The organism is Kitasatospora sp. NPDC089509, assembly GCF_044749365.1.
Taxonomy (GTDB): Bacteria; Actinomycetota; Actinomycetes; order Streptomycetales; family Streptomycetaceae; genus Kitasatospora.
Map to the genome: position 1 here is coordinate 56,789 of NZ_JBIVHS010000012.1, position 174,227 is coordinate 231,015.

Sequence of the window (174,227 nt, forward strand, 5' to 3'; positions counted from 1 at the left end):
CGGCAGGCCCGAGTCCTGGACCATGATCGTCCTGCCGCTGCTCTCCCTGGCGGTCCCCCAGATCGGCTGGAACACCCGCATCGTGCGCGGCGCGCTCGCCGACCAGTCGACCCTGCCGCACGTCCAGGCGGCCGTCCTCGACGGCCTGCCCCGCCGACGGATCCTCAGCCACCACATGCTCCCCGGCGCCCTGCCCGCCGTCGCCGTCGGCATCGCCACCTCGGCCGGCATGCTGCTGGGCGGCACCGTCGTCGTCGAGACCCTCTTCAACTACCCCGGCATCGGCTCCGTCCTGGCCGGAGCCATCACCGACCGCGACACCCCGCTCGTCGCCGGAGTCGTGGCCGCCGCCGGCGCCTCCATCAGCCTGCTCCTGCTGCTCGCCGACCTCGTCCGCACCCTCACCCTCGGAGACGAGCGCCGATGACCACCACCGCCCCGGCCCCCGCCCCCGCCCCGGTCCCCGTACGCGACGTCCGGCGGAAGCGACGGGTCCTCCTGCGCGCGGTCCCCGCACTGCTGCTCGTCGTCCTCGCGCTCGCCGGACCGCTCCTGGCCCCGCACCCGATCGACACCCCGGTCACCTTCCCCTACGCCGAAGCGGGCGGCGACGCACCGCTCGGCGGCGACCAGCTCGGCCGGGACGTCCTCAGCCGGCTGCTGACCGGCGGCGCGCCGCTGATCGCCACCGCCCTGGGCATCGCCCTGGTCGTCACCGCGGCCGCCACGGCCATCGGCATCCTCGCCGTCCTGCGCCCGGCCCTCGGCCGGTGGATCGAACGCGCCGCGGACCTCACGATCCTGCTGCCGTCCGTCCTCGCCATCATGCTCATCGCCCTGGCCTGGCCCGGCGGCGGACGCCTCGCCGTCGCAGCCGCCGCCACCCTCCTCGGCATCCCCTACGCCGTACGGATCGTCGCCGCCGCGGCCGCGCCCATCGCCACCGCCGGCTACGTCGAAGCCGCCGCGGCCGGCGGGGAGAACCTCTGGCGCCTGACCGTCCACGAGGTCCTCCCCAACCTGCGCTCCACCGTCCTCGCCCTGTTCGGCCTGCGCTTCGTCGAGGGCATCTACATCGTGTCCGTCGCGGCCTTCCTCCAGCTCGGGCCCCAACCACCGGAAGCCGACTGGGCGTTGATGATCCGCGAGAACGCCGCCGGGATCACCCTCAACCCGTGGGCGGTCGGCGCGCCCTGCCTCGCCATCGGCCTGCTCGCCATCAGCGTCAACCTCGCCGCCGAAGCCCTCGCCCCCGCCCGGCCCACCCCGGAGACCCCGCTGTGAGCACCCCCGCCCCCGCCGCCCAGGCCACCGGACTGACCATCACCCTCCGGGACACCCCGCTGCTCACCGGCGCCACCCTCACCCTCACCCCGGGCCGCGTCACCGCCGTCACCGGCCCCTCCGGCGCCGGCAAGACCACCCTGCTGCGCGCCCTCGTCGGCGCCCTGCCGCCCGGCGCGCGGATCACGGACGGAAGCCTCACCGTCCTCGGGCAGGACATCCTCGCCCTCCCACCCGGGGACCTGCGCCGCCTGCGCCGCCACCGACTCGCCTTCGTCGGCCAGGACCCCGGCTCCGGACTCAACCCCCGCATGCGCGTCGACCGGCTCATCACCGAGACCGCCGCCGACCGCCGGGCCGTCTCCGTACCGGACCTGCTGCGCGCCGTCCGGCTGCCGACCGACGAAGGCCTCGAACACCGCCGGACCGCCGGCCTCTCCGGCGGACAGCAGCGCCGTGTCGCGCTCGCCCGCGCCCTCGCCCGGCGCCCCGCGATCCTCCTCCTCGACGAACCCACGGCCGGCCTGGACGCCGCCCTGCGCGACGAGATCGCCGAACTGCTGCGCGACCTCGCCGAGCGGGAGGGCATCGCCGTCGCCCTCACCAGTCACGACTCCGACTTCGTCGCCCACTGCGCCGACGAGGTCCTCACCCTGGCGCCCGCAGGGCCGAGCACTCCGGCAACACCCGCGTCAATCAGCCGAGTTCGACCATCCGCCGACGCGGAGCCGGTCATCGAGGTGAGGGCGCTCGACGCCCGGGCCGGCAGCGGGCGGAGCAGCCACCGGGTCTTCACCGGCCTCGACCTCACCCTGCGGGCCGGCACGCTGACCGGGATCACCGGCCCCTCGGGCTGCGGCAAGACCACGCTGCTGCGCACCCTCGCCGGGCTGCACCGCCCCGAGGCCGGGAGCATCACCCTCGGCGGCGAACCGCTGGCCCCCTCCTACCGGCGCCGCAACCGGGACCAACGCCGCCGCGTCCAGCTCGTCCCGCAGAACCCGCTCGGCGCGCTCAACCCCGCCCACACCGTCGGCGCCACCCTCACCCGGCCGTTGAAGCTCCACTTCGGACGGCCGACCGACCAGTGCGGGGAACGCGTCGCCGAACTGCTCACCGCCGTGGGCCTGACGCCCGACCACGCCGCCCGCCACCCCCACGAGCTGTCCGGCGGACAACGCCAACGCGTCTCCGTCGCCCGGGCCCTGGCCGCCGAACCCGACGTCCTGCTCTGCGACGAGATCACCTCCGCCCTCGACGCCGACACCGCCGACGGCATCATGGAACTGCTGCGCGGCCTACGGGCCGACCGGGGCCTCGCCGTGGTGCTCGTCAGCCACGACCTGCCCCTGGTGTCGGCCCACGCGGACCTCCTGCTCACCCTCGACGGCACCGGCCGGACACCGCTCACCGAGCGCCCGGCGGCCGCGAGCCCGGTGCCCAACTGAGCCCTCCGCGGGGAGTCAGCCCGCCGTTTCGACGTCCGGCCCACCGGCCGGACCGACGCCGTCCCGGACATCCGTCCAGGTCCGCCGGGCTCCGCGGCTGAGCGCCCAACCGCCCCTCCCGCCCTGGGGCTGCGGCTGCTGCCCGGCCCCCCGGGCGGCGGCCGCGCACACGCGGCGCAGCAGGGAGTTGAGCTCGACGCGCTGCCCCTTCGTCAGCGACGCCAGCAGCGCGTCCTGGGTCGCCGACGCGTCGTCGTGGAGCACCTCCAGGGCGGCCTCGCCCGAGGCGGTGATCGTCAGGACCTCCTGCCGACCGCCGACGTGCACCACCATCGACTGCAGCAGACGCGCCGACAGCAGGTCGTCCAGCGCCTGGTCGACCTCCTCGGCGGCCGCCGTGACCCGGGCGGTGAGGTCGTGCCGCCCGTGCGGCCCCAGCTTCGCCAGTGCGGACAACAGCGCATGGTGGACCGGGGTCAGCCCGCGGTGTTCCAGCCGGGCCGCCAACAGGCGGTCGACGGCCCGCCCGGCCTCCGACAGGAGGTAGACGGACTGCTCGAACGGACTCGACGATCCCTGTCGTCCGTCGTACAAACCGTGACCCCATCATCGGAAGAGCGCGACGCACACGGCGTCGGCGGAGCAAGCCGAGGCTCACCATACCCACGCCTCCGATCATCGGTCTACATCGATGTCGTCAGATACGTCGGGGACCCGCACGTCAGTGGGCCAGGATCCTCCGGGCCGCGTACTCCACGTACTCGTGCAGGCCGTAGGCCAGACCGAGCGCCAGCAGGGCCGACACCAGCACCGCCGCGACGAGCCCGGACGCGGCCGCACGCGGCCCGCGCCCCCGGGGCCCGGCCGGTACCGGCTCCAGCAGGGCCCGGACCCGTTGGGGAACCGGCCCCGTGCTCACGGACAGGAACCCACCGCCGCGCCCGCCCGTCCCGACCGATCCGGCCAGCGCGGCACGGGCGATGGCGGTCGCGGCGGCCTTCCGGTCCCCCACCGCCGCCGCGGCCGCCTCGTCCGCCCACCGTTCCAGGTGGAACTCCAGCGTCGGGCCCAACTGCGCGAGCGCCGGGTGCACGGCGGCGGCGAAGTCGGTGACGGCCGAGAGCACGTGGTGGCAGCCGCCGAGGTGAGCCCGCTCGTGGGCGAGCAACACCGCGCGTTCCGTCGGCCCGAGGACTCCGAGCATGCCTTCCGTCACGACCACGCGGCCGGCCCGCCCGCGGTAGCGCGGCAGGGCGAAGGCCTCCGCCTCCTCGCCCGGCACCACCAGCACATCACCGTCGGCCTTCCCCTCCCCGGTGAGCTCCCACGCACGCGACAACAGCACACGATGCCGGCGTGCGGCCAGCGCCAGCCGGACCGCCTGCGCGGCCAGCAGCACCCCGGCCGCACCGGACACCGGCACCACCGCCGGCCAGTCCGCCGCGACCTGGGCGAACCGCAGCTGCTCCAGCACCGCCAGGAACGGCACATGGAAGAGCCCGGCCAACGCCGCCACCGTGCCGCCCGCGAGCAGCACCGCCGCCCCCGCGAGCGTCAGGGAGGCCTCGCGGGGCGGCAGCAGGCCGGCCAGGCGACGGGCCGCGGGCGCGGCTGCCCAGGGAAGGAGGACGGCGAGGGCGACGATCACCAGGAACAGCGTCACGTCCCGCCCTCCAGAGCGGGTTCGCTCTCGACCGGGGCGGCCGCGTCGCCCTCCACCTCGGCCAGCAGCCGCCGCAGGACGTCCCCGTCGTCCGCGGACAAGGAGGTCACGAAGCGCTTCAGCACCAAGTCCCGCTGCGGCTCCCGCTCCAGCTCCCGGCGCATCCGCCCGGCGGCCAGGCCGGCGGCGTCCGAGACCGGCGCGTAGGCGAAGGAGCGCCCCGGCCGGGTGCGTTCCAGGGTGCCCTTCTCGTGCAGCCGGGTGAGGATCGTCGCCACCGTCGTCCGGGCGAGGCCCTGCGACAGCGCGCCCTTGACCTGCTGGGCCGTCATCGGCTCCCCGGCCGCCCACAGCACGGCCATCACGTCCGCGACCAGCTCCCCGTGCGGACGCCTGGCCTCCTGGTGGTCTCTCGCCATCTCTCCCCTGTCCTGGTGCACTCGCCCGGCGCACCCCGGCGTCGGGGACCACCCCCGCCGGTGTGACGGGAGTGGGTACGGCCTGTGTGACTTAGGTGTGCCTCAGCTAACTTTACGGGGCCTGCGCACCATCGCCGAGCCCCGCCCCCGTCGAACGCCGCCCCTCGGCGCCCGGCTCACGACCCGGCCGCGTCCGGGCGCGCCAGGCCACCGATCAACGCGGCCAGGGCCGGCCGCAGTTCGGCGCAGTGGGCGCCCGGCCCCAGGTGGGGGGCCGCGGTGCGGGCGAGCGCCAGCGCGGGGAGGGCCAGGGGATCGGCGGCTGCGAGCGCGGCGGTCCGCTGGCTGGGCTCGCGCGGGCGGCTGACGGGGTGCTCGGAGAGAAGCTCACCGGCGAGGAGTTGCCAGCAGGAACGGTAGGCGGCCACCGCGAGCGGGGGCCGGAGCCCGGCGGCCATCAGGTCGGCGAGGCAGGCGTCGGTGAAGGGCAGGGCCCGCTCGGAGGTCAGCTCCCCGCGGATGAGGACGTGCAGGACCCAGACGTGCCCCGCGAGGAAGTCGTGGGCGTCCAGGAGCCGGCGGAGCAGCCTGGCGATCGGCGAGTCGCCCGGGACGTCCACGGGCATGCCGTCGGCGATCTCGTCGAGGACGGCGAGCAGCAGGCTCTCGCGGTCGGCGACGTGCCGGTACAGCGAGGCGGCGGCCGTGTCGAGTTCGGTGGCCACGGCCCGCATGGTCAGCGCGTCGATGCCGTCCCGCTCGATCAGTCGCCGTGCGGCGGCGACGATCACGTCCGGGGTCAGCCCCGGGCGCCGTCGGCGGGGGCCGTCGTGGCCGGGGCCGGTCGTCGTTCGCTGTTCTGCCACTCCGTCATCCTGCCACGCCGGACCGGCCCACCTGCAGGCTTGCATCTCCATTCAGGTAAGGCTTACCTTACGCGAACACTGTTCGCATCGGAGGTAACCATGCCCGGATCACCCCTGCCCACCTCGTCGACGGTCCCTCCCGAGGGCCGCTCCGCAGCCGCTCCGAGCGGGCACGGCCGGTCCGGGCCGCGCACCGGTCCGGTGCTGGCCACGGCGAGCCTCTGCCAGCTGCTGGTGGCGCTCGACGCGAGCATCGTGAACATCGCCCTGCCGTCGATGGGCGACTCCCTGGGCTTCGCCGACGGCGCGCTGCCCTGGGTCGTCAACGCCTACGCCCTCGCCTTCGGCGGTCTGCTGCTCCTGGGCGGACGGGTGGCCGATCTGGTGGGGCACCGTCGTGCGCTGCTGGCGGGTCTGGCGCTGTTCGGGATCACCTCCGTGCTCGGCGGATTCGCCCAGACCCCTGCCCAGCTGATCACCGCCAGGGCCGGACAGGGCGTGGCCGCCGCACTGCTCGCACCCCTCAGCCTCACCCTCATCATGGTCACCTTCGCCGAAGGGGCCGCCCGCGCCCGCGCCCTGGGCGTCTGGTCGATGGTGACGGCCGCGGGCAGCGCCATGGGCGTCCTGCTCGGCGGAGTGCTCACCGACCTGCTCGACTGGCGTTGGGTGTTCTTCGTCAACGTCCCGCTGGTCCTGCTGGCGGGCGTCCTGGCCGTCCGCGCGATCACCACCGCCCGGCCGGAGCGCACCGGCCGGCTCGACCTGGTCGGCGCGGTGCTCGGCACCGGGGCGATGTGCGCGCTCGTCTACGGGCTGATGGAGACCGACCGCCACCCGTGGACCTCCGCCCGGACCCTGGTCACCCTCGGCGCCGCCGTACTCGTCGGGATCGCGTTCCTGGTCTGGGAGGCCCGCTTCGCGTCCGCGCCGATCGTCCGGCTCGGGGTGCTGCGGGCCCGGACCGCCTGGACCGCGAGCCTGATCGTCACCCTGATCGGCGCGGCGATGCTGGTGGGCTTCTACTTCTGCTCGCTGCACCTCCAGAACGTCCTGCACTACGGCCCGCTCGCGGCCGGCGCCGCCTTCCTCCCCTTCTGCGCCGGCGTGATGGCGGGCAGCATGGCGGCCGGCCGCCTGAGCACCCGGTTCGGAGCACGGGCCACGCTCGCCGGAGGACTGCTGCTGGCCGGCCTCGGGATGCTCTGGTTCAGCGGGCTCGGCGTCGACTCCGGCTACCTGACCGCCTTCCTCGGCCCCTGCATCGTCACCAGCACCGGCGTCGGGATCTGCATGGTCGCCAACACGGCGATGGGCACCTCGGGGGTCGCCCCGCACGAGGCCGGACTCGTCAGCGGGCTGCTCAACGCCGGGCGCCAGTGCGGCGGCAGCATCGGCCTGGCGGTGCTCTCCTCGCTCGCCGTCGCCGCGACCCGGGACGCGGAGCACACCGGACAGCAGCCACTGGCCGCGCTCGCGGCCGGTTACGACCGCGCGTTCGTCGTCACCGCGGCGCTGCTGGCCGTCGCGGCGCTGATCGCGGTGCTGTTCGTCCCCGCTCCCGCACCGAAGCCCTCCGCGCGGGGCTGACGACGTACCTCCTCGACCCGCTGTCCGACGCACCGGAGGGGCCGTGGTCGACCACGGCCCCTCCGGACGGTTCAGAGGATCGTCAAGGCGTTCGGTCAGGAGGTCTTGAGGGCGGTGTCGTCGAGGACGAAGCTGGTCTGCCCGTTGCCGTCCTCGGTGCCGGTGAACTTCACGGTCACGGACTTACCCGCGAAGCTCGACAGGTCGAAGGTCTTCTGGACGTAGCCGTTGCCGGCGTTGAGGTTGGAGTAGGTGGCGAGGGTGGTGGAGCCCGCCTGGACGGTCAGGGTGTCGTCGGCCGTGGTCGAGGTCTTGGCCGTGTCGACGTGCAGCCAGAAGGAGAAGCTGGCCTTGCAGCCGGCCGGGACGGTGACGGTCTGGCTCAGGGTGTCGGTGTGCGGGGCGCCGTAGCCGTCCAGCCAGGCCTTCCAACTACCGCTGTGGGCGGGCTCGGAGGAGCTGTTGTCGATCACGCCGGCGGAGGCGCTCCAGGGTGCGGCGGAGCCGGTCTCGAAGCCGGGGTTGCCGAGCAGCTGGCCGGGCTTGGCGCAGGTGCCGCCGCCGCTCCCGGCGACGGTCCAGGTGAAGGACGCGGAGCCGGTGGCGCCGGTGGCGTCCTTGACCGTGACCGTCACGTTGCTGCTGCCCGCCGTGGTCGGGGTGCCGGAGATCAGGCCGGAGGAGGCGTTGATCGACAGGCCGGCCGGCAGGCCGCTCGCCGAGTAGCTCAGGCTCTGCCCGGTGGCCGAGTCGGTGGCGTGGATCTGCAGGCTGGCCGCGGTGCCGACGGTGCCGGACTGGTTGCCGGGGCCGGTGACGGTGACGGTGTTGCCACCGGTGCTGCCGCCGGCGGTGAAGGCGGCCAGGCCGTTGGGGGTGCCGAGGCCGGTCGGACCGTCGTAGCCGGCGCCCGCGGTGCACAGGTAGCTCGGCGAGCAGGTGCCGTTGGCGCCGCTGGTCACGTCGTTGAGGGCGCTGGTGTGGGCGTACGGGTACGAGGCGGGGTTGTCGTTCGCGCCCGGGGTGCCCGCGTCGGCGTAGACGGAGGCGATGATCGGCGAGGAGGCGCTGGTGCCGCCGTAGACGGCCCAGCCGCTGCCGCCGTAGGTCTGGTAGACGGCGACACCGGTGGCCGGGTCGGCGACGGCCGAGACGTCGGCGATGGTGCGGTTGGAGCAGCCGCTGTCGGTCTGCCAGCTCGGCTTGGGCTCGTAGGCGGAGCAGCCGGAGCCGGTGCCCTCACCGCCGGAGCTGGTGCCCCACACGCTCTCGCTCCAGCCGCGGGAGCTGGAGTCACGGGTCAGCGAGGTGCCGCCGACGGAGGTGACGCCCGGCGAGCCGGCCGGGTACTGGGCGCCGTAGCCGGAGTCGCCGGAGGAGGCGGTGATGACGACGCCGGGGTGGTTGAAGTACTGGCTGTCGGCGCTGGTGTCGGAGGGGTCCTCGGCGCCGCCGTAGCTGTTGGAGACGAACTTGGCGCCCTGGGCGACGGCCTGGTTCACCGCGGTGCCGAGGTCGGACATGTTCGCCGACGTGGCCTCGACCAGCACGATGTGGGCGTTCGGGGCGACGGCCGAGACCATGTCCAGGTCCAGCGAGATCTCGCCCGCCCAGCCCGTGTCGGAGGTGGGGTAGCTGGTGCCGCCGTTCTGGTCGATCTTCTTGAAGCAGCCGTTGGCCGTGGTGCACGCGGGCAGCCCGAACTGCGTGCGGTAGGCGGCCAGATCGGACTCGGCGTTGGGGTCGTCCTGGGCGTCGACGATGGCCACCGTCTGCCCGGAACCGCCGTTGGCCGGCAGCTTGTAGGCGCTCTGCAGGTCGCCCGGGCCGAAACCGGAGGGCGTGGCGTCCGGCGACACCGCGCTGTGCGCGAAGGCGTGCGGCTGCACGACGTCGGTGCGCACCAGGGCCTGGCAGGCCATCAGGTGCGGGTCGGCCGGTAGGGCGCAGACACGCTTGGCACCGACCTGGCCGGTGGCGCTGTCGACCGCGCCGGCGGGGGCCGCCAGCGCGAGACCGGCGGCCACCACGGCGCCGACCGCGAGGGTCGCGGTCGAGGCACGGAATCTACCGCTGCGAAGGACCGAACGGATCTGGGTGTGCAACTGAGCCCTCCCATGTGGGGTTTGGGCCCCAGGAGCGCGAGCACGCCGTGGTGAGGGTGCTGTCGGCATGCCGGCCCGGGGTTTGAGGGGGATGCGCGCACGTGCAGACGGCACCCGGGAAGCCCGACGGAGACGGAGCGTCAGCCGCTACCGGCGGCGTGATCCCGACCGAACGAGGGGTGTCCCGGACTTGCCCTGGAGATGAAGCTGAGCCGTGTCGGCGTCAGAGCCAGAAAAGTAGCGAAGCGTGGACCTGCCAACAAGGTCGATGTCGGGTCCATGACCGAGGCTTGACCGGGCGGAACGTCGCCAATGGCGCCCTCGCGCCGCCCCGTTCGACCGGGCTCCGACTCGCCTCGTACACACAACGACCGAGGCCCGGTGCGAAGGCCCCGACCCGCCGGAAGCGACCTCGACCCTGCGACCCCGTCAATCCGGTCGCAGCCGAACACACTTGGTCCGGACCTGGAACGATCTCCGCAGCTCAAGCAGGACGGGCCGGCCTACGACACTCGCAACATCGGCGCGACAACGGTGGATCGGGACCGCCGCCATCACCATCAGTGTTGCGTCGCCACAATCCACCCCAAGCCATGACACTCTGTGTACGCTCAATTCTGTTCGTAGACGAGTGATACCGAGGTGGCACATGAGGATGCCTCGCTTGGTCGCCGCTGCAACGGCGGCCGCGGTGGCCGCACCGGTCCTTGCGCCGGGGAGCCGGGCCACCACACGTACGAGCCCGGAGGCCTGTCCGGCCCTCGCCGCCGGTGCGGACTGGTACGCCCGCCAGCACTTCTTACACCGCGGGCGGGAACCTCGGAGAAATGCCAAAGGAAAGACGACAGAAGGAGTTCACTCATGAGCAAGATCGAGTACGAGGTCACCACGTACACGGGAGACCGGGACTTTGCCGGCACCGACGCGAACGTGTACATCTACATCCGCGGCACGGAAGGAAGCACCGACCAGATCTTCCTCGACAACGACGAGAACAACTTCGAGAGGGGGAAGGTCGACTTCTTCCGGGTGGTCGGACAGAACGTCGGCACGCCCAAGCAGATCACCATCGGGCACGACAACAGCGGGGAGCACGCGGGCTGGTACCTCGACAAGGCCACCGTCCGGGCGCACGGCACGACCTACACCTTCCCGTGCGACAACTGGTTCGGGAAGAGCGACGGCGACGGAAAGACCGAGCGCGACCTCGACGCCGACTAGACACCACGCCGAACTCCCGGCCGTGCAGGCACGTCCCCTCACCCGGGCGGCGTGACACGGTGAGAATTCCCTGACACCCAAGGGCCCGTTCCGCACGGCGGAGCGGGCCCTTGGAGTAGCGCAACGCCGTACTTTCGGCCCCTCCGGCGTCGTGAAGGACACTCGGTCGACACGTGGCGCGGAGGCCGGGGTGGTGCCCTGAGGACAACAGCGTGTGGCGCTGCCTTCGGGCGGTTCCCGAGGCCTGGGTGGATGGTGCTGGGTCAGTCGCGGGCGGGGTGGGTGAGGGTGTGCCAGGCGGCGTAGCCGCCGAGGAGGTCGGAGACGTCGGGGTGGCCGTGGTGGCGGAGCAGGCTGGCGGCGATGGAGGAGCGGCGGCCGCCGGCGCAGTGGACGACCACGGGGCGGTCGGTGGGGATCTCGGCCAGGCGGGCGGGGAGTTCGGCCAGGGCGATGTGCAGGGAGCCCTCGATGGATCCCGCTTCGCGTTCGCCGCAGGTGCGCACGTCCAGGACGGTGGGGGGCTGTTCTCCGGCGAGCGCGGTGCGGAGCCGGTCGGCGGTGAGACGGCTGGCGGGGGTGAGGTCGTCGGCGAGGGCGGGCAGGGCGTTGCCGGGGTCGCGCAGGTAGCCGGCGATGTGGTCGAAGCCGATGCGGGCGAGGCGGGTGACGACCTCGTCCTGGCGGTCCTGCGGGGCGATGATCGCGAGGGTGCGGTCCGGGGTGAGGACGGTTCCGACCTGTTCGGCGAAGCGGCCGTCGACGGGGACGTTGACGGCGCCGCGGACGTGGCCCGCGCCGAAGTCCTCGGGGCTGCGGGTGTCGAGGACGACGGCGCCCGTGGCGCGGGCCTCCGTGAAGCCTTGGGGGCACAGCGGACGGGCGGCGGTCGCGCGGTCGAGCAGCGGGTGGTCCTGCCGGTTGAGGGCGGCGTCGTGGCCGAAGTAGGCGGGGGCGGTGGACTGGCCCGCGGTGACGATGCGGACGAAGGTGTCCTGATCCATCGGCTGGCAGGCGTAGTTGGTCCGCCGCTGGGTGCCGATGGTGGACCGCTTCTCGGCGGAGAGGTTCTTGCCGCAGGCGGAGCCGGCGCCGTGGGCCGGGAAGACCAGGGTCTCGTCGGGCAGGGCCAGCAGCTTGCGGTGGACGCTGTCGTAGAACATCGCGCCGAGTTCGGCGGCGGTGACGCCGGTGGAGGCGAGCAGGTCAGGGCGGCCGACGTCGCCGATGAACAGCGCGTCGCCGGTGAGCACGCCGTACGGGACGGCGTCGTCGGGCTGCTCGTAGACCAGGATGCTGATCGACTCGGGTGTGTGGCCGGGGGTTTCGAGGATCCGCAGGGTGACGTCGCCGAGTTCGATCCGGTCGCCCTCGGTGAGCTTGCGGATCGGGTACTCGGTCTCGGCGCGGTGTCCGTAGCCGATCCAGGCGCCGGTGCGGTCGGCCAGTTCGAGGTGGCCGGCCAGGAAGTCGGCGTGGAAGTGGGTGTTGATGACGCCGACGACGGTCAGACCCCTGGCGGTCGCGTCGGCGAGGTACTCGTCGACGTCCCGGCGGGGGTCGACGATCACGGCCTGGCCGCTGGTCTCGTCGGCGATCAGGTAGGACGCCTGGGAGAGGCAGTCGAGGTAGTACTGGCTGAAGATCACGGGGTTGCTCCTCGTCGGGGTCGGTCGCCGTCGCGGCGATACCCCCCTCGGTATAGAAATGAGCATACGGCCCTCGGGGTCGATACGGGCGGGGGTATCGCCGAATGATTTCGATAATACCCCCGGGGGTACTATGGTGGGCATCGACGGGGGCCCGCCCACCGCCGTACCCGGCCCGACCGGGTGCGGACGGCACCGAGAGGAGACCCGCGCCGCCTGCCCGTGCCGCCCGCCCATGGCACACGGAAGCGACGACGCGCACCCGGCACCACCGCGCGACGCACCGCGTGCCCGCGGCACCCCGACGCACCGGACCACTGCAGTCCGCCCCGCACCACCTGGAGAACCCCATGCAGCTACTGCCGTCCGCCCCCGGACCGGCCACCCCCGGCGGGATCACCCCCACCCGGGTCCGCCGGCCGGCCCGCACCGGCGCCACCGTCCGGCCCGACATCCGCGGGTGCGCGATATGACCGCGCTGCTGCTGGCGCTCGCCGCGGGCGCGGTGGTCGGGCTGGCACTCGGCGGACTCGGTGGCGGCGGCAGCATGCTCGCCGTACCCGCGCTGGTCTACCTGCTCGGCTTCACCCCGGCGCTGGCCACCACGGCGAGCCTGGTGATCGTCGCCGCGACCTCGCTGACCGGGCTGCTCGCCCACGCCCGGGCCGGGCGGGTGCGCTGGCGCACCGGCGCGCTGTTCGCCGCCGCCGGGCTGCCCGCCGCCGCGGCCGCCGGGGCACTCTCGTCCCGACTGCCGGGCGCGCTGCTGACCGGCGCCTTCGCCGTACTCGCGGCGCTGGCCGCCGCACGGATGCTGGTGCCCCGCAAGGCCGACCAGCAGGAGCGTTCCGCCACCGGGCCGGCCCGCTCCACCGCGGCCGGCGCCGGACTCGGCGCCGTCACCGGGCTGCTCGGCGTCGGCGGCGGCTTCCTCGCCGTCCCCGCCCTGGTCTCGGTGCTCGCCTTCACCATGGCCGAGGCCGTCGGCACCAGCCTGCTCATCATCACCGCCAACTCCCTCGCCGCCCTGCTGCCCCGGCTCGGCGCGACCGGATCGATCGACTGGGCCGTGGCCGCGCCCTTCACCGGGGCCGCGATCCTCGGCGCCTGGGACGGCAAACGGCTCGCCGACAAGCTCAGCGGACGCGCCCTGCAGCGGGCCTTCGCGATCGCGCTGCTCGGCGTCGCCGTCCTGATGCTGGTCACCACCCTGAGCTGACCGCCTTCTCCCCCCACTTCCCCCTCCCCCCGAGAGGACCCCACCCCCCATGACCACGCCCCTCACCGTCGAGCAGCTCAAGCCCCGCCTCGGCCGACTCACCCTGATCGACGTCCGCTCCCCCGGCGAGTACGCCGGCGGCCACATCCCGGGCGCCCTGAACATCCCGCTCGACCAGCTCGACCGCGCCCTGCCCGCCCTGCGCGCCGCCGCCGGGAGGAACGAGCTCGCGGTCGTCTGCGCGGCCGGGCCGCGCTCCCGGAACGCCTGCCGGCAGCTCGCCGACGCCGGGGTCACCGCCCTGGTCGTCACTGGCGGGACCAACGCCTGGACCGAGGCCGGCCACCCGGTCGACCGGATCGCCGGGGCCCGCCCGGTGTGGGCGATGGACCGTCAGGTCCGGCTGACGGCCGGTTCGATCGTGCTGCTCGGCCTGCTGGTCGACCTGGCCCTGCCCGGCGCCCGCTGGGTGTCGGCCGCGATCGGCGGCGGACTGGTCCTCTCCGCGCTCGGCAACAGCTGCGCGATGGGGGCCCTGCTCGGCAAGCTCCCGTACAACCGCCCCCGACCGGGCACGCCGACGCTCGACGCCACCCTCGCCACCCTCGACCGCTGACGGAGGAAGCCGGCCAGGACCGGTTCGACCGATCACCGCCCGGGCCCCGACCACCGCTGAACGGCCACCACTGAACGGCCACCACGGAGCGGCCACCACGGGCCCGGGCGGAAACCATTTGGCGGACGGCAGTGACCGGTGCTAACTTTCCGGTGGCCGTGCGAGAGAACAAGGAGGTGGTACCCGTGAACGCAGTTTCGACGTGGGTGCTCCCCTCCGGGGTCACGGCCGGGCGATAGGTCGTCCGGGAGCGCCTCTCAGCGCACTCCCGAAAGGCACGACCATGAAGTTCACCACCGAGCAGCGCCTCGACAACGGCGTCCTCGAACGCGAATTCACCCTCGGCGAGATCCCCGGCACCCTCTGGACGTCCGGATCCGAGCCCGCCCCACTGATCCTCATCGCCCACAACAACGGCCTGCCCCGGCGCGAACCCCGCCTGCTGGCCCGGGCCCGGCACACCGCGGCCCAGGGGTACGCGGTCGCCACCATCGACGCGCCCGCCTGCGGCGAGCGGCCCCGTTCCGCCGCCGACGACCGGGTCCGCGCCGAACTCCGCCGGGCGATGCAGGCCGGCGAGCCGGTCGACGAGATCTTCGAGTCCTTCGTCGGCCCGCTGGTCGCCAACGCCGTCCCGGAATGGCGCACCACCCTCGACGCCCTGCTCGCCCGCCCCGAGACCAACGGCCGGGTCGGGTACTCGGGTTGGACCGCCGTCGGCATCCACCTCGCGGCGACCGAGCCGCGCATCGAGGCCGCCGGCCTCTTCGCCGGCGGCTACGTGCCGCTCGCCCAGCGCGAGGAGGCACGGCAGGTCACCATTCCGCTGCTGTTCCTGCTCCAGTGGGACGACGAGGGCAACCCCCGGCAGCGCGCCCTGGACCTGTTCGACGCCTTCGGCAGCAAGCAGAAGACGATGCACGCCAACATGGGCGGGCACGTCGGCACCCCGTGGTTCGAACTCGAGGACGGGGGCCGCTTCTACGACCGGCACCTGAAGTGACGCTGCGCTGCCGGACCGACAACGGACGCCGGTGACTGAGCAGTTGAGCGGATGACGGTCGGGATGCCGCCCCAGGTGAGCGGCATCCCGACCGGCTCAGGCCTCGGCGGCCTCCGCCAGGATGCGGGCGAGCTCGCGCGGACGGGAGGCCATCGGCCAGTGGCCGGAGTCGAGGTCCGCATACTCCAGGTCGGTGACCCGGGCGAGGTCGGGGCTCTCCCCCGCGGCGATGCACTCCCTCGCCTGGGCGGGGGTGAACTCCGGACAGACCAGCAGGACGGGGACGTCGAAGCGTCGCTCGTCGGTGAGCCGGACGACTCCCCGGGCGACCGCTTCCGGGACGGGATGGGCGGCGGAGGCGAGCCGCTGCCGCGCCGCCTCGTCCAGGTCCGCGGAGTCCGGCCCCTCGAAGGGACCCCAGCCGGGGAACGCCATCACGCCGTCTTCGATCGCGAAGAAGTCGGCGTAGGCCCGTCCGTCGGCGGCGGGGAAGCCACCGATCAGGGCGACCTTGGCCACCTTCTCCGGCCGGGCGTCGGCGGCCAGCCAGGCCAGGCTGGTGGCGGCCGAGTGCCCCACCACCAACGGCCTTGCGGGCGCCGCGTCGACGGCGGCGAGCACGGCGGCCAGCTGGTCGTCGAGCGTCGCGGAGGCGCTGCCGTCGCCCTGGCCGGGGAGGGTGAGCGGCACCGGACGATGGCCGAGCGCGGTGAGTTCGGGCACCACGTCGTCCCAGACGGACCCGTCGAGCCACAGACCGGCGATGAGCAGGATGTCCACGGATGACCTCCCGGAGAGGGATCGGATCTGGCCGCAGCACGCTACCGGCAGGCTCTGACAACGGACTTCGGGCCGTCCCGGTCACCACGCTCAGACCCCCAGTTCGACCGACACCCCCACCCCCGGGCGGTGCCGGGCCAGGTCGGCGAAGAAGCGCTCCGCGTCGACGGCCGTCTCCGGCGGGTGCACGCCCGGGGTGCGCACCGTGCCGTCCAGCAGCTGGGCGAGGCCGAGCGCGGCCGGGACTCCGGTGCCCTCGGCCAGGTCGGCCATCAGCGCGTCCCCACCGGTCAGCCGGGCCAGGACGCTCGCGGGCCGACCGTCGATCGTCCCGGTGGCGGCCGCGAAGAAGCCTGGCAGGGTGCCCGGGGAGCCGAAGCGGAGCACCCGGGCGCCGGCCCGCAGGATGCGGCGCAGCGAGGGGCGCTCCAGTTCGGCGGCGGCGCTCTCGTTGCTGAGCCGGCCCGCGTCCAGGTCGCGGCGCAGCACGTCCAGGTAGGCGGCGGTGCCCGCCCGGACCACCATCAGGCTCGCCGCGTCACCGCCGGGCCGCAGGCTGCGGTGCAGGGTGACCGGCTCCGGGTGACCGACGGTGCAGGCGGTGCCCCGGTGCCCGCCGGGCAGGTCGAGCACCACCTGCTCCAGCGGCGGCCGTTGGACGATCCGGCCGCCGCGCACCACCGCGACGGTGCCGCTGATCTGCTGCATCCAGTGCACGGCGGCGGCCGCGGGCGCCCCGTCGGGGTCCGTCGGCGGGGCGTGCACGGGTTCGGGGCCGACGTCCACGGGCCAGGCGGTGTGGAGGTCGGTGAGGGTGTCCAGGAGGGCGGCGGCCCGGACGGCGAGCAGGTTGCTGACGCCGGGGCTGGCGCCCATCCCGATCACCGCGCGGACCCCGGCGGCGCGCGCCTCGTCGTCCAACTCCAGCATGGCGACGGTGGGTTCCCAGTCGTCGCAGATGTCCAGGTAGTCCGTCCCGGTGCGGATGGCGGCGCGCAGCACGTCGAGGCCGAAGCGGTAGTAGGGCCCGACGGTGTTGAGCACCGCGTCCATCTCGCCGAGGGCGGCGTGCAGTTCGGCCCGGTCGGTGACGTCGACCCGGCGGGCGCTCACCCTGGCGCCCGTCCCCGCTGCCCGGGCGGTGAGCAGGGCGGCCGTACGGCGGGCGGCCGCCGGGTCGCGGTCGGCGATCACCAGCTCACGGACGCCGGGGAGTCGGGCGGTGACCCGGGCGGCGACCCGGCCGGTCGCGCCGGCTCCGCCGAGGGCGAGCACCTTCATCCCCGTCATCCCTTCGGGCGGTTGATCGAGGTCAGGAACTGCCGCATGGCGTCGAAGTAGCCGGGGGCGAACAGCGAGCGCGGGGCGGCGATGGCGAGGACGGTGCTCTTCAGCTCCGAGTCCTCGACGGACTCGGGGACGAGGTTGTGGGTCGCGTCCTCGAAGCGCCTGACCTGGAGCTGCCCGGGGGTGGTGAGGGTCCGTCGGTAGCCGGCCTCGGTGTCGGCGCTGTCGACGTTGAGGTCGCGCCCGCCGAGGATCAGCAGCACCGGGGCCTTGACGGCGGTGAGGTCCTCGGTGGCGTCCGACCGGTAGTTGCGCAGGTCGAAGTCCCAGCGCTCCGGGGTGATGCCGGTGACGTCGGCGCCGCTCGCCCGGTACTGCTCGAAGGTGCGGTTCTCCCGCATGGCGGTGAGCCTGCGTTCGCTCTTCGCGATCCGGGCGTCGGTCTCGGCCTGGCTCGCGCCGTCCTTCCGCAGGTGGGCGAGCAGGTCGTAGCGGCCCTGTTGGAGCCAGTTGACGGCGGTGCCGACGCCGATCACGAACGCGACGTCGGTGGACTGCCGGGCGGCCTTGGGCATCACCCAGCCGGCCTGGCTGGCGCCCCACAGGCCGATCCGGGCCGGGTCGATGCCGGGCCGGGTCCTGGCCCACCGGATCGCGGCTAGGGTCTCGTCGGCGCGGTCCTGCATGGTCTGGTCGAGCCAGTTGCCGGGGGCGCCGTTGACGCCGGGCTTGTCCCAGGACAGCGTGGCGTAGCCCGCCCGGGCCATCGCCTCCCAGATCGGCCGGTACCAGCCGTCGTGGGTGGCGTCGATCGGGCCGTCGCCGTGCACGAAGACCACCAGTCCGGTCGGGCCCGCGGCCCCGGTGGGGCGGGCCAGCACACCGTGCAGCGGCTGCCTGCCGCCGGTGATGGTGACCCGCTCCTCCTTGAGGTCGTACTCGTTCTGGTGGACGACCCAGCCGCCCGCCCCGAGCACCAGCACCGCCACGGAGAGGAGCGGGACCCAGAGCCGCCATGTCCTGCTGCGCTTGCGCATGACCGTTCCACCCATCAATCTATCGTTCGTCTTACGAACGTATCAGAGATGAACGATAGATGGGGGTCGCGGTCCGCCGTCTACGCCTCCTCCCCGTCCGCCTCGGGCACCACCGGTTCCGGCAGGGTGCGGAACAGCGCCCAGCTGAGCAGGGGCATCGCCACCAGCGGCACCAGCGCCGTACGCAGCGAGGTCGCGTCCGCGAGACCGCCGATCAGCGGGCTGGCCAGGCCGCCGATGCTCACCGTCAGCCCGAGGGTGATCCCGCTCGCCGTGCCGATCCGCGAGGGCAGGTAGTCCTGGCCCAGCGTCACCTGCAGCGAGAACGGCACGTACAGGCCCGCCGAGGTCAACGCCACGCACAGGTACAGCGCCGGGCCCGGCACCACCAGCACCCCGGCCACCGCCACCGTCGCGACCAGGTACGACCAGCGCGCCACCGCGACCCGCCCCCAGCGCTCGGCCAGCGCCCCGCCGAGCACCGAGCCCACCGCGCCGCCCGCGTACAGCACCACCAGGGCGGCCGTGCCCGCCGCCGTGCCGCCGCCGATGCGCTGGGTCGCGTACAGGGACAGGAAGGTGCTCAGCCCGGTGAAGGCGATCGACCGGCAGACCACCGCGAACGACAGCTTGACGAAGGAGGCCCGGTCGTCCCGGCCCGCCCCGTTCGTCGCGCCCGCCCCGGCGGCCCGCCGTCGGGCCAGTTCGCGCAGCACCGGCAGGCAGAGCGCCGCGCCCGCGAGGGCGGGCAGCACCAGCAGCGGGGTCAGCCGCAGGCCGCCCAGGCCCACCACGGCGGCGACCAGCAGCGGAGCCGCCGCGAAGCCCAGGTTGCCGCCCAGCGAGAACCAGGCCATCCCCCGGTGCCCGCTCCCACCGGAGCCGGCCACCAGCCGGGCCACCCGGGCCGACTCCGGGTGGTAGGCCGCCACCCCGACCCCCGACAGCGCCACCCAGGCGAGCGTCAGCCCGTACGAGTCGCCCACCCCGCAGAGCGCGATGCCCGCGCCGCCCAGCACCGTGCTGACCGGCAGCAGCCAGGGCAGCGGCCACCGGTCGGTCAGCGCCCCGAACAGCGGCTGCGCGACCGAGGAGAGCAGCGAGGCGGCCAGCACCACGCCCGAGACGGCGGCGTAGCCGTAGCCGCGCTCGGCGACCAGGAAGGGGACCAGGGCCGCCACCGCGCCCTGGTAGACGTCCACGCAGGAGTGGCCGACGGAGAGCAGGGTGATCGAGGTCCTCGGCGACAGGCGGTCGCCCGGGGGTCGGTTCGCCGGGGGCGGCTCGTCCAGGGGCATCGGGCGGCTCGGTCGGTCCGGTGTCTTCGTCTGGTTCGGTGTTTTCATCTGGTCGGGTGTTTTCGTCACGCCGCCATGCTCGGGCCGCGCCCCCCTGTCGGACTTCCGATAATCTGCCAACTGATGTCGAGAATCCGCCACGATCCCGTCGCCCCCACCCGGGCCGAGCTCCTCGCCCCCGGCACCGGGATCGACGCCCACCGCCACGACGACCACCAGATCGCCTACGCCGCCCGGGGCGTGGTCGCCGTCACCACCGACGCCGGGTCCTGGGTCGCCAGCGGCAACCGGGCGCTCTGGATCCCGGCCGGCACCGTGCACGCCCACCAGGCGCACGGCGAACTGGAACTCCACCTCGTCGGCCTGCCCGCCACCGAGAACCCGCTCGGCCTCGACCGGCCCGGCGTACTCGCCGTCGGCCCGCTGCTGCGCGAACTGATCATCGCCTACACCCGCACCCCGGACGAGGACAGCCCCGAGCGCTCCCGGCTGCGCGCCGTCCTGCTCGACCAGCTGCGCGCCTCGCCCCAGCAGCCGCTGCACGTGCCCACGCCCGACACCCCACTGCTCCGGGCGGTGTGCGCGCTGCTGTACGCCGACCCGGCCGACCCCCGCACGCTGGCCGAGTTCGGCCGGGTTGTCGGCGCCAGCGACCGGACGCTCTCCCGGCTCTTCCGCGCCGACCTCGGCCTGACCTTCCCCCAGTGGCGCACCCAACTGCGGCTCCACCGGGCCCTGGTACTGCTCGCCGAGGGAGAGCCGGTGACCGCCGTCGCCCACCGCTGCGGCTGGTCCTCCGCGAGCGCCTTCATCGACGTCTTCCGCCGCACCTTCGGCCACACCCCTGGACACGCCTCCGGCCCCTCCGTCGAGGGCGGCACGGGGCGCTGAGCACCCCGGTTGTCCGTGCGGGGTGGCAGGCTGGGGGGCATGTGCGGCCGCTTCGTCTCCACCACCACGCCCCAGGACCTCGTCTCGCTGCTCGGAGAGCTCCGGTGGGACCCGGCCGAGACCCTCGCCCCGAGCTGGAACGTCGCCCCGACCGACCCGGTCCCGGCCGTCCTGGAGCGCGTGGACCGGGAGACCGGCGAGCTGGTCCGCCAGTTCCGCCCGCTGCGCTGGGGCCTCGTCCCGTCCTGGTCCAAGGACCCGTCCGGCGGCGCCCGGATGATCAACGCCCGCTCGGAGACCGTCGACACCAAGCCCGCCTTCCGCAAGGCCTTCACCGCCCGCCGCTGCGTCATCCCCGCCGACGGCTACTACGAGTGGCGCGAGGTCCCCGCCGACGCCGACCGCAAGAAGTACAAGCAGCCGTACTTCCTCAGCACCGGCGGCGTGATGCTGATGGCCGGCCTGTACGAGTTCTGGCGCGACCGCACCCGCCCCGACGACGACCCGCTCGCCTGGCTCGCCACCGCCACCGTCCTCACCACCGACGCCACCGACTCCGCCGGGCGCGTCCACGACCGGATGCCGCTCACCGTCGCCCCCGACGACCTGCCCACCTGGCTGTCCCCCGGCCACACCGACCCGGCCGAGCTCCACCACCTGCTGCGCCGCCCGGCCGACGGCGCCCTCCGGGTCCGCGCCGTCCCGCCCACCGTCAACAGCGTCCGCAACAACGGCCCCGAGCTGCTCGCCACCGCCCCGGACCCGCTGGGGCTCGCCGACTAGACCCGACGCCGTCCGGTCGGCGTAGGGCCGGTGTCGGATCGTTCGACGTGGCTCAGGCCGGCAGGACGGCCGCGGCGCCCTCTCGCTCCACCCGGTCGGCGAGTTCGGCGGCCGCCCGCGCGGACTCCGGCGCCCGGCGACTGCGCCACACCACCACGGCTGCGGACGATTCCGCCCCGACCGCGGCGCTCACCGACCAGTGCGGCTTGCCGGAGAGCTCCACCACCAGCCGCCGGACCATCGTGACCACCAGCATCACGATGCCGCCAACCACCGCCACCGCGACCACCACCGGAACCAGCGGAGCGCACCCCATGATCATGTCGACCGGGCCGGGCTTCCCCAGCTCGGACGGCTTCCCGATCCGGGCCAGACCGCCCCCTCGTCCCACCGCGATCCGCACCGGCACGCCGTCGGGCCCCCGCACCTCCACATGGCCGGCGAATCCGCCGGGCTCCCCGCGCCCCCAGGCCCGCCGTTGCAGGGTCATCGCCCCCCGCCGGGCGCGCTCGCCCAACTCCCGGTCACGTTCCCGCGCTTGCCGCTCCACCGCGCGCCGCTCCGCGTTGCGTGCGGCGCGCTCCCCCTTGGATCTCATGATCGAAAGCGTACGGGGCGCCGGGTCGCGCACCTACACGTCCGGCTGGATCTGCTCAGCGCTCGAACGAGCCGGGGACTCTCCCGGGCGCGCGGCGGCACGCCCGGGGGCGAGCGCGAGGTACGTGAGCACCGCGCCGAGCGTGGACAGGGCCGCGAGGATCAGGCCGAGGGTGTGCAGGGCACCCGTGAACCCCTCGGCCAGGGCGACGTGTTGGGCTTCGGCCACCTGCCCCTGAACGGCCTGCCCGGCGATCCGGGTGGCGGCGTCGGACGATAGGCCGCTGCCGCCCAACCCGGCGGCGACCAGCGTGGTGAGCAGGGCCGCCGCACCGGAGACCGCGACGGACTCCCCGGTGATCCGCATCGTGTTGAAGATGCCCGCCGCGGCACCGGCGTTCTCGACCGGGACGGTGCTGACCGCCGCGTTGTCCATGACGCCGAACGCCAGGCCCACCCCGGCGCCGAAGGGCGTCAGCGGCAACGCCAGCGCCCACCACGAGCCGTCGCTGCGCAGGGTCGCCAGCAGCAGGGCCCCGAGCACGATCAGCGCGGAGGCGCCGGTCAGCACCGTCCGCACCGAGGTGCGCGCGGCCAACCGGCCGGCCACCAGCGGCAGCAGCAGCACCGGGGCGGTCATCGGCAGCAGGAGCAGACCGCTCGCCAGGACGCCCCGGCCGCCGACGCCCTGGAGGTAGGCGGGCAGGTACACCAGGAGGACGACGAAACCCAGGGTCACCGTGAAGGGCTGGCAGACCACCGCGACGAACTCGGGCCTGCCGAACAGCCGGACGTCGAACATCGCCCGGTCCGGCCGCCGGAGCTCCACCGCCGTGAACAGGCCCAGCAGTGCCGCGGTCGCCGCCAGCAGCACCAGGGTGCCCGGCGCGCTCCAGCCCGCGGATCCGGCCCGGACGAAGGCGAAGGACAGGCAGCCCAACGCGGCGGTGAAGCTCACCGCCCCGGCCACGTCGAGGGCGGGTGGCTCGGGGTTGCGGGATTCCGGGGCCCTGGTCGCGCACAGCCACGCCGGTACGGACAGCGCCGCGACCAGCAGGAACACCGACCGCCAGCCGGCCGCCTCCACCAGGGCCCCGGCGACCGGCGGTCCGACCGCCAGGCCCGTGCCGAAGGAGGTGCCGAGGATCCCGAAGGCCAGCTGTCGGCGCCGCCCGGAGGTCGCGTGGGCCAGCACCGCCGCGCCCGCCGCCAGCACGGCTGCGGCCCCGCAGCCCTGGACCGCCCTGGCCGCGTCGACCAGGGCGATCGACGGCGCCAGCGCGACCAGCAGGGACATGGCCCCGACCAGGGCGATGCCGGTCAGCAGCACCCGGCGCCGGCCGAGCCGGTCCGCCAGGCCCCCCGCCGCGAGCGGCAGGGCGGCGAAGGTGAGGTTGAAGGCGTTCAGCATCCACTGCGCGGCACCGACCGAGGAGCCCAACCGGGCCGCCATGTCGGGCAGGGCCACGGCGGCCCCGGTCACGGAGAACGGCAGCATCACACTGGCGGACCCGACGGCGACGACCGTGGGCCAGTAACCGCGCGAGCCGTCCGAGCCGCGCGAGCTGTTCGGGCCGTGCGAGCTGTTCGGGCCGTGCGAGCCGTCAGGAGACGGGCCGGGAAGGGAAGCGAGAGGGGATTTCGTGGACATGGCCCCGATCCTTCGCGGCGGCGGGTCCACGGTTGAAGGGACCACGGTTCCCTGGGACTCACAGGGCCACCTTCCGACCGCCGCGCCTCCGGCCGCGCCGCCATACTGGGGCGCATGGCCGAAACGATCAGGATCGTCAACTCGCTGGGCGACTACCTCCGGGCCCGCCGGGCGCTGGTGTCCCCCGCGGACGCGGGCCTGCCGACGACCGGTCGCCGCCGGGTGCCCGGACTGCGCCGCGAGGAGGTCGCCGAACTGGTCGGCCTCAGCACCGACTACTACGTGCGCCTGGAACAGGGACGCGCGGACCGCCCGTCCGACGAAGTCCTCGACGCGCTCGGCCGGGCGCTGGGGCTCGGCTCCGCCGAGCGCGCCCACCTGTACGACCTGGCCCGGCCACGGCGCCGGGCCGCTGCGCTGCCGGCGGGACCCGGACGGGGCGAGGCGCTGCGTCCCGCGCTGCGGCAGGTCGTCGAGACCCTCCCCACCTCCCCCGCGATGATCATGAACGACCGCAACGACGTCCTGGCCTGGAACCACCTGGCGGCCGCGCTGATCGCCGACTTCCCCCGACTCCCGGTCCGCGAAAGGAACATGGCCCGCCGGATCTTCCTGGACCCGGAGGCCCAGCTGATCCACCCCGACTGGGACGAGGCCGCCCGCACCACGGTCGGCATCCTGCGGATGGCCGCCGGGCGACGGCCGCACGACCCGGAGCTGGTCCGCCTCGTCGGCGAACTGTCCCTGGGCAGCGAGACCTTCCGCAGACTGTGGGCCGGCCACCACGTGCACGAGAAGACCCACGGTCCCAAGCGCTTCCGGCACCCCGCCGTCGGAGAGGTGGCCCTCAGCTACGAGACCTTCCAGGTCCCCGGCGCCGCGCACCACCTCCTGGTGGTCTACACAGCCGCGCCCGGGAGTCCCGCCGAGGAGGCCCTGAACTTCCTGGGCAGCTTCACCGCCTCCACCATGCCCTGACCCACGGCCAGCAAGCCCGCCTCCCCACCCTGACCGGCGGCGAGCGGGCCCGCCTCCGCCCTCGGCGGAATCCGCTGACAGGACCTCACCCCGGCACTACGGTGGGGCGGGCAGGGCAGGTCACGGGGGTGGGGGCGGCACAGTGTTGATGTCCATGACGGCACACGTCCGCCCCGAGAGCGGCATACCCGACCCGGAGCCCTACGAGCAGCGCCGCCGTCCCGGCTCCCCGTCGGCCGCCGGCGGCGACCCGCACGCCGCCGTCCTCCCGCCCGAGGCCGCGCGGGCCGCGCAGACGGTCGGGGCGACCACCCCGACCCCCAATCTGCCGCCCCGCTCCTCCGCCCGACTCATCGGCCGCGAGGCCGAGTTGCGGGCGGTCGCCGAGGCCCTGGCACACCGCGACGGCGGCGGCCTGGTCACCCAGGCCACCACCCTGCACGGCCTCGGCGGCGTCGGCAAGACCAGCCTCGCCCTGCACCACGCCTACGCCCGTACCGACGACTACCGGCTGATCTGGTGGATCACCGCCGAGTCGGCGGAACAGCTCGCCGAGGCCTTCGCCGGACTCGCCGTACACCTCCACCCCAGCTGGGCCCTCACCGCCCCGCCCGGGCAGCAGGTCGAGTGGGCCATCGCCTGGCTGCGCGCCCACGACCGCTGGCTGCTCGTCTACGACAACGCCGAGGACCCGGACCACCTCACCCCGTACGTCGGCCGGCTCCTCGGCTGCGGCCACCAACTGGTCACCAGCCGCCGCGCGGGCGGCTGGCACCCGGGCATCCGGCCGGTGCGCATCGACGTGCTGGACGCCCCGGAGGCCGCCCGGCTGCTGTACGCGGCGGCGTCCCCGGGCGTGGCCCTTGATCCAGCCGAGCAGGACGAAGCCCGCGCCCTCGCCGACGAGTTGGGCCACCTGCCGATCGCCCTCGCCCAGGCCGGCGCCTACCTCCAGCAGACCGGCACCACCTTCGCCGCCTACCGCGAACTGCTGCGCGCCACCGGCCCGGCCGGGCCCGGCGCCGAGTCCACTGTCGCCCGGCTGTGGCGGACCACCCTGCGGACCGTCCAGCACACCGCGCCCTTCGCCGTCGAGCTGCTGCGCACCCTGGCCTGGTACGCCCCCGAGGCCCTGCCCCGCGAGGTGCTCACGCCGTTCGGGTCCCGCCGACCGGAGGAGGTGGACCGGGCGCTGCGGCTGCTCGCCGACTACCACCTGATCACCCTCGGCGACACCGTCACCGTGCACCGGCTGCTCCAGGCGGTGCTGCGCGGCTCCGACGTCCGCTTCCGCGCCCGCGCCGAACGGCACCTGGCGGCCGCGGCCGTCCGGCTCTGGCCGACCTCCCGGCCGGAGCTGCGGCGGGCGCTGCTGCCGCACGTCCGGGACCTGGCCGACAGCGGCCCGTCCCCGGAGCCGACGGCGGAGACCATCACGCTGTACGGGCTGGCGGCGGGCGAACTGACCGACCGGGCCCAACGGGTGTACGCCGTCCCGCTGGTGGAGGCGATGGCGGACGGGCAGCGGCGGCTGCTCGGCGAGGACCACCCGGACACCCTGACCACCCTCGGACGGCTCGGCCGGCTGCGGGCCCAGACCGGCGACCCGGCGCGGGCGGTGGAGCTGTGCCGGGAGGTGGTGAACCGGCGGATCCGGGTCCAGGGCGCGGACCACCCGGCCACCCTCACCGACCGGCACACCCTCGCCCAGGCGTACCGCAAGGCCGGTCAACACGCCTTGGCGATAGCGGAGTTCCAGGGTGTGGTGGCGGACCGCGCGCGAGTCCTGGGGCCGGACCGCACCGAAACCCTGCACAGCCGCGGGAGTCTGGCCTACGCCCTCCAGGTCGCCGGTCAACACCGTGCTTCGGTGGCCGAGTTGGAGCAGCTGGTACGGGACGCTGAGTGGCTGCTCGGCGCCGACCACCCGGAGGTACTGACACGCCGGAACGGCCTCGCCTTCGCCCAACTCGCGGCCGGGCAGCATGGGTTGTCGATCCGGCTGTACGAGCGGGTGGTCGTCGACCGCACCCGGGTGCTCGGCGCGGACCACCCGGACACCCTGAACAGCCGCGGCTGGCTCGCCGCCGCCCACGCCGACACCGGAAACCACCTCGCGGCCATCACCGCCTTCGAGGCCGTCGTCGCCGACCGCACCCGGGCGCAGGGCGCGGACCACCCGCAGACCCTGTACGCCCGCAAGCGTCTGGCCTCCCTCCACCGCAAGGCCGGCCACGCCGCCCGCGCCGTGGCCGAGTTCGACGAGCTCGTGCCCGACTACACCCGGGTGCTGGGCCCCGACCACCCCCACACCCTCAACGCGCGCAGCGGCCTGGCCCGCGCGCACCGGGAGGCGGGCACCCCCGAGCGCGCGGTCGAGCAGCACCGGGCCCTGATCCGCATGCGGGCGCAGATCCAGGGTGAGAGCCACCCCGACACCCTGGAGGAGCGCAACTTCCTCGGGTACGCGCTGCGCGTCGCGGGCCTGCCCGCGCTCGAAGTCGAGGAACTGGAGCGACTGGTGGCCGACCGGGTCCGGATCCAGGGCCCCGACCACCCCGACACCCTGACCGAGCGGGCCGGGCTCGCCCGGGCGCTGGACGCCGCCGGTCGCCCCCGCGAGGCCGTCGCCGTCCTGACGGAACTCGTCACCGACCGTCAACGCGTCCACGGCCCCGAGCACTTCGAGACCTTCGACACCAGGCTGCGACTGGCCCGGGCCTTCGACAAAGCGGGAGACGCCCGGCGCGCGGCGGAGCTGTGCGACCGGCTGGTCGTCGACCGCGCGCTGGTCCTGGGCCCGGACCACCCCGACGTCCTCACCACGCGCTGGTGGCAGGCCTCGATCCACTCCAATGCGTGCGACTTCCAGACGGCCCTGAGCCTCTTCGAGGCGCTGCTCGCCGACCGCACCCGCATCCAGGGCCCCGACCACCCCGCCGTGCTCAACACCCGGTGGTGGCACGCCACCGCCCACCGGAACCTCGGCCGGCACCAGGAGTCGCTGGCGCTGTGCGAGGCGCTGATCGTCGACCGCACCCGCATCCAGGGCCCCGACCACCCCGATGTCCTCAACACCCGCTTCTGGCAGGCCTTCAGCCACCAGATCCTGGGCGACCACCGCCGGGCCCTGACACTCCTCGAAGCGCTGGTGGCCGACCACAGCCGGATCGACGGACCGGAGCACCCCGACACCTTCGACGCCCGCTCCAGGTACATCAACACCTGTGTCAACGTCGGCCACCACCGCGAGGCGATCGAACTGCTCGCAGCCCTGGTCCACGATCGGACCCGGGTGCAGGGCACCGACCACCCCGGGACACTGGACTCCCGCCACTGGCAGGCGACCGCCCACCAGAGCGCGGGTGAACACCGGCAGGCGGCCCGGCTGTTCGCAGCCCTGGTCGCGGACCGCACCCGGATCCAGGGCGCGGACCACCCCGACACACTCCTGACGCGCTACTCGGAGGCGTCCGCCTGCCGGACCGCCGAGGACCACCTGCGCGCGGTGACCCTGCTCGACGCGCTTGCCGACGACTACGCCCGCGTGCTGGGCCCCGACCACCCGAGCACCCTGCGGTGCCGCCGCGAACGCGCCTCGGCCTGGCGGGAGTCGAACGAGTACGACCTGGCCCTCGCCGAACTCACCGCGCTGGCCACCGACCACCTGCGGATCAACGGGACCGACCACCCGCAGACCCTGGAGGTCCGCGAACAGCTGGCCCGCACCCACTCCGGGGCGGGCCACCACCGTCGTGCGCTGGACCTGTTCGCGGACCTGGTCGCCGACCGCGCCCGGATCCAGGGCCCGGAGCATCGAGAGACCCTCGACTGCCGCTGGTGGGAGGCGGCCGCGTACCGCGCGGCCGGCGACCTCGACCGGGCCCGGCGGTTGTGCGAAACGCTGGTCGCCGACCGGCTGCGGGTCGACGGGCCGGACCACCCGGACACCCTCGACGCCCGGATGCTTTTCGCCTGGGTTCACCGGACGGCCGGCGACCACGAGCTCAGCATTCGGCTCGGCGAGGCCCGGCTCCAGGACCTGATCCGACTGTGGGGTTCCGACCACCCGACCGTCCTGACTGCCCGGGGCGTCCTCGCCACCGACCGGGTGATCGCCGGGTCGCACCGGCAGGCCGTTGTCGAGCGGGAACTCCTGGTCACGGATCACGCACGCGTCCACGGGCCGGAGCACCCCGACACCCTGACCGCCCGGGACCGGCTGGCCCACGCCCTCCGCCACGGCCGGCAGTACGACCGCGCCGCCGAGCTCTACCAAAGCGTCCTCGCCGATCGCTCCCGGATCCTGGGCCCGGGCCATCCGGACACCCTCGACGTCCGGGACAGCATCGCCCTGAACCTCTTTGAGGCCGGCCACTACGCCGAGGCCGCCGCGCACTACCGGGACGCGCTGGCCCGCACCTCCGAGGCGCTCCCGCCCGAGCACTCCTTCGTCCGGGGACTTCGCGCCGACCTCGCCTCGGCCCTCGTCCTCAGCGGTGAGCCCACCTCGGCCGTCGCCGAGCTCTCGCCCCTCGCGGACGACTGGGCCGACCTCACCGGTCCCGGGCTGCCCGAGCTGATCCATGCCGGATGCGTGCTCGCCTTCGCCCGCCATCTCGCCGGGGAGCCTGCGGCCGCCCTGCGCCTGGCCGGCGACCTGGTCACCGCCACCGAGCCCCTCGGCGACCCGGAGGACGCGACGGTCACCGCCCGCCTCACCCAGGCGCTCCTACTCGCCGACGGCACCCGCCCGCTGCGGGCAGTCGTCCGGCTGGAGGAGCTCGCGGAGACCTGCGAGGCGTACCGGGGCCCGCGCAGCGCCCGCACCCTGGAGGTCCGTCAGGCCCTCGCCCACGCCCGGCTGCGGGCCGGGGACGCGAACGGCGCGGTCCGGGTGTACGAGCGGATCGTCGCCGACCGGCTCACGGTCGGGGACGTCTCCCCCACCGCCGCGCTGCTCGCCGCCCATCGGGACGCCGACGAGGTCGCCGTCGACTTCGGAACCGTACGCCCCGGGCCGTTGCCGCTGTACCCCTCCCTCGCCGTCGGCCTGGCGCACGCCCTCGCGGCGGCCGGGCGCCCCGGCGCCGCGCGCGACCTGCTGGCGGCGGTCCGCGTCGGCCGCGAGGCCCTGATGGACCCCGGCCACCCACTGGTGACCGAGGCCGTTGCCGCGCCCGCCCAGCCGGAGAACGTCCCGGCGCCCCTCGCGGTGCTCAGCCCGAGCCGGCCCGCCCTGCTCCCCCGCCGCTCCCGCGGCTCGCTGCCCCGCGCCGTCGAACCGCCGACGCCCCGCCCCGCCTGGCGCCCCCGGCTCACCCTCACCGACGACCCCGCCGTGGGCGCCACCACCCACCTCGAACTGCGTCTGGAGTCCGTCGACGACTCCGCCGACCCCACCGACCTCCCGGACCTGTACCTGGTCGCCGCCGTGGCCCCGGACGCGGCCCTCGACCCGCCCGTCACGGACTTCTGGCCCGCCGACGGACCGGCCCGGTTCGCCCTGACCCCCGCCGCGCCCGGCCCGCACACCGTCCGGATCACCGTCTTCGACCGGGGCCACGGCGCCGTCCTCCAGGACCTCTCCGCCGTCGTGGAGGTCCCCGCCGACCAACAACCCCAGGACCAGGAGTGATCGACGTGCCCCGGGAGCTCCAGCTCCTCGTCCGGCAGAACCCCTCCGCCGACTACACCCGCCTGCCCCACCAGCCGGACCACGGGGACGTCTCCCCGACCAAGGGCCCGGCCCCGCTGGACCTGATCGTCACCCTCCGCCGGCACGGCGACGAGCTCCACGCGAGCGCCTTCCGCCCCGGCGAACGCACGCCACGCGGCCGGGTCAACCGCGCCCAACTGGCCGTCTCGGCACCCAAGTTGCTCCACCTCGCCGCCCGACTGCGCTCCGTCTGGCGGGACCGTCTGGTCGGCTACGACCCGGATCCCTACGACCCCTACCCCTTCGCCAGCACCGTCGACTTCTCCCCGCGCGCCGCCGTCGCCGAGCGCAAGGTCGCCGAACTCGCCGAGGAGGGACGGTACTTCCTGGAGACCATGTTCGCGGGCGGCGACCGCAGCCTGACCCTCTTCCGGGAGTACCTCACCGACACCCTCACCGACCACGGCTCGCTGCGGATCAGCTTCGACTCCGACCTCCACCTCCCCTGGCCGATGCTCGCCGTGGAGGGCGACCAGCCCGACCCCTGGGCGGACTTCCTCGGCCACCGGCACCAGATCGAGCAGACCGGCGCCGCCTACCCGCCGATCCAACCGCCCAACGCCCCCCGCGCCAAGCCCGTCACCAGCCTGAACACCGACGACCAGCTGACCGCCATCGGCCGGGCGCCCGAGGTGCGCAAGCTGCTGGAGGACCGCTCCCAGCTGACCGTGCGCACCGACTCCGACCTCCTCCTGGAGGCGCTGTCGGCGGCCGTGCTGGACGAGGACGTCATGTACTTCTGGTGCCACGGCCAGTTCGTCGCCAACGACTCCCCGTACGAGCAGCTCGCCGTCCGGCTCTCGGACGACCGGCACATCGACGCCGAGCTGGTGCGCCGCCACCGCCGTCGGCACCTGGACCGGCCGGACGCCGTGTTCCGTCCCTTCGTGCTTCTGAACGCCTGCCACACCGGGCAGTCGGCGGCGGCCGAACTGGACCACCTGGGGCGGGCGTTGGTCGACCTCGGCGCCGACGGCGTGCTGGGGCCGCAGATCCAGATCCCGCAGGAGTTCGCCGCCGAGTACGCCTTCGCCTTCCTCGACCACTACCTGACCGGCGAGTTCACGGCCGGCGAGATCACCCAGCAGCTGGTGCGGTGGTTCGCCCGCGAGTACCGCAACCCGCTCGCGCTGGCCTACTCCCTGCACTGCGGCATCGACAGCATCCTGGAGCTCAACCCGTGACCGAGGCCCGACCCGTGAACCGCACGCCCTCGACCGCCGTCCGGCCCGCGACCGTCGACCTGGACGAGCACGGCCGGCTGCTGGTGCCCGGCACCACCACCCCCGTCCCCGAGGCGCGGGTCGCCGACCACCTGGCCCGCCACCTGCGGATCCCCGAGTGGGCCACCGACCTGTACGTCTACGTGCACGGCTGGCAGACCAGCCCCGACGCCGCCGACCGGACGGCCACCGCGCTGATCGACCGGGCCGCCTCCCTGCACCGGACCGCCCGCGGCGGCTACCCGGGCCTGGCGGCCGGGTTCCGCCCCTGGTGCGTGGTGGTGCGCTGGCCGTCGTCCAGCCTGCCGACGCTCCACGGCTACCGCCGCATCCGGGAGCGGGCGCACGCGATGAGCGCCCGGGGCCAGGCCGGCCGGATCCTCGGTCACCTGCTCGGCTACCTCGACACCGGCCGGGGCCGCCCGGACGCCCCGCGCGTGCTGGCCAACCGCCACGGCCAGTACCTGCACCTGCTCGGGCACTCCTTCGGCGGGCGCTTCCTCTGCGAGGCCGTCCAGTACGCGGCCGACCGCCCGGCCGGACCGCCGGTGCTGAGCTGGTCCTCCCGGCCGGGCGACCCGGCCCGCCCGTTCACCGTCGACAGCGCGCTGGTCTTCCAGATGGCCGCACCCCGGGACGCCTTCGAGCGGCTCTTCCCCCGGCTGTTCCTGGGCCCCGGCCGCGCGGGCGCCCCGCTGCGCGGCCCGCTGGTGCTCACCCACTCCCGCTGGGACCGCGCCACCGGCTTCTGGCACCTGCGCGCCGAGGGCCGCCCGGGCATCGGCCACTCCGGCACCGGCTCCGCGCCGGTCGCCCAGTTCAGCACCCGGCTGCGCCCGACCGACTCCCCGTACCCGCACGCCGAGCTCGACCACCCGATCGTCAACATCGACGCCGGACAGGTCTACCGCGGCGGCCTGGCCACCCGGCTGCACCCCTCCGGCGCCCACTCCGACTTCCAGCACCCGGAGTCCGCGCACCTGCTCCTCTCCCTCGCCTCCCACTCCCGCTGAACGGGGCCCGGTCACGGCTCACGGCCGGGCCGGAGAGGTCACCGCTGCCGGACGGCCGTGAAGCCGCACACCGGTGTGCAGAGCGTGACGATGCCGCTGTAGCGGTAGTTGGTCCGCCCCCGGGAGATGGTGTGCACCGTCAGTTTCTCCCGCAGGGTGGGCTGGTGGCAGCGCGGGCAGACCTCGGTGACCGGCTTGCCCCAGGGGCGCTTGGGATCGAGCTTGGAGATCGACACGGCCATCAGGACCACCGCCAGAGCCGCGCCGCCGAAGCCGACCACCTTCCAGACGCCCTTGCCGGACTCCCGGCGGTCGATCATCTCGTCGTAGCCGAAGGTGCCCCCACCGCCGTGGTTGGACCAGATCCGGCACTCGTCGCTGCGGCTCATGGTCTGGCCGTTGCAGGTGGGGGCACTGGTCGGGTCGGACTTGCCGACGACCAGGCCCAGGAACAGGCCGAGGCCGGCCAGGAGCACCAGCACCACCACGGCCGTGGTCCGGCTACGTCCGGTGTGCAGGCGCGTGCGTTCCTTCACCGCCGTCTCGATCACCTTGTGCGCCATGTTGCTGCCGTCGACCGCCACCACGTGTCTCCTGTTGTTCGTGTTCTGTACCCAGCTGCCCCCGGGCCGACCGGAGTTGCCACGAACCCACCATGATCAGGGCGTTCCCGCGCAGGACTTGGGGAGAGCTTGACCTCCCCGTGACGGGACCGACGCTCAGCCCCTCCCCGCAACCGGCGCGTCGACCACCACCGGCGCGTCGACCGCCGCCGAGGCGGCCGAGGCCAGGTAGGCGGCCGCCTTCCCGGGGTCGAGCAGCCACTCCTCGACGTCCGCCGGGTCGTCGAAGGAGTTGGCGAACCGGTCGGCCACCGCCGGGAGTTCACCCGCCGCGCCGAACAGCTGGAGCGCGTGCGGGGGCGCCGGCAGCAGCATCGCGTTCGTCCAGGCGGTGACCGACCGCCCGGTGCTCGCCCAGAAGCCGTCGAAGGCGGACTGCTGGAAGTCCCGGTCGAAGGGCCGGTCGCCGTGCGCGAGGATCGCCGCCAGGTAGTGGGCGGCGCACTTGGCGGCGCTGTTGGAGCCCTGTCCGGTGATCGGGTCGTTCGTGATGACCACATCGGCGACCCCCAACACCGCGCCGCCGCCCGGCAGTTCGCCGACCGGGCGGCGGACCACGGGGGCGAAGCGGCCGGCCAGGGTGGCGCCGGAGTCGGTGAGTTCGAGGCCGGCGCGGGTGCGGTCGTACTCCCAGGGCGTGTGCGCCTTCATCAACTCCAGGGTCACCCGCAGGTGTTCGGACGGATCGCGGAGCCCGTCGAAGGCGTCCGCCGGTCCGCCCGGCAGGGCCTCCCAGAGCAGGATGTCGCACGGTCCGGCGGCGGTCAGGGCGGGCACGGTGAAGAACTCGCCGACGCCGGGCACCAGGTTGCAGCGCACCGCCGGGAACCCGTGCTCGGGGCGCGGCGCCAGCCCGTGCACATAGCTCATGGCCAGCGCGCGTTGCGGCCGCAGGTACGGGGACCACTCCTCGTGGCGTTCGAACACCGACGCCAGCCTGCCCTTGCCGGAGGCGACCAGCACCAGATCGTACGAGCCGGCGAGGTGGTCGAGGTCGGCGGCGCTCACCTGCCGCAGTTCCACCCGCCCGCCGCGGGCGGCGAAGGTCTCCAGCCAGGTGGACATCTTCAGCCGCTGGTCGACGGACTGGGCGTAGGCGTCCAGCCGCCCGACCCAGTCGATCACCCGGGTGCCGTCCGGTCCGCCGACCGAGACGCCGAGGCCCTCGATCCGGGGCGCCCGCTCGGCCCACAGGTCCAGGCCGAGGGCCCGTTCGGTGCGCAGCGCGGAGTCGAACATGCACTGGCTGGACAGCACCCGGCCGTCCCGCACCTCCTGGGCGTCGCGGTCGGTCAGCAGCGTGACGTCGTAGCCGTGGGACTGCAGTCCGAGGGCCAGTTGGAGGCCGGCCTGCCCGGCACCGATGATCAGAATCCTGCGCATCGCCCCTGCTCTCCTGATGGTTCGTCCACTGGGCGGTCGGACCGGGGGCGCCCGCTCCGACCGGTCACCAGTGGTCTGGATACCAGTCCGGAGCGTCCGCGTCCACGGCGCGGACCGGGCGCGGTGTGCGCGGTCGGCGGGCCGGGGGCGCGCCCCCGGGAGGCCTACGCCCCCTGGGATGTCGATTTGAAAAATTCTTCAAGTTCATACAGGCTGGCGTGCCGCCGACCCCGGCGCCGACCGGACAGACAGGACAGCCAGAGCCCATGAGCGACGCCCTTCCCCCGTGCCCCTCGTGCTCCAGCGAGTACACCTACGAGATGAACGCCCTGATGGTCTGCCCGGAGTGCGGCCACGAGTGGGTGCCCGCCGAGGGCGGCACCGGGACCGGGGCCGGGCAGGCGACCGACGCGGGTGAGCGGGTCGTCCGGGACTCGGTCGGCAATGTGCTGAGCGACGGCGACACCGTCACCGTGGTCAAGGCGCTCAAGGTGAAGGGCAGCGTCTCCGGTATCAAGGCGGGCACCAAGGTCCGCAACATCCGCCTGGTCGACGGTGTGGACGGCCATGACATCGACTGCCGGATCGAGGGCTTCGGTGCGATGCAGCTCAAGTCCAGCGTGGTGAAGAAGGCCTGAGGCCCCCCAGGGCCCCGCGCGAGACGGCCCGGACGAGCGACCCGCTCGTCCGGGCCGTCGGCGTCTCCGCCACGTGCCGCCGGCCGATCCGAACCCCAGGTCAAGCGCACGTAAAGACCCCGCTCTCGACCGGCCGACCGCCGCGGCTTAGGCTGTCCGGGCCCGATCGAGCCGACGGCCGCCGAGCGGCCGCCGGGGAGGGGGCGGGCAGCAGACACCGGATCGACACAGGGGGGACACCACACCATGCACCGAGAGCACGAACCGCACGAACGGTACGAACCGTACGAAGAGCCCGGCCACCAGCCCGACGGCTACGACGGCTACGACGACGACCACCTCGTCCACGGCGACCACGACCGGACCCCGCGCCGCCCGCGCTCCCGCCGGGTCTGGCTGGTGGCGGTCGGCGGAGTGTTCACCGCGCTGGTGGTGGTCGGCGGGTACGGCGCGTACAACGTCTTCAACGCCGTGTCCGGCGGGTCCTCCGCCGGCGGGGGCGGCAGCACCACGACCGCGTCCAAGGGGCCGCAGACGCCGCCCACCACCGAGCAGGCCGACGCCGTCGCCAAGGACTTCCTGGCGGCCTGGGGCCGTGGCGACATCGGTGCCGCGGCCGGTCTGACCGACCGGCCGGAGGCCGCCCGGATGGCGCTCACCTCCTTCCACGACGGCGTACCGGCCCGCTCGCTGACCCTGACCGGGACGGGCCCCGCGGCCTCCGGCACGCCGAGCGAACCCGTCCTCGGCTACCGGGTGCGGGCCGAGTTCGACGGCACCACCGAGGCCTGGGAGTACGAGAGCACGCTGGGCGTGCTGCGGGCGGCGGACGGGCGGGTGCTGGTGCGCTGGTCGCCGACCGTGGTCCACCCCAAGCTCTCCGCCGGGCAGAGCATCACCGTGAAGCCACTGCCCGACCCGGTGTCGAAGCCGACCGACCGCAAGGGCCGGCCGCTGGACTCCTTCCCGTCCCTGGCCTCCGTGCTGCCGCAGATCCCGCCGCCCGACGGGTCGAAGGCCGTCACCGGCCAGGCCGTGGTGCTCAGCGGCGGCGGGCAGCAGTCGGAGCAGCTGTTCGTGCTGACCCCGCCGAGCGCGCCCCAGGTCAAGCTCACCATCGACGCCGACCTCCAGCAGGTCGCCGAGGAGGCGGTGAAGAAGCAGTCGGCGGGCGGCAAGCCCGCCTCGCTGGTGGCGATCCAGCCGAGCACCGGGAACATCCTCGCGCTGGCCTACGCTCCGCAGGGCGGCTTCAACCGGGCCGTCGGCGGCGGGCAGGCGCCCGGTTCCACGATGAAGGTGGTCACCGCGGCCGCGCTGCTGGAGGCCGGGGTCACCCCGGACACCGTGGTGCCGTGCAAGGAGACCACCAACTCGCCCAGGAGCTGGCACAACGACGAGCCCGGCAGCCACCCCGACTACACCCTCAGCGACGACTTCATCCAGTCCTGCAACACCGGGTTCATCGACAAGGGCCTGGAGAAGCTCCAGCCCGGCACGCTGACCGGCGTCGCCCGCGACCAGTTCGGCCTCGGCCTGCAGTGGCGGATCGGCATCCCCAGCCGGGACGCCACCATCCCGACGCCCGGCAGCAAGGACGAGGCGGCCGCCTCGTACATCGGCCAGGGCCAGATCCAGGTCAACTCGCTGGCGATGGCCTCGGTCGCGGCCACCGTGCAGAGCGGAACGTTCCGTCAGCCCGTCCTGCGCGAGGACGTCAAGCGGGTGTCCGCTCCCGGCAAGCTGCCGTCCGACGTCGCCCAGGCGCTGCGCTCGATGATGGCCAGGACCGCGACCCAGGGCACCGCCCGCACCCCGATGTCCGGGCTGAGCGGCCAGATCGGCGCCAAGACCGGTACCGCCGAGGCCGGTTCGGACGCCAACAACAGCTGGTTCATCGCCTACCGCAACGACCTCGCCGTGGCGGCCGAGGTCGAGGGCGGCGGCCACGGCTTCAGCGCCGCGGGCGTGGCGGCCGCCCAGGTCCTCAAGGCGGGCGGCGGCAAGGGCTGAGCCGAACCCGCGCCCGCGCCGGTGGTCCGCCGACGAACCAGCGGGACACGGGCGGCATCGCCGTGAAACCCGGCCGACCTTACGCGGCCGCACCCACCGGCTCCAACCCGCCCTCCCTCCGGGGTGGCGGCGGGGTTCACCAGCGCAGCAGCCGGCCGGTGGCCGCCAGGCGGTCGAGGACCTGCCGGGTGGTGGCGCTGGCGCGCGGGCGGTCGCCGTGGGTGAGGTGGGCGAGTTCGGCGATCTCCCCGCACGGCTTCGGCGTGCCGGTGGCGACGGCGGTGCAGCACACGGTGCGCACGGTCGTGCCGGGCGGTTTGCCGTCGGCCGGGGCCTCCACCGTCAGCACGGGGGTGACGGTGGAGGCGTCCAGGGTGACGCCGAGTTCCTCGCGGATCTCCCGGACCAGGGTCTGTTCGAGGCTCTCGCCGGGTTCGGGCTTGCCGCCGGGCAGGTAGTACCGGTCGCGGCCGTGGCTGCGGGCGGTCAGCAGCCGTCCGTCGTCGAGGTGGATCCACGCCACCTTCTCGATCACCCGGCTCATGCGCCGGTGGGGGCGCCGGCCACCCGGCGCTCGCCGCCGTTGCGTTCCTGCCAGAACCGGTACACCTCGACGGCGTCCGCGCGCTCCTCGTGCCGCATCGGCAGTCGGCGCTCCTGCCAGGGCTTGGCGAACTCCTCGTAGAAGGTGGCGAGTTCGAAGTACTTGCGGTCGTCCACGTAGTGCGGCTCGTAGGCGTCGCGGGTGGTGAGGAAGACGACCTCGTCCGGCGAGCAGTAGTAGAGCGAGCCCAGGCACATCGGGCAGGGGTGGGCGAGGACGTAGATGGTGGCGCCGGTCAGGTGCTCGGTGCCCAGCCTGGTGCAGGCCTCGCGGATCGCGAGGATCTCCGCGTGGGCGGTTGGATCGCCGGTCTGGGCGACCCGGTTGGGGCTCTCGGCGAGGAGCTCGCCGTCCTTGACGATGACGGTCGCGAACGGGCGGCCGCCCTCGGCGACGTTCTGCCGGGCGAGGTCGATGGTGCGCTGGACGAAGTCCACGGGGTCCTCCAGGAGGTACGGGGAACGGGGTGGGCCGGCCGGGCTGCTTCCGGCCCACCCCTCGGTAGCGGCAGGGATCAGAACGGCTTGGTCGGCAGGTACTTGCCGTCCAGGGTGATGACGGCGCGCTCGCCGCCCTCGGGGTCGGCGACCTTCTTCACGTCGAGCTTGAAGTTGATCGCCGAGATGATGCCGTCGCCGAACTGCTCGTGGACCAGGGCCTTGAGGGTGGTGCCGTAGACCTGGAGCATCTCGTAGAAGCGGTAGACCGTCGGGTCGGTGGGGACGCCGCCCGGGATCGAGCCGCGGAGCGGGATGGTCTGCAGCAGCAGCGCCGCGTCGGCGTCCAGGCCGAGCAGCTCGGCGACGGCCTCGGCGGACTCCTTCGGCAGCGGGTGCTGCCCGAGGACGGCGGCGGTGGTGAAGGCCACCGACAGGCCGGAGACGTCGGCGATCTGCTGCCAGGTCAGGTCCTTGCGGATCTTGGCGTCCACTGCGGCGGCGGCCAGGGCCTCGCGGGCGGTGGGGTCGAACTGGGCGTGCACCATGATCGGTACGTCCTCTCTGGGATGTGCCGTTCCCCGAGCGGGAAGCGGCGGGTGGGGTGGGGTCGGGTGGAATCGGGTGGCGTGGGGCGGGATCCGGGCCCGGCGGGTCAGGCCGCGAGCGTGGCCTCGGTCAGGTCCTCGACCCGGCCGGTGGGGATGTCGTACACCCAGCCGTGCAGGGCGACCTTCCGCTCCGCCAGCGCCCGGGCGACCGAGGGGTGGGTGGCCAGGTTCGCCAGCTGGGCGAGGACGTTCTGCCGCACCAGGGCGGGGACGTCGCCCCCGGGGGCGGTGCGGGCCCGGGAGGCGTCCGCGTGCCGCAGCCAGGCGGCCACGGCCGGGGCGCCGCTGAGGTCGTGCCCCTGGGCGAGGGCCGTCATCGCGCCGCAGGCCGAGTGGCCGCAGACCACGATGGACCGCACGCCGAGCGCGGCGACGGCGTACTCGATGCTGGCCGCCACCCCGTCGGCCTCGGGGCCGTAGGCGGGCACCAGGTTCCCGGCGGTGCGGATGACGAAGAGGTCGCCGGGCTCGGTGCCGGTGATCAGCTCGGGGACGACGCGGGCGTCCGAGCAGCCGATGAACAGCGTGTGCGGTGCGTGGTGCGTGGCCAGGTGGGCGAAGAGTTCCGCCTTGGCGGGGAAGACGTCCCGCTGGAAACGGGCGACGCCCTCGGTGAGGTCCTGCACGGTCACTCCCTTCGGGTGGTGATCGGCCCTGTGGGCTGGTGAGATCCACCATGCATGACCTGCTCCTATAGTGTCCAAGAGGCAATACCCATGAGAACGATCGATGACACCTATAGTTGTGGGCATGGCTGTCCTGGAACTGCGCCACCTGCGCTATCTGCTCGCCGTGGCCGAGCACGGCAACTTCACCCGCGCCGCCGAGGAGCTGCACATCTCGCAGCCCACGCTCTCCCAGCAGATCAAGCAGCTCGAACGCACGGTGGGCGTGCAACTGCTGGACCGCACCGGCCGCACGGTCCGGCTCACCGACGCCGGGGCCGTCTACACCGAGCACGCCCGGCGGGCCCTGCGCGAACTCGCCTCGGCCGAACGTGCCGTCCAGGACGTCCAGGACCTCTCCCGCGGCCATCTGCGGCTGGGCGTCACACCCACCTTCACCGCCTACCTGATCGGCCCGCTCACCGCCGAGCTCCACCGCCGCCACCCCGGCGTCGGCCTCACCCTGACCGAACTGCCCCAGGAACGGATCGAGGCGGCCCTGCTCGCCGACGACCTCGACCTCGGCATCGCCTTCACCGGCCAGCACCTGGCCGGCGTGACCGCCGAAGCACTGTTCACCGAGACCCTCAGCCTGGTCACCGGCCCCGGGGACACCGACCTCGGCCGGCCCCGACCACTGCCCGTACAGACCCTGGCCGGGCGCCAACTGGCCCTGCTCACCGGTGACTTCGCCACCCGGAGCCACATCGACGACTACTTCGCCCGGCACCGGACCACGCCCCGGATCGCCGTCGAGGCCAACTCCATCCAGGCCCTCACCGAGATCGTCCGGAGCACCCCGCTCGCCACCGTCCTGCCCGACGCCATCACCCACGACCACCCCCACCTCACCCCCGTCCCGGTCGAGCCCGCCCTCCCGGCCCGCACCGTCGCCCTGCTCCGGCGCACCGACGCCTACCAGAGCGCCGCCACCCGCGCCTTCACCCGCCTCGTCCACGACCTCGTGCGAGCGCGCGGCTACGCCCCGGCCCCCTGACGACACCCCGAGCGGTCCGGCCGTCGGGCATCATGGCGCCATGCCCGAACTGATCGACCCGACCGTCCGGCTGCGGACCTCGTTCCTCGCGGCGGTGGCCGAGTTCCACGCCGCGTCCGACCGGCCCGTCCCGTGGTTCGTCTCCGACGTCGACCCGGCCGCCCTGACCGACCCGGGAGCGTTCGCCGGCTACGTCGAGCGCGTCCTCGCCGAACGCACCGAGGCCGGGATGCGGACGGACGCGGGGGTGCCGATGACCACCCTCTGGTGGGCCGAGGGGAACGAGCTGCTGGGCCGGCTGGCGATCCGGCACCGGCTGACCCCGCACCTGGAGCGGGTCGGCGGGCACATCGGCTACGACGTCCGGCCCGGCGCCCGCCGCCGGGGCCACGCGACGGCGATGCTCGCCGCCGCCCTGCCGGTGGCCGCCGCCCTGGGCGTCACCGGCGCGCTGCTGACCTGCGACGACGCCAACACCGTCTCCAGGCGCGTGATCGAGGCCAACGGCGGCCGCCTCCTCACCGTGGACGGCCGCAAGCTCCGCTACCTCGTCCCGACGGCCTGAGCCCCGGCCTCCGACCGACCGGCCCCGGCCGTCCGGATCAACCGCCCGACAGCCGCCAGGCGGTGAGCGCGAGCCGGGCCCGGGTCACCCCGCCGGGCCCGGTGAGGTCGAACCCCAGCACCCCGGCGAGCTGGTCCAACCGCCGGGCGACGCTGCTGTGGTGCAGGTGGAGCACCTCGGCGGCCCGGCGCAGGGAGCCGGTCGCGCAGTAGACGTCCAGCGTGTCCAGGTCCGCCGCAGCGGCGGCGATCCGGCCCACGGCAGCCACGTCCGGGTTGTCCCGCAGCGTCTGCGCCGGCACCTCGGCCAGCAGCGCCAGCGCGCCCAACCCGGCGTGCCGGACGACGGGTTGACGCGTGCCCGCGAACCGCAGCGCGGTCCGGGCCTGCCGCCAGGACCGCTCGGGGCTCCCGGCCGCGCCGATCCCGACCCGAACCGAATCCGGGAGCGGGACGGACTCCGGGTCCGGCGCGAGCGCGGCGGCCAGCACGACGCCCACCTCCGCCAGCGGCGCCGCCTTCACCAGCCCGGCCGGGCAGAGCAGCGCGGCGACCCGGTCGAGCGGCAGCGCCGACCGCACGGCGACGGCGACCAGTGGCCCCGGGGCGAAGCCGAGCAGCCGCAACGCCCGTGCCCGGGTGGCCTCGTCGCCGTCCGGGCTGACGGCGAGCTCCACCAGCGCGGGGTCGGCCATGGTGGTCCGGGCCGGGCCGAAGCGTTCGACGGCTGCCGCGACGGCGATGGCCAGCCGGTCGAGCAGGACCTCGTCCAACGGGCCTTCCGGGCCTGGGCGTTCCAGCCAGACCGTGCCGATCTCCTCGTCGTCCAGGGTGACCGGCACCTCGCTGGTCGCCGGCGCGGGTTCGCCGCTCGCCTCCGTCCCGTGGAGCGACACCCGGGTCACCCGCCCGGTGCCGTGCAGCCTGATCCCGGTCACGCACTCGGCGAGCCCCGCCGAGGCCCGGGCCAGCGCCGGCAGGTCCACCCGGCGGCGCATCAGCGTGTCGTAGAACGCGACGATGCGGATCGCGCCGTCCACGTACGGATCGAACCCTGACAGCCGTACGGCCAGTGCCTCCATGCCAGCAGGATAGGAGGTCCGCCCGGGCGGCACCCGCGCCGATCGGCGCGCGATCGGCGCCGGAGCCGCGACACCCGGCGGCTGACCGGCCGTCGGGCGGCCGCCAGGATGGTCGTCATGGATCCCGAACTCGAAGCGTTCATCGCCCTCTTCCCAAAGACCGACCTGGCCGACCCGGCCGACTCACGCGGCCAACTGGCCGAACTCGCGGCCGCCGTACCGGTCCCCGACACCGGGGACATGGTCGTCGAGGACCGCTTGATACCGGCCGATCCGCCGGTGCCGGTGCGGATCTACCGGCCGGCCGGGGCGCGCGGCGCCGTCGTCTGGCTGCACGGCGGCGGCTTCGTGATGGGGACGGTGGAGACCGAACACCCGTGGGCGGCCCGGCTCGCCGTGCACTCCGGCGCGGTGGTGATCTCCGTCGGCTACCGGCTGGCGCCCGAGCACCCGTTCCCGGCCGCGCTCGACGACGGCTACGCGGTGCTGTCCTGGACGGCCGAGCACTGCGCCGAACTGGGCGTCGAACCGGACCGGATCGCGGTCGGCGGCCACAGCGCCGGCGGCGGAATCGCGGCGGCGCTCGCCCTGCGGGCGCGCGACGACCGCGGGCCGGCGGTCCGCTTCCAACTGCTGCACCAGCCGGGCCTGGACGACCGGCTGGAGACCTGGTCGGCCCGCAACTTCACCGACACGCCCTGGTTCACCCGCGCCAAGGCCGTCCAGGCCTGGGGGCACTACCTGGGCGGTCGGCCCGCCACCCCGTACGCCGCCCCCGCCCGCGCGACCGACCTCACCGGACTGCCGCCGGCCTACGTCGCCACTGCCGAGCTGTGCCCGAACCGCGACGAGGACCTCGGCTACGCGCTGCGGCTGCTCCAGGCGGGCGTCTCGGTCGAGGTGCACCAGTGGCCGGGCACGTTCCACGGCTCCCAGGCGCTCGTGTCCGCCGACGTCTCCCAGCGCCAGCACGCCGAACTCGGCGCCGCGCTGCGCCGCGCCCTGGCCGACTGAACCCCGGCCCGCACCCCTTCGACGAGGACGGACCCCATGCCTCCCCCTGCCCCCTTCTCCGGCAGCCCTGCAGTACTCCCTGCAGTCCGCCCTGGACGACGTCCACCGCGCGGGCGTCCCCGGGGTGTTCGCCGAGCTCCGGGCCGCCGAACGCCCCGTGGCGCGCCGCTTCGATCACGTACGGATCCCCCGCACTCCAAGATCATCTCGGCCACCCTCTCTCACCGGCACCGGCCCAGCTCCAGGCGCCTGCGCCACCATCCGTCGACTCCCCACGGCGGCAGGGCCATCCGCAGCCCCGGGTGCGGCACGCTCCGCCGGTCGAACTCCTCGTCCAGCCGGGCGACCACCCGGCCCAGATCGGCGCGGGCACCCGCCGGGAGCCACCGCAGCACGGCCTCCAACGGGTCGCGCGCCAGCACCGGATTGCACTCGTCGCAGCCGACCTCGGGCTCCGGCAGCACCCGCCCGGGCTGCCCGAGGTACCGCCGGCACTCGGCCAGCGCCTGGCACACCGCGTTCGGCTCCAGCCGCTCGTCCTCCAGCCGCCGGATCGCCGCCCGGGTCAGCCCCGAGACGCCACGGATCCGGCGCACGAGCACCACTCCACCGGGGCGCCGACGCTCTGCGCGCAGCCCCTTCGGCCGCCTACGCGGCATCGCTCCCGAGGGTCGTCACGGCGCCATCCTGGCACGGACACCGCTACCGGGACACCGGATTCGATGTCCCGGGACCGTCCTGAGACGGCCCTCGGCCTGCCGATGGGCGTCGTACGCCGTCGGCAGGCCGGGGAACGGGGCTCCTGCGGTCAGTTGAACTGGTCCGGGTGCGGGCCGGTGCGCAGGTCGCGGTCGGTGGCGGCGATGGCGGCCAGGTCCTGCTCGGTGAGCTCGAAGTCGAAGACGTCGAGGTTCTGCCGGATCCGGGCCGGGGTGGCGGACTTGGGGATCACGATGGTGCCGAGCTGGAGGTGCCAGCGCAGGACGACCTGGGCCGGGGACTTTCCGGTGCGCCGGGCGATGGCGGTGACGGCCGGGTCGTCGAGGACGGCGCCCTGGGCGAGCGGGCTCCAGGCCTCGGTGGCGATGCCGTGCCGGGCGTGCAGGGCGCGCAGTTCGGTCTGCTGGAGGCCGGGGTGCAGCTCGATCTGGTTGACGGCGGGCACGAGTTCGCTGTGGTCGAACAGCCGGGTCAGGTCGGCGGCTCGGAAGTTGGAGACGCCGGCCGCCCGGATCCGGCCCTCGGCGGCCAGCCGTTCGAGGGCGCGCCAGGTGTCGAGGTAGCGGTCGCGCTCCGGGGCGGGCCAGTGGATCAGGTAGAGGTCGAGGTGGTCGAGGCCGAGCTTGCCGAGGCTGGTGTCGAAGGCGCGCAGGGTGGCGTCGTAGCCCTGGTCGGCGTTCCAGACCTTGGTGGTGACGAAGAGCTCCTCGCGCGGGAGGCCGGAGGCGGCCAGGGCGTCGCCGACGCCGGTCTCGTTGCCGTAGGCCGCGGCGGTGTCGATGCTGCGGTAGCCGGCTTCGAGGGCGGCGGTGACGGTGGCGGCGGTCTCCCCGTCCGGCACCTGCCAGACGCCGAAGCCGAGTTGGGGGATCTCGACGCCGTTGTTCAGCTTCACGGTCGGAACGGTCGGAACGGTCGGAACAATCGGAGCGGTCGGAACATTCGGAACGGTCGACGGGTGAGAGGTGTTCACAGTTGTTACGGTCCTTCAGTCAGTGGATTCGGGTCAGTGGTGAACGGGGATCCGCGCCTCGGCGGCCTCGGCGGTGACGTCGATCCCGGCGGTGACGTCGACCTCGGCGCTGACGGCGGCCCCGCCGGCCCGGCGCTCCAGGGCCGCGGACCACAGCGCGAGGACGAGGGCGGCCGCGGCGAGCAGGGCGCCGACCCAGTTGGGGGCGGTGTAGCCGAGCCCGGCCGAGATGACCAGCCCGCCGAGCCAGGCGGCCAGGGCGTTGCCGAGGTTGAAGGCGCCGATGTTGACGGCCGAGGCGAGGGTCGGGGCGCCGTGCGCGTGGTCCAGGACGCGCTTCTGCAGCGGCGGGACGGTGGCGAAGCCGAGGGCTCCGACCAGCAGGACGGTCGCCGCGGCGGCGATCTTGTTGTGGGCGGTGAGGGTGAACAGGGCCAGCACCACGGCGAGGCCGCCGAGGGTGGTGTACAGCAGCGGCATCAGTCGGCGGTCGGCGAACTTCCCGCCGATCAGATTACCGAGGAACATCCCGACGCCGAACAGCACCAGCAGCCAGGTGACCGAGCCCTCGGAGTAGCCGGCGACGTTGGTCATCATCGGCGCGATGTAGGTGATCGCGGCGAACACCCCGCCGAAGCCGAGCACCGTCATCGCCATCGCGAGCAGCACCTGGGGGTTGCGGAAGGCGGTCAACTCGCCGCGCAGCCGGGTTCCTTCGGCGCGGGGCAGCGCGGGGACGAGCTTGGCGATGCCGAGCAGGCCGAGCAGGCCCAGGGCGGCGACGGCGGTGAAGGTGGTGCGCCAGCCGACGGCCTGGCCGACGAGGGTGCCCAGCGGGACGCCGACGATGTTGGCGACGGTCAGCCCGGTGAACATGGTGGCGATGGCGCCGGCCTTCTTCTGCGGGGCGACCAGTTCGGCGGCGACCACCGAGCCGATGCCGAAGAACGCGCCGTGGGCCAGCGAGGTCACGATCCGGCCCGCGAGCATCAGCGGGAAGCTCGGGGCGACGGCGGACAGCAGGTTGCCGACCGTGAACAGGCCCATCAGCAGCATCAGCATGGTCTTGCGGCTGATCCTGGTGCCCAGCACGGTCATCAGCGGGGCGCCGATCACCACGCCGAGCGCGTAGCCGGTGACCAGCAGGCCGGCGGTGGGGACGGAGACGCCGTAGTCACCCGCGATCCGGGGCAGCAGACCCATGATCACGAACTCGGTGGTCCCGATCCCGAAAGCCCCGATGGCGAGGGCGAGAAGTGCGAGAGGCATGGCGCGACCCTTCATGCGATGACTACAGCGCCTTACAGGCCTCGACAATAGTTGCAATCGCTCCATACTTGCAAGCGCAACGATTGCAGGCGCCGTAGACCGGCTATCGCCGCAGAATCACCGCCCCCCGCATCCCCACCTTGAGCGCCACCACCCGAGCGCCACCGCCCGCCCCCGTCGTCAGGCCGCCGGCCGCTCCGCGCACCTGGTCACGAAGTCGGCGATGGCCTCCTCCATCCGGGTGAGCCCCGGCTCCTCCAGCGGGTAGTGCCCCGCGTTCTCCAGCAGCACCGTCTCCACCGGCACCCTGGTGATCCGAGACAGGAACGGCACGCTCAGGTGGTGCGGGGTCCAGCGGTCCTCGGCGGGCTGGGTGAGCAGCACCGGGCAGGCGTCGAAGTCCTCGGGCTCGACGGCGGGGGCGTAGTTCAGGTAGCGGTCGAGGAAGCGGACGCTCACCCAGTTCGCGGCCGAGGTGCGGTCCTTCATGAACACCCTCATCGCGCCCGGGTCGTTGGCCAGCGCGGACATCTTGGAGGCCAGGCTCATCGGGTACTTCAGCGCGGCGGCCGGGGTCCTGGCCGCCAGCCCCATCAGCGGCACGCCCGCGCGGACGGTGAGCCTGTCGTGGGCGGTCTCCTCTCGGACGGTCCGGTCGCGCTGGTCGAGGAAGGTCATGCCGACGATGCCGGCCAGGGTGCCGCGCGGGGCCTTGGCGGCGACGTGGTAGGTGACCATGCCGCCCGCACTCAGCCCGTAGAGCACGATCGGGCGGTCGTCGCGGGTCCGCTCGTACGCGAGGAAGTCCACGACCAGGTCGACCCAGTCGTCGTACGAGGGGGTGCTGCCCGGCCGGACCTCGGTGAGGCCGTAGCCGAGGTTGTCCAGGGCGACGGTCTCGAAGCCGCGGGCGGCCAGCGGGGCGCCCAGGATCAGCGACATCTGGCGGCCGTTGGTGCCGACCCCGTGGTGCAGCACGACCTTGGCCTGCGCCTCGGGGTTGCGGTAGCGGTCGAGGTGGACGCGGTGCCCGCGCCAGTTCCAGAACTCCTCGCCGGGCGCGGTGGCGTCGGTCAGCCGCAGCCGGGCGGGCAGGAACTGCTGGAGGTCGCGCCAGGCCTGCTGGTCGCGGTAGTGGGTGGGGGTGGCGGTGCTCATGGTCGGTGGCCTTTCGGGTGCGGCCCGCCGATGGGGGTCAGGCCGGGGGAGCCTCGGGGCGGTCGAGCGCCCCTCGGGTGATCATCCGTACGCCCTCGGCGAGGTCGCGGCGGGCGGTCCCGGCGTCACGCAGGTCGTCCTCCAGCCCCCGGGTGAAGGTGAGCAGGACGGCGGCGGCCCGGCGCGCGGTGTCCGGGGCGGTCTCGGCGAGGGCGGCGGTCAGGAGCTCGGCCAGGTCGTCGACGTAGTCGGTGATCAGCTCGGGCGCCTGGGCGGTGGCGGCGTTCAGCAGTTCCTGGGCGTGGGCGGGACTGTCCCGCCACAGCCGGATGGCGACCTCCAGCTTCACCCCGAGCACGGCGAGGACCTTCTCCTCGGGCGTGTCCGCGGCCGCCGCGGCCGCACGGGCGGCCGTCCGGGCCCGCTCCAGTGCGGACCGGACGACCTTGACCACCGCCTCGTCCTTGCTCCCGACGTACTTGTAGACCGTCGGGCGCGACATCTGCGCCTCTTCGACGATGTCGGACACGGTGGTGCGGCGGTAGCCGTTGCGGGCGAAGCAGCGGTAGGCGGCTTCGAGCACCAGCTGTGCGGGTGGAACCTTCGGCATGCTACGAATTTAACACTCGATGCCAGATGTGTAAACAACAGAGCGCCGACGAGGGCCCCGAAGGCCACCCGTCCGGCAGCCGGACCACGGCCGGGAACGACGAAGGCGAGGAGTTCGGGAACTCCGAACTCCTCGCCACTGCCGAAGTGACGCGCCAGGGGGCCTTGCGGCAAGGCCCGCTGAGGGCGCAGACCATCGCCCTGGGCCGGACCTTCGGTGGGTGGGCGGCTACCGCGGGGCGAGCTTGATCATCGCGAACGGGGCACCCTGCGGATCGGTGACCACCGTCATCCGACCGGCCATCATGTCGAAGGGCGGGACGAGGACGTTGCCGCCGCTGCGGACCAGGGCGTCGACCGAGGAGTCCGCGTCGTCGACCGCGAAGTAGCTGAGCCAGTGCGCGGGGGTGCCGGGCGGGTCGTTGCTGAGCAGGGTGGCGCCGCCGACCGGGCGGCCGCCGATCTTCAGCTCCCAGTACTCGACGTCGCCCGCCATCCGTACGATCTCGATGCCGAAGGCCTCACCGTAGAAGGCGGTGGCGCCCTCGATGTCGCTGGTGTGCAGTTCGTTCCAGGTCAGCGCGCCGGGCTCGTTGACCACCTGGGCGCCGGAGAAGTCCAGCGCCTGCCAGACGCCGAACACCGCGCCCTGCGGGTCGGCCGCGATCAGCATCCGACCGATGGTGCCGACGTCCATCACCGGGACCAGCAGGGTGCCGCCCGCCGCCACGATGGCGTCCTGGGTGGCCTGGGCGTCGGTGCTGGCCAGGTAGCTGGTCCACACCGTGGGCGGCTCCGGCATGCCCTCGGGGGCCATCGCCGGGCCGATGCCGGCGGCCGCCTTGCCGTTCAGCAGGCAGACGGCGTACCCGCCGAACTCGGCCGGGCCGGGCTGGCCCTGCCAGCCGAACAGGTCGCGGTAGAAGTCCAGCGCGGCCTGCTGGTCCTTCGCCATCAGATCGACCCAGCACGGGGTGCCGGTCACGTACGGGGTGGTGACTTCGGGCATGGTCGCTCTTCCTCTTCCTCTGAGGTCCCCCGAGTCACCCTCGCGTCCCGCCCCGGGATCCGCCACCCGAGACGCCCCCACGGCCCACCGCGGCCCTCCCCGGCCGGCTGCGCAGATCCACCTCTGTGGCAGGTCGCCGATCCCCACGAGTCGCACCCCGTACCGGCCCCCTGCGATTGACCCACCCCGACTGATCGTCAGAAAGCGCTCCCCCGTAGGTTCGTACCGTGACGGGCGGCCGCGATCGCAGCCGCCCGACGGAACCGCACGCGCAAGGAGCGGCCATGACCATCGACACCCCCGGGAACGACCAGGAGGCGGCGGCGCTGGCCGCGCTCGGCAGCCGGGTGCTCGCCGAGGCCGGGCACGGCGACATGATCTGGGGACACCTGGCGGTCCGCGACCCGGCCGGGCGCGGGGTCTGGATGAAGGCCTCCGGCTGGGGCCTGGAGGAGATCGACCAGGACCGGGTGCTGCTGGTCTCCTGGGACGGCGAACGGCTCGCGGGCGGTGAGGGGCTCCCGGACGGCGGGCGGGTGCACCTGGAGTACCACATCCACACCGAGGTGCTGCGGGCCCGCCCGGACGCCCAGGTCTCGCTGCACACCCATTCCGGCACCGTCAACGCCTTCGCCTCGCTCGGCGAGCCGCTCCGGCCGCTCAGCCACGACGCCGTGGCCTTCGCCGAGCACGGCCTGCCGACCTTCGGCGCCACCGCCAACCTGATCCGCACCCCGGAGCTGGGCCGGGCCCTGGCCGCCGACCTCGGCCCGGCCCGGGCCTGTTTGATGCCCCAGCACGGGCTGCTCACGGTCGGCCGGGACATCGCCCACGCGGTGATGTACGCCGTGCTGCTGGAACGCGCCTGCGGGCTCCAGCTCACCGCCCTGGCGGCGGGCGGACCGAAGCGCTGGACCGGGCACCGGGAGAGCCTGGAGAAGGACGCGCTGGTCTGGTCCGCCGGCCAGATCGAGGCCGGCTGGGACTACTGGGTCCGGCGCACCGAGCGCCCGGCGCAGCGGTAACCACGAGGCGCCCGGCCCCCGGCGCTGCGGACGCCGGGGGCTGAGGGCGCCGGGGGCTGCGGACACCGGGGGCCGGTCGAGCCCGGCCGTCACGCGAAGCGGGAGCTCCGGACCGGGCCGGACGAGCCGATGCGGTCGCGCGGGCCCGCAGCGGGCCAGCCGGCCGCGCGGGTGGCGAAGGCCGTGAGGATGTCGTCCGGGTCAGCCGGGGTCTCGCCGTCGCCCTCCGGGGCGGTCGGGGCGGCGGCCAGGATCGCCTCGGCGAGTTCCTCGGCCGAGCGTCCGTCGGGCTCGGCCTCCTCCGGTTCGCCGTCCTCGTCGAACTGCAGGCCGGGCTCCCACGGGGCGTGCACGATCTGCCCCAACAGCGTGGAGACGTCGGCCGTCACGGCCGGCGGGTCGGTCCAGCAGGTGGCGTGCTCGAAGAGGAGCTCGCCCTCCGCCCGCTCGTTCAGCTGCGCCACCACGGCGGGGTCGCACTCGTTCAGGTCGTACGCGACCACCAGCACGCCCGGCGCACCCGGCTGGTACGGCGCGGCCGGCACGCCCAGCAGCCGGGCCGCCGCCAGCCCGAGGGCCCGGCTGCCCCGGTCGGCCAGCAGTCCGACCGAGGCGGGCTTGCGGTCGGTGGCGGCCAGGACGGTCCGCAGCCGCTCCAGGCCGTACCGGCAGTACTCGAAGTCGTCCTGGAGGTAGGCCCAACGGCCGGTCATGCCCTGGTCGAACCCGTGCGGCGAGAGGGTGGTGAGCAGGCCGCCGGTGAGCACGTGGTGCCAGCCGCGCAGGTCCCGGTCGTCGACGGGTGGCAGGGCCGCCGCCCGCTCCAGCATCCGGCCGACCCTCTGACCCGGGCCCACCCAGACGTCCTCGGGGGCCGACAGCGCCCCGTACACCTCGCGGGCCAGCGGTATCCGGCCGCTCATCAGCGCGTTGTAGACCGTCAGATAGCGGTCCGGCCAGTCGTCGAGCCGGGCGTCGTGCTCGCGCAGCACGGCCAGCGCCTCGGTGTGCCGCTCGCAGCCCTCCAGCGCGGAGACCAGCTCCAACAGCACCTTGCGCAGGCCGAGCTGCCGGCCGGCCTCCGCCTTGGGCTTGCGGCGGAACAGGCCGGTGCGCGCCGGAGCGGCGGGCGGCGCCTGGACCAGCCGCAGCGCCTCCCGCAGCGCGGGGACGGCCACCGCGTCGATGCCGCGCTCGACACAGGCGTAGCCGTACGCGTAGAGCCGGTCGGCGTCCCCGGGCCCGGCCGCCAGTGCCCTCGAAGCCTCCGCCAGATCCCGGAAACCGGCGCCCTTGGCCAACTTGGCCACCAGCGGGGCGACTTCGGCGGGCGGGAGGCGGTCCGCGGCGGAGCGCAGCGTCCGCATCGCTCCCTGCGAGTCGCCGGACTCGTAGAGCTCCCAGGCTTCGGACAGTTCGGTGGCCATGTGTCTCCGGGGTCGGGGGGGTGTCAGGACCTCAGGATGATCCCCGGCCGACCGCCCTCCGGGCAAATCGATTTCCGCTGGTCGTTGCCGCTGGCCAGGGCCCGGCCCACTACCTCAGCAGGAAGTCGTACACCGCCTGCCGTCCGGCCGGGTTCGTCGCCCGGTTCTGCACCGAGTGGGCCGCCCCGGACACGATCACGATCTCCGGGTCGTGCGCCAACTCGGCCTGCTGGTAGAGCAGTTCGTAGGGCGTGGCGAGGTCCCGGTCACCGCCGAGCAGCAGCACCGGCACGTCCGGCAGTCTGTGGTGCGGCGACGGCACCGGCGGCACCTGCTCGCGCGGCCAGTCCAGGCAGACCAGGAGGCTGCCCAGCCCGGTCGCGGTCGCCGGGTCGAACGGCCAGGTCTGCTCGGCGGTCAGCCGCTGCCGAGTGCGCTCCAGCGCGGCCGCGCGGCCCGCGACGGGGGTGTCGGCGGTGCCCCACGGGAAGCGCGAGTCGGCGCACAGGGCGGCGGAGTGCAGGCCCTGGCTGAGTTCCTCGGCGGGCGCGGCGTCGACCACCTGGTGGACGAGCGCGAAGAGGTCCTGGAGCTTCGCGGGCTGTCCGGCGGCGGCCTCGTGGAGGGCTTCCGGGAACCCGCCGAAGTCCGGGTCGATGAACTCGAAGCCGGTGAGCGCGCTCAGGATCTGCGCCCCGTCGCCGTACCGCCGCACCGTGGCGGCAAGGTCGGCGGCCGGGTCGGTGGTGCAGCCGGTGGCCTGGCAGGCGGCCCGCAGCACCCGGGCGGTGGCGGGCATCGCGGCCAGGTCGAGCGGGTCGAAACCCCCGGGCGGCGCCACCGAGTCGAGCACCAGCCGGGCCACCCGCGTCGGGTGGGTGAAGGCGTACCGCTCGGCGACCACGGTGCCGTAGGAGACGCCGTCCAGACTGAGCCGCCGGTCGCCGAGGGCGTGGCGCAGCAGGTCGATGTCGGCGACGGTGTCCGCCGTGGTGTAGTGGCGGGCGTCCGGGCCGAGGGCGGCGGCACAGTCGGTGATCGACTGCCGGCGCGGCACGACGAGGTCGGAGGAGCCCATGTCCGCCTGGAGGCCCGGGCATTGGAGCGCGCCCCGGCCGGTGCCGCGCTGGTCGTACATGACCAGGCGGTAGTCCTTGAGGACGGGCGCCAGCTTGTCCGCCATCCGCTTGATCGACGGCACGCCGGGCTGGCCCGGGCCGCCGGTGAGGTACAGCAGGTCGCCCTTGGGGGCGTCGGCGTTGCCGGTCGTCGCCACGTCGAGTTGGAGGGTGCCGGGGGTGGCGCCGCTGTGGTCGAGCGGCACGGTGATGCTTCCACAGGTGAACTCCGGGGCGTCCGGGCAGGGGGCCTGCCCGGTGATCCCGCCGCCGGGCCCGGGCTGTGCTTCGGCCGACGCCGTGGCGGCGGGGCCGGCCAGGGTGGTGCCGGCGACCACCGCGACGGCGCCCAGCAGGGCGGCGATGCGACCGCGCGTGCTCGTCATGTTCGTCCTCCCGCTCACGCCGCGTCCGGACGGACGCGGTCACGGGAGCAGCCTGCGCCCCGGGGTACGTCGATGGCGAGCGTCCGGACGGCACTCGGCCGGAAACGAACCACCCGGCGGCACCGGCCCGGAGGGCGGCGTCGGGTCAGACGGCGGAACGCAGGGCGTGCAGGCCGGCCCGGCTGCCGGAGAAGACGGTCGAACCGGTGGCCGTCAGGAACACCCTGGTGTACTCGGTGTCGGACTTGAGCTGCTCCGGTTCGTCCCGCCAGCGCGGCCGACCGGTCGCCAGGTCGAAGGCGAACAGCCGGTCGTCGTTCGTCCCCACGTAGACGGTGCCGTCGGCGGCGGTCATCGAGCTCATCCCGCGCCCCGTGCCCACCGGTACCCCGGCCGTCCAACGGGTGTCACCGGTGTCCGCGTCCAGCGCCATCAGCCGGTCCCCGCTGAGCAGGCACACCGTCCGGTCGGCGGCGGCGAGCGGGCCCGCCACCGGCAGCCACCGGCGCTGCCACCGCACCTGGCCGGTGGCCGCGTCCAGCGCGAGGGCCGTGTAGGAGTCCGGCTGGCCACCGCTGTACCCGAGGTGGACGAGCCCCCGGTGGATCACCGGAGGGGCTTCGAGGGCGACCACGGCGTCCTGGGTCCAGAGCCGGGCGCCGCTGCGCGCGTCCAGGGCGAGCAGCCCGCCGTCCCGGCCGGCCACGTACACGGCGTCACCGGCGTGCGCCAGCACCCCCGTGACGGCCACGGCCTCCGGATCGCTGCTCCAGCGCAGGCCGCCTCCGACCGCGTCGTAGCAGTGCAGCGCGGCGCCGTGGACCGCGAACACGCCGCCCGCGCCGATGACCGGCCCCGAGGTCTCCGGGGTCTCGGACCACTCCGGCAGCGACACCTCCCAGCGCTGCTCCCCCGAGGCGGCGTCGAGGACCTGCATCCCGGCGGTGGAGACCACGCACACCACGCCGTCCCCCGCGGCCAGGTGCCAGCCGCCCGAGTCGGCCAGCTGCCAGCCGTCCAGGCGGTTCACCGGCGGGGCCGCCTTGACCGCCCGGCTCCAGCGCACCGCCCCGGTGCCCGGATCGAGCGAGCGCACCGTGCCGTCGTACCCCGAGGCGAACAGCCCCCGCTGCGCACCGCTCGGCAGGACCACCCGCCCGCCCGCGCCGGCCGAGCTCCACAGCCGCGGCCCGTGCACGGCGTCCCGGCGCGCCCACCAGGCGGCCCCGCCCACCACGGCGAGCGCGCCGAGGCCTCCGGCAGCGCTCAGCAGCAGCCGCCGGCGGTGGAGCCGGGGTGCGGTCACGGGCGGGATCGGTTCGTGCTGTGTGGTGTCGGTGTTCACACCGACCAGGACTTCGCACACGGACTTCCGGTTCCCGGTCCTGGCGGGCAGTACGGGAGGGGCGTCAACGGGGCGACAGGATCCGGCAGATGTCGTCCTCGGTGCAGGTGGCCGGGTCGGTCGCGGCCGCCGTCCCGGTCAGGCGCAGCAGTTCGGCCCGGGCCCGGGTGAGCTCCGCGATGCGCTGCTCGACCGCGTGGAGGTGGTCGGCGAGCAGCGCCGTCACGTGCCCGCAGGGCGCCTGCCCGTCGTCGCGGATCCGCAGGACCTCGCGGATCTCGCCGAGGGTCAGCCCGGCCGCCTGGGCGTCGCGGACGAAGGCGAGCCGGTCGGCCGCCCGGGGTGGGTAGTCGCGATAGCCGCCGGGGGTGCGGGGTGGGGCGGGCAGCAGGCCGGCCTGCTCGTAGAAGCGGACCGCCTTGGTCGACACCCCCGCCCGGGCGGCGAGCTCTCCGATGCGCATGGCTCCAGGCTACGACTTGACCTTCCAGTGCGCTGGAAGGTCTACCGTGCACGGCGGGGGCGACGAGAGGACGTGGAAACGGTGGAACTGACCATCCTGGCGGTCCCGGACTGCCCGAACGCCCCGCTGCTGCGTGGGCGGCTCGACGAGGCGCTGGCCGGGCTCGGGCGCCCGGTGGAGGGGATCCGTGAGGTCCTGGTGACCGACGGGGAGCGGGCGGAGGAGCTGGGCATGTGCGGCTCGCCGACGCTGTTGATCGACGGCGTCGACCCCTTCGCCGACCCCTTCGCCGGGCCCGGCCGACCGGCGGGCCTCTCCTGTCGGCTGTTCCGGGACGCGTCCGGCGCGCTCTGCGGGGCGCCCACCGTCGACCAGCTGCGCGGGGCCCTGCGTGCCGCGGAGCAGCAGTAGCAGCTGTCAGCCGGCCGGGCGCAACGCGTCGCCGAGCTCTCCGATCAGCGCCCGCGGGCGACGACGGCAGCCGGTGGAACCGGCCGAGGGCCGGGAGCCGGGTAGGGTACCCCGATCATGACGACGGAGCGGCGGGACGGGCGGATGACGGCCGAAGTGGCAGCGGTGCGGGAGCAGTTGGCGGGTGCGGCGCGGGCCGCCCTGGGTGGCGGTCGGCGGCTGGCGCGGGCGGAGCGGCTCTCGGGCGGCAGCAAGAAGGGCGTGTACCGCCTGGTGCTGGACGACGGCACGACGGCGTTCGCCTACCGCTGGGACGACGCCGAGAACTACTGGCCGGCCGCCGAGGGCGACGACGACCTCGCCGACCCGTTCTCCCCCGGTCTCGGACTGGACCTCTTCGAGGCCGCGCACGCCCGGCTGGCCGGGCTGGGCGTGCGGGTACCGGCCATCCGGCTGGTCGACCGGGACGGGGTGCACGGGCCGTCCGATCTGGCGGTCGTCGAGGACGTCCGGGGCGAGAGCCTGGAAGCGCTGCTCGCCCGCGACCGGCGGGCCGCTGCCCCGGTGCTGGAGCGGCTCGGTGAGGCCCTGGCGGCGATGCGCGGCCACCGGGCGCCCGGGTACGGCAAGGTGGCGGTGGTCGACGCGGGCGGGCGTTCGCACGGCGGCTCGTGCGAGGAGGTGGTGCTGGCCCGGGCCCGGCGGGACCTCGCCGAGGCGGCGGTGCGCGATCCGCGGATCGCACGGGCCCGTGACCGGTTGGAGGAACGGCTGACGGAGCTGGCGGCGGCGGTGCGCCCGCGCGCCGAACACGCCGTGGTGCACGGCGAGTTGGGGCCGGACCACGTGCTGGTGGACCCCGTCGGGCGGCCGACCCTGATCGACCTCGAAGGCACCATGTACTTCGACGTCGAGTGGGAGCACGTCTTCCTGCGGATCCGGCTGCACGACGACTACCGTCCGCTGGCGGCCGCCGGGCTGGACGGGCACCGGATCGCGCTCTACCTGCTGGCGCAGCGGCTCTCGCTGACGGCGGGGCCGCTGCGGCTGTTGGACGGGGACTTCCCCGACCGGGCGACGATGGCGGGGATCGCCGAGTACAACCTGAACCGGGCGCTCGACCTGGCCGGTGGCGGGCCCGGATGAACGGTCCCGCAGCCGAGCTGCCCGGGCGTTGATCCTGTGTTGATCGGACCGTGCGAGCGTAGCCCCGTCCACCGAATCCCCGACGGGGGCTCGGTGTTCGGTCCCGGTAGTTGTCGGTAGACGGTAGTTGTCGGTAGAGAGGCGCACTCGGATGGTCAAGCACCGCAGCAGCACCCGCATCGCAGCCCGGCTCGCCTCGCTGGCGGTCGCCGTGGGGCTGGTCGTCCTGCCGCAGGTCGGCGCGTCGGCGTCGGCGGCGAACGCCCCGCGGGTGGGGACGCACCAGACCGCCGGGGGCGTGACGGGCCCGGGCGGCCGGCAGCACATCGACGAGTGGAACGGCACCGGGGCCTGGTGCGTCAGCTGCGTGAAGCGTCACGGGTCGTAGCCCGGCCGCGATCAGTCCTCGGCGGGCAGGGTGACCAGCTCGCCGAGGAGGGTCGCGACGTCGGCGGCGTCCGGGAGGCCGAGGCCCTCGAAGATGGCGTGCGCCTCGTGCAGGCGGTCCCGGGAGGCGGCCGGGCGGCCGAGTTCGGCGAGCGAGCGGCCCAGGACGACCAGTGCGTACCCCTGGTCGCGGCGGGCGCCGGTCTCCACGGTGATGGCCAGTGCCGTCCGGGCCTCCTCGGCCGCCTGCTCGGGCCGGCCCAGGGCCAGCAGGGCTTCGGCGAGCCGTACGCCCGCCAGCGCCTCCCGGTCGCGGCGGCCCGCGGCGGCGGCGACGGCCCGGCACTCCCGGAAGCGTTCCGCCGCCTCCTGGTACCGGCCGAGACCGTGCAGCGCCAGACCGAGGACGTACAGGGTGTACGCGGTGCCGGCGGTGTCACCGAGGGCGCGAACCTCGGGCAGCACCTGCTCGCAGGTGACGGCGGCCTCCTCGGCCCGGCCGTGCCGGACCTTGGCGAGCGCGGCGTTGACGGTGCCGGTCACCGCGCCGGAGCGGTGGCCCAGTCGGCGGGCGAGGTCGACCGACTCCTCGAAACGGCGGATCGCCTCCTCGTTGCGGCGCAGAGTCTGGGCGATCAGGCCGAGGTCGTTGAGCACCTGGCGCAGGATGACGGTGTCCCCGGCCGCGCGGCTGGCCCGTTCCGCCAGCTCCGCCTCGGCGCGGGCCTCGTCCAGCCGGGTGGCGGCGATCCTGAGCCCGCAGAGCAGGAAGCGGGCCCGGCCCTCGGCGAAGCGGTCGCCGCCGGTGGTGGCGGCGCCGATCAGGGCGAGCACCGAGGCTTCCAGTCGGTCGCCGAGTTCGCCCGGGCCGAAGGGGCTGAGGGCGATCAACAGGTCGGTCACCTGGCGGAGTTGGGCGGCCGGGGCCGGTTCACCGGCCAGCCGCCCGGCCAGCGCGATCGCGCCCGGGCCCTCCGCGCGGACCCAGGCCCGGGCGGCGGACAGGTCCCCGAGCACGGGCCCCGCCGAGACCTGATGGCCGACCGGCTGCGGTGCGGCGGCCGCCGGCTCGCCGGCCACCGCGGGTGCCGGGTCAGCGGACCGCGCGACGGGTTCGCCGTCCGGGTCCGGTCCGGTCGGTCGCGCGCCCGGCAGGATCGACCGGACCGGGCCGAGCGCCCCGGCCACCGGGTCGCCCGGCACCGCGAGCTGGAAGGCCGTCCGGGCGCCGGCCAGCAGGTGGCCGAGCAGCCGGGCGCGGGCCGCCACCGCCTCCTCGGCACCGAGGGCGTGCGAGGTACGGCGGGCGAAGCCGCGCAGCAGGTCGTGGTAGCGGTAACGGCCGGCGGTGAGCGAGTCGAGCATCGCGGCGTCGACCAGCGACTCCAGCAGTTCCTCGGCCTCGTCGGGCCCGAGGTCCAGCAGGGCCGCGGCGGCGTCCAGGCCGAGGTCGGGCCCCTCGGCCCAGGCGGCCAGCCGGAAGGCCCGGGCCTGGTCCGAAGTCAGCTGACGGTAGCCCAGCTCGAAGGCCGCGCCGACGGCCAGGTCCCCCATCCGCAGTTCGTCGATCCGGCGCTGTTCGTCGGCGAGCCGCTCGCCGAGGCTGGCGATGGTCCAGCGCGGGCGGGCGGCGAGCCGGGCGGCGGTGATCCGCACGGCGAGCGGCAGGTGGCCGCAGGCCGCGGCCAGGTCATGGGCGGCCTGCGGTTCGGCGGCCAACCGCGGCTCCCCGATCACCCGGCCGAGCAGCCGGACGGCCTCCTCCGGGGTGAAGACGTCCAGGTCCAGTTGGACGGCGGTGGGCAGGCTGCTGGGGCGGGTGCGGCTGGTGACCAGCGCGCCGCAGTCGGGTGAGCCGGGCAGCAGCGGGCGGATCTGCGCGGTGTCGCGGGCGTCGTCCAGGACGACCAGCAGGCGCCGTCCGTCGGTGAGCGAGCGAAACAGCGCGGTGCGGTCGGCGGTGCTGTCCGGTACGGCTTCGGGGCGGGTGCCGAGCGCGGCCAGGAAGGCGGCGAGCACGTCGGCGGGGCTGGCCGGTTGGGCGTCGGCGCCGCGCAGGTCGGCGTAGAGCTCCCCGTCGGGGAAGGCGCAACGGGCGCCGTGGGCGGCGTGCAGGGCCAGTGCCGTCTTGCCGACGCCGCCCATACCGACCACGGACACCACGGGTAGGGCGTCCCGGGCGGGGGCGGTGAGGGCGGCCCGGATCGCCTCGACCTGGACCGCCCGGCCGATGAAGTCCCCTGGTGCGGGCGGAAGTTGGGCCGGACGGGGTGGGCCGAAGGAGGCCGCGGCCGGCTCGGCCCGCCCGGATGCCTCGCCGGGCGGCTCTTCGGCCGCTCGCGCCACTTCGACCGCTTCTGCCGCTTCTGCCGCTCCGACCCCTCCGACCGCCGCAGCCGGCTCAACCGGCACGGCCGCCACGGCCGTCCGGGACTCCCCGCACTCCTCCCCGCTCAGGATCCGCCGGTGCAGCTCGGCGAGCTCCGGCCCCGGCTCGACGCCCAGTTGCTCCACCAGCACCTCGCGCACCCGCCGGAACGCCGCCAGCGCGTCCGCCTGCCGACCGCTGCGGCTCAGCGCCCGCATCAGCAGGCCGTGCGGCCGTTCGCGCAGCGGGTGTTCGGTGGTCAGCGCGGTCAGCTCGGGCACGCAGCGGGCCGCCCGGCCGAGCGTCAGGTCGAGGGCGAGGCGTTCCTCCAGCAGCGCGAGCCGCAGCTCCCCGAGCCGGTCGCGCTGGCGTTGCGCGTACGGGCCGGGGATTCCGGCCAGCGGCTCACCCTGCCACAACTCCAGTGCCTGGTTGAGCAGTTCACGCGCCTGTGCGGGGCTCCCGGCGGCCGCCCCGGCCTCCGCGCGGACCGCCAGCCGCTCGGCCACCTGGGCGTCCACCGCCCCCGGGGGCAGCACCAGCCGGTAGCCGTCACCGAGCGAGACCAGGACGGTGGGCGTCCGGTGGCCGGGTTCCAGCAGCTTGCGCAGCCGCCAGGCGTAGGTGCGGACGGTGGTGGTCGCGGCCTGCGGCGGCTCCTCCCCCCAGAGTGCCTCGATCAGGTCGGCCGCGCCGGCCGCCCCGCCCGGACGCAGCAGCAGGACCGCGAGCATCGCCTGCTGCTGCGGGCTGCCGAGCCGCAGCGCCACCTCGTCCCGCCGGCCGCGCATCGGCCCGAGCACCGAGAACGCGAGCTCCGCGACTCCTTCGACCACGCCTTGCCCCCCGTTCGACCGCGGGTCACGCGGCTGTCGATCTTCGTTCGTCCGGTGCACAGATTAGGCAGAGGAACTGCTCGCTGCCGAGTCCTTCGCACATCCGGGGCGCTCTCGGTGCGGCCGCGTTGATCGGGCGTCGATCGGCGTCGCTCGGGCGTTGACCTTCGGTCGATCGGGTGTTGATCGGTCCTGCCTAGTGTTCCTGGTGTCGGAAGGGCCACGGAGCCTACGGAACATCGGCGGCCCGCCCTTCCCGACGACAATCCGCTGGATCCCCTGAAAGGTGGTTCGCCATGAACGACATCCTTGAGCTCGACGTCCTGGAGATCAACGCCCCGGCCCAGGAGGAGACCGAGGCGCAGAACGCGGCCGTCGCCGCCTCCTGGCCGTACTCCTGCAACTCGACCCGCAACTCGCGCTGCTGCGACTGACCCACAGCTCCCGGTGCGGCGGCCACATTCCCCCGGCCGCCGCACCGGGCTTTTCCGTCCCGGGCCGTTACCGCGTCCTGCCCGCCCCCTTCGTAGGAGAGCCAGCCATGCCGGACACGCCGACCTTCGCCTGCGGCGAGGTCGCCTTGCTGCGGGCCGCCGTCCGGCCGGCCCGCTCCCTCCCCGAGCGCCCCGCCCCGCGGACCACTGAGTCCCCCTCCCCGCAGAGCACCGCCCCCACCTCCCGGGACACCGACCTCGACCAGCTGCGCGCCGCACTCGGCGACGAGCTGCTGCGCGAGGCCGTCGCCGTGTCCAGCCCCTCGCTCAGCCGGGTGCTCGACCAGGTCGAGGCCGGGCTGCCGGTGAAGCCCAAGCAGCTGCGCAAGGCGGCCCGCGCGGTCACCCGCTACCGACTCCGGATGTCCGACCGGGCCACCCCGTTCGGCCTGATGGCCGGGGTGGCCGTCGCCCGCTTCGCCGACCGCCCCGCGGTGCGCTGGGGCGGGCGCCCGCGCAAGGCGGCCCGCCCCGACCAGGAGTGGCTGACCGGGCTGGTCGCGGCGCTGGAACGCGAGCTCCCGGTGCTGCGCGGGCTGCGGGTGACCGCCAACGACCTCTGCCGGGTGCGCGACGACCGACTGGTGCTGCCGTACCTGCCGGTGCCGGGCACGGAGCAGCGCACCGCCGGACGGGAGCTGTCGATCCGCCACACCGCGGCGATCCGCACCGTGCTGGAGCGCGCCGCCGGGCCGCTGTCGTGGGCCGAGCTGCACCGGGCCGTACTGGCCGCGCACCCGCAGGTGGAGGGCGCGGCGGTGGACTGGCTGCTCGGCGAGCTGGTGCGCACCCAGATCCTGCTGACCGACCTGCTGCCGCCGGCCGCGGAGCCGGACCCGATCGGGCACCTGCTGGAGCGGCTGTCCGGCCTCCCCGTCGCGGCCGAACTGCGCGCCGTCCGGGACGACTTGGCGGCGTACCAGCGCACCGAGCCGGGCGCCGGCCTGCCCGCGTGGCGAACCCTGACGGAACGGATGCGCCGCTTGCACCCCACCGAACGGCTGGTGCAGGTCGACCTCGGCCTCGACGTCGAGGTGCGGCTGCCGCCGGCCGTCCGCCGGGAGGTCGAGCGGGCCGCCCACGCGCTGTGGACGGTCTCGGCGGGACGACCGGGGCCGGCACACCTACGGCAGTACCACGAGGACTTCCTGGAGCGGTACGGGCTGGGCCGTGCCGTGCCGCTGCTCGACCTGCTCGACCCCGAGCGCGGCCTGGGCGCCCCGGCGGGCTACCTGCTGCCGCGCAGCACCCGGGCGCTGCGGCCCGGCGAGCCTGACGACCCGCGCGACGAACTGCTGCTGGCCCTCGCCCAGCGGGCGGCCGTGAGCGGCGAGCGCGAGCTGGTGCTCGACGAGGCGCTGCTGGCCCGGCTCGGCGGCACCGCGGGCGATGCCACGGCCGGGACCGCGGCCGACAGCCCCGGCGGCACCGCGCCGCCCTCGCTGGACCTGCTGGTCGAGCTGCGGGCCGCCTCCCCCGAGGCGCTCGCGGACGGCGACTTCACCCTGGTGGTGAGCGGTACCGGCGTCACCGCCGGGGCGATGGCGGGCCGTTTCGCGCCGCTGCTGGGCGAGGCCGGCCGACCGCTGACCGAGGCCGTGCGCACCCTGCCCACCGACAACCCGGAGGCCGTCCGGGCCCAGCTGCTCTTCCGGACGCCCCGCGCCCACAGCGCCAATGTGGCCCGGGCGCCGCAGGTGCTGCCGTACACCGTGACGCTCGCCCAGTTCGCCGACCGCACCGACCCGGGCGTGCTCGGGCCGGCCGACCTCGCGGTGGTCGCCGACCACGACCGGCTCGCCGTGGTCTCCCGCCGGCTGGGCCGCGAGGTGGTGCCGACCGTGCCGCACATGCTGGCCACCGATGTGCACGCGCCCAACGCCGCCCGGCTGCTGGACGAGCTGTCCCGCAGCGGCGGACCGGCCTGGCCGCGCTGGCGCTGGGGCGCCGCCGAGCGGCTGCCCTTCCTGCCCCGGGTCCGCTCCGGGCGCACCGTGCTCAGCCCAGCCCGTTGGCGCCCCGAGGAGCCGGAGCTGCGCGACCCCGCCCTGCCGTACCCGCAGTGGTCGGCGCGCCTGGAGGAGTGGCGGCGGCGCTGGCGGGTGCCGCGCGTGGTGCAGAGCGTCAGCGACGACCAGCGAATCACCCTCGACCTCGGGGACGAGCGCCACCGCGAGCTGCTGCACCACGCGTGGACCGGTTCCGCCGACGGCCACCTCCAGGAGGTGCCGGAGCAGCCGTCCGACTGGCTCGGCGCGGGCGGCCGCAGCAACGAGCTGGCCTTCACGCTCCTCCGCCGCTCCCCCGGCACGGCACGAACCCCGGCCGTGGCACCGCCCCGCCGGCGCACGGTCTACGGCCCCGGATCCTCGCCCTGGCTGTACGCCAAGCTGTACTGCGCCACCGCCCGGCAGGACGAGCTGCTGAACCGGCAACTGCCCACTCTGCTGGAGCAGTTGCCGACAGCGGTCGACCGCTGGTTCTACCTCCGCTACCTGGACCCGCAGCCGCACCTGCGCCTGCGCTTCCACGGCGACCCGACCGCGCTTCGCACCGAACTGCTGCCCGCCCTCGGCGCCTGGGCCGACCGACTGGCCGCCGCCGGCCTCGCCGACCGCCTCGTCCTGGACGGCTACGAGCCCGAGTTGGAGCGCTACGGCGGCCCGGCGGCGATGGCGGCGGCCGAGCAGGTGTTCGCGGCCGACAGCCGCTCCTGCCTCGCGCAGCTCCGGCTGCTGCACGAACGCCGCCTGGGCCTCGACCCGTTGACCCTGCTCGCGGCCAACTACGTCGACCTGGCGCACCACTTCGGCGACCTCGGCCTGCTGACCCGCCGGTACCGCGCCACCGAGCGGCACCACCTGCCCCCGGCCGTACGGGAACAGGCCCGCGCGCTGATCGACCCCGACGGCCACTGGAGCGCCCTCGGCCGGCTCCCCGGCGGCAGCGAGTTGCTCGCCTCCTGGGACGAGCGGGCCGCCGCGCTGGCCGCCTACCGCGCGCGACTGGACGAGCGGTGGAGCAGCACCGACACCGCGCTCGGCGCACTGCTGCACATGCACCACAACCGGCTGGTCGGCGTGGACCGCACCGGCGAGGAGCGCTCGCTCGCGCTGGCCCGGCGCACGGTGCGGGCCCACCTGGGCCGGGCGGCCGCACTCGGTGCGGAATCCCGGGCCGTCCCCGGAGCACCCGACACCCTCGAAGCCCTCGACACCGTCGCAGCGGCCGACACCGCCGGAGCCGTCGCATGAGCCCGACCACCGATCACACCGCCACCATCACCCCGCTGCGCGAACGCGCCGCCGCGGCCGTCGCCGTCGCCGCCGAGCGGCTCGCCGACCCCGAGCGGGTGGCCGCCGCACTGACCGCCGCCGGCCGCCCCTGGGACCCGGCCGGCCTGGCCGGCGGCGCCCCCGGCATCGCCCTGCTGTACGCCGAACTCGCCCACCACGACTCCACCTTCCGCACCACCGCGCACACCTGGCTCGGCCTCGCGGCCCGCGCGGCCCGCACCGCCGCGCCCGGCACCGGGCTGTACGACGCCGTGCCCGCGCTCTGCTTCGTCCTGCCCAGGGCGGCCGCCGGTCCGCAGGACTACCGCGCTGCCCGCGACCACCTGCGTACCGGGACCGCCGACCTGGCCGAGCGGCTGGCGGGCCGGGAGCGCCGACGGATCGCGGACGGCGCGGGCCACACCGCGCTGGAGTCCTACGACCTGATCTCCGGTCTGGCCGGGCTCGGCGCCGTCCTGCTCGACCAGGACCGACCGGCGACGGAGGAGGTGCTGAGCGGCCTGGTCGCGCTCACCGAGCCGCTGGCCGGTCTGCCCGGCTGGTGGGTGGCCCAGGACGTGCACAGCTACCGCGCCGTCGCACCGGAGCTCGGCCACGCCAACCTCGGCCTGGCGCACGGCGCCCCGGGCCCGCTCGCCGTGCTCGCGCTGGCCTGGCGGCAGGGGCTGCGGGTGCCCGGGCAGGCCGAGGCCATCACCCGGCTGGCCGAGTGGCTGCTCGACGCGGCCCGGACGGACCGGACCGGACCCTGGTGGCCCACTGCCGTGGAGCTGACGCGCGACGCCGACGCGCCCGACGCCGACGTGCCCGAGCAGGACGCGCCCGGCCAGGAGGCACCCGGGCGACCGTCCTGGTGCTACGGCTCCCCCGGCATCGCCCGCGCCCTCCAGCTGGCCGGGCTGGCCCTCGACGTCCCGACCTGGCGCCGCACCGCCGAGGACGCGCTGCTCGCCGCCCTCGACCGCGACCACCTCCGGGCCGGCCCCACCGACGCCGGGCTCTGCCACGGCTGGGGCGGCCTGCTCCAGTGCGCCTGGCGCATCGCCCAGGACGGCGCCGACCCCCGGACGGCTGAGCGCCTCCCCGGGCTCGCCGCCCACCTGCTCCAACTCTTCGACCCCGACGCCCCGTTCGGCTTCACCGAGCCCCGGACCAGGAACGGCTGGACGGACGACCCGGCCGGCTTCCTCACCGGCGCCGCCGGAGCCGCCCTCGCCCTGCACACCTTCGCCACCGAACGCGCCCCCGCCACCACCTGGGACCGGGCCCTGCTGCTCGCCTGAGCACACCCCCGCCCGCGCCCACCCGAGACCGGAGGAACCCACCCGGCGCTCCGCCCGACCACCCCCACCTGAGCCCCGATCACCCCACCCGAGGCCCGAATCAACCCACCGAACGCTCCCCCGCCCGATCCGAAAGGCCCACCGATGCCCCCCGCCGCCACACCCCCCGCCTGGCGCCTGCTCGCCCGCCAACTCCGGCCGCAGCGCGGACGGTTGGCGGTGGCCGGCACCCTCAGCCTGCTCGGCGGCCTGGTCGGTCTGGTGCAGCCCGCCGCCGCCCGGGGCGTCCTGGACTCGCTCACCACCCACCGGCCGACCGCCGCCCCCGCCCTGCTGCTCGCCGGGATCATGCTGGCCGGGGTGGCGCTCAACGCACTCGGCTCCTACCAGCTCCAGCTGATCGCCGAGACCGTGGTCCGCCGCTCGCGCGGCACCCTGGCCGCCCGGCTGCTGCGGCTGCCCGTCCCCGAGTTCGACCGGCTGCGCCCGGGCGACCTGATCTCCCGGGTCACCTCCGACACCACCCTGCTGCGCGCCGCCACCGCCCAGGCGCTGGTCGGCTCGGCCACCTCACTGCTGCTCACGCTCGGTGCCCTGGTCGCCATGCTGCTGCTCGACCCGGTGCTGTGCGGGGTGACCGTCGCGGTGCTGCTGCTGGTCACCGTGCTGTCCGGCGGGCTGTTCCCCCGGGTGATGCGCGCGGCCAAGCAGGCGCAGACCGTGCTGGGCGAGCTGGGCGCACTGCTGGACCGGTCGCTGGGCGCCTTCCGCACCGTCAAGGCGAACGGGCTGGAGCCCCAGCTCACCGCCGAGGCCGCCGGCGCCGCCGAACGCGCCTGGGCGAGCGGCAGCCGGGCGGCCGCCTGGGAGACCGTCGCCGAGGCGCTCTCGGCACTGGCCGTCCAGCTCGCCTTCCTGGCGGTCCTCGGCCTGGGGGCCGCCCGGGTGGCCGACGGCCGGCTCGGCGTCACCAGCCTGATCAGCTTCCTGCTCTACCTGGTCTACCTCGGCCCGCTGCTCTCCCAACTCGTCGCCGGTACCGGCCTGTTGCAGCGCGGACTGGCAGCCGTCGAGCGGATCGCCGAGGTCGAACGACTGCCCGTCGAGCCGCTGACCCCCACCCCCCTGGCCCCCGAGCCGCTGACCTCCGAGCCGTTGAGCACCGCCGCCCCCAGGCCCCCGCGCACCCCACCCCGCACCCCCGCCCGGCTCGCCTTCCAGGACGTGACCTTCCGCTACCCCGACCGCGACCACCCCGTGCTCCGCGACCTCACCCTCGACCTGCCGGCCGGCGGCCTGACCGCCCTGGTGGGCCCGTCCGGCGCCGGTAAGAGCACCCTGTTCGCCCTGCTGGAACGCTTCTACGAGCCCACCTCCGGCGCCGTCACCCTGGACGGCCGTGAGCTGCGCGACTGGCCGCTCACCGAACTGCGCGCCGCCATCGGCTACGTCGAACAGGACACCCCGGTGCTGGCCGGCACCCTCCGGGAGAACCTCTGCCTCGGAGCGCCCGGCGACGTCCCGGAGGCCGAGCTGCGCCGCGTTCTGACCCTGACCCGGCTCGATGGCCTCACCGCCACGCTGCCCGCCGGTCTGGACACCCCCCTCGGCGAACGCGGCCGCGCCCTCTCCGGCGGCCAGCGCCAGCGGGTCGCGATCGCCCGCGCCCTGCTGCGCCGCCCGCGCCTGCTGCTGCTCGACGAGCCCAGCTCCCAGCTGGACGCCGCCAACGAGCAGGCGCTGCGCGAGGCGGTCGCCCAGGTCGCCCGCTCCACCACCGTCCTGGTGATCGCCCACCGGCTGGCCACCGCCGCCGACGCGGAGCGGATCGTCGTCCTCGACGCCGGGCGGATCCGGGCCGTCGGCACCCACACCGAGCTGCTCGCCCGGGACGACCTGTACGCCGCCCTCGCCCGCACCCAGCTCCTCGCCGTCTGACCCGCCCGCGTCCCCACCGGCGGCCCGGCCCCCGCCGTCTGGGAGGATGACCGGATGCCCGAGAACCCCCTGTCGGACCGCTGGCCGCTCGCGCCGTCCGGCGCCGCCGACTGGCTCCGGGAGCTGTGCGCCGACGACGGCGTCACCGGCTTCCTGACGCCCCCGCTGCCCGACGCCGCCTGGGTGCTCAACGCCATGTACGAGCACGAACGCGGACCGGTCGACATCTCGTACCACGAGCACCGCCAGGCCCTCCTGGCGGCGGGACGCATCGAGCCGCTCTCCGTGGCCGGCCTCGACCTGGAGGTCGGCATCGCCACCGGCGGCGGTCTCGGTCGCGCCGAGCACCCCGGCCCCGGCTGGCGGCGGCTGCGCTGGGCCGAACTCGCCCGCCGCACCGGCGACCCGGTCGTCCCCGAGGGCAGGCCGCCCGCCCGCCACTGCTTCCCGTCCGCCCGCAAGGACGGCAGCTGGCCGCTCCACCTCGACCCGCCCACCGAGGGCAGCCTCGACCGGGAGACCTGGAACCGACTGGTCCGCGTCCTCACCGCGTACAGCCCGGACGGCCCGGACACCCGCTGCCTCGCCTACTACAACCCGCTGATGCTCCGCGGTGCGGACTTCGAGAACCTGCACGTCCGCGCAGGGCACCTCCGCGACGCCGAGGCCCTCTACGACAACACGGACGCCGATTTCAGCCCGTCCAACCTCTGGGCCGAGGACCGCTCCTGGGTCCTGTGCACCGACTACGACCTGTGGGGCACCAAGGTCGCCGGTCCCCCGGCCCTGATCGAGGCACTGCTGACGGACCCCGAGCTGGAGGCGCTCCGACTGCCCTGGGGCCCCTGACCCGCCCCGGCCTGGTCCGGCCCGGTCCGCCTACCGCCAGGGCGTGGCGGAAATCGTCACCTCCGTGTCCTTGCCGCCATCGGCCCGCCCGAGCAGGCTGGAGGTGTGAGCAGCCCGCGCATCGTCTTCGCCGTCTTCCCGGACTTCCAGATCCTCGACCTGACCGGACCCCACGAGGTCTTCACCCAGGCCGGGCGGCTGACCGGCGGGGTCGTCGTCGACACCGTGGCCGCCGCCCCCGGGCCGGTGCCCGCCAGCAGCGGTCTCGGCGTCACGCCGACCCTGACGATCGACCAGGTCGACCAGGTCGACGGCCCGGTGGACACCCTGATCGCCGTCGGCGGCCGGGGCGTCCACCGGGCCTGCGAGGACCGCCGCTTCGTCGACTGGTTCGCCCGAACCGCCGGGCGGGCCCGCCGTACCGCCTCGGTGTGCAGCGGCGCCTTCCTGCTCGGCGCCGCCGGACTCCTCGACGGGCGCCGCGCGGTCACCCACTGGTCGCGCTGTGACCAACTGGCCGAGCAGTACCCGGGGGTCACCGTCGAACCCGACCGGATCTTCGTCCGGGACGGCGAGCTGTGGACCTCGGCCGGGATCACCGCCGGTCTGGACCTCGCGCTCGCCATGACCGAGGCCGACCACGGCCCCGAGGTCGCCCGCACGATCGCCCGCCAACTGGTGATGTTCGTCCAACGACCGGGCGGTCAGGCCCAGTTCAGCGCCCAGCTGGCCGCCCAGCGGCCGGACCGGGCCCCGCTGCGGGACGTCCTCGACTGGGTCGCCGACCACCCCGAGGGCGACCTCGGCGTCCCGGCCCTGGCGGCCCGCGCCGCGATGAGCGAGCGGAACTTCACTCGGGTCTTCCGCGCGGAGACCGGCCGCACCCCCGCCGCGTACGTCGAGAGCGTCCGGATCGAGGCCGCCCGGCGGCTGCTGGAGACCACCGCGGTCACCCTCGACGCCGTGACCCACTCCTGCGGCTTCGGCACCGTCGAGACCCTGCACCGCAGTTTCAAGCGCAGCCTCGGCGTCACCCCGGGCGAGTACCGCAGGCGCTTCTCCGCCCACGCCTGACACCCGCCCCCACCGCCCGCCCGCCGCCCGTCCACCTCTGATCGAAAGGCCCCGCCATGCGCATCGCCATCCCGCTCTTCGACGGCTTCACCGCCCTCGACGCCGTCGGCCCGTACGAGGTCCTCCGGATGCTCCCGGAGGCCGAGGTCGTCTTCGCCGCCGCCGCTCCTGGCCCCGTCCTGGACACCGTGGCCTCGCTCGGCCTGCTCGCCACCGCCTCGTTCGACGAGGTCACCACGGCCGACGTCCTGCTGGTCCCCGGCGGCCCGGGCGCCCGCCGCGGCCTGACCGACGAGCTGCTGCTCGACTGGATCCGCCGCATCCACGCCACCACCACCTGGACCACCTCGGTCTGCACCGGCTCCCTGCTGCTCGCCGCCGCCGGGCTGCTCGACGGGCTGGAGGCCACCACCCACTGGAGCGCCGTCGACAGCCTGGAGTCCTACGGCGCCCGCTACACCGCGCGCCGCGTCGTGGAGCAGCCCGGCGGCATCGTCACCGCCGCCGGGGTGTCCTCGGGCATCGACATGGCACTGCGGCTGGCCGAACTGATCGCCGGGCGGACCGCCGCCGAGGCCTTCCAGCTCGCCATCGAGTACGACCCCCAGCCGCCCTTCGACGCGGGCTCCTACGCCAAGGCCCCCGAGGCGGCGAAGGCCTACCTGGCGAACCGCCCCCAGCGCGCCGGCGGCCCGCTGCTCTCCGCCGGGACCGACCGCCACCAGGGGTGACGGCATGTGACATGCTGCTCCCGACCTGGACGCGCCCGCGGAACCCAGCAGGTCGGTAGCCGGGAAAGGCCGTCATGTCCGCCAGTCGCCACCTCCGTCCGCACGGCTCCGGCCCGGTCCTCCGGGCGGCCGTCGCCGCCGCCCTGGCCCTCGGGGCGGCCGCCTGCACCGGTGGCGGGGGCACCTCGGCCGCCGGCCCGTCGGGCCCGAGCAGCCCCGCCTCCACCACGGCGGCTCCGAGCTCCCCCGCGGCCGCTCCGGCGACGCCGAGCACCCCCGCGGCCGCTCCGGCGACGCCGAGCACCCCCGCCGCCGGTGGCGCGACGCCGAGTCGCGCCGCCGGTCAGGGGCCGACCCCGGCCCTGGAGGCCTGGGTGTACCCGGGCTCCACCGGCGAGGCCACCTGCCGGGCACCGGCGGAGTACCGGGACGGCCGACTGCGCGACGGTGTCCTGAAGGCGGAGTACTGGCAGGTCGACAAGGACGGCGCACTGGTGCTGCAGACCGCCGAGAACCTGCCCTGCAACGGCTTCAGCGACGCCAACGCAGCCGACATCAAGGCGCATTCGGCCGCCCAGTACGTCACCGTCTCGGCCATGGACCGGGCCACGGTCGCCGCCCTGGTCGGCGACCCCGGCCGGCGGACCGCCGCCGTCTCGCAGCTGACCGGGTTCACCAAGCGGATCGGCTTCACCGGCGTGGACATCGACTTCGAGGACTTCTGGAACTGGTCCCCGGACGACGAGCGCGGCTACCAGGCCTTCGTCACCGAGCTGGCCCGCGACCTGCACGCCGCCGGGCTGCGGCTCCAGATCGACGGCCCGGTCGAAGTCGCCGACGGCGACTCGCCGTTCGACTACACCGCGCTGATGAAGGCCGGCGCGGACCAGTTGGTCGTGATGGACTACGGCCGGATGTTCAACACCACCGGTGGCCGCTGCCTGGCCGTCTCCCCGCACGACTGGGTCCGGGCCGGCGTGGCGTTCGCCCGCGCCAAGGTGCCGGACCCCGACCGGCTGGTCATCGGCCTGGCCTCGTACGGCTTCTCCGCGCCCGACCCCTGCGACACCGGCAGGATCAAGGACAGCGTGCCGCTCGCCGACCTGCGTGAGCGGCCGGGCTACAGCGAGGACCCGGCCACGGTGGCCGCCCGCCGGGACGCCGGCTCCGGCGAGGTCCGCTGGACGAACGGCGGAACGCTCTACGACTACACCGACCAGGCGGGCATGGACGCCAAACTGGCCGTGCTCAGGGAGGCGGGCGTCACCCGGGTGTCGGTCTGGGTCCTCGGCGGCAACCCCTGGTTCTCCGCCGCCGCCCTCGGCCGGTAGCCGGACCGGGCCCGACCGCCCGGGCCCGGCTCAGCGGTACCAGGTCCGGATGCCGGCCGCGGTGTCGCGTACCGAGGCCTGGCCGGAGCGGATCCGGGCGGCCAGCTCGACGGCCTGCTTGGGTTCGGCGGTGACGATGACGCCCGAGGCGCTGAGGTAGGCGGCGGCGACCACCGCCGCGAAGTGCTCGTTGACGGACTCCAGCGCCGGGACGCGGATCAACTGGTGCATCAGCGCGGCCGCGCGCTGGTGCACCGCGCCGTAGACGGGGACCTCCATCACCTCGTCGGCGTGCCGGGCCACCGCGGCGGTCAGGGTGCCGTAGTCGGTGACATCGGGATCGCCGGGCAGGAACTGGTGGGCGATGTCGAGCAGCCAGGCCCGGTCGATCCGCAGGATCACGCCGCGTCCGCCGTGGCGTCCTCGCGGCTGCCGCGCGGGTAGGGCCCGAACTCCTCCTCGAAGGCCGGGCCCCAGGCGTGGGCGAAGTGGGCGGCGGCGGTCAGGAAGCGCTCGCGCCGCTCGTCCGCCTCCTCCGCCAGCACCTTGCGCGCGTAGTCCGGCAGGCTCATCCCGGCGGCCTCCGCGCGCTGCTCCAGCGCCTCGTGCACGGCGTCGTCCAGTCGTACGTTGAGCTGCTTCATGGCGGCGAGCGTAGCCAGCTGTACCGCGCGATACAAGGCGGCCTCGGAACAGCCCGGACCGGCAGGGCGGCGTCAGAACACCGGGGCCCGCCCCAGCCGGGTCATCCGCCACACCGTGCGCCAGCTCAGCGGGCGGCGGGGCGGGCACGGGGTGCGGATGCCCTCCAGGAACCCGGCCCACCAGGCCCGCAGTCCCGCCCTCGGCGGACGGCGGCTCAGCGTGTAGAGCGCCCAGGCGACCAGGTGCAGCGGCACCAGCACGGCGGGCAGGTGGCGCTTGGCCAGCCAGACCCGGTTGCGGGCGGTGCGGCGGTAGTAGGTCTCGTGCCGGGCGGGGTCGGTGCGCGGATGCTGGAGCAGCAGGTCGGCGCGGTAGTGGACGGTCCACCCGGCGTCCAGCACGCGCCAGGCGAAGTCGGTCTCCTCGTGGGCGTAGAAGAACGGCGCGCAGAACCCGCCGACCCGGGCGAACACCTCCGCCCGGATGGCGTGGCCGCCGCCCAGGAAGCCGGTGACCTCACCGGAGCGCAGCGGGTCTCCGGCGCCCGGGCGCGGTACGTGCCGGCGCTGGGTGTGCCCGGTCTCGTCGGCGATCCGGAAGCCGACCACACCCAGCCGCGGGTCCTCGGCGAAGGCCTCCCGGACCAGCCGGAAGGTGTCGGTGCGCGGCAGCAGGCCGTCGTCGTCCAGGTTGACCAGGACGTCGATGCCGCCGAGCCGACGGAGCTTCTCGGCGCCGAGGTTGCGGCCGCCGGGGATGCCGAGGTTCTCGGGCAGCTCCACCGCGTGGACCCAGGAGGGGAGTTCGGGCAGCGGGACGCCCTGACCGAGCACCACCACGGTCGCGGCCTCGCCCTCCTGGGCGGCCACCGAGTCGAGCAGCGCGCGCAGCTCGCGGGGGCGGTCGCCCATCGTCAGCACCACCACGCCGAGGGTCACGCCCATCCCGCACCCGCCCTATCCGCCGTTCTCCCCGTCCTCCTCCACCCGGACCTCCAGCGCCAGCGCGGGCCAGTGCCGCGCCCACCGCGCCAGCCGGTCCGGGTCCAACGGGCTCGGTACGAACAACGAGTCGTCCGGCCGGAACGTCACGCAGGTGCCGGTGGTGCCGTCGGGCTCGATCGGGTCGAGTCCGGTGGTGGGGAGGCCGTGCTCGTAGCGCTGGGTCCAGGCGCCGTCGGCCCGGCGGTTGGTGTGCAGCAGCCGGGTGCTGAGCGCCGCGACCACGGACATGCCCCGGCGCGGGTGCCCGTCCGGGAGCGACTCGGCCCCGGGGTGGTCGAAGAAGCGCAGGTCCTTGGTCGCCATGACGGGCTTCTTGACCACCTCGCCGTGCTCGTCGACCCGGGTGTCGGTGCCCCGTCCGTCGTCCCGGACGGAGACCGAGCCGTCGGCGTGCAGGGTGACGGTGCACCGGCCGGCGCCGCGCGCGGCCGCCTCGTCGGCGGGGTAGGCGAGCACCTCCAGCACCAGGTGGGCGACGCCGCCCGGCGCGAACTCCGCCGGGGCGGCGCGGATCCGGGCGAGGTGTTCGGCGTCCACGGCGGCGGCCCAGTCGTGGGTGGTGTTGGTCCAGTCGGCCCTGCTCGATCCGTCCATCCGAGGAGTATGCCGGAGCAGCCGGCCCGGGGCACGGGTCCGGTCGGTCAGCCGCCGCCCGCCACCAGCTGGTCCCCCAACCCGCTACGCCGGTACAGCACTTGCCGCCCGTCCCGGGCCCGGGCCACCAGGCCGGTGGCGTGCAGCACCCGCAGCTGCTGCGAGACGGCGCTCGGGGTGACGCGGAGCCTCCGGGCCAGTTCGACGGTGGGCAGCGGTTCCTCCAGCAGCAGGAGCAGTCGGGCGCGCGGGGCGCCGAGCAGGGTGGCGAGGGCGGTCGGGTCGGGGGCCGGCGGGGTGTCCCAGAGGGTGGCCACGCCGCGGCTGGGGTAGACCAGGCGCGGCGGTTCGTCCGGGCTGACCGGGGGCGCGGGCTTGTGGGCGAAGACGGACGGCAGGAGCATCAGGCCCTGACCGGAGGGCGCGACCCGGTGGTGGCCGATCATCCGGTCCACGTGCAGCACCCCGTTCTCCCAGCGCAGGTCGGGGTGCATGCCGGTGAACAGCAACCGGGCTCCGCCGAGGGCGAGTTGGCGGGCCCGGTAGGTCATGTCCGCCTCCAGCACCAGCCGCATCCGGGGCCAGAGCGGCTCGATCGCCACCGTCCAGTAGCGGCGCAGCAGTGCGCAGACGGCGTCGCGCAGAGCGAGGACGGCCGCGTCGTCCCCGTCGAGGGCGTCCCGCAGGGCCTCCGGCACCGGGTCGGGCGCGTGGGCGAGCCGCAGATCGTGCCGCAGCACGGCCGCCGGGGCCCGTGCCACGACGGCGAGTTCCTCCGCGAAGTCCGGCGCGAAGCGCTCCGGGGTCGGGGTGAGGACATCGGGCAGGGTGCGCCGGCGGGCGACCAGGGCCAGCAGCAGTTCGGTGTCCGAACCGTCGAGCCGCTGCCGCGCCCAGCGCCGCCAGGGCAGGTGGAGGGCGGAGAGCCCCGGGTCCTGGAGGACCCGCAGGCTGAGGACGGCCTCGTGCAGCGGGGAGAGCGCGAAGCGGGTGTCGGCGAGGTCCTCGACGTCGAGTTCGAAGCTGATCATTAAGTGCCACGCTACATCGATTGGCGCCGCCCGGCGGGTGCCGTGCACTTCCTTCCATGACCCGCTCCATGCCCGGCTCCACCCCCGGCTCCACGCCCCACCCCACGACCCGCGCCATGCCCCGCCGGCTCCTGGCCCTCCTCGCCGTCACCTGCGCCGTGGCAGTCGGCAACCTCTACTTCCCGCAGGCCGTCGGCCCGTTGGTCGCCGCCGGCCTGCACGTGTCACCGGACGCGACCGCCGTCGTGGTGACGGCCACCCAGCTCGGCTACACCGCCGGCATCGTGCTGCTGGTGCCGCTCGGCGACCGGCTGCCCAACCGCCCGCTGCTGGTCGTGCTGCTGTCGCTGACCGGCCTCGCCCTGCTCGCCGCCGGCTGCGCCCCGGCGCTCGGCCCGCTGACGGCCGCCGGCGCGGCGGTCGGCCTGACCACCGTCGCCGCCCAGGTGGTCGGCCCGCTGGCGGCCGGACTGACCCCGCCGGAGCGCCAAGGGGCGGTGATCGGCGTGCTGTTGAGCGGTTCGACGGCCGGGATGCTGCTGGCCCGCACCTTCGGCGGCACGCTCGGCGAGTGGCTCGGCTGGCGGGCCCCGTACCTGGTCGCCGCCGCCGCGGCGCTGCTGCTCGCGGTCGTCCTCGGGACCGCCGTGCCGACCACCGTCCCGACCTCCCGCCAGCCGTACCGGGCGCTGCTCGCCGAACCGTTCCGGCTGCTGCGCACCGAGCCCGAGCTGCGCCGCTCCAGCCTGTACCAGGCCTGCGTCTTCGCCGGGTTCTCCGCGGTCTGGACATGTCTGGCGCTGCTGCTCACCGGCCCGGTGTACCGGCTGGGCGCCCCGGCGGTGGGCCTGCTGGCCCTGGTCGGGGCGGCCACCGTGTTCTGCACCCCGTACGCGGGCCGGCTGGTGGACCGGCACGGGCCGGACCCGGTGAACCTGGTCTGCCTGCTGGGCGTGCTCGGCTCGGCCCCGGTGCTTGCGCTCGGCGTCCGGGGCGGCCCGCTGGGGCTGGCGGCGCTGGTGCTCGGCACGCTGCTGCTGGACGTGGCGATGCAGTGCGGGATGGTGGCCGGCCAGGCCCGGGCGTACGCGGTACGCCCGGACGCGCCGGGCCGGGTCAAGACCGCCTACATGACCTGCGGCTATCTGGGCGGCAGCGCGGGCTCCTGGCTCGGTGTCCGGGTCTGGGGCCGGGCCGGGTGGTGGGGCGTGTGCGCACTGCTCGCCCTGCTGGCCGCCGTCGCGCTCGGCCGCCACCTGTCGGCCGTACGGCGGGCCGGGCGGCAGGCACGACGCGAGGCCCGACACGCGGCCCGGCGCGCGGCCGGGACGACCCCGCTCAGCCGGTGACCAGCCGTCGGCCGCTGATCTCGGCGCACCGGATCCGCACCCAGCACGGCCGGTCGCCGCCCGCCCACGGGGCCGCGCCGGGCAGGCCGTCGAGCCGACGCACCTCCTCCGGGTCGTCCAGGTACTGCGCCGTGCCGAGGGCGAGCACGCTCCAGCCGCGCCCCAGGTACTCGTCGATCCGGTCGACCTGGAAGGAGACCTCGGCCCCCGGCTCGGGCGCGGTGGCGGTGCCGTGGCCGGTGCGGTAGGCGAAGGAGGCGTGGTCGACCACGTAGTTGACGGGGTAGACCGCGGGGCCGGGGCGCACCGGCAGGCCGATCCGGCCGATCCCGTGCGAGCCGACCAGCTCCCAGCACTCGGCGTCGGTCAGGTCGAGCAGCCGGGGCCGGGGGCCGGGCCCGCCGCGCCCGGGCGGGGCGTCCGCGCGGCCCTCCAGGAGTTCCTGCCGGCTCAGCCCGAGGGCGGCGGCGATCCGGACGAAGCCGCCGGGGTCGAACTCGGGCCCGGCCTGCAGCAGGTGGCCCAGGTAGCGCGGCGCCATCGCGGCCCGGTGGGCGAGGTCCGCCTCGGTGAGCCCGAGTCGCTCGCGCCGTTCGGCGACCCGGCGGGCCACGGCGGTGGGGTCGGACTCGGTGGGATCGGATGCGGTGGTGTCGTTCACGGTGGTGGCTCCTCGGCTCGCCGAGGGCGGTGCCCCGGCGGCTGTTCGGGCGGTGACCAGGCCGGATCCATCCAAGCGCCCGGCCCACCCCAAGTCGAGGAACGGCAGGGCCCCGTGCGTGTCGGCGCACCCGCCCGCCGCCCGCCGCCCGCCGCCGACCGGGCCGCCCCGACCTTGATCGCCCACCGCCCGCCTGCGATCATGCCCCTGACGTGGAATCAGTCCGCGTCGCACAGCGGGGAACAACGGGGAAGCAAGGAGACACATCCGTGATCGTCGTGACGGGTGCCACCGGTACGGTCGGCTCGAAGGTCGTCGTCGGGCTGCGCGAACGCGGCCGGGAGGTAAGGGCGTTGGTGCGCGCCGGGTCCGCGGGCCCGGCCGAGTGGGACGCGGCGGTCGAGCGGGTCGCCGCCGACTTCGCCGACCCGGCCTCGCTGGACGCCGCACTGGCCGGGGCCGACACCGTGTACCTGCTGGTCGCCGTGCACCCGGAGATGGCCCAGCACGAGAAGAACGTGATCGACGCGGCGGTGCGCACCGGCCGCCGCCCGCGGATCGTGCTGCACGCCGCCGCCGGCGTCGAGCACCGGCCGGAGGGCGTGCGCTTCGTCGGCGCGCACGTGGCGGGCCTGGACCACCTGAAGGCCTCCGGCCTGCCCTGGACGGTCCTCGCCCCGAACGGCTTCCACCAGAACTTCCTCGGCTCCGCCGCGACCGTCAGGGCCGGACAGCTGGCCGCGCCGGGCGGCGAGGGCGCGGTGTCGTACGTGGACGCCCGGGACGTCGCGGCGGCCGCCGTCGAGGTGCTGGCCGGCGCGGGGCACGAGGGCGCGGTCTACACCCTGACCGGTCCGGCGGCGCTCACCCACGGCGAGGTGGCCGAGCAGCTGGCCGCCGCCGCGGGCCACCCGGTCGCGTACACCGCGCTCACCCCCGAGACGGCCCTGGACGGCCTGCTCGGCCTGGGCTGGAACCCGTGGCGGGCCGAGGGCATGGTCGAGCTGTACGGGCTCTACGCGGCCGGGCACGCCTCGGCGGTCAGCCCGGACGTGGAGAAGCTGACCGGTCGTCCGCCGCGCTCCTTCGCCGAGTTCGCCGCCGAGCACGCGGACGCGTTCCGCGCCTGAACCCCGCCGGGCCCGTGCCCGGCCCCCGCCAGGCCCGGCCCCGGCCGACCCGGGGCCGGCGCGCGCCGGGGAGCAGCTCGTCAACGCTGCGTCAAGATCCCCCTGCACACGCCTTACCGTCCGCGCCGGCCGGGAGCATACTGTGCTGCGCGCGGCGAGCGCCCGGCGACAGGGCCACTCCGGACCCGGCCCGGCCGCGCCGCGACGGGGAGAAGGTAGAACAGCGTGGCAGTACTCGTGGTCGCCGTCGTGGTCGTCCTGCTGTGGCTGATGACCGGCGTGCGGGTGGTGCAGCAGTACGAGCGCGGTGTGGTGTTCCGGCTGGGCAAGGTGCGCGGGCAGGTCCGCGAGCCGGGCCTGACGCTGCTGGTGCCGGTGGTCGACCGGATGCGCAAGGTGAACGTGCAGGTGGTCACCATGCCGGTGCCCGCCCAGGAGGGCATCACCAAGGACAACGTCTCGGTGAGCGTCGACGCGGTGCTGTACTTCCGGGTGGTCGAGCCGATCCGGGCCACCGTGGACGTGCAGAACTACAGCTTCGCCATGCTGCAGGTCGCCCAGACCTCGCTGCGCTCGATCATCGGCAAGAGCGAGCTGGACGACCTGCTGTCCGGCCGGGAGCACCTGCACCAGGGCCTGGAGGTCATGCTGGAGAGCCCGGCAGCCGGGTGGGGCGTGCACATCGACCGGGTAGAGATCAAGGACGTCAGCCTGCCCGACTCGATGAAGCGCTCGATGGCCCGTCAGGCCGAGGCCGACCGGGAGCGCCGGGCCCGCATCATCACCGCGGACGGCGAGTTCCAGGCCGCCGCCAAGCTCGCCGAGGCGGCGGGCAAGATGGCCGAGACCCCGGCGGCGCTGCAGCTGCGCATGCTGCAGACGGTGGTCGAGGTCGCGGCGGAGAAGAACTCGACGCTGGTGCTGCCGTTCCCGGTGGAGATGCTGCGCTTCTTCGAGGCCTCCGCGGCCCGGCTCACCGACGTCCCGGCCGCCCCGGCCGCCCCGCCGCAGACACCGGCCGCCCCGCCGCAGACACCGGCCGTCCCGCCGCAGACACCGGTCGTACCGTCGCAGACACCGGCCGCACCGACCGAGGACAGCTGACAGGTACGCCGCCGACCCGGGAAAAGTTCCCGGGTCGGCCATAGCTCCGCTCTATGACGTCATAGATCAAAACCGACTACACCTCCGGCCGAACAGCGGGTTTGCTGCAAGGGTCCAGACCAATCCGCCTTTCGCCTCGCCCGACCGGAGGATCCGTCCGCATGACCCGCCCGATCCGAGTCGCCATCGTCGGAGCCGGCCCCGCCGGCATCTACGCCGCCGACGCCCTGCTGAAGTCCGATGCCGCGCAGGCGCCCGGCGTCTCGATCGACCTGTTCGAGCGGATGCCCGCCCCCTTCGGTCTGATCCGCTACGGCGTGGCGCCCGACCACCCGCGGATCAAGGGCATCGTCACCGCGCTGCACCAGGTCCTCGACAAGCCGCAGGTCCGCCTGTTCGGCAACGTCGACTACCCGACCGACCTCGGCCTGGACGACCTGCACCGCCACTACGACGCCGTGGTCTTCTCCACCGGCGCGATGGCCGACCGCGCGCTCGACCTGCCCGGCATCGACCTGGACGGCTCCTACGGCGCGGCCGACTTCGTCTCCTGGTACGACGGCCACCCGGACGTCCCGCGCAGCTGGCCGCTGGAGGCCGAGAAGGTCGCCGTCCTCGGCGTCGGCAACGTCGCCCTGGACGTCGCCCGGATCCTCGCCAAGACCGCCGACGAGCTGCTGCCCACCGAGATCCCGCCGAACGTGTACGAGGGCCTGAAGGCCAACCGCGCCGTCGAGGTCCACGTGTTCGGCCGCCGCGGCCCGGCCCAGGCCAAGTTCAGCCCGATGGAGCTGCGCGAGCTCGACCACTCGCCCACCATCGAGGTGATCGTCAACCCGGAGGACATCGAGTACGACGAGGGCTCGATCGCCGAGCGCCGCGCCGTCAAGCACGTCGACCTGGTCGCCGCGACCGTCGAGAACTGGGCGATCCGCGACGTCGGCGACCGCCCCCACCGGGTCTACCTGCACTTCTTCGAGTCCCCGGTCGAGGTGCTCGGCGAGGACGGCAAGGTCGTCGGCCTGCGCACCGAGCGCACCGAGCTGGACGGCACCGGCAATGTGCGCGGCACCGGCCGGCACACCGACTGGGACGTCCAGTCGGTCTACCGCGCCGTCGGCTACTACTCCGACGAGCTGCCCAAGCTGCCCTTCGACCCGGTCTCCGGCACCGTCCCGCACCAGGCCGGGCGGGTCCTGGACGGCGACGGCTCGCACGTCCCCGCCGTCTACGTCACCGGCTGGATCAAGCGCGGCCCGGTCGGCCTGATCGGCCACACCAAGGGCGACGCCAACGAGACCGTCGCCTGCCTGCTGGACGACCACGCCGGCGGCCGGCTGCCCGGCGCGGTCGAGCCCGACCCGGCGGCGATCGAGGAGCACCTGCGCGCCCGCGGCGTCCGCTTCACCACCTGGGACGGCTGGAAGCAGCTGGACGCCCACGAGCGCGAGCTCGGCCGGGCCGAGGACCGCGAGCGCGTCAAGGTCGTCGAGCGCGAGGAGATGCTCCGCAACAGCGGGGCCTGAGCCGGCACCTTGGCTCGGGGTTCAAGACTCAGGGCTCAGGACTCAGGACTCAGGAACGGACCGGGCGGACGATCGGCAGCAGCACCTCGTCGACGATCGCCGCCGGGTCCAGTTCCACCGGCCCCCCGCCGCACATCTTGAACCGGTACAGCATCAGTGCCGGCACCACGTCGGTGACCATCGGGGTGACCGTCCCGGGGCGCACCTCGCCCCGGGCGGTGCCCCGGTCGAGCACCTCGGCGATCAGCGCGGTGGTCGGCTCGACCACCCGTTCCAGCACCAGTTCCAGGAAGGCGTGGGCGCGCCGGTGGTCCAGCTCGCCCATGATCGCGCGGACGGCGGCGCCCAGTTCGCTGAACATCGCGGTGCGCAGCCGGGTGACCACCTCCAGCAGGTCCCCGCGCAGGCTGCCGGTGTCGGGGGCCGGTACGGACGGCGGCAGGCTGGCCCGCAGCGCGTCCATGACCAGCTCCTCCTTGGAGGACCAGCGCCGGTAGAGGGCGGCCTTGCCGGTCTGCGCAGCCGCGGCCACGCCCTCCATGGTCAGCCGGGCGTAGCCGTCGGTGGTGAGCTGTTGGAGGGCCGCCCCGTAGATGGCGCTCTCCAGTGCCTCGCCGCGCCGACGGATGGGGGCGGCGTCCGCTGCCGGGTGCGCGGTGCCGCCCGCGACAGTGCGGGCTTCAGCGGTCATGACGGCACACCTTCCGGGGGTTCCCTGTTCGCCTGGGCCGGCTTCGCCTGGTCTGCGTTCACCTGGCCTACCCCCAATGTTAGTGAACGAACCCGTTCCCTCCCAAGCACCGTGCGCGACCGGCCTCCGGGGACGTTCCGGTTCGGCCCCCGGAGGCCGCGACAGGTCGGCTCAGCGGTCCGCCTGGTAGCCGTTGATCTTGCTCAGCGGGCCCCGGCTGTTGTCCTCGTAGACCGGCTGCATCTGGACGTCGCCGTAGATCTGGAACAGCTGCTTCGCCGAGTTGGCGGTGGTCGGGTTGCAGTTCGGGAAGCCGGTGTACCAGTAGATGCTGGCCACGCCGTCGCCCTCCACCGGCGGTGAGACCGTGGTGTAGAAGGTCACGATGCCGATCTTCGCCTGGTTCGGCCCGTTCGGGTCGTGCAGCTCCCAACCGCCGGACACGGTGGCGGGGTTGTTCAACGGGGTGACGGTCAGCGTCATGTCGTCGTTGAACTGGACGGCCGTGATGCCGAGCCAGTTGCTGATCCGGTCGTCGAACCGGAACGGCCGCGCCGGGTAGGTGTAGTCGGCCACGTTCCCGCCGCACTGGCCCGCCGCCCGGGTCGCCGCCTGCGCCGTGCCGCCCTGGGCGAGGGTGCCCGCCGCGGCGATCAGCACGGCCAGCGCGGCCAGGCCCCTGCGGGTCGTCGTGTGCTTCATGGTGGAGGTCTTCCTCTGCTCGTCGGTTCCGTTCGTCGGCGAAACGCCGACCCGACCCAGTGGCTCACCCGCCGCCCGCACCCGCAATCGCCGTGCATCGAACGGCCGACACGGCGGCACGCCCGGGGATTCGGGGGCCTTCACGACGCTGTTCGGGTGACTCCCGGGCGCTGCCGCCCCGGCGCCCGGGGGCGGCTCCGCTACCAACGGAGGATCACGCCCACCCGACGAAAGGCGGTCCCGCCATGGCCGTGCCCACCACCTTCGACCACAGCGCCTCCGGCTACAGCCTCGCCCACGCCTACTGCCTGGCCCGGGCCGCCGACCTGGCGTACAAGGACGACGCCACCGTCGACCGGCAGGCCCGGGACTGGGGCTTCGAGACCGTGCGCCACCACGAGACCAGGTTCACCCCGCCGTTCCCGCTCCAGGACACCCAGGCCTACACCATGGCGAGCGACCGGATGATCGTGGTCGCCTTCCGCGGCACCGAGCCCAAGGAGATCCGGGACTGGCTGACCGACTCCAGCACCCCGCCCTGGCCCGGCCCGGCCGGCACCGGCTACGTCCACTACGGCTTCGCCGAGGCCCTGGAGTCCGTCTTCCCCGACGTCCGCAAGGCCCTCGGCGAACTGCGCACCGAGGAGCAGAGCGTCTGGTTCACCGGCCACAGCCTCGGCGGCGCCCTCGCGATGCTCGCCGCCGCCCGGCTGAGCCTGGAGGACCCCCGACTGACGGCCGACGGCGTGTACACCTTCGGCCAGCCCCGCACCTGCGACCGGCTGCTCACCGCCGCGTACAACACGGCGTTCCAGGGCCGGAGCCACCGCTTCGTCAACAACAACGACGTGGTCCCCCAGCTGCCCCCGGAGCCGGCCTTCACCCACACCGAGGCCCTGCACTTCATCGACTCCTCGGGCGTCGTCCACCAGGGCGCCGGGGGCATGCTCGCGGGCATCGCCAACCGCGCCAAGGGCCTCACCTCCGCCGCCTTCGAACCGACCGGCGAAGGCGTGCGCGACCACTTCATGCGCAACTACCTGGCGGCGCTGGAGAAGAACCTCTGAGCCACCCTCCCCCGGAGCTGGCGCCAGGGCCCCCGCCCGGTCGCCGGCTCCGGCGCTCACTCCGACCGCAGCGCCGGGCGGTGACCCCGCGCGAAGCCTTTGTTCGGGACCGTCGCCCGTGTTCGGCGGAGCGAAGACCCGTACGGGGGACGGCAGATGAACAATCGTCGATTCCCCGGTGCCCCGCCCGTCCCGTGGACGATAACGGAGGTGCTCCTGCCCACCCCCATCCGAGGAACCGACCGATGCCGATCAACAACTACGGCGTGCTCGCCGCCTCCGCCGTCGACCGGCGCCGCGAGGGCGCCACCGGCACCCCGCACTACCAGATCCACCTGCGCGACGCGGACGGCACCGACTACCGCGCGGCCGTCAACGTGCTCTCCCAGCAGGCCCCTTCGGACCTGCTGTACCTCGCCGACGAGGACTTCCGGCACCCGGTCACCGGGCTGCTGCCGGCCGCCGGGAGCGGCTGGACCGCGCTGGCCTCCCGGCCGGGCACGGCCGCCCTGGACTTCGTCCGCGGCAAGCTCTTCGACCACACGGCGATGCGGGTGCTGCCGCCCGACCTCCCGGGCCCGGACAACGACCTCGCCGACCTGCTCGACCACTACGTGCAGCGCGCGATCGCCGACGCCGACGCCGCGGTGTACGTGTTCGGCCAGCGCTTCGGGCCCGAACCCGGCGTCCCCGACAAGGTGTTCGGCTTCCTGCCCGGCAACGGCGTGCACGACGTGCACATGAACCAGGGCAACAGCGGCCAGTTCCGCGGCGACGACGGGGTCTACCAGGACGGCGGCCTGCTGATCCACCTGCCGGACGAGAACCGCTGGACGGCGGTGTTCCTCGCCTTCCAGTCGCAGTCCTGGCACACCGACGACCGCACCGGCCACGCCCTGCCGGCCACCGTCCCGCACCCGGGCCGGGCGCCGGAGCAGAGCTCCAGCAGCCAGGCGTAGGACGTCCCGCGGCTCCGCGTCAGCCGGAGATCGGCGGACTGGGCCGGGTCAGGCCGCGGTCGTAGGCGAAGATCACCGCCTGCACCCGGTCCCGGGCGCCGATCTTCGCCAGCACCCGGCTGACGTGGGTCTTGACGGTCGATTCGGCCAGCACCAGCCGCTGGGCGATCTCGCTGTTGGTCCAGCCCTGGGCGATGGCCACCAGGATCTCCCGCTCGCGCTCGGTCAGCGCGTCCAGCCGGGGGTCCTCGGCGGGTGCCGCCCCGGCCGGCCGGACCGGCAGGCGGTGGGCGTAGGCGTCCAGCAGCCGCCGGGTGATCGCGGGGGCCACCACGGCGTCGCCCTCGGCCACCGCGCGGATCCCGGCCAGCAGTTCCTCCGGCCGGGCGTCCTTGAGCAGGAAGCCGCTGGCCCCGGCGCGCAGCGCGGCGTGGGCGTACTCGTCCAGGTCGAAGGTGGTGAGCACCAGGATCCGGGAGCGGCCGCCGCTGGCGACGATCTGCCGGGTGGCCTCGATGCCGTCCATGCCGGGCATCCGGATGTCCATCAGCACCACGTCCGGCCGCAGGTCGGCGGTGAGCCGGACGGCCTCGCCGCCGTGGGCGGCCTCGCCGACCACCTCCGTGTCGGGCTGGCTCTCCAGCAGCATCCGGAAGCCGTAGCGCTGCAGTGGCTGGTCGTCCACGATGAGGACGGTGGTCACGGGTGGCCGCCTGTCGGGTCGGGGGTGAGGTCCAGTTCGGCCTCCACGGTCCATCCTGCCCCAGGGCCGGGGCCCGCCGTGACGGTCCCGCCGTACAGGGCCGCGCGCTCGCGCATCCCGGCCAGGCCGTGCCCCTCGCCGTCCGGGCGCACCGGCCGGCGGACGCCGTCGGGCGGGCCGCTGTCCCGGACCCGCACCCGCAGCCGGGCGGCGTCGACGGTCAGGGTCACGTGCGCGCCGGTCTCCGGTCCGGCGTGCTTGAGGGCGTTGGTCAGCGCCTCCTGGACGATCCGGTAGGCCATCAGCTGGACGCCGCGGTCCAGGCCGTCCGGGTCCCCGCTGACGGTGTAGACCACCTGGGGGCCGGCCGCGCGGATCCGGGCGCACAGCCCGTCCAGGTCGGCGACGCCGGGCTGGGGGTTGAACTCGGCGGACTGGTCGGCCTGGTCGCGCAGGACGCCGAGCATCCGACGCAGTTCGCCGAGCGCCTGCCGGCTGGTCTCGCCGATCAGCTGCAGGGCCTCCCGGCCGCGCTCCGGCGAGGCCTGGACGGCGTAGGCGCCGCCGTCGGCCAGGGTGATGATCACGGACAGGTTGTGGCCGATGATGTCGTGCATCTCCCGGGCCACCCGGGTGCGTTCGGTGGCGGTGGCCAGCCTGCTGCGCTGGTCGCGCTCGATCTCCAGCCGGGCCGCGCGCTCGCGCAGTCCGGCCAGCTGGGCGCGGCGCACCCGGACCGCGATGCCCACGGCGACGGCCGCGGTGGCGGCGCTGCCGAGGAAGAACAGCGCGTCCCCGACCGGCAGTCCGCCGCCGGAGACCTCCACCGCCACCAGCGCCATCGCCCCGGCCATCACACCGCAGGCCCAGGCCAGGTGCCGCAGCCGGCCGTGCAGGGCCAGGCTGTAGAACGCCACCAGCAGGGCGGCGTCGGCGCGCAGCGCGACGCCCAGCGACCACTGCAGCACGAACACCGCCATGATCGCGGCGAAGGCCGCGGTGGGCCGCCGCCGGCGCCACAGCAGCGGCACCACCAGGCCCATCTGAAGGGCCAGGGTGGCCGGCAGCGGCGGGCGGGCGAAGGTGAACCGGTGCTCGCGCGGGCCGCCGTCACCGTGGCCGTGGACGAGGTCGGGCAGGCAGAACAGCAGGAAGACCACGGCCACCACGGTGGTGTCCAGCACCCAGGGGTGGGCGCGGTCCGCCTCCCGCAGCCGCTGGCCGATCCGGGCCAGCCGGCCGTACAACGGGTGGCCGGACAGCGCGTCGGTGGGCACGGCCGGGCCGGCCGGGGTGACGTACTCCTCGCTCACCGGTGGGTTCTCCCTGCTGCTCGGACGAAGGACGCGGTGCGGCGCCGGTCGGTCCTGGCGCCGCACCGCGAGTGTCTCAGGCGTCGCTGCCTGCTCAGGCGTCTCCGCCCGCTCAGGCGTCGCTGCGCACCAGCCGTACGGCCGCCCCGGCTAGGGCCAGCACCGTCCAGCCGAGGAAGACCAGCAGGCCGGCCGTCGGCGAGAGCGTGGTCGAGTCGTGGTGCAGGGCGAACATCGCCTCACCGGCGTGGCTGGGCAGGTAGGGGCTGATGTGGCTCTGCCAGGAGGTGGGCAGCAGCGAGGTCAGCCCGGGGATCAGCATCAGCGAGGCGACCAGGACGGCGATGCCGCCCGCCACCGAGCGCAGCACCGCGCCTAGGGCGACGCCGATCACGCCGACCAGGCCGAGGTAGAGGCCCGCGCCCAGCAGGCCGCGCACCACGCCGGTGTCGGAGAGGGTCATCGCCGCGCGGGTGCCGGACAGGATGCCGCTGTCGGCCGAGAAGGTGACGAAGACCCCGACGGTGCCCAGCACCAGCGCGATCGCCCCGTACACCGCGGCCTTGGACCAGAGCACCGGCAGGCGGCGCGGCACGGCGGCCAGGGTGGAGCGGATCATGCCGGTCGAGTACTCGCCGGCGGCGACCAGCACCCCGAGCACGCCGAGCGCCAGCTGGGCGAAGTTGGTGCCGAACAGGGAGAGGCTGAGCGCGCTGGCGTCGGCGAAGTCCCGGTCCATCGGGCGGCCGGAGGTGATCCGCGACTTGAACTGGAAGGCGGCGATCAGGCCGAAGGCGACCAGGAACAGCAGCGCCAGGCCGAGGGTGATCCAGGTGGAGCGCAGCGACCAGAGCTTGGCCCACTCCGAACGCAGCACGCGCGCGGCCGTCACCTTGTAGGCGGGGCGGGCGGGGCGCGGGGCGGCGGGCGTGGCGGTCTGGCTGGGGGCGATGGTGGTCATGCCGCGCTCCTCACGGTCTCGGTCGTGGCGGTGGTGGCGGTGGTGGTGCCGTGGTACTCGACGGCGTCCCGGGTCAGCTCCATGAACGCCTCCTCCAGGGAGACCGTCCGGGGGGTCAGCTCGAACACCGCGATGCCGTGCTCGGCGGCGGTGAGCCCGATCTCCCGGGCCGTCCGCCCGGTGACCAGCAGTTCCTCCGAGCCGGTACGGCCGGTGATCTCCACGCCGGGGCCCGAGAGCACCGAGCGCAGCCGGGCCGGGTCGGCGCTGGCGACCTTGACGACGTCCCCGCCGGCCTGCTGGACCAGCTCCTGGACGGTGGTGTCGGCGAGCAGCCGGCCGCGCCCGACGATGATCAGGTGGTCGGCGACCAGCGACACCTCGCTCATCAGGTGCGAGGAGACGAAGACGGTGCGGCCCTCTGCGGCGAGCGAGGTGAGCAGGTTGCGGATCCACAGCACGCCCTCGGGGTCGAGCCCGTTGACCGGCTCGTCCAGCATCACCGTGGCCGGGTCGCCCAGCAGGGCGGCCGCGATGCCGAGGCGCTGGCCCATGCCGAGCGAGAACGCCCCGGCGCGCTTGCGGGCCACCGACTGCAGGCCGGTCAGCTCGATGACCTCCTCGACCCGGCGGCGCGGGACGCCGTGGGTGTGGGCCTGGGCCATCAGGTGGTTGAACGCCGAGCGGCCGGGGTGGATGGACTTGGCCTCCAGCAGCGCGCCCACCTCCTGCAGCGGCGCGGCGTGCTCGGCGTACCGGCGGCCGTTGACCCGCACCGACCCGCCGGTCGGCGCGTCGAGCCCGACGATCATCCGCATGGTGGTCGACTTCCCCGCCCCGTTGGGCCCCAGGAAGCCGGTCACCGCCCCCGGCCGGACCGTGAAGTCCAGCCCGTCCACGGCGGTCTTCTCCCCGTACCGCTTCGTCAGCTGGTGCGCCTCGATCATCGCTCACCCTCACCGTTCAGGGGCCGGTCCGTCCGGCCGCCCACGGTTCCACGCTAGGGCCGGGCGCGGCCGGATCGACGGCACCGGGGACTGATCATCGGAGGGCGCGTAGTACCGCGGTACCACGCCTTCGCCCTACCCCGGGTAAAAGCGCTGTCGCGGGCGGTGCCGACTGCCCCAGGATGGCGGGATGGACGATCGAAGCGTGACGCTGCGTCGGATGACCGAGGCCGAGTACCGGTCGGCGACCGAAGTGCGGGAGGCCGAGACCACGGCCGAGCTCGCCCGGCTGATGCCCGAGGAGCTGGCCCGCGAGCGCTCCCGCGCGGGCACCGCCACCTTCCTGCCGCAGGGCCGCGCCACCGCGGGCCACCACCTGGTGGTGGCCGAGAACGCCGCGGGCGAGGTCGTCGGCAGCGCCTGGATCGGCCCCGACCCCCGCTCGGGCGCGGGCACCTCCGGCACGGCCTGGCTGTACCACATCCGGGTCCTCCCCGGGTTCCGCCGCCGGGGCTACGGCGCCGCCGTCCTGGCCGCCGCCGAGCGGCTGGTCGCCCGGGAGGGGATGACCGGCCTCGCCCTGAACGTCTTCGGCGGCAACGAGGCCGCGATCGCCCTGTACCGCCGCTGCGGTTACGGCGTGCAGGCGATGTCGATGAGCAAGGCCGTGGGCGGGACCGCGGACGGAACCGCGCACCGGTGACGGGCGACGGCCGCTGCGGGGAGTGCGGGGCGCGGGACTGCACGTCGCTGTTCCACCTGCTGCTGGCGCTGGACCACGCGCGGGCGGAGCCGTGGGGGCCGTTGCACGGGGTGTCGGTGTCCTGCTTCCTGCTCCAGCACCCGGGCCGGCTGCCCGGCGACGGCGGGGCGGGCGCGCGGGCGTTCCTCCGGGCCTACCTGACGGGCGGGCTGCCGGCGGTGGAGCGGCTGATCGGTCGGGCCCGCCGGGCGAACTCGCATCGGGTGACGGGCGGGCCGCCACGGAGCGTGACGGCGGCCCCGGCAGCGCCGCGGGGCGGGTTCGCGGTCACCATCGAGCAGGTCGCGCTGGACGGCACCTTCCCGGCCGCTGGGTTCCCGGAGCGGGTACGGGACTGGGCGACGGCCACGCTGGCGGCCTGGGACGGCCACGCGGGGTAGCCGGACCGGGACGGGTTTCAGGGACCTGTGCGGCCCGGGGCCGCGCCCGCTGCGCGGGGGCGCGGACCCGGAGCGCTCCGGCTCAGTTCCAGGGGTTGGCCGGCTGGTCGTTGATGGCCGTCCAGAACCGGGTGTTGTTGGGGATGTTGCCGTAGGCCCAGAAGGTCCAGCCGCCGGTCTGCGCGAGGTCGGGGCCGAAGTGGCCGTCGTGGAACTCGGCCTGGCGCCAGCCGGCGCCGAAGGAGGCCTGGCAGATGCTGTCGGCGGCGGCCTTGCTGTTCAGGCGGTAGCCCTTGACCGCCGGGCTGAGGGCGACGGTGCCCTGCGCCCAGCCGTTGTAGAAGCCGATGTTCAGTCCGGCCGGGGCCGGGCTGCCGTCGACGTTGAGGCAGAGCACGGGCAGGGCGACGGAGGGCGCGGTGTCGCCGTGGTAGGCGTCGCTGGGGCTGCCGCCCGGGCCGCCGACCTGGACGGTGCCGTCCGGGCCGTAGGAGAGGGCGGCCCAGGTCATACCGAGGTGGGTGGCCGGGCCGGTGGCGGCGCCCGCCGGTGCGGCGGTGAGCGGGACCAGGGCGGCCGCGGCGACGGCGGTCGCGGTGGCGACGGCCTTCTTCAGGCGGTTCATCGACAACTCCTCATGGCTGGGGCAAAGGGGTGGGGCAAGGGGTGGGGCGCGGTGCACAGGACGTGGTTCGCGTGCTGTGACCGACTGGTTTCAGCCGGTGCACGACAAACCTCTCAACCGCACGCACACAACTGGCATGATCTGGTCATCGTTCTGTCACATCACGCACTCAGGCGATGCCCCATCGCAGTCGCCGCAGGTCCCGGGGAGGGCCGCTTGGAGTTCAGGATCCTCGGAGCGCTGGAGGTGTGGACCGGCGCCGGGCGGCGGATCCCCCTGGAGGGCTCCCGAACGGAACGGCTGCTCGCGACCCTGCTGCTGAACGCCGACAGCGCCGTCCCGGTGGCCCGGCTGGTCGACGCCGTGTGGGACGAACGGCCACCCGCCACCGCCGGCCGCCAGGCCCGCAACCTGGCCGGGCTGCTCCGGCGCCGGTTCGCCGAGGCCGACCCGGACGCGCCGCCCGCGCTGCTCACCGACGGCCCCGGCTACCGCCTCGCCCTCACCGGCCACCGCCTCGACGCCCACCGCTTCACCGACCTGCTCACCGACTCCCGCCGCGCGGCCGCCGACGGCCGGCCCGAGACCGCCGCGGCCGCACTCCGCGAGGCGCTCGGCCTGTGGCGCGGCCCCGCACTCGACGGGCTCTCCGGCGCCGTGGGCTCCCCCGGCGCCGTCGCCCTCGACGAACTGCGCCTCACCGCTTGGGAGGAGTGCCTCGACCTGGAACTCGCCCTCGGCCGCCACCGCGCCACCGTGCCCGAGCTCACCGCCCTGGTGGCCGACCACCCGCTCCGGGAGCGCTTCGCCGGACAGCTGATGCGCGCCCTGCACGGCTCCGGCCGCGCGCCCGAGGGCCTCGCCGTGTACCGACGGTTCGCGGACCGGCTGGCCGAGGAACTCGGCCTGGACCCCGGACCGGAGCTGCGCGCCCTCCACCTCGACCTGCTCGCGACCGCCCCGGTCCGCGCCGGGTCGGCCCGCGGTGAGCCGGCCCGCGGCGAACAGGCCCGCAGCGACCGGACCCGCGGTGAACCGGGCCACGCCGATCGACCCGAGCCGCCCGACGACACCCCGCGGCCCGCCCAACTCCCGCCCCCGCTACCCACGTTCGTCGGCCGGGAAGCCGAACTCGGCGCACTCGACCGGCTGCTCACCGGCCCCGCCGCCGTCCTCGCCCTCTCCGGCCCGGCCGGCGTCGGCAAGACCGCCACCGCCGTCGCCTGGGCCCACCGGGCCCGGGACCGGTTCCCCGACGGGCAGCTCTACGCCGACCTGCACGGCTTCTCCGTCGACCCGCCGCTCACCCCGCACACCGTCCTGGCCCGCTTCCTGCGCGCCCTCGGCCTCCCCGGGGAGCGCGTCCCGACCGCCCCCGACGAGGCCGCCGCGCTCTACCGCTCCCTGCTGGCCGGGCGCCGCCTGCTGGTCGTCCTGGACAACGCCCGCGACGCCGACCAGGTCCGGCCGCTGCTGCCGGGCGCCCCCGACTGCCGCACCGTGGTCACCAGCCGGACCCGGCTGGACGGGCTGACCGCCCGCAACGGCGCCCGCTCCCTGGTGCTCGACGTCCTGCCCGCGCCCGCCGCCCTCGACCTGCTCGCCCGGATCAGCGGCGCACACCGGACCGGTGCCGAACCCGGGGCCGCCGCCGAACTCACCGCCGCCTGCGGCCACCTGCCGCTCGCCCTGGCCATCAGCGCGAGCCGGCTGGCCGCCCGCCCGGACCGCAGCCTCGCCGACCACGCGGCCGAACTGCGCGACGAGGAACACCGGTTGACCGCCCTGCAGATCGACGGCGACGCCACCTCCGCCGTCCGCGCCGCCTTCGACCTCTCCTACCGCTCGCTGCCCGCCGAGGCCGGCGCCCTGCTACGACTGCTCGCCCTCGCCCCGGCCGCCGAGGTCACCGCGGACGCCGCCGCCGCGCTCTCCGGCGCCCCGACCGCCGCCGTCCGGCCCGTCCTCGACCGGCTCGCCACCGCCCACCTGCTCACCCACCTGGACCGCGACCGCTACCGGCTGAACGAGCTGCTGCGCCTGTACGCCGGCGAACGGTGCGCCGCCGAGACCCGCTGCGGCGAACGCGCGGCCGCCCGCGCCCGGCTCTGCTCCTGGTACCTGCACCACGCCGAGGCCGCCGGCCTGCTGATCACCCCCGAGCGCCGGCGGATCCCGCTGCCACCGCCCGAACCCTGGTACGTGCCACCCGGGTTCACCACCCCGGCGCAGGCCTTCCGCTGGTGCGAGGAGGAGCACACCCAGCTGCTCGCCGTGATCCGCGAGGCCGCCCGGCACGGCCGCTCCGACCACGCCTGGCAGCTCCCGGTGCTGCTCTGGAGCTACTACGCGGTCAGCCCGCACCTGGACGAGTGGGTCGAGGCCGACCGGATCGCCGTCACCGCCGCCCAGCGGTCCGGCGACCGCTTCGGCGAGGGCCACGCCCGCAACGACCTCGCCACCGCGCTCGGCGCCCTCGGCCGGCCCGACCAGGCCCGCGCCGAACTCCACCGCGCCCGGGCCCTGTTGGCGGCCGCCGGGGACCAGGTCGGCGAGGCCCACGTCATCGGCAACCTGGGCGACCAGTGCCTCGAAACCGGCGAACACCACCAGGCCGCCGCCTACTCCCGAGAGGCCCTCGCCCTCCTGGCGGCCCAACCGCCCGAGCGCCGCGACGACTGGGCGATCGGCGCCCTGGAGACCAACCTCGGTATCGCCGCCCTGCTGGCCGGCCGGCCCGAGGAGGCCGCCGACCGCCTCCACCGCTGCCTCGCCCGCCACCGCCGCACCGGCACCCGCGTCCTGGAGGGCATCACCCTCTACTACCTCGGCGAACACCACCGCCGCCAGGCCCGCCCCGCCGAAGCCGCCGCCCACCTCCACCAGGCCCTCGCCCTGCTCGACACCCACACCCCCAACTCCCGGCTGCGCACGGTGGTGTCGACCACCCTCGCCGAGCTCGAAGCCCCACCGCCACCGGGCCCGAGCGACCTGACCGTCCGTCAGACCTGAGGCGACTCGTCGACGAGCCGGTTGTTGCGGTCGATCTCCGCCATGTTCGTCTCGGCCCAGACCCGCAGGGCGGAAAGCGGTCCTTCGAGGGACAGCCCGAGCCCGGTGAGCCGGTAGTGGACGGCGGGCGGCACGGTGGGTTCCACCCGGCGTGCGGCCAGACCGTCGCGGACCAGGCCGTGCAGGGTGACGGAGAGCATCTTCTGCGAGATGCCCGGGATGCGGCGCCGCAGCTCGGCGAAGCGGAGCTCCCCCGGGGCCTGCTCGGCCAGCACCTTGACCGTCATCGACGTCCACTTGGTGCCGAGGCGGTCCAGCAGCCGGCGGGTCGGGCAGAGCGGATCCAGCAGGTCACCGTGCTCACCTGGGCGCCGGTCACGTCCGCCGGGCGTCGCCGTGGTCACCTGGGGCTCACCACCTGAAGGGAAAGTGCCGTCTTGGGCAGCCCAGGATAGTTCCCTAGCGTGACCTGGTCACCATTCCTCACCGTTCCTCACCAGGTACCCGGAGTCCCGCCATGCCCGAACTGCGCCCGATGCCCGAACTGCGCCGCGTCCTCGCCAACGGTGTCGAACTGAACGTCGCCCTCGCCGGATCGGGCCCCGCCGTCCTGCTGCTGCACGGCTTCCCGCACACCTGGGAGCTGTGGACGGACGTCATGGCCGAGCTGTCCGACCGCCACCTCGTCATCGCACCGGACCTGCGCGGGTTCGGCGCCAGCGGCCGGGCCGCCTCCGGGTACGACGCCGGCACCCTGGCCGAGGACGCCGCGGCGCTCCTCACCGCGCTCGGCGTGGACTCGGCCGCGGTGGTGGGCATCGACGCGGGCACCGCGCCGGCCTTCCTGCTCGCCCTGCGCCGCCCCGGTCTCGTCCGGCGCCTGGTCGTCATGGAGTCCCTGCTCGGCCGGCTGCCCGGCGCCGAGGACTTCCTCGCCGCCGGGCCGCCGTGGTGGTTCGGCTTCCACTCCGCCGCGCCCGGCCTCGCCGAGACCGTGCTGGAGGGCCACGAGGCCGCCTACGTCGACTGGTTCCTGAGCACCGGCACGCTCGGCGACGGTGTGCGCCCCGCCCTCCGGGACGCCTTCGTCCGCGCGTACACCGGCCGCGAGGCCTTGAGCCGCGCCTTCTCGTACTACCGGGCCCTGCCGGAGAGCGCCGCACAGATCGAGCGGGCGGTCGCCACCGCCCGGCTGACGGTGCCGACGCTGGCGTTGGGCGCCCGGCCCGTCGGCACGGCGCTGGAACGCCAACTCCGCCCGATCGCCGACGACCTCACCGGACACCTCATCGAGGACTGCGGCCACATCATCCCGCTGCACCGACCGCACGCCCTGCTCACGCTGCTGCGCCCGTTCCTGGCCGGTGCGGACGCGGACGCGGTGTGAAGACGTCCGGGCCGGGCAGCGGGCCCGGCGCGGGCGGCGCCCCCGGGTCCGGCCGGTAGCGCTCGGCGCGGGCGTGGTACTCGAAGTCGCCGCGCAGCAGGGAACGGTGGTGCCCGGCGTAGAGCTGCACGGCCGCGCGGATCGGCCGGGTGGCGCCGGCGGCCGCCAGTTGGGCGGGCAGCTGCTCCTCGGCGCTGACGGCCCGTTCGACGCAGGCGGCCCGCAGGGCGTCGACCTCGGTGACGGCCTGCTGCACCGTCCCGCCCCGGTGGTGGCGCAGCACGAAGACGGCGTTGTGGTAGTAGCCGGCCGCGCCCTCCTTCCGGGCCGAGCAGATGTCGTTGTAGAGGGCGATGTGGTCGACCACCGCGCCGCGCAGGGCGAGGAGTGCGGGCAGTCGGCGCAGGTGCTCGGGCAGGTCGATGGCGGGCGGGGTCTCGAAGAGGTCCAGGAACATCCCCATGCCGATGGAGTGCCGGCGGTGGGTGAGGTAGTCCTCGGGCAGCGGGGTGTGGCCGGCGGCGCGTTCCACGGCCTCGCGCCAGTACGTCCAGAGCCAGCCGGTGACGTCCGCGCGGAAGGCCCGCCGCCAGGAGGACGACCGGCCGGCCCGGGTGCGCCGCCAGAGGTCGGCCAGCGCGAGCGCCGCCGGGCTGGTGGGGCGGCGGACGCCGTTCACGACACCGGTCAGTTCGTCGATCGCCGCCCGGCTGCGCGCGAGGTCCTGCCCGCAGCCGTCGTCGTCGAAGGCGTCGTCGACGACGAACGCCCAGAAGGTCCACTGGCAGCGCAGCGCGAGCGGCCCCGGCCCGGCGGTCGGGTCGGTCAGGGCGCACCACAGCTCGGACCGGGTGCGCAGCATCCGGCGGCGCACCCCGGGCGAGGTGCAGAGGCCGAACGCCTCGGCCCAGGCCCACATGCGCAGGCCCGCCTCCTCCTGGTGCGGGTTGCCGCCGGTGGCCGGGAAGGGCATCCGGAAGGCGGGCAGGGTGATCTGATCCATGGCGCGCGCACTCCTGTCGGGTGGAGACGGGGGAACGGGGGAACGGGGGGACCGGGGAACACGGGAAGCGTGGGGCCGTGGAACGTTCCGACAGTGTGTGCGCACCACCCGGCGGGGCACACCCGGCGTCGAGCGTTCCCGGACGGGACCTCCACCCGGTGTCGACGAGCCCCGGCCGAGGCATCGGCCCGGCGGCGCCGGGCAGGTATCAGAGGTCGTCCGGCACCCGGCCGGGCGACCCGGTGCCGGTCCCGGACCCGACCGGCGGTACGGGAGGAGCGGCGACCATGGGCGAACTGGACGGCAGGACGGCACTGGTGACGGGCGGATCGCGCGGGATCGGCCGGGCGGTCGCCCTGCGGTTCGCGGCCGAGGGCGCGCTGGTCGCGGTGCACTACGGCAGCGACGAGGAGGCCGCCGCCGAGACCGTCGGGCTGATCGCCGAGGCCGGTGGCCGGGCCTTCACGGTGCGGGCCCGGTTCGGCGCGAGCGACGCGCTGGACGCACTGTTCGAGGGCCTCACCGCCGGGCTGGCGGAGCACGACGAGGACGGTCTGGACATCCTGGTGAACAACGCCGGCATCCACCTGATCGGCTCGATCGAGCAGCTCACCGAGGAGGAGTTCGACCGGGTGATGGCGATCAACGTGCGCGCGCCGCTGTTCGTGACCCAGCGGGCCCTGCCGCTGCTACGGGACGGCGGACGGATCGTGAACATCGCCTCGGCGGCCGTCCGGATCGGTTCCTCGCTCCAACTCGGCTACACCATCAGCAAGACGGCGCTGGTGGCCCTCACCGTCCCGCTCGCCAACGAGCTCGGGCACCGCGGGATCACCGTCAACACCGTCAATCCGGGCGTGATCCTGACCGACATGACGTCCCGGTGGACGGGCGTACCGGAGGCAATGGCCGAACTGGAGTCGGTGACCGCGCTGGGCCGGATCGGCCTGCCGGAGGACGTCGCGGACGTGGTCGGCTTCCTGGCGGGCCCGCAGGGCCGCTGGGTGACCGGCCAGACCATCGATGCCTCCGGCGGCACCTACCTGGGCCCGATCCCCAAGCGCTGAGCCCCCCTCCGTCCTACCGTCCCGCCGTCGACGCTCATGGTCCGGCGTCCGCCAGGCGCTCCAGGGCGCCCCGGATCACGGGTGCGTGCTGGTGGGCGGCGAGCCGGCGGTGGTACTGCCGCGCCAGGCCCGGGGGCAGGGCGCCGGTCAGGGTGATCGCGCAGTGCGTGGCGCGGGCCGCCTGGTCGGCCCGGCCGAGCGCGAGGTAGGTGTCGACCGCGAGCAGCAGCATCCGCCCGGCGAGCGGCGGGGCGGGCACCGGCTCGGGGCCGTCCAACTCGTCCAGCAGGGCGGCCAGATGGGGTTCCGCCCGGTCCGGCGCGCCCGCGAGGAGGTGGCTCTCGGCGCGGGTGACGGCCAGGTGGCGCCCGTCGACGGCGAACGGGAAGCCCGGCCGGTGCCGTCCGTCGGACGATGCCAGGGCGTCGGCTGCGTGGTCCAGCGCCCGCGCCGCCTCGGCGGGCCGCCCGAGGCGGGCGAGGGCGAGCGCCTCCCTGGTCAGCAGGAGCGCGGCGACGACCGGCTCCGGGCGCGGATCGGCGGCGCGGGCGGCCCGGACGACCGTCCGGGCGTCGGCCGCGTCGCCCGCCAGGAGGTGGCGGGTGGCCAGCTGTGCCAGCACGGTGGCCACGGCGGTCCGCCGGCCGGAGGCGACGGCGGCACGGAGGGCGGCCAGGTTGTGCCGCTCGGCCCTGGTCTCCTCGCCGACGGCGCTGCTGAGCCAGGTGCAGAGCAGTGCGGTGCGGGCGGCGAGCGGGAACAGCCGGCGCGGCGCCGGGGGCCCGCCACCGGAACCGGCCAGCAGGTGGTCGACGACGAGCCGGTGTTCGGCCTCGGCCGCGCGGTACAGGACGGTGGGCGGCAGCAGTGTGCCGCGCTCGTGCTGTTCGAGGGCGCTGGTGCGGGCCTCGATCCACCTCAGCTGCGCCTCCCTCCCCTGCGGCGGCGCCTCCGGCGGGGAGCCGCCGTCCGGCCGCCCCGCCTCCGCCAACCCCCGCAGGGCCTCGCCCAGTTGATCGGCCAACGCGCGCCCACTCAGGCCGAGTTCGGGCGACCCGGCGCTCCCGGGCGGGTGCACGGCGGCGCGCAGGGCGAGGACGGCCCCGTGGTCCGTGTAGGGCTGGTCCAGCGGGGCGGCCCCACCGCCGACCAGGTGCAGCCAGTGCGGCCAGCCGAGCCGGTGCACCTCCCGGGCGGGGACGTCATGGACGTGCGCCATCGCCAACTGGACGGTGTGCACGGGGACGGCGCGCCCCGATTCCCAGCGGGCGACCAGTTCCCGACGTGCGGCCAACTGCCCGAGGGCGAGGGCCCCGTGGGTGCGCGCGATGAGCTTGGCGTACTCGGGTTGGGACAGGCCCATCCCCGTCCGCAGCCGGGTCAGCGGGTTGGTGTACGCCGGCTTCCCGCCGGATCCGGCCGACGCCCGGGCACCCGGGCCCGGCAGCGGTTCGCTCACGACGGGCTCCGGGGGGTCCGCGGCAGGCGGGAACCGTCGCGGGCGTATTCGGACTGGGAAAGTCCCACCGCGGAACACAGGAGGTGGAGAGGGTGCGCCATGGATGCAGTCTTGAACCGTCTCTGGAATCTTCGGGAACCGTGAATCGGCTTCGACACCGGATCCTAGAAACGGAGGTCAAGAATTCGCCAGGCACGGAGGCACCCCGGAGGCACCCCCTGCACCGTTGCCAGAACGGGAAATCGGCACTCCGGTGGATGCCGCCGGAATTCACACATCAGAGAGAAAAGCAAAGGGGTGCCTACCCCGGTGCCCGGATCAAATCTTCCTCAATTCGCTCGGAGCACCGGCTTTCCCGCCCTTAGAGTCCCTTCGCATCCGCCCGATCGACGGGCCACCCGTCAGGAGAGGACCCACCATGGACTTCCGTACGAACTCGTCCGGGCATTCCGGAAACCACCGACCGGGGAGGACCACGGACACCGGGTGGGACGCCGTCCCGCCGCCCGGGTGGGTCCGGTCCTAGCGCACGGCCTTGCGGCCGTGGAAGAGGCCCCAGGAGAGCAGTCCGGCCTCGCACACCTCCAGGCAGTGGTCCAGGTTCGTCCGCAGCCGCGCCACCTGGTCGACCCCGGCCCGGTCCGCCAACTCCTCGGCACGGCGGCCGACTTCCTCCTGGAGGCGGGCGTAGTGGACCGGCACGTGCGCGGAGAGGTCCTCGAACTCCGTTGCGGTCACGCCCAGCCCCGCGAGCCGCGCGCGGTAGAAGTCGGGCGTCGCCAGGTCGCCGATGCGCAGCCGTTCGCAGAACGGGCGCAGCGCCTCCTGGTCGCCGTCGGAGGCCGCCATCAGGTCGGTGAAGACCAGGTGGCCGCCCGGCCGCAGGACCCGGACGGCCTCGGCGAGGGTGCGGGCGCGGTCGCCGCTGTGGCAGAACGCCTCCTGCGACCAGACCACGTCGAAGCTCCCGTCGGCGGCGGGGATGTCATTGAAGGAGCCGGTCACCACCTGGATCCGGGAGTCGAGCCCGAGTTCGAGGTTGCGGGCGCGGTGGCCCCGGTTCTGCCGGTCGCTGATGTTGAGCGCCACGACCCGGCAGCCGTAGGTGGAGGCGAGGTGGCGGGCCGCGCCGCCGAACCCGGAGCCCAGGTCGAGGACGGCGCTCGCCTCGTCGAGCTCCTCCTCGACGCTGCGGGCGGCGGATTCGACGGTGCGCTGCGCCGCCTGCCGGATGGTCTCGTCGCCGTCGCGGTAGATCCCGAGGTGGATGTTCTCGCCGCCCCAGGTCAGCCGGTAGAACTCGTCCGTCTCCGGGGTGTTGTAGAAGGTTCGTGCCGTGCCGTCCGCCCGGTGGGCCGTGTCACTGGTCATGGGGAAGTGATGTGTGCGAACGTCCGTCGGTAAACCCCTGGGCCGGGCCGGGGGCCGGACCCCGGTGCGCGGGTCCGGCCGCCGGCGGTCGGGGATCAGCCGCGCAGGCGGGTGGTCTCCAGGGCCGGGGAGGCCTTGATCTCGGCCTCGGTGAACCGTTCCGTCACCCACTGCTTCCGCGCGAACAGCCTGGTCTGGTCGGTGTAGTGGGGGGACGCCGGGTTGACGGACTCGCCATAGGTGAGCACCGTGCGGGTGTGCGGGCCCTGCGGGGTCAGCTCGGTGGCCATGACGAAGCTGGAGCCGCGCGCGCCGGTGCCGGGCTGCGGCAGGCTGCCGCCGGTGCTGCCCGACTTCGGTCCTCCGGAGACGACGTTGAAGCAGCCCGTGGCGTCGTCGCAGCCGTGCAGCGGGATGCCCGCCCAGCGCTGGACGTCGCCCATGGTGGCGTCCAGCGCGGTGCCGTCGCGGCCGAGCTTCCGCACCGCGTCCGCCAGGGCCCGTCGGACGTCGGGGCTGTCGCCGTCCAGTCCGCGCGGGGTGGTCAGCGGCTGGGCCGGGTCGAACGGCACCTTCCAGACCTGGTTCGGGCCGAACAGGCCGGAGTAGAAGGCCCGCCACAGGACGGCGCCGTGCCCGGTGTCGTCGGTCCGGGTGTTCCAGGCCGCCAGCACCTCGCAGGCCCGGCCCACGTCCACCGCGCTGCCGTCCCCGGCGGTCAGCACCGGGTTGGCCCGGCACATCGCGACCGCGTCGTCGCGGGCGATCTCGGCGCTCTGCTCGCGGTCGCCGAACATGGCGGCCTGGAGGGTCGGCAGGGTGAAGCCCGGTGCGCCGAGGCCGTCCGTGCCGTCCCGGCGGTCGGCGATCATCCGCAGCCCGAGCTGGGCCCGGGGGCTCAGCCGCGGGTCCGTCCCGTAGACGTTCGGGTAACCGCTGAGCGGGGCGGCGGTGTTGGTGAAGTGCGGGTCGTTGTTGGAGTTGGCGACGTAGTCGGTGCGGTCGAGCTTCGGGTGGGCGGCCGGGCCGAACAGGCCGGGGACGACGGCGTCCGGGTCGCTGCCCCAGTCGCAGGAGGTGGTGGAGCCGTCCAGGATCTCGGGCAGGTCGTGGCCCGGGACCACCGTGCAGCGGGCGAGCTGCTCGTCGGTGAGGTGCGGGACGGCGGAGGCGTCGGTGAAGTACGTCGCGCCGCTGACGTCCGTGGCGAAGGTGTAGCTCCACGGGACGCCCTGGTAGGTGTCCTGGGCCCGCTTCAGCTCGGCGAGGCTCTGCGCGCGGTCCAGCGCCAGCCACTCGCTCATCGAGCGCAGGTTGTCGGCGTTGGCGTCGCGGAAGGCGTAGGCCTGGGTGTCCGTCCAGGGGATGCCCGCGTCCTGGTCGGCCAGCACCGGGCCGTAGCGGGAGGTGTAGATCGTCCGGGTGACGGTGGACAGGCTCCCGTCGGCGCCCCGGACGGTGACCGGGACGTCCTGGCGGCCCATCCTCTCGGGCTTGCCGTCGACCAGGTAGCTGGTCGGGTCGCCGGGCACCAGGGCGAGCCGGTAGAGGGAGCCGTGGTCGGCGTAGCTGGTCGTCGACGTGAAGGCCAGGTCGCGGGTGTGGCCGATCTCGACCACCGGCGTGCCGTAGAGCGCGGCGCCGGAGACGTCCAGCACTCCGGGGATGGTGAGCTGCACCTGGTAGAAGCGGTGGCCGCCGACCCACGGCAGGTGCGGGTTGGCCAGCAGCATGGCGTGGCCGTCCCGGGTGACGTCGCGGCCGAGCGCCCAGGCGTTGCTGCCGAGGTCGGGGCCGTTCTCGGCGCCGTCGGACGGGCGCTTCGGGGTACGGGCCCGGGCGGTGGGGGCCTGCGTCGTGGGAGTGGTGGTGCCGGGCGCGGTGGTGCCCGGCGGGGTCGCGGCGGCGATCGCGTCCTGGACGTTGCCGATGCCCGCGTTCCCGTTGACCTCGTAGATGAGGTTCCAGAGGTCCTCGGTGGTGATCGGGCCGACCCACTCCTTGCGCCGGCAGCCGGCGTCGGGCAGCCCGTTCACCCCGGTGTCGCGCAGATAGCGGTTGTAGCCGGCCGCGTACCCCTCGACCATCCGGCGCAGGTCCTCGGTGGGCCCGATCGGGGCGGGCCGGTCGAGCAGCTTCCGCACGGTGCCGGCCCGCCGCAGCCCCTGGTGGTAGGTGTCGCTGGTGAGGTTCCCGCCGCCGCCCGGGGTGTTCGCGTCCGCGCCGAACCAGCGCGACCGCTCCCCGCGCAGGGTCACCACCTCGTCCGCGAGTTGGCACAGGTTGTCCTGCGCGAAGGCGTAGCCGTACCCGTAGCCGAGCCCCCGGAAGTCGTGCGCCAGCACGTGCGGGATCCCGTACTCGGTCCGCCGGATCTGTGCCGAGTAGCCGTCCCGGCCGCCGAGGTCGGAGTCCTCGGCGGCGGCGACGGCCGAGCCGGGCAGCAGCCCTGCGGTGACCGAGGCCAGCGCGAGCGCGGCCAGTCCGGAGCCGAAGCGCCTTCGTCCGTACCGAAGTTGACGTTTGATCATGTGCCCCACCCTGTCGCGCGGCCACCCCGCCCCGCATCGGCTCCACGGCCCATTCCCCCGACGACCCGTAGGCCCGGAGGTGTAAGCCCCCGGGCCGATGCGCCTCCCGGCCGGCCGGACCCGCCGGGGTGACCTGGATCACAGTTGAGGTTGACCCTGGGGCAGGGTGGAGGCTCCTCGCAACGGCACGACGCCCGGTCGGGGCGCGGACGAGATGGAGGAACAGCATGTCCAGCAGGGTTGCGGGTCAGCGGCAGGACCGTCCGGAACTGCGCGAGGCGATCGCCGAGTTGGTCGGGGCCGGCTTCCTCGGGGTGCAGCTGCGGGTGAACGACGAGCGGGGCGAGTGGGTCGGCGGCGGCGGGGTGCGGGAGTCGGGCCGGGACGGCGCGGTGGTGACGGACGGGCACTTCCGGATCGGCAGCAGCACCAAGAGCTTCGTGGCCACCACGGTGCTGTCGCTGGTGGCCGAGGGCAGGTTCGGCCTGGACACGACGGTCGACGACCTGCTGCCTGGCTTCGGCCTCGACCGGCGGATCACCGTGCGGATGCTGCTCCAGCACACCACCGGGATCTTCAACCACACCGGCGAGCTGTACGAGGACGGGACGATCGTGCTGGGCGTGCCCTGGCAGGGCAAGGAGTGGGTGGACAACCGGTTCCGGACCTACCCGCCCGAGGAACTGGTCCGACTGTCGCTGTCCCGGCCGGCCCGGTTCGCGCCGGGTACGGGCTGGAGCTACGCCAACACCAACTACGTACTGGCCCGGCTGGTGGTCGAGCGGGCCACCGGCCGTTCGTTCGCCGAGGAGCTGCGGCGGCTGGTGCTGGAACCGCTCGGACTGACCGGCACGGTGGCGCCGGGCGCCTCCCCGGAACTGCCCGAGCCGCACAACCACGGCTACTACCGCTACCAGGACGCCGGACAGGAGCACACGGTCGACGTCACCCGGCAGAACCCGTCCTGGGTCGGCGCCGGCGGCGACATGATCTCCACCACCCGCGACCTCCACACCTACTTCTCCGCACTGATGGGCGGCCGGCTGCTGCCCGCCGACCTGCTCGCCGAGATGCGTACCCCGGAGGCGACGGCCGGCTACGGCCTGGGGGTGTTCGCCCAGGAGACGCCCGGCGGCACCGTCTTCCACCACCACGGCGCCACCATGGGCTCGGCGGCGATGATGTACGGCTCCCCCGACGGCCGAACCACCCTCACCGCCGGACTGACCTGGGTGGACGACGCCGCGATGTCGATCGCTCCCGCGTTCCAGGCCGCCCAGCAGCGCTTCCTCGACGCGGTGTTCTGCGACGGGCGCGGCGGGTCGGCCCGATGAGGCAAGCTGGCCCGATGAGGAACGGAGTCACGATCGGACAGGCCGCGGCCTTCGTCGGTGTCACGGTGAAGACGGTGCGGCACTACCACAAGCTCTGCCTGGTCGCCGAGCCGGAACGGGACGCCTCCGGCTACCGGCGGTACGGCTCCGCGGAGTTGCTGCAGCTGGTGCAGGTCCGGACGCTGGCCGGCGCGGGCGTGCCGCTGGCCGAGATCGGGCCGATGCTCGACGCCGACGGCGCCCGGTTCGATGCCGCACTCGCCGAGGTGTCACGACAACTCGCCGAGCGGATCGAGGAGTTGACCGCCCGCCGGAACACCCTGGAGCGGCTCGCCGACGGCGACCGGGCCCTGCTGCCCGACCGCGCCTGCGCCCTCCTGGAGCGGATGCCCGGCCTCGGCCTCGACGCCGACTACGTGGCCGCGCAACGCGAGGCCCTGGTGCTGACCCGGGCCTTGGTCCCGGACGGCTTCGACGCCTTCCTCGGCCGGCTCGAACAGCGGCTGGACGACCCGGAGTTCGTCGAGCTGACCAGGCGCGGCCAGCAGGCCGAGAGCTGGGCCCCGGACGACCCGAGGATCGAGGAACTCGCGACCGCCATGGCCGACCACTACCTCGCCGACCCCGCCCGGCTGGGGAACCAGGCCGACCAACGGGTGTGGGCCAGGGCTGCTGCCCAGTACCGGCTGATCGACGGCCACCGCGCGGAGCAGGCCCCGGTCGCGGCCCGGCTGACCGCGCTCACCGAGGCCAAGCTCCGCGCCGGAGGTGTCCGGATGCCGCCCGGCTGACGTCCGGCGCCTCGGAGCGGGGAAGCCCGGAAAATCGGTCGAGACGGCCGTCGCGGGCTGCCAGGCTGGCGGGATGCTGCTCAAGCTGACCGGGTCCAGCGGCGCGGGCAAGACCACGCTCGCCTTCGCCGTCGCCGACCGGCTGGACGGAATCGTGGTGCACGAGTTCGACGAGGTCGGCGTCCCGGACCCGCCGTTCCCGCCCCACTGGCGCAGTCGGATGACCGAACGGTGGGTGCGCCGCGCGCTGGAGTACCAGGCCGCCGGGGTGGATCTGCTGCTGTCCGGGAACACGCCGCTGGGCGAGCTCCTGGCCGTCCCCTCGGCGCCGTTGCTGGACGGCATCGCCGTCTGCCTGATCGACGTCGGCGACCCGGTCCGGCGCGATCGGATCGCCGCGCGGGACGGCGGCCGGTGGGACGAGGCCGCCACCGACGCCTTCTGCGGCTGGGCGGCCTGGCACCGCGGACACGCCCGCGACCCGCGGTTCCGGCCCGACGTCATCACCGAGGACGGCTGGCCGGAGATGGCCTGGCACCGGTGGACGGCGTGGACCGCCGAGGATCCACGCTGGCGCACCGGCCTGGTCGACACCACCGGACAGCCACTCGCGCGATCCGTCGACCAGGTCGAGCGCTGGGTGACCGAACAGCGCGTGGCGCACCGGGCCGGCCGGCTGCCCCTCTCCCGGGACTGGGCGGACCAGGCACCACCACCCGGCCCGCCGTCAACTCGCCACTGAACAGCGGAATCCCGCCCTCCCGTCGGCCGGACCTTGGCAGGACCACACCGGACGCGCTACTTTGCGCCCCGAGATCATCACGTCGGGTCACCGAGGTCGGGTGGAGGAACCAGTGACCACAGCCGTCCCCGTGCCCCGGTGGGCCGCCGAGGCGGACGCCCACACCCTGGAGTGGTGCACCCGGCACGGGCTGCTGTCCGGCCCGGACCCGGCCGAGCGGTTCCGGCTGGCCCGCTTCGGGACGCTGGCCGCCCGGACCCACCCGGAGGCCTCGCAGGAGTCGCTGCCGGTGCTGGCGGACTGGTTCGCCTGGGCCTTCGTGCTCGACGACCACCTGGACACCGGCGCCCATGTGCCAGGCCAGGCCGGAACCCCGGGCGTCCGGCGGACGAGCCGCCTGCTCGCGGAGTTCGCCGCGATCGTCGAGGGCCACGCAGCCGTCCACGGCCACGCTCCCGTCCGGCTCCAGCCGATGACCCGGGCCCTGGACGACCTGTGGCGCCGCACCTCCGCCACCATGACCGCCGCCGTCCGCCACCGCACCGTCCGGCACCTGCGCGAGTACCTCGACGCCCTCGCCATGGAGTCCGGGCAGCGCCGGCGGGGCCGGATCCCGACGCTGCCGGAGTACGTCGCCCTCCGCCGGGTCACCGGCGGCGTGCGGGAGGACCTGGACTTCGCCGACCACCTGGCCGGCCGCTCACTGCCCGACGGGCTGTTCGAACACCCCTGGCACCTGGACCTGCTGGCGGCCGCCGGGGACGTCGTCAACTGGACCAACGACCTGGCCTCCTGGCGCAAGGAGCAGGCCTGCGGCGAGGTCCACAACCTGGTCCTGGTCCTCGCCCACCACACCGGCCGCCCGCCGGAGGAGGCCGCCGCGCTGGTCCGGAACCGGATCGCCGAGCGCCGCGACCGCTTCGAGGGCCTGACCGGCCACCCGCCCCATCCACTGCTGGCGCGGCGCGCCACCGCGCTCCGGCAGTGGGCGGACGGCTTCCAGGCCTGGCTCGCCGACACCGACCGCTACCGCGCACCGGCGGGGTAGCCGTCAGGCGTCGTACCGGTGGGCGAACGGCCGCCCGGGGCAGCCGTGGCACTCGAACAGGTACACCCCGCCCAGGTCACCGAGGCGCAGGCCCGGGCCCTGCCACCGGAGGTCACGGTCCTCGACCGGGGTCCACGCCTGCCGGGAGTCGTACTCCTCCGTGCTCTCCACGGTCAGCAGATGCTCCATCGGCACCCCGCACCCCGCGCAGCTCGGCCACTGCGCGTCCTGGCACCACCCGGGGAAGCCGCCCAGCTTGACGCCCGGCGCGGTGGACAGATGGGACTGGTACTCCCAGCCGGTCTCCTCCTCCACCTGCTGGAAGCGGTCCTCCAGGGCGTCCCAGTCCTCGTCCGAGAGGTCCCAGCTCGGGTACTCCGTCACCACCTCCGGATGCACCACGCACGGCCGCGGCACCCGCCCGTACCGCGCCTCCGAGGGCGCCGGCGGAGCCTGCCGCACCTCCCCCACGTCCGCCGCGGACCGCCAGCGGACCAACGGGGCCACCAAATCGATCCCGTGCTCCAGCGGACACCACAGCACCTGGAGCAGATCCCGCCCCGCCGGGAACGGCACCAGCGCCGGCACGTCCTCGCGACGCACCTGGACGACCGCCACCATCGGCGACCCGACGTGCTCCGGGCACTCCGGCCACGGCTCCCCCGCCGGCCACAGCAACGGCCCGCCCACCGAGCTGTCCCCGCAGCCCGGCTCGCCCGCGCGCGGGTGCAGCCGCACGGTCTCCCGGCGGAAGGGGACCACCTCGGGGAACAGCTCTTCGACGTCCAGGGGGCGCGGGGGCGTTCGACGACTCACGCCCGGACCGTACCGGTGACCACCGCCCGGGCGCACCGGATATTCGGCCGGGCCACCGCAGCGCCCCCCGAGGTGTGCGACCCCCCGGACCCGGGAGACGCTGGGGGCATGCCCGCCCCGGACGACCGTCCCAAGACCAGGCGCCGCCCGGCCCCGCGGCCGCTCGGCAGCCGCCCGCCCCGGGTGGCGCTGCGCCGGGCCCGTACGGCGGCGCCCCAGGAGCACGTCCCGGCCGGGCTGCGCACCGCCGCCGGGTACGCCTGGCGGCTCGGGCTGCTCGGGCTGGCCGGCTATCTGCTGGTCGGGGTCCTCGGCCAGCTGCAAGTGCCCGTGATCGCGCTGTTCCTGGCGCTGGTGATCACCTCCGTGCTGCGCCCGCTGGTCGACCTGCTCGCCCGGGGACTGCCCCGCCCGCTCGCCGTCCTGCTGGCCTTCGTGTGTGCGGTCGCGGTCGTCGGCGGGGTGCTCACCATGGTCGGGACGAACGTCGCCGACGAGTGGAACGGGCTGGGGAACGAGCTGCGCGGCGGGCTCGGCCGGATCGACCACTGGCTCACCGGCGCTCCCTTCCATCTGCGGGCCGGTACCGTCACGGACCTGCGGACGAAGGTCGGCGCGTTCATCGCGGCGCACCGCTCGGCCCTGCTGACCACCGCGCTCAGCGGCGCGAGCCGGGCCGTCGAGCTGGTCACCGGGCTCGCCCTCGCGGTGTTCTGCTCGGTGTTCTTCCTGCACTCCGGGGACCGGATGTGGAGCTGGGCGGAGCACCAGCTCCCGGCCGCGGCCCGGCCGGTCTGGAGCCGGGCCGGACGCACCGCCTGGCGCAACTTCGCCGGGTACACCCGTGGGGTGCTGATCGTGGCGGCGACCAACGCGGTGCTGGTCGGCATCGCCCTGGCCCTGCTGCGGGTGCCGCTGGTGCTGCCGCTGATGGTGCTGGAGTTCGTCGCGGCGCTGGTGCCGCTGATCGGCTCGCCGATCGCGCTGGCGGTCGCCGCGCTGGTCGCGCTGGCCGCGCGCGGGCCGGTGGTGGCGCTGCTGGTGCTCGCGCTGATCGTGGTGATCGGCCAGATCGAGGGGCATCTGCTGCAACCGCTGGTGCTGGGCTGGTCGGTGCGGATCCACCCGGTGGCGATCGCCCTGTCGGTGATCGGCGGCGCGGTGCTGGCCGGGGTGCTGGGCGCGGTGGTCGCCGTCCCGGTGGTGTCGGTGGCCTGGGCGGTGTTCTCCGAGCTGCGCGACCACCGCTCGCGCGGAGCGCCCTAGCCGGGCCCTGACCTGCCGCGTCCCCGACCGCACCGGATCCTCCTCGGCGGTATACGTTTGACCCCGCCGACCGCACCGCCCGAGGAGAGACCCGCCATGGCCGACCACTCCCCCGCCCACCTGCTCGCCGCCATCGAACTGGCCGCCTCCGCCCGGGCCCACGGCAACCACCCCTTCGGCGCGCTGCTCACCGACCCGGCCGGAGCCGTCCTGCTGACGGCCGAGAACACCGTGCTCACCGACCACGACGTCACCGCCCACGCGGAGACCAACCTGGTCCGCGAGGCCTCCCGCACCCTGGCCCCGCACCAACTCGCCGACGCCACGCTCTACTCCAGCACCGAGCCGTGCGCGATGTGCGCCGGGGCGATCTACTGGAGCGGCATCCGGCGGGTGGTCTACGCACTGGCGGCGACCGAGCTGAACGCCATCGCGGGGGTGGACCCGGAGGAGCCGGTGCTCGACCTGCCCTGCCGCACGGTGTTCGCGGCCGGCGGCAGCACGGTGGAGGCGGTCGGACCGTTCCTGTACGAGGAGGCCTCGGCGGTGCACGTCGGCTACTGGGGGTGACCGGCCGACATGCACCGGCGGGCCCCGGCCGCTAGCCTCCGAAGGCATGGACCTCAAGCTGGCGGGTCGGACGGTGGTGGTCACGGGGGGCAGTTCCGGGGTCGGCCGCTCGGCGGTCGACCTGCTGCTCGCCGAGGGCGCCCGGGTCGCGACCTGTGCCCGGGACGGCCGGCGGCTGGCCCGGACCTGGGCCGGACGGCACCCCAGGCGGCACCGGGAGCTCTATCTGCACGCCTGCGACGTCCGCGACGAGCCCGCCGTGGCCGGGTTCATCGAGGAGGCGGCCCGGCGGCTGGACGGCATCGACGCGGTGGTCGCCAACGCGGGCGAGGGCGGGCCCAACACCTTCACCGACGCCACGCCCGAGCAGTGGCAGCAGGACCTGGAGAGCAAACTGCTGGGCGCCGTGCACCCGGTGCGGGCCGCCCTGCCCTGGCTGCGCCGCTCGGACGCCGCGCGGGTCGTACTGATCGGCGCCCTGATCGGCCGCGAGCCCGAACCCGCCCTGGTCACCGCCAGCGCCGCCCGGGCCGCGCTGGCCAGCCTGGCCCGTTCGATGGCCACCGAGCTCGCCCCCGACGGCATCCTGGTCAACACCGTCAGCCTGGGCATCATCGACACCGAGCGGCAGCGGGCCGTCCACTCCGCCTCCGGCAGCGCGGAGCCGTACGAGCAGTGGTCGGCCGGCTGGGTGCACCGGCGCGGCGTCCCGCTGGGCCGGATGGGCCGCCCCGAGGAGGTCGCCCCGGTGATCGCCCTGCTCGCCTCGCCGCTGGCCTCGTACATCAGCGGCACCGACGTCACGGTGGCCGGCGGCGCGGGCCACTCCGTCCACTGAGCGCCCCGCCCGTCCGGCCGGTGCCCCGGGGCGGCACGCCGGGGGCGCCCCCCGGGCCCGCGCCGTCGGTGTGCGGATCGACCCGTTCCGGGCACACGCTGGTGTGAGCGGGGCCCGTCAGCCGCGCACCGACCCGGGAGGACGCCGTCATGGCCGCACAGATCAGCTACCGGCGGGTCTACGAGGACGTCTCGCCGCAGGACGGGCAGCGGGTGCTGGTGGACCGCGTCTGGCCGCGCGGGATGCGGAAGGAGGACGCCCACCTGGACGAGTGGCTGCGCGAGGTCGCCCCGTCGACCGAACTGCGCCAGTGGTACGGCCACGACCCGGAGCGCTTCGTCGAGTTCCGCCGCCGCTACCTCGCCGAGCTGCGCGACGCGGACCACCGGGAGGCCGTCGGGCACCTGCGCGAGCTGGCCGACCGGGACGCGCTCACCCTGCTGACCGCGACCAGGGACGTCGACCACAGCCAGGCCGCCGTGCTGGCCGAGTGGCTGGCGAAGCGGAAGCACTGAGCGGCCGGGCGACCCGACATGACGGCGATCATCGTCCTGTTCGAACTGGAGCCCGCACCGGACGGGGCCCCCGGGCCGGACGGCGTCGAGCCGCCGGTGCTCGCGGTGCACGCCGCGGGCGGCGATCCGGACGTGCCCGAGGACCCGCTCCCGCGCACCCTGTGCGGCCTGGACACCGACCCGATGGAGCACTCCCACTACCGGCCGACCCGCCCGGGCGAGCCTTGGTACCCGCCCGCCCTGGCCGACCGGCGCTGCCCGGCCTGCGAGGCGGTGCTGCGGGCCCGCTGAGCCGGTCCGCGGCCCAGGGGTTCAGCCCTGGGCGGTGAAGCGCCGCCGCCCGAGCACCACCGCGGCCGTCAGCGGCACGGTGGCGACGGCGGCCACCCCGAACAGCAGCTCGAACCGCCCCTGGCCGGCCGGTCCGCCGCCCAGCGAGGCGCCCAGGGCGCTGCCCACGAACAGCGCGGCGACAAAGCAGGAGACCGCCGTCCCGCGCGCCTCGGGCACCACCGAGGTGGCCCAGGACTGGAGCGTGGTGTGCAGGAACGCCCAGCCCGCGCCGAGCAGGGTGGCGACCAGCGCGTACGTCCACACCCCCGGGGCGGCCGCCGCGGCGCCGTACCCGGCCAGCACGAAGGCGCCGCCGATCGCGGCCAGGCCGTGCGCCGGGATGCGCCGGGTCAGGGCCTTGACGGCGCGGGTGAACACCAGCGTCCCCACGCCGTACAGGGCGGTGATCGCGCCGGCCGCGGCTTCGGACAGGCCCTGGTGCTCCAGCGCCGGGGCGACGAAGGTCAGCCCGCCGAGCAGCACGGCGCCCTCGACCACGCCGAGCGCGGCGACCAGGTACGCGAACCGGTTGCGCAGCACCGCGCCGAGCTGGGTGGCCAGGCTCCCGGCCGGGGCGCGCGGCGGCTCGGCGACCCCGCGCAGCCCGAGCACGGCCGTCGCGGCGGCGAGCGCCGGCACGACGAAGACCAGGCGCCAGTTCAGCCAGTTCGCGACCACTCCGGCGAACAGGGCGGCCAGTCCGCTGCCGAGCCCGAGCGCGGCCATCAGGTCGGCGAGTGCGGCCTGCCGGCGCTCGGGGCCGACCGCGTCGCCGACGAAGCTGAGCGAGGACGGGACCACCGCGCCGAAGGCGAAGCCGGTGACGACGCGCAGCACGGCGAGCACCGTCAGGTTCGGTGCGACGGCCGAGGCCAGGCCGGCCAGCGCGGCGACGGCCAGGGCCGCGCGGATCACCCGCAGCCGGCCTATCCGGTCGGAGAGCACGCCCCAGACCGGTTGTGACAGTCCATAGGCGAGGGCGTAGCCGCCGGCCACCGAGACGGCGGTGGCGAGCGGGACGTGCAGCGCGGCGGCGAGGGTGACCAGGACCGGGCCGATGGCGAAGCGGTCGAAGTTGGCGGTGAAGGCGGCGGCGGTCAGCGGGAACGGGACCCTGGTGTCCGGGCGGGCGGCGACCGCTTCGGCGGCGGGGACGATCTGTGTCATGGCTTCCATCCTGGGGGCGCCGCGACGGCCGTCCGGGCGCCAGGCGTGCACGGATCATCCTGGGAGTGGGAGTGACAGGCTGGGCCGGATCGGGTGCCGGAGGCCGGGTCCGTAGGCTGGGGCCCACCATGAACGATCGTGACGTGCAGCGCCGGGCGGCGCTCGGTGCCTTCCTGCGCTCCCGCCGGGAGCGGCTGACCCCCGACGAGGTCGGGCTGACGGGGGGTCCGCGGCGCCGGACGCCCGGGCTGCGCCGCGAGGAGGTGGCGCTGCTGTCCGGGGTGAGCGTGTCCTGGTGCTCCCGGCTGGAGCAGGGGCGCCCGATCGCCGCCTCCGGTCAGGTCCTTGACGCGCTGGCGACCACCCTGCGGCTGACCGCGGCCGAGCGCCGCCACCTGTTCGCACTCGCGGGTGAGGGCGACGCGGCGCCGCGACCGGCGGCCGACGGGTGCCCGGCGGTCGGCGACCATCTGCGGGCCACCGTCGCCGCCCTGTCCCCCGTCCCGGCGTGCCTGCTGGACCGGCACTGGGACGTCCTCGCCCACAACGACTCCGAGGCCGCGCTGTACGACGGACTCGATCAACTCCCGGTCCAGCGGCGGAACATGATCTGGCTGTACTTCGGCTGGCCGCCGATGCGCAGCATCCTGAAGAACTGGGAGGCGGAGTCCTGGGCGGTGCTGGCCCAGTTCCGCGCCTCCGCCGACCGCCACCCCGGCGACCCGCGCTTCGCCGAGATCGTCGCGGACGTCTCGACGGCCGACCCCGGCTTCCCCGCCCGCTGGGAGCGCCACGACGTGGCGGGCTTCACCCCGGCGCTCAAGCGCTTCGACCACCCCGGGCTGGGGTTCCTGACCTTCCGCCAGGCCAAGCTGATCGCGGCCGAGGACCCGGAGCTGCACCTGGTGGCCCGGCACCCGGCGGACCCGGGCACCCGGCGGGCGGTGGAGCGGGCGGCCGCCGGGGGCTGAGGGCACGGGCCCTCCCGGACGTGGGCCCTCAGCCGAAGCCGAACGTCCGGGGCACCGTCACGTCCAAGGTGTCCCGCAGCAGCGCGAGGGCCGCCCCGAGCGGGCTGGAGCGGCCGCCGCTCACCGTGATGTCGCCGGCGTCCGGGCAGCCGTAGACGACCGCCTTCTCCGGGCCGGCCAGCGCGTACAGCGGGTCGCCCGGGGCGGTCTCCTCCAACCGGACCTCGACCACCAGCGGACGGTCCGCGCTCGCGCTCGCCACCGCCCGTACCCGGCGCCCACGGGCGGCCGCGGCCACCGCCGCCCGGCCGGCCCCGGCGTCCACCGGCTCCGCCTCGACCCGGACGGCCGACGGCTCCCAGCCCCAGAGCAGGGCCGCGATCAGCCGCGCCTTGGTGGCCGCGTCGGCGCCGGAGAGGTCGGCGGAGGGGTCGGCCTCGGCGATGCCGCGCCGCTGCGCCTCACCGATCGCCCGCTCCAGGGGGTCGCCTGCCGCGAGGCGGTCGAGCACGAAGGTGGCGGTCCCGTTGGGGCAGGCCCGGATCGACCGGCAGCCGAGCCCGCGCACCCCGGTGCGCGCCAGGTCCGCCGTCGGGAGGGCGGCGCCGGTGGCCCCGGAGATCCTGATCAGGCTGCCGCCGGCCCGGGCGGCCTCGCCGAGTTCGCTCCAGTGGCTCAGCAGGTGGCTCTTGGTGGCGGTGACGACGTGGACGCCGCGGCGCAGCGCCAGGACGGCCTCCGCCGCGGCCTGCCCGCGCGCCTGCGGGGAGGACGGGAGCGCCTGCACCAGCACCCGCGCGCCGGTCCGGTCGAGGGTCTGTTCCAGGGGCTGCAGCGGTTCCCACTCCGTACGCGGCGGGACCGGTCCGTCGTCGCCGAGCAGCACCTGGGCGGACCCGACGCGCACGGCGGCGAGCCTCGGCCGGACGCCGTGGTCGCGGGCGAGCCCGTCCCCCCGGGTCAGCAGTCGCTCGGCGTAGGCCTGGCCGACGGGGCCGTAGCCCGAGAGCACGATCGCCGGGTCACCGGCTCCGGGCGGCGTCGCATCGGTCCTGAGATCTGGTGAAGGCATCCGGGCAGCGTACTCCCGGGCCGTCGCCCGTTCCGGGGGCGTCCCCTCCCCCGGGCGGCGCAACCATCCCACCGGGTCCGGCCCGGTGGCCGACCGGGGTGTCCCGGGTTTGCATGGGGTGACCGAGCCCCGAGACCCCGGAGGTCGCCGTGTACGAGATGTGGGCCGAGCACGACCCGGCGGAGTCACCGTCCGCCGTGGTGTGGCACGTGGTGGCGAAGGACGACGCGACGGCGTCGCTGTGCGGGCGGTTCCTGGAGCCGTCCCGCCGCGTGGTCCCGGCCGGTGACGGCGCCGGGGCGGAGGTGCCGGACCGGTACTGCGATCCCTGCCTGCTGACCGTCCGGGAGGCGATCGCGGTCACCGGTCGCTGACCGCCGGCCTCCGCCCGTGCGGTGCCGGTCAGTTGGCGTGCGGCGGGCCGAGGTAGGGGAAGTGCGGCAGCAGGTCGGTGTGCGGGCCGATGTGGTCGGTGGGGACCTTGCCGCCGGTCAGCATGGTGAGGCGGGCCGAGGTGACGTCGTCGGTGAGGGTACGGCCGTTGGGGTAGGCGGCGGGCCTGCTGCGGTCGTAGCGCAGGATGTCCGGCAGGACGGTGCGCAGGGTCTGCTCGGCGGCCTGCGGGTCGTAGTTGCCGAAGTGGGTGAGGACGGCTGACCACGGTTCGCGGTAGGTGGCCCAGTCGTCGGCGGGTTCGCCGGCGTTGTAGGCGTCCTTGACCTCCTCCGCGTTGAAGTAGGCGGTCAGGGAGGGGTGGGCGCCGCGGTCCACCGAGGTCAGCCGCCCGTCCTGGCGCAGGCTGACCCGGCCCCAGACGCCGATCTCGGGGTGCGGGCCGAGGTCGGCGTCCGGCACCTCCAGCACGATGGCGAAGACGTTCTTGTCGGCGCCCCAATCCACGCCGGTCCACTGGAACTTGGCGACGATGCCGTCCAGGTCGGCGAAGAACGGGTCGCTGCGGAACCCGGCGTAGAAGGTGTACGGTCCGGACTCCACCGCCGGGTGCTCGGCGCCGAAGTTCACCGGTACGTCGGTGAACAGCGCCTGCCCGGCGGCCTCGTGGGCCCGGGCCTGGTCACCGGTGGCCCGCCGGACGGTGACGGTCTGCCGCCCGTTCTCCGGCCGGGAGAAGACGAAGCTGTAGGCGACGTCGGCCCGGTGGTCGCCGTCGGTGTCGACGTTGATGCGGTAGACGGCGTCCGGGTGGAACGCGTCCCCGCCGGTGGGGGCGACCGGGTTGACGTCGAGGATCAGGACGGTCCGGCCGCCGGGCACGGCGAAGGCGAACAGGTCCGTCATGTCGAGCCGGGCATCGCCCAGGGGGGAGCGGAGGTTCGGGCCGCTGAGGTGATGGGACATGCCTCCAGCATCGGCAGCCGCCCGCGTTCGCGCCCGGCCGGTGCACCCTCGGTGCCGCGGATTCACACCGTTGCCGCACGTCGGACCGGTCCGGCGGCGGGTGTGCCGAATTGTTACTCTCGGCCACCACGGCCGATCCGGGTCAACGAATCCCCGCAAGCCCGCACGAATCGGAAGTCGCCGTGAACCCGCAGGTGGGAGCGGTGTTCCGGGGGCGGAAACCTTGGTGCGAAGGCCTTCTGGCGACCGCTACGATCTTCACTCGTCGTACACCCGTTCACCATGCAAGGACCGCGCGTCGCCCTGTCGGCGCGCCCAGGGGGAGGACCATCACATGGGCGCGCCCCAGCGTTCCACCGTCATGAGCACATCCGGCCGCGCCGTCACGGCCGTGGCCCTGCTCGCCGGCTTCTACCTGCTCGCCCTCGGCATCCTCGGGGGCCTGCTCGCCCTCGACATCGCCCTCTACCAGGCCGCGGGCAAGCTGAGCCCCGCGCTGGCCAAGGTCTGGGCGCTGAGCATCGCGATCGGCTACCCGGTGGTCCGGGTGGTGTTCCTGACCCGCCGTCGCAAGGACGACGGCGAACTGCCCGGCGTGCTGCTCACCCGCGAGCGGCAGCCCGAGCTCTGGGCGATGGTCGACCGGATCTCCGAGCGCACCGGCGTCCGCGGCCCGGCCGAGATCCGGCTGGTGCCCGAGGTCAACGCGGGCGTCCGGGAGGAGACCAGGCTGCTCGGCCTGATCCCCGGCAAGCGCCACCTGGTGATCGGCGCCCCGCTGCTGCTCGGCCTCACCGAGGGCGAGCTGGAGTCCGTCCTGGCGCACGAGTTCGGCCACTACAGCAACCGGGACGTCAAACTCGCCGCCGTCACCGTCGCCGGACGCCGGGCGATCCTGAACACCATCGGCGGACTGCACCAGCGCGCCGACCAGCACCAGGCCGGCGAGGCCGCCAAGCTCGCCGCCAAGGCCGAGAAGCGGCTGGCCAAGGGCCGCAAGCCGTCGAGCGAGCAGGCCGGCGGCGGCGTCGACCGGGTCCTCGCCAAGCTCTTCACCCTCTACGCCAAGCTCTACTTCCGGGTCTCCGAGGCGGTCGGCCGCCGCCAGGAGTACGCGGCCGACCGGGTCGCCGCCCAGCTCGCGGGCCGCGACGCCACCGCCTCCGCGCTGCGCCGGATCCCGACCCTGGACGCCGCCCAGGACTTCTACCTCAACCGCTACGCCACCATCGGCTGGGACGCCGGCCTGCTCCCGCCGCCCGGTCAGGTCTTCGGCGGCCTGGCCCACCTGCTGAGCGACCCCAAGCGCCGGGCCGAGCTGGCCGAGCACGCGCTGGAGCTGCCCGAGGAGACGCCCGACCCGTACGACTCGCACCCGCCGATCCACCTGCGGGTCGCCGCGATCGAGGAGCTGCCCGAGGACGGGCGCGGCGCCGGTGCCACCGGCCCCGCCCTGGCGCTGCTGCGCGACGCGGAGCGGGTGCTCGCCGAGCTGGAGGTCGTCACGCTGATCCCGGAGGCGTCCGGCAAGCAGCGGGTCGAGTGGCCCGAGCTGGTCCGCACCGCGATGCTGGCGCACGCCCGGGAGGCCGCCGTTCCGGCCCGGAACGCGCTGGTCGGGCTGGGCCTGCCGCCCACCGTGCACGGCCTGCTGGACGGCATCGACGCCGGCCGGGCCTGGGAGTTCACCGACCGGCTGCCGAAGAGCGAGCAGGCCGCCGTCGCGACCGGCCGGGCCGCCCGCGAGTTCGCCCGCCCGATGCTGCGCGAGGAGCTGGGGCACGCCACCGTCGTCGCGCTGGCCGAGGCCGGCCTGGCCGGCTGGGAGCTGTCCTGGTCCGGACCGGCCGAACTCCGGCTGCCGGACGGCTTCGAGGACGGCTTCGACGCCGCCCTCACCGCCGCCTGCGCCGACACCCCGGACACCGCCCCGCTGCGCGCCCTGCTCACCGGCGCCGGCCTGCCCTCGCCCGTCACCCCCGGCGTCTGACCGGTCCGGCGGCCCCGGCCGCCGGACCCCTGGAAGGAAACCCCCTTGATCGGCATCATCGTGCTGGCCGTCGTCGGCCTGATCCTGCTGTTCCCGGTCGTCATGACCCGGCTGGCCAAGCGCAAGCTGGCCCAGCTGGAGCGGGCCAAGGCCACCATCGCCGGCCACGAGGCCCGGCTCGCCGCCGAGGGCCGGGCGAAGAACACCATCGTCCCGGCCGAGCACGGGCTGCTGCCCGGCGCCGACCTGGTGACGGACGACGAGCCCGACGCCGAGGAGGCGGCCGCGCTGGCCGCCGCCAAGGCCGGCGACTGGCGGCCCGCCGCCGCCCACCTCACCGCGGACGGCAGCGCCGACCTGCGCTGGCGGCGCCAGCGCGGGCTGGCCCAGCTGGCCGCCGAGGACGACACCTGGCTGCGCGCCTGGCGCGCCGAGCACCCGGACGACCCGACCGCCGCGCTGCTGCACGCGGACGCCCTGGTCTACCTGGCCTGGAACATCCGCACCGGCGCCCGGGCCAACCAGGTCAGCCGCGAGCAGTTCGACAGCTTCCACCGGGTCCTGCGGGAGGCCCACGAGGCCGCCGAGGCGGCCGTCGCGCTGGCCCCCGCCGACGACCCCAACCCCTGGGTGGTCCAGACCTCCATCGCGATGGGCCTCGGCTGGCCGAACGACCGCTTCCGGCAGCTCTGGGCCGAGCTGGTCAAGCGCGACCCGCACCACTGGGCGGCGCACACCCGGGCGCTGCAGTACTGGTGCGACAAGTGGCACGGCAGCCACGAGCTGATGCACGGCTTCATCGACGAGGCGATCGCCGCCGCACCGGCCGGCAGCCTGCTCGCGCCGGTCAAACTGGAGGCCTACTACGAGCAGTTCGGCCAGGACCGGGAGAAGCTCACCGCCTGGAAGCGGCCCGAGGTGGGCGCCGCCCTGGACGCCGCGCTCGCCGACCTGGCGGCCGCCGACCCCGGCCACCACCGGCTCCCGTACGCCCACGGCTGGCTGGCCTACGCCCTGACCCGGGCCGGGCGGCACACCGAGGCGCTGGAGCAGTACCGCGCACTGGGCCGGTACATCCCGCAGCCGTTCACCAACTTCAACGACCCCCGGCAGTCCTTCATCGACCTGCGGATCGCCGCCGTCCAGGGCGCGGTGGCGGCGGCCCGCAAGGAGGGCTGACCCGGACGGTCCGTGGGTTCGAGGGTCCGGCCGGGGGTGCCCCGGCCGGACCCTCGATGCGTCGGAGCGTCAGACCGCGCAGGCGTCCTCGACCCCGTGGGCCACCCAGTCCGGGAACGGGTCCGCCGCGGGGTCGACCGGTTCGTCGGCGCCGAGGAGACAGTCGGCGAGCCGGGCGTGCAGGGCCTCGACCCGCAGGTCGGTGCCGATGAAGACCAGTTCCTGGCCCTGGTCCGGTGTGTGCACCCCGACCGGTTCGAACCGGGCCACCGAACCGGCGTGGGACCAGAGGCCGGTGAGCCCCGGCCGGGTGGCGAGCCGGAAGAACCCCTTGGAGCGCAGGACGCCTCCGTAGGCCCCGCCGTCCAGTCCCTCGGTGACGAACTCCCAGAGCCGGGCGGGGTGGAAGAGCCGCTCGGACCGGAAGACGGTGCTGGAGATGCCGTACTCCTCCGTCTCGGGGACGTGGTCGCCGTTGAGCTCGGCGACCCAGCCCGGGGCCTGCTGGGCGCGTTCGACGTCGAAGCGGCCGGTGCCGAGGAGTTCGGCGGGGTCCACCCGGCCGTGCCGGGCCGGGACGATCCGGGCCGAGGGGTTGAGCCGGGTCAGGGCGGCCCGCAGCCGTACCGCGTCCTCCCCGGTGACCAGGTCGAGCTTGTTGAGGACGATGACGTCGGCGAACTCCACCTGGTCGATCAGCAGGTCGCTGACCGTGCGCTCGTCGTCCTCGTACTGGTCCAGGCCGCGCGCGGTCAGCTCGTCGCCCCGGGCCAGCTCGGGCAGGAAGTTGGCGGCGTCCACGACCGTGACCATGGTGTCGAGGGCGGCGACCTCGGCGAGGGTCGCGCCGTCGTCGCGGGCGAAGGAGAAGGTCGCGGCGACCGGCATCGGCTCGGAGATGCCGCTGGACTCGATCAGCAGGTAGTCGAAGCGGCCGGCCCGGGCGAGCCGGTCGACCTCCTCCAGCAGGTCGTCGCGGAGGGTGCAGCAGATGCAGCCGTTGGTCATCTCGACCAGCCGCTCCTCGGTGCGGGACAGCTCGGCTCCCCCGTCGCGCACCAGCGCCGCGTCGATGTTGATCTCGCTCATGTCGTTGACGATCACCGCGACCCGCAGGCCCGCGCGGTTGTGCAGGACGTGGTTGAGCAGGGTGGTCTTTCCGGCGCCGAGGAATCCGGACAGGACGGTGACCGGCAGCGGGCGGACGGCGGGCAGGGACACGGGAGCACATCCTGGTCACTCGGGGGCAAGATGAAAACGGATGTCATTTCACCACAGTCCGCGTCCGCGCTCCACCCCGACCCCGGCGGCGGACCGACGTCGAGCACCGTGCGGCGCAGCGGCGCGGGCGGGCCGAGTGGGACGAGAGCTACACCCCGCACGTGGCGAAGGTGGAGCGGAGCCACGGGTTCGGGCCGGGCGGAGGCCCCGTCGGACCCGGTGGTCGGCCGAACGGGCCGAGCGTTGTGACAGCTGTCATGTCCGTTCGGTGACGGAGGGGGCTGCCCTCCGTCCGCCCCGTTCGGCGAGGCTGACGGCACAACGTTCGGTCGTCCGCTCGCGGGCGCGATGAGGTGGGGAAGCACGGCATGAGGGTGTTGGTGGCCGGTGGCGGGATCGGCGGGCTGTGTCTGGCGCAGGGCCTGGTCCGGGCCGGGATCGAGGTGCGGGTCTTCGAGCGCGAGGGCGGTGCGGACAGCCGCTACCAGGGCTTCCGGATCGGGCTGGACGAACCCGGGGCGAGCGCGCTCCGGGAGTGCCTGCCGCCCCGGCTGCACGGGCTGCTCACCGCGGTGACCGGGCCGCTGGCGGGCGAACGGCGGGTGGTGGACGAGCAGTTGAACGAGGTGCGGCGACTCGGCCGGTCGGACGGGGGCACCGCCGCCGACCGGCACGTGCTGCGGCAGCTGCTGCTCTCCGGGCTGGGCGGGCGGGTGGAGTTCGGCCGGGCCGTGGTCGGGTACGCGGAGCGGGCGGACGGCCGGGTCGAGGCCCGGTTCGCGGACGGCACCGGCGTGGTGGGTGACCTGCTGGTCGGGGCGGACGGCGTGGGCTCGGCGGTGCGCCGGCAACTGCTGCCCGGGGCCGGGGTCGTCGAGCTCCCGGGCCGCTCGCTGCTCGGGCGCACCTCACTGACCGAGCGGCTGGCCGCCCTGGTGCCGGGGGCCGGGACGCTGGTGCACGGGCCGGGGGCGAGCCTGCTGATCGGCCGGATGGAGTTCCGCCGACCGCCGCGGCTCGCGGCCGCCGAGCTGGCGCCGGAGGTCGAACTGCCGGACGTCGCAAGCTATCTGCGCTGGGTGGTGATGCTGCCCGAGCCGCTCACGCCGGAGCCCGCGGACTGGGTGGAGGTGCGCGACCGGCTGCTCGGCCTGCTCGACGGTTGGCACCCCGACCTGGTCGAACTGGTCCGGCGGTCCGACGTGGGCAACGGCTCGCCGCTGACGATCCGCTACGCCGAGCCCGTCCCGCACTGGGGCACCGGGCCGGTCACCCTGCTCGGAGACGCGATCCACCCCATGCCACCCAGCGCCGGCCAGGGCGCCAACCTGGCCTTCCGGGACGCCGCGCTGCTCTGCCGTTCACTCGCCGCCGTCCACCGCGGCGAGGCCGAACTGATCTCCGCCGTACGGGAGTACGAGCTGGTGATGCTGGAACGCGGGTTCACGGCGGTCGCCGACGGCCTGTCCCGGCTGGCGGAGTTCACCCCCGCCCGCTGAGGCGGGCCGGGACGGTGACGGGTGCCGTCGGCCCGGGCCGGCGGCACCCGTCACCGGACGATGCCCTTGCGGTGGGCGGTCAGTCGCGCGACCGCCAGCAGGAGGGTCGGCAGCCACACCAGCCCGAAGCCGACCAGCACCCCGGGCGAGTTGTCGTCGGCGCTGACCAGGACCAGGCCCGCCGACAGGGCCAGCAGCACCGCGAACAGCGAGACCGGCACCCGGACCGCCCCTCGCAGCACCCCGCCCAGCAGCCAGCGCGGCCCGCGCCGCATCCGGGTCAACGCCCGGCCCAGCCGGCGTTCGGCGCTCAGGCCGCGTTCGATCTCCGCCAGGATCAGCAGTTCCCGCCGGGACAACCCGGAGCCGTCCATCACCGCCACCTCCCACCGCGTGGCCGCCCGAGGCCGCCCGCCCGCCACCTCCCGCGACGCGGGTGGGAACGGACCCGACGGGCCGACGCCGTCGGCTCGGCTCCTCCCGCATCAGCGAACCGCGCAACCGGCCGACCGTAAAGCCTGCGCACAAGCCGAGGTTCGTGCTCTGTGGTTCCCCGGCGCGCACCGTCCGTATGCCGACGGCCGACCGGTCGACCGATCGGGTCGAAGCGCCGGGCGCGGCGGGAGCCGGGGTGAGTGCTACTCCACCGGCGGGTGCGCCGGGCGCGCGGCGCGCAGACGCTGGGTGAGGAACAGGGCCGCGCGCTCCAGGGCCTCGTCCGCCTCGTCCAGGACGCCGGCGAACGCCTGGAAGACGTGCGGCACATCGGCCGTGACGTCGAGGGCGACGTCCACTCCGGCCGACCGCGCGCGCACGGCGAGGCGGGTGGAGTCGTCCAGCAGGAGCTCGTTGGCGCCCACCTGGATCAGCATCGGCGGGAAGCCGGTCAGGTCGGCGAGGACGGCCGGGCTGAGCAGGGGCTGGTGCGGGTCGGCTCCGGCGAGGTACATGCCCCCGGTGTGTTCGAGGGCGGCACGGGTGAAGATCGGGTCGATGCCCTCCTTGGTCACCGTGCTCTCGCCGGTTCGGGTGGCGTCCAGGCCCGGGGAGAAGGCCAGGACGGCGGCCGGCAGCGGGAGCCCTGCGTCGCGGGCGGCCAGACAGGTGGTCACGGTGAGGCCGCCACCGGCGGAGTCACCGGCGAACACGATGGTCGACGGGTCCTCGCCGCTGTCGAGGAGGGCGCGGTAGGCGGCCAGGGTGTCGTCGATCGCGGCCGGGAAGGGGTGCTCGGGGGCCAGCCGGTAGTCCACCGAGAGAGCGCCGAAGCCGGTCCTGGCCACCAGGTTCCCGGTCAGGGACAGGGCGGTCTCGGGCGAGCCGAACACGAAGCCGCCGCCGTGGAAGTACAGGATCGTCCCGGCCCGGGGCCCGTCCTCCGGTTCGACCCGCAGGGCGGGTCGGTCGCCGAGCGTCGTCCACCCGGTGCGGATGGTGTCGGGCACGGCCATCCGGGCCATCAGGGCCCGGAAGCCCGCCCGTAGTTCCTCGACCGACCGCGGCCCCTCGGGCTGCGGCCGTCGCAGCATCGCGTCGATCTCGGCGCGCTGTGCCTTGCTCATGGTTGTGCCTCCTGCGGAAGTACCTTCCCGTACACTATATGCCGTGGAATATACATCGCCCGGCGGCCCGGTCGACCTGTCGGCCTTCTTCGCCGACCTCGTCCGCTGCGAGACCCGCCTCTACAACGCGCTGAACGACCGCCTCCGCGCACAACACGGCATCGTCACCTCGCAGTTCGAGTTCCTGCGCTTCCTGCGCGACCACCCCGGGGCCCGGGTGGCGGACCTCGCGGCCGAGTTCGCCATCGGCATCGGGGCGACCAGCAAGGGCGTCGACCGCCTGGAGAAGCAGGGCTGGGCCGTCCGGCAGCCCAACCCGGCCGACCGCCGCTCCTCGCTGCTGGCCCTGACCGACGACGGCACCCGGCTGGTCGACGCGGCGGCGGAGACCTTCGCCGCCGGGCTGGCCGAACTGGTCGGCGGCGCGCTCGACGGCGCCTCGGCGCCCGCGGTCGCCGAGGCGCTCGGGCGGCTGCGCGCGGCGCTCGAACGGGACGGGACCGGCATGCCCACCGGCTGACGGGTCGGCGGGTGGGCATGCCGACTGCTGAACAGCCGGGTCAGCGGCTGAGCAGGCGTTCGCCGTCCTGGGCGCGGAGCAGCTCGCAAAGGGCCCGCAGGCCGGTCTCGGCCTGGTCGATCTGGGCGTCGGTGATCCGGACGGAGGGCTCGATCCGCAGGGTGGTGGTCGCGCTGGCGGTCGGGAAGACCCGCAGGGCGTGGGCGTGGAGCAGGTAGCCCGCGGCGGCGTAGCCCAGGACGTCGGCCCGGGACAGCTCGCGGAGCACCGGGGAGGAGGAGTTGGCCTGGTCGCGCAGTTCCAGGCCGATCATCAGCCCGCGGCCGCGCACGTCCACGACGACGTCCTTGAAGTCGTCGCGCACGCCCGCCAGCCGGGTCAGGATCCGTTCGCCGCGCTCGGCGGCCCGCCGGTACAGGGCGCCGCCGTCCGCCTCCAGCAGGTCGAGGGTGCGGGCGGCGATCAGGGTGGAGAAGGCGTCCTTGGCGTAGGTGGAACTGTGCAGCAGCTCGAACTCGGGCCGGTGGCGGGAGTGGTGGACCAGCATCACCGCGGCCTTGGCCAGGCCGCCGCCGAGGCTCTTGGCCAGGACGTAGTAGTCGCCGCGCAGGCCGACGGCCGAGCCGGCCAGGAAGGTGCCGGTGCGGCCCATGCCGCTCTGCACCTCGTCCACCACGATCGGGCAGTCCGCCTCGGCGCAGATCCGCTGCACCTCGCGCAGGTACCCGGCGGTGAGCGGCCGGACCCCGCCCTCACCCTGGACGGGTTCCAGCACCAGGGCGCACAGGCGCGGCAGTCGGTGCTCGACGACGTCCACGACGCCACCGGAAGCGCCGAGGTCGGAAACGCCGGGGTCGGAGACGCTGAGGCCGAGCAGGGTCCGGCGTTCCTCGGCGAACACGGCGGCCAGGGCCTCCGGATCCTCGGCGGGGACGAAGCGGCACGGGGTGGCCAGCGCGCGGAACGGCTCCCGGACGACCGGGTTGTGGGTCAGCTGGACGCTGCCGACCAGCTTGCCGTGGAAGCCCCCCGTCAACGCCAGCAGCACCGGCGGCTCCTCGGCCCGGGCCCGGTTGGCGTCGCCGACGGCGGCGGCCAGGGCCTCGAAGTCCCCGCCCTCGGCGAGCCGTCGGGCGGTCTCGGAGAGCCGCGCTCCGTCGCGTACGGCCCGCCGGGCCCGGGCGACGGACTCGTCGATCCGGGCCCGCAGCGCGGCCGCCTTCGACCCGCGGTCCAGCTCGGCGTGTTTCACCGCGGCCTCGACCGCCTCGGCGCCGCTGTTGGCGAAGACGGCCCGGTACGGACCCGGGTCGCCCGTCTCCCGGTGGAGGATGTCGTTGAGCCGCCGGGCGACGGCCTCGGCGTACGGGTGCAGCGAGAACTGCGCGTGCACCGGCACCTGGGCGGCCAGCAACTCCTTTGCCAAAGCGGTGACTTCGGGGTGGTGGTGGCCGAGGATGGTCGCGCCGAAGCCGCCGACGAGGTCGAGCACCGGGAGCTCGCCGCCGTCGTCGCCGCGCCGGTAGAGGGTGTCGCCCTCGGCGCGGACGTACTCGACGGCCAGGCCCAGGGACTCCAGTTGCGTGCGGAGGAAGGGTTCGGCCAGGCCGGTGGTGTCCACGGGGTCCATCGGGGTGCCTCTCTCTGGGGGCCGGTCAGAACCGGGTGTCGATGAAGCGGAGGAGCTCGTCGTCGTCGGCGTCGGCGAGGTCCGCGGTCACGGCCGAAACCGACGAAGCCGAAGCCGACGCCGCCGGGGCCGAGGGCGTCCCGGCCTCCGGTTCCAGCTCTCCGAGCAGGGTGCGCAGCCGGGTGGCGAGCTCCACGCGGGCGGCTCCGTCCACGGTGGCGAGGGTGCGTTCCAGGGTGTCGAGGGCGGCGGCCGCCTCCCGCCGCTCCTGGACGGAGCCGAGCAGTCGGCCCAGTTGCTCGGCGACGGCGGCCGGGTTCGGATGGTCGTAGACCAGCGTCGCCGGGAGCTTGGTGCCGGTCAGCTTGGACAGCCGCTCGCGCAGTTCGAGCGCCATCAGGGAGTCGAAGCCCGCGTACTCGAACGGCTCGTCGGCCGGGACCTGCTCGTCCTCGCCGAGCACCTCGGCCGCCGCCGAGCGGACCAGGTCCAGCAGCGCGGCCGGGTCGGCGGCGACCAGGCGCACGGCGTGCTGCTCGGCCGACGCACCGGGCGCGGAGGCGGCCGGTGCGGGGTCGGCCAGGCCCCGGAGCAGCGCGGGGACGGGCGGCCGCAGCGCGGCGGTGTCCAGGGCGAGCGGCACCAGCACCGGTCGCCCGTCGGCGAGTCCCGCGTCGAACAGTCGCAGCCCCTCGGCGGGTCGCAGCGGCCGGACGCCGCTGCGGGCCAGCCGGGCGCGGTCCGCGCGGCCCAGACCGGCCGTCATGCCGCCTTCGCCCTCGGCGTCGGCGTCAGCCTCCCAGGAGCCCCAGGCCAGCGACACCGCGGGCAGGCCGGCGGCCCGCCTCCGGGTCGCGAGGCCGTCCAGGTAGGCGTTGGCCGCCGCGTACCCGGCCTGGCCCGCCGTGCCCAGCACTCCGGCGGCGGAGGAGCAGAGCACCAGTGCGACGGGGGCGGGGAGTTCGCGGGTGGCCTCGTCCAGCCAGCGGGCGGCGTCGGCCTTGGGGCGCAGCACGGTGTCCAGCCGCTCGGGGGTGAGCGAGCTCAGCACGGCGTCGTCCAGCACCCCGGCGGCGTGCACCACGACGGTCAGCGGCGCCTCGGCCGGGACGGCGGCGACCAGCGCGCGCACCTGGTGGCGGTCGGCGGCGTCGCACCGGACGACCTCGACGTGGGCACCCAACTCGGCCAACTCGGAGCAGAGTTCGGCGACTCCGGGGGCGTCCGGGCCGCGCCGCGAGGCGAGCAGGAGGCGGCGCAGCCCGTGCCGGGTGACCAGATGGCGGGCGATCAGCCGGCCGAGCAGGCCGGTGCCGCCGGTGATCAGCGCGGTGCCGGCCGGGTCCGGCACCGGGCCCTCCCCCGCTCCGCCCTCCGGAGCGGCCCGCTCCAGCCGGGGCACCCGGACGGCCTCGCCCCGACGGGCGAACTGCGGCTCGTCCGCCGCCACCACGCCGCCCAGGACGGCCGTGACCGCCCGGGTGTACTCCTCGGGGCCCGCAGCGGCGGGCAGGTCGAGGTCGGCGAGCAGCAGCCGGCCGGGGTGCTCGGTCTGCGCCGAGCGGACCAGGCCCCAGAGCGCGGCCTCGACCGGGTCCACCGCTTCGCCCGGATCGCCCGGATCGGTGGCGACGGCCCGGCGGGTGGCGACGACCAACCGGCGGTCCTCGTACCGGGGTTCGGCGAGGAAGGTCCGTACGGCGGTCAGCACCCGGGCGGTCGACTGCCGGAGCCGCTCGGCCTCGTCGGGACGGGCCTCCCCCGCGGGACGGGCCGGGTCCTCGGGACGGGCCGGGTCCCCGACCTCTCCGGGCAGGAGCAGCGGCCAGGCCGGACCGTCCACGGGCACCGCCAGGTCGGCGACCGGCGTCACCGCCACGGCCGCCGCGCCCCGGGCGGGCAGGTCGCGCCAGACGACCCCGAGCAGCGCTTCACCGCCGCCGGGGGCCTGCAGCGCCTCCGGCCAGTACCGGCGCCCCCGGAACGGGTAGGTCGGCAGGTCGACCCGGCGCGCGCCGGGCGGGAGCAGCGGTGTCCAGTCGACCGGCACGCCCCGGACGAAGGCCTCCGCGAGCGACCGGGCGAACCGGTCCCGGCCGCCCTCGTCGCGGGTCAGCGTCCCGCACACCACGGCCGCCGGGCCCGCCCCGGCGTCGGCGAGCGTCGCCTCGATCGCCGCGCCCAGCACCGGATGGGCGCCGACCTCGACGAAGGCCGTGCGGCCCTCGGCCGCAAGGGCCCGGACCGCCGCTTCGAAGCGCACCGGACGGCGCAGGTTGCGGTACCAGTAGTCCGGTCCGGGCGGGCCGGTGATCCACCCGCCGTCGACCGTCGAGTACCAGGGCACCGCGGGCGCCGACGACGGTGTGCCGCCGAGGAGTCGGAGCAGTTCCGGCTCCAGCTCCGCCACCTGGGCGGTGTGCGAGGCGTAGTCCACCGGGATCATCCGCACGTCGATCGCGCGCCGCGCCAGTTCGCCGTGGAACGCGCTGAGCGCCGCCGTCCCGCCGCCGACCACGGTGCGCTCCGGGCCGTTCACGGCGGCGATCTCGACGCCCGGGCCGCAGGCGCGGATCCAGTCCCGCACCCGCTGCTCGGACAGCGGCACGGAGAGCAGGCCGCCGCTGCCGGCCAGCCGCTCGCCGATGGCCCGGCTGCGCAGCGCGACCGTCCGGGCGGCGTCCGCCAGCGAGAGCGCCCCGGCGACGCAGGCCGCCGCGATCTCGCCCTGGGAGTGGCCGAGTACGGCGGCCGGGCGGACTCCATGGGACTGCCAGAGCGCCGCGAGCGAGACCATCACCGCGAAGGAGACGGGCTGGGCCACGTCCACCCGGTCCAGCGGCGGGGCGCCGGGGGCGCCGTGCACGACCTCGGTGAGCGACCAGTCGACGTGCGGGGCGAGGGCCTGCTCGCAGGCGGCCATCCGCTCGGCGAAGACCGGCTCGCCCTGCCACAACTCCCGTCCCATACCGGCCCATTGGGTGCCCTGGCCGGGGAAGACCAGGACCACGTCGCGGTCCGTCCGGTCAACCGGCGCGAGCCCGGTGACCAGCCCGGGGGCGCTGCCGCCCGCGGCGAGGGCCCCCAGCGCCGCCCGGGCGGCGGCCGACCCGGCCGCCAGGACGACGGCCCGGTGTTCGAACAGGGACCGCCCGGCGAGCAGGGACCGGGCGGCGTCCTGCGGCCGGACCCCGCCGTCCAGCAGCTCGGCCAGCCGTCCGGCCTGGGCCGCCAGCGCCTCGGGCGTGCGCGCGGACACCACCAGCGGCACCAGGGGCGCCGACTCCCCTTCGACAGCGGCTTCCTGGAGCTCGGGGGCCTGCTCCAGCAGCACATGGGCGTTGGTCCCGCTGATCCCGAAGGACGAGACCCCGGCCCGGCGCGGACGGTGCCGCTCCGGCCAGCGGGCCGTCCCGGTGCGCAGCCGCACCGCGCCGCCGGACCAGTCGACCCGGCTGCTCGGCCGCTCGGCGTGCAGGCTGCGCGGCAGCACGCCGTGCCCCAGCGCCAGCACCGTGGCGACCACGCCGACGGCGCCGGCCGCCGCCTGGGTGTGCCCCAGGTTGGACTTCACCGAGCCCAGCAGCAGCGGCTCGGTGCGGCCCGGCCCGTACGCGGCGATCAGCGCCTGGGCCTCGATCGGGTCGCCCAGCACCGTACCGGTGCCGTGCGCCTCGACCGCGTCGACGTCGTCCGGGCCGAGCCCGGCGTCGGCCAGGGCCCGGCGGATCACCCGCTGCTGGGCGGGACCGTTGGGCGCGGTCAGCCCGTTGGAGGCGCCGTCCTGGTTGACGGCGGAGCCGCGCACCACCGCGAGCGGGCGGCGGCCGGCCCACCGGGCGGCGGAGAGCCGTTCCAGCACCAGGACGGCCGCGCCCTCGGCCCAGCCGGTGCCGTCCGCGGTCTCCGCGAAGGGCTTGCACCGCCCGTCGGGGGCGATCGCGCGCTGGCGGGAGAACTCGACGAAGGCGTCCGGCGTGGCCATCACCGTGGCGCCGCCGACCAGGGCCGTCGCGCACTCGCCGGCCCGCAGCGAGCGCAACGCCAGGTGCAGGGCGACCAGCGAGGAGGAGCAGGCGGTGTCCACGGCCACCGCCGGGCCGTGGGTGCCGAGGACGTACGCGACCCGGCCGGCCGCGATGCTGGTCGCGCCGCCGGTCACCCGGTAGCCGTCCGAGCTGCGGGAGACCGGGACGCGCTCGGTGTAGCCGTTGGCGAACACCCCGGTGAACACGCCGACGTCCTGGCCGCGCAGGGCGGACGGGGCGATCCCGGCCCGCTCCAGCGCCTCCCAGCTGGTCTCCAGCAGCAGCCGCTGCTGGGGGTCCATCGCGGCGGCCTCGCGCGGGGAGATGCCGAAGAACTCGGCGTCGAACAGCGCGGCGTCGCGCAGGAAGCCGCCGTGCCGGGTGTCGGAGCGGCCGGGGGCCTCCGGGTCGGGGTCGGCGAGGGTGGCGAGGTCCCAGCCGCGGTCCTCGGGGAAGGCGGTGACGGTGTCGCGTTCCTCGGTGAGCACCTGCCAGAGGGCCTCGGGGGTGGTGAGGCCGCCGGGGAGCCGGACGGCCATGCCGGTGATCACCACCGGGTCGTCCTCGGGCGCCCTCGGGGGGATCGGCGCTTCCTCCGGCGCTTCCTCCGGCGCGGCGGTCCCGCCGAGGCGGGCGCGCAGCAGCGCGACCACGGCCGCCGGGGTCGGGTGGTCGAAGACCAGCGTCACGGGCAGCGTCAGTCCGGTGGCCGCGGCCAGCCGGTCGCGCAGCAGGACGGCCCTGAGCGAGTCCACGCCGAGCTCGGCGAAGCTCGCGGCGCCGTAGCGGCGGCCGGGCGGGAAGCCGAGCGCCGCCTCGGTGGCGGCCGCGACCAGGTCGGCCAGGCCGTCCGGGGTGGTTGCACCGTCCCGGCCGGTCGGGGCGCCCGCCGTCACCGGATCGGCGGACTCCGCGGCGGCCAGCAGCTCCCGCAGGGCGGCCGGGTCGGCCTTCCCGGCGCCGTTGCGCGGGAGCTCGGCGACCAGGTGCAGCCGGACCGGGAGCTTGTGGGGCGCCAGCCGGGCCGCGCCGAACTCCCGTACCTCCTCCAGGGTCGGGGCGGCGCCGGGCTCGGCGGCGGCCACCGCCACCACGCTCTCGCCCCACTCCCGGTGCGGGGCGCCGAGGACGGCGACCTCCCGCAGGCCGGGGCAGTCGGCCAGCGCCCGTTCGACCTCGGCGGGGTAGACCTTCTCGCCGTTCTGGATGATCACGTTCTTCAGCCGGTCGACCAGGTACAGGCAGCCGTCGGCGTCCAGCCGGCCGAGGTCGCCGCTGTGGAACCAGCCGTCGCCGTCCCGGAGCGCCTCCTCGCCGCGCCAGTAGCCGGGTGAGACGTGCTTGCCGCGCACCCAGACCTCGCCCGGCCGGTCCGGCCCGGTCACCTCGGCGCCGGTCTCCGGGTCGACGATCCGCAGCTCGGTGAAGGGCATCGCCCGGCCCGCCGAACCCGCCTTGGCGACGGTGAGTTCCGGGGGCAGGTAGCTGGCGAAGCAGGCGGTCTCGGTGAGCCCCCAGGCCTGTTGCAGCATCACCCCGCGCGCCGCGTAGTCCCGGACCAGCCCGGCCGGCACCGGCGCGCCGGCCACCACGGCGCCGCGCAGCGCGGACAGGTCGGCCGCGGCGAAGCCGGGCTGACGGGCCAGCAGGGCGAACATCGACGGGACCGCGAAGAACGTGTTGACCTTGAGTTCGACCAGGTCGCGCAGGGTCCGCTCGGGGTCGAAGCGGCGGCGGAGCACGGTGGTGCCGCCGTGGCCGAGGTTGCGCAGGGTGAAGCAGTTCAGCCCGCCGATGTGCGACAGCGGGGTGACCACCAGGTTGACGTCCTCCTCGCGGGTGGCCAGCGCGGCGTCGACGTTGGCGGCGTTCCACCAGAGGTTGCCGTGGGTGAGTCGGACGCCCTTGGGCCGGCCGGTGGTGCCCGAGGTGTACAGCAGGACGGCGAGGTCCTCGGCGTCCAGCGGCGCGGGGTCGCGCGGCGGCCGCGCGGCGGCGGCCAGCGCGGGCGCGAGCGGCGTCCACCGGGGGTCCGGGTCGTCCCGGTCACCCGGCGGGGCGACCGGGTCGTCGTCCACCAGCAGCAGGCGCGCCCCGCAGCCCCGGTCGACCAGTGGCGCGTGCCCCGGTTCGGCCAGCACGGTGTGCGGCTCGCAGTCCCGCAGCAGCTCGGCCACCTCGGCGGCGCCGAGCCGGTGGTTGACCGGGACGAGGGCGGCGCCCAGCCAACTGCAGGCGAGGTAGGCGACCAGCAGCGTCGGGCTGTTCAGCCCCAGGTAGGCGACCCGGCACCGGGCCGTCACCCCGCCCTCGGCGAGCACCTCGGCGAGGCGTCCGGCCCGCTGCAGCAACTCGGGGTAGCCGATGGCGGTTTCCTCGTAGTGCAGGGCCGGACCGGCTCCGGGCCGCCGGGCCGCACGGCGCAGCGCGTCGATCGGGGTGATCTCCAGATGCATGGTCGTCCTCCTGGTCGGGGCGGTGCGGGGGGCGCGGTCAGCCGGTGGGGGCGGGCGTCCTGGCGTCCTCGGGCGTCGTGGCGGGGCCGGTCCCCGCCGGAGGCGCCGGCAGCCAGCCGGTCCGGACGAAGAAGTCCACGTAGCGCCGGAACAGCGGCAGATCGACCGTCGGCCGGTCGATCCCGGTGCCGGCGAGCGCCCGGTCGGTGGCGGTCACGTCCATCAGCCGGTGGACGCCCTGGTGGCCGGAGAGCCGTTCGAACTCGTCGAGCAGCGGGGTGAGCGCGTTGCCCGGGTCGGCCAACACCGTCCGGCGCCACTCCTCCCCCGTCACCTCGGGCAGCGGATAGCCCAACTCCCTCAGGTATCCGATGAGTTCACCGTACCCATCGGTGCCGGTGTTCTGCAGGTGGAAGGTGCCGCCGGCGCTCTCCCGCTGCCCGGCCAGCGTGGTGATCGCGGCGCTGACGTAGTCGACCGGGGTCATGTGGACGGCGCCCAGGCCCTCGCCCGCGAGCCCGGCCGGGACGGCCCCGGACTGGACCAGGCCCTTGAGGCTCAGCCAGACGAAGTCCCGGGTCTGGCAGGCCCCGTGGCGCTGGTCCCCGCAGATCACGTCCGGCCGGTACACCGTCACCGGCAGTCCGCGCTCCCGGGCGATCCCGACCACCTGCTCGGCGACCCACTTGCTCTGCGCGTAGCCGTGGGCCAGCGCCTCCGGCGGGCCGGTGGGGGCGGTGACGGTCCGCGGGCCCTCACCCGCCGTGGCCGGGGTGAACACCCCGGTGGAGGAGACGTGGTGCACCGGCACCGTGCGGTGCCGGGCGGCCAGCCGCAGCACCTCCCGGGTGCCGGCCACGTTGGTGGCCCGGAGTTCGGTGTAGGAACGCAGCCAGTTGACCGCGGCCCCCGCGTGGTGGACCACGTCGACGATCCGGGCCAGCCGGTCGAACTCCAGCTCGCTCAGGCCGAGTCGGGGCTGCCCGAGGTCGCCGACCACGACCGCCAACCGGTCCAGGTCGATCTCCTCCCACACCCGGTACCAGCGGAGCCGCTCGCGCAGCCGCTCCGTCGCGGCGGCCCGGTCGGCGGCCCGCACCAGGCAGTGCACGGTGGCCTTGGTCGAGCGCATCAGGTCGCGCAGCAGGAAGGCGCCGAGGAAACCGGTCGCCCCGGTCAGCAGCACCTCCTGCGGTTCGACGGCGACCGGGACGACCTCGGCGGCCGGGCGGATGTCGTCGTCGAGCCGGATGTCGGCCGCGAAGTCCCCGTCGGGGGCGGAGTGGGTGCCGACGGCGGAGAGGGCGCCGGCCGCCGCGAGCGTCTCCAGCAGGTGGTCGGCCAGCTCGGCCGGGGTCGGGTGGGCGAAGACCGCCCCGGCCGCCAGCCGCAGCCCTGTCAGCGCGTCGAGCCGGTTGCGCAGCTGGACGGCGCCGAGCGAGTCGAAACCGAGGGCGGGGAAGGCGTCCTCGGCGCCGACGCCGCCCGCGTCGAGGTGGCCGAGGGTCCGGGCGGCCTCGCGACGGACCAGGTCGACGGCCAGCGCGCGGCGCTCCTCGGGCGGCAGGGCGCCGATCCGTCGGGCGAAGCTCTCGGCCTCCGCCTCGCCCCGGCCGACCCGCGGGCGGGGCGGCAGGGGCGTGAGGCCGGTGAAGACCAGCGGGACCTCCTCGGGCCGCTGCCGCAGCGCCCGCAGGTCCAGCGGGGTCGCCACGACGGCGGCCCGCCGTCCGCCCAGCGCCGCGTCCAGCAGGTGCGGGCCGTCCTCGGCGGTGACCGGGCGCAGCCCGCCCCGGGCGATCCGGCGCAGGTCCGCCTCGCCCAGGTGCCCGGCCATGCCGCCCTCGTCCCGCCAGAGCCCCCAGGCGAGCGAGGTGGCGGGCAGGCCGAGGCCGGCGCGGTGCTCGGCCAGCGCGTCCAGGAAGGTGTTGGCGGCGGCGTAGCTGGCCTGGCCCGGTCCGCCGACGATCCCGGCGACGGAGGAGAACAGCACGAAGGCGGACAGCTCGTGCCGGAGCGTGAGCTCGTGCAGGTGCCAGGCCGCGTCGACCTTGGGCCGGAGCACCGCCGCCAGCCGCTCGGGGGTCAGGGCGGCGAGCATCCCGTCGTCCAGCACCCCGGCGGCGTGCAGCACGGCGGTGAGCGGCCGCTCGGCCGGGACGGCCGCCAGCAGGGCGGCGAGCGCGGGCCGGTCGGCCATGTCGCAGGCGGCGACCTCGACCCGGGCGCCGAGGGCGGTCAGCTCGGCCCGCAGCCGGTCCGCACCGGGGGTCGCCGACCCGCGGCGCCCGGTGAGGAGCAGGTGGGACACGCCGTGCCGGCGCACCAGGTGACGGGCGAACACCGCGCCGAGCGCGCCGACGCCGCCGGTGATCAGCACGGTGCCGTCGCGGCGCCAGGGCGAGTCGCCGGAGTCCTCCGGCCCGGGGGGCGGTACGGCCCGGGCCAGTCGGGGCACCAGGGCGCGCCCGCCGCGCAGGGCCGCCTGGGGCTCACCGGAGGCGAGCAGGGCGGGGAGGGCGGCGAGCGAGGCCGGGTCGTCGTCCAGGTCGACCAGGTGGATCCGGTCGGGTGCCTCGGACTGGGCCGAGCGCAGCAGGCCCCACACCGCGGCCGCCGTCGGATCACCCGCCCCGGCCACCGCGCTCCGGGTCGCCACCACCAGCGGCCGCCCGACGGTCCGTTCGTCCGCGAGCCAGCGCTGCGCCAACTCCAGGGCCCGTACGGCCAGTTCGTGCACGCCGCCGGGGACGTCCGGCCCCGGCACCGGGGAGAGCGGGGCCAGCACCGCCTGGTACTCCCCGAGGGCCTCCAGCACCGATCCGAGGTCGGCGAAGCGCCGTCCGACGGGCAGGGCCGGCTCCGCGTCGCCCGTGAGCACCGCCCACCGGACCGGCGGCACGGCCGTCGGGAGGGTGACCGGCACCCAGTCGAGGTGGAACAGTCCGTCGTTCGCACGGGTCCGCGCGGTCGCGGTCGCCGGCTCGACGGCCGGGCGCACGGTCACCGCGTCCACCGAGGCCACCGGACGGCCGGTCGGATCGGCGAGGTGCAGCGCGAGGCCCGCCGGCCCGGGGGTGATCCGGGCCCGGATCCGGGTGGCCCCGACGGCGTACAGCCGGACGCCGCGCCATGCGACGGTGGTCACCGGCCCGGCGCAGCGGACCACCCGCTCCAGCAGGTCCGGGTGCAGGCCCCAGTCCTCGGCCGCATGCGAGTCCGCGTGCTCGTCCGCCAGGGCCGCCTCGACGAAGAGCTCCTCGCCGTGCCGCCACAGCGCCGTCACGCCCGCGGCCTCCGGCTCGACCGCCTCGGCGCCCGGCGGCGGCCACGCGCCGCCCTCGGCCGTCGGACGGGCGCCGCCCCGGCTGAGCGTGCCCGAGGCGGCCGGGGTCCAGGCCCCGTCCTCCCCCGAGCGGGTGTGCACCGTGAACGGGCGGTGCCCGTCCGCGTCCGAGCCGCCCAGCACCAACTGGGCCTCCAGTGCGCCGACTTCGGACAGCACGGCGGACGGCCGGACCAGCAGGTCGTCGAGCACCGCACAGCCGGCCTCGGTACCCGCCCTGAGCGCCAGCTCCACCAGCGCGGCCGCGGACGGCTTCGGCAGCCGTCCGGCGAACAGCAACTCGTCCCGCCCGGCCACCTCGTGGACGGCGGACAGCAGCGGGTGCGCCAGCGGTCGGCCGCCCGGGCCAGCCGTGACCGCCGGGGCGATGGTCAGCCAGTACCGTTCCCGCTCGAAAGGGTACGTCGGCAGCTCCACCGGCGCCGAGCGGCGCGGCCCCAGGAAGGCGCGCCAGTCCACCGGGACCCCGGCCGCCCACAGCTCGGCCAGCGCCCCGACCAGTCCCGGCGCCTCGGCCGCGCCCGCCCGCACGGCGGCGACCGCCGTCACGGTCGTGCCCTCGTCCAGGCAGCCGCCGACCAGGGGCGACAGCACCGCGTCCGGGCCCACCTCCAGCGTGACGCCCACCCCCTGGGCGGCGAGCGTGCGGACTGCGTCCAGGAAGCGGACGGGCCGGCGCAGTTGGGCCGTCCAGTGGTCCGGGGAGCACAGCTCCGCGGCGGTGGCGAGCCGCCCGGTCAGGGTCGACACCAGCGGCAGTGTCGGCGGGGCCAACCGCACGTCGGCCACCGCCCGCCGGTACTCGTCGAGCGCCCCGTCCAACGCCGCCGAGTGGGCGGCCCGGCTGATCGCCAGCCGCCGGACCCGGCGGCCCCGGCCCTCCACTTCCGCGGCGAGCCCGCCCACCTCCTCGGCCGGCCCCGACACCACCACGGAGGACGGGCCGTTCACCACGGCCAGCGACACCCGCCCGCCGTACGGCGCGAGCAGCGGGACCAGTTCGGCCTCCGAGGCCTCCAGCGCCACCATGGCCCCGCCGGCGGGCAGCGCCTCGACCAGCCGGCCCCGGGCGGACAGCACGGCGGCCGCGTCCGGCAGTGCGAGGACGCCCGCGACGTGGGCGGCCGCCAGCTCGCCGACCGAGTGCCCGGCCACCACGTCCGGCCGCACGCCGAACGACTCCAGCAGCCGGAACAGCGCCACCTCGAAGGCGAACACCGCCGCCTGCGAGTACGCGAAGCGGTCCAGCGCGCCCTCGCCGGAGAGGACCGCGCCGAGCGGCGCGTCCAGGTACTGGTCCAGCTGGGCGCAGGCCTCGTCGAAGGCCGCCGCGAAGACCGGGAACGCGTCGTACAGGCCGCGTCCCATCCGCGGGCGCTGGGCGCCGTGCCCGGTGAACAGGAAGGCCGTCCGGCCGGGCCGTACGGCGCTGGCGACCTCCACGGTGGAGTCCGTGGCGAGGGCCCGCAGCCGGTGCAGCAGGGCGTCCCGGTCGGCGCCCACCGGCGCGGCGCGGTGCTTGAGCGCCGCCCGGCCGGTGGCGAGGGTGTCGGCGACGTCCCGGAGAGAGAGCTCCGGGTGCGACTCCAGGTGCTCCAGCAGCCGCGCCGCCTGGGCGCGCAGTCCCGGCGCGGTGGCGGCCGACAGCGGCCACGGGACGGCGGGCAGCGGTGCCGCCTGGGCCGTCGGCTCGGGCTCTGCCGCCGGCTCGGGCTCCGGCGCCTGCTCCAGCACCACATGGGCGTTGGTCCCGCCGACGCCGAAACCCGACACGGCGGCCCGGCGCGGTGCTCCGGTGCGCGGCCACGGCTGCTGCTCGGTGAGCACCCGGACCCCGGTCCAGTCCACCAGCGGCGTGGGCTCGTCCACGTGCAGAGTGCGGGGCAGTACGCCGTGCCGGAGCGCCTGCACGGTCTTGATCACGCCGCCGATCCCGGCGGCGGCGGCCGCGTGCCCGATGTTGGACTTGAACGACCCCAGCCACAGCGGCCGTTCGGCCGGACGGTCCGGACCGTAGACGTCCAGCAGGGCCTGGGCCTCGATCGGATCGCCCAGCCTGGTGCCGGTGCCGTGGCCCTCCACCGCGTCCACCTCGGCCGGCGTGAGGCCGGCATCGGCGAGCGCCCGGCGGATCACCCGCTCCTGGGCGAGGCCGTTGGGCGCCGCCAGCCCGTTGGAGGCGCCGTCCTGGTTGAGCGCCGAGCCGCGCACCACCGCGAGCACCCGGTGGCCGTGCCGGCGGGCGTCGGAGAGCCGTTCCAGCAGGACCAGCCCGGCACCCTCCGCCCAGCCGGTGCCGTCGGCCGAGGCCGCGAAGGACTTGCAGCGGCCGTCCGGGGACAGCCCGCGCTGACGTGCGAAGTCGACGAAGCCCAGCGGGGAGCCCAGCACCGTCACCCCGCCGGCCAGCGCCATCGCCGACTCTCCGCCGCGCAGCGAACGCACCGCCAGGTGCAGGGCGACCAGCGAGGAGGAGCAGGCGGTGTCGACCGTGACGGCCGGCCCCTCGAAGCCGAAGGTGTACGCGATCCGGCCGGTGGCGACCGCACCCAGCCGGCCCGTCAGCAGGTAGCCCTCGTACTCCGCCGGGGTGTCCGGGCCGAGGTACGACTGCTCGGAGACGCCGGCGAACACCCCGACCCCGCTGCCGCGCAGCGGGGTCGGGTCGATGCCCGCGTGCTCGAACACCTCCCAGGCGGTCTCCAGCAGCAGCCGCTGCTGCGGGTCCATCGCCGTCGCCTCGCGCGGGGAGATGCCGAAGAAGGCCGCGTCGAACCGGGTGGCGGTGTCCATGAACCCGCCCTCGCGGGCGTACGAGGTGCCGGGCGTCGCGGGGTCGGGGTCGTAGAGGGCGTCGAGGTCCCAGCCCCGGTCGGCGGGGAACGGCGTGACGGCGTCCCCGCCGTCCAGCACCAGCCGCCACAGGTCCTCGGGGGAGCCGATCCCGCCCGGAAAGCGGCAGGCCATCCCGATGACGGCCACCGGTTCGGCGGACTCCTGCCGGGCGTCCTCCAGTTCGGCCACCCTTCGGCGCGCGCTGCGCAGTTCGGCGGTCGCCCGCCGGAGGTAGTCGACGAGCTTCTCGTCGTCCGACATGCTTGGCTTCCTCTCTCGGCGGGCGGACCGTCAGGTCCGGCTCCGGCCGAGCTCGTTGTCGATCAGGTCGAACAGCTCGTCCTTGGTGGCGGTCTCCAACCGGCCGTGGCGGTCGAGGAGTTGCCGCAGGCGCTCGGTGGCCGCGTGGACGGCGGGGTCGTCGGCCGGCCGGGCCGCCAGGGCCCGTTCCAGGCGGGCGACTTCGGCGAGCGGGTCCGGGTGCTCCGAGGTGGCCGTCCGGTCGAGCAGGAGGTCGGCGACGGCCTCCGGGGTGGGGTGGTTGAACAGCACGGTGACCGGCAGTTCGACCGCGGCGAGCACGGCCAGCCGGTTGCGCAGCTGGACGGCGGTGAGCGAGTCGAAGCCGAACTCCCGGAACGGGCGGGCGACTTCGATGGTCGTCGGGTCGGCGATCCGCAGCACGGCGGCGGCCTCGGCGCGCACCACGTCGAGCAGATGGACGCGCCGCTCCCCGGCGGGGAGTTCGGCGAGGCGCCGGGCGAGCGCGCCGGTCTCGGCCGGGGTGGCCTGGGGCGCGGTCGGGGCCGGGGACTCGGCGGGGGCGGTCGACTCCAGCCAGTACCGCTCGCGCTGGAAGGGGTAGGTCGGCAGCTCGACGTGTCGGGCGCCGGTCCCGGCGAAGAAAGCCGACCAGTCGACGGGCGCCCCGAGCACATGCAGTCGGGCGAACGCCCGGACGACGGTGCGCGGCGCCGCCTCCCCGGGCACCAGCGCGGGTACCGCGCGGCCGTCCCCGGCCGCCCCCAGGGCCAGCACGACGCCCAAGTCGGCTGGCAGCTCGTCGACTTCGGACAGGTACGCGGCCGGATCGGCCCACCACTCCGCCGGTTCCTCGCAGCCGGTCGCGGCCGACAGCAGGGGCAGCCGAGCCGGGGTGAAGGCCAGCGCTGTCACCGTCTGCCGGAACTCCGCCCGGGCCGCCGGGTCGTCCCCCTGCCCGAGCAGCCGCTCGCGCGCGGCGAGCAGGGCCACGGCGTCCAACACCGAGAGCGCCCCGGCCAGATGAGCCGCGACCACCGTGCCAGAGCCTTCGCCGACCAGCGCCGAAGGGCTCAATCCCCAAGCCGCGTACAGCCGGTGGAGGGCCACCTGGACCGCGAAGCCACCTGGCATATCAGGGAAGGCGGCCAGCTCGTCGTACGCGGCGGCGAACACCGGGAAGGCGGACCGGAGTTCGGCCACGGCCTCCGGCCCGGCCCCCTCACCGTCCGGGCACAGGAACACCGTCCGGATCTCGCCGTCCATCCGCCGGGCACCTTCTGTCGCCAGGTGACCGGCCAACTCGCCCAGTGCTTCGATGAGTTCCTCCGCCGTACCGCCGACCACGGCGGCCCGGTACGGCAGCGCGGCCCGGGTGGTCGCCAGCGCCCGGGCGACGTCCCGGTGGTCCGGGACCGCGCCCGGGCCGCCGACCAGCGCCAGCAGGTCGCGCGCCTGCGCCGCCAGGGCCGGGACGGAGCGCGCCGAAAGCACCCAGGGCACCACCGGCAGCACGACCTCGGACTCCTCGCCCTCCGGCTCCGGGGCCTCCTCCAGGATCACGTGCGCGTTCGTCCCGCCGAGCCCGAAGGAGGAGACCGCCGCCCGGCGCGGCCGTTCGCCGCTCGACCAGTCGCGGGCCTCGGTGAGCAGCGCGACCGCCCCCGACGCCCAGTCCACGTGCGGCGAGGGCTGCTCGGCGTGCAGGGTCGCGGGCAGTCGGCCGTGCCGCAGCGCCTCGACCATCTTGATGACGCCGCCGACCCCGGCGGCCGCCTGGGTGTGCCCGAGGTTGGACTTGAGCGAGCCCAGCCACACCGGCCGCTCCGGCGACCGCCGGCCGTAGGTGCGCAGCAGCGCCCGGGCCTCGATCGGGTCGCCGAGCGCCGTCCCGGTGCCGTGCGCCTCGACCGCGTCGACGTCCTCGGCGGTCAGCCGGGCGTCCGCGAGGGCGGCGCGGATCACCCGTTCCTGGGACGGGCCGTTGGGCGCGGTGAGCCCGTTCGAGGCGCCGTCCTGGTTGACGGCCGAGCCCCGGACCACGGCGAGCACCCGTCTGCCGTCCCGGCGTGCGTCGGAGAGCCGGGCGAGCATCAGCAGTCCGGCGCCCTCGCCCCAGCCGACGCCGTCGGCGACCGCCGAGAAGGCCTTGCAGCGGCCGTCCGGGGCGAGGGCGCGTTGGCGCGAGAAGCCGAGGAAGGCGACGGGGGTGGACATCACGGTCACCCCGCCGGCCAGGGCGAGGTCGCACTCGCCTCGGCGCAGCGCCGCGCAGGCCAGGTGGAGGGCGACCAGCGAGGAGGAGCAGGCGGTGTCGACGCTGACGGCGGGGCCCTCCAGGCCGTAGGTGTAGGCGAGTCGGCCGGAGAGGATGCCGGGGCTGCTGCCGCTGAAGAGGTAGCCCTCGAAGTCCTCGCGGGGCAGCTGCGGGCGGCTGCCGTAGTCGTTGTACATCACTCCGGCGAACACCCCGGTCCGGCTGCCGCGCAGGTGCTCGGGCGGGATCCCGGCGCTTTCGCAGGCCTCCCAGGCGATTTCCAGCAGGATGCGCTGCTGGGGGTCGGTGCCGAGGGCTTCGCGCGGTGACATTCCGAAGAATTCGGCGTCGAACCGGTCGGCGTCGTACAGGAATCCGCCTCGTTCGACGTAACTGGTGCCGACCACGTCGGGGTCGGGGTGGAACAGGGAGTCGAGCGGCCAGCCCCTGTTCGACGGCAGTCCGCCGACCGCGTCGACCCCGTCGTCGACCAGTCGCCAGAGCCGTTCCGGGCCGTCGGCGCCACCGGGGTAGCGGCAGGCGGTGCCGATGATCGCGATCGGCTCGGACTGCCGTTCCTCCAGGGCCCGCAGCCGCTCCCGGGTGTCGACGGCGTCGGCGACCACGCGCTTGAGGTACTGGCGCAGGGTGTCATTGTCGGCCACGGGGGTCTCCGGTCCTGGATCGGGCGGGGCGGCGGGGCGGCGCGACGGCGGACAATCGCGCACGCACCTTAGCCGGGTACGCCGATCTCTATCAGATATGACCCGCCGTCAACATTTCCGCTTGGAAAGTATGCAGAGCACCCATCGGACCGTATTCAGAGCATCCAATCAGCCATTCCTCGACGAGCTGATGTCACAGCAACTTTCTTTGCCACCGGTTCGGTTACGATCACCGGGCCTTCCCCCCACCCGCTCCGACACCTCGGGAACGCTCTTGGCACTCGGCCGAACGACCCGGCTGCCCTCGCTCACCGGTCTGCGCTTCCTCGCGGCGGCCGCCGTGGTCGCCCAGCACTCCAGCCTGATCTGGACGCACGGCCACGGTGAGAACGCCGTCCTGCTCCGGCTGGGCTTCGCCGCAGTGACGTTCTTCTTCCTGCTCAGCGGCTTCCTGCTGGCCTGGGCCTGGCGCCCCCGGCAGTCCGTCCGGGTGTTCTGGCGCCGCCGGGTGGCCCGGATCCTCCCCAGCCACCTGGTGACCCTCGCCCTCGGCGTGCTGCTGCTGGCCGCCGCCGGGCAGGCCGTGCCGCTGCACGCCTGGCTGCCCAACGCGCTGCTCGTGCAGACCTGGTCCCCCGGTTTCGACCTGCTCGACCCCGGGGTGAACGGGGTGTCCTGGTCGCTCTGCTGCGACCTGGCCTTCTACCTGCTGTTCCTCGTCATCGCCCGGCGCGCGGCCGTGATCCGCCCCGAGCGGCTCCGGTACTGGGCCGCGGCGGCCGTCGCGGCCGCCGTCCTGGTCCCGCTGCTGGCCACGGTCGTACCACCGCTGCTCGACGGGCCGCCGTTCGGCCTCGGCGTGACCCAGCGCCAGATCTGGTTCAGCTACACCTTTCCGCCGGCCCGGATGCCGGAGTTCCTGCTGGGCGTGGTGCTGGCCCGGCTGGTCCAGGAGGGGCGGCTCGACCGGGTCCGGACGTGGCACGGCGCGCTCGCCTTCGCGCTGCTCTACCCGCTCGACCACGTCGCCCCACTGATGTTCGGCATCGCCGCGATCACCGTCCTGCCGCTGGCGGCGCTGATCGTGGGGACCGCCAACGCCGACCGGCTCGGCCGGCCGTCCTGGCTCGCCCACCCGGTCGCCGAGCGGCTGGGGGCGCTGTCCATGGCGCTGTATCTGACGCACCTGCTGGTGATCGAGCACGGCGACGCCCTGCTCGACCCGTACGGCACCGCCGACGGGCTCCGCCCGCTGCTCTTCACCGTCGTCCTCGTCGCCGGATCGCTGGCGGCCGCCTGGCTGCTGCACGTCGCCGTCGAGGAGCCGATGGTGCGCCTGCTGAACGGACCGCGCCGCACCCGCCCGGCCGCGGTCCTCACCACCGCCCACCAGAGGGAGACTCCATGACCACGCCCCAAGCGCCCGCACCCGCCCCCTCCCCCGTCGCCGTGCTCGGCCTCGGCCTGATGGGCACGGCACTCGCCGACGCCTTCCTGGCCGCCGGGCACCCCACCACCGTCTGGAACCGCACCGCCGCCCACGCCGACGGCCCGGTCGCCCGGGGCGCCCGGCGCGCCGCGACCCCCGCCGAGGCGGCGGCGGCCGCGCCGCTCGTGGTGCTCTGCCTCAACGACCACCGCGCGGTGCACCAGGTCCTGGACGCCGCGGGCGACGCCCTGGCCGGCCGGGTCCTGGTCGACGTCACCTCCGGCACCTCCCAGGACGCCGACGACGTCGCCGAGGCCGCCGCCTGGCACGGCGCGCAGAGCCTGGACGGCGCGCTGCTGGCCACCCCCGACACCATCGGCCGGCCGGAGACCGCCGTGCTCTACAGCGGACCGGAGCCGGCCTTCCGGGCCCACCAGGGGACGCTGACCGCGCTCGGCGGCAGCCCGGTCCACCTCGGCACGGACCAGGGGCTCGCCTCGCTGCACGACGTCGCGATCCTCGGCGCGCTGTGGTCCGGCCTGAACGGCTTCCTGCACGCGGCCGCGATGCTGCGCACGGCCGGGATCGGCGCCACGGAGTTCGCACCGACCGCCGAGCTGCTGTTCGCGGGCATGGGCGCCTTCGTGAACCGCTACGCCCGGCAGATCGACGAGGGCGACTACACCGCCGAGGACTCGGCGCTCAGCACCCACCTGGCGGGGGCCGTCCACCTCCTGCGGGAGAGCGAGCGGCGGGGCGTCAACCCCGACCTGCCCCGGCAGCTGCTGGCCGTGATGGAGGCGGTCGCCGCCCGCGGCCACGCCGCCGACGGTTACGCGGCGGTCATCGAGCACTTCGGCAAGCCGACGGAGTAGTCCGGTGAATGCCTGAACTCCCCTTCACCCGAAGGGGAGTTCAGGCATCGGCGTGGACTCAGGCCCCGGCCGCCACCGCCCGCAGCCGGCCGGACCCGATCAGCTCCGCCACCAGCCGGATGTCCCGCTCCATCCCCCGGTCACCGTCCATCACCGGCGACACCGCGCGCACCGCCGCGTGCACGGCGGCCGTCGGCCCGCTGAGCCGCTCGACGCCGCGCAGGTCGGCGGCCTGGCAGAGCGCGAGCAGGTGGATCGCCGCCGTCTGGCGCACCAGCTCGACCACCGTCCGGGCGTCCCGGGCGGCGATGGTGCCCATGCTGACCTTGTCCTGGTTGTGCGCCTCGGTGGAGCGGGAGAAGGAGGTCGCGGGCATGGTCAGCTTGAGCGCCTCGGCGACCAGCGAGGAGGCGGCCAACTGCATCGACTTGAAGCCGTGGTGCAGGCCCGCCTCCCAACTGTCGTCCGGGAAGCGCGGGATGAGGTTCGCGGTGAGGCCGTTGTTGTACTTCTCGTCCACCACCAGCTGCAACTGCCGTTCCAGCAGGTCGCCCACGCTGGCGACGGCGGTCTTCAGCGCGTCCATCGCCTGGCCGATGTGCCCGCCGTAGAAGTTGCCGCCGTTGACGACCGCCCCGGTGTCGGTGTCGAACAGCGGGTTGTCGTTGGAGGAGTTGATCTCGACGTGGGTCCAGTCGGCGGCGAAGGCGAGGGTGTCCCGGAGCACACCGTTGACGTGCGGCGCGCAACGGATCGAGTACCGGTCCTGGACGGGCTCGGTCAGCCGACGGTAGCCCGTCCCGTCGGGCATCGGGTCGGCCTGCTCGTCGAGGTCCCCCGCGAACGGGCCGTCGCCGTCCCGGCCGAGCAGCCGGCGCACCGTCCGGGCGGACTCGGCGCTGCCCGGGTGCGGCTTGTGGTCGAAGACGAAGGCGTCGAAGTGGCGCGGGTTGCCGTTCAGGACCTGGGAGGCGAGGGCCGTGCACAGGTCGGCGGCGTGGGCGAGCTCGGTGGCGTCGCGCAGCACCAGGACGGCGAACCCGGCCATGAACGAGGTGCCGTTGACCAGCGCCAGCCCCTCCTTGGAGGCGAGCACCACCGGCTCCAGACCCACCGCCGCCAGCGCCTCGGCGGCGGGCCGGGCCTCGCCCCGGTGCAGCACCGTGCCGTGCCCGGTGAGCATGGCCCCGAGGTAGCTGAGCGGGACGAGGTCGCCGCTGGCGCCCACCGAGCCGCGTTCCGGGACGACCGGCAGGATGTCCTGTTCCAGGCAGTCCAGCAGCAGTTGGACGACCTCCGACCGGATCCCCGAGTTGCCGCGGGCCAGGCAGTTCGCCCGGGCGATCACGGTCGCCCGCACCACCTCGGGGGCGGCCGTCGGGCCGAGGCCGCAGTTGAAGCCGCGGATCAGGTTGGCCTGCAGCGCCTCGACCTTGGGCGCCGAGATCTGCCGGGTGTTGCTGTCCCCGAAGCCGGAGGTCACGCCGTAGACCCGCCGCCCGGACTCGACGATCGCGTTCTTCAGATCCACCGACCGTTTCATCCGATGAACGGCACTGTCGGCGAGCGCCACCCGCCAGGCCTCGGGCCGACGGGCCGCCTCGGTCACCTGGTTGACCGTCAGGGAGCGCCCGTCCAGCAGCAGATCGGCTCTGGACACACCGGACGTGGCCGAACCGCCCTGGATCCACTGGGCGTTCGACGTGCTCGGCGTGTTCGGCGTGCTCTCGGACGACAACTCGACTCTCCTGTCTGCGGGCGCCGTCGACGCGCCTGCGGGGGCCCGGTACGGGCGGGACGGAACGGGGTGCAAGGGCGAACGTGCGCGGGACCGGCCGCCGAGCGGCGTGCGACTGCGCCCCGTTGATCTCCTATCACCCTACGTCACCACGATCCGCTCGACGTAACGCACCGGCCCCGATCGAACACGGCCGGGGGATCCCCGCGGTTCGACCGAGGCACAGGCAGGCGTCCCGCCCCGCCGCACCCGAGGCCTCCCCACCGCGGCGCGGTCGCATCGCGCCGTCGCGGTCACCACCCGTCAGGGCCGGTACGGCACGGGCGTGTCGCCGAACAGCCGATCGAGCGGCTCCCGGAAAGCCCGAACGGCCCGCACCCCGATCGAGGGATGCGGGCCGCCGCCGGGCATTCAAACGGATAGGTCATCCAGATATCTGCTAGTGTCCCGATCAAGCGGATGACCTATCCGATTGTTTGACGGGCGGAGGAGCTCATGACGAAGACAGCCGTGGTCACGGCCGGAACCGGCGGCATCGGGCTGGAGACGGCCCTGGGGCTGGCCGCCGCCGGCCTCGCGGTCACCGTGGTCGGACGCGACGCCGAACGAGGCGCCGGCGCGGTCGAGCGGATCAACGCCACCGGCCCGACCCACCCAGCCCGCTTCCTGGCTGCGGACCTCGCCTCGCTGGACCAGGTCCGCGCTCTCGCCGACCGGATCGCCACCGACCACACCGCCCCCGGACGGCAGCTGGCCGTCCTGGTCAACAACGTCGGGGCGATGTTCGCCCGGCGACAGGAACTGGACGGCGTCGAGGCCTCCTTCGTCGTCAACCACCTCTCCCCGTACCTGCTGACCGAACTGCTGCTCCCCACCCTCACGGCCGGGGCCCCGAGCCGGATCGTGAACGTGACCTCGGCAGCGGTCGGCGTGGCCAAGCGGGCCTTCGAGAGGGTCGAGCCGCCCGGCGGCTACTACGGCTTCCACTGGTACGGCCGCGCCAAGCTCGCCAACCTGGCCCACACCCTCGACCTGGCCGCCCGGCTGGACGGCACCGGCGTCTCGGTCCTGGCCGCCGACCCCGGCGGCGCGGCGACCGCGATGACCGACGGCACCCTGACCGACCCGAGGATCGTCTCGCCCGCCCTGCGGCTGCTGTGGCCACTGGTCCGCCGCAGGTTCGAACGCTCCACCTCCGGCCCGGCCTCGGTGGCCGCCCGGCCGTCGATCGTCGCCGCCACCGACGCCGCCCTGGAAGGTCGGACCGGCCTCGTGATCGGCCCCGACACCCACCCCGTCGCCCCGTTCCGCCCCGCCACCGACCCCCGCCTGGCCGCCGCCGTGCGCCGCCTCAGCGAGGCCCACGCGCCCGTGGCGCGCGGCTAGCCCACATCACTTCCCGTCACCCGAGGACACGACCATGAACACCGCCAGTCCGACCACCTACGCCCGCACCGTCCACGGCTCCGGCCCCGGCCTCCTCCTCGCCCACGGCGCGGGCGGGGGCATCGAGGCCAACTTCGGGCCGATCATGGCGGGCCTCGCCGCCCGCCACACCGTCATCGGCGTCGACTACCCCGGCTCCGGCCTGACCCCCGACTCCCCCACAGCGCTCGAACTCGACCTGCTCGCCGACCAGTTGGTCGCCGCGGCGGACGCCGAAGGGATCGACACCTTCGCCCTCTGCGGATACTCGCTGGGCGTCCCGGTCGCGATCCGGGTCGCCGTCCGCCACCCCCGGCGGGTCACCCGGCTGGTGCTGACCGCGGGCTTCGCCCGTCCGGACACCCGCACCGACCTGTCCGCCGCGATCTGGCAGCAACTCCACACGTCCGGCCAGCACCTCCTGCTCTCCCAGTTCCTGACCCGACTCGCCCTGAGCGCACCGGTGTTGAACTCCCTCACCCCCGAGCAGGTGCGCGCCGCCGCCGAACGGACCGCAGCCGCCCACCCGACGGGCACCGCCGCCCAGGTGGACCTGGTCCGCCGCACCGACGTCCGTACCGACCTGGCCGCGATCGCCGCACCGACCCTCGTCATCGTGACCACCGGCGACGCCCTGATACCCGTCTCCCTCCAGCACGAACTGGCCGCCGCCATCCCCGGCGCGCGGACCGCGGAACTCGCCACCGGGCACCTGCCCTTCGTCGAGCAGCCGAGCCGGTGGCTGGAACTCATCACCGACTTCCTCGGCCCGCAGCAGGAGGACGTCTGACCCGCCCGGTGCGGGTCGGCCCGGCGGCCGTCCCGCACCGGAAGATCACGAGCGCGTCGTCCCGCCTATGATCGGATGCCGACCCCGCACGACAGCTGCCGTGCGGGCCACCCGACGAGCGACCTGGACCGCCCACTCATGACGATGCCACCGCTGCGCAAGGACGCCGCCCGGAACTGGGACCGGATCGTCGCCGTCGCCCGCGACCTGGTCGACCAGGGCATCCCGCTGCAGCTCAACGACGTCGCGCGCCGGGCCGAGCTCGGCGTCGCCACGGTCTACCGGCACTTCGCCACCCCCGAGGCCCTGCTGGAGACCGTCGCCACCCCCTGCCTGGAGGCCCTCGCCGAGCACGGTCGGCTCGCCCTGACCGACGAGGACCCCCGGCGCGGGCTGGAGTCCTTCCTGACCCGGGTCGTCGAGGCCCAGGTCACCGACGCCGCCCTGCCCCCGGTCGCCGCGGCGGCCGAGAACGCCCTGCCGCGCACCACCGAACTGCGGCAAGCGCTCGCCGAGGCCGGCACCGCCCTGCTCGACCGGGCTCACCGGGCCGGGACGGTCCGCCCCGACCTCGCCGCCGCCGACCTCGTCCCGCTGATGTGCGGCATCGCCCACGCCGTGAACATCAGCGGCGGCTCCCCCGCGGCCCGCCACGCCACCGCGCAGCGCTACCTCACCACCCTGCTAGAAGGCCTGCGCGCCACCCCGACGACGTAGGCCCTCGCCTCACAGCGAGGCGGCGAAGGCGACCAGGCGGGCGCTGACGGCGTCCTTGCCGCGCCGGGCGATGCGCTGGCCCCAGGCGGGACGGTCGGAGCGCCCCTGCCACCGGGGGTCCAGCGAGATCACCCGGTGCCCGGCCGCCCGGAGCGGCGACGCACGGGCCTCACCCAGGCGGCCCAGGCGGCGCGGCGGCCCAGGCGGCGCGGCGGGTCAGCCGAGTTCGCCGGTCGCCTGGAGGTGGCGCACCGCCCACCACAGGGCCAGGGCGTCCTCGGTGCGGGCGGGGTCGAGGCCGGTGGCGACGGTGAGCCCGCGGATCCGGTAACGCAGGGTGTTGGGGTGGACGAAGAGGGCGGCGGCGGCCTGCTCGGCGTTGGCGTCGGCGGCCAAGTAGGCGTCCACGGTGCGCACCAGGGTGGTGCGGCGCTCGCCCGTGGTGTGCCCGAAGCACTGCTCGACGAGCTGTACGCCGACCGCCGGAAGGGTCAACACCGCACGGTGCAACGGGAGTTCCTCGGCCCGGACGCAGCGGTTCAGGGCGAAGGCGACGGCCAGTTCGTCGGCCCGCTCGGCCTCGGCGAGCGACTCGCGCAGCCGGCCCGGCGGGCGCGCCGGGCCCAGACCGGCGGGCAGCGCCACCGCGGCCGGGAACGGCCGGACGGCCAGGCCGATGACCCGGTCGGCGCCCGGCTCGGCGAGCAGGGCGACGGTGTGCGGGCGCAGCGCCCACTCCACCGCGGCGATCGTCCGCCCGGCACCGGGCCGGGCATGGCAGACGTGGTACTCGGTGCGCAGGTCCAGACCGAGCGCGGCGGCGGCCGTCGCCAGGTAGTCGGTCGGCAGGTCGCCGGTGACCAGTTGGCGCAGCAGCAGGGTGCGGTGCTCCTGGGCGGCCCGGGCCTTCTCCAGGTCCCGCGTCCGGTGCCCCTGGACGACGGCCGCGGACACCCGGTCGCAGCCGTCCCAGAAGTCCCGGGCCAGCTCCAGCCCGGCCTGCGGGGCGTCGGCGCGCCGGATCTGCTCGTAGAGGGCGTCGAAGGCGCGGCGGGTGGTCAGCCGGAACGCCTCCAGCAGCGGTTCCAGCCCGATGCCCTGCTCGGCACGCAGCGAGCCGAAGGCGGCGAACTCCCGCTGCTCCTCGGCGGTGGCCGCGCGCCCCTCGCGTAGGGAGGCCAGCACCGGCGCCAGCACCACCAGCAGCTCCGCCCGGACCTGCTCGGGGTCCTGCCCGTGGTAGGCCGGGATCTCCCGGACGACCGTGGCGGCGGCCCCGGCGGCGATCTCCTCCAGCGACAGTGCGGCCAGCACCCGGGCACGCGGGTCGCCGTCGGCCGCCGGAACGCTTCCCTCATCCACTGGTTTGTCCACACCGACAATTCTGGCCCGACCGCCGCTGTCCCGACCACCATGGCCAACCGCATGCCGCGCGAACAGGCTGGATTCAGCCGATCTCACCGCCCGACGCCACGGAGGCAGCCATGCCGCACTTTGTCGCCAGCGACAACACCACCCTGCGCTACCAGGACGAGGGGAGCGGCCGTCCGGTCGTCCTGATCGCGGGCTACGGCGCGCCCGCCGACAGCTGGGCCCTGCAGTGGGCGCGGCTGCGGGCAGCCGGGCACCGGGTGATCTCCTTCGACCGCCGCTGGCACGGCCGCTCCGACCGGCCCGCCCACGGCCAGCGCATCGCCCGCCACGGCAAGGACCTGCACGACCTGCTCGCCCACCTCGGCCTGGACGACGTCACCCTCGTCGGCTCCTCGATGGGCGCCGCCACCATCTGGTCCTACGTGGGCCTGTTCGGCTGCGGGCGCCTCGCCGGGATCGTCACCCTCGACCAGACCCCCAGGATGGTCAACAGCCCCGACTGGCCGTACGGCTTCTACGGTCTGACGGCCGACAACCTCGGCACCTTCCTCCTCCACCCGGAGGCCGTCCACACCGGCCACGGCCGCCCCTGGCCCGACCAGGCCGCCACCGACGCGCTGCTCCGCGGGGCCGGCGGCCGCGGCCTGAGCCGGCTGATCACCCCCGACACCTACCCGCTGCTGTTCGACCACGCCTGCCAGGACTGGCGCGACATCGTCGCGGGGATCACCGCGCCGGCCCTGATCGTGGCCGGCGCGGACAGCCAGTTCTGGCCCAGCGAACACGCCGCCGCCACCGCCCTCCTCAGCCCGCTCGCCCGCTCCGCCGTCGTCCCCACGGCCGGCCACCCGCTGCACCTCGACCAGCCCGACACCGTCGGCCGACTCCTCACCGACTTCACCGCCACCACCGCCTGACCGACCCGCTGCCGGCCCCGGCAGCGCGCTGCCGATCGGGTCGCACTCGCCGCCCCGTTCGAGCAACCCTTACAGGTGGAGTTCTTTTACATACGCTCTGCGCCCTGAGGCGGTCCCAACCGTAGCGGCCGCGGTCTCCCAGAGCGCCTCCGTGTCAACCAGCCTGGATGTACCGCCCGGCCGCGGAGTTCGGCTTCGGCTCGGGCAGGACCCGCTGGCGGCGGCTCCCGGCGTGGAACGAGGCCGCCAGGTGGGAGCGGCTCCACCTGGTCCTGCGGAAGTTCGATTGGCCGGACAGGTGGACTGGTCCGGGGCGGTGACCGACTCCCGTCACGGCCGGGCCACCCGGCGGGGCCCAAAATCGGCCTGAGCCTGTTCGACCGCGCGCGACCGGGCAGCAAGCACCACGTCCTCGTCGACGGCCAAGGCATCCCGCTCGCGGTGTCGCTGACCGGCAGTAACCGCTACGACGTCACCCAGCTGCTGCCCCCGCGCGCAGGTCCGCGCCGTGGCCAGCATGGCCGGTCGGCCACGACGCGGACCGGATGCCCCGCTCTCCGACCGGAGCTACGACCGCTACAGGCGCCGACGCCCCGCGGGGAAGCTGATCGCCCACTGCAGGGCACCCCACGGTTCCGACCTGGGTGCCCACCGTTGGGTCGCCGAGCGCACCCTCGCCTGGTCAGACGGAAAGCTGGCTTTCGATGGCGTCCGCCGCTCGCAGTGGCCTTCGGGCGTCCCCGGCCATCCGCAATCAATTCCGCAAAACACAGCGGCGGAACGACCGACAACGCGACGCAGCTTCGTCGGCGGCGAACCTGAAAAAGGCAGGCTCAGGACTTCTCTGCTCGCCATTGTCACAACAAGCACTAACTCGCTCTGGTCAGCGATCGCAGGAATCCCCTGACTCCTGCCCACCATGCGGCGTCTCGTCGACGTCATTCAACCGAGGCATGCAACGAAACCTCCGCACCACCGGACACCGGCCCCAAAATGACGTTCTTGCCCCCGACCCCGTGCTTCCGAGGTCGCCCCTTGGGCCGGCGAGAGGGCACCTCCGCCCCCAACCGCGAAAGCTCTTCCGAACTCCATCCCGCCGCTTCCGCAGCCGCGTACGCCCGCCCGTACGGCGCGTCCGTCTCCGCCAGCTCGTCCTTCAAGCGCTTACGCTCCGCCATGAGGCCGGCGAGCGGCACGATCGCCTTCTCCCGGTCGCTCTGAATCTCGCGCATCCGCTGAAGGAACTCTTCTTCTCTCGTCATGCCGCCGGATCCTAGAGGCACTGCTCCCGACCGCTTCAGCTCCGCTCCGCCGAGTCACTCGTGCCGGTGATTCCCACCCACCCTCCCGGCGTATCTACGTGAAGTTAATTCGACAACGAATCACAGTGACGGGACGGATGAATCGAGCGAGGGACAGTTCGATGCGGCTCATCGGAACAAGCGCCCCGCAGAGCCGAGGAGCAGCGGGATGAGCGCCACGCAGGGAGAACGCCGACGGGAACGCCAGATGCAGGCACCGCGGTCGAACCGGGTGAACCTTGCTTACAACGACGCCGAGCTGACGATCGTGCAGGAGGCCGCGAAGCGCGATGGCATGGCGCTCTCCGCCTGGGCCGCCCGCAAGGCACTGGCGGTCGCGAAAGACCAACTCATTCCCGTGTCCGCAGACGCACGCGACGTGCTCACCGAGCTCATCCGATCCCGCGGTGAGCTGGTACGAATCGGCGAATCCATCGGGTTGATCGGGCACAGCGATACGCATCCGAACGCACCTCTTGCGAAGAAACTGGCGGAAGCTGTGCAGCGGGTCGATCGTGCGACGCTGCAGGTGATGCGGGAGCGAGTGTCGCGCTGGTGATCCCCAAGAGAGCGAAGGGCGGGAACGACACCGGCGGGCTTCTCTTCTACCTCTACGGCCCCGGAAAGCGGGACGAGCACGAGAACCCCCGCATGGTCGCCGCATGGGCACCGTGGGTTCCCGACCCCGCCCGCGCGCCGGACATGACGGTCGGGGAGCTGGGACTGCTCCTGGACGCGCCCGTTCAAGCCCTGCCCGGCAACCCACCCGCCGAACACGTCTATCACGTAGCCGTTCGCGCAGCGCCCGAAGATCCGCTTCTGACGGACGAGCAGTGGGCCGAGGTAGCGCGGACAATGATGGACGCCGCAGGCGTAGCACCGCACGGCGACTCGTGGGGCTGTCGCTGGGTCGCGATCCGTCATGCGGACGACCACATCCACATCGTCGCGACGAAGGCCCGTCAGGACGGAATCCAACCGAACCTGAGGCAGGACATCGTCCGGATGCAACGGCTCGCCCGGCAGTTCGAGGTTCGCTGGGGCCTGCGCCAACTGACCTCCGGGGACCGCACCGCGAAGCGCTGGCCGACAACGGGCGAGACGCGCAAGGCCTCCCGCCGCCATCTCGCGGAGAGTGCTCGCGACCAACTGGAACGGGCCGTCCGTACCGCAGCAGCAGCGTCTGCGGGCGAGGACGAATTCTTCGGTCGCCTCCGTTCTTCCGGCGTGCGGGTGGCGCAGCGTGGAGGTCCCGACGGCGGCACTCCGGTCGGGTTCTCGGTCGCACTGCCAGGTGATCGGGATCGGGGCGATCGCGCGGTCTGGTTCGCGGGCTCAAGTCTGGCCTACGACCTGTCGCTCCCCCGGGTCCGCGAACGGTGGCAGGTTCCGGTCCCGGATCCGGAGGTTCCGCCGAACACGCTCTGGCAGACACTCGAACACAACCTCACGGCGGCCTCCGAACGTTTCGGCGCCGGCGGACGGAGGCAGGGCGCAGGTGACGTCGCCGCACTTGGCGACCTGCTTGTCACGGTGGCAGCGACCGCGCCTCCCGTTGCGGGGTCGCAGCTGCGATCCTCGGCCACCGAGTTCGAGCGGGCTGCGCGGGCGCCTGGACGACGAGATCTCGGTGGGGAGGCACAGCTGCTGCTCCGCTCCTCTGTCCGGATTCTCGTATCAGCTGCACGGGCATCAGGCCGAAACGACGCCGTCGCGTTCCTGGGCTTCCTGCTGGCCCTCACCACCGCTGTCAGGGCAGCGCAGCTCTGGCACGAAGAACAGGGTCACCACCTCCAGGCCGAAGCCGCGAAACGGACGGGTGAACCACTGCGGGAAGCGGTGGAAGTTGTCACCGGTGCATCAGCCGATGCTGGAGCTCAGCCGCGCGCTCGGCGGACGGTATCAGCGGCAACGGAGTCCGGTCGGGCCCCGATGCCGGCCGACGTAGTGGCAAGGACTGTCCCGACCCATGCCTCAACCGTGCTGTTGGACCCTGCTTGGCCTGCCCTACACAGCCGCCTGACCGACCTGGAACGGCAGGGCATCGAGCCCGCACCGGTCCTCGCGGCGGTGGCCGCCCGACGCGAACTCCGCTCTAGCGATTCGGTCGCCCAGGTCCTCATCTGGAGGTTGGACGGGTGGGCCACCGCTCAGGGCGTTCCGTTGAGGACACGGGCGGCGTCAACTGCTTCGAGAGTCGGTGCCACACCACCGCCACCTCCGAGGGCGATCGCCGGTTCCTCAATCAAGGCGAAACCTGCCCCCGGACCTGAAACCGACGGGCCAAGTCGGAGCCGCTGAGAGACAGGAGAGTCACGATGACCATGCCCTACCCGGGCGAACCGTTCGCCGAAGCGGTCGGCGAGGCGGTGCAGACATCCACGATGGCCGTACGCCTGATTCTCGCCGTCGCGGACGCGGTACGCCGCGCGGCGCAGCGCAGGGCCGGTGGGGAGCAACAGCTGCCACCGGTGGACCAGGCTCTCCCCGAGGCGGCCGGGGACCTCAAGGCCCTGCTCTCCCCGGACGTCTCCTGGGCTCTGATGTCCAGCCCGGACTGGCCGGTCATGGCACAGCAGCTGGTCGCTCTGCGGCGCGCCGGTGTCGACCTGGACCGGTTTCTGCCGCGGGTCGGGGACATCGCGGTCTCGGTACGGGACGCGGTCGTCGCCGACTCGGCCCGGGTCGCGGCCGAGCAGACCCAGCAGTGGGAACGCGTCCTGCGCGCCACCGTGCCCTCGGGCCCGGTGCGGGAGGCCATCCTGTCCTCCCCCATCTGGCCGGAAATCGCCGCGACCATGCAGGAGATCCAGGATCGTGGCCTCGATGTCCGACAGATTCTCGCAGCCGCGTACGCCGAGGGCCTCGGAGTCGAGCAGGCGGTCGACCGAACGCTCAAGGCTCCGCAGCGCCCACCCGCTGCACCAAGTCAGGACGCCGTACGGTCGTACGGTCCGTTGACGGTGGGGCTGGACCTGCCGAAGGACCTCGACCTGGGAAACCGCCGTCGGGCGTTGGCGCAGCTGGGGGTGAGCCAGTCGGAGAACGCCCGGTTCGTCCGCTGGGTCCACGAGGCGATGCCTGGCCGGGAGCGCGAGGCCGGGCTGCTCGTGAACTCCCGCCAGTGGCCGCTGTTGGCCGCCCGAATGACCCGAATGCAGGACGACGGAAGGTCCGTCCCGGACCACCTCGCACGGCTGATGCGCGATCGTACCTGGGAGGCCGGCCCCGTCTCCCAGCTCGCCGCCCGCCTGGTCCAGGCAGCCGTCGAGGCACTGCACAGGCCGACGCACGACGACCGTGTCTCGGCCTCGGTGGTGACGGGCGCAGCCAGAGCCTCGTCCGCGGCCGCCGGACCACCCTCGCGGTCACGGGGCACCGTACCTACCCGTCCCAGTGCTCCTCTTCACCGAGTCCCCGTCCCGAACCCCGGTACCAGGCGTTCCAGGTAGTGGCGTCCCACCGGCGCCGGGCCCAAGCTGCCTCTGCTCAGCCGCTTACGGTCTGGTGGCACCCGCGAAGTCAGCGGCGGGCATGTCGGCGATGGAGGTCTCCTTGACGACATCCCCAGTCTTCGGTGCCGAGATCATCCGCCCGTCGCCCAGGTACAACGCCACGTGGTAGATGTGACCATCGCTATGGCGCCAGAACAGCAGGTCGCCGGTTCGAAGGTCCGCTTGGGCAACGGGGTGGTCGGCGGTGGCCGAGTACTGGTCCGCGGCGGTGCGGGGAAGCTGGCGGATCGGCCAGTAGGCGTATTGAACGAGCGCCGAGCAGTCCCAGCCGACGGTGGCGTCGGCCAGGCACTGGCCGGCACGGAAGCCGCCCTCCCCGTCACAGTGGCCGAGGCTCGGACCGGCCGGGCTGCCGCCGCCATAGCTGTAGGGCACGCCGACCTGGGTGGCGGCCCTCCGCGCAGCGTCCGGACCCGTGCCGCCGCCGGTGATCTCCCACGTCAGGCCCGGCCCACCGAAGCGGCCCAAGTTGCCCATGATGTCCGCCACATAGCGTTGCGTCTCGCCGAACGGCGGCACACCCCGGCTGCCTTCGACTGCGGCCCACCCCGCGTTGTAGCCGGCGAGCGCCAACCGACGGGGATCGTCGGCGATGCCCGATGCCCTCGCCTGCCCGAGCAGGCTGCACATCAGACGCCCCTGCGCCATCACCGCGTCCCCGACCTCGTACGGTGACGCCGAGCCGCTGTGGTCGTCATCGCGTCCCCACGTCGCCCAGGTACCCGGCTTGAACTGCGCCGGCCCCTCGGCACCGGCCGGACTGCGCACGTCGGTACGGAAACCGCTTTCCTCGAAGAGCTGGGCCGCCAGCAAGGCCGGGGTCATCCCCGGATCGTGGCAGCCACTCGCCGCCCGGACCAGCCACGACCGGTAGGCCTCGGGAACGTCGTTGACTGACACGTGATCCGCTTCAGCCGCCCCCGCCGTCGCCAGCAGAGCGAGAGCTGTGCCCACTCCGCCGAGCAGAAGGACGAGGAGCGAGACTCCCGCGGCCAGAGCCTTCTTCACAGATCCCCCTGTGCCGTACACCGATAGGCCCGAACGGGCGGATAAGCGTGCCCTCCGAATGGTCGAGCTTGTTACGCCATGCAGTCGAGCGGCTACGCTATCGTCCGTGATCGAAGGAGGCCGATCTGACAACGCGAACGGTCAGGGAAAGTTGCGACCTGACATCCGATCCGGTGGCACCCGCTCACCCAAACCGCACCACACTGCGGTACGGACTGATGCCGGTGCACGGTTACGACATCGCCTCCGCCGTCGTGCTCCGGATGCTCGACGGAGAGGACGGTCTCGGCCGACGGGCGCGCGGCCTCGGCCCCGGAGAGCCCGTCCCCTACGGCGTCCAGCCTGTTCTCGTCGCCCCGAGCACCGTCTACGGCATCACGATGGTCGAGGCGATCGTCCACGGCTGGCCGACCGGTGTCGTACCGAAGCCCTGGCTCGTGGTGGTCGCTGATGCCCCCGCTCGCCCCGCGCCGGCCGCTCGCTACCGCCTCCGCGCCCTCGGCGGCCGGCTTGCCGGTACCGCGTACCTGCCCTACCTGCCCGTCCTCCGCTCGGTCGAACAGGCGGAGGACGCCCTGGCCGACGCTCTGGTGGCGCGCGCGGCTGCCCGACTGCGTGCCCAGCTCGAAGGGATGTGACAGATGTTCATCGCAGAAGACCTGATTCCTCCCGCCAAACCGACCAAGATCCCGGGGATGGAGGGGATGGTCTCGACCCTGTTCGGCTACGGCTTGTGGCTCCTGGTGCTCGCCGGCGTGTGCGCCACCGGGTACGGCGTCTTCAAGTTGGCCATGTCGGAGAAGAGTCGCCATGGTGGCGGAAGCGAGCCGTTCAAGTGGATGGGGGCCGGGGTCGCCGCGATCCTGTTGTCGGGTTCGTTGATCTCGATCCTCAACGGCATCGTGGGTTGATGGTGCGGACCGATAAGAGGGGAGGCCGTTTCTCCCGTTCCGCGCTGTGGGCGGCCGGCGTGATGCTCACCGCCGTCGTCGGTCTGACCGGCTACACGGCCCTGTCCGGCGACAAGGGGCCGCCCCCGAGCATTCAGCCCGGCACCAACCCGCCTGCGTCGACCACAGCCACACCGGCCCCTGTTCCGGTCTCGACGTACAGCCTCCCGGCCACCTGGACGGAGCCACAGCGCTGGCTCGCGGCTCCCCGTGGTGCCCGCACCACCGGCGGCCGGGAAACCGGCTTCCCGCACAGCACCGAGGGCGCGCTCGGCATGCTGGTCGCATCGTCCGGTTTCGACGTGGAGGGCTCGACGACGCTGGTGGACGAGCAACTCGCCTTCTACACGACCTATACGGCCGCGTCCGACCAGACTCCCGCCCGGGAGCAGCGGATCCGCCAGGGCGCGGCGAAAGCGGACGCCCGCGCCCGCGTGGCGATGGGTCTCCCTGAGTCGGGACCGCTTCCGCCGGGAGCCTGGGTACGTACCCACCTGGTCGGCTTCAAACTCATCCAGGCCCAACCCGACACCGTCTCCGCTCACTTGCTGCTCCGTACCGCCCAGAAGGCCGGCGAGACGACCCCTGAGGCCGTCTCGTACGTAGTGGGCACCATCGGGGCGGTCTGGCGCGAGGGCGACTGGAAACTCGACCCCTCCGGCGGGGCGTCCCCCGGCCCGGGACCGGCGCCGGAGATCGCGGCACCCGGCGACGTCTCCTTCAACGCGCAGGGGTGGACCGCGATCAGGCAGGCCTCGTGAGGAGCCGCCTCGCCGCCCTGCTGCTGGCTCTGATCACACTGTGCGGGACGGTCACGGGCGCCCAGGCAGCGGTCGCCGACGACAAGCCCGGCATCCTCGGATCGATCGCTCAAGGGGCCTGCGACTACGGCGTGGTCGGCGCCTATGACTTCATCACCGACGGCCACCACTGCGAGCACCTCGGCGAGACCCTCGACCAGGCTCTCGACGTCGAGTGGAAGGACGTCTGGAACTCCACGATCGGGGAACTGCTCAAGGCCGGAATCGCCTTCGTCAAGGGCCTCGTGAAGTTCACGCTGACGGTCGCCCTCCAAGGGCCGTCGCTGCGCCTGGAGGACACCGGGCTGTTCGGCGAACACGCGACGCTGGCGGGCATGTTGGTGTGGCTCGGTCTGCTCTTCTCAGCGGCCGGCCTGATCTGGCAGATCGGGCGGATGGCCGTCACCGGCCAGATGCGTCATTTCGGCCAGGCCCTGAGCGGGTGGCTGCAGAACTGCCTGCTGTGCACGGGCGGCGTCACCGGCGTCGTCCTGCTGCTCAGGGCGGGGGACACCTTGACCGACGGACTGGTCGACCGCACCTTCGGCGACGCCGGTGCCGCGACCGGACACATCGTCGACGTCCTGGTCCCCCATGTGGTCAACCCGTTCATCGTGATCTGCGGTCTGCTGGTCCTGGTTCCGGTCGGCTTCGTCCAGCTCGTGCTCATCTTCCTGCGGAACTCGGCCATCCCGGTCCAGTGTCTGCTGCTGCCGATCGCCGGAGCCGGCCGGGTGGGCGGCGATACGACCCGCAAGTGGGCTCCACTGCTGATCAGATCGATCCTCATCGGCATCTCCTACAAGCCGATGGTCGCGGTCATCATCTGTGCCGGCTTCGCCGAGTTCGGCCATGCCGACACGGTGGTCGAATGGTTGCGCGGGCTGACGACACTGCTGCTCGGAGCCCTCGCCCCGGCCGCGTTGGTACGGATCTTCGGCCCGGTCGCCGACGAGGTCGGCACCGCCATGGGCTCGGGCGGAGCGGTGGCCGCCATGTCGGCGGCCGGGGCCTACGCCTCCCGCCGGGGGCGCAGCGGGGCCACGGACTCCGACGAAGCGGGCTCCGACGGTGGGGCCGGGGCGACCAGCGCGGTCGAGCACGCCCGCCGTGTCGAGCAGTCGATGTCCACGAACGGAGGCGACGGGGAGCAATCGGCGGCCGGTAGCGATGCGCTCGGACAGGCGGCCCGCAATCAGGCGGCCCGGATCCCCGCACCCTCGGCAGCGCCCGACGCCGCACCGGGCCCGGCGGGCGTACCCGGCGCGCCCGGTGCGGGCTCTGCGCCGGGCGCAAAAGGTACGGGTACCGGCGCATCGGCTGGAGCGGGTATCGCCATCCAGGTCCTGGACGGGCTGAACAGTGCAGTACAACGCGGCGCAGGTGAGATCGGAAGCGGATCGGAAGGACAGCTGTGAGTGCCCACGAAGTTCCCGACGGACTGATGGTGAGCGGCCTCCGCGCCCGTCGTTCCTTCGGCATGGGGAACCTGTCGAAGGAGGCGACGATCGGGGCCGCGGCGGTCCTGACCACCGACGGCCTTCTCGGCGTCCGCCACCCGGCCAGCCTGCTCGTCACGCTTCCCTTGACCGGTGCCGTCGTGGGTCTGGCCGCCGTCCGACGGCACGGCATGTCCGCACTGGCCTACTACCGGGCCAAGGTGGCCTGGCAGCGCGGGTACCGCGCGGGCGCCACGTCCTACCGACGGGTCCTCCTCCCCCAGCCCTACGCACTCGACCTGCCCGGGGTGGGCGCGAGTTCCTCGCTGATCGCCGCCCACGACCCGACCAGCGGCCGGAAGGTCGGCGTCGTCCACGACCGGTCCACCGGCCGGATGACGGTGTCCACCCTGCTCGCCCCCAGGGGCAGCCTGATGGCCCCCACCGGCGCCGTCCGCTCCGGACTGCGCACCTGGGGCGAGGTCCTGAACACCATGTCGACGACCGAGCAGATCAAGGGCGCTTCGGTCACCATCCAGATCACTCCGGGCGCGGGCGAGGCCCTGGCCGACAACGTCCAGCACCGGCGGCGACCGGACGCCCCTCGACTCGCCCTGGACGTCATCGACGAGCTGGTGCGCACCACGCCGCGCGCAACGGCTCAGGTCGCCTCCTGGCTCAGCGTCACCGTCGATCCGTGCGCCACCACCAACCCCCCGACCGACCTGGCCGAGCAGGTGGGCGAGACCCTTCGGGTGGTCGACACCCTGGACCTGAGCGGCACCGGCACCGACATCGTGCGCCGGACCACCCCGACCGACCTCCGCCGGATCGTCCGCTCCGCCTACGATCCCGCTGTGGCCCTCGCCCGGGACGAGCAGTTCGAAGAGCTGCAATGGGGCGAGTGCGGCCCGATCGCCGCCGACGACTGGGTCGAGTCGTACGCCCACGACGGCGCGGTGTCTGCCAGCTGGGTGCTCCAGGAGATGCCGCGCCGCCCGATCCCCTACAGCGTGCTGCTTCCACTTCTGGCTCCCGGCCGCTTCCGGCGCCGGATCACCCTGGGCTACCGGGTCCTGGACCCGCACGAGGGCGAGGCCCTCTTGGAGCGGGAGATCTCGGCCGCGGAGCACCGCGCCCAGGCCACGGCCGAGGTCAAGGGTCGCGCCAAGTGGAGCCAGAGGGCGGACTACCAGCGTGCGGAGCAGGCCGCGCAGCAAGTGGCCGGCGGAGCCCAGGTCGTCAACTGGACCTTGTGGGTCACCACCACCGCCCGGGTACCCGCCGAACTGCCCGCCGCCCTCCAGGAACTGAAGCTCGCGGTCGCGGGGACCAGGGGGATCCGCATGCGACCGGCGTTCGGCGCCCAGGCGGCCATCTTCGCCGCCGGCCTGCCTATCGGCTACAACCCTCTTGTGAAATAGCGGAGTTGTGATGTCCGGCAAGAACCAACTGCTGACTCCCCGGTGGACTCCCGGCACCGTCTCCGACGGCAGGACCCGGAGGCTGAGGCTCGGCCGCGGGCTCCACGCTCCTCGGCTCGGCTGGGGCGGACCGTTCGGAGGCCGCTCGGCGGTGGAGGACACCGGCACCGTTTACACCGGACCGACCAGCCAGATCTCGCTGATCGACCCGTTCCTCCTGGGCGCGGGCCTGCCGGCGCGCGGGGTTCCGGTCGGACCCGACGTCCTGACCGGTGAACTCGTGTGCGTCGACCCGTCCGGCTGGACCGGAACACTCACCACCAACCCCGGAGTCTGGGTCATGGCGCAGCCAGGCGTCGGCAAGTCTGCTCTGATCAAGCGGATTTGCCTGGTGTACGTCGCCTACGGCCACATGACGTGCGTGCCGGCCGACGTCAAGGGCGAGTACTCCATGATGGTCCGCGAGCTCGGAGGCAGTGTGCTGCGGATCGGAACGGGCACCGAGCGGATCAACCCGTTGGACTCCGGGCCGTTGAAGCACCGCTTGCCTTCCCTGCCCACGGCGGAGCGTGGTGCCCTGCTCGACGTCCTCAACGGCCGTCGACTGGAGACCCTCGGTGCTCTGCTGGCAACGCGGGTGGGGCTCGGACGACAGGCGAACGAGATCGAGCGCTCCGCGCTCACCACCGCCGTACAACTCGCCGCCGACGCCCTCCCGGGCACCGACCCCGTGGTTCCGGACGTGATCGCCGTCCTCCGCCAGGCCCCGGAGCCGCTACGTGCCAAGCTCGCCGCCGAGGGCGACACCTACCTCGACCTGACCCGCTCGATCGTGGCGGGCCTGGACAACCTGGTCGACGGCCCGCTCAAGGGGATGTTCGACGGACCGACCACGTCGCCGATCGACCTCGGCGCACCAGCCGTCTCGGTCGACATCAGCGCTCTCCGGGCGCGAGGCAACGACGTCGTCTCCGCCGGAATGATCGCCAGCTGGGCCTACACCTACTCCTCCATCGACAGCGCCCGCAGCCTCGGCCTGATGCGCCGCAAACTCGTACTGCCCATGGACGAGATGTGGCGGGCCCTGCGCGCCGGCCCGGGCCTGGTCGACGCCATGGACAGCATCAGCCGCCTGAACCGGACCACGGAGGACATCAGCATCTACGCCACGCACTCGACCCTCGACTCCGAGTCCCTGCCCACCGAGGAGGACCGCAGCAAGGCGAGAGGGCTGATGGACCGGTGCGACACCTGGGTGATCGGCGGTTCCACCGGTGAGGAACTCGGCCGCATCTCCGGCAGAAGGGCTCTCACCGAGCAGGAACGCATGATGATCGAGTCCTGGGCCTCGGCGACCAGTACCGGCCTCGACACCTCCGAACAGATCCACCCCGGCCGTGGGAAGTACCTCATCAAGCTGGGCACCCGGCCCGGCATCGCCGCCGCGATGAAGCTCACCGCAACGGAGCGTCGGCTCTTCCACACCGACTCCGGCGGGAACGAGATCGAGGGTGATCGTCCATGATGACCGAGAGCGACCGGATGTGGCTCGCCGGAGGCCTCCTGGTGGGCGGGTCCGTACTGCTGTCCGCGTCCACCTGGACCGGGGCGGCCACCGGCGCCCTGCTCGTCGAGGCCGACGCCCCTCCCCTCAGCCCGTACACCGTCTTCGAGATGACGCGTGACTGGCACTCCGTCTGGTCGCAGTCCCCGACGGCCAGTGGCCTCGGCGCCGCGTTCTTCGACCTGGCCGTCGTCGCCGGCGTCGTCCGGGGCCTGTGGATCGCGTTGCGCTGGTTCCACAACGCCTCCCATCTCGCCACGCTGCACCAGGTACATGACCTCACCCCTGCACGGGCCACCCGCACCGCCACCCGACTGCGTGCTTCCCTGCGGGACGTCAAACCCCGCGATGTCGCTCCGCGCGATCGCGGCGTGCTGCTCGGCGACCATCTCCCGACAGGTGTCGAACTCCGGGGATCCGACGAGGACACCTACCTCGCGCTGATGGCCCCCCGTGCGGGCAAGTCGAGCGCACTGGCGATCCCTGTCGCGGAAGAAGCTCCGGCCGCCTTGTTGGTGACCAGCAACAAGCCCGACGTCTACGCCGCCACCCTCGCCTCCCGCCAGCGGGCGGGCAACGCCTGGGCCTTCGACACCCAGGGCATCGCCCAGGTCGAACGGGCCTGGTGGTGGGACATCATCGCCGAGGCCGAGACTCTCGACCGTGCGGAGCGGCTCGCCTCGCACTTCGTCGCCCAGGTCAAGAGCGACGCCGCCGACCCGTTCTGGGCCCAGGGGGCCAGCGACCTGCTGGTCGGCATGTTCCGCGCCGCCTGGTGGGACGGCGCCACGGTGCGACACGTGCTCCGGTGGCTGGCCGATCCAAAGGAGCGCGCTCCGCTACGGATCCTGTACCAGCACGAGGAGGTGCTCGCCGAACAGGTCGACAGCTCCATCAGCATCGCCGAGGAGACCCAGTCCGGCATCTACCAGAACGCGCGCACCGCCGTCTCCGCACTGCGCGACGAGAAGGTGCTCGCCTGGATGCTTCCAGACAGACGCCGTCCACAGTTCCAACCGGAGGAGTTCGCCCTCGGCCGGGACACCCTCTACCTGCTCAGCAAGAAGGCCGGGGCCGCCTCCGCCGTCGTCGCCGCCCTCGCCGACTCCGTGTTCACCGCAGCCTCCGAGGCAGGAGAGCGCCACGGCGGGCGCCTACCCGAGCCGATGCGAGCCGTCCTCGACGAAGTCGCCAACATCTGTCCCATCGCCGACCTGCCGGATCTCTACAGCCACCTCGGCTCCCGCGGCATCACCCCGTTCAGCATCTTCCAGAGCTTCGCCCAGGGGGTGAGGGCCTGGGGTGAAGCGGGTATGAACGCTCTCTGGGGCGCCAGCACCAAGAAGATCATCGGGGTAGGCCTGGACGACCCCCGCTTCGTCAACGACATCGCCACCCTGGTCGGCAACCACGAGATCATCCGCGGTTCCTACACCAAGAGCCGCGACGGCGGTTCCACCTCCATCAGCGAGCACCGTGAGCAGATCCTCGAACCAGCCCAAATCCGCGCCATGAAACGCGGTACCGCCCTACTGCTGGCCACCGGCATGCCCGTCGCCCAGATCGCCCTGCGGCCCTGGTACGAGGAGCCGGCCATGACTCACCTCGGCCCGGCCATGAAGAGCGAGGAGGCCGCGATCACCAAACGTGCCAACCTCGCCTGGAAGGAGCGGAAGGCACAACGCCGTGGCTGAACCGACGAATTCGGGAGTGCCGACCCTCAATGTCGTCTCGATGGCCGAGGACGTCGAGGACCTCAAGGCCGAACTGGCCGCGCTGCGCATCGAGGTTGACTCACTCGCCCATGACGCCGCAGCACCGACGGCCGCTCACCCGGGCGGAACCGACGAGGATCAACTGCCTCCGGAGACGGAAGACGGGTGGCGCTACCCTCCGTTCATCTTCCTCCTCGAAGGCGAGGAACTGCACGCCGAGCTGCGGTTGCTCGCCGAATGGGTCGAGGGCGTGCTCGTCCCCGGCTGCCTGGGCGAACCCTCCGCGGACTCACGCTGGTGCCATCTCTGGATCGAACACTGGGACGCGGTGGGTGCTTTGCACGCACTGTGGTTGGCCTGGCAGGAACTCACGAATCCCGCGGTCTGCGGCTACACGGGCCCGAGCACGTGGTACCGCGACCACTACCGCCCCTGCATGGCGGAACTGCGCGGACCGGCCGGCCCGTTCGCGGGCTGCACCAAGGGCGAGCACCGGGTCGAGCACCGGCTTCCCGGCCGCGTACCCAGCGCCTGGTCCGCAGCAGAGGACGGCCTCTGACCGGCGCCCTCACGGGGTCCTTCTGCGTGGGTGGAGCGCGGCCACCTCACGGGACAGCTCGGACGCCCTGTGTGCCGGCATCCGTGCCGGTTCCGGCGGGCGAGCCCTCGTCGTCGTGCTTCGGGCACGAGCCGCAGCGGCGTTCACCCGCTGGGTGTCGTGGGCAGGGTCGCCGGTGAAGCCGAGTGTGTTCCGGCGGTCGACGTCGAGCACCGCCCGGGCGATCGGGTGGCCGGCCACCTCAGCCGCTCGGGCGGTCGCGGTCTGCGCCGCCGCGCACGCCTGGCGGGCACTGTTGTAGGCATCCGTGACGTGACGGATCTGCTCGGCCGACGCCGGGTACCACCTGGTCCAGCCGTCCTTGATCTGGTCGGAAGGCGCGCCGCCTCTCGGGTTGTGGACGAGGTCGGAACTGAGCAGTGCTCCCCGCTCGACCAGCACCGCGGCGATCCGGGGGACGTGTTCGGCGAGGATCTGACCGGCAGCAGGCACGGCGTGGGCGGCGTCGAGCAGCCGCGCCGCATCGCCCGGCGCCGTGATGATCTCCTGTGCGGCCCTCGCGCTGCGCCGCCCGCCGTCGCGTCGGGTCCAGCCGGGTGAGAAGAGGGTGCGGCCGAGCCGGACCACGGCGAACTCGGCCTCACGGACGAACCTGGGGTTCGAGGTCGCGGGCGCGCTGCCGAGTCCCGGCTTCCAGCTCACCGCGGCCTGCTGCCAGGCCTGCGCCGCGTCCCGCAGCGCCCCGCTCGCCTGGCCGAGGACGTCACGGGCGACCGGGTCGGGGGTCAGCAACTCACGGGTGTGCTCGACCAGGCGGGCCGTGAGCAGATGAGCGACCGCGAAGTGGTCGGCGGCGATCGACAGCTCTGCGACTGTGGCCTCCGGAAGGCGCTGGGACGCCTGCTGCGCCGCGTGGGCGGCCAACCATTCCAGACCCGCACAGGTGGCCCGGAACGCTTCGTCCTGAGGCTCGCCCGGTCTGATCGGGGACGGCGGAGCCGAGGCCGCGGCAGGCAGGTGAACGAGACCAGGTGCCGGCATGGACAGGCGGGGCGAGTGGAGCTGGCGGTGGATGCCGATCGCCGCCTGTTCGATCAGCACCGCGCGCTCCCTGATCCGGTGGGCCACGGCATGGCTACGGACCACCCGACGGTCGGGCGGACACAGCTGACCGTCGCGCACCGCCACGCGCCCGGCGACGCTGGCGAGTTCGGCCGTCTCCGCGACGACGTGGCGAGCGGCCCCGGCGCTGTCCAGGTACGCCGCGTAGGGGCTTCGGGGTTCGCCGTTCGGACCGTGGTGGCTGGCCAGCAGGTCGCCGGCGAGACGCAGGAAGCGCACGGACTCGGCCAGGTGCGACGCCGCCGGATCGGGCTCGGGCCAGGCGCAGAAGGCTTCGTCCCGCAGCAACCGCCCGAGGATCTCGACGTTGCTGTGCAAGCGGCCGACGTCGCTCTCGGACATGTCGAGCAGGTCGGGGGCTTGCGGACCGAACCGACCGGAGTAGCGGTGGAGCACCTGGAACACGTCCGCCAACGCCCCACTGCGAGCAGCGTGTTGGCCCGGGGTGCTGCGGCTCTCCTCGTCGGCGAGAGCCAGGGCCGCCAAGGCGTAGTCCATCCTGGAGGCCGCCAGGGTGATGAAGTCGCCCCAGGTCACGTCCATCATCCGGCCGTCTCCTGCTCGACGGGCAGGGCGTTGCGCAGCGCGGTGGCGGCGTCCCGAATGTGCAGGGCGGCCACGTGGCGGTCCCGCAGCTGCCGGACATCGGGTGAGCTCTGGGCGAGTTCGTCGAGCCTGTCGGCGAGGGAAGCCAGAAGATCGACCAGGTCGTAGCCGGCTTCACGTCCGGCGCCCTCGGCGACGCCGTCGGGCAAGGGCAGGTACAGGGTGGCTTCGGTGGCATGGGAAGCAGCGGCGAGGGCGGCCAGTTGGTCGTACCGGTCGTCCCGGACGGCCAGGTCGGCGAGAGCGTGCGCAGCAGCAGTGGTAGCTCTCAGAACAACAGCGGCCGTCTGCTCGACGTCGTCCAGCGCACCGGAATTCGGCTTCGTCATCAGATCCTCCAGTTAGGGCGTGGTGCTGCGACAGGCAACCACGGCCGGCAGCGGCTTGGGACGGCAGATCAGGGCGTTGTGGATGAACCGGGGTCTTGAGCGGGGCGATTCACCGGATGAGGTGAACCCGCCCGAATCGCACCCGACTTGCTTCATCTCTGGCTCGGATTGCGTCCCTGCTGGGCCGAGGATTTACCGCGCCGGAGGTGCAGAGGTTGCTCGCCCGCAGCGGGAGTCGACCACTGTGGGAGCCCACGAGGCGACCTGGCTTTGGCTGCAGCGGCCGAGACGCTCCGGCTCTGTGTGGCCGTCGAGTTGGGTCGTTCCAGCGCCTCGCCCATCCTCCGCAGCCCAGGAACGTCGACGGTGACGGACCGCGGCACCGCCACAGGGGTGGATCGGAGCGCCGCGCCCGACGAGAGCAGGGCCTCGGCTGTGGGGAGGCTGCCCCCGTGTTGGACCGATGCGCTGTAGACGCTCGCCGCCTCGCCGAGGGCGAGCAGGGCCTCGGCAGTAGGTAGCGGCCCCTGCTGCCGTCGTAGCGAGTCCGCTCCTTGGTGTGCCAGTTGGGCGATCCGCTCGCACGCGTGGATCGATGCAACACGCAGGAACTCGGAAACACGGTAGTCACCGAGAAATCGCTGGGCAAGCGTTCCCGCCTTCGTAACGAGAGTCCGCCACAGCCGACCAACTGCTTCTCGCACTACCCGAATGTGCCGCCACTCCTCCAGACCACGAAGAGTCGGGTGCCGACGGTCGGCGTCGCGGAGCACCGCATTGACGGCCTTCGCGTTCTGCATTGCGGTGGAAGCTGCTGTCCCCTCCCCCGCGGCAAGCACGCCCGTACGCGCAGCACCAGGCCGCCAACGAACTTGCAAAGCCTGGACATCAGCTTCCAGAGCTGCCCACAGATCGTCGGCCGAGCTGTGCCCGTCGGGCACGATCTCCTTCCAAGCATCCACTACTTCCCGGAGCCGCGCCCTGAGCTCGGGCAACCCGACCCCGTCCGTCGCCGACGGGTGTCGCGCGGGCTCACCGATCCTCGGTTCCTCCCACAGGGGCAACTCGTCCTTCTGCCACGTCGGACCATCCACAGTCGGGGCTTCGTCCGTTCCTGAGTTCGGCGTTGCGCGCGCCATCCGGCTATCAGCCCCGCCATCCACCCAGTTCCCTACAAGACGCGCCGCAGCAGCATCCTCCTCGGCAAGTCGCTCCCAAATTCTCTGATCATTCTCCGGCGGAACGCCAAGGACAAACTCCTCCCGCTCCACGGACTGAGGTGCACTCACTCACCGTCTCCTATAGGACAAAACGCATACATACTCATCCACCCTGGAAAGGGGGAGACGCTGTCAGCAAGTACCTCTCTTCTCACAATGGTGCCCTCGGTGTCGCACGTCGCCGACCTGCCATGCCGATCGACGCGTCGCCAGAAGTCTGACCCCTCCCCCATCCGGTCCGCCCGTGATGATGGTCAGAAACCCGTTGCCCGTGATCGGCACCGGTGAGTGTTGCCACCCAGCACGTCCAGGCAGCGGACCTGCGGAATAGTTGAGCCCGAGCACACCGTCGAGGACATGATGAACTGCACGACTTGGTGTCACCGACCGATCCATGCAGAGGAGTCCCGCCGTTCAATGAGCCTCGGAGCAACCAAGCACCGACCGCGGCGACCTTGTCGCCATCCGCCACCAGCTGAGCGTCCGTCCCGGCTACCCCCGCCACCTGGAACGTCGGTGACATCCCCCGACCAAACTTCGCATCGAGCCAGGAGGCGAGCCTAGGAGATAGAGGGTCAGTACTGTCGCCCTTCATCAAAGTGATGCCCTCGGGATGGCGGTGGCTGGTCGTAGACCGCCATGCCAGCATGCCCGGTCACGGATGACGCCCGTTCGAACAGCGAAGTCATCCCAATGCCTCAACATCCCCTCCGGCGAGGTCGGCACCGAGCGCCAGGGGGAGAAGGAACGCTTCATGGCGGAGTTCCTGGTCCACCTCACCGCCCTGCGGGCCCGCGCCGCCGCCGACGGCCGCGAGGTCGTGGTCTGCGGCGACTGGAACATCGCCCACCGGCCCGAGGACCTCAAGAACTGGAAGGCCAACCAGAAGTCCGCCGGCTTCCTCCCCGAGGAACGCGCCTGGCTCTCCCGCGTCTACGACGAGGCCGGCTACGTCGACGTCGTCCGCGCCCTCCACCCCGACCGCACCGGCCCCTACTCCTAGTGGTCCTACCGCGGCCGCGCCTTCGACAACGACTCCTGCTGGAGAGTAGACGTAATTGTTTCTACAAAACCCTGGCCGACATAGCCGTCGAGGCCTACGTCGAACGCACCGCCAGCCACGCCGAGCGCTGGAGCGACCACGCCCCGTCACCGTGGTGTTCGACATGGACAACTGATGTACGCCCTCTGATTCCCAATGCACGAGTTCGAGCTCTACTACGAGCTCTAGATCGGCCCCCAAGGGCCCTCTGGCCAGGAGGCCCTTTTAGGGCCTCTGACCTGCGAAAACACCTCTCATGAGCTCTCGCTGCTACTCGCCTCTCCTAGCCCTCATGTGAAATGAGTGTGAAATGGCGACGCCGAAAGCTGACGGCCAATCAGCCGCATCGGGGGCCGCCGCACTCGCAACCGAGTGTGACGGCCCCCGATTCTGCGCTCTGGATGTCCAGACAACTGCTCGGGCCCACCTGAACCACACGGGGCCTCTCCAGTGGGGCATTGGACACTCTCGTCCACACCGCAGGGGCTCGGCCTCCGCGCCCCTGCGGAGATCACCCTTCAGTTGAGCTCCCGGCATGCCGAGCGGTAGTGCTCGCCGCCTTTCCCGGCACTCATCGAGCCGCCCGTCAGCACAGGCCATCCACGGCCGGCCGTGCGGCGATACCCCTGACCGGCTCCGGCCGCTCGCTGTCCGACCAGCGGGATAGCCTTCCAGCAGCCTTCGGAAAACACAGGAGCGACTTCATGCCGGACTCGGTCGTCAGTGCCCTAAAGGACTTCTGGCAAGCCAGGCGCTCGGAAGGGGGCCCAGATGCCCCCATGAGACCGCGGCATACACTCCGGCAGATAGCGCAGTGCATCTGCGCCGATCTTGAGGCTCGCGGAGTTCCACCAGAATGGATCGAAAGTGATCCGAAGCGTGGCCTTCCCGGGCTCTACGGGGGCACCGTCGGCGGCTGGGATATCATCATTTCTCGCGATGGATTCCCGCTCGCAGCCACATATGTCATATCGGCCGGGGGGCCATCCTTCGGAAATAATTTCAGGAACCGAATCCTCGAAATCACCGAACAGGCTCTGGACGTGAGGCGCCAGTACGATAATTCTGGACTAAAGGATCTTCAGCCGCATCTCAGCCTACTCTTCGTTCTTGAGGACCGCCCGGAGTCAAGAACGCCAGTGAGGGCCAGGTCGGCAGTTACCGGATTTCCATCAAAGATGGATGGAATATCTTACCGGGACCGCTTTGCCGATTTCTTCGCGCAACTGCTGAAGGATGGTGTCTATGACAGAATTTGTTACGTCACTTCCACCTCCGATGGCGACTCCGTTCTGGAAGAACCTTGCTGGGATATGGGAATCGAGGATTTCCTTTCAGGTATTGCCAGCAGAGTCTCTTCGCTGAGCTACGCACAGGACCAGGGCGGGATGCCCTCTACCTCCCTTGGCGAGGCTCTCTCGCGCAGAGACGACATTGCCGATGTCATGACCGGCGTCACCTCAACACCGACAGGACTAGCAGCGGCCGAGATGGCTGTAGTGCGTCGACGACGCGCATTGGTTGTCGAGCTTCGCGATCTCGCCCTCCAGCCGGACGCCAATGAAACCGTCATGCACAAGGCAATGGCAGGCCACTACTGGCTATTCGGGGGCCAATATACCGGAGTGGCTGCCAGACGCGATCTGATGAATCTGGACGAGCATGACTTTCCCCTGGTCTGCTCGGATGGAAGCTTGCACATCATTGAACTCAAGGGCCCCGAAGCTCCTCTAATTCGGCGCGCGAGGGAAAATCATCTAATCGTGACAAGTGCCGTTCATGAAGCGGTCAGCCAGTGCATGAACTACCTTCGCACAATCGATGAGATGGGGGCCGCTCTTAGAACTCTTCACAATAATGAGCTTGGCCTCAACTACGACTACCGACGTGCGCGCGGGACGGTCGTAATCGGCTTCCAGGATAGAGCGGTAACAGATCGTGCAACTAGGGAGCAGATCGACCAAACGATTCGCTCATACAACTCGCACCTCAGCCGGATTCAAGTACTAACGTACGCCGATCTGCTCGACGCGGCCGAGCGCGCTCTGAGATTCGAGGAAACGTCTCGGTAGCCCCGCTGTGGCGGTGTCCAGCCGCAGCCGACAACCCGCTGAGCAGCACCCGCGGTGGCCGCTCAGCGAAGACGTAGTCCCTGCTGAACCTGCTGCGGGCGCGGTTGCAGCGGCTGCCGCTGTTCCACTGGGGCTTGGACCTGGTGCTGGTCGGTCGGCTCGACGCGGCGATTCGGCGCAGGCCGGGCAGTGGAGTAGCGGGCTGTCCGGCGCGCTGCTGGAGCTGGGCGCGATGAACCTGGCGATTGGCGAGGGGCAGTCGGCGGTATTACTTGCGCTCCTTAGACGCCGTTTCTTTTGGTGCCAGGGGTCGTTGAGTGGTCGTGGAGAGCCTTGTTGACCGTCTGGTCCCGGACGAGTTGTGGGAGTTGTTTCGACGCGTGGTGCCGCCGACGGTCGTTCAGCGTCCACAGGGTGGCGGTCGGCGGCGGGCCGGTGACCGTGAAGTGCTGGCCGCGATCTTCTTCGTGGCGACCTCAGGCTGCAGCTGGCGTCAGCTCCCGCCGGTCTTCGGGGCCTGCTGGCAGACGGTGTACCGGCGTTTCGCGAAGTGGAGCCGGGACCGGGTCTGGGCCCGGATGTACCGGACTGTTCTGGACGAGCTCGGTGCCCACGGCGAGCTGGACTGGTCGCGGTGCGCCATCGACTCGGTAAGTATCCGCGCCCTCAAAGGGGGCCACTGACCGGACCGAATCCGACCGACCGCGGCAAGAAGGGGTCGAAGATCCACCTGATCTGCGACCGCAACGGGCTGCCGATCTCGCTCGCCATCTCCGGAGCGAACTTGCATGACAGCCAGGCCCTGGAGCCCTTGGTGCTCGGCATTCCTCCCATCCGCTCCCGCCAAGGACCACGTCGGCGCCGACCGGCCAAGCTCCACGGAGACAAGGGCTACGACTATGACCACCTGCGGCGATGGCTGCGGTCGCGCGGCCTCGTCCCGCGCATCGCCCGCCGTGGAATCGAGTCCTCCCAGCGTCTGGGCCGCCACCGCTGGGTCATCGAACGTACGATGTCCTGGCTCGCCGGTTGCCGCCGTCTGCACCGGCGCTACGAGCGCAAGGCCGAGCATTTCCTCGCCTTCGCCGGCATCGCCGCGCTCCTGATCTGCTATCGCCGCCTGGGCCGCATCGTCAGGCGGGGCCGGTCAGTGTGAGACCGGTCCGACGTCGTAAACCCACACGGGACAAGGCGCGGCCTCCACCTCGGGAGCGGTCTGCTCTGACTGGCCGTCCTCGTCTTCAAGGTCTGACCAGGCAACCATGCCCGGCTCCCGGTCACTCAGGAAGCCCTCGACGACAGCACCGAGATCGTCGGTAGTCACGTAGGCGGCGCCGAACGGCAGCTCGTCCGCGGCCACCGATCCGGTTGAGCACCGGAGCTGCCCAGCCTGCCCGTCGTGCCACACGTAGAACGTCGCCACACCGGTGAAGCCCATCTCGCGGATGCGGAGCCGAATGCTTTCGGCGGTTCGCTCAAAGGCGGCGACCACCTCCGACACGGACAAGGCTCGCCTGTCCTCATCCTCCGCCCCCAGCCACCAGGTGTTCGTCTCCCACTCCACCCGCCGATCAGCCGGCTCCAGCACCAGCGGCTCGTCCGCTACCTCAGCGATCCATGTCAACAGCACCCCAGAAGTATCCCGGCACACCTCGGACACCAGGAACCACCAAAAGAAACGACGTCTTAGGCGGGCTGTCGGCCTATCAGGTGAGCTGGGGCAACCGGTCTCCGGATTCACCAGACGTACGGGGTGCGAACTGGTAGGTGTGTGAGGTCTTTCGCCGGTTAGGTGCTTTCGCCTGTCGTGGGGGTGGGTTCGTGGCTCGGGTGGTGTGTGTACACGGGATGGGGAAGCAGGTACAGGGTGAGGACCGATTGCGGTCCGTGTGGTGGCCGGCGCTGAGTGACGGACTGCGCCGGGCCGAGGTCGAGGGTCTGTTGTCGGAGTCGGATGTGGCGATGGGGTTCTACGGGGACCTGTTCCGTCCGGCCGGGCAGCTGCTCGCGGCGGGCGATCCGCCCTACAGAGCCGGGGACGTCGAGGCGGGCTTCGAGCAGGAGCTCCTGGCAGCCTGGTGGCAGGCAGCGTCCGAGACGGACCCCGCTGTGGTGGCGCCGGACGCCGAGGGAACCATGGTGGCGACCCCGCGGTCGGTGCAGGCCGCGCTGCGGGCCCTGTCCGGCTCGAAGTTCTTCGCGAACCTGGCGTTGCGGGCAGTGGTCGCAGACCTGAAGCAGGTGCGCGCGTACCTGACGGACCAGCAGGTTCGCGAGCGGGCCCGGGAGCGGGTGATGGCGCGGATCGGCCCGGACACGCGGGTGGTGGTGGCGCACTCGCTGGGCTCGGTGGTGGCCTACGAGGCGTTGTGCGCGTTGCCCGGGCACGGAGTGCGGGCGCTGGTGACGGTCGGCTCGCCGCTGGGGATCCGCAACCTGGTCTTCGACCGCCTCCAGCCCGGCCCCGCCCCGGCGGGCAAGCAGGCCGTTGGGGTGTGGCCGGGCGGCGACGAATTGGTGTGGACGAACCTGGCCGCGACCGGGGACGTTGTGGCGCTGGTGAAGGACCTGCGCCCGCTGTTCGGCGAGCGGCTGCGTTCGGGACTGCTGTCCAACGGCGTGCACGCGCACGACGCGACCTCCTACCTGACCGACGCGCTGTGCGGGAAGGCGATCGCCGAGGGCCTGGCGTGAGCGGTCCGCGGGACGGTGCGGGTGACGGGGGGCCGCGGCGATACCTGATCGCCGCAGCGGTGGCCGGCTACCCGAAGAACCGGGAGTGGGACCGGCCCGAACTGGCGGAGGCCCGTGAGCGGGTGGTCGAGCTGTTCACCACGACGCTCGGCTACCGGCTCCACGACCCGCTGCCGCTCAGCCCGACCAAGCAGCAGCTGACCGATGCCCTGCGCGCGTTCTGCGCCTCCCCGGAGCGCCGGGAGGACGACCTGCTGGTGCTCTACCTGTCCTGCCACGGCGCGGTCCTCGGCGACGGCGAGGAGCATGTCCTGCTCACCGCGGACACCGACCCCGAGGACCTTGCCTACACCGCGCTGCCCACGGCGGAGCTGACCCGGGTGCTGCTGCGCGACGCCCGGATCCGGCGGGTGCTGCTGATGCTGGACGCCTGCTACGTGGGCCAGGGCGGCAACGAGATGGCCGCCGCCGCGCTGGAGCGGATGGGCACGCCATGGGGCCACACAACCGGGTCGGGGCTGGTGGTGGTCTCCTCCGCACAGCCGCACCAGCCGGCCCTGGCCGGCGCATTTCCGCGGCTGCTGCACGACGCGGTCACCGGCCTGCAGGTGGCCGGACACGGCCCGCAGGCGCTGTCGGTGAACGCGCTCGTCCAGCACATGAACGACTCCACGGACCGCCCCGGGTATCAGCGCATCGGCCTGACCATGGTCGGGCTGGACGGCGAGGCGCCGCCGTTCTTCCCCAACCCCCGCCACGACCCGGGCCTGACCGAGGTCGACCTCGCCCTGCAACGGGCCGCCGCCTTCGACGAACAGGACCGGCGCCGGGAGACGGAACTCGTCTCCCGGCTGCTGGTACGCGCCATGGGCTACCACCGAACCGCCGATGGGGACGTAGACCCCGCGTGGTGGTTCAGCGGACGCCACACCGCCCTCCGCGACCTGGCCGCCTGGCTCGACCAGCGCGACGCGGCGTGCCGGGTCGTCACCGCGGACCCTGGCTCCGGGAAAACCGCCATCCTCGGACTCATCGCGGCCCTCTCCCACCCCGAACGCCACCGCACCGTTCCCACCCACACCCTCGGCCTGCCCGCCGACCTGATCCAACCCGGCGCCCTCGACGCCGCCGTCTACGCCCAGCGCCTGAGCGACGCCGACGTCCTGGCCGCGCTGAACGCCGCCGCCCGCACCCGCGCCACCACCGTCGGCGAACTCCTCGAAGCCCTCACCCACCGCCCCCGGCCGCTGACCGTCCTCATCGACGCCCTCGACGAAGCCGCCACCCCCGACACCCTCACCGCCAGCCTCATGCGCCCTCTCATCGAACACTCCCAGGGCCGCATCCGCCTGCTGCTGGGAACCCGCCCCTACCTCCTGCCCCGCCTCGGCACCACCCCCGAACAGGAAATCAACCTCGACGACGACCGCTACGCCGACCCCCAGGCCATCACCGCCTACGCCGTCCGCTCCCTCCTGCAAGCCCACCGCCACTCCCCCTACCGCCGCCGCCCCTCTATGCTCCGGCCCGTGGCCGAGGCCGTCGCCGAAGCGGCCGGCCGCTCCTTCCTCGTCGCCCGCATCACTGCCGCCACCCTCGCCGCCACCCCCACCATTCCCGACCCCACCAACCCCGCGTGGCGCACCACCCTGCCCCGCCACGCCGGCGACGCCATGCACCGCGACCTCCACCGACGCCTCGGCCCAGACGCCCAGCGCGCCATCGACCTACTGCGCCCCCTCGCCTACGCCCAAGGCCAGGGCCTGCCCTGGGAGGACATCTGGGCACCCCTCGCCTCCGAGACCTCCAGCCGCGCCTACACCGACGACGACATCCTGTGGCTGCGTGAACATGCGGGCTCCTACTTCGTGGAGGCCACCGAGAACGGCCGCTCCGCCTACCGGCTCTACCACGAGGCGATGGCCGAGTACCTGCGCCAGGACACCAAGCACGAAAGCGTCCACGCCGCCTACATGTGCGTCCTGACCGACCGGGTCCCGTACCGGGCCAACGCCACCCGCGACTGGTCCCGCGCCCACCCCTACGCTCTCGCCCACCTCGCCCACCACGCCGCCCAGGCCGGCCTCCTCGACCAGCTCCTCAGCGACACCGAGTACCTCGTCCACGCCGAACCCCGCGGCCTCACCCCCCGCCTCCACCACGCCGACGGCCCGGAGGCTCGCTTGAACGCCGCCGTCTACCGCACTGGCCTCCACGTCCACCACGAAGCCGTCCCGTCTGTCCGACGGCAGGTCCTCGCCCTGGACGCCGCCCGCGCCGGCGCCACCGACCTCCACCACGACCTCACCCGCCGGATCCCGCCCGGTACCTGGACACCCCGCTGGGCCACCGGCAGCACCTTCAACCCTGCCCTCCGCGACACCGTCACCGGCCATACCAGCAGTGTGACCGCGGTGGCGTGCACGGTGCTCGACGGCCGCACCATCACCGTCACTGGCAGCAAGGACAACACGGCGCGGGTGTGGGACCTGGCCACCGGCCAACCCCTCGGCGAACCCCTCACCGGCCACACCGACACCGTGACTGCGGTGGCGTGCACCGAACTCAACGGCCGCACCGTCGCCATCACTAGCAGCGAAGACAACACGGCGCGGGTGTGGGACCTGGCCACCCGCCAACCCCTCGGCGAACCCCTCACCGGCCACACCGACACCGTGACTGCGGTGGCGTGCACCGAACTCAACGGCCGCACCGTCGCCATCACTAGC

145 protein-coding genes and 2 pseudogenes (1 of these 147 cut by a window edge) are annotated in these 174,227 nt (G+C 74.1%); 80 read left to right on the plus strand and 67 right to left on the minus strand.

The annotated features are described in order from the left end of the window. The 3 genes in view from ACIP4P_RS24370 to ACIP4P_RS24380 are tightly spaced (each overlapping or abutting the next) and all read left to right on the plus strand, a layout consistent with a single transcriptional unit that may run on beyond the window. Nucleotides 1–427: the end of an ABC transporter permease gene (locus tag ACIP4P_RS24370; protein ID WP_400921659.1), read on the plus strand. It extends 572 nt beyond the left edge of the window; only the last 427 of its 999 coding nucleotides appear in the window; the start codon falls outside the window, past its left edge; the stop codon is at nt 425–427. Beyond that, entirely contained in the window at nt 424–1,284 is an 861-nt protein-coding gene (locus ACIP4P_RS24375; RefSeq protein WP_400921661.1) for an ABC transporter permease, read from the plus strand. The genes ACIP4P_RS24370 and ACIP4P_RS24375 overlap by 4 nt, the downstream gene beginning before the upstream one ends. Continuing rightward, the gene (locus ACIP4P_RS24380) at nt 1,281–2,732 is read left to right on the plus strand and encodes an ABC transporter ATP-binding protein (RefSeq protein WP_400921663.1); all 1,452 of its coding nucleotides are present in this window, start codon (nt 1,281–1,283) and stop codon (nt 2,730–2,732) included. Before ACIP4P_RS24375 ends, ACIP4P_RS24380 begins: the two co-directional genes overlap by 4 nt. Before the next feature lie 15 nt (nt 2,733–2,747). Here the strand turns inward: ACIP4P_RS24380 and ACIP4P_RS24385 are convergent, their stop codons facing one another. The 4 genes from ACIP4P_RS24385 to ACIP4P_RS24400 form a co-directional block, all read right to left on the minus strand. Continuing rightward, nucleotides 2,748–3,326, minus strand: a complete 579-nt coding sequence (locus ACIP4P_RS24385; protein WP_400921665.1) for a MarR family winged helix-turn-helix transcriptional regulator — start codon at nt 3,324–3,326, stop codon at nt 2,748–2,750. 127 nt (nt 3,327–3,453) lie between these two features. After that, entirely contained in the window at nt 3,454–4,395 is a 942-nt protein-coding gene (locus tag ACIP4P_RS24390) for a M48 family metalloprotease (protein ID WP_400921667.1), read from the minus strand. After that, on the minus strand, nt 4,392–4,814 hold the full coding sequence (locus ACIP4P_RS24395) for a BlaI/MecI/CopY family transcriptional regulator (RefSeq protein WP_400921669.1): 423 nt from the start codon (nt 4,812–4,814) through the stop codon (nt 4,392–4,394). The genes ACIP4P_RS24390 and ACIP4P_RS24395 overlap by 4 nt, the downstream gene beginning before the upstream one ends. A 176-nt stretch (nt 4,815–4,990) precedes the next feature. Then, complete coding sequence (locus ACIP4P_RS24400; protein ID WP_400921671.1) at nt 4,991–5,680, minus strand: TetR/AcrR family transcriptional regulator; 690 nt, start codon at nt 5,678–5,680, stop codon at nt 4,991–4,993. A 99-nt stretch (nt 5,681–5,779) separates the two neighbouring features. Between ACIP4P_RS24400 and ACIP4P_RS24405 the strand changes: the two genes are divergently transcribed. Then, on the plus strand, nt 5,780–7,270 hold the full coding sequence (locus ACIP4P_RS24405) for an MFS transporter (protein WP_400921673.1): 1,491 nt from the start codon (nt 5,780–5,782) through the stop codon (nt 7,268–7,270). 95 nt (nt 7,271–7,365) lie between these two features. On the opposite strand, the gene ACIP4P_RS24410 is transcribed toward ACIP4P_RS24405, so the two are convergent. Continuing rightward, entirely contained in the window at nt 7,366–9,375 is a 2,010-nt protein-coding gene (locus tag ACIP4P_RS24410; RefSeq protein WP_400921674.1) for a putative Ig domain-containing protein, read from the minus strand. 861 nt (nt 9,376–10,236) lie between these two features. On the opposite strand from ACIP4P_RS24410, the gene ACIP4P_RS24415 reads away from it, so the two are divergent. Continuing rightward, nucleotides 10,237–10,596 (plus strand): PLAT/LH2 domain-containing protein, encoded by a 360-nt coding sequence (locus tag ACIP4P_RS24415; RefSeq protein WP_400921676.1) that lies wholly within the window; start codon nt 10,237–10,239, stop codon nt 10,594–10,596. A gap of 263 nt (nt 10,597–10,859) precedes the next feature. Here the strand turns inward: ACIP4P_RS24415 and ACIP4P_RS24420 are convergent, their stop codons facing one another. Further along, nucleotides 10,860–12,245: a rhodanese-like domain-containing protein gene (locus ACIP4P_RS24420; protein WP_400921678.1), complete on the minus strand. Its 1,386-nt coding sequence runs from the start codon at nt 12,243–12,245 to the stop codon at nt 10,860–10,862. A gap of 350 nt (nt 12,246–12,595) precedes the next feature. On the opposite strand from ACIP4P_RS24420, the gene ACIP4P_RS24425 reads away from it, so the two are divergent. The 4 genes from ACIP4P_RS24425 (at nt 12,596) to ACIP4P_RS24440 (ending at nt 15,083) form a co-directional block, all read left to right on the plus strand. Then, the gene (locus ACIP4P_RS24425; RefSeq protein WP_400921680.1) at nt 12,596–12,718 is read left to right on the plus strand and encodes a hypothetical protein; all 123 of its coding nucleotides are present in this window, start codon (nt 12,596–12,598) and stop codon (nt 12,716–12,718) included. Continuing rightward, on the plus strand, nt 12,715–13,464 hold the full coding sequence (locus ACIP4P_RS24430; RefSeq protein ID WP_400921682.1) for a sulfite exporter TauE/SafE family protein: 750 nt from the start codon (nt 12,715–12,717) through the stop codon (nt 13,462–13,464). Before ACIP4P_RS24425 ends, ACIP4P_RS24430 begins: the two co-directional genes overlap by 4 nt. 49 nt (nt 13,465–13,513) lie before the next feature. Continuing rightward, nucleotides 13,514–14,080, plus strand: a complete 567-nt coding sequence (locus ACIP4P_RS24435) for a rhodanese-like domain-containing protein (RefSeq protein ID WP_400921684.1) — start codon at nt 13,514–13,516, stop codon at nt 14,078–14,080. Nucleotides 14,081–14,363: 283 nt separating this feature from the next. After that, nucleotides 14,364–15,083, plus strand: a complete 720-nt coding sequence (locus ACIP4P_RS24440; RefSeq protein ID WP_400921686.1) for a dienelactone hydrolase family protein — start codon at nt 14,364–14,366, stop codon at nt 15,081–15,083. A 96-nt stretch (nt 15,084–15,179) separates the two neighbouring features. On the opposite strand, the gene ACIP4P_RS24445 is transcribed toward ACIP4P_RS24440, so the two are convergent. The 4 genes from ACIP4P_RS24445 to ACIP4P_RS24460 form a co-directional block, all read right to left on the minus strand. Continuing rightward, nucleotides 15,180–15,863, minus strand: a complete 684-nt coding sequence (locus ACIP4P_RS24445) for an alpha/beta fold hydrolase (protein ID WP_400921688.1) — start codon at nt 15,861–15,863, stop codon at nt 15,180–15,182. Between the two features lie 90 nt (nt 15,864–15,953). Continuing rightward, nucleotides 15,954–17,144 carry a saccharopine dehydrogenase family protein gene (locus ACIP4P_RS24450; RefSeq protein ID WP_400921690.1) on the minus strand — a complete coding sequence of 397 codons (1,191 nt, stop codon included), beginning with the start codon at nt 17,142–17,144 and terminating at the stop codon, nt 15,954–15,956. A gap of 5 nt (nt 17,145–17,149) precedes the next feature. Then, nucleotides 17,150–18,187 (minus strand): alpha/beta hydrolase family protein, encoded by a 1,038-nt coding sequence (locus tag ACIP4P_RS24455; protein ID WP_400921692.1) that lies wholly within the window; start codon nt 18,185–18,187, stop codon nt 17,150–17,152. Nucleotides 18,188–18,267: 80 nt separating this feature from the next. Then, the gene (locus tag ACIP4P_RS24460; protein WP_400921694.1) at nt 18,268–19,485 is read right to left on the minus strand and encodes an MFS transporter; all 1,218 of its coding nucleotides are present in this window, start codon (nt 19,483–19,485) and stop codon (nt 18,268–18,270) included. 123 nt (nt 19,486–19,608) lie between these two features. Between ACIP4P_RS24460 and ACIP4P_RS24465 the strand changes: the two genes are divergently transcribed. Together ACIP4P_RS24465 and ACIP4P_RS24470 are read left to right on the plus strand one after the other, a co-directional pair. Further along, nucleotides 19,609–20,376, plus strand: coding sequence for an AraC family transcriptional regulator (locus ACIP4P_RS24465; protein WP_400921696.1), 768 nt, complete (start codon nt 19,609–19,611; stop codon nt 20,374–20,376). A 39-nt stretch (nt 20,377–20,415) separates the two neighbouring features. Then, nucleotides 20,416–21,159 (plus strand): SOS response-associated peptidase, encoded by a 744-nt coding sequence (locus ACIP4P_RS24470; RefSeq protein WP_400921698.1) that lies wholly within the window; start codon nt 20,416–20,418, stop codon nt 21,157–21,159. 52 nt (nt 21,160–21,211) lie between these two features. Here ACIP4P_RS24470 and ACIP4P_RS24475 read toward each other — a convergent pair whose 3' ends face one another. Both ACIP4P_RS24475 and ACIP4P_RS24480 read right to left on the minus strand, forming a co-directional pair. Further along, entirely contained in the window at nt 21,212–21,757 is a 546-nt protein-coding gene (locus ACIP4P_RS24475; RefSeq protein WP_400921700.1) for a hypothetical protein, read from the minus strand. A gap of 33 nt (nt 21,758–21,790) precedes the next feature. Further along, nucleotides 21,791–23,407: an MFS transporter gene (locus tag ACIP4P_RS24480; protein ID WP_400921702.1), complete on the minus strand. Its 1,617-nt coding sequence runs from the start codon at nt 23,405–23,407 to the stop codon at nt 21,791–21,793. Between the two features lie 114 nt (nt 23,408–23,521). On the opposite strand from ACIP4P_RS24480, the gene ACIP4P_RS24485 reads away from it, so the two are divergent. The 4 genes from ACIP4P_RS24485 to ACIP4P_RS24500 all read left to right on the plus strand — a co-directional run bounded on the left by ACIP4P_RS24485 (nt 23,522) and on the right by ACIP4P_RS24500 (nt 32,340). Beyond that, nucleotides 23,522–24,385 carry a helix-turn-helix transcriptional regulator gene (locus ACIP4P_RS24485; protein ID WP_400921704.1) on the plus strand — a complete coding sequence of 288 codons (864 nt, stop codon included), beginning with the start codon at nt 23,522–23,524 and terminating at the stop codon, nt 24,383–24,385. Between the two features lie 154 nt (nt 24,386–24,539). After that, on the plus strand, nt 24,540–30,023 hold the full coding sequence (locus ACIP4P_RS24490; protein WP_400921706.1) for a tetratricopeptide repeat protein: 5,484 nt from the start codon (nt 24,540–24,542) through the stop codon (nt 30,021–30,023). After that, entirely contained in the window at nt 30,020–31,288 is a 1,269-nt protein-coding gene (locus ACIP4P_RS24495; protein WP_400921708.1) for a CHAT domain-containing protein, read from the plus strand. The genes ACIP4P_RS24490 and ACIP4P_RS24495 overlap by 4 nt, the downstream gene beginning before the upstream one ends. A gap of 14 nt (nt 31,289–31,302) precedes the next feature. Beyond that, nucleotides 31,303–32,340: a hypothetical protein gene (locus ACIP4P_RS24500; protein ID WP_400921710.1), complete on the plus strand. Its 1,038-nt coding sequence runs from the start codon at nt 31,303–31,305 to the stop codon at nt 32,338–32,340. Between the two features lie 38 nt (nt 32,341–32,378). Here ACIP4P_RS24500 and ACIP4P_RS24505 read toward each other — a convergent pair whose 3' ends face one another. Together ACIP4P_RS24505 and ACIP4P_RS24510 are read right to left on the minus strand one after the other, a co-directional pair. Continuing rightward, nucleotides 32,379–32,924 (minus strand): hypothetical protein, encoded by a 546-nt coding sequence (locus ACIP4P_RS24505; RefSeq protein ID WP_400921712.1) that lies wholly within the window; start codon nt 32,922–32,924, stop codon nt 32,379–32,381. A gap of 135 nt (nt 32,925–33,059) precedes the next feature. After that, on the minus strand, nt 33,060–34,346 hold the full coding sequence (locus tag ACIP4P_RS24510; RefSeq protein ID WP_400921715.1) for a styrene monooxygenase/indole monooxygenase family protein: 1,287 nt from the start codon (nt 34,344–34,346) through the stop codon (nt 33,060–33,062). Nucleotides 34,347–34,612: 266 nt separating this feature from the next. Between ACIP4P_RS24510 and ACIP4P_RS24515 the strand changes: the two genes are divergently transcribed. Beyond that, nucleotides 34,613–34,984, plus strand: coding sequence for a zinc ribbon domain-containing protein YjdM (locus tag ACIP4P_RS24515; RefSeq protein ID WP_400921717.1), 372 nt, complete (start codon nt 34,613–34,615; stop codon nt 34,982–34,984). Between the two features lie 246 nt (nt 34,985–35,230). Next, complete coding sequence (locus ACIP4P_RS24520) at nt 35,231–36,997, plus strand: penicillin-binding transpeptidase domain-containing protein (RefSeq protein ID WP_400921720.1); 1,767 nt, start codon at nt 35,231–35,233, stop codon at nt 36,995–36,997. A gap of 136 nt (nt 36,998–37,133) precedes the next feature. Here ACIP4P_RS24520 and ACIP4P_RS24525 read toward each other — a convergent pair whose 3' ends face one another. The 4 genes from ACIP4P_RS24525 to ACIP4P_RS24540 all read right to left on the minus strand — a co-directional run bounded on the left by ACIP4P_RS24525 (nt 37,134) and on the right by ACIP4P_RS24540 (nt 39,275). Next, nucleotides 37,134–37,541, minus strand: coding sequence for an NUDIX domain-containing protein (locus ACIP4P_RS24525; RefSeq protein ID WP_400921722.1), 408 nt, complete (start codon nt 37,539–37,541; stop codon nt 37,134–37,136). After that, complete coding sequence (locus tag ACIP4P_RS24530; RefSeq protein ID WP_400921724.1) at nt 37,538–38,038, minus strand: nucleoside deaminase; 501 nt, start codon at nt 38,036–38,038, stop codon at nt 37,538–37,540. Before ACIP4P_RS24530 ends, ACIP4P_RS24525 begins: the two co-directional genes overlap by 4 nt. Before the next feature lie 77 nt (nt 38,039–38,115). Continuing rightward, nucleotides 38,116–38,586, minus strand: coding sequence for a cyanase (cynS, locus tag ACIP4P_RS24535; protein ID WP_400921726.1), 471 nt, complete (start codon nt 38,584–38,586; stop codon nt 38,116–38,118). Nucleotides 38,587–38,693: 107 nt separating this feature from the next. Continuing rightward, nucleotides 38,694–39,275 carry a carbonic anhydrase gene (locus ACIP4P_RS24540; protein WP_400921728.1) on the minus strand — a complete coding sequence of 194 codons (582 nt, stop codon included), beginning with the start codon at nt 39,273–39,275 and terminating at the stop codon, nt 38,694–38,696. 124 nt (nt 39,276–39,399) lie between these two features. Here ACIP4P_RS24540 and cynR point away from each other — a divergent pair, with 124 nt between their 5' ends. After that, nucleotides 39,400–40,311 carry a transcriptional regulator CynR gene (gene cynR, locus ACIP4P_RS24545; protein WP_400921730.1) on the plus strand — a complete coding sequence of 304 codons (912 nt, stop codon included), beginning with the start codon at nt 39,400–39,402 and terminating at the stop codon, nt 40,309–40,311. A gap of 40 nt (nt 40,312–40,351) precedes the next feature. After that, on the plus strand, nt 40,352–40,876 hold the full coding sequence (locus tag ACIP4P_RS24550) for a GNAT family N-acetyltransferase (RefSeq protein ID WP_400921732.1): 525 nt from the start codon (nt 40,352–40,354) through the stop codon (nt 40,874–40,876). 37 nt (nt 40,877–40,913) lie between these two features. Here the strand turns inward: ACIP4P_RS24550 and ACIP4P_RS24555 are convergent, their stop codons facing one another. Further along, nucleotides 40,914–41,957 carry a helix-turn-helix domain-containing protein gene (locus ACIP4P_RS24555; RefSeq protein WP_400921734.1) on the minus strand — a complete coding sequence of 348 codons (1,044 nt, stop codon included), beginning with the start codon at nt 41,955–41,957 and terminating at the stop codon, nt 40,914–40,916. Between the two features lie 117 nt (nt 41,958–42,074). On the opposite strand from ACIP4P_RS24555, the gene ACIP4P_RS24560 reads away from it, so the two are divergent. Further along, nucleotides 42,075–42,971 (plus strand): alpha/beta hydrolase, encoded by an 897-nt coding sequence (locus ACIP4P_RS24560; protein WP_400921736.1) that lies wholly within the window; start codon nt 42,075–42,077, stop codon nt 42,969–42,971. Nucleotides 42,972–43,192: 221 nt separating this feature from the next. Here ACIP4P_RS24560 and ACIP4P_RS24565 read toward each other — a convergent pair whose 3' ends face one another. The 6 genes from ACIP4P_RS24565 to ACIP4P_RS24590 all read right to left on the minus strand — a co-directional run bounded on the left by ACIP4P_RS24565 (nt 43,193) and on the right by ACIP4P_RS24590 (nt 48,709). Then, a complete protein-coding gene (locus ACIP4P_RS24565) occupies nt 43,193–43,567 on the minus strand; it encodes a hypothetical protein (protein WP_400921738.1) in 375 nt (124 codons plus the stop codon). Nucleotides 43,568–43,779: 212 nt separating this feature from the next. Further along, nucleotides 43,780–44,586, minus strand: a complete 807-nt coding sequence (locus ACIP4P_RS24570; RefSeq protein WP_400921740.1) for an aldo/keto reductase — start codon at nt 44,584–44,586, stop codon at nt 43,780–43,782. Between the two features lie 111 nt (nt 44,587–44,697). Beyond that, the gene (locus tag ACIP4P_RS24575) at nt 44,698–45,933 is read right to left on the minus strand and encodes an MFS transporter (RefSeq protein WP_400921742.1); all 1,236 of its coding nucleotides are present in this window, start codon (nt 45,931–45,933) and stop codon (nt 44,698–44,700) included. Nucleotides 45,934–46,113: 180 nt separating this feature from the next. Further along, nucleotides 46,114–47,091: an alpha/beta hydrolase gene (locus tag ACIP4P_RS24580; RefSeq protein WP_400921744.1), complete on the minus strand. Its 978-nt coding sequence runs from the start codon at nt 47,089–47,091 to the stop codon at nt 46,114–46,116. Nucleotides 47,092–47,128: 37 nt separating this feature from the next. Next, nucleotides 47,129–47,701 carry a TetR/AcrR family transcriptional regulator gene (locus ACIP4P_RS24585; RefSeq protein ID WP_400921746.1) on the minus strand — a complete coding sequence of 191 codons (573 nt, stop codon included), beginning with the start codon at nt 47,699–47,701 and terminating at the stop codon, nt 47,129–47,131. Nucleotides 47,702–47,929: 228 nt separating this feature from the next. Continuing rightward, complete coding sequence (locus tag ACIP4P_RS24590) at nt 47,930–48,709, minus strand: VOC family protein (protein ID WP_350515154.1); 780 nt, start codon at nt 48,707–48,709, stop codon at nt 47,930–47,932. Nucleotides 48,710–48,993: 284 nt separating this feature from the next. On the opposite strand from ACIP4P_RS24590, the gene ACIP4P_RS24595 reads away from it, so the two are divergent. After that, nucleotides 48,994–49,734: a class II aldolase/adducin family protein gene (locus ACIP4P_RS24595; RefSeq protein WP_350515153.1), complete on the plus strand. Its 741-nt coding sequence runs from the start codon at nt 48,994–48,996 to the stop codon at nt 49,732–49,734. Between the two features lie 89 nt (nt 49,735–49,823). Here the strand turns inward: ACIP4P_RS24595 and ACIP4P_RS24600 are convergent, their stop codons facing one another. From ACIP4P_RS24600 to ACIP4P_RS24615, 4 genes are all read right to left on the minus strand, one after another. Then, complete coding sequence (locus ACIP4P_RS24600; protein WP_400921749.1) at nt 49,824–51,161, minus strand: hypothetical protein; 1,338 nt, start codon at nt 51,159–51,161, stop codon at nt 49,824–49,826. 109 nt (nt 51,162–51,270) lie between these two features. Continuing rightward, complete coding sequence (locus tag ACIP4P_RS24605; protein ID WP_400921750.1) at nt 51,271–52,665, minus strand: alpha/beta fold hydrolase; 1,395 nt, start codon at nt 52,663–52,665, stop codon at nt 51,271–51,273. A 145-nt stretch (nt 52,666–52,810) separates the two neighbouring features. Beyond that, complete coding sequence (locus ACIP4P_RS24610) at nt 52,811–53,971, minus strand: PQQ-binding-like beta-propeller repeat protein (protein WP_400921752.1); 1,161 nt, start codon at nt 53,969–53,971, stop codon at nt 52,811–52,813. Nucleotides 53,972–54,074: 103 nt separating this feature from the next. Next, complete coding sequence (locus ACIP4P_RS24615; RefSeq protein ID WP_400921754.1) at nt 54,075–54,473, minus strand: heavy metal-responsive transcriptional regulator; 399 nt, start codon at nt 54,471–54,473, stop codon at nt 54,075–54,077. A gap of 81 nt (nt 54,474–54,554) precedes the next feature. On the opposite strand from ACIP4P_RS24615, the gene ACIP4P_RS24620 reads away from it, so the two are divergent. The 3 genes from ACIP4P_RS24620 (at nt 54,555) to ACIP4P_RS24630 (ending at nt 56,418) form a co-directional block, all read left to right on the plus strand. Continuing rightward, the gene (locus ACIP4P_RS24620; protein ID WP_400921756.1) at nt 54,555–54,884 is read left to right on the plus strand and encodes an alkylmercury lyase; all 330 of its coding nucleotides are present in this window, start codon (nt 54,555–54,557) and stop codon (nt 54,882–54,884) included. 117 nt (nt 54,885–55,001) lie between these two features. Continuing rightward, the gene (locus tag ACIP4P_RS24625) at nt 55,002–56,030 is read left to right on the plus strand and encodes a phosphotransferase family protein (protein ID WP_400921758.1); all 1,029 of its coding nucleotides are present in this window, start codon (nt 55,002–55,004) and stop codon (nt 56,028–56,030) included. A gap of 151 nt (nt 56,031–56,181) precedes the next feature. Next, nucleotides 56,182–56,418, plus strand: coding sequence for a hypothetical protein (locus ACIP4P_RS24630; RefSeq protein WP_400921760.1), 237 nt, complete (start codon nt 56,182–56,184; stop codon nt 56,416–56,418). 11 nt (nt 56,419–56,429) lie between these two features. Here ACIP4P_RS24630 and ACIP4P_RS24635 read toward each other — a convergent pair whose 3' ends face one another. Continuing rightward, the gene (locus tag ACIP4P_RS24635) at nt 56,430–59,621 is read right to left on the minus strand and encodes a BTAD domain-containing putative transcriptional regulator (RefSeq protein ID WP_400921762.1); all 3,192 of its coding nucleotides are present in this window, start codon (nt 59,619–59,621) and stop codon (nt 56,430–56,432) included. 296 nt (nt 59,622–59,917) lie between these two features. Here ACIP4P_RS24635 and ACIP4P_RS24640 point away from each other — a divergent pair, with 296 nt between their 5' ends. From ACIP4P_RS24640 to ACIP4P_RS24675, 8 genes are all read left to right on the plus strand, one after another. Next, nucleotides 59,918–60,055, plus strand: a complete 138-nt coding sequence (locus ACIP4P_RS24640; RefSeq protein ID WP_350515144.1) for a hypothetical protein — start codon at nt 59,918–59,920, stop codon at nt 60,053–60,055. 107 nt (nt 60,056–60,162) lie between these two features. Then, nucleotides 60,163–63,369 (plus strand): lantibiotic dehydratase, encoded by a 3,207-nt coding sequence (locus ACIP4P_RS24645; RefSeq protein WP_400921765.1) that lies wholly within the window; start codon nt 60,163–60,165, stop codon nt 63,367–63,369. After that, a complete protein-coding gene (locus tag ACIP4P_RS24650) occupies nt 63,366–64,694 on the plus strand; it encodes a lanthionine synthetase C family protein (RefSeq protein WP_400921767.1) in 1,329 nt (442 codons plus the stop codon). Before ACIP4P_RS24645 ends, ACIP4P_RS24650 begins: the two co-directional genes overlap by 4 nt. A gap of 144 nt (nt 64,695–64,838) precedes the next feature. Then, nucleotides 64,839–66,632 (plus strand): ABC transporter ATP-binding protein, encoded by a 1,794-nt coding sequence (locus ACIP4P_RS24655; RefSeq protein WP_400921769.1) that lies wholly within the window; start codon nt 64,839–64,841, stop codon nt 66,630–66,632. 54 nt (nt 66,633–66,686) lie between these two features. Continuing rightward, nucleotides 66,687–67,481: a hypothetical protein gene (locus ACIP4P_RS24660; protein ID WP_400921771.1), complete on the plus strand. Its 795-nt coding sequence runs from the start codon at nt 66,687–66,689 to the stop codon at nt 67,479–67,481. A 105-nt stretch (nt 67,482–67,586) separates the two neighbouring features. Continuing rightward, entirely contained in the window at nt 67,587–68,555 is a 969-nt protein-coding gene (locus ACIP4P_RS24665; protein ID WP_400921773.1) for a GlxA family transcriptional regulator, read from the plus strand. Nucleotides 68,556–68,611: 56 nt separating this feature from the next. Then, nucleotides 68,612–69,286 carry a DJ-1/PfpI family protein gene (locus tag ACIP4P_RS24670; RefSeq protein WP_400921774.1) on the plus strand — a complete coding sequence of 225 codons (675 nt, stop codon included), beginning with the start codon at nt 68,612–68,614 and terminating at the stop codon, nt 69,284–69,286. Nucleotides 69,287–69,360: 74 nt separating this feature from the next. Continuing rightward, nucleotides 69,361–70,617 (plus strand): glycosyl hydrolase family 18 protein, encoded by a 1,257-nt coding sequence (locus ACIP4P_RS24675; protein ID WP_400921776.1) that lies wholly within the window; start codon nt 69,361–69,363, stop codon nt 70,615–70,617. 30 nt (nt 70,618–70,647) lie between these two features. Here the strand turns inward: ACIP4P_RS24675 and ACIP4P_RS24680 are convergent, their stop codons facing one another. The 5 genes from ACIP4P_RS24680 to ACIP4P_RS24700 form a co-directional block, all read right to left on the minus strand. Continuing rightward, nucleotides 70,648–71,019 carry a fic family toxin-antitoxin system, toxin component gene (locus ACIP4P_RS24680; RefSeq protein WP_350515136.1) on the minus strand — a complete coding sequence of 124 codons (372 nt, stop codon included), beginning with the start codon at nt 71,017–71,019 and terminating at the stop codon, nt 70,648–70,650. Next, nucleotides 71,016–71,261, minus strand: a complete 246-nt coding sequence (locus ACIP4P_RS24685) for a plasmid mobilization protein (RefSeq protein ID WP_350515135.1) — start codon at nt 71,259–71,261, stop codon at nt 71,016–71,018. Before ACIP4P_RS24685 ends, ACIP4P_RS24680 begins: the two co-directional genes overlap by 4 nt. Nucleotides 71,262–71,333: 72 nt before the next feature. Continuing rightward, nucleotides 71,334–72,206 (minus strand): glycosyltransferase family 2 protein, encoded by an 873-nt coding sequence (locus ACIP4P_RS24690; RefSeq protein ID WP_400921779.1) that lies wholly within the window; start codon nt 72,204–72,206, stop codon nt 71,334–71,336. Between the two features lie 12 nt (nt 72,207–72,218). Continuing rightward, nucleotides 72,219–72,860 (minus strand): ATP-binding protein, encoded by a 642-nt coding sequence (locus ACIP4P_RS24695; RefSeq protein ID WP_400921782.1) that lies wholly within the window; start codon nt 72,858–72,860, stop codon nt 72,219–72,221. Nucleotides 72,861–72,907: 47 nt separating this feature from the next. Then, the gene (locus ACIP4P_RS24700; RefSeq protein WP_400921784.1) at nt 72,908–73,891 is read right to left on the minus strand and encodes an ArsR/SmtB family transcription factor; all 984 of its coding nucleotides are present in this window, start codon (nt 73,889–73,891) and stop codon (nt 72,908–72,910) included. A 56-nt stretch (nt 73,892–73,947) separates the two neighbouring features. Between ACIP4P_RS24700 and ACIP4P_RS24705 the strand changes: the two genes are divergently transcribed. Continuing rightward, nucleotides 73,948–75,240 (plus strand): MFS transporter, encoded by a 1,293-nt coding sequence (locus tag ACIP4P_RS24705; RefSeq protein WP_400921787.1) that lies wholly within the window; start codon nt 73,948–73,950, stop codon nt 75,238–75,240. On the opposite strand, the gene ACIP4P_RS24710 is transcribed toward ACIP4P_RS24705, so the two are convergent. Next, complete coding sequence (locus ACIP4P_RS24710) at nt 75,230–75,901, minus strand: pyridoxamine 5'-phosphate oxidase family protein (protein WP_400921789.1); 672 nt, start codon at nt 75,899–75,901, stop codon at nt 75,230–75,232. The genes ACIP4P_RS24705 and ACIP4P_RS24710 overlap by 11 nt on opposite strands. Before the next feature lie 269 nt (nt 75,902–76,170). On the opposite strand from ACIP4P_RS24710, the gene ACIP4P_RS24715 reads away from it, so the two are divergent. From ACIP4P_RS24715 to ACIP4P_RS24725, 3 genes are all read left to right on the plus strand, one after another. Then, nucleotides 76,171–77,031 carry an NAD(P)H-binding protein gene (locus ACIP4P_RS24715; RefSeq protein WP_400921791.1) on the plus strand — a complete coding sequence of 287 codons (861 nt, stop codon included), beginning with the start codon at nt 76,171–76,173 and terminating at the stop codon, nt 77,029–77,031. A gap of 270 nt (nt 77,032–77,301) precedes the next feature. Then, on the plus strand, nt 77,302–78,135 hold the full coding sequence (locus ACIP4P_RS24720) for a slipin family protein (protein ID WP_400921936.1): 834 nt from the start codon (nt 77,302–77,304) through the stop codon (nt 78,133–78,135). Between the two features lie 161 nt (nt 78,136–78,296). Then, nucleotides 78,297–79,661: an FAD-dependent oxidoreductase gene (locus tag ACIP4P_RS24725; RefSeq protein WP_400921793.1), complete on the plus strand. Its 1,365-nt coding sequence runs from the start codon at nt 78,297–78,299 to the stop codon at nt 79,659–79,661. 49 nt (nt 79,662–79,710) lie between these two features. Here ACIP4P_RS24725 and ACIP4P_RS24730 read toward each other — a convergent pair whose 3' ends face one another. Beyond that, a complete protein-coding gene (locus ACIP4P_RS24730; protein ID WP_400921796.1) occupies nt 79,711–80,352 on the minus strand; it encodes a TetR-like C-terminal domain-containing protein in 642 nt (213 codons plus the stop codon). 171 nt (nt 80,353–80,523) lie between these two features. Next, a complete protein-coding gene (locus tag ACIP4P_RS24735) occupies nt 80,524–81,054 on the minus strand; it encodes a hypothetical protein (RefSeq protein WP_400921798.1) in 531 nt (176 codons plus the stop codon). A 245-nt stretch (nt 81,055–81,299) separates the two neighbouring features. On the opposite strand from ACIP4P_RS24735, the gene ACIP4P_RS24740 reads away from it, so the two are divergent. Next, nucleotides 81,300–82,121: a lipase family protein gene (locus tag ACIP4P_RS24740; protein ID WP_400921800.1), complete on the plus strand. Its 822-nt coding sequence runs from the start codon at nt 81,300–81,302 to the stop codon at nt 82,119–82,121. A gap of 245 nt (nt 82,122–82,366) precedes the next feature. Beyond that, on the plus strand, nt 82,367–83,080 hold the full coding sequence (locus ACIP4P_RS24745; protein ID WP_400921802.1) for a DUF2278 family protein: 714 nt from the start codon (nt 82,367–82,369) through the stop codon (nt 83,078–83,080). A gap of 19 nt (nt 83,081–83,099) precedes the next feature. On the opposite strand, the gene ACIP4P_RS24750 is transcribed toward ACIP4P_RS24745, so the two are convergent. From ACIP4P_RS24750 to ACIP4P_RS24765, 4 genes are all read right to left on the minus strand, one after another. Then, nucleotides 83,100–83,783, minus strand: coding sequence for a response regulator (locus ACIP4P_RS24750; protein ID WP_400921804.1), 684 nt, complete (start codon nt 83,781–83,783; stop codon nt 83,100–83,102). Next, nucleotides 83,780–85,060: a histidine kinase gene (locus tag ACIP4P_RS24755; RefSeq protein ID WP_400921938.1), complete on the minus strand. Its 1,281-nt coding sequence runs from the start codon at nt 85,058–85,060 to the stop codon at nt 83,780–83,782. Before ACIP4P_RS24755 ends, ACIP4P_RS24750 begins: the two co-directional genes overlap by 4 nt. Nucleotides 85,061–85,208: 148 nt before the next feature. Further along, entirely contained in the window at nt 85,209–86,057 is an 849-nt protein-coding gene (locus ACIP4P_RS24760; RefSeq protein WP_400921806.1) for an ABC transporter permease, read from the minus strand. Further along, a complete protein-coding gene (locus tag ACIP4P_RS24765; protein WP_400921808.1) occupies nt 86,054–87,004 on the minus strand; it encodes an ATP-binding cassette domain-containing protein in 951 nt (316 codons plus the stop codon). The genes ACIP4P_RS24760 and ACIP4P_RS24765 overlap by 4 nt, the downstream gene beginning before the upstream one ends. A 190-nt stretch (nt 87,005–87,194) precedes the next feature. Here ACIP4P_RS24765 and ACIP4P_RS24770 point away from each other — a divergent pair, with 190 nt between their 5' ends. Then, a complete protein-coding gene (locus tag ACIP4P_RS24770) occupies nt 87,195–87,707 on the plus strand; it encodes a GNAT family N-acetyltransferase (protein WP_400921810.1) in 513 nt (170 codons plus the stop codon). Beyond that, on the plus strand, nt 87,704–88,147 hold the full coding sequence (locus ACIP4P_RS24775) for a DUF5946 family protein (protein WP_350515120.1): 444 nt from the start codon (nt 87,704–87,706) through the stop codon (nt 88,145–88,147). The genes ACIP4P_RS24770 and ACIP4P_RS24775 overlap by 4 nt, the downstream gene beginning before the upstream one ends. 82 nt (nt 88,148–88,229) lie before the next feature. On the opposite strand, the gene ACIP4P_RS24780 is transcribed toward ACIP4P_RS24775, so the two are convergent. Next, nucleotides 88,230–88,772: a hypothetical protein gene (locus ACIP4P_RS24780; RefSeq protein WP_350515119.1), complete on the minus strand. Its 543-nt coding sequence runs from the start codon at nt 88,770–88,772 to the stop codon at nt 88,230–88,232. Between the two features lie 216 nt (nt 88,773–88,988). Between ACIP4P_RS24780 and ACIP4P_RS24785 the strand changes: the two genes are divergently transcribed. Next, nucleotides 88,989–91,784: an AfsR/SARP family transcriptional regulator gene (locus tag ACIP4P_RS24785; protein ID WP_400921813.1), complete on the plus strand. Its 2,796-nt coding sequence runs from the start codon at nt 88,989–88,991 to the stop codon at nt 91,782–91,784. Here ACIP4P_RS24785 and ACIP4P_RS24790 read toward each other — a convergent pair. Then, the gene (locus tag ACIP4P_RS24790; RefSeq protein WP_400921816.1) at nt 91,775–92,188 is read right to left on the minus strand and encodes a winged helix-turn-helix transcriptional regulator; all 414 of its coding nucleotides are present in this window, start codon (nt 92,186–92,188) and stop codon (nt 91,775–91,777) included. The genes ACIP4P_RS24785 and ACIP4P_RS24790 overlap by 10 nt on opposite strands. Before the next feature lie 113 nt (nt 92,189–92,301). Here ACIP4P_RS24790 and ACIP4P_RS24795 point away from each other — a divergent pair, with 113 nt between their 5' ends. Further along, on the plus strand, nt 92,302–93,171 hold the full coding sequence (locus tag ACIP4P_RS24795; RefSeq protein ID WP_400921818.1) for an alpha/beta fold hydrolase: 870 nt from the start codon (nt 92,302–92,304) through the stop codon (nt 93,169–93,171). On the opposite strand, the gene ACIP4P_RS24800 is transcribed toward ACIP4P_RS24795, so the two are convergent. After that, entirely contained in the window at nt 93,122–94,174 is a 1,053-nt protein-coding gene (locus tag ACIP4P_RS24800) for a terpene synthase family protein (protein ID WP_400921820.1), read from the minus strand. The two genes, ACIP4P_RS24795 and ACIP4P_RS24800, sit on opposite strands and share 50 nt — an antisense overlap. Before the next feature lie 287 nt (nt 94,175–94,461). Between ACIP4P_RS24800 and ACIP4P_RS24805 the strand changes: the two genes are divergently transcribed. Continuing rightward, complete coding sequence (locus tag ACIP4P_RS24805; RefSeq protein WP_400921822.1) at nt 94,462–95,241, plus strand: SDR family NAD(P)-dependent oxidoreductase; 780 nt, start codon at nt 94,462–94,464, stop codon at nt 95,239–95,241. A gap of 34 nt (nt 95,242–95,275) precedes the next feature. Here the strand turns inward: ACIP4P_RS24805 and ACIP4P_RS24810 are convergent, their stop codons facing one another. The 3 genes from ACIP4P_RS24810 to ACIP4P_RS24820 form a co-directional block, all read right to left on the minus strand. Continuing rightward, nucleotides 95,276–96,700 carry a hypothetical protein gene (locus ACIP4P_RS24810; protein ID WP_400921824.1) on the minus strand — a complete coding sequence of 475 codons (1,425 nt, stop codon included), beginning with the start codon at nt 96,698–96,700 and terminating at the stop codon, nt 95,276–95,278. 522 nt (nt 96,701–97,222) lie between these two features. Beyond that, on the minus strand, nt 97,223–98,071 hold the full coding sequence (locus tag ACIP4P_RS24815; RefSeq protein ID WP_400921826.1) for a methyltransferase domain-containing protein: 849 nt from the start codon (nt 98,069–98,071) through the stop codon (nt 97,223–97,225). A gap of 95 nt (nt 98,072–98,166) precedes the next feature. Beyond that, nucleotides 98,167–100,602: a penicillin acylase family protein gene (locus ACIP4P_RS24820; RefSeq protein ID WP_400921828.1), complete on the minus strand. Its 2,436-nt coding sequence runs from the start codon at nt 100,600–100,602 to the stop codon at nt 98,167–98,169. A gap of 227 nt (nt 100,603–100,829) precedes the next feature. Here ACIP4P_RS24820 and ACIP4P_RS24825 point away from each other — a divergent pair, with 227 nt between their 5' ends. The 4 genes from ACIP4P_RS24825 to ACIP4P_RS24840 all read left to right on the plus strand — a co-directional run bounded on the left by ACIP4P_RS24825 (nt 100,830) and on the right by ACIP4P_RS24840 (nt 104,517). Then, nucleotides 100,830–101,936, plus strand: a complete 1,107-nt coding sequence (locus ACIP4P_RS24825; protein ID WP_400921830.1) for a serine hydrolase domain-containing protein — start codon at nt 100,830–100,832, stop codon at nt 101,934–101,936. A gap of 14 nt (nt 101,937–101,950) precedes the next feature. After that, on the plus strand, nt 101,951–102,727 hold the full coding sequence (locus ACIP4P_RS24830) for a MerR family transcriptional regulator (protein ID WP_400921832.1): 777 nt from the start codon (nt 101,951–101,953) through the stop codon (nt 102,725–102,727). A 73-nt stretch (nt 102,728–102,800) separates the two neighbouring features. Next, entirely contained in the window at nt 102,801–103,469 is a 669-nt protein-coding gene (locus ACIP4P_RS24835; RefSeq protein ID WP_400921834.1) for a hypothetical protein, read from the plus strand. Between the two features lie 112 nt (nt 103,470–103,581). Beyond that, nucleotides 103,582–104,517 carry a terpene synthase family protein gene (locus ACIP4P_RS24840; protein WP_400921836.1) on the plus strand — a complete coding sequence of 312 codons (936 nt, stop codon included), beginning with the start codon at nt 103,582–103,584 and terminating at the stop codon, nt 104,515–104,517. A 3-nt stretch (nt 104,518–104,520) separates the two neighbouring features. On the opposite strand, the gene ACIP4P_RS24845 is transcribed toward ACIP4P_RS24840, so the two are convergent. Further along, entirely contained in the window at nt 104,521–105,333 is an 813-nt protein-coding gene (locus ACIP4P_RS24845) for a DUF1963 domain-containing protein (RefSeq protein ID WP_400921838.1), read from the minus strand. Nucleotides 105,334–105,441: 108 nt separating this feature from the next. Between ACIP4P_RS24845 and ACIP4P_RS24850 the strand changes: the two genes are divergently transcribed. The 5 genes from ACIP4P_RS24850 to ACIP4P_RS24870 all read left to right on the plus strand — a co-directional run bounded on the left by ACIP4P_RS24850 (nt 105,442) and on the right by ACIP4P_RS24870 (nt 108,813). Continuing rightward, the gene (locus ACIP4P_RS24850; protein WP_400921840.1) at nt 105,442–106,599 is read left to right on the plus strand and encodes an AI-2E family transporter; all 1,158 of its coding nucleotides are present in this window, start codon (nt 105,442–105,444) and stop codon (nt 106,597–106,599) included. 96 nt (nt 106,600–106,695) lie between these two features. After that, nucleotides 106,696–107,169, plus strand: coding sequence for a nucleoside deaminase (locus ACIP4P_RS24855; protein ID WP_400921842.1), 474 nt, complete (start codon nt 106,696–106,698; stop codon nt 107,167–107,169). 46 nt (nt 107,170–107,215) lie between these two features. Beyond that, complete coding sequence (locus ACIP4P_RS24860) at nt 107,216–108,007, plus strand: SDR family oxidoreductase (RefSeq protein WP_400921844.1); 792 nt, start codon at nt 107,216–107,218, stop codon at nt 108,005–108,007. Nucleotides 108,008–108,156: 149 nt separating this feature from the next. After that, entirely contained in the window at nt 108,157–108,522 is a 366-nt protein-coding gene (locus ACIP4P_RS24865) for a DUF488 domain-containing protein (protein WP_400921847.1), read from the plus strand. Nucleotides 108,523–108,540: 18 nt separating this feature from the next. After that, entirely contained in the window at nt 108,541–108,813 is a 273-nt protein-coding gene (locus ACIP4P_RS24870) for a hypothetical protein (protein ID WP_400921849.1), read from the plus strand. Between the two features lie 21 nt (nt 108,814–108,834). Here ACIP4P_RS24870 and ACIP4P_RS24875 read toward each other — a convergent pair whose 3' ends face one another. Beyond that, entirely contained in the window at nt 108,835–110,022 is a 1,188-nt protein-coding gene (locus ACIP4P_RS24875; RefSeq protein ID WP_400921851.1) for an MFS transporter, read from the minus strand. 128 nt (nt 110,023–110,150) lie between these two features. Here ACIP4P_RS24875 and ACIP4P_RS24880 point away from each other — a divergent pair, with 128 nt between their 5' ends. Beyond that, nucleotides 110,151–110,993, plus strand: a complete 843-nt coding sequence (locus ACIP4P_RS24880) for a helix-turn-helix transcriptional regulator (RefSeq protein ID WP_400921853.1) — start codon at nt 110,151–110,153, stop codon at nt 110,991–110,993. Nucleotides 110,994–111,021: 28 nt separating this feature from the next. On the opposite strand, the gene ACIP4P_RS24885 is transcribed toward ACIP4P_RS24880, so the two are convergent. Further along, complete coding sequence (locus ACIP4P_RS24885) at nt 111,022–112,065, minus strand: homoserine dehydrogenase (RefSeq protein ID WP_400921855.1); 1,044 nt, start codon at nt 112,063–112,065, stop codon at nt 111,022–111,024. 149 nt (nt 112,066–112,214) lie between these two features. Here ACIP4P_RS24885 and ACIP4P_RS24890 point away from each other — a divergent pair, with 149 nt between their 5' ends. Beyond that, nucleotides 112,215–112,439, plus strand: a complete 225-nt coding sequence (locus ACIP4P_RS24890; RefSeq protein WP_350514999.1) for a hypothetical protein — start codon at nt 112,215–112,217, stop codon at nt 112,437–112,439. Between the two features lie 28 nt (nt 112,440–112,467). Here the strand turns inward: ACIP4P_RS24890 and ACIP4P_RS24895 are convergent, their stop codons facing one another. Next, complete coding sequence (locus ACIP4P_RS24895) at nt 112,468–113,424, minus strand: DUF4331 family protein (protein ID WP_400921857.1); 957 nt, start codon at nt 113,422–113,424, stop codon at nt 112,468–112,470. Between the two features lie 361 nt (nt 113,425–113,785). Between ACIP4P_RS24895 and ACIP4P_RS24900 the strand changes: the two genes are divergently transcribed. Together ACIP4P_RS24900 and ACIP4P_RS24905 are read left to right on the plus strand one after the other, a co-directional pair. Beyond that, entirely contained in the window at nt 113,786–115,414 is a 1,629-nt protein-coding gene (locus tag ACIP4P_RS24900) for a M48 family metalloprotease (protein WP_400921860.1), read from the plus strand. 45 nt (nt 115,415–115,459) lie between these two features. After that, the gene (locus ACIP4P_RS24905) at nt 115,460–116,593 is read left to right on the plus strand and encodes a hypothetical protein (RefSeq protein ID WP_400921862.1); all 1,134 of its coding nucleotides are present in this window, start codon (nt 115,460–115,462) and stop codon (nt 116,591–116,593) included. Between the two features lie 69 nt (nt 116,594–116,662). On the opposite strand, the gene ACIP4P_RS24910 is transcribed toward ACIP4P_RS24905, so the two are convergent. Then, nucleotides 116,663–117,814 carry a GTP-binding protein gene (locus ACIP4P_RS24910; RefSeq protein WP_400921864.1) on the minus strand — a complete coding sequence of 384 codons (1,152 nt, stop codon included), beginning with the start codon at nt 117,812–117,814 and terminating at the stop codon, nt 116,663–116,665. 368 nt (nt 117,815–118,182) lie between these two features. On the opposite strand from ACIP4P_RS24910, the gene ACIP4P_RS24915 reads away from it, so the two are divergent. After that, nucleotides 118,183–119,313, plus strand: coding sequence for an FAD-dependent oxidoreductase (locus tag ACIP4P_RS24915; RefSeq protein ID WP_400921866.1), 1,131 nt, complete (start codon nt 118,183–118,185; stop codon nt 119,311–119,313). A gap of 50 nt (nt 119,314–119,363) precedes the next feature. On the opposite strand, the gene ACIP4P_RS24920 is transcribed toward ACIP4P_RS24915, so the two are convergent. After that, complete coding sequence (locus ACIP4P_RS24920) at nt 119,364–119,687, minus strand: hypothetical protein (protein ID WP_350514993.1); 324 nt, start codon at nt 119,685–119,687, stop codon at nt 119,364–119,366. A 264-nt stretch (nt 119,688–119,951) separates the two neighbouring features. After that, nucleotides 119,952–120,875 (minus strand): alpha/beta hydrolase, encoded by a 924-nt coding sequence (locus tag ACIP4P_RS24925; RefSeq protein WP_400921869.1) that lies wholly within the window; start codon nt 120,873–120,875, stop codon nt 119,952–119,954. 43 nt (nt 120,876–120,918) lie between these two features. Between ACIP4P_RS24925 and ACIP4P_RS24930 the strand changes: the two genes are divergently transcribed. Beyond that, nucleotides 120,919–121,395 (plus strand): MarR family winged helix-turn-helix transcriptional regulator, encoded by a 477-nt coding sequence (locus ACIP4P_RS24930; protein WP_400921871.1) that lies wholly within the window; start codon nt 120,919–120,921, stop codon nt 121,393–121,395. A 40-nt stretch (nt 121,396–121,435) separates the two neighbouring features. On the opposite strand, the gene ACIP4P_RS24935 is transcribed toward ACIP4P_RS24930, so the two are convergent. The 4 genes and pseudogenes from ACIP4P_RS24935 to ACIP4P_RS24950 all read right to left on the minus strand — a co-directional run. After that, nucleotides 121,436–123,025: an aspartate aminotransferase family protein gene (locus tag ACIP4P_RS24935; RefSeq protein WP_400921873.1), complete on the minus strand. Its 1,590-nt coding sequence runs from the start codon at nt 123,023–123,025 to the stop codon at nt 121,436–121,438. A gap of 25 nt (nt 123,026–123,050) precedes the next feature. Continuing rightward, nucleotides 123,051–129,509 carry an SDR family NAD(P)-dependent oxidoreductase gene (locus ACIP4P_RS24940; protein WP_400921875.1) on the minus strand — a complete coding sequence of 2,153 codons (6,459 nt, stop codon included), beginning with the start codon at nt 129,507–129,509 and terminating at the stop codon, nt 123,051–123,053. A gap of 37 nt (nt 129,510–129,546) precedes the next feature. Beyond that, nucleotides 129,547–135,951 carry a type I polyketide synthase gene (locus tag ACIP4P_RS24945; RefSeq protein WP_400921877.1) on the minus strand — a complete coding sequence of 2,135 codons (6,405 nt, stop codon included), beginning with the start codon at nt 135,949–135,951 and terminating at the stop codon, nt 129,547–129,549. 30 nt (nt 135,952–135,981) lie between these two features. Then, a pseudogene (locus ACIP4P_RS24950) lies at nt 135,982–138,873 on the minus strand (type I polyketide synthase); the annotation flags it as partial. A gap of 274 nt (nt 138,874–139,147) precedes the next feature. Here ACIP4P_RS24950 and ACIP4P_RS24955 point away from each other — a divergent pair. Together ACIP4P_RS24955 and ACIP4P_RS24960 are read left to right on the plus strand one after the other, a co-directional pair. Next, nucleotides 139,148–140,281, plus strand: coding sequence for an acyltransferase family protein (locus tag ACIP4P_RS24955; protein WP_400921879.1), 1,134 nt, complete (start codon nt 139,148–139,150; stop codon nt 140,279–140,281). After that, nucleotides 140,278–141,177 carry an NAD(P)-dependent oxidoreductase gene (locus tag ACIP4P_RS24960; protein WP_400921881.1) on the plus strand — a complete coding sequence of 300 codons (900 nt, stop codon included), beginning with the start codon at nt 140,278–140,280 and terminating at the stop codon, nt 141,175–141,177. Before ACIP4P_RS24955 ends, ACIP4P_RS24960 begins: the two co-directional genes overlap by 4 nt. 58 nt (nt 141,178–141,235) lie before the next feature. On the opposite strand, the gene hutH is transcribed toward ACIP4P_RS24960, so the two are convergent. After that, on the minus strand, nt 141,236–142,915 hold the full coding sequence (gene hutH / locus ACIP4P_RS24965) for a histidine ammonia-lyase (protein ID WP_400921883.1): 1,680 nt from the start codon (nt 142,913–142,915) through the stop codon (nt 141,236–141,238). Nucleotides 142,916–143,410: 495 nt separating this feature from the next. Between hutH and ACIP4P_RS24970 the strand changes: the two genes are divergently transcribed. The 3 genes from ACIP4P_RS24970 to ACIP4P_RS24980 all read left to right on the plus strand — a co-directional run bounded on the left by ACIP4P_RS24970 (nt 143,411) and on the right by ACIP4P_RS24980 (nt 145,847). Then, nucleotides 143,411–144,301 carry an SDR family NAD(P)-dependent oxidoreductase gene (locus ACIP4P_RS24970; protein ID WP_400921884.1) on the plus strand — a complete coding sequence of 297 codons (891 nt, stop codon included), beginning with the start codon at nt 143,411–143,413 and terminating at the stop codon, nt 144,299–144,301. Nucleotides 144,302–144,335: 34 nt separating this feature from the next. After that, nucleotides 144,336–145,130: an alpha/beta fold hydrolase gene (locus ACIP4P_RS24975; RefSeq protein ID WP_400921886.1), complete on the plus strand. Its 795-nt coding sequence runs from the start codon at nt 144,336–144,338 to the stop codon at nt 145,128–145,130. Between the two features lie 138 nt (nt 145,131–145,268). After that, nucleotides 145,269–145,847, plus strand: a complete 579-nt coding sequence (locus tag ACIP4P_RS24980) for a TetR/AcrR family transcriptional regulator (protein ID WP_400921888.1) — start codon at nt 145,269–145,271, stop codon at nt 145,845–145,847. A 9-nt stretch (nt 145,848–145,856) separates the two neighbouring features. Here ACIP4P_RS24980 and ACIP4P_RS24985 read toward each other — a convergent pair whose 3' ends face one another. Beyond that, nucleotides 145,857–145,979 (minus strand): hypothetical protein, encoded by a 123-nt coding sequence (locus ACIP4P_RS24985; RefSeq protein ID WP_400921889.1) that lies wholly within the window; start codon nt 145,977–145,979, stop codon nt 145,857–145,859. An 84-nt stretch (nt 145,980–146,063) separates the two neighbouring features. After that, complete coding sequence (locus ACIP4P_RS24990) at nt 146,064–147,221, minus strand: helix-turn-helix domain-containing protein (RefSeq protein ID WP_400921891.1); 1,158 nt, start codon at nt 147,219–147,221, stop codon at nt 146,064–146,066. 110 nt (nt 147,222–147,331) lie between these two features. On the opposite strand from ACIP4P_RS24990, the gene ACIP4P_RS24995 reads away from it, so the two are divergent. After that, nucleotides 147,332–148,138 (plus strand): alpha/beta fold hydrolase, encoded by an 807-nt coding sequence (locus tag ACIP4P_RS24995; protein WP_400921893.1) that lies wholly within the window; start codon nt 147,332–147,334, stop codon nt 148,136–148,138. A gap of 938 nt (nt 148,139–149,076) precedes the next feature. Here the strand turns inward: ACIP4P_RS24995 and ACIP4P_RS25000 are convergent. Then, nucleotides 149,077–149,400 (minus strand): hypothetical protein, encoded by a 324-nt coding sequence (locus tag ACIP4P_RS25000; RefSeq protein WP_400921895.1) that lies wholly within the window; start codon nt 149,398–149,400, stop codon nt 149,077–149,079. Between the two features lie 208 nt (nt 149,401–149,608). On the opposite strand from ACIP4P_RS25000, the gene ACIP4P_RS25005 reads away from it, so the two are divergent. The 3 genes from ACIP4P_RS25005 to ACIP4P_RS25015 are packed head-to-tail and all read left to right on the plus strand — an operon-like array spanning nt 149,609 to nt 152,891. Then, nucleotides 149,609–149,998, plus strand: coding sequence for a hypothetical protein (locus ACIP4P_RS25005; protein WP_400921897.1), 390 nt, complete (start codon nt 149,609–149,611; stop codon nt 149,996–149,998). Beyond that, entirely contained in the window at nt 149,995–151,740 is a 1,746-nt protein-coding gene (locus ACIP4P_RS25010) for a relaxase/mobilization nuclease domain-containing protein (protein ID WP_400921899.1), read from the plus strand. The genes ACIP4P_RS25005 and ACIP4P_RS25010 overlap by 4 nt, the downstream gene beginning before the upstream one ends. Nucleotides 151,741–151,757: 17 nt before the next feature. Further along, complete coding sequence (locus ACIP4P_RS25015) at nt 151,758–152,891, plus strand: hypothetical protein (protein WP_400921901.1); 1,134 nt, start codon at nt 151,758–151,760, stop codon at nt 152,889–152,891. A 45-nt stretch (nt 152,892–152,936) separates the two neighbouring features. Here the strand turns inward: ACIP4P_RS25015 and ACIP4P_RS25020 are convergent, their stop codons facing one another. Then, complete coding sequence (locus ACIP4P_RS25020) at nt 152,937–153,962, minus strand: NlpC/P60 family protein (protein ID WP_400921903.1); 1,026 nt, start codon at nt 153,960–153,962, stop codon at nt 152,937–152,939. Nucleotides 153,963–154,180: 218 nt separating this feature from the next. Here ACIP4P_RS25020 and ACIP4P_RS25025 point away from each other — a divergent pair, with 218 nt between their 5' ends. Genes ACIP4P_RS25025 through ACIP4P_RS25060 form a run of 8 tightly spaced genes read left to right on the plus strand, consistent with a single transcriptional unit; the run spans nt 154,181 to nt 162,413 of the window. Beyond that, entirely contained in the window at nt 154,181–154,600 is a 420-nt protein-coding gene (locus ACIP4P_RS25025) for a hypothetical protein (protein WP_400921905.1), read from the plus strand. 3 nt (nt 154,601–154,603) lie between these two features. Beyond that, nucleotides 154,604–154,873 (plus strand): hypothetical protein, encoded by a 270-nt coding sequence (locus tag ACIP4P_RS25030; protein WP_400921906.1) that lies wholly within the window; start codon nt 154,604–154,606, stop codon nt 154,871–154,873. Then, nucleotides 154,873–155,673, plus strand: a complete 801-nt coding sequence (locus tag ACIP4P_RS25035; RefSeq protein WP_400921909.1) for a hypothetical protein — start codon at nt 154,873–154,875, stop codon at nt 155,671–155,673. Before ACIP4P_RS25030 ends, ACIP4P_RS25035 begins: the two co-directional genes overlap by 1 nt. Further along, nucleotides 155,646–157,130: a hypothetical protein gene (locus tag ACIP4P_RS25040; RefSeq protein WP_400921911.1), complete on the plus strand. Its 1,485-nt coding sequence runs from the start codon at nt 155,646–155,648 to the stop codon at nt 157,128–157,130. Before ACIP4P_RS25035 ends, ACIP4P_RS25040 begins: the two co-directional genes overlap by 28 nt. Then, nucleotides 157,127–158,575, plus strand: coding sequence for an SCO6880 family protein (locus tag ACIP4P_RS25045; RefSeq protein ID WP_400921913.1), 1,449 nt, complete (start codon nt 157,127–157,129; stop codon nt 158,573–158,575). Before ACIP4P_RS25040 ends, ACIP4P_RS25045 begins: the two co-directional genes overlap by 4 nt. Before the next feature lie 10 nt (nt 158,576–158,585). Next, nucleotides 158,586–160,100: an ATP-binding protein gene (locus tag ACIP4P_RS25050; RefSeq protein WP_400921915.1), complete on the plus strand. Its 1,515-nt coding sequence runs from the start codon at nt 158,586–158,588 to the stop codon at nt 160,098–160,100. Beyond that, nucleotides 160,097–161,833: a type IV secretory system conjugative DNA transfer family protein gene (locus ACIP4P_RS25055; RefSeq protein ID WP_400921917.1), complete on the plus strand. Its 1,737-nt coding sequence runs from the start codon at nt 160,097–160,099 to the stop codon at nt 161,831–161,833. Before ACIP4P_RS25050 ends, ACIP4P_RS25055 begins: the two co-directional genes overlap by 4 nt. Further along, on the plus strand, nt 161,826–162,413 hold the full coding sequence (locus tag ACIP4P_RS25060; RefSeq protein WP_400921919.1) for a DUF4913 domain-containing protein: 588 nt from the start codon (nt 161,826–161,828) through the stop codon (nt 162,411–162,413). Before ACIP4P_RS25055 ends, ACIP4P_RS25060 begins: the two co-directional genes overlap by 8 nt. Nucleotides 162,414–162,422: 9 nt before the next feature. Here the strand turns inward: ACIP4P_RS25060 and ACIP4P_RS25065 are convergent, their stop codons facing one another. Together ACIP4P_RS25065 and ACIP4P_RS25070 are read right to left on the minus strand one after the other, a co-directional pair. Beyond that, a complete protein-coding gene (locus ACIP4P_RS25065) occupies nt 162,423–164,081 on the minus strand; it encodes a hypothetical protein (protein ID WP_400921920.1) in 1,659 nt (552 codons plus the stop codon). After that, nucleotides 164,078–164,470: a hypothetical protein gene (locus tag ACIP4P_RS25070; protein WP_400921923.1), complete on the minus strand. Its 393-nt coding sequence runs from the start codon at nt 164,468–164,470 to the stop codon at nt 164,078–164,080. The genes ACIP4P_RS25065 and ACIP4P_RS25070 overlap by 4 nt, the downstream gene beginning before the upstream one ends. Nucleotides 164,471–166,387: 1,917 nt before the next feature. On the opposite strand from ACIP4P_RS25070, the pseudogene ACIP4P_RS25075 reads away from it, so the two are divergent. From ACIP4P_RS25075 to ACIP4P_RS25085, 3 genes and pseudogenes are all read left to right on the plus strand, one after another. Next, a pseudogene (locus tag ACIP4P_RS25075) lies at nt 166,388–166,839 on the plus strand (exodeoxyribonuclease III); the annotation flags it as partial. 597 nt (nt 166,840–167,436) lie between these two features. After that, complete coding sequence (locus tag ACIP4P_RS25080) at nt 167,437–168,804, plus strand: Shedu anti-phage system protein SduA domain-containing protein (RefSeq protein ID WP_400921925.1); 1,368 nt, start codon at nt 167,437–167,439, stop codon at nt 168,802–168,804. A 323-nt stretch (nt 168,805–169,127) separates the two neighbouring features. Beyond that, nucleotides 169,128–169,960, plus strand: a protein-coding gene (locus ACIP4P_RS25085; RefSeq protein WP_400921940.1) for an IS5 family transposase whose coding sequence is annotated in 2 segments (ribosomal slippage) — nt 169,128–169,475 and nt 169,478–169,960 — 831 coding nt in all. Because the reading frame shifts where the segments join, the coding sequence is not laid out codon by codon here. Here the strand turns inward: ACIP4P_RS25085 and ACIP4P_RS25090 are convergent. Beyond that, entirely contained in the window at nt 169,952–170,434 is a 483-nt protein-coding gene (locus tag ACIP4P_RS25090) for a hypothetical protein (RefSeq protein ID WP_400921927.1), read from the minus strand. The genes ACIP4P_RS25085 and ACIP4P_RS25090 overlap by 9 nt on opposite strands. A gap of 218 nt (nt 170,435–170,652) precedes the next feature. Between ACIP4P_RS25090 and ACIP4P_RS25095 the strand changes: the two genes are divergently transcribed. After that, nucleotides 170,653–171,498 (plus strand): hypothetical protein, encoded by an 846-nt coding sequence (locus tag ACIP4P_RS25095; protein WP_400921929.1) that lies wholly within the window; start codon nt 170,653–170,655, stop codon nt 171,496–171,498. Next, the coding region (locus tag ACIP4P_RS25100; protein WP_400921931.1) for a caspase family protein at nt 171,495–174,227 on the plus strand (2,733 nt) is incomplete at its 3' end. The genes ACIP4P_RS25095 and ACIP4P_RS25100, both read left to right, overlap by 4 nt.

Excerpts from the sequence above, each read along its gene's own strand:
- ACIP4P_RS24455 (WP_400921692.1), bottom strand. The coding sequence starts at position 18,187 with ATGCGCAAGCGCAGCAGGACATGGCGGCTCTGGGTCCCGCTCCTCTCC.
- ACIP4P_RS24615 (WP_400921754.1), bottom strand. The coding sequence starts at position 54,473 with ATGCGCATCGGAGAGCTCGCCGCCCGGGCGGGGGTGTCGACCAAGGCG.
- ACIP4P_RS24895 (WP_400921857.1), bottom strand. The coding sequence starts at position 113,424 with ATGTCCCATCACCTCAGCGGCCCGAACCTCCGCTCCCCCCTGGGCGAT.
- ACIP4P_RS24745 (WP_400921802.1), top strand. The coding sequence starts at position 82,367 with ATGCCGATCAACAACTACGGCGTGCTCGCCGCCTCCGCCGTCGACCGG.
- ACIP4P_RS25080 (WP_400921925.1), top strand. The coding sequence starts at position 167,437 with ATGCCGGACTCGGTCGTCAGTGCCCTAAAGGACTTCTGGCAAGCCAGG.
- ACIP4P_RS24485 (WP_400921704.1), top strand. The coding sequence starts at position 23,522 with ATGGCCGAAACGATCAGGATCGTCAACTCGCTGGGCGACTACCTCCGG.
- ACIP4P_RS24795 (WP_400921818.1), top strand. The coding sequence starts at position 92,302 with ATGCCCGAACTGCGCCCGATGCCCGAACTGCGCCGCGTCCTCGCCAAC.
- ACIP4P_RS24525 (WP_400921722.1), bottom strand. The coding sequence starts at position 37,541 with ATGAGCCGGGTGATCGAGAAGGTGGCGTGGATCCACCTCGACGACGGA.
- ACIP4P_RS25005 (WP_400921897.1), top strand. The coding sequence starts at position 149,609 with ATGAGCGCCACGCAGGGAGAACGCCGACGGGAACGCCAGATGCAGGCA.
- ACIP4P_RS24980 (WP_400921888.1), top strand. The coding sequence starts at position 145,269 with ATGACGATGCCACCGCTGCGCAAGGACGCCGCCCGGAACTGGGACCGG.
- ACIP4P_RS24590 (WP_350515154.1), bottom strand. The coding sequence starts at position 48,709 with ATGCCCGAAGTCACCACCCCGTACGTGACCGGCACCCCGTGCTGGGTC.
- ACIP4P_RS24865 (WP_400921847.1), top strand. The coding sequence starts at position 108,157 with ATGGCCGCACAGATCAGCTACCGGCGGGTCTACGAGGACGTCTCGCCG.
- ACIP4P_RS24925 (WP_400921869.1), bottom strand. The coding sequence starts at position 120,875 with ATGAGCAAGGCACAGCGCGCCGAGATCGACGCGATGCTGCGACGGCCG.
- ACIP4P_RS24435 (WP_400921684.1), top strand. The coding sequence starts at position 13,514 with ATGACCACGCCCCTCACCGTCGAGCAGCTCAAGCCCCGCCTCGGCCGA.
- ACIP4P_RS24760 (WP_400921806.1), bottom strand. The coding sequence starts at position 86,057 with ATGACCACCATCGCCCCCAGCCAGACCGCCACGCCCGCCGCCCCGCGC.
- ACIP4P_RS24880 (WP_400921853.1), top strand. The coding sequence starts at position 110,151 with ATGAACGATCGTGACGTGCAGCGCCGGGCGGCGCTCGGTGCCTTCCTG.
- ACIP4P_RS24805 (WP_400921822.1), top strand. The coding sequence starts at position 94,462 with ATGGGCGAACTGGACGGCAGGACGGCACTGGTGACGGGCGGATCGCGC.
- cynR (WP_400921730.1), top strand. The coding sequence starts at position 39,400 with ATGGCTGTCCTGGAACTGCGCCACCTGCGCTATCTGCTCGCCGTGGCC.
- ACIP4P_RS24650 (WP_400921767.1), top strand. The coding sequence starts at position 63,366 with ATGAGCCCGACCACCGATCACACCGCCACCATCACCCCGCTGCGCGAA.
- ACIP4P_RS24935 (WP_400921873.1), bottom strand. The coding sequence starts at position 123,025 with ATGGACCCCGTGGACACCACCGGCCTGGCCGAACCCTTCCTCCGCACG.
- ACIP4P_RS24470 (WP_400921698.1), top strand. The coding sequence starts at position 20,416 with ATGTGCGGCCGCTTCGTCTCCACCACCACGCCCCAGGACCTCGTCTCG.
- ACIP4P_RS24875 (WP_400921851.1), bottom strand. The coding sequence starts at position 110,022 with ATGACACAGATCGTCCCCGCCGCCGAAGCGGTCGCCGCCCGCCCGGAC.
- ACIP4P_RS24725 (WP_400921793.1), top strand. The coding sequence starts at position 78,297 with ATGACCCGCCCGATCCGAGTCGCCATCGTCGGAGCCGGCCCCGCCGGC.
- ACIP4P_RS25000 (WP_400921895.1), bottom strand. The coding sequence starts at position 149,400 with ATGACGAGAGAAGAAGAGTTCCTTCAGCGGATGCGCGAGATTCAGAGC.
- ACIP4P_RS24940 (WP_400921875.1), bottom strand. The coding sequence starts at position 129,509 with ATGCATCTGGAGATCACCCCGATCGACGCGCTGCGCCGTGCGGCCCGG.
- ACIP4P_RS25055 (WP_400921917.1), top strand. The coding sequence starts at position 160,097 with ATGATGACCGAGAGCGACCGGATGTGGCTCGCCGGAGGCCTCCTGGTG.
- ACIP4P_RS24605 (WP_400921750.1), bottom strand. The coding sequence starts at position 52,665 with ATGACGAGCACGCGCGGTCGCATCGCCGCCCTGCTGGGCGCCGTCGCG.
- ACIP4P_RS24730 (WP_400921796.1), bottom strand. The coding sequence starts at position 80,352 with ATGACCGCTGAAGCCCGCACTGTCGCGGGCGGCACCGCGCACCCGGCA.
- ACIP4P_RS25015 (WP_400921901.1), top strand. The coding sequence starts at position 151,758 with ATGACCATGCCCTACCCGGGCGAACCGTTCGCCGAAGCGGTCGGCGAG.
- ACIP4P_RS24560 (WP_400921736.1), top strand. The coding sequence starts at position 42,075 with ATGGATCCCGAACTCGAAGCGTTCATCGCCCTCTTCCCAAAGACCGAC.
- ACIP4P_RS24575 (WP_400921742.1), bottom strand. The coding sequence starts at position 45,933 with ATGCCTCTCGCACTTCTCGCCCTCGCCATCGGGGCTTTCGGGATCGGG.
- ACIP4P_RS24515 (WP_400921717.1), top strand. The coding sequence starts at position 34,613 with ATGAGCGACGCCCTTCCCCCGTGCCCCTCGTGCTCCAGCGAGTACACC.
- ACIP4P_RS24425 (WP_400921680.1), top strand. The coding sequence starts at position 12,596 with ATGCAGCTACTGCCGTCCGCCCCCGGACCGGCCACCCCCGGCGGGATC.
- ACIP4P_RS24450 (WP_400921690.1), bottom strand. The coding sequence starts at position 17,144 with ATGAAGGTGCTCGCCCTCGGCGGAGCCGGCGCGACCGGCCGGGTCGCC.
- ACIP4P_RS24460 (WP_400921694.1), bottom strand. The coding sequence starts at position 19,485 with ATGCCCCTGGACGAGCCGCCCCCGGCGAACCGACCCCCGGGCGACCGC.
- ACIP4P_RS24705 (WP_400921787.1), top strand. The coding sequence starts at position 73,948 with ATGACCCGCTCCATGCCCGGCTCCACCCCCGGCTCCACGCCCCACCCC.
- ACIP4P_RS24870 (WP_400921849.1), top strand. The coding sequence starts at position 108,541 with ATGACGGCGATCATCGTCCTGTTCGAACTGGAGCCCGCACCGGACGGG.
- ACIP4P_RS24690 (WP_400921779.1), bottom strand. The coding sequence starts at position 72,206 with ATGGGCGTGACCCTCGGCGTGGTGGTGCTGACGATGGGCGACCGCCCC.
- ACIP4P_RS24595 (WP_350515153.1), top strand. The coding sequence starts at position 48,994 with ATGACCATCGACACCCCCGGGAACGACCAGGAGGCGGCGGCGCTGGCC.
- ACIP4P_RS24625 (WP_400921758.1), top strand. The coding sequence starts at position 55,002 with ATGACGACGGAGCGGCGGGACGGGCGGATGACGGCCGAAGTGGCAGCG.
- ACIP4P_RS24405 (WP_400921673.1), top strand. The coding sequence starts at position 5,780 with ATGCCCGGATCACCCCTGCCCACCTCGTCGACGGTCCCTCCCGAGGGC.
- ACIP4P_RS24670 (WP_400921774.1), top strand. The coding sequence starts at position 68,612 with ATGCGCATCGCCATCCCGCTCTTCGACGGCTTCACCGCCCTCGACGCC.
- ACIP4P_RS24825 (WP_400921830.1), top strand. The coding sequence starts at position 100,830 with ATGTCCAGCAGGGTTGCGGGTCAGCGGCAGGACCGTCCGGAACTGCGC.
- ACIP4P_RS25050 (WP_400921915.1), top strand. The coding sequence starts at position 158,586 with ATGTCCGGCAAGAACCAACTGCTGACTCCCCGGTGGACTCCCGGCACC.
- ACIP4P_RS24685 (WP_350515135.1), bottom strand. The coding sequence starts at position 71,261 with ATGAAGCAGCTCAACGTACGACTGGACGACGCCGTGCACGAGGCGCTG.
- ACIP4P_RS24660 (WP_400921771.1), top strand. The coding sequence starts at position 66,687 with ATGCCCGAGAACCCCCTGTCGGACCGCTGGCCGCTCGCGCCGTCCGGC.
- ACIP4P_RS24600 (WP_400921749.1), bottom strand. The coding sequence starts at position 51,161 with ATGGCCACCGAACTGTCCGAAGCCTGGGAGCTCTACGAGTCCGGCGAC.
- ACIP4P_RS24645 (WP_400921765.1), top strand. The coding sequence starts at position 60,163 with ATGCCGGACACGCCGACCTTCGCCTGCGGCGAGGTCGCCTTGCTGCGG.
- ACIP4P_RS24585 (WP_400921746.1), bottom strand. The coding sequence starts at position 47,701 with ATGCCGAAGGTTCCACCCGCACAGCTGGTGCTCGAAGCCGCCTACCGC.
- ACIP4P_RS24830 (WP_400921832.1), top strand. The coding sequence starts at position 101,951 with ATGAGGAACGGAGTCACGATCGGACAGGCCGCGGCCTTCGTCGGTGTC.
- ACIP4P_RS24815 (WP_400921826.1), bottom strand. The coding sequence starts at position 98,071 with ATGACCAGTGACACGGCCCACCGGGCGGACGGCACGGCACGAACCTTC.
- ACIP4P_RS24915 (WP_400921866.1), top strand. The coding sequence starts at position 118,183 with ATGAGGGTGTTGGTGGCCGGTGGCGGGATCGGCGGGCTGTGTCTGGCG.
- ACIP4P_RS24885 (WP_400921855.1), bottom strand. The coding sequence starts at position 112,065 with ATGCCTTCACCAGATCTCAGGACCGATGCGACGCCGCCCGGAGCCGGT.
- ACIP4P_RS24510 (WP_400921715.1), bottom strand. The coding sequence starts at position 34,346 with ATGCGCAGGATTCTGATCATCGGTGCCGGGCAGGCCGGCCTCCAACTG.
- ACIP4P_RS24735 (WP_400921798.1), bottom strand. The coding sequence starts at position 81,054 with ATGAAGCACACGACGACCCGCAGGGGCCTGGCCGCGCTGGCCGTGCTG.
- ACIP4P_RS24770 (WP_400921810.1), top strand. The coding sequence starts at position 87,195 with ATGGACGATCGAAGCGTGACGCTGCGTCGGATGACCGAGGCCGAGTAC.
- ACIP4P_RS24555 (WP_400921734.1), bottom strand. The coding sequence starts at position 41,957 with ATGGAGGCACTGGCCGTACGGCTGTCAGGGTTCGATCCGTACGTGGAC.
- ACIP4P_RS24640 (WP_350515144.1), top strand. The coding sequence starts at position 59,918 with ATGAACGACATCCTTGAGCTCGACGTCCTGGAGATCAACGCCCCGGCC.
- ACIP4P_RS24780 (WP_350515119.1), bottom strand. The coding sequence starts at position 88,772 with ATGAACCGCCTGAAGAAGGCCGTCGCCACCGCGACCGCCGTCGCCGCG.
- ACIP4P_RS25095 (WP_400921929.1), top strand. The coding sequence starts at position 170,653 with ATGGGGAAGCAGGTACAGGGTGAGGACCGATTGCGGTCCGTGTGGTGG.
- ACIP4P_RS25065 (WP_400921920.1), bottom strand. The coding sequence starts at position 164,081 with ATGATGGACGTGACCTGGGGCGACTTCATCACCCTGGCGGCCTCCAGG.
- ACIP4P_RS24475 (WP_400921700.1), bottom strand. The coding sequence starts at position 21,757 with ATGAGATCCAAGGGGGAGCGCGCCGCACGCAACGCGGAGCGGCGCGCG.
- ACIP4P_RS24675 (WP_400921776.1), top strand. The coding sequence starts at position 69,361 with ATGTCCGCCAGTCGCCACCTCCGTCCGCACGGCTCCGGCCCGGTCCTC.
- ACIP4P_RS24440 (WP_400921686.1), top strand. The coding sequence starts at position 14,364 with ATGAAGTTCACCACCGAGCAGCGCCTCGACAACGGCGTCCTCGAACGC.
- ACIP4P_RS24395 (WP_400921669.1), bottom strand. The coding sequence starts at position 4,814 with ATGGCGAGAGACCACCAGGAGGCCAGGCGTCCGCACGGGGAGCTGGTC.
- ACIP4P_RS24900 (WP_400921860.1), top strand. The coding sequence starts at position 113,786 with ATGAGCACATCCGGCCGCGCCGTCACGGCCGTGGCCCTGCTCGCCGGC.
- ACIP4P_RS25070 (WP_400921923.1), bottom strand. The coding sequence starts at position 164,470 with ATGACGAAGCCGAATTCCGGTGCGCTGGACGACGTCGAGCAGACGGCC.
- ACIP4P_RS24490 (WP_400921706.1), top strand. The coding sequence starts at position 24,540 with ATGACGGCACACGTCCGCCCCGAGAGCGGCATACCCGACCCGGAGCCC.
- ACIP4P_RS24850 (WP_400921840.1), top strand. The coding sequence starts at position 105,442 with ATGCCCGCCCCGGACGACCGTCCCAAGACCAGGCGCCGCCCGGCCCCG.
- ACIP4P_RS25035 (WP_400921909.1), top strand. The coding sequence starts at position 154,873 with ATGGTGCGGACCGATAAGAGGGGAGGCCGTTTCTCCCGTTCCGCGCTG.
- cynS (WP_400921726.1), bottom strand. The coding sequence starts at position 38,586 with ATGGTGCACGCCCAGTTCGACCCCACCGCCCGCGAGGCCCTGGCCGCC.
- ACIP4P_RS24430 (WP_400921682.1), top strand. The coding sequence starts at position 12,715 with ATGACCGCGCTGCTGCTGGCGCTCGCCGCGGGCGCGGTGGTCGGGCTG.
- ACIP4P_RS24415 (WP_400921676.1), top strand. The coding sequence starts at position 10,237 with ATGAGCAAGATCGAGTACGAGGTCACCACGTACACGGGAGACCGGGAC.
- ACIP4P_RS24820 (WP_400921828.1), bottom strand. The coding sequence starts at position 100,602 with ATGATCAAACGTCAACTTCGGTACGGACGAAGGCGCTTCGGCTCCGGA.
- ACIP4P_RS24520 (WP_400921720.1), top strand. The coding sequence starts at position 35,231 with ATGCACCGAGAGCACGAACCGCACGAACGGTACGAACCGTACGAAGAG.
- ACIP4P_RS24630 (WP_400921760.1), top strand. The coding sequence starts at position 56,182 with ATGGTCAAGCACCGCAGCAGCACCCGCATCGCAGCCCGGCTCGCCTCG.
- ACIP4P_RS24835 (WP_400921834.1), top strand. The coding sequence starts at position 102,801 with ATGCTGCTCAAGCTGACCGGGTCCAGCGGCGCGGGCAAGACCACGCTC.
- ACIP4P_RS24655 (WP_400921769.1), top strand. The coding sequence starts at position 64,839 with ATGCCCCCCGCCGCCACACCCCCCGCCTGGCGCCTGCTCGCCCGCCAA.
- ACIP4P_RS24375 (WP_400921661.1), top strand. The coding sequence starts at position 424 with ATGACCACCACCGCCCCGGCCCCCGCCCCCGCCCCGGTCCCCGTACGC.
- ACIP4P_RS24465 (WP_400921696.1), top strand. The coding sequence starts at position 19,609 with ATGTCGAGAATCCGCCACGATCCCGTCGCCCCCACCCGGGCCGAGCTC.
- ACIP4P_RS24720 (WP_400921936.1), top strand. The coding sequence starts at position 77,302 with ATGACCGGCGTGCGGGTGGTGCAGCAGTACGAGCGCGGTGTGGTGTTC.
- ACIP4P_RS24550 (WP_400921732.1), top strand. The coding sequence starts at position 40,352 with ATGCCCGAACTGATCGACCCGACCGTCCGGCTGCGGACCTCGTTCCTC.
- ACIP4P_RS24860 (WP_400921844.1), top strand. The coding sequence starts at position 107,216 with ATGGACCTCAAGCTGGCGGGTCGGACGGTGGTGGTCACGGGGGGCAGT.
- ACIP4P_RS24700 (WP_400921784.1), bottom strand. The coding sequence starts at position 73,891 with ATGATCAGCTTCGAACTCGACGTCGAGGACCTCGCCGACACCCGCTTC.
- ACIP4P_RS24945 (WP_400921877.1), bottom strand. The coding sequence starts at position 135,951 with ATGTCGGACGACGAGAAGCTCGTCGACTACCTCCGGCGGGCGACCGCC.
- ACIP4P_RS24765 (WP_400921808.1), bottom strand. The coding sequence starts at position 87,004 with ATGATCGAGGCGCACCAGCTGACGAAGCGGTACGGGGAGAAGACCGCC.
- ACIP4P_RS24695 (WP_400921782.1), bottom strand. The coding sequence starts at position 72,860 with ATGGACGGATCGAGCAGGGCCGACTGGACCAACACCACCCACGACTGG.
- ACIP4P_RS24975 (WP_400921886.1), top strand. The coding sequence starts at position 144,336 with ATGAACACCGCCAGTCCGACCACCTACGCCCGCACCGTCCACGGCTCC.
- ACIP4P_RS24800 (WP_400921820.1), bottom strand. The coding sequence starts at position 94,174 with ATGGATCAGATCACCCTGCCCGCCTTCCGGATGCCCTTCCCGGCCACC.
- ACIP4P_RS24995 (WP_400921893.1), top strand. The coding sequence starts at position 147,332 with ATGCCGCACTTTGTCGCCAGCGACAACACCACCCTGCGCTACCAGGAC.
- ACIP4P_RS24480 (WP_400921702.1), bottom strand. The coding sequence starts at position 23,407 with ATGTCCACGAAATCCCCTCTCGCTTCCCTTCCCGGCCCGTCTCCTGAC.
- ACIP4P_RS24960 (WP_400921881.1), top strand. The coding sequence starts at position 140,278 with ATGACCACGCCCCAAGCGCCCGCACCCGCCCCCTCCCCCGTCGCCGTG.
- ACIP4P_RS25030 (WP_400921906.1), top strand. The coding sequence starts at position 154,604 with ATGTTCATCGCAGAAGACCTGATTCCTCCCGCCAAACCGACCAAGATC.
- ACIP4P_RS25025 (WP_400921905.1), top strand. The coding sequence starts at position 154,181 with ATGCCGGTGCACGGTTACGACATCGCCTCCGCCGTCGTGCTCCGGATG.
- ACIP4P_RS24920 (WP_350514993.1), bottom strand. The coding sequence starts at position 119,687 with ATGGACGGCTCCGGGTTGTCCCGGCGGGAACTGCTGATCCTGGCGGAG.
- ACIP4P_RS24970 (WP_400921884.1), top strand. The coding sequence starts at position 143,411 with ATGACGAAGACAGCCGTGGTCACGGCCGGAACCGGCGGCATCGGGCTG.
- ACIP4P_RS24580 (WP_400921744.1), bottom strand. The coding sequence starts at position 47,091 with ATGAGCACCGCCACCCCCACCCACTACCGCGACCAGCAGGCCTGGCGC.
- ACIP4P_RS24855 (WP_400921842.1), top strand. The coding sequence starts at position 106,696 with ATGGCCGACCACTCCCCCGCCCACCTGCTCGCCGCCATCGAACTGGCC.
- ACIP4P_RS24740 (WP_400921800.1), top strand. The coding sequence starts at position 81,300 with ATGGCCGTGCCCACCACCTTCGACCACAGCGCCTCCGGCTACAGCCTC.